208 protein-coding genes, 1 tRNA gene and 3 pseudogenes (1 of these 212 cut by a window edge) are annotated in these 228598 nt (G+C 63.8%); 105 read left to right on the top strand and 107 right to left on the bottom strand.

The genetic code is table 11. From position 1 onward, the window contains the following. Positions 1–41 precede the first annotated feature (41 nt). A complete protein-coding gene (locus ACWPMX_RS12240; RefSeq protein WP_455700273.1) occupies positions 42–524 on the top strand; it encodes a hypothetical protein in 483 nt (160 codons plus the stop codon). A gap of 145 nt (positions 525–669) precedes the next feature. Then, the gene (locus ACWPMX_RS12235; RefSeq protein ID WP_455700272.1) at positions 670–858 is read left to right on the top strand and encodes a hypothetical protein; all 189 of its coding nucleotides are present in this window, start codon (positions 670–672) and stop codon (positions 856–858) included. Between the two features lie 3 nt (positions 859–861). Here ACWPMX_RS12235 and ACWPMX_RS12230 read toward each other — a convergent pair whose 3' ends face one another. After that, positions 862–1797, bottom strand: a complete 936-nt coding sequence (locus ACWPMX_RS12230; protein ID WP_455700271.1) for an ABC transporter ATP-binding protein — start codon at positions 1795–1797, stop codon at positions 862–864. Between the two features lie 56 nt (positions 1798–1853). Here ACWPMX_RS12230 and ACWPMX_RS12225 point away from each other — a divergent pair, with 56 nt between their 5' ends. The 5 genes from ACWPMX_RS12225 to ACWPMX_RS12205 are packed head-to-tail and all read left to right on the top strand — an operon-like array spanning position 1854 to position 4964. Next, positions 1854–2102, top strand: a complete 249-nt coding sequence (locus ACWPMX_RS12225) for a zinc-finger domain-containing protein (protein ID WP_455700270.1) — start codon at positions 1854–1856, stop codon at positions 2100–2102. Between the two features lie 33 nt (positions 2103–2135). Continuing rightward, on the top strand, positions 2136–3557 hold the full coding sequence (gene tldD / locus ACWPMX_RS12220; protein ID WP_455700269.1) for a metalloprotease TldD: 1422 nt from the start codon (positions 2136–2138) through the stop codon (positions 3555–3557). A gap of 46 nt (positions 3558–3603) precedes the next feature. After that, complete coding sequence (locus tag ACWPMX_RS12215; protein WP_455700268.1) at positions 3604–4008, top strand: hypothetical protein; 405 nt, start codon at positions 3604–3606, stop codon at positions 4006–4008. Positions 4009–4018: 10 nt separating this feature from the next. After that, positions 4019–4405, top strand: a complete 387-nt coding sequence (locus tag ACWPMX_RS12210) for a hypothetical protein (protein WP_455700267.1) — start codon at positions 4019–4021, stop codon at positions 4403–4405. Positions 4406–4415: 10 nt separating this feature from the next. Continuing rightward, positions 4416–4964, top strand: a complete 549-nt coding sequence (locus ACWPMX_RS12205; protein ID WP_455700266.1) for a DUF924 family protein — start codon at positions 4416–4418, stop codon at positions 4962–4964. 1 nt (position 4965) lies between these two features. On the opposite strand, the gene ACWPMX_RS12200 is transcribed toward ACWPMX_RS12205, so the two are convergent. From ACWPMX_RS12200 to guaA, 4 genes are all read right to left on the bottom strand, one after another. Further along, complete coding sequence (locus ACWPMX_RS12200; RefSeq protein ID WP_455700265.1) at positions 4966–5424, bottom strand: CHRD domain-containing protein; 459 nt, start codon at positions 5422–5424, stop codon at positions 4966–4968. A gap of 86 nt (positions 5425–5510) precedes the next feature. After that, on the bottom strand, positions 5511–6347 hold the full coding sequence (locus ACWPMX_RS12195; protein WP_455700264.1) for a kinase: 837 nt from the start codon (positions 6345–6347) through the stop codon (positions 5511–5513). Further along, a complete protein-coding gene (locus ACWPMX_RS12190) occupies positions 6293–6988 on the bottom strand; it encodes an endonuclease III domain-containing protein (RefSeq protein WP_455700263.1) in 696 nt (231 codons plus the stop codon). Before ACWPMX_RS12190 ends, ACWPMX_RS12195 begins: the two co-directional genes overlap by 55 nt. Beyond that, complete coding sequence (gene guaA / locus ACWPMX_RS12185; RefSeq protein ID WP_455700262.1) at positions 6979–8553, bottom strand: glutamine-hydrolyzing GMP synthase; 1575 nt, start codon at positions 8551–8553, stop codon at positions 6979–6981. Before guaA ends, ACWPMX_RS12190 begins: the two co-directional genes overlap by 10 nt. 329 nt (positions 8554–8882) lie before the next feature. Here guaA and ACWPMX_RS12180 point away from each other — a divergent pair, with 329 nt between their 5' ends. Further along, positions 8883–9182 carry a UrcA family protein gene (locus tag ACWPMX_RS12180; protein WP_455700261.1) on the top strand — a complete coding sequence of 100 codons (300 nt, stop codon included), beginning with the start codon at positions 8883–8885 and terminating at the stop codon, positions 9180–9182. A gap of 648 nt (positions 9183–9830) precedes the next feature. On the opposite strand, the gene ACWPMX_RS12175 is transcribed toward ACWPMX_RS12180, so the two are convergent. Together ACWPMX_RS12175 and ACWPMX_RS12170 are read right to left on the bottom strand one after the other, a co-directional pair. Beyond that, positions 9831–11393: a class I adenylate-forming enzyme family protein gene (locus tag ACWPMX_RS12175; protein ID WP_455700260.1), complete on the bottom strand. Its 1563-nt coding sequence runs from the start codon at positions 11391–11393 to the stop codon at positions 9831–9833. 42 nt (positions 11394–11435) lie between these two features. Continuing rightward, positions 11436–12857 carry a M20/M25/M40 family metallo-hydrolase gene (locus ACWPMX_RS12170; protein WP_455700259.1) on the bottom strand — a complete coding sequence of 474 codons (1422 nt, stop codon included), beginning with the start codon at positions 12855–12857 and terminating at the stop codon, positions 11436–11438. Positions 12858–12961: 104 nt separating this feature from the next. On the opposite strand from ACWPMX_RS12170, the gene gyrB reads away from it, so the two are divergent. Further along, positions 12962–15484: a DNA topoisomerase (ATP-hydrolyzing) subunit B gene (gene gyrB, locus ACWPMX_RS12165; RefSeq protein ID WP_455700783.1), complete on the top strand. Its 2523-nt coding sequence runs from the start codon at positions 12962–12964 to the stop codon at positions 15482–15484. On the opposite strand, the gene ACWPMX_RS12160 is transcribed toward gyrB, so the two are convergent. Further along, the gene (locus ACWPMX_RS12160; protein ID WP_455700258.1) at positions 15485–16066 is read right to left on the bottom strand and encodes a hypothetical protein; all 582 of its coding nucleotides are present in this window, start codon (positions 16064–16066) and stop codon (positions 15485–15487) included. Between the two features lie 140 nt (positions 16067–16206). On the opposite strand from ACWPMX_RS12160, the gene ACWPMX_RS12155 reads away from it, so the two are divergent. Continuing rightward, positions 16207–17925 (top strand): bifunctional metallophosphatase/5'-nucleotidase, encoded by a 1719-nt coding sequence (locus ACWPMX_RS12155; protein WP_455700257.1) that lies wholly within the window; start codon positions 16207–16209, stop codon positions 17923–17925. Here ACWPMX_RS12155 and ACWPMX_RS12150 read toward each other — a convergent pair whose 3' ends face one another. From ACWPMX_RS12150 to ACWPMX_RS12140, 3 genes are all read right to left on the bottom strand, one after another. Continuing rightward, positions 17926–18555, bottom strand: coding sequence for a hypothetical protein (locus ACWPMX_RS12150; RefSeq protein WP_455700256.1), 630 nt, complete (start codon positions 18553–18555; stop codon positions 17926–17928). An 88-nt stretch (positions 18556–18643) separates the two neighbouring features. Beyond that, a complete protein-coding gene (locus ACWPMX_RS12145) occupies positions 18644–19438 on the bottom strand; it encodes a DUF1295 domain-containing protein (protein ID WP_455700255.1) in 795 nt (264 codons plus the stop codon). Beyond that, positions 19431–20060, bottom strand: a complete 630-nt coding sequence (locus ACWPMX_RS12140) for a lysophospholipid acyltransferase family protein (RefSeq protein ID WP_455700254.1) — start codon at positions 20058–20060, stop codon at positions 19431–19433. The genes ACWPMX_RS12145 and ACWPMX_RS12140 overlap by 8 nt, the downstream gene beginning before the upstream one ends. A 109-nt stretch (positions 20061–20169) precedes the next feature. Between ACWPMX_RS12140 and ACWPMX_RS12135 the strand changes: the two genes are divergently transcribed. The 3 genes from ACWPMX_RS12135 (at position 20170) to ACWPMX_RS12125 (ending at position 23249) form a co-directional block, all read left to right on the top strand. Then, a complete protein-coding gene (locus ACWPMX_RS12135; RefSeq protein WP_455700253.1) occupies positions 20170–20802 on the top strand; it encodes a DUF1326 domain-containing protein in 633 nt (210 codons plus the stop codon). Between the two features lie 14 nt (positions 20803–20816). Next, entirely contained in the window at positions 20817–21614 is a 798-nt protein-coding gene (locus ACWPMX_RS12130; protein ID WP_455700252.1) for a DUF2182 domain-containing protein, read from the top strand. Between the two features lie 117 nt (positions 21615–21731). Continuing rightward, positions 21732–23249, top strand: coding sequence for a sensor histidine kinase (locus ACWPMX_RS12125; protein WP_455700251.1), 1518 nt, complete (start codon positions 21732–21734; stop codon positions 23247–23249). A 31-nt stretch (positions 23250–23280) separates the two neighbouring features. On the opposite strand, the gene ACWPMX_RS12120 is transcribed toward ACWPMX_RS12125, so the two are convergent. From ACWPMX_RS12120 to lgt, 3 genes are read right to left on the bottom strand one after another with little or no spacing between them, the layout of a single operon-like run. Then, positions 23281–23703 (bottom strand): DUF2147 domain-containing protein, encoded by a 423-nt coding sequence (locus ACWPMX_RS12120; RefSeq protein WP_455700250.1) that lies wholly within the window; start codon positions 23701–23703, stop codon positions 23281–23283. After that, entirely contained in the window at positions 23700–24761 is a 1062-nt protein-coding gene (locus ACWPMX_RS12115) for a class I SAM-dependent methyltransferase (RefSeq protein ID WP_455700249.1), read from the bottom strand. The genes ACWPMX_RS12120 and ACWPMX_RS12115 overlap by 4 nt, the downstream gene beginning before the upstream one ends. Then, complete coding sequence (lgt, locus tag ACWPMX_RS12110; protein WP_455700782.1) at positions 24758–25630, bottom strand: prolipoprotein diacylglyceryl transferase; 873 nt, start codon at positions 25628–25630, stop codon at positions 24758–24760. The genes ACWPMX_RS12115 and lgt overlap by 4 nt, the downstream gene beginning before the upstream one ends. 121 nt (positions 25631–25751) lie before the next feature. Between lgt and ACWPMX_RS12105 the strand changes: the two genes are divergently transcribed. Together ACWPMX_RS12105 and ACWPMX_RS12100 are read left to right on the top strand one after the other, a co-directional pair. Then, positions 25752–27470 (top strand): class I adenylate-forming enzyme family protein, encoded by a 1719-nt coding sequence (locus ACWPMX_RS12105; protein WP_455700248.1) that lies wholly within the window; start codon positions 25752–25754, stop codon positions 27468–27470. Continuing rightward, entirely contained in the window at positions 27467–30226 is a 2760-nt protein-coding gene (locus tag ACWPMX_RS12100; protein WP_455700247.1) for a [protein-PII] uridylyltransferase, read from the top strand. The genes ACWPMX_RS12105 and ACWPMX_RS12100 overlap by 4 nt, the downstream gene beginning before the upstream one ends. On the opposite strand, the gene ACWPMX_RS12095 is transcribed toward ACWPMX_RS12100, so the two are convergent. Then, complete coding sequence (locus tag ACWPMX_RS12095) at positions 30227–30586, bottom strand: hypothetical protein (protein WP_455700246.1); 360 nt, start codon at positions 30584–30586, stop codon at positions 30227–30229. A 229-nt stretch (positions 30587–30815) separates the two neighbouring features. On the opposite strand from ACWPMX_RS12095, the gene ACWPMX_RS12090 reads away from it, so the two are divergent. Next, positions 30816–33566: a TonB-dependent receptor gene (locus tag ACWPMX_RS12090; RefSeq protein WP_455700245.1), complete on the top strand. Its 2751-nt coding sequence runs from the start codon at positions 30816–30818 to the stop codon at positions 33564–33566. 66 nt (positions 33567–33632) lie between these two features. Here ACWPMX_RS12090 and ACWPMX_RS12085 read toward each other — a convergent pair whose 3' ends face one another. Then, positions 33633–34292 (bottom strand): YggS family pyridoxal phosphate-dependent enzyme, encoded by a 660-nt coding sequence (locus ACWPMX_RS12085; protein WP_455700244.1) that lies wholly within the window; start codon positions 34290–34292, stop codon positions 33633–33635. 7 nt (positions 34293–34299) lie between these two features. On the opposite strand from ACWPMX_RS12085, the gene ACWPMX_RS12080 reads away from it, so the two are divergent. Both ACWPMX_RS12080 and ACWPMX_RS12075 read left to right on the top strand, forming a co-directional pair. Then, positions 34300–34866: a thiamine phosphate synthase gene (locus tag ACWPMX_RS12080; protein WP_455700243.1), complete on the top strand. Its 567-nt coding sequence runs from the start codon at positions 34300–34302 to the stop codon at positions 34864–34866. 81 nt (positions 34867–34947) lie between these two features. After that, entirely contained in the window at positions 34948–37305 is a 2358-nt protein-coding gene (locus tag ACWPMX_RS12075) for a DNA translocase FtsK 4TM domain-containing protein (protein WP_455700242.1), read from the top strand. Between the two features lie 22 nt (positions 37306–37327). On the opposite strand, the gene ACWPMX_RS12070 is transcribed toward ACWPMX_RS12075, so the two are convergent. Further along, the gene (locus ACWPMX_RS12070) at positions 37328–38899 is read right to left on the bottom strand and encodes a winged helix-turn-helix domain-containing protein (protein ID WP_455700241.1); all 1572 of its coding nucleotides are present in this window, start codon (positions 38897–38899) and stop codon (positions 37328–37330) included. 178 nt (positions 38900–39077) lie between these two features. Between ACWPMX_RS12070 and ACWPMX_RS12065 the strand changes: the two genes are divergently transcribed. After that, positions 39078–41465, top strand: coding sequence for a TonB-dependent receptor (locus tag ACWPMX_RS12065; protein WP_455700240.1), 2388 nt, complete (start codon positions 39078–39080; stop codon positions 41463–41465). A 139-nt stretch (positions 41466–41604) separates the two neighbouring features. Further along, the gene (locus ACWPMX_RS12060; RefSeq protein ID WP_455700239.1) at positions 41605–44367 is read left to right on the top strand and encodes a TonB-dependent receptor plug domain-containing protein; all 2763 of its coding nucleotides are present in this window, start codon (positions 41605–41607) and stop codon (positions 44365–44367) included. 81 nt (positions 44368–44448) lie between these two features. Here the strand turns inward: ACWPMX_RS12060 and ACWPMX_RS12055 are convergent, their stop codons facing one another. Continuing rightward, positions 44449–45498, bottom strand: a complete 1050-nt coding sequence (locus ACWPMX_RS12055) for a substrate-binding domain-containing protein (protein ID WP_455700238.1) — start codon at positions 45496–45498, stop codon at positions 44449–44451. Between the two features lie 81 nt (positions 45499–45579). Continuing rightward, the gene (locus ACWPMX_RS12050; RefSeq protein ID WP_455700237.1) at positions 45580–46980 is read right to left on the bottom strand and encodes an OprO/OprP family phosphate-selective porin; all 1401 of its coding nucleotides are present in this window, start codon (positions 46978–46980) and stop codon (positions 45580–45582) included. 168 nt (positions 46981–47148) lie between these two features. Between ACWPMX_RS12050 and ald the strand changes: the two genes are divergently transcribed. Then, positions 47149–48264 carry an alanine dehydrogenase gene (ald, locus tag ACWPMX_RS12045; RefSeq protein ID WP_455700236.1) on the top strand — a complete coding sequence of 372 codons (1116 nt, stop codon included), beginning with the start codon at positions 47149–47151 and terminating at the stop codon, positions 48262–48264. A 7-nt stretch (positions 48265–48271) separates the two neighbouring features. Here ald and ACWPMX_RS12040 read toward each other — a convergent pair whose 3' ends face one another. Next, positions 48272–49132 carry a zinc-ribbon domain-containing protein gene (locus ACWPMX_RS12040; protein ID WP_455700235.1) on the bottom strand — a complete coding sequence of 287 codons (861 nt, stop codon included), beginning with the start codon at positions 49130–49132 and terminating at the stop codon, positions 48272–48274. Between the two features lie 154 nt (positions 49133–49286). Here ACWPMX_RS12040 and ftsE point away from each other — a divergent pair, with 154 nt between their 5' ends. From ftsE to ACWPMX_RS12020, 4 genes are read left to right on the top strand one after another with little or no spacing between them, the layout of a single operon-like run. Then, the gene (ftsE, locus tag ACWPMX_RS12035) at positions 49287–50030 is read left to right on the top strand and encodes a cell division ATP-binding protein FtsE (protein WP_455700234.1); all 744 of its coding nucleotides are present in this window, start codon (positions 49287–49289) and stop codon (positions 50028–50030) included. Next, positions 50027–50962, top strand: coding sequence for a cell division protein FtsX (locus ACWPMX_RS12030; protein ID WP_455700233.1), 936 nt, complete (start codon positions 50027–50029; stop codon positions 50960–50962). The genes ftsE and ACWPMX_RS12030 overlap by 4 nt, the downstream gene beginning before the upstream one ends. A 10-nt stretch (positions 50963–50972) precedes the next feature. Further along, positions 50973–51503 (top strand): YdcF family protein, encoded by a 531-nt coding sequence (locus tag ACWPMX_RS12025; protein ID WP_455700232.1) that lies wholly within the window; start codon positions 50973–50975, stop codon positions 51501–51503. Between the two features lie 10 nt (positions 51504–51513). Then, on the top strand, positions 51514–52194 hold the full coding sequence (locus ACWPMX_RS12020; RefSeq protein ID WP_455700231.1) for a lysophospholipid acyltransferase family protein: 681 nt from the start codon (positions 51514–51516) through the stop codon (positions 52192–52194). Here the strand turns inward: ACWPMX_RS12020 and ACWPMX_RS12015 are convergent, their stop codons facing one another. After that, entirely contained in the window at positions 52195–53100 is a 906-nt protein-coding gene (locus ACWPMX_RS12015) for a prephenate/arogenate dehydrogenase family protein (RefSeq protein WP_455700230.1), read from the bottom strand. Continuing rightward, positions 53097–54197, bottom strand: a complete 1101-nt coding sequence (gene hisC, locus ACWPMX_RS12010; RefSeq protein ID WP_455700229.1) for a histidinol-phosphate transaminase — start codon at positions 54195–54197, stop codon at positions 53097–53099. Before hisC ends, ACWPMX_RS12015 begins: the two co-directional genes overlap by 4 nt. A gap of 92 nt (positions 54198–54289) precedes the next feature. Between hisC and metX the strand changes: the two genes are divergently transcribed. The 5 genes from metX to ACWPMX_RS11985 all read left to right on the top strand — a co-directional run bounded on the left by metX (position 54290) and on the right by ACWPMX_RS11985 (position 58351). Next, positions 54290–55402: a homoserine O-acetyltransferase MetX gene (metX, locus tag ACWPMX_RS12005; RefSeq protein WP_455700781.1), complete on the top strand. Its 1113-nt coding sequence runs from the start codon at positions 54290–54292 to the stop codon at positions 55400–55402. Beyond that, positions 55399–55986, top strand: a complete 588-nt coding sequence (gene metW, locus ACWPMX_RS12000) for a methionine biosynthesis protein MetW (RefSeq protein ID WP_455700228.1) — start codon at positions 55399–55401, stop codon at positions 55984–55986. The genes metX and metW overlap by 4 nt, the downstream gene beginning before the upstream one ends. Next, positions 55983–56666 carry a hypothetical protein gene (locus tag ACWPMX_RS11995; protein ID WP_455700227.1) on the top strand — a complete coding sequence of 228 codons (684 nt, stop codon included), beginning with the start codon at positions 55983–55985 and terminating at the stop codon, positions 56664–56666. The genes metW and ACWPMX_RS11995 overlap by 4 nt, the downstream gene beginning before the upstream one ends. Before the next feature lie 26 nt (positions 56667–56692). After that, positions 56693–58048 carry a glutamate--tRNA ligase gene (gene gltX, locus ACWPMX_RS11990; RefSeq protein ID WP_455700226.1) on the top strand — a complete coding sequence of 452 codons (1356 nt, stop codon included), beginning with the start codon at positions 56693–56695 and terminating at the stop codon, positions 58046–58048. A gap of 96 nt (positions 58049–58144) precedes the next feature. Continuing rightward, positions 58145–58351, top strand: coding sequence for a hypothetical protein (locus tag ACWPMX_RS11985; protein ID WP_455700225.1), 207 nt, complete (start codon positions 58145–58147; stop codon positions 58349–58351). On the opposite strand, the gene pyk is transcribed toward ACWPMX_RS11985, so the two are convergent. Then, on the bottom strand, positions 58348–59802 hold the full coding sequence (gene pyk, locus ACWPMX_RS11980) for a pyruvate kinase (protein WP_455700224.1): 1455 nt from the start codon (positions 59800–59802) through the stop codon (positions 58348–58350). The two genes, ACWPMX_RS11985 and pyk, sit on opposite strands and share 4 nt — an antisense overlap. 50 nt (positions 59803–59852) lie before the next feature. On the opposite strand from pyk, the gene ACWPMX_RS11975 reads away from it, so the two are divergent. Both ACWPMX_RS11975 and ACWPMX_RS11970 read left to right on the top strand, forming a co-directional pair. Next, positions 59853–60164, top strand: coding sequence for a DUF1244 domain-containing protein (locus ACWPMX_RS11975; protein WP_455700223.1), 312 nt, complete (start codon positions 59853–59855; stop codon positions 60162–60164). An 86-nt stretch (positions 60165–60250) separates the two neighbouring features. Further along, positions 60251–60487, top strand: coding sequence for a DUF2312 domain-containing protein (locus ACWPMX_RS11970; RefSeq protein ID WP_057882441.1), 237 nt, complete (start codon positions 60251–60253; stop codon positions 60485–60487). On the opposite strand, the gene ACWPMX_RS11965 is transcribed toward ACWPMX_RS11970, so the two are convergent. Continuing rightward, positions 60484–61230 (bottom strand): CPBP family glutamic-type intramembrane protease, encoded by a 747-nt coding sequence (locus tag ACWPMX_RS11965; protein WP_455700222.1) that lies wholly within the window; start codon positions 61228–61230, stop codon positions 60484–60486. The two genes, ACWPMX_RS11970 and ACWPMX_RS11965, sit on opposite strands and share 4 nt — an antisense overlap. A 49-nt stretch (positions 61231–61279) precedes the next feature. On the opposite strand from ACWPMX_RS11965, the gene ACWPMX_RS11960 reads away from it, so the two are divergent. From ACWPMX_RS11960 to ACWPMX_RS11925, 8 genes are read left to right on the top strand one after another with little or no spacing between them, the layout of a single operon-like run. Further along, a complete protein-coding gene (locus tag ACWPMX_RS11960) occupies positions 61280–62023 on the top strand; it encodes a YebC/PmpR family DNA-binding transcriptional regulator (RefSeq protein WP_455700221.1) in 744 nt (247 codons plus the stop codon). Then, positions 62023–62373, top strand: a complete 351-nt coding sequence (locus ACWPMX_RS11955; RefSeq protein ID WP_455700220.1) for a DUF3147 family protein — start codon at positions 62023–62025, stop codon at positions 62371–62373. Before ACWPMX_RS11960 ends, ACWPMX_RS11955 begins: the two co-directional genes overlap by 1 nt. Positions 62374–62383: 10 nt before the next feature. Beyond that, a complete protein-coding gene (ruvC, locus tag ACWPMX_RS11950; protein WP_455700219.1) occupies positions 62384–62854 on the top strand; it encodes a crossover junction endodeoxyribonuclease RuvC in 471 nt (156 codons plus the stop codon). Next, complete coding sequence (locus tag ACWPMX_RS11945; RefSeq protein WP_455700218.1) at positions 62854–63165, top strand: antibiotic biosynthesis monooxygenase family protein; 312 nt, start codon at positions 62854–62856, stop codon at positions 63163–63165. The genes ruvC and ACWPMX_RS11945 overlap by 1 nt, the downstream gene beginning before the upstream one ends. Continuing rightward, the gene (locus ACWPMX_RS11940) at positions 63162–63509 is read left to right on the top strand and encodes an ArsC family reductase (protein ID WP_455700217.1); all 348 of its coding nucleotides are present in this window, start codon (positions 63162–63164) and stop codon (positions 63507–63509) included. Before ACWPMX_RS11945 ends, ACWPMX_RS11940 begins: the two co-directional genes overlap by 4 nt. Beyond that, entirely contained in the window at positions 63488–64093 is a 606-nt protein-coding gene (gene pnuC / locus ACWPMX_RS11935; RefSeq protein WP_455700216.1) for a nicotinamide riboside transporter PnuC, read from the top strand. Before ACWPMX_RS11940 ends, pnuC begins: the two co-directional genes overlap by 22 nt. Then, complete coding sequence (locus ACWPMX_RS11930; RefSeq protein WP_455700215.1) at positions 64090–64599, top strand: AAA family ATPase; 510 nt, start codon at positions 64090–64092, stop codon at positions 64597–64599. The genes pnuC and ACWPMX_RS11930 overlap by 4 nt, the downstream gene beginning before the upstream one ends. Before the next feature lie 32 nt (positions 64600–64631). Then, positions 64632–65654, top strand: a complete 1023-nt coding sequence (locus tag ACWPMX_RS11925; RefSeq protein ID WP_455700214.1) for a glycerophosphodiester phosphodiesterase family protein — start codon at positions 64632–64634, stop codon at positions 65652–65654. Here ACWPMX_RS11925 and ubiG read toward each other — a convergent pair. Next, on the bottom strand, positions 65632–66393 hold the full coding sequence (gene ubiG / locus ACWPMX_RS11920) for a bifunctional 2-polyprenyl-6-hydroxyphenol methylase/3-demethylubiquinol 3-O-methyltransferase UbiG (protein ID WP_455700213.1): 762 nt from the start codon (positions 66391–66393) through the stop codon (positions 65632–65634). The genes ACWPMX_RS11925 and ubiG overlap by 23 nt on opposite strands. Positions 66394–66444: 51 nt before the next feature. Between ubiG and ACWPMX_RS11915 the strand changes: the two genes are divergently transcribed. Continuing rightward, the gene (locus ACWPMX_RS11915) at positions 66445–67722 is read left to right on the top strand and encodes an aspartate kinase (RefSeq protein ID WP_455700212.1); all 1278 of its coding nucleotides are present in this window, start codon (positions 66445–66447) and stop codon (positions 67720–67722) included. A 30-nt stretch (positions 67723–67752) separates the two neighbouring features. Here ACWPMX_RS11915 and ACWPMX_RS11910 read toward each other — a convergent pair whose 3' ends face one another. From ACWPMX_RS11910 to ACWPMX_RS11900, 3 genes are read right to left on the bottom strand one after another with little or no spacing between them, the layout of a single operon-like run. Then, on the bottom strand, positions 67753–69060 hold the full coding sequence (locus ACWPMX_RS11910) for an HlyD family type I secretion periplasmic adaptor subunit (RefSeq protein ID WP_455700211.1): 1308 nt from the start codon (positions 69058–69060) through the stop codon (positions 67753–67755). A gap of 4 nt (positions 69061–69064) precedes the next feature. Continuing rightward, a complete protein-coding gene (locus tag ACWPMX_RS11905; RefSeq protein WP_455700210.1) occupies positions 69065–70795 on the bottom strand; it encodes a type I secretion system permease/ATPase in 1731 nt (576 codons plus the stop codon). A 19-nt stretch (positions 70796–70814) separates the two neighbouring features. Then, positions 70815–75323, bottom strand: a complete 4509-nt coding sequence (locus ACWPMX_RS11900; RefSeq protein WP_455700209.1) for an MSCRAMM family protein — start codon at positions 75321–75323, stop codon at positions 70815–70817. A 411-nt stretch (positions 75324–75734) separates the two neighbouring features. Here ACWPMX_RS11900 and ACWPMX_RS11895 point away from each other — a divergent pair, with 411 nt between their 5' ends. Next, positions 75735–76745: an NAD(P)H-dependent flavin oxidoreductase gene (locus tag ACWPMX_RS11895; protein ID WP_455700208.1), complete on the top strand. Its 1011-nt coding sequence runs from the start codon at positions 75735–75737 to the stop codon at positions 76743–76745. Positions 76746–76747: 2 nt separating this feature from the next. Next, positions 76748–77149: a VOC family protein gene (locus ACWPMX_RS11890; protein ID WP_455700207.1), complete on the top strand. Its 402-nt coding sequence runs from the start codon at positions 76748–76750 to the stop codon at positions 77147–77149. A 4-nt stretch (positions 77150–77153) separates the two neighbouring features. Here ACWPMX_RS11890 and ACWPMX_RS11885 read toward each other — a convergent pair whose 3' ends face one another. From ACWPMX_RS11885 to ACWPMX_RS11875, 3 genes are all read right to left on the bottom strand, one after another. After that, positions 77154–77537: a VOC family protein gene (locus tag ACWPMX_RS11885; RefSeq protein WP_455700206.1), complete on the bottom strand. Its 384-nt coding sequence runs from the start codon at positions 77535–77537 to the stop codon at positions 77154–77156. 12 nt (positions 77538–77549) lie between these two features. Then, complete coding sequence (locus ACWPMX_RS11880; RefSeq protein WP_455700205.1) at positions 77550–77798, bottom strand: hypothetical protein; 249 nt, start codon at positions 77796–77798, stop codon at positions 77550–77552. A 78-nt stretch (positions 77799–77876) separates the two neighbouring features. Further along, entirely contained in the window at positions 77877–79301 is a 1425-nt protein-coding gene (locus tag ACWPMX_RS11875) for an aldehyde dehydrogenase family protein (protein WP_455700204.1), read from the bottom strand. Between the two features lie 152 nt (positions 79302–79453). Here ACWPMX_RS11875 and ACWPMX_RS11870 point away from each other — a divergent pair, with 152 nt between their 5' ends. Beyond that, positions 79454–80311 carry a dienelactone hydrolase family protein gene (locus ACWPMX_RS11870; protein ID WP_455700203.1) on the top strand — a complete coding sequence of 286 codons (858 nt, stop codon included), beginning with the start codon at positions 79454–79456 and terminating at the stop codon, positions 80309–80311. On the opposite strand, the gene ACWPMX_RS11865 is transcribed toward ACWPMX_RS11870, so the two are convergent. Both ACWPMX_RS11865 and ACWPMX_RS11860 read right to left on the bottom strand, forming a co-directional pair. Beyond that, positions 80308–81300: an aldo/keto reductase gene (locus ACWPMX_RS11865; RefSeq protein WP_455700202.1), complete on the bottom strand. Its 993-nt coding sequence runs from the start codon at positions 81298–81300 to the stop codon at positions 80308–80310. The two genes, ACWPMX_RS11870 and ACWPMX_RS11865, sit on opposite strands and share 4 nt — an antisense overlap. 29 nt (positions 81301–81329) lie before the next feature. Continuing rightward, on the bottom strand, positions 81330–83423 hold the full coding sequence (locus tag ACWPMX_RS11860) for a TonB-dependent receptor plug domain-containing protein (protein ID WP_455700201.1): 2094 nt from the start codon (positions 83421–83423) through the stop codon (positions 81330–81332). 246 nt (positions 83424–83669) lie between these two features. Here ACWPMX_RS11860 and ACWPMX_RS11855 point away from each other — a divergent pair, with 246 nt between their 5' ends. Continuing rightward, entirely contained in the window at positions 83670–84677 is a 1008-nt protein-coding gene (locus ACWPMX_RS11855) for an SPFH domain-containing protein (protein WP_455700200.1), read from the top strand. A 9-nt stretch (positions 84678–84686) separates the two neighbouring features. Further along, a complete protein-coding gene (locus tag ACWPMX_RS11850; RefSeq protein WP_455700199.1) occupies positions 84687–85160 on the top strand; it encodes an NfeD family protein in 474 nt (157 codons plus the stop codon). On the opposite strand, the gene ACWPMX_RS11845 is transcribed toward ACWPMX_RS11850, so the two are convergent. Then, positions 85157–86101 carry a complex I NDUFA9 subunit family protein gene (locus ACWPMX_RS11845; RefSeq protein ID WP_455700198.1) on the bottom strand — a complete coding sequence of 315 codons (945 nt, stop codon included), beginning with the start codon at positions 86099–86101 and terminating at the stop codon, positions 85157–85159. The genes ACWPMX_RS11850 and ACWPMX_RS11845 overlap by 4 nt on opposite strands. Positions 86102–86263: 162 nt before the next feature. On the opposite strand from ACWPMX_RS11845, the gene ACWPMX_RS11840 reads away from it, so the two are divergent. Both ACWPMX_RS11840 and ACWPMX_RS11835 read left to right on the top strand, forming a co-directional pair. Continuing rightward, a tRNA-Leu gene (locus ACWPMX_RS11840) sits at positions 86264–86350 on the top strand. A 165-nt stretch (positions 86351–86515) separates the two neighbouring features. Beyond that, on the top strand, positions 86516–87733 hold the full coding sequence (locus ACWPMX_RS11835) for a tyrosine-type recombinase/integrase (protein ID WP_455700197.1): 1218 nt from the start codon (positions 86516–86518) through the stop codon (positions 87731–87733). On the opposite strand, the gene ACWPMX_RS11830 is transcribed toward ACWPMX_RS11835, so the two are convergent. Together ACWPMX_RS11830 and ACWPMX_RS11825 are read right to left on the bottom strand one after the other, a co-directional pair. Beyond that, a complete protein-coding gene (locus ACWPMX_RS11830) occupies positions 87734–87934 on the bottom strand; it encodes a DUF5818 domain-containing protein (RefSeq protein WP_455700780.1) in 201 nt (66 codons plus the stop codon). A 2-nt stretch (positions 87935–87936) separates the two neighbouring features. Next, positions 87937–88515 (bottom strand): lytic transglycosylase domain-containing protein, encoded by a 579-nt coding sequence (locus ACWPMX_RS11825; protein WP_455700196.1) that lies wholly within the window; start codon positions 88513–88515, stop codon positions 87937–87939. Between the two features lie 228 nt (positions 88516–88743). On the opposite strand from ACWPMX_RS11825, the gene ACWPMX_RS11820 reads away from it, so the two are divergent. Beyond that, a complete protein-coding gene (locus ACWPMX_RS11820) occupies positions 88744–89559 on the top strand; it encodes a DUF7146 domain-containing protein (protein ID WP_455700195.1) in 816 nt (271 codons plus the stop codon). A 47-nt stretch (positions 89560–89606) separates the two neighbouring features. Next, entirely contained in the window at positions 89607–91622 is a 2016-nt protein-coding gene (locus tag ACWPMX_RS11815; RefSeq protein ID WP_455700779.1) for a hypothetical protein, read from the top strand. Between the two features lie 213 nt (positions 91623–91835). Here ACWPMX_RS11815 and ACWPMX_RS11810 read toward each other — a convergent pair whose 3' ends face one another. From ACWPMX_RS11810 to ACWPMX_RS11795, 4 genes are all read right to left on the bottom strand, one after another. After that, entirely contained in the window at positions 91836–93230 is a 1395-nt protein-coding gene (locus tag ACWPMX_RS11810) for an amidohydrolase family protein (protein WP_455700194.1), read from the bottom strand. A 204-nt stretch (positions 93231–93434) separates the two neighbouring features. Then, a complete protein-coding gene (locus ACWPMX_RS11805) occupies positions 93435–94232 on the bottom strand; it encodes an alpha/beta fold hydrolase (RefSeq protein ID WP_455700193.1) in 798 nt (265 codons plus the stop codon). A 147-nt stretch (positions 94233–94379) separates the two neighbouring features. Further along, on the bottom strand, positions 94380–95012 hold the full coding sequence (locus tag ACWPMX_RS11800) for a tyrosine-type recombinase/integrase (RefSeq protein ID WP_455700192.1): 633 nt from the start codon (positions 95010–95012) through the stop codon (positions 94380–94382). 148 nt (positions 95013–95160) lie between these two features. Further along, positions 95161–96471 (bottom strand): alkaline phosphatase PhoX, encoded by a 1311-nt coding sequence (locus ACWPMX_RS11795; RefSeq protein WP_455700191.1) that lies wholly within the window; start codon positions 96469–96471, stop codon positions 95161–95163. 186 nt (positions 96472–96657) lie between these two features. Here ACWPMX_RS11795 and ACWPMX_RS11790 point away from each other — a divergent pair, with 186 nt between their 5' ends. Then, the gene (locus ACWPMX_RS11790) at positions 96658–98991 is read left to right on the top strand and encodes a TonB-dependent receptor plug domain-containing protein (protein ID WP_455700190.1); all 2334 of its coding nucleotides are present in this window, start codon (positions 96658–96660) and stop codon (positions 98989–98991) included. Further along, the gene (locus ACWPMX_RS11785) at positions 98991–100028 is read left to right on the top strand and encodes a phytase (RefSeq protein WP_455700189.1); all 1038 of its coding nucleotides are present in this window, start codon (positions 98991–98993) and stop codon (positions 100026–100028) included. The genes ACWPMX_RS11790 and ACWPMX_RS11785 overlap by 1 nt, the downstream gene beginning before the upstream one ends. Here ACWPMX_RS11785 and ACWPMX_RS11780 read toward each other — a convergent pair. Both ACWPMX_RS11780 and ACWPMX_RS11775 read right to left on the bottom strand, forming a co-directional pair. Continuing rightward, entirely contained in the window at positions 100025–100537 is a 513-nt protein-coding gene (locus ACWPMX_RS11780; RefSeq protein WP_455700807.1) for a hypothetical protein, read from the bottom strand. The genes ACWPMX_RS11785 and ACWPMX_RS11780 overlap by 4 nt on opposite strands. Continuing rightward, positions 100438–100677 (bottom strand): hypothetical protein, encoded by a 240-nt coding sequence (locus ACWPMX_RS11775; RefSeq protein WP_455700778.1) that lies wholly within the window; start codon positions 100675–100677, stop codon positions 100438–100440. The genes ACWPMX_RS11780 and ACWPMX_RS11775 overlap by 100 nt, the downstream gene beginning before the upstream one ends. A 512-nt stretch (positions 100678–101189) precedes the next feature. On the opposite strand from ACWPMX_RS11775, the gene ACWPMX_RS11770 reads away from it, so the two are divergent. After that, on the top strand, positions 101190–103163 hold the full coding sequence (locus tag ACWPMX_RS11770; protein WP_455700188.1) for a PAS domain S-box protein: 1974 nt from the start codon (positions 101190–101192) through the stop codon (positions 103161–103163). Between the two features lie 365 nt (positions 103164–103528). On the opposite strand, the gene ACWPMX_RS11765 is transcribed toward ACWPMX_RS11770, so the two are convergent. Genes ACWPMX_RS11765 through ACWPMX_RS11755 form a run of 3 tightly spaced genes read right to left on the bottom strand, consistent with a single transcriptional unit; the run spans position 103529 to position 107672 of the window. Next, a complete protein-coding gene (locus ACWPMX_RS11765; RefSeq protein WP_455700187.1) occupies positions 103529–104977 on the bottom strand; it encodes an efflux transporter outer membrane subunit in 1449 nt (482 codons plus the stop codon). Between the two features lie 7 nt (positions 104978–104984). After that, positions 104985–106541, bottom strand: a complete 1557-nt coding sequence (locus ACWPMX_RS11760; protein ID WP_455700186.1) for a DHA2 family efflux MFS transporter permease subunit — start codon at positions 106539–106541, stop codon at positions 104985–104987. A 3-nt stretch (positions 106542–106544) separates the two neighbouring features. Next, the gene (locus ACWPMX_RS11755) at positions 106545–107672 is read right to left on the bottom strand and encodes an HlyD family secretion protein (RefSeq protein ID WP_455700185.1); all 1128 of its coding nucleotides are present in this window, start codon (positions 107670–107672) and stop codon (positions 106545–106547) included. A 124-nt stretch (positions 107673–107796) separates the two neighbouring features. Here ACWPMX_RS11755 and ACWPMX_RS11750 point away from each other — a divergent pair, with 124 nt between their 5' ends. The 4 genes from ACWPMX_RS11750 to ACWPMX_RS11735 all read left to right on the top strand — a co-directional run bounded on the left by ACWPMX_RS11750 (position 107797) and on the right by ACWPMX_RS11735 (position 111902). Next, positions 107797–108267, top strand: a complete 471-nt coding sequence (locus tag ACWPMX_RS11750) for a MarR family winged helix-turn-helix transcriptional regulator (RefSeq protein WP_455700184.1) — start codon at positions 107797–107799, stop codon at positions 108265–108267. A 197-nt stretch (positions 108268–108464) separates the two neighbouring features. Beyond that, the gene (locus ACWPMX_RS11745; protein WP_455700183.1) at positions 108465–109847 is read left to right on the top strand and encodes an ABC1 kinase family protein; all 1383 of its coding nucleotides are present in this window, start codon (positions 108465–108467) and stop codon (positions 109845–109847) included. Further along, entirely contained in the window at positions 109844–110710 is an 867-nt protein-coding gene (locus ACWPMX_RS11740) for an alpha/beta fold hydrolase (protein WP_455700182.1), read from the top strand. The genes ACWPMX_RS11745 and ACWPMX_RS11740 overlap by 4 nt, the downstream gene beginning before the upstream one ends. A 259-nt stretch (positions 110711–110969) precedes the next feature. Continuing rightward, entirely contained in the window at positions 110970–111902 is a 933-nt protein-coding gene (locus ACWPMX_RS11735) for an ArdC family protein (RefSeq protein ID WP_455700181.1), read from the top strand. Positions 111903–111965: 63 nt separating this feature from the next. On the opposite strand, the pseudogene ACWPMX_RS11730 reads toward ACWPMX_RS11735, so the two are convergent. The 3 genes and pseudogenes from ACWPMX_RS11730 to ACWPMX_RS11720 form a co-directional block, all read right to left on the bottom strand. Further along, positions 111966–112364: pseudogene (locus ACWPMX_RS11730) on the bottom strand (TraE/TraK family type IV conjugative transfer system protein); the annotation flags it as partial. A gap of 13 nt (positions 112365–112377) precedes the next feature. Continuing rightward, a complete protein-coding gene (gene traL / locus ACWPMX_RS11725) occupies positions 112378–112665 on the bottom strand; it encodes a type IV conjugative transfer system protein TraL (RefSeq protein ID WP_455700180.1) in 288 nt (95 codons plus the stop codon). A gap of 29 nt (positions 112666–112694) precedes the next feature. After that, complete coding sequence (locus tag ACWPMX_RS11720; RefSeq protein ID WP_455700179.1) at positions 112695–113009, bottom strand: hypothetical protein; 315 nt, start codon at positions 113007–113009, stop codon at positions 112695–112697. A gap of 368 nt (positions 113010–113377) precedes the next feature. On the opposite strand from ACWPMX_RS11720, the gene ACWPMX_RS11715 reads away from it, so the two are divergent. The 4 genes and pseudogenes from ACWPMX_RS11715 to ACWPMX_RS11700 form a co-directional block, all read left to right on the top strand. Then, a complete protein-coding gene (locus tag ACWPMX_RS11715) occupies positions 113378–113869 on the top strand; it encodes a hypothetical protein (RefSeq protein ID WP_455700178.1) in 492 nt (163 codons plus the stop codon). Beyond that, complete coding sequence (locus tag ACWPMX_RS11710) at positions 113862–114086, top strand: AlpA family transcriptional regulator (protein ID WP_455700177.1); 225 nt, start codon at positions 113862–113864, stop codon at positions 114084–114086. Before ACWPMX_RS11715 ends, ACWPMX_RS11710 begins: the two co-directional genes overlap by 8 nt. A 135-nt stretch (positions 114087–114221) precedes the next feature. Continuing rightward, positions 114222–114860: a class I SAM-dependent methyltransferase gene (locus ACWPMX_RS11705; RefSeq protein ID WP_455700176.1), complete on the top strand. Its 639-nt coding sequence runs from the start codon at positions 114222–114224 to the stop codon at positions 114858–114860. Positions 114861–114895: 35 nt separating this feature from the next. Further along, positions 114896–114982: pseudogene (locus tag ACWPMX_RS11700) on the top strand (YnfA family protein); the annotation flags it as partial. A 67-nt stretch (positions 114983–115049) separates the two neighbouring features. Here the strand turns inward: ACWPMX_RS11700 and ACWPMX_RS11695 are convergent. The 9 genes from ACWPMX_RS11695 to ACWPMX_RS11655 all read right to left on the bottom strand — a co-directional run bounded on the left by ACWPMX_RS11695 (position 115050) and on the right by ACWPMX_RS11655 (position 126409). After that, complete coding sequence (locus tag ACWPMX_RS11695) at positions 115050–117425, bottom strand: TonB-dependent receptor (protein ID WP_455700175.1); 2376 nt, start codon at positions 117423–117425, stop codon at positions 115050–115052. A gap of 126 nt (positions 117426–117551) precedes the next feature. Beyond that, positions 117552–119189, bottom strand: coding sequence for a class I adenylate-forming enzyme family protein (locus ACWPMX_RS11690; protein WP_455700174.1), 1638 nt, complete (start codon positions 119187–119189; stop codon positions 117552–117554). Beyond that, on the bottom strand, positions 119140–119511 hold the full coding sequence (locus tag ACWPMX_RS11685; protein ID WP_455700173.1) for a Zn-ribbon domain-containing OB-fold protein: 372 nt from the start codon (positions 119509–119511) through the stop codon (positions 119140–119142). The genes ACWPMX_RS11690 and ACWPMX_RS11685 overlap by 50 nt, the downstream gene beginning before the upstream one ends. Then, positions 119511–120599: a thiolase family protein gene (locus ACWPMX_RS11680; RefSeq protein WP_455700172.1), complete on the bottom strand. Its 1089-nt coding sequence runs from the start codon at positions 120597–120599 to the stop codon at positions 119511–119513. The genes ACWPMX_RS11685 and ACWPMX_RS11680 overlap by 1 nt, the downstream gene beginning before the upstream one ends. An 83-nt stretch (positions 120600–120682) precedes the next feature. Beyond that, positions 120683–121198 (bottom strand): aromatic-ring-hydroxylating dioxygenase subunit beta, encoded by a 516-nt coding sequence (locus tag ACWPMX_RS11675; protein ID WP_455700171.1) that lies wholly within the window; start codon positions 121196–121198, stop codon positions 120683–120685. Continuing rightward, positions 121198–122493 (bottom strand): aromatic ring-hydroxylating oxygenase subunit alpha, encoded by a 1296-nt coding sequence (locus tag ACWPMX_RS11670; protein WP_455700170.1) that lies wholly within the window; start codon positions 122491–122493, stop codon positions 121198–121200. Before ACWPMX_RS11670 ends, ACWPMX_RS11675 begins: the two co-directional genes overlap by 1 nt. A 50-nt stretch (positions 122494–122543) precedes the next feature. Then, positions 122544–123182 carry a TetR/AcrR family transcriptional regulator gene (locus ACWPMX_RS11665; protein ID WP_455700169.1) on the bottom strand — a complete coding sequence of 213 codons (639 nt, stop codon included), beginning with the start codon at positions 123180–123182 and terminating at the stop codon, positions 122544–122546. 538 nt (positions 123183–123720) lie between these two features. Then, on the bottom strand, positions 123721–125343 hold the full coding sequence (locus ACWPMX_RS11660; RefSeq protein WP_455700168.1) for a long-chain fatty acid--CoA ligase: 1623 nt from the start codon (positions 125341–125343) through the stop codon (positions 123721–123723). A 136-nt stretch (positions 125344–125479) separates the two neighbouring features. Then, the gene (locus ACWPMX_RS11655) at positions 125480–126409 is read right to left on the bottom strand and encodes a DMT family transporter (protein WP_455700167.1); all 930 of its coding nucleotides are present in this window, start codon (positions 126407–126409) and stop codon (positions 125480–125482) included. A 162-nt stretch (positions 126410–126571) separates the two neighbouring features. Here ACWPMX_RS11655 and ACWPMX_RS11650 point away from each other — a divergent pair, with 162 nt between their 5' ends. Next, on the top strand, positions 126572–126856 hold the full coding sequence (locus ACWPMX_RS11650; RefSeq protein ID WP_455700166.1) for a DUF1330 domain-containing protein: 285 nt from the start codon (positions 126572–126574) through the stop codon (positions 126854–126856). A gap of 62 nt (positions 126857–126918) precedes the next feature. Here the strand turns inward: ACWPMX_RS11650 and ACWPMX_RS11645 are convergent, their stop codons facing one another. Further along, positions 126919–128058 carry a ketopantoate reductase family protein gene (locus ACWPMX_RS11645; protein ID WP_455700165.1) on the bottom strand — a complete coding sequence of 380 codons (1140 nt, stop codon included), beginning with the start codon at positions 128056–128058 and terminating at the stop codon, positions 126919–126921. Here ACWPMX_RS11645 and ACWPMX_RS11640 point away from each other — a divergent pair. Beyond that, positions 128057–128851, top strand: coding sequence for an IclR family transcriptional regulator (locus ACWPMX_RS11640; protein WP_455700164.1), 795 nt, complete (start codon positions 128057–128059; stop codon positions 128849–128851). The genes ACWPMX_RS11645 and ACWPMX_RS11640 overlap by 2 nt on opposite strands. Positions 128852–128918: 67 nt before the next feature. After that, positions 128919–130136 (top strand): MFS transporter, encoded by a 1218-nt coding sequence (locus tag ACWPMX_RS11635; RefSeq protein WP_455700163.1) that lies wholly within the window; start codon positions 128919–128921, stop codon positions 130134–130136. Here ACWPMX_RS11635 and ACWPMX_RS11630 read toward each other — a convergent pair. Genes ACWPMX_RS11630 through hpaH form a run of 3 tightly spaced genes read right to left on the bottom strand, consistent with a single transcriptional unit; the run spans position 130133 to position 132919 of the window. Then, on the bottom strand, positions 130133–131314 hold the full coding sequence (locus ACWPMX_RS11630) for a CaiB/BaiF CoA transferase family protein (protein WP_455700162.1): 1182 nt from the start codon (positions 131312–131314) through the stop codon (positions 130133–130135). The genes ACWPMX_RS11635 and ACWPMX_RS11630 overlap by 4 nt on opposite strands. After that, on the bottom strand, positions 131311–132105 hold the full coding sequence (locus ACWPMX_RS11625; RefSeq protein ID WP_455700161.1) for an HpcH/HpaI aldolase family protein: 795 nt from the start codon (positions 132103–132105) through the stop codon (positions 131311–131313). Before ACWPMX_RS11625 ends, ACWPMX_RS11630 begins: the two co-directional genes overlap by 4 nt. 7 nt (positions 132106–132112) lie before the next feature. After that, positions 132113–132919, bottom strand: coding sequence for a 2-oxo-hept-4-ene-1,7-dioate hydratase (gene hpaH, locus ACWPMX_RS11620; protein WP_455700777.1), 807 nt, complete (start codon positions 132917–132919; stop codon positions 132113–132115). Positions 132920–133032: 113 nt separating this feature from the next. On the opposite strand from hpaH, the gene ACWPMX_RS11615 reads away from it, so the two are divergent. Continuing rightward, positions 133033–133893, top strand: coding sequence for an alpha/beta fold hydrolase (locus ACWPMX_RS11615; RefSeq protein WP_455700160.1), 861 nt, complete (start codon positions 133033–133035; stop codon positions 133891–133893). Between the two features lie 110 nt (positions 133894–134003). Continuing rightward, positions 134004–134522: a TIGR02444 family protein gene (locus ACWPMX_RS11610; protein ID WP_455700159.1), complete on the top strand. Its 519-nt coding sequence runs from the start codon at positions 134004–134006 to the stop codon at positions 134520–134522. A gap of 24 nt (positions 134523–134546) precedes the next feature. Here the strand turns inward: ACWPMX_RS11610 and ACWPMX_RS11605 are convergent, their stop codons facing one another. The 15 genes from ACWPMX_RS11605 to bphC all read right to left on the bottom strand — a co-directional run bounded on the left by ACWPMX_RS11605 (position 134547) and on the right by bphC (position 149606). Continuing rightward, the gene (locus tag ACWPMX_RS11605) at positions 134547–135821 is read right to left on the bottom strand and encodes an MFS transporter (protein ID WP_455700158.1); all 1275 of its coding nucleotides are present in this window, start codon (positions 135819–135821) and stop codon (positions 134547–134549) included. A 15-nt stretch (positions 135822–135836) separates the two neighbouring features. Continuing rightward, positions 135837–136253, bottom strand: a complete 417-nt coding sequence (locus ACWPMX_RS11600) for a c-type cytochrome (RefSeq protein WP_455700157.1) — start codon at positions 136251–136253, stop codon at positions 135837–135839. A gap of 3 nt (positions 136254–136256) precedes the next feature. Further along, a complete protein-coding gene (locus ACWPMX_RS11595) occupies positions 136257–137723 on the bottom strand; it encodes an FAD-binding oxidoreductase (RefSeq protein WP_455700156.1) in 1467 nt (488 codons plus the stop codon). Positions 137724–137738: 15 nt separating this feature from the next. Then, a complete protein-coding gene (locus ACWPMX_RS11590; RefSeq protein WP_455700155.1) occupies positions 137739–137963 on the bottom strand; it encodes a non-oxidative hydroxyarylic acid decarboxylases subunit D in 225 nt (74 codons plus the stop codon). Continuing rightward, on the bottom strand, positions 137960–139414 hold the full coding sequence (locus ACWPMX_RS11585; protein WP_455700154.1) for a non-oxidative hydroxyarylic acid decarboxylases subunit C: 1455 nt from the start codon (positions 139412–139414) through the stop codon (positions 137960–137962). The genes ACWPMX_RS11590 and ACWPMX_RS11585 overlap by 4 nt, the downstream gene beginning before the upstream one ends. An 18-nt stretch (positions 139415–139432) precedes the next feature. Continuing rightward, positions 139433–140887: an aldehyde dehydrogenase family protein gene (locus ACWPMX_RS11580; protein ID WP_455700153.1), complete on the bottom strand. Its 1455-nt coding sequence runs from the start codon at positions 140885–140887 to the stop codon at positions 139433–139435. Positions 140888–140918: 31 nt separating this feature from the next. Next, the gene (locus ACWPMX_RS11575; protein ID WP_455700776.1) at positions 140919–142508 is read right to left on the bottom strand and encodes an FAD-binding protein; all 1590 of its coding nucleotides are present in this window, start codon (positions 142506–142508) and stop codon (positions 140919–140921) included. Further along, positions 142475–143044 (bottom strand): hypothetical protein, encoded by a 570-nt coding sequence (locus tag ACWPMX_RS11570; RefSeq protein ID WP_455700152.1) that lies wholly within the window; start codon positions 143042–143044, stop codon positions 142475–142477. The genes ACWPMX_RS11575 and ACWPMX_RS11570 overlap by 34 nt, the downstream gene beginning before the upstream one ends. A gap of 1 nt (position 143045) precedes the next feature. Beyond that, positions 143046–143690, bottom strand: coding sequence for a UbiX family flavin prenyltransferase (locus ACWPMX_RS11565; protein WP_455700151.1), 645 nt, complete (start codon positions 143688–143690; stop codon positions 143046–143048). Between the two features lie 62 nt (positions 143691–143752). Continuing rightward, complete coding sequence (locus tag ACWPMX_RS11560; RefSeq protein ID WP_455700150.1) at positions 143753–145957, bottom strand: TonB-dependent receptor; 2205 nt, start codon at positions 145955–145957, stop codon at positions 143753–143755. A gap of 17 nt (positions 145958–145974) precedes the next feature. Beyond that, positions 145975–146565, bottom strand: coding sequence for a 2-hydroxychromene-2-carboxylate isomerase (locus tag ACWPMX_RS11555; protein WP_455700149.1), 591 nt, complete (start codon positions 146563–146565; stop codon positions 145975–145977). Beyond that, on the bottom strand, positions 146562–147827 hold the full coding sequence (locus tag ACWPMX_RS11550; RefSeq protein WP_455700148.1) for an aromatic ring-hydroxylating dioxygenase subunit alpha: 1266 nt from the start codon (positions 147825–147827) through the stop codon (positions 146562–146564). The genes ACWPMX_RS11555 and ACWPMX_RS11550 overlap by 4 nt, the downstream gene beginning before the upstream one ends. Positions 147828–147849: 22 nt before the next feature. Further along, a complete protein-coding gene (locus ACWPMX_RS11545; RefSeq protein ID WP_455700147.1) occupies positions 147850–148341 on the bottom strand; it encodes an aromatic-ring-hydroxylating dioxygenase subunit beta in 492 nt (163 codons plus the stop codon). After that, positions 148338–148664: a non-heme iron oxygenase ferredoxin subunit gene (locus tag ACWPMX_RS11540; protein WP_455700146.1), complete on the bottom strand. Its 327-nt coding sequence runs from the start codon at positions 148662–148664 to the stop codon at positions 148338–148340. The genes ACWPMX_RS11545 and ACWPMX_RS11540 overlap by 4 nt, the downstream gene beginning before the upstream one ends. Positions 148665–148706: 42 nt before the next feature. After that, positions 148707–149606: a biphenyl-2,3-diol 1,2-dioxygenase gene (gene bphC / locus ACWPMX_RS11535; protein WP_455700145.1), complete on the bottom strand. Its 900-nt coding sequence runs from the start codon at positions 149604–149606 to the stop codon at positions 148707–148709. 231 nt (positions 149607–149837) lie between these two features. Between bphC and ACWPMX_RS11530 the strand changes: the two genes are divergently transcribed. The 16 genes from ACWPMX_RS11530 to ACWPMX_RS11455 all read left to right on the top strand — a co-directional run bounded on the left by ACWPMX_RS11530 (position 149838) and on the right by ACWPMX_RS11455 (position 164607). Next, positions 149838–151256 carry a Rieske 2Fe-2S domain-containing protein gene (locus ACWPMX_RS11530; RefSeq protein WP_455700144.1) on the top strand — a complete coding sequence of 473 codons (1419 nt, stop codon included), beginning with the start codon at positions 149838–149840 and terminating at the stop codon, positions 151254–151256. Continuing rightward, positions 151253–151747 (top strand): aromatic-ring-hydroxylating dioxygenase subunit beta, encoded by a 495-nt coding sequence (locus ACWPMX_RS11525; RefSeq protein WP_455700143.1) that lies wholly within the window; start codon positions 151253–151255, stop codon positions 151745–151747. The genes ACWPMX_RS11530 and ACWPMX_RS11525 overlap by 4 nt, the downstream gene beginning before the upstream one ends. Positions 151748–151787: 40 nt before the next feature. Beyond that, positions 151788–152738 (top strand): PdxA family dehydrogenase, encoded by a 951-nt coding sequence (locus ACWPMX_RS11520; protein WP_455700775.1) that lies wholly within the window; start codon positions 151788–151790, stop codon positions 152736–152738. Positions 152739–152991: 253 nt separating this feature from the next. Further along, the gene (gene gstA, locus ACWPMX_RS11515; protein WP_455700142.1) at positions 152992–153597 is read left to right on the top strand and encodes a glutathione transferase GstA; all 606 of its coding nucleotides are present in this window, start codon (positions 152992–152994) and stop codon (positions 153595–153597) included. A gap of 147 nt (positions 153598–153744) precedes the next feature. Further along, on the top strand, positions 153745–154596 hold the full coding sequence (locus tag ACWPMX_RS11510) for an alpha/beta fold hydrolase (protein WP_455700141.1): 852 nt from the start codon (positions 153745–153747) through the stop codon (positions 154594–154596). Between the two features lie 18 nt (positions 154597–154614). Further along, complete coding sequence (locus ACWPMX_RS11505; protein WP_455700140.1) at positions 154615–155538, top strand: catechol 2,3-dioxygenase; 924 nt, start codon at positions 154615–154617, stop codon at positions 155536–155538. 47 nt (positions 155539–155585) lie between these two features. After that, the gene (locus ACWPMX_RS11500) at positions 155586–155975 is read left to right on the top strand and encodes a GlcG/HbpS family heme-binding protein (RefSeq protein ID WP_455700139.1); all 390 of its coding nucleotides are present in this window, start codon (positions 155586–155588) and stop codon (positions 155973–155975) included. Between the two features lie 34 nt (positions 155976–156009). Then, complete coding sequence (locus ACWPMX_RS11495; RefSeq protein WP_455700138.1) at positions 156010–157494, top strand: 2-hydroxymuconic semialdehyde dehydrogenase; 1485 nt, start codon at positions 156010–156012, stop codon at positions 157492–157494. A gap of 5 nt (positions 157495–157499) precedes the next feature. Next, positions 157500–158312 carry a 2-keto-4-pentenoate hydratase gene (locus ACWPMX_RS11490; protein WP_455700137.1) on the top strand — a complete coding sequence of 271 codons (813 nt, stop codon included), beginning with the start codon at positions 157500–157502 and terminating at the stop codon, positions 158310–158312. Between the two features lie 24 nt (positions 158313–158336). Further along, positions 158337–159275, top strand: coding sequence for an acetaldehyde dehydrogenase (acetylating) (locus tag ACWPMX_RS11485; RefSeq protein WP_455700136.1), 939 nt, complete (start codon positions 158337–158339; stop codon positions 159273–159275). After that, a complete protein-coding gene (gene dmpG / locus ACWPMX_RS11480; protein ID WP_455700135.1) occupies positions 159272–160303 on the top strand; it encodes a 4-hydroxy-2-oxovalerate aldolase in 1032 nt (343 codons plus the stop codon). The genes ACWPMX_RS11485 and dmpG overlap by 4 nt, the downstream gene beginning before the upstream one ends. A gap of 1 nt (position 160304) precedes the next feature. Continuing rightward, positions 160305–161075: a 2-keto-4-pentenoate hydratase gene (locus ACWPMX_RS11475; RefSeq protein WP_455700134.1), complete on the top strand. Its 771-nt coding sequence runs from the start codon at positions 160305–160307 to the stop codon at positions 161073–161075. A 1-nt stretch (position 161076) separates the two neighbouring features. Then, entirely contained in the window at positions 161077–161286 is a 210-nt protein-coding gene (locus ACWPMX_RS11470) for a 2-hydroxymuconate tautomerase (protein WP_455700133.1), read from the top strand. Positions 161287–161289: 3 nt separating this feature from the next. Then, entirely contained in the window at positions 161290–161571 is a 282-nt protein-coding gene (locus ACWPMX_RS11465; RefSeq protein WP_455700132.1) for a 2Fe-2S iron-sulfur cluster-binding protein, read from the top strand. A 21-nt stretch (positions 161572–161592) separates the two neighbouring features. Further along, positions 161593–163098 carry an aldehyde dehydrogenase family protein gene (locus tag ACWPMX_RS11460; RefSeq protein ID WP_455700131.1) on the top strand — a complete coding sequence of 502 codons (1506 nt, stop codon included), beginning with the start codon at positions 161593–161595 and terminating at the stop codon, positions 163096–163098. A gap of 285 nt (positions 163099–163383) precedes the next feature. Then, a complete protein-coding gene (locus tag ACWPMX_RS11455) occupies positions 163384–164607 on the top strand; it encodes an NAD(P)/FAD-dependent oxidoreductase (RefSeq protein ID WP_455700130.1) in 1224 nt (407 codons plus the stop codon). Between the two features lie 23 nt (positions 164608–164630). On the opposite strand, the gene ACWPMX_RS11450 is transcribed toward ACWPMX_RS11455, so the two are convergent. Next, positions 164631–165404: a 1,6-dihydroxycyclohexa-2,4-diene-1-carboxylate dehydrogenase gene (locus ACWPMX_RS11450; RefSeq protein ID WP_455700129.1), complete on the bottom strand. Its 774-nt coding sequence runs from the start codon at positions 165402–165404 to the stop codon at positions 164631–164633. 155 nt (positions 165405–165559) lie between these two features. Here ACWPMX_RS11450 and ACWPMX_RS11445 point away from each other — a divergent pair, with 155 nt between their 5' ends. From ACWPMX_RS11445 to ACWPMX_RS11435, 3 genes are read left to right on the top strand one after another with little or no spacing between them, the layout of a single operon-like run. Next, entirely contained in the window at positions 165560–166546 is a 987-nt protein-coding gene (locus ACWPMX_RS11445) for a dihydrodipicolinate synthase family protein (protein WP_455700128.1), read from the top strand. Between the two features lie 37 nt (positions 166547–166583). Next, positions 166584–167759 carry an aromatic ring-hydroxylating oxygenase subunit alpha gene (locus ACWPMX_RS11440; RefSeq protein ID WP_455700127.1) on the top strand — a complete coding sequence of 392 codons (1176 nt, stop codon included), beginning with the start codon at positions 166584–166586 and terminating at the stop codon, positions 167757–167759. Next, a complete protein-coding gene (locus ACWPMX_RS11435; RefSeq protein WP_455700126.1) occupies positions 167756–168253 on the top strand; it encodes an aromatic-ring-hydroxylating dioxygenase subunit beta in 498 nt (165 codons plus the stop codon). The genes ACWPMX_RS11440 and ACWPMX_RS11435 overlap by 4 nt, the downstream gene beginning before the upstream one ends. Here ACWPMX_RS11435 and ACWPMX_RS11430 read toward each other — a convergent pair. The 6 genes from ACWPMX_RS11430 to ACWPMX_RS11405 all read right to left on the bottom strand — a co-directional run bounded on the left by ACWPMX_RS11430 (position 168250) and on the right by ACWPMX_RS11405 (position 178298). Continuing rightward, positions 168250–169464: an MFS transporter gene (locus tag ACWPMX_RS11430; RefSeq protein WP_455700125.1), complete on the bottom strand. Its 1215-nt coding sequence runs from the start codon at positions 169462–169464 to the stop codon at positions 168250–168252. The genes ACWPMX_RS11435 and ACWPMX_RS11430 overlap by 4 nt on opposite strands. A gap of 1627 nt (positions 169465–171091) precedes the next feature. Further along, positions 171092–171454: a hypothetical protein gene (locus ACWPMX_RS11425; RefSeq protein ID WP_455700124.1), complete on the bottom strand. Its 363-nt coding sequence runs from the start codon at positions 171452–171454 to the stop codon at positions 171092–171094. Positions 171455–171886: 432 nt separating this feature from the next. Continuing rightward, a complete protein-coding gene (locus tag ACWPMX_RS11420) occupies positions 171887–173485 on the bottom strand; it encodes a long-chain fatty acid--CoA ligase (protein WP_455700123.1) in 1599 nt (532 codons plus the stop codon). 34 nt (positions 173486–173519) lie between these two features. Beyond that, positions 173520–175013, bottom strand: coding sequence for an alpha,alpha-trehalase TreF (treF, locus tag ACWPMX_RS11415; protein ID WP_455700122.1), 1494 nt, complete (start codon positions 175011–175013; stop codon positions 173520–173522). Further along, positions 174995–175888: an alpha/beta hydrolase gene (locus tag ACWPMX_RS11410; protein ID WP_455700121.1), complete on the bottom strand. Its 894-nt coding sequence runs from the start codon at positions 175886–175888 to the stop codon at positions 174995–174997. The genes treF and ACWPMX_RS11410 overlap by 19 nt, the downstream gene beginning before the upstream one ends. Before the next feature lie 70 nt (positions 175889–175958). After that, a complete protein-coding gene (locus tag ACWPMX_RS11405; protein WP_455700120.1) occupies positions 175959–178298 on the bottom strand; it encodes a TonB-dependent receptor in 2340 nt (779 codons plus the stop codon). A 279-nt stretch (positions 178299–178577) separates the two neighbouring features. Between ACWPMX_RS11405 and ACWPMX_RS11400 the strand changes: the two genes are divergently transcribed. Then, positions 178578–179375 carry an alpha/beta hydrolase gene (locus ACWPMX_RS11400; RefSeq protein ID WP_455700119.1) on the top strand — a complete coding sequence of 266 codons (798 nt, stop codon included), beginning with the start codon at positions 178578–178580 and terminating at the stop codon, positions 179373–179375. Positions 179376–179389: 14 nt separating this feature from the next. Here ACWPMX_RS11400 and ACWPMX_RS11395 read toward each other — a convergent pair whose 3' ends face one another. Next, positions 179390–180397 carry a LacI family DNA-binding transcriptional regulator gene (locus tag ACWPMX_RS11395; RefSeq protein WP_455700118.1) on the bottom strand — a complete coding sequence of 336 codons (1008 nt, stop codon included), beginning with the start codon at positions 180395–180397 and terminating at the stop codon, positions 179390–179392. Positions 180398–180406: 9 nt separating this feature from the next. After that, entirely contained in the window at positions 180407–181312 is a 906-nt protein-coding gene (locus ACWPMX_RS11390) for an alpha/beta hydrolase (protein WP_455700117.1), read from the bottom strand. Positions 181313–181461: 149 nt separating this feature from the next. On the opposite strand from ACWPMX_RS11390, the gene ACWPMX_RS11385 reads away from it, so the two are divergent. The 5 genes and pseudogenes from ACWPMX_RS11385 (at position 181462) to ACWPMX_RS11365 (ending at position 185685) form a co-directional block, all read left to right on the top strand. Then, entirely contained in the window at positions 181462–182607 is a 1146-nt protein-coding gene (locus ACWPMX_RS11385) for an MFS transporter (RefSeq protein ID WP_455700116.1), read from the top strand. Further along, entirely contained in the window at positions 182604–183647 is a 1044-nt protein-coding gene (locus ACWPMX_RS11380) for an alpha/beta hydrolase fold domain-containing protein (protein WP_455700115.1), read from the top strand. The genes ACWPMX_RS11385 and ACWPMX_RS11380 overlap by 4 nt, the downstream gene beginning before the upstream one ends. Further along, positions 183586–183762 (top strand): annotated as a pseudogene (locus ACWPMX_RS11375) (integrase); the annotation flags it as partial. The gene ACWPMX_RS11380 and the pseudogene ACWPMX_RS11375, both read left to right, overlap by 62 nt. 482 nt (positions 183763–184244) lie before the next feature. Continuing rightward, complete coding sequence (locus tag ACWPMX_RS11370) at positions 184245–185099, top strand: XdhC family protein (protein ID WP_455700114.1); 855 nt, start codon at positions 184245–184247, stop codon at positions 185097–185099. After that, positions 185074–185685 carry a nucleotidyltransferase family protein gene (locus ACWPMX_RS11365; RefSeq protein WP_455700113.1) on the top strand — a complete coding sequence of 204 codons (612 nt, stop codon included), beginning with the start codon at positions 185074–185076 and terminating at the stop codon, positions 185683–185685. Before ACWPMX_RS11370 ends, ACWPMX_RS11365 begins: the two co-directional genes overlap by 26 nt. Here the strand turns inward: ACWPMX_RS11365 and paoC are convergent. The 3 genes from paoC to paoA are packed head-to-tail and all read right to left on the bottom strand — an operon-like array spanning position 185657 to position 189452. Further along, positions 185657–187855, bottom strand: coding sequence for an aldehyde oxidoreductase molybdenum-binding subunit PaoC (gene paoC / locus ACWPMX_RS11360; protein WP_455700112.1), 2199 nt, complete (start codon positions 187853–187855; stop codon positions 185657–185659). The genes ACWPMX_RS11365 and paoC overlap by 29 nt on opposite strands. A gap of 4 nt (positions 187856–187859) precedes the next feature. Beyond that, a complete protein-coding gene (locus tag ACWPMX_RS11355; RefSeq protein WP_455700111.1) occupies positions 187860–188822 on the bottom strand; it encodes an FAD binding domain-containing protein in 963 nt (320 codons plus the stop codon). A gap of 3 nt (positions 188823–188825) precedes the next feature. Further along, positions 188826–189452 (bottom strand): aldehyde dehydrogenase iron-sulfur subunit PaoA, encoded by a 627-nt coding sequence (gene paoA / locus ACWPMX_RS11350; protein WP_455700110.1) that lies wholly within the window; start codon positions 189450–189452, stop codon positions 188826–188828. Positions 189453–189639: 187 nt separating this feature from the next. Here paoA and ACWPMX_RS11345 point away from each other — a divergent pair, with 187 nt between their 5' ends. Then, a complete protein-coding gene (locus tag ACWPMX_RS11345; protein ID WP_455700109.1) occupies positions 189640–190470 on the top strand; it encodes a 23S rRNA (adenine(2030)-N(6))-methyltransferase RlmJ in 831 nt (276 codons plus the stop codon). Between the two features lie 141 nt (positions 190471–190611). Here the strand turns inward: ACWPMX_RS11345 and ACWPMX_RS11340 are convergent, their stop codons facing one another. The 4 genes from ACWPMX_RS11340 to ACWPMX_RS11325 all read right to left on the bottom strand — a co-directional run bounded on the left by ACWPMX_RS11340 (position 190612) and on the right by ACWPMX_RS11325 (position 195181). After that, a complete protein-coding gene (locus tag ACWPMX_RS11340; RefSeq protein WP_455700108.1) occupies positions 190612–191907 on the bottom strand; it encodes an MFS transporter in 1296 nt (431 codons plus the stop codon). Between the two features lie 84 nt (positions 191908–191991). After that, the gene (locus tag ACWPMX_RS11335; protein ID WP_455700107.1) at positions 191992–192360 is read right to left on the bottom strand and encodes a SnoaL-like domain-containing protein; all 369 of its coding nucleotides are present in this window, start codon (positions 192358–192360) and stop codon (positions 191992–191994) included. 83 nt (positions 192361–192443) lie between these two features. Next, a complete protein-coding gene (locus ACWPMX_RS11330; RefSeq protein ID WP_455700106.1) occupies positions 192444–192890 on the bottom strand; it encodes a hypothetical protein in 447 nt (148 codons plus the stop codon). A 164-nt stretch (positions 192891–193054) separates the two neighbouring features. After that, positions 193055–195181, bottom strand: coding sequence for a hypothetical protein (locus ACWPMX_RS11325; protein ID WP_455700105.1), 2127 nt, complete (start codon positions 195179–195181; stop codon positions 193055–193057). A gap of 211 nt (positions 195182–195392) precedes the next feature. Here ACWPMX_RS11325 and ACWPMX_RS11320 point away from each other — a divergent pair, with 211 nt between their 5' ends. From ACWPMX_RS11320 to ACWPMX_RS11280, 9 genes are all read left to right on the top strand, one after another. After that, positions 195393–196718 carry an MFS transporter gene (locus ACWPMX_RS11320; RefSeq protein WP_455700104.1) on the top strand — a complete coding sequence of 442 codons (1326 nt, stop codon included), beginning with the start codon at positions 195393–195395 and terminating at the stop codon, positions 196716–196718. Between the two features lie 176 nt (positions 196719–196894). Then, positions 196895–198379 carry a carboxylesterase/lipase family protein gene (locus ACWPMX_RS11315; RefSeq protein ID WP_455700103.1) on the top strand — a complete coding sequence of 495 codons (1485 nt, stop codon included), beginning with the start codon at positions 196895–196897 and terminating at the stop codon, positions 198377–198379. A gap of 10 nt (positions 198380–198389) precedes the next feature. Continuing rightward, positions 198390–199163, top strand: coding sequence for an SDR family NAD(P)-dependent oxidoreductase (locus tag ACWPMX_RS11310; RefSeq protein WP_455700102.1), 774 nt, complete (start codon positions 198390–198392; stop codon positions 199161–199163). Positions 199164–199277: 114 nt separating this feature from the next. Further along, complete coding sequence (locus ACWPMX_RS11305; RefSeq protein WP_455700101.1) at positions 199278–201464, top strand: TonB-dependent receptor; 2187 nt, start codon at positions 199278–199280, stop codon at positions 201462–201464. Positions 201465–201466: 2 nt separating this feature from the next. After that, on the top strand, positions 201467–202873 hold the full coding sequence (locus ACWPMX_RS11300; RefSeq protein ID WP_455700100.1) for an FAD-binding oxidoreductase: 1407 nt from the start codon (positions 201467–201469) through the stop codon (positions 202871–202873). After that, positions 202870–204174, top strand: coding sequence for an MFS transporter (locus tag ACWPMX_RS11295; RefSeq protein ID WP_455700099.1), 1305 nt, complete (start codon positions 202870–202872; stop codon positions 204172–204174). The genes ACWPMX_RS11300 and ACWPMX_RS11295 overlap by 4 nt, the downstream gene beginning before the upstream one ends. A 62-nt stretch (positions 204175–204236) precedes the next feature. Next, positions 204237–204992 carry a helix-turn-helix transcriptional regulator gene (locus ACWPMX_RS11290; RefSeq protein WP_455700098.1) on the top strand — a complete coding sequence of 252 codons (756 nt, stop codon included), beginning with the start codon at positions 204237–204239 and terminating at the stop codon, positions 204990–204992. Then, positions 204989–205696, top strand: a complete 708-nt coding sequence (locus ACWPMX_RS11285) for a FadR/GntR family transcriptional regulator (protein WP_455700097.1) — start codon at positions 204989–204991, stop codon at positions 205694–205696. Before ACWPMX_RS11290 ends, ACWPMX_RS11285 begins: the two co-directional genes overlap by 4 nt. A 303-nt stretch (positions 205697–205999) precedes the next feature. Next, positions 206000–206314: an EthD family reductase gene (locus ACWPMX_RS11280; RefSeq protein WP_455700096.1), complete on the top strand. Its 315-nt coding sequence runs from the start codon at positions 206000–206002 to the stop codon at positions 206312–206314. Here ACWPMX_RS11280 and ACWPMX_RS11275 read toward each other — a convergent pair. The 4 genes from ACWPMX_RS11275 to ACWPMX_RS11260 are packed head-to-tail and all read right to left on the bottom strand — an operon-like array spanning position 206311 to position 209913. Continuing rightward, entirely contained in the window at positions 206311–206682 is a 372-nt protein-coding gene (locus tag ACWPMX_RS11275) for a hypothetical protein (protein WP_455700095.1), read from the bottom strand. The genes ACWPMX_RS11280 and ACWPMX_RS11275 overlap by 4 nt on opposite strands. Beyond that, the gene (locus tag ACWPMX_RS11270) at positions 206679–208400 is read right to left on the bottom strand and encodes a pyruvate, phosphate dikinase (RefSeq protein WP_455700094.1); all 1722 of its coding nucleotides are present in this window, start codon (positions 208398–208400) and stop codon (positions 206679–206681) included. Before ACWPMX_RS11270 ends, ACWPMX_RS11275 begins: the two co-directional genes overlap by 4 nt. Before the next feature lie 5 nt (positions 208401–208405). Further along, a complete protein-coding gene (locus ACWPMX_RS11265; protein ID WP_455700093.1) occupies positions 208406–209008 on the bottom strand; it encodes a hypothetical protein in 603 nt (200 codons plus the stop codon). Further along, entirely contained in the window at positions 209008–209913 is a 906-nt protein-coding gene (locus tag ACWPMX_RS11260) for a PEP-utilizing enzyme (protein ID WP_455700092.1), read from the bottom strand. Before ACWPMX_RS11260 ends, ACWPMX_RS11265 begins: the two co-directional genes overlap by 1 nt. Between ACWPMX_RS11260 and surE the strand changes: the two genes are divergently transcribed. Continuing rightward, complete coding sequence (gene surE / locus ACWPMX_RS11255; protein WP_455700091.1) at positions 209894–210664, top strand: 5'/3'-nucleotidase SurE; 771 nt, start codon at positions 209894–209896, stop codon at positions 210662–210664. The genes ACWPMX_RS11260 and surE overlap by 20 nt on opposite strands. 4 nt (positions 210665–210668) lie before the next feature. Here the strand turns inward: surE and ACWPMX_RS11250 are convergent, their stop codons facing one another. The 10 genes from ACWPMX_RS11250 to ACWPMX_RS11205 form a co-directional block, all read right to left on the bottom strand. Continuing rightward, positions 210669–211232, bottom strand: a complete 564-nt coding sequence (locus ACWPMX_RS11250) for a DUF5134 domain-containing protein (RefSeq protein WP_455700090.1) — start codon at positions 211230–211232, stop codon at positions 210669–210671. 23 nt (positions 211233–211255) lie between these two features. Then, positions 211256–212482, bottom strand: a complete 1227-nt coding sequence (locus tag ACWPMX_RS11245) for a thiolase family protein (RefSeq protein ID WP_455700089.1) — start codon at positions 212480–212482, stop codon at positions 211256–211258. After that, positions 212482–213993 carry an AMP-binding protein gene (locus tag ACWPMX_RS11240; protein WP_455700088.1) on the bottom strand — a complete coding sequence of 504 codons (1512 nt, stop codon included), beginning with the start codon at positions 213991–213993 and terminating at the stop codon, positions 212482–212484. The genes ACWPMX_RS11245 and ACWPMX_RS11240 overlap by 1 nt, the downstream gene beginning before the upstream one ends. A gap of 40 nt (positions 213994–214033) precedes the next feature. Beyond that, on the bottom strand, positions 214034–215491 hold the full coding sequence (locus ACWPMX_RS11235; protein WP_455700087.1) for a pyruvate carboxylase: 1458 nt from the start codon (positions 215489–215491) through the stop codon (positions 214034–214036). Positions 215492–215495: 4 nt separating this feature from the next. After that, positions 215496–216857, bottom strand: a complete 1362-nt coding sequence (locus ACWPMX_RS11230; RefSeq protein WP_455700774.1) for an acetyl-CoA carboxylase biotin carboxylase subunit — start codon at positions 216855–216857, stop codon at positions 215496–215498. Next, entirely contained in the window at positions 216857–217363 is a 507-nt protein-coding gene (gene accB, locus ACWPMX_RS11225) for an acetyl-CoA carboxylase biotin carboxyl carrier protein (RefSeq protein ID WP_455700086.1), read from the bottom strand. The genes ACWPMX_RS11230 and accB overlap by 1 nt, the downstream gene beginning before the upstream one ends. Continuing rightward, entirely contained in the window at positions 217363–218907 is a 1545-nt protein-coding gene (locus tag ACWPMX_RS11220) for a hypothetical protein (protein WP_455700085.1), read from the bottom strand. Before ACWPMX_RS11220 ends, accB begins: the two co-directional genes overlap by 1 nt. A 105-nt stretch (positions 218908–219012) precedes the next feature. Next, the gene (locus ACWPMX_RS11215; protein WP_455700084.1) at positions 219013–219993 is read right to left on the bottom strand and encodes a phosphotransferase family protein; all 981 of its coding nucleotides are present in this window, start codon (positions 219991–219993) and stop codon (positions 219013–219015) included. A gap of 5 nt (positions 219994–219998) precedes the next feature. After that, positions 219999–221204, bottom strand: coding sequence for a hypothetical protein (locus tag ACWPMX_RS11210; RefSeq protein WP_455700083.1), 1206 nt, complete (start codon positions 221202–221204; stop codon positions 219999–220001). Between the two features lie 187 nt (positions 221205–221391). Continuing rightward, positions 221392–222105, bottom strand: coding sequence for a GntR family transcriptional regulator (locus ACWPMX_RS11205; RefSeq protein WP_455700082.1), 714 nt, complete (start codon positions 222103–222105; stop codon positions 221392–221394). Positions 222106–222575: 470 nt separating this feature from the next. On the opposite strand from ACWPMX_RS11205, the gene ACWPMX_RS11200 reads away from it, so the two are divergent. Further along, a complete protein-coding gene (locus tag ACWPMX_RS11200) occupies positions 222576–224996 on the top strand; it encodes a TonB-dependent receptor (RefSeq protein ID WP_455700081.1) in 2421 nt (806 codons plus the stop codon). Between the two features lie 130 nt (positions 224997–225126). Continuing rightward, positions 225127–227055 carry a linalool dehydratase/isomerase domain-containing protein gene (locus tag ACWPMX_RS11195; protein ID WP_455700080.1) on the top strand — a complete coding sequence of 643 codons (1929 nt, stop codon included), beginning with the start codon at positions 225127–225129 and terminating at the stop codon, positions 227053–227055. A 238-nt stretch (positions 227056–227293) separates the two neighbouring features. On the opposite strand, the gene ACWPMX_RS11190 is transcribed toward ACWPMX_RS11195, so the two are convergent. Next, positions 227294–228031, bottom strand: coding sequence for an SDR family NAD(P)-dependent oxidoreductase (locus tag ACWPMX_RS11190; RefSeq protein WP_455700079.1), 738 nt, complete (start codon positions 228029–228031; stop codon positions 227294–227296). Positions 228032–228116: 85 nt separating this feature from the next. Here ACWPMX_RS11190 and ACWPMX_RS11185 point away from each other — a divergent pair, with 85 nt between their 5' ends. Beyond that, positions 228117–228598, top strand: partial view of an acyl-CoA dehydrogenase family protein gene (locus ACWPMX_RS11185; protein WP_455700078.1) — the start only. Its footprint extends 715 nt past the window's final position; 482 of the gene's 1197 nt are visible here — the first part of the coding sequence; its start codon is at positions 228117–228119; its stop codon lies off the right edge, out of view.

Below are 228598 nucleotides of genomic sequence, written 5' to 3'. Positions count from 1 at the left end.
ACGTCCGCGCCGCCCGGCGCAAGCCACGGCAGAGAGATCGGATGGACGCGGACCGCCGCAAGGCGCTGGAAGAGCGGCGTCGCTTCATGCACGAGCGGCTCGCCGCGCGAGCATTCCGTGAGGGGATCGAGCCAGCACTTTCTGCGATGGAAGCGGCGAACGAGAAATTCCGCGTCTATCGCCTCGGCACCGAGCCGCAGTGGAACCCAGGGTGGGTTCCGGCTGGCTACAGTTACATTCCATGGCAGGTACTCGAAGGCGTGCACACAAGCCCGCGCATCGACGAGCGCGAACAGATGGCCGAGTTTATGACCGGGCTGCTTGCGGACCGGGTCGAGCAGGATGGCGATCTTCTGTTCGTGCCCGACGGCAAGGGCTGGTCGGTCGGCCTGACTCGCGACGTGTGGGAGCGGCACGCGGTAGCCTTGCTCGATGCGGCCTGGGACAGCGCCTACCTTGTTGCCCCGCCCGCGCAGTGGCTCATTTTCGGCGATTGGAGCCGCGTGCTGTGGAAAGACGCCTGACGCGCAGCAATTTACCGGTGAAAGCCCGCCGATTCATCAACATGCGGCAATAAATGAACGATTCGCCGATTCTCCGTTGCGACTCCGCGGACCCGCGATATCCGTGGCATCACAGGGGATAAGGATGGGAAGGGTCGCAACTCACATGAAAATCGCACACCTCGCGTGCGCGTTCGGCCGGCATAGCGTCGACCTGAACAAGGTCCGGCGCATCCATGGCGGCACGGTCAGTCGGTGCAGGCACTGCGCCACGCCGATGGAAGAGAGCCTGCCGCATCAGTGGACGGTGCAATATGTCCGCGATGCCGGCCTTGCCGACCGGATCCTGCGCTGATCGCTAACCCGCCGCGGTAAGCTGGACGAAGACGTCCTCGAGGTCCGCCTCGCGCGTCGTCACGTCCTCGATCACGAAACCCTGCTCCTGCACCAGGCCGAGCACCTGCCCGGCGGTGATCTTGTCCTTGTCGTAGGTGATCTCGATCGTCCGGTCGCCCTTCTTCGCACTCTTCTTGAACGCGGCATGGGCGGGCGGCGCGGCAAGGTCGCGGTCGACGGTGATCTCGACCACCTTTTCGCCCATCATGCCGACCAGTTCGCGGGTCGGCTTGTTGGCGATCAATTCACCGTGGTTGATAATCGCGATCCGGTCGCACAGCTCCTCGGCTTCCTCGAGGTAGTGGGTTGTTAGGACCACCGTCACGCCCTCGCGGTTCAGGCGGGTCACGAGTTCCCAGAGTTGGCGGCGCAGTTCGACGTCGACCCCCGCGGTCGGCTCGTCGAGAACGAGGATCGGAGGGGAATGGACCATCGCCTTGGCCACCAGCAGCCGGCGCTTCATCCCACCCGACAGCGTGCGGGCATAGGCATCGCGCTTGTCAGCAAGGTGGACCGCCGCCAGCAACTCCTCCGAACGGCGCAAGGTCTTGGCGATGCCATAGAACCCGGCCTGGTTCTCCAGCACCTCGAACGGGGTGAAAAACGGATCGAAGACGATCTCCTGCGGCACGATCCCGATCGATCGCTTGGCGTTGCGCGGATTGGCGTCGATATCGAAGCCCCAGATTTCCGCACTGCCCGAGGTCTTCATGACCAGCCCGGCGAGGATGTTGATCAGCGTCGACTTGCCCGCGCCGTTAGGGCCGAGCAGGCCGAAAATCTCCCCCTGCGGCACATCGAAGCTGACGCCCTTCAGCGCGTGCTTGCCTTCGCCACCCTTGATCCCGGCGTAGCGCTTCTGGAGGCTGTCGATGCGGATCGCGGGGGGTGTCGTCATATCGAGGCACCTAGAGGCGTTGCACCGCGCTCGCAACATGGGTAACGGCCCGCTTCATGAGCCTGCCTCCGCCCGAAGTCAGCAAGGTCGACCATGCCCGCGTGTGGTGCGATGGCGCGACCGACATCCGCAGCGGCGCGAACTACCGCCCCGCCGCGCTCGGCCACCCCAAGGTCTGGCTCGAGATCGACGAGCACGGCTACGTCGACTGCGGCTATTGCGACCGGCGCTTCGTGCTCGAGGGCGGGCCGGCCGACGGCGCCGACCAGGCGAGCCTGCCCGACATTTCGGAAGGCGCGGCCTAGCTTTACCCCGGCGGTGCGCCCATATCGGCGCTCATGACCGCCGATCCCCACGCGCTGCTCTACGGCTCCGGCCAGCTCACGCCCGACGAGGCGAAGGCGCTTGCCGCCGAGACCCTGTCGAACTGCGAGGACGGCGAGCTCTATCTCCAGTTCATGGCCACCGAGGCCTTCGTCTTCGACGACGGGCGGCTGAAGACCTGCGACTATTCGCGCGACTCGGGCTTCGGCCTTCGCGGCGTGTCGGGCGAGATGACCGGCTTCGCGCACGCGAGCGAGATCAGCGCGGCGGCGATCCGCCGGGCAGGCGAGACGCTTCGCCTGCTAGATCCGGCCAAGAATGCGCGTGCCGCGCCGCCTGCCCGCTCGAACCGCCACCTCTACACCGAAGAGAGTCCGCTCGATGGTATCCCGATCGAGCGCAAGATTCGACTGCTGGAAGAGATCGACGCGGCGGCCCGCGCGCGGGATCCGCGCATCGTGCAGGCGACCGCAACGCTTATGGGAAGCTGGACCACGATCGAGATCGTCCGTCCCGACGGTTTCGTCGCGCGCGACGTGCGCCCGCTCGTGCGGCTCAACGTCAACGTCGTGGCCGAGGCGAACGGGCGGCGCGAGACAGGCAGCTTCGGATTTGGCGGCCGGTATCTCTATGACGACCTGTTCGATCCGGTGAAATGGCGCCGTGCGGTCGATGCCGCGGTCGATCAGGCGCTGGTCAACATCGAGAGTGTCCCCGCCCCGGCAGGCGACATGACCGTGCTGCTCGGCCCCGGCTGGCCGGGCGTGCTCCTGCACGAAGCGGTCGGCCACGGGCTCGAGGGCGATTTCAACCGCAAGGGCACCAGCGCATTTTCGGGCAGGATCGGCACGCGCGTCGCCGCTCCGGGCGTCACTGTCGTGGACGACGGCAGCATCATGGATCGCCGCGGCTCGTTGTCGATCGACGACGAAGGCACGCCGACTCAGGAAAACGTGCTGATCGAGGACGGTATCCTCAAGGGATACATGCAGGACCGCATGAACGCGCGGCTGATGGGTGTCGCGCCGACCGGCAACGGGCGGCGACAGGACTATGCCCATGCGCCGATGCCGCGGATGACGAACACCTTCATGCGCGGCGGAAACGACGATCCGGCCGAACTGTTGAGCCGCGTGAAGAAGGGTATCTTCGCCAAGAGCTTCGGCGGCGGGCAGGTCGACATCGTCAGCGGCAATTTCACGTTCTCGTGCACCGAGGCCTACCTCGTCGAGGATGGCAAGCTCGGCGCGCCGATCAAGGGAGCGACTCTCATCGGCAATGGCCCCTCGGCGCTGACCAAGGTTGTCGGCATCGGCAACGACATGGCCCTCGATGAAGGCGTGGGCATGTGCGGTAAGGCGGGTCAGGGTGTGCCCGCGGGGGTTGGCCAGCCGACGCTGCTTGTCTCGGGCATGACTGTGGGCGGAACGGGCTGACACGAATGTCAGCCCGCGTTCAGCCGAGGCGTGATATCAGGCGGGCATGACTGAGCTTTTGCCTCGCGCGGTCCTTGCGATCCTGCTTCTGGCGGGGGCGCCGCTTGCCGCGCAGGACCGGCCTGCGAAGGGTGAGGCCGAGCTTGCGGAAATGCTTGCCGGTCGCGTGGCCGGTTCACCTGTCGATTGCATTTCCGATAGCGATGCCCGCTCGATGCAGATCGTCGACGGCACCGCATTCGTGTTCGGTCGGGGCCGCACGCTCTACGTCAATCGTCCCGCCAGCCCGGCGATGCTCGATGATTCCGACCTTCCCGTTTTCGAGAAGTGGGGCTCGCAGCTTTGCCGGCTGGATCACGTCGAGCTGCGCGATCGCCTGTCCCATATCGGCGGGCCGACGGTCTTCCTGGACAGCTTCGTCCCCTATTCCCGCCCCTCCCTTGATCGATAAGGAGTAAGCCATGCGTATCGTAGCTCTTGCCGCCCTTGCCGCCGCGATCGTCGCCGGCCCGTCGGTCGCCGCCGACCGCCTGACGGGCGAGGCCAAGCTGACCAAGATACTGGAAGGTCGCGTTGCGGGTACCCCGACCAGTTGCATCAACACCTTCGTCAACCGCGATTCCACGGTGATCGACAATACCGCCGTCGTCTATGGGCGTGGGCGGACGATCTGGGTCAACCGCACGGCCAATCCGCGGGATCTCGACAATTCGGATGCGCTGCTGGTGCGGATGCACGGAACGCAGCTCTGCCGCCAGGATATCGTGACGAGTTTCGATACGTCGACCGGCATGTACACCGGCAACGTGTTCCTCACCGAGTTCGTCCCCTACACCCTCGCAAACTGAGCGCGCCGCCTTGACCGCCGCCCCGCGCCGCTGGGCGGCGGACCTGCTGCATTTCTGGTTTCACGAACTCGGCCCTGCCGATTGGTACGGTGGCCCCGGCGAAGTCGACGAAGCGCTGCGCCGCCGGTTCGCTCGCGACCTGGCGATGCTGGCGACCCGGCCCGCGACCGAATTCCTGCGTGACCCGTTGACCGCGCGCGCCGCGATCCTGCTGTTCGACCAGGTTCCGAGGAACATCCATCGCGGAACTATCGGCGCTTTCGCCACCGACGCGCTCGCTCGATCTATCGCCAAAGGCGTTATTGAGCGCGGATGGCATAGGGAGCTGGACCGCGATGCGCGGTCGTTCGTCGGGATGCCGTTGATGCACAGCGAGGCCATTGCCGATCAGCGGGCCAGCCTCGCCTACTTCCGTGCCAGTCCGAAGAACTTCGCATTCGCGCGCGATCATTACCGGATGATCGCCCGCTTCGGACGGTTTCCCCACCGCAACGCCGTGGTCGGTCGCCGGTCGTCGGCGGCAGAGCGCGCGGCGGTCGCGGCGGGGAACGCCTGGTAGCTTACTGGTTGTCGCTGAGCTGGCCGCGGATCGCGCCGTTCGGGTACGCAGCGTTGTGGACGTTGACGTAGAAGTCGGCGGGGTTGCCCTGCAGGCGGTTCTGGGTCCACTCGCGGGCGTCCTTGCAGCCCTGCCAGCGACCTTCGTTCGACCGCTCGAGGGTGAAGACCGGCGGACCGTTGGTACCCGCGCGGCCGAAGTGGATGTGCGCAGCGGTTGGCGCGTCGATGCCGGTCACGTCTTTGATCTCCCAGCAGACCTGGCCGAAGCCGTCGGTGACCGAGATTTCGGCACGGCCGTACCCGTCGGGATCGCCCCCGCCGACTTCGTTGGCGCCGGTCAACGTAGCCTTGTAGGTGTCGGACGTCGCGTCGACCGCCTCTTCCTCGAGCGTGGCGCAGCCCGCCAGAGCGACCGCACCGGCGAGTGCGGCAACGGTTAGAATGGCTTTCCTGTTCATCATGACCTCTCCTTGGATCGTGGCACCGTCCACCATCGGCTCACCGAGACGTAACGGCGGCGGAGGGTGCCCGTTCCGCCAGCGCTTCAGGCGCGGCGGCCGCGGACTTGCAGCGGCGTGCGATCCGCATCGAGGTCGATGACAATGTCTGCCGGTTCGTCGGCGATCATCGCGCGGGTAATCCGCTCGTAGTGCGCGATGAAACGGGCGATTTCTCCACGCGGCATACCCTTGGAGCCGAGATGCGCTTCCTGTTCGCCGCGCCAGCGTTCGACGACCTCGAAGTCCGGTGCGCGCAGGAGCGTTCGCAAGTCGATCCGGTCGAACAGCGCTGCATACTCGTGCGCCAGGCGGTCGTTGACCCAGTGCCGCCAGACGCCTTCGCTATCTTCCTCGCGTTCAAACGCGTTGATCGGGTGGGCCAACGCCGCTTCAGCCTGTTGCCGCGCGCCGATGCACCAGCCTTCGAGCAGCACGATATCGATCGGCCCCGCGATGACACGGCTGCCTGCGCGATCGTCGATCGCCTTGTCGAAGATCGGAGTTTTCGCATCGTTGCCTGCTAGCAGGTGGTTCAGCGTGTCCGAGAGCAACGCGACATCATGGGTCCCCGGCACGCCGCGTGTAGCGAGCAGCGGATGCACTGCGCGAGCGAGCGCCGCGCGCTCGGCCTTCGTCAGGTAGAAATCGTCGAGCGCTAGGACAGCCGTAGAAAGGCCCGCCTCGTCGAGCAGCGAAGCGAGGCGGGGCGCCATCGTGGTCTTGCCCGAACCTTGCGCTCCGGCCAGTCCGACCAGGATCGGGGGGTCGAGAGATGCACGGCGATCGACGATGGCGGCGGCGACCGCGCGGTCGGCCGCTCCCCAGTTCACGTCCGCGCCTGTCCTGTCGGGCACAGCGACAGCGCGGGGCAGTCCGGGCACTTCGGGTTCTTCGGGGTACAGATCGCGCGGCCGAGTTCCTTCATCAGCATATGATGCTCATCGATCGTGCCTGCGTCCCACTCCTCGGGGAGCTGCGGCATCAGCGCATCGTAGGCCTTCGCGGTGTCCTCGCCCTCGGCGATCAGGCCGAGACGCGCGAGGATGCGCAGGTGGTGCGTGTCGAGCACCAGCGCGGGCCGGTCGAGCGTGGTGGTGTTGACCACCTGCGCGGCGATCTTGCGGCCGGTGCCCGGCAGGCTCTCGAGCCAGGCGATCGCATCGGGCGTGTTCATTCCATCGAGAAGCGACAGGTCCACCGTCCCAACTCTCTCCCGGATGGCGCTGAGCACCCCGTGCACCCGCTTTGCCGACTGGTTGGGAAAGCGCACACCCTTGAGCGCGGCGGTCAGTTCTTCGGGCGACAGCGCAGCCACCGCATCCCAGGAGCCATGCTCAGTGAGCATCCGGTCCGCCACTGCGCTGGACGCCGAACTCGGCATCCGCGATCCGATCAGCCCCTGCACCAGCGCCCACTCGGGCGCGCGCCGGTCGGCTGCGGTGCGCTTCATGTGCCCGAAGCGCTGGACGAGCGCGTTGTGCAGGCGGCAGAGTATATCCGTGACGGGAGTCTTTACTCCCATTCAATAGTCCCCGGGGGCTTCGAGGTGTAGTCGTAGACCACCCGGTTCACCCCCTTCACCTCGTTGACGATCCGCGTCGCCACGCGGCTGAGGAAGGCGCTGTCGAAGGGGTATACATCGGCAGTCATGCCGTCGGTCGAAGTGACGGCGCGCAGGGCGAGGACGTGGTCGTATGTGCGGTAGTCGCCCATCACGCCCACGCTGCGGACCGGGAGCAGCACCGCGAAGGCCTGCCAGATCGCGTCGTAGAGCCCCGCGCTGCGGATCTCTTCGAGGTAGACCGCGTCGGCCTTGCGCAGGATATCGCAACGCTCCTTGTCGACCGCGCCGGGGATGCGGATCGCGAGGCCGGGGCCGGGGAAGGGGTGCCGCCCGACGAAGATTTCGGGGAGGCCGAGCTCGCGGCCCAATACGCGCACTTCGTCCTTGAACAGTTCGCGCAAGGGTTCGACCAGCGCCATGTTCATCCGCTCGGGCAGGCCGCCGACGTTGTGGTGGCTCTTGATCGTGACCGAGGGGCCGCCGGTGAACGAGACGGATTCGATCACGTCGGGATAGAGCGTCCCTTGCGCGAGGAAGTCCGCGCCGCCGATCTTGCGCGCCTCTTCCTCGAACACGTTGATGAACTCGGCGCCGATGAACTTGCGCTTCTTCTCGGGGTCGGTGACGCCCTCGAGCCCCGCCATGAACCGCGCCTCGGCATCCACCACTACGAGCGGGATGTTGTAGTGGTCGCGGAACATCGTCTCGACCTGCTCGCGCTCGTTGAGGCGGAGGAGGCCGTGGTCGACGAACACGCAGGTGAGCTGGTCGCCGATCGCTTCGTGAATCAGGATCGCGGCGACCGAGCTGTCGACCCCGCCCGACAGGCCGCAGATCACGCGCTTGTCGCCAACCTGCTCGCGGATCTGCGCGATCTTGGTCTCGCGATAGGCGGCCATGGTCCAGTCGCCGGGAAGGCCGCAGACCTTGTGCACGAAGTTCGCGATCAGCTTGCCGCCGTCGGGGGTGTGGACCACCTCTGGGTGAAACTGGGTGCCGTAGAACCGGCGCGCTTCGTCGGCGATGACCGCAAACGGTGCGCCGTCGCTGGTGGCGACGATCTCGAAGCCGGGTGCGAAGCGGGTGACCTTGTCGCCGTGGCTCATCCACACCTGGTGTCGCTCGCCGACCTGCCACAGGCCGTCGAACAGCGCGCAATCCTTGGTGACCGTCAGGAACGCGCGACCGAACTCGCCGTCCCACTCGCCCGCGTTGCCCGCTTCGACCTTGCCGCCGAGCTGGTGCGACATGACCTGCTGGCCGTAGCAGATGCCGAGGATCGGCAGGCCCGCCTCGAACAGCGCCTGCGGGGCACGGGGGCTGCCTTCCTCTGGCACCCCGGCGGGCGAGCCCGACAGGATGATGCCCTTCGGTTGCAGCCGGGCGAATGCTTCCTCGGCCTGCGTGAACGGCGCGATCTCGGAGTAGACCCCCGCCTCGCGCACGCGGCGCGCGATGAGCTGGGTCACCTGGCTGCCGAAATCGACGATAAGGATGGAATCGGGGACGGGGGTAGCAGTCATGGCCGCGCGTTAAGCGGGGTGCGTCCCGAGGTCCAGACCCGCGCAGGGACGGAACTTGCCTCGATTGCACCGTTCATGGTCCCGATGCCTGCGCAAACTGCAATCGACTGGGCCTGTCATGCACGGGTCGCGAGTTCTCGGGAGGACTAAACGCCTCAATTGTCTCGAGAAATGGCTCCGGAGAGTGGTTTGGGCGCAATGGCAGCGCTTTCTGCACCGGATCACGCGTTTTTTGCGCTTGCGAAAAGAATGGTGCGGCGCACAATGGTGATGGAAGGCTTGGGGGCAGGTCGCTTGGAAGCGCAAGTAGCGAAGAAAGGAATTCGCGAATGCGTAAGACTCTCATCGGAAGCCTCGCCCTGGTCGCAGCCGCGATCGTAACGACACCTGCTGCCGCTGAAAGCGTTCAAGTGCGCGTGAACTACAAAGACCTCGATCTCACTCGCTCCGATCACGTCGACGCGCTCAAGAAGCGGGTCCGGGCAAAAGTCCGTAGCGCCTGTGCCTCCCCGAGTTTTGCGATAGCCGCGTATTCGGACTGCGAGCGGGGAGCGATGGAGCAAGCGATGCGCGAAATCGAACGGCATCGATTGCGTTATGCGGCGTTGACCGTTCCGCCCGCTGGCTGATCGCGCATCGATTGGCAATTTCGACACGGTCTGGCGATACCCTCGCTGGGCCGTGTTCTTTCGGAATCAGCGATTTACATGGGCAGTTGCGTGAATTGCAACATGCTGCGTGATTTTCTCATTTGTAGAAAGAGGGGCGTAACATTATTTCGCCCCGTGCCGGGTGAGCCGACCCTCTCTCCCCCCTGAATAGGCCGCCCGGCGCTTGCCTCCGACCACGTCCCCCCGGGTCCCGAGGCGCACTCGCCCCCGCCGGCCCAGCCTGCGGCCGCGAGCCGAAAGCGGGGCGGTGGCCGATCTCTCCCTTCCGCCGCCGCCTCGTCTTTCCCGCTTGATCCGGTGCGCTCGCGCTAGTCGCAAGAACAGCGATCGCGCGTTCGTATGCAGGCTTGTTCGCGAGCGCCTCGAGTGTGTTGCGTCCCGCGCAACTGCTCACGATATTTTGTCATTTGTGAAAAGATTAGCGTAATATTATTACTACTCGAGTGCGGTGTCACAGGGGTGCCGCCAAAGCCAGAAAGATAATCGACCCATGAAATTCGCTTCACACGTCCTCGCCTTCCTCACCGCGACGACCATCAGCATCCTGACCGTCGGCGCGACCATCGCCTGATCGAATAAACGCAATTCGCCTGAGCGCCGAATCGCTCAGGCAACCCGTTCGAAGTCCTCGGCCAAAGCGCGCAGCTCTGTCTTGAGGAGCTTACCGATGTGACTGCGGGGCATTTCCCCGATCGGGTGAAGCGCGGCAAGCCGTTGGGTCTTGCCCAGATTCGCATTGGTGGCCGACATGATGTCGGCCACTTCGCTATCCGGGCAACCGGACGCCAGCCGGACGAAGCCGACAGGCGTTTCGCCCCACGCACGGCTCGGCATCCCAATCACCGCGGCTTCGGCCACGCGCGAGTCGGCTTCCAGTGCCGCTTCGAGGTCGGCCGGGTAGATGTTGAACCCACCCGAGATGATCATGTCCTTGGCGCGCCCGACGAGTTCGACGAACCCGTCTGCGTCGATCCGCCCGATATCGCCCATCCGCTGCCAGGTTAAGCCAGTGGCGGGATCGATCCAGTACCCTTCGCGGGTCTTCCCTTCCTGGTTGCGATAGCCCGACATCATCGTGCCCGATCGCCCGACGAGGTGCCCGGCGGAGCCTGGAGGCAATTCGTTGTCGGCGTCGTCGAGAACCTTGAGCTCGCTTCCCGGGGCCGGCCGGCCGACAGTATGGAGCTTGTCCGGAAACTCGTGCGCGTGGAGCAGCGTGACCACGCCGCCCTCGGTCATCGAGTAGATCTCGATCAGCGCCCCCGGCATCCGGGCGAGCACCTCGCGCTTGAGATCGGGCGAAAACGGGGCGGAAGTGCAATATTTCAGGCGCATGGCAGACAGGTCGAACTCGCCCAGCGACGGCTCGTCCATCAGGCGCTGGTACTGCACGGGGACGAGCATCGTCATGGCCGTGCGATCGGCTTCGGCGTAGCCGAGCCAACGCTTGCTATCGAACTTGCCGATAACACGCACTATGCCGCCCGCGGCGAGCGGCCCGAGGAAAGCGACCATCGTGGTGTTCGAATAAAGCGGCGTCGAGGCGAGACTGACCACGTCTCCCCCTGCCGCAAGCAGGCTCGCTGCGGTCGTCGCGAACTGCCGCCAGCGCATCTGGTGCGAATGCACGATGCCCTTGGGAATGCCCGTAGTGCCGCTAGAATAGATGATCGTGAACGGATCGCCCGGCTCCGGCGCGAATGGCGCGGCACGGGTCCCGGCCGGGGCCATCCACTTGTCGAGTTCCTCGTCGAGCACGATCTTCGTCAGGCTCGGAAAGCAATCCTCACCAAGCTCGACCAACTTGGCCCGGTCGATGAAGATGTGCGTGGCACCGCTGTCCGCCGCCATTCCCGCGAGCTGTTCGGGCGAGGCGCCGGTTGTCAGCGGCGCGGCGACACCGCCCGCGCGCACCGCTGCCAAGAACACCAGCGCATAGGGAACTGTCGAGGTGCCGAGGATCGACACCGATTGCCCGGGCATCAGGCCGTCGGCCTGCAACCGTGCGGCGATCCGCTCGATCCGGTCGCCCAGATCGCCCCAACTCAGTTCGCCCTGTTCGTCCCGCATCGCGGGGCTGTCCGGCTGCACCGCAGACCAGTCCGCTAGCACTTGCGCGAACGAACCGAACGGCTCGGACAGGGCGGCGGCGATATCCTCTCGTGTCATTGCCTGAAGGCTAGCCGACCCGCATCAGGTGGCAAGTCGCAACTATCCGGCGAGCGCTTTGACCAGGTCGAACAGGTAGTCCCGCCCGGTGTAGATGCCGCGCACGTTGAGTCTTTCATTGAGGCCGTGCGCGCCGTTGCCGTCGGGGTCGCCCCACGATCCGGGCACGCCGTAGGTCGGGATCCCCGCGCCGCCGGTATAGACAGCATCGGTCGCTCCGGTCGACATCGTCGGGATGACCGGCACGCCGGGGAAATACTTCGCCGCCAGCTTCTCCATCGGCCCGATCAGCGCGGGATCGAGCGGCGGCGCCTTGGCCACCGGTTTATCGTCCCGGCCATAGGCGATGGTGATCTTGTCGTTGGCGATGATGCCGGCAAGCGCGTCGCGAACTTCCGCGCGGGTGTGCCCGGGAAAGATGCGGCAGTTGACGTTTGCCGTCACCTTCTGCGGCAGGGCGTTGAGCGCGTGGCCGCCGTCGATCAGCGTTGCCACGCAGGTCGTCCGCAGCATCGAGTGGAACGAAGCATCGCGGTCGAGCACCGCGAGCGCGGCCTTGTCGTTCACGTCCTTCGTGATCGCCACCATAGCCTTGCCCATGTCGTCGGAGCGCGCGCCGCCTGCCTTGGCGAAGAATGCGCGGGTCGTATCGTTGAGCTCGGGGGGAAATTCGTGCCGCGAAATCCGTTCGAGCGCGCGCCCCATGTCGTAGATCGCGTTCTCGGGCACCGGACGGCTCGAGTGGCCGCCAGGGTTGGTCGCGGTCAGCTTGTAGTCCTGATAGACCTTCTCGCCGACCTGGATCGTCTGGACGACGAGGTTGCCGTTACCATCGGTCCTGCCACCGCCGCCTTCGTTGAGTGCGAAGGCCGCATCGATCAGGTCGCGGCGCTCCTTCGCCAGATATTCCGCGCCGTTGAAGGCGTTGTCGGTCTCCTCGCCGCACGTCAGCGCCATCTTGATCGTGCGCTTGGGCCTGGCGCCCGATTCCTTGAGCCGGATCAGCGTATCGGACCACACGGCCGCCTGGAACTTGTCGTCCGCGATCCCGCGGGCGTAATAGTAACCGTTCTCCTCGACGAGCTTGAACGGGTCGCGCTCCCAGTCGGCGCGGCGCGCGGCGACCACGTCTATGTGGGCGAGCAGCAACATCGGCTCCAGCGTCTTCGACGTTCCGGGCAGCGTGGCCACCAGCCCGCCGTCGTTCGGGTGTTCGGGAACGGAGAACGCGATGAGCTGGTCGTCGGTGAAGCCCGCCGCTTTCAGGCGCGAGGCGACCTGCGCTGCGACCTTGGTACAGCTTCCGTCAGGCAGCGAGCTGTCGGTCTCGACCATCTCCTTGTAGAGCTCGAAGAACTTCTGTTGATCGGGGCGCAGCGGGCCCATCGGCTCGATCTTCATCTGCGCCATGGCGGTCGAGGCGACCAAGGCGGCGGCGAGGGCCGTGAAAGCTGCGTATCTCAAGTCAATCTCCCCTGATCCTGACGCGCGTTTCAGCACCATTCGCCTGTGGATGGAAGGGGGGCGAAAAGGTTTCCAGTCGGCCCCTCGATGCCTATATGATGGTCATGGAAGAAAACACTCCCGCCGAGGGCGAAAACACCCCCAACAAGAACGGTTATGGCGCCGACTCGATCAAGGTCCTCAAGGGCCTCGACGCGGTGCGCAAGCGGCCCGGAATGTACATCGGCGATACCGATGACGGTTCGGGCCTCCACCACATGGTGTTCGAGGTCAGCGACAACGCAATCGACGAGGCGCTGGCCGGCCATTGCGACCTCGTACTGATCGAACTCAACCCCGACGGGTCGGTTTCGGTCGAGGACAACGGCCGCGGCATCCCGGTCGACATGCACAAGGAAGAGGGCGTCTCGGCGGCCGAGGTCATCATGACCCAGCTCCACGCGGGCGGAAAGTTCGAGAACACCTCGGACGACAATGCCTACAAGGTGTCCGGCGGCCTCCACGGCGTGGGCGTGTCGGTGGTGAACGCGCTCAGCGAATGGCTCGAGTTGACCATCTGGCGCGACGGCAAGGAGCATTGGATGCGGTTCGAGCACGGCGACGCCGTTGCGCCGCTGATCGTCAAGGGACCGGGGCGGGAACGCAATGGCACCCGGGTGACCTTCATGCATTCGAACGACACGTTCAAGAACGTGACCGACTACGACTTCGACAAACTCGAGCATCGCTATCGCGAGCTGGCGTTTCTGAATTCCGGCGTGCGCATCAAGCTGCGCGACCTGCGGCACGAGGAGCCGCTCGAACACGACCTCTACTACGAGGGCGGGATCGCCGCGTTCGTGAAATACCTCGATCGCAACAAGGCGCCGCTGGTGCCCGAGCCGATCTCGGTCAGCGCCAACAAGGACGGCATCGGCATCGACGTCGCGCTCGAGTGGAACGATTCGTACTACGAGAACGTGCTCTGCTTCACGAACAACATCCCGCAGCGCGACGGCGGCACCCATCTCGCCGCGTTCCGCGCCGCGCTGACCCGTACGCTCAACGGCTATGCCGAGCGCACCGGGTTGCTCAAGAAGGAGAAGGTCGGCCTGACGGGCGAGGATATGCGCGAAGGGCTGACCGCAATCGTCTCGGTCAAGCTGCCCGATCCTAAGTTCTCGTCGCAGACCAAGGACAAACTGGTCTCGTCCGAGGTGCGCCAACCCCTGGAATCGCTGATGGGCGAGAAAATGAACGAATGGCTGGAGGAAAACCCGGCCGACGCGAAGCAGATCGTCCAGAAGATCATCGACGCCGCTGCCGCGCGCGAAGCCGCGCGACGGGCGCGCGAAATGAGCCGCAAGGGCGCGATGTCGGTCGCCTCGCTGCCGGGCAAGCTGTCCGACTGCCGCGAGCGCGACCCGTCGAAGTGCGAACTGTTCCTGGTCGAGGGTGACAGCGCCGGCGGATCAGCCAAGTCGGGCCGCGACAGCAAGTTCCAGGCGATCCTGCCGCTGCGCGGAAAGATTCTCAACGTGGAACGGGCCCGGTTCGACCGGATCATCTCGTCGAAGGAAGTCGGCACGCTGATCCAGGCGATGGGCACCGGCTTGCGCGACGAGTTCAACCTCGAGAAGCTGCGCTACCACAAGATCGTCATCATGACCGACGCCGACGTGGACGGGGCACACATCCGCACGCTCTTGCTGACCTTCTTTCACCGCCAGATGCCCGAGATCGTCAAGGCCGGGCACCTGTTCATCGCGCAGCCGCCGCTGTTCAAGGTCAGCAAGGGCCGCAGCGAGGTCTATCTCAAGGACCAGGGCGCGCTCGATCGCCACCTCGTGGAGGCAGGGCTGCAGGGCCGCGTGCTCGAGACCGCCGAGGGCGCGCGTTCGGGTGAGGACCTGCGCACGCTGGTCGATTACGCACTGCGCATCCGCAGCCTCCTGGGTTTCGTGCCGCGCAAGTATGCACCCGAAGTGATCGAGCAGATGGCGCTTGCCGGGGTGTTCAATCCCGAACTCGACACCGCGGGCCGGGTGGCGGCGCTGGATGGTGCGGCGGCACGGCTCGCGATGGGCGATGTCGAGGCAGCGTGGTCGGTGGTGCGCCGCGACGACGGCTCGATCGCGTTCGCCCGTCGCTGGCGCGGGGTCACCGACGCGCACGAAATCGACGCCAAATTCCTCGACAGCGCCGAAGCCCGCAAGCTCCACCGCATCGCCGCCGAACACGCGGGATCCTTTGCCAAGGCGAGCCGCTTTGCGCGCACCGGTGCCGAGCCGGAGCCGGAGCCGGAAGTCGCCGACGAGGAAATGGAGGCCGCTCCCGACGCACAGGCCGCTGCGACACCGCTTGCTTTCGACGGCGCGATCACCCGGCCCTCGCAGCTACTCGACGCGGTGCTCGTCGCGGGCCGCAAGGGTCTGTCGATCAGCCGCTACAAGGGTCTCGGCGAAATGAACGCCGAGCAGCTGTGGGAGACCACCCTCGACCCCGAGAACCGTGCGCTATTGCAGGTCAAGGTCGAGGACGCTGACGTGACCGACGAAATCTTCACCCGCCTGATGGGCGACGTGGTCGAACCGCGACGCGAATTCATCCAGGAGAACGCGCTGAACGTGGCGAATCTCGACGTTTGATCAACTCATCTGCGCCTGACGGCTGACCGAGCCATCGGGCCGGGGCGGCTCCTCGCTGACGAGTTCGTCGAACAGCGCTTCGTAATGGATCATCGCCTGGCGCAAGTCTTCGGTGGTGGCCTGACCGTCAGTTTGCTTCAGGGCGATGTCGTGGCCCGCGCGATAATGGCGGGCGACTTCGCCGTGACCGACCGTCAGGCTTTCGTAGCGGGCCGAGAAGTCGTCGACCGGAAACCCGCGCGCCCCCATGACGCTGCCAAGAGTGCGGTCCGCAGCGAGCACCGAAACCGCCGGATCGTCGACGAAACCAGCCTTGGCTGCGTGCCAGTCGTCGGTGAACCGCCTGCGTTCGTCGGGTCCTAGGGGACGCAATTCGAGCTCCGCGACGCGCTTCTCGCGCTCGATGAGGTTGTGCTCGGCTTTGCCCCGGCCGAGTTCGTTGACGGTACGATCGTACTCGTCGCGGCCGAAGCGATCGCGCAGCGACGCGGTGCGGCGCATCCGAAAGAGCAGCCAGAGAACCGCGATCGCCACAACGACGATTGCGAGCAGGGCGATGGTTGCAGTCTGGTCGAGCTGCATGGCGTGTGCCTCCTGTAAGCCCCGTCCAGCCCTTCACGCCCCGAACGGTCGCGCGGAGGCTGGCGTTCCCCTTAAAGCGACAAACCGCCAGCGAATCTTTTGACTTGTTGCCGCAATCTCGCTCGGGCAACCGGGCTGCCATGCTTCGCACCACGCTCGCCGTCTCGCTCGCGCTCGGCCTTTCGGCCTGTGCCACGGTCCCGTCCGCTCCTTCGGCTCCCATCACGGTTCGGGTGATCGGCCTCAACGACTTTCACGGCAATCTCGAGCCGACACGGCGGCCGATGACCCTCGATGACGGGAAGGGCGGCAGGACCGATGTCTACACCGGGGGGGCGGCCTGGCTGGCGACCGCGGTTGCCAAGCTTCGCGCGCAGAACGAATACAGCATGGCGGTGGCCGCCGGTGACCTCGTCAGCGGCAGCCCGCTCGCCAGCTCGCTGTTTCTCGACGAGCCCGCGATCGGTGTGATGAACCGCATCAAGCTCGATTTCGCGAGCGTGGGCAATCACGAGTTCGATCGCGGTTGGCGGGAGCTGAAGCGGCTGCGCAACGGCGGTTGCGAGAAGTTCACCTTGCGCACCCCGTGCGCGGTCGAGGCCGACTTCGGCGGGACCGACTACCCCATCCTCGCTGCGAACGTCCGGATGTCGGACGGCTCCACGCTGTTCCCCGGTTACGGCATCAAGCGCTTCGGGAGCGGCCGCAACGCGGTGACGGTCGGAGTGATCGGTCTGACGCTCAAGGGCACCGCGCAGATCGTCGATCCCAAGGGCATCGAGGGAATTACATTCGGGGACGAAGCCGATGCGATCAATGCGCTCGTGCCCAAAGTGCTGGCCGAAGGTGCGGATGCGATCGTGGTCGCGATCCATCAGGGGTTCGAGGTCGCGCCCGAAGACAGCTATGCCGGTTGCGGCGCGATGGCAGGCGACTTGCGCACGGTCCTTCAGCGGGTCGATCCACGGGTGGACCTGGTCATCTCGGGTCACACCCACCAGGCTTACGTTTGCGACTTCTCGAAGGTCGATCCGGTGCGCAAGTTCACCGTTACCAGCGCCAGCTCATGGGGGCGGATGCTGACCGATATCGCCCTGACCATCGATCCCGCGAGGAACGATGTGGTCGGGATTACCGCACGCAACGTGCCGGTGCAGAGCGTGGGAGAGGGACGCCCCGCCAATCCCGCATTCGACGCGCCCGTGGCCGATGCCGAAACCGCTGCTTACGTCGGGCGCTATGTCGCCGCGTCGGCCGAAGTCGCCAATCGCGCGGTCGGGCGCATTTCAGGTCCCGCCCTTCGCGGCAAGTCCGAGAATCCTCTGGGTAACCTCATCGCGGATTCGCAGCTCGCGGCGACGCAAGCGGCGGGCGCGCAATTCGCGTTCATGAACCCGGGCGGGGTCCGTACCGACCTCGTGCCCAAGACCGACGGCACGGTGACCTTCGGCGACATCTATGCCGTCCAGCCTTTCGGAAACACACTGGTGACGATGACGCTCACCGGCGCGCAGGTGCTCGCCATGCTCGAACAGCAATTGGGCAACCCTAACGAATCGAATGAGACGCGCGTGCTTGCGGTCAGCGAAGGGTTCGCGATGACGCTTGATCCGGCGCGACCTGCAGGGCAGCGCGTCGTCGCCGCTACCTTCCGCGGCCAGCCGCTCGATCCGGCGGCGCGCTACCGCGTCACGGTCAATAACTTCATCGCGGGGGGCGGGGATGGATTTACCGTGCTCGAGCAGGGGACCGACGTGACCGTCGGCCCGCTCGATCTCGATGCGATCGAGGCATACCTGCGCGCCCGCGACGTGGTGCGGCTGCCCGCAACCGGGCGGGTGACAATGATAGGTCAGTGATCAGGCCGCGCGCAGGCCCTTCACGCCGCGCGCGCCCCCATCGGCGCTCGACAGCCCGGTGAACAGGGTATCCACGATCCGCGCGAGCTTCTCTTCCGAGAGACGGGACTCCATGTAGGTCATCACTTCGGCGTTGGTGTAGGGATGCGTCATCTGGTTGATGAGGCTCAGCGCCTCGTCGATCGCGAGCCCGGCGAACGCACCCTCGGCCTGCGCCTGCGCGATCAGTTCGCACAGGTAATGATCGGCAAGGTCGATGTAACTGCGCACCCGATCGTAGTTCGCAGCGCCAAGCTCGCAGTGAACCCTGAATGCCTCGGGATCGCGCCGGAAACGCTCCCGCTGGTTGACGAAGCGGCGCGCGAAGAATTCGTACATCTTGCGGTTGGGCGGAAGATCGCTGGCGACGACCTCCTCCATCACCTCGACGTTCTTTGCGAACCAACTTTCGACGATCGCGTCGAACAGGTCGGTTTCATCGGGAAAGATCGCTTCGATGCGCGCGCGCGAAATGCCCGCGCCTGCCGCCAGGGCGGTGCGCGACACCTCGTGCCCGCGCTCGGTGATCAGCCGCTTGGCGACTTGCAGAAGTGCGCTTCGCTCATCGTGCATGGCGCCCACATCGGCCATGATTCGCTCCCGTCAAAAATCTCTCTCGGCAATTTAGGTGCCCGCAGTCGCCGCGTGAAGGCCGCGGCGATGAATTTCGGCAGTGCGTTCAGCGCTTGCGAGGCGGCAGCGGAAAGAAGCCCGAGGTCCGCGCCACGTAATCGGCGTAACCGGGCCGGCGCTTCGCAAGGCCCGCCTCGAGCAGCGGCTTGCCGGACCAGCGGGTGAGCGTGAAGGTGAGGAACAGCGGCCCGACTATTGTCCACGCGGCGACCCACCAGCCCGCACTCGCAGCAGCGAGCCAGATGCCCCACCACGCGCAGGCATCGCCGAAGTAGTTGGGATGCCGAGTGTACCGCCACAGGCCGCGGTCCATCACCCGCCCTTTGCTCGCCGGGTCCGCGCGGAACCGGGCGAGCTGCCAGTCGCCGACCCATTCGAAGAATACCCCGACAAGCCACAACGCCAATCCCGCCAGCGCGAGCGCATCGATGCCGAGCTCGCTCCCCGCCGCAAGGATGCCGAGTTGCGCGGGGCTGGAGACGAGGAACAGGAGCACCGCCTGTCCCAGGAACACGCGGGTCAGCGCGGCGCTGGCGAAGCGCCTCTGCTCGCGAGGCTTCTTGAGCATCCGGGCGTAGCGCGGGTCCTCGCCCTCGCGGCGCCAGCGGCGATAGAGGTGTATCGCCAGTCGCACGCCCCATGCCGCCGCCATGGCCGCAATCAGCGTGGCGAGCGGTCCGGCCGGGGCAAGCCGCAGCCAGCTCACCGCCGCGAGCAGTGCCATGCCTCCACCCCAGAAGCTGTCGATGAACGACACGTCGTCGATCCGGACCGCGACGACCCATAGAAGGAGGACGGCTCCGAGCAGGATCGCGGCATTGCCGAGCAGCGCTTCAATCATCGTGGGCCAACCTCTCCGCCGCTTCCTCGAGGCGCTCGAACCGCGCGCAATCGGGGCGCTTCTCGCGATAGAATGCGGCGATGCGCTTGAGGTCGGCGGCGAGATCGTCGCTCGGCCAGAGCGGCGGACCGACACCGCCTGTCATCGTGTCATGGTCGACCCATGCGGGAACGATCGGAACGCCGGCCGCGCGCGCGATATGCCAGAAGCCCGAGCGCCAGTGCCCGTCCGAACTGCGCGAGCCTTCGGGCGCGATCACCAGTGCCAGCTCGCTCCTCCGAGCGAATTCGGCGGCGACCTGCTCGACGTAGTTCGATCCGCGTCGGGCGCGGTCGACCGCGATGCCGCCCATGTCGCGCATGAAGCGCTTCATCGGCCACCTGAACAGTGTGTTCTTACCCATGAAGCCCGGCGCGATGCCCAGTGTGTGGGTTGCACCGATGAAGAACACGAAGTCCCAGTTGGAGGTGTGCGGCGCGCCGGTGATGACGAACCTGGGGACGCCAGGGTGGCTACCCTCGATGCGCCAGCCCTTCCAGCGGTAGAGCGCGATGAGCAGACGGCGGACGATCCGCGACAGGATCGATGGCGCGTCGCCGACAGATACACGTTCGCCCGTCACGAGTGCGGCTCTCTCCCCCGGCCCTGCTTTCGCACGCGTGCGCAGGGCGGGCAAGCTCGCCTTGGGGCTCCGTTTCTGCTAGGAGGCTTCGACCCAGAGGAGACAGGCCATGGCGTACTGGAAGCTCAAGGGACGGCAGCTCGTCAACTGTACCTGCGAGTACGGGTGCAACTGCCAGTTCGGCGGATTGCCCGACAAGGGCCACTGCCACGCGGTATTCGGAATGGAGATCGACGAAGGGGTGTATGGCGACGTCGACCTCGCCGGCCTCAGGATCGGCGCGATCTTCAAGTGGCCCGGACCGATCCACGAAGGTCATGGCGAGGCGGTCGCCTTCGTCGACGAGCGCGCGAGCGAGGCGCAGCGGGCCGCCCTTCTGGCCATCATGACCGGCGCCGATACCGATCCGTTCGCGACGATGTTCGCGGTCTTCTCCTCGACGGTCGAGACGATGCACCCGCCGATGTTCGTACCGATCGAATTCGCGGTCGATGTCGAAGGTCGCAGGGGCACCATGCGGATTCCCGACGTCGTTCAGATGGACGGGGAACCGATCCGCAGCCCGGTCGACGGGTCCGAGGTTCGCGCCCGTATCCACCTGCCGAGTGGCTTCGAATACGAATACGCCGACATCGGTTCGGCCTCGAGCCAATCGGACGGTCCGGTGCCGGTCGAGATCGCATCGAAATACGGCCAGTTCGCCCACCTCCATCTCGACAGCCACGGGGTTGTGTACGGCTGACGGGCAGCAGAGAAATGGGCCGACTGACCGATCGGGTGCTGCAATGGCATCGGCTGGTCACGCTTGGCGCGCTCGCGGTGCTCGTCCTGCTCGCGTGGGGGTGGCTCGCCAGCGGTGCCGGGATGGCAATGGCGCCCGGGTTCTCGTTCCGCCCGGCAGAACCCGGTCCGGCGATGGCAGGCATGACGATGGCATCGCCGGCCGCGCAGTCGATTATCGTTTTCGCGATGTGGCTGGTGATGATGGTCGCCATGATGCTCCCGTCCGCAGCGCCGACGGTGCTGCTCTATTCGCGGGCCGCCGCCGCCGGGTCGCCGGACGACGCACCCGCACCGCCGACGGGCGCCTTCCTGCTCGGCTACCTCCTCATCTGGGCGGTCTTTTCGGCAGGTGCTGCAGGGCTTCAGGTCGTTCTTCAGGCATGGGGTGTCGTCGCGGCCGAGACGATGGGGCTCGCCAGTACCAAACTGGCCGGCGCCGTGATGATCGCCGCCGGTATCTACCAGCTTTCGCCGCTCAAGGGCGCATGCCTGTCGCATTGCCGCAATCCGGCGGAGTTCCTCGCACGTAGGTACCGGCCTGGTACCGTAGGTGCGCTGCGCATGGGCCTGATCCACGGCGCCTATTGCACCGGGTGTTGCTGGGCGCTGATGCTGTTGCTGTTCGTCGGCGGGATCATGAACCTCGCTTGGGTCGCCGGCCTGACGGTATTGGTGGCGGCCGAAAAGCTCCTTCCGTGGGGGCGATCGATCGCGCTTCTCGGGGGCGCGCTGCTGGTTGCAGCGGGAACGGCGGCCATTCTTGCAGCATAGACCCACGGCGATCAATTCGGTGTGTTTCTAACAACTTGCGCGCAAGTTAAGGTTGCGAAGCAAAGTCTTGAAGATGGGTGAGAATTGGGATAATTCTGCCGCCCAGGATCGCAATCTGTGAAATTCGAAGAATCTTCTGGCCCGCCTTCGAGTGTGGAGCCTTCAGCCCTGCTCAGCGGGGAAGACGAGCGCGTGGCCGTGCTCGAGGCCTATCGCCATGCCGCGCTCGAGAACGACCCGGAGCTGACGGCGATCACCGGTTTCGCCGCCCGGCTATGCGGCACACCGCTGGCGTTCGTCACTATCGTCGAGCGCGATCGGCAATCGTTCATCGCGCGCGAGGGCGCTGAGCTCGAAGGCACGCCGCGAAGCGAGAGCTTCTGCGCGCACACCATGCTCTCGGGTGAGGAAATGGTCGTGCCCGATGCGACCGACGATGCCCGGTTCATCGACAATCCGCTCGTCACCGGCGACGAGCACGTGCGCTTCTACGCCGGTTCGCCGTTGATTTCGCCCGAGGGTGCATCGCTGGGCGCGCTATGCGTGATCGACCGCGTAGCGCGGCCCGAAGGACTGACCGATCTCCAGAGCGAGGGGCTGCGCGTGCTGGCGCAGGCCGTGATGCGGCGGCTCGATGCGCGGCGCAAAGGCCTTGCGGCGGAATTGCGCGAAAGCGAGGGCCAGCGCACCATGCGCGAGATCGCCGACCTCCTACCCGCGATCATCTGGTCGGCCGACGGCGACGGCAATTTCGATTACTTCAACTCGCGCTGGGACCAGGTGACCGGCGAACCTCAGCCGAAACTGACCGACGACTGGCGCCCGGTCGTCCACCCGGACGAGACCGATCAGGCGTTCGGCTCGTGGTGGGAAAGCTACGAGGCCGGAAAGCCCTACGAAAGCGAATACCGGCTGCGGCAAGCGGATGGTTCGTGGCGATGGACCCTGTCGCGCGCGCTGGCGGTCGCCGACTCGTCGGGCAAAGTCTCGCGCTGGTACGGCACGCTGACCGACATCGACGACAGCCACCGCCTGTCCGACACGCGCGACCTGCTCGCGAAAGAGTTGTCTCACCGGATCAAGAACATCTTCGCGGTGGTCGCCGGGCTGGTCTCGATCCGTGCCCGCCGCCACGAAGCTGCGCGCGAATTCGCAGACGAACTCGTGGCGACGATCCGCGCGCTCGGTCGGGCGCACGATTTCGTCCGGCCGGTGGAAGGCGCCAAGGGCGATAGCCTGCTGGGCCTCATGCGCGATCTCATGGCGCCATACGATGACGGCCACGGGCGAGTCAGTCTGACCGGGCGAGACTGTGCGATCGGCACCCGGGCAGCGACGCCGCTCGCGCTGATCTTCCACGAGCTGGCGACCAATTCGGCCAAATACGGGGCGCTCTCCTTGGAAGCCGGTACGGTCGAGATCGCGATCGACTGTCCCGACGATGATGGCCGCGCGCGCATCACCTGGCGCGAGACGGGCGGGCCGCAGTTGAGCGAGCCGGGCAAGGAAGGGTTCGGTTCGCGGCTGGTGCAGATGTCGGTCGAAGGTCAGCTAGGCGGGAAGATCGAACGCCGGTTCCTGCCCGGCGGTATCGAGATCGATCTCGACATCCCTGTGGCGTCGATCCGCACCTGACCTTTTGGCACACGGCCCGTCGGCGCGACCTTCAGTCTGCGCGGCGCCAGAGCTGGGTCTGGCAGAACGGGCCGATACAGCCTTTGACCTCGAGTGTGGCGGCATCTTTGCGTCGCAGGATCGAGCGATAGGACTTGCCGCTCTTGGGATCGTAGATCGTTCCGCGCCATACGGCGCCGTCTGCCTTGAACCCCGTCAGGATCGGCAGCCCCATGATCCGGCGGGAGCGCAGGCTGCGGTCGGGGTTGTTGACGTCGCGCTGGTCCGGACCCTGCGGGGGCGGCGTAAGGAACCGCGCGAGCTTGCCGCAACGCGTCGTTCCGCAATCGCCGATCCGCACCTGGCCCGAACGGTCGGCGGTGGTCCAAAGGCCGTCGATCGAATCCGCGGCGGCAAGCGGTGTGGCGGCGAACAGCACGGCCGCGATGGTGACGAGGCGTAGCACCGGTCTCATTCTCCTTCGAAGCCGACGCCGTGCGGCCAACCGGGTGCAGCAAGACCCATGACCTTGAACAGCGTGCCCATCTGGTCGTCGGCGGACAAGCGATCGCGGGCTGCGAAAAGTTCCGCTCGCAAGTGTGGGGCGCGGGTCGCGAGCGCCTCGGCGCGGGTCTCGATGCCCAGCGCGCGGAGCCACTGGCCTTGCGCGGGGGTGCCCATCCACCTCACGCCCCGGGCCTGCGCGGCCCGCGCGAGCGTCGCGAAATCGACGTGGGCGGTGAGGTCTGCTTCGCCCGGCGCGCTGAAAGGATCGACCTTTCGGTGCGCGCGGACGGCCTGCATCGTCGAGCCCGCCCGGTTGTCGGTGTGGCCGTAATCGATCAGCAGCGCGCAGCCGCCTTGCGCGGCAAGGCGACCGGAGATTTCGTAGACCACCGCTGCGGCAGCCGGGCTCGTCTCGATGATCGTGCCCTGCCGCCCTTCGCGCCAGGCGGGCGGCACCGCAGCGTCCATCGGCTGCGCGCCGACGACGTGAATGAAGCTGTCTCCATCGAGGCCGACCATCCGCTCGCGCCAGCCCTCCGCCGCGCGGACGAGTTGACGGACCGGCAGCGCGTCGAGGAACTCGTTGGCCACGATGAGCAGTGGGCAGTCGGCCGGCAAGCTCGCGAGGTCGGAATGAAAGGCAGCCTCGGGCACTGCCTCGCGTTGAACGTCCCGCAGAGCGGGCGACGCCTCGACGAAATGGATTTCGGGAACGAGGCCGTAACGCTTCATCGTGCGCATGGCGTCCTTGGCCAGCGTGCCGCGACCCGGTCCCAGCTCGACATAGGCGATCGGGTCGCGCCGGCCAGCGCGAATCCACATATCGGCCAGCCACAGGCCGATCAGTTCGCCGAACATCTGGCTGATCTCGGGCGCGGTCACGAAATCGCCGGTCGCGCCCAAGGGATCGCGGCTCGAATAGTAGCGGGCGTTCGATTCCGCCATGAAGTGCGCCAGGCTTATCGGCCCGGTCGCCCGGATCAGCCGGCGGAAGACGTCCGCCAGCGGGGTATCGGAACTGCTCATGCGGCCGCGGGCTGGGCCCCCTGGCTGCCGAGCGGCGGGCGGGTCAGGGCGCGGGCGACGAGGAATACGCCGAGCAGGATCATCGGGATCGTCAGCCACTGGCCCATGTTGAGGCCGGACGAGCGGGCGAAATCGGCAAGCTGCGCATCGGGCTCGCGGTAGAACTCGACGATGAAGCGGCCAAGCGCGACCCCGGCGGTAAATACGCCGACCAGCAGGCCGGGCCGCCAGCGGGCCTTCGTCCGCCAGAACAGGAACAGCATGACGACGACGAGCAGGGCGCCCTCGAGGCCGGCCTCGTAGAGCTGGCTCGGGTGGCGCGGAAGCTGGGTCGGATCCTCGGGGAAGATCATCGCCCATGGCACGTCGGTCGGACGGCCCCAGAGCTCGCCGTTCACGAAGTTGGCGAGGCGTCCGAACAGCATCCCGAACGGCACGTTGACCGCGATGTAGTCGGCGGTGCGCAGGAAGCTGATCTTGCCCTGGCGGCATACCCACGCGATTGCGACCAGCACCCCGAGCACGCCCCCGTGGAAGCTCATCCCGCCTTCCCACAGCTTGAAGAACTCGAGCGGGTGGGTGAGCAGGTAGAAATCGGGCGAGTAGAACAGCGCGTAGCCGAGGCGCCCGCCGAGAATGATACCGATCGTGCAATAGAAGAACAGGTCGTCCGCGTGGCGTTGGGCCATCGGGCTGCCGGGTGCCTTGATCATCCTCGTCAGGTGCCAGTAGCCCAGCACGATTCCGGCAAGGTAGGCGAGCGAATAGAACCGCAACTCGAAGAACCCGAGGTCGATTCCCTTACGGAGTCCGAGGTCCTCGAAGTGGATCGCCTGAGACGTCTCCGCCAGTAGTGACAGCAGCACGATTGGTCCTTACCCTTGATGCGACAGACCGGCGTCGGCCGCCAGTTCGCGCGCGTCTTTGGCATAGCGAGCGAGGCAGCGAAACCCCGGCAAGCAAACGGCAACGAGAGGACCGACCGAGACCATGGCCAGCGAGCTCGACAAGGACATCCAGCGGATTTCGCATTCGCAGACGCAGGCGGGCCAGATGTTCGAAACCCGCATGGTCGAACGGCGCGGGGTGTCGATGCCGGCCTTCGTCAACGCGCCGCCCACGCTGGCCCACTACGTCGCCCACTTCAGCGCCCAGCACAAGGACACGCTGTTCATCGTCGACGGCGACCTCCGGATGACCTTCGGCGAGATCTACGACGCGGCGCGCCACGTGGCCCACGGTCTCGTCACCGTGCACGGAATGCAGCGTGGCGACCGGGTCGGCATCGCCGCGCGCAATTCCGCGAACTGGATCATCGCCTATCTTGGCGTGCTGATGGGCGGAGGCTGCGCGACCCTGCTCAACGGCTGGTGGACCGGGGAAGAGCTCGGCTACGGCATCGATCTGTGCGAATGTTCGCTGGTGCTCGCCGACCCGCAGCGGGCCGCGCGGCTCGACGGGGTCGATCATACGGCCAAGGTCGTGGTCATCACGCACGACGGTCCGCCCTCGCGCGGACTGGAGGCGGTCTGGGCCGAAGGCGATACCGCGACCGAGATGCTCGGCGTGCTGGGGCCGGACGACCTTGCGACGATCCTCTACACCTCGGGTTCGACCGGATCGCCCAAGGGCGCCTATTCGGACCACCTCGGCGTCGTCAGCGGAATCATGAATTACGTCGCGCAGACCGCGATGGTGCTGCAGATCCTCACCGAGCGTAACGAAGCGCCGACAGTCCAGCCGAGTGCGCTGGTGGCGGTGCCGCTGTTCCACGTCACCGGCGAAATCCCGCTCTTCCTCCAGAGCTACGCACTGGGGCGCAAGCTGGTCCTGATGCCCAAGTGGGATGCGACCGAAGCGCTCCGCCTGCTCGACGAGGAGAAGATCACCTATTTCGTCGGCGTGCCGCTGATGAGCTTCGAACTGGCCACCCACCCCGACCGCGACAAGTACGACCTGTCGCAATGCAAGAGTTTCGCCGCCGGCGGCGCCCCGCGTCCGCCCGAGCACGTGACCAAGATCCGCGAGGCATTCCCAGGCGGCTACCCGCTGCTCGGCTACGGATTGACCGAGACCAACGCAGTCGGCTGCGGCAACCTCAACGAGAACTACATCGCCAAGCCCGGCTCCACCGGCACCGCGTCAGCCCCGCTCGTCGACATGGCGATCCTCGACGATGCGGGACAGGCGCTGCCGAGCGGCAAGGTCGGTGAAGTCAGCTTCCGGTCGGTGTGCAACTTCCTCGGCTACTGGCGCAACGAAGAAGCGACCGAAGCGGCGTATACTTCGGATGCCTATTTCCGTACGGGCGATCTCGGCTACGTCGACGAGGACGGCTATCTGTTCATCGTCGATCGCAAGAAGGACATCATCATCCGCGGCGGCGAAAACATCAGCTGCATCGAGGTCGAGCAGGAAATCTACGCGCACCCGCATATCGCCGAGTGCTCGGTGTTCGGGGTCGCCGACGAGCGGATGGGTGAGATTCCGGCCGCCGTCTATGTGGTCAAGGACGGGTACGAGGTGGGCGCGGAGGATCTCAAGGAATTCCTCTGCGAGCGGCTGGCCAAGTTCAAGGTGCCGCAATTCCTCTGGGCGGTCGATGACGCGCTGCCCCGCCTCGGCACCGAGAAGATCGACAAGCCGGCTCTGAGGGCAAAGTACCAGCCGCTGGCCGAAGCGGCGAAAGCGGGATCGGGAGCGGCTTGAACCAGCAGCGGGTCCCCAACCAGCGCGAGGTCATCGACCGGCGCGCGCTCGCCGACACGATCGCGACGCTGGCCGAAAGCGGCATGGGCAAGGCACGCCCGGCGATCGTCGAGGCGTTGAAGGCCGCGCTCGAAGCGGGTCGGGCGGAGCTCGACCGGCGGCTGGAAGACAAGCCCAGCGCGGGTCACGAGATCACCGGCGGCCACTCGTTCCTGATCGACCAGCTTGTCCGGACGATACACGACCATGTTGTCGCCGACGTCTATCCTTCGGTGAACCGCTCGACCGCCGAACGCCTCGCGCTGATCGCGGTGGGCGGATACGGCCGCGCCGAGATGGCGCCGCATTCGGATGTCGACATCGCCTTCATCCATCCCACGCGCAACGCGCCGTGGTGCGAGCAGGTGATCGAGGCGATGCTCTATTACCTGTGGGACCTCGGCCTCAAGGTCGGGCATTCGAGCCGCTCGGTCGACGAGACGATCCGCATGGCGCGCGCCGACCTGACGATCCGCACCGCTCTGCTCGAAGGGCGCTACGTTTGGGGCGACCAGGCTCTCTACGACGAAACGCAGCGGCGCTTTGCCGAAGAAGTGGTGAAGGGCACCGAAAAGCAGTTCGTCAGCGACAAGCTCGACGAGCGCAACGCGCGGCACAAGCGGATGGGTGACAGCCGCTATGTCGTCGAACCCAACGTGAAAGACGGCAAGGGCGGCCTGCGCGATCTGCAGACGCTCTATTGGATCGGGAAATACATCCACAAGGTGCGCGCCGCGGCCGAGCTGGTCGACGTCGGCCTGTTCACCTCCGCCGAGTATCGCAGCTTCCGTCGCGCAGAAGGATTCATGCTGGCGGTGCGCTGCCACCTGCACATTCTGACCGGCCGCGCGGAGGACCGGTTGACCTTCGACCTCCAGCGCGCGGTCGCCGCGCGGATGAACTTTGCCGACCGCCCCGGCAAAAGCGCGGTCGAGCGCTTCATGCAGTTCTATTTCCTGCAGGCCAAGCGCGTCGGATCGCTCACGGGCGTGTTCCTCGCGCACATCGACGACCAGTTCGCCAGGACCCGCGAACGCAAGGGCCTTCTCGCGGGATTCCGACCCCGCGCGCGCGATCTCAAAGGTTACCGAGTGTTCGGCGGTCGCATCGCGGCACCGGGCGACGACTGGTTCCGGGCGGACCCTGTCCGGCTGATCGAGGTGTTCCAGCTTGCCGAGGCGAACGGCCTCGAGATCCATCCCGATACCATGCGCCAGGCGGCGCGCGATTCCGGGCTGATCCGCGGCGAGACGCGCAACGATCCGCGCGCCAACGCGCTGTTCCTCGATGTGCTTGCCGGTCGCAACGATCCCGAGGGCGTGCTGCGGTGGATGAACGAGGCTGGCGTTTTCGGCCGGTTCGTGCCCGATTTCGGCCGGGTCAACGCGCAGATGCAGTTCGACATGTACCACCACTACACGGTCGACGAGCATACCATTCGCGCAATCGGGTTGCTGAACCGGATCGAGAAGGGCGAACTCACCGCCGACCATCCGCGCGCGACCAGGCTGATCCACGAGATCGCCAGCCGCCGTGCGATCTACGTCGCCGTGCTGCTGCACGACATCGCCAAGGGCCGGGGCGGGGACCACTCGGTATTGGGCGGCGAGGTGGCGGAGCAGCTCTGCCCGCGCTTCGGACTCGACGAAGGTGAAACCGCGCTCGTCGCCTGGCTGGTGCGCGCGCACCTACTGATGAGTGCGACCGCCTTCAAGCGCGATCTGACCGATCCCAAGACCATCGAGGATTTCGTCAGCCAGGTGCAGAGCGTCGAGCGGCTCAAGAACCTGATGATCCTGACCGCGGTCGATATCCGTGCCGTTGGCCCCGGCACCTGGAATAGCTGGAAGGGGCAGCTCCTCGGCGAATTGAGCGACGCGGCGACCGAACGGTTGCGGCTCGGCCATATGAAGCATGGCCGCAAGGCGCGGGTCGAGGCGAAGAAGGAGGCGGTCGCCGAGAGGCTCGGTGACAGGGTGGGACTGCTGCGGCTCTACGGCGACCGGTTCGACGATTCATACTGGATCGCGGAGCCCGACGACATCATCGCCCTCAACCTCGTCCATTACGGCATCAGCCACGAGGACAAGGACAATCTGTCCGTACACTGCGAGGTCTATCCCGCGCGCGGCGCGACACTCGTTACCGTTATCGCAGCGGACCATCCGGGACTGTTCTATCGCATCGCAGGGGGCATCCACCTCGCCGGGGCGAACATCATCGACGCGCGCATCCACACCACGCGCAGCGGCTGGGCGGTCGACAACTTCCTGGTGCAGGACCCGCATGGTCGCCCGTTCAGCGAGGACGCGCAATTGCGCAGGCTGGAGACCGCGATCGCGGATGCGCTGGCCAACCGCACGCCGCTGGTGCCACAGCTCGCCAAGCGGCCGCTACCGCACAGCCGGTCGATCGCCTTCGACGTGCGACCGGTGGTCACGTTCGACAACCAGGCGTCTGGCCGTTTCACGGTGATCGAAGTCAACGCGCGCGACCGCGCGGCGCTGCTCAACCGGCTGTCGCGTGCGCTGTTCGAGAACCGGCTGGTTGTCAATTCGGCGCACGTTACCAATTACGGCGAGCGCGCGGCCGACACTTTCTATGTGACCGATCTGACCGGCGGCAAGGTGACGGCTCCGGCCCGGCTCAAGGCGATCGAGTCCGCGCTCCTGGAGGCCGCCAGCGACGAGCGGCAGGCAGCGCTCGAAAACGCCTGATCAGCGCGCCATCGCGTAGCGCGAAACCTGGCCTTCGAGCACGAGCCTGCGGCCTTCGCGGACATCTTCGTCGGTATCGGTGGCTGCCTGTTCGGGCGTCTGGCCGCGGCTGATCCGCAGGCGAATGTTGGCGGCCCGATAGGCGCCTTCCTGGATAACACAGGGCTTTTCTGTGCGAACGGTATCCGAATCTGGCGCAACGCGGCTGCCGCCCTCCGCCTCGCTGGCGAGGCAGGCGGTAAAGCTGCGTGCCGCGCGTGCGAATGCGCGCTCTGGATCGCCTGCATCCTGAGCCATGGCCGAAACCGGCAACAGGGCTGCGGCACTGGCAAAGGCGACGATGGCGACGATCCGGCCCACGGACATTCTCCTTCTTGGAAGATTGGGAATGCCCGCTGCGCGTAAACATTTCGCGCGTGCCAATGGCTAACGCCGGGTTACGCGGCCCTTTGAAAACCCAAAACGCGGCACGGCTGCAACACTTTGCAAGGAAGTGGGCCTCTTGCGACAATTTCGTTTCCTTTCCGCGACCGACGACCTAACGTGCACGTAAAGCTCGCCAAGTAGCTTCAGGAGAGGAAACCTAACCATGAAAACGACGGTATCTTTGCGTGCGCTCGCCCTTGCCGGTGCGAGTGCAATCCTCCTTCCCCAGGGTGCGCTTGCGCAGGACGCCGATACTCCTACGCAGGAAGTCGAAGACGACAGCAACGTCATCATCGTGACCGCGCAAGGCCGCGAACAGTCGCTCGCCGACGTGCCGGTCGCCATTTCGGCCGTGAATGCCGAAGTCCTCCAGAACAGCGGCGCGAACGACATCCGCCAGCTCAACCAGGTCGCTCCGTCCCTCCTCGTGTCCTCGACCGGTTCGGAAGCGAACGGTTCGGCGCGTATCCGCGGCATCGGCACGGTCGGCGACAACCCCGGCCTCGAAAGCTCGGTCCCGGTCTTCATCGACGGCGTCTACCGCTCGCGGTCAGGCATCGGCCTCAACGAACTCGGCGAGATCGAGCGCGTCGAAGTGCAGCGCGGCCCGCAAGGCACACTCGGCGGGCGCAACTCGTCAGCCGGCCTCATCAGCATCTATTCGAAGAAGCCATCGTTCGATTTCGGCGCCACCGGCGAAGTCACCTACGGCAACTACGATTACATGCGTATCGGCGGGAGCGTGACCGGTCCGATCAGCGAAACGATCGCCGCCCGGCTCGATGGAATCTGGGTGAAGCGCGACGGCTTCTATCGCGACACCACCAACAACACCGACGTGAACGATCGCGATCGCTACTTCGTGCGCGGCCAGGTGCTCTTCGAGCCGACCGACTCGCTGTCGTTCCGCCTGATCGGCGACTACACCTACCGCGACGAGAAGTGCTGCGCGGCGACCTATGTCGGCCCGACGGTCAACGAGTATATCGGCAACCTCAATAACCCGTCGACCCCGCTGTCGACGGGGGCCACGGGCACTCCGCCGAACCTGCCTCAGGCCGATGGCAACAACATCGTCAACGTGCTGCGGGACCTTGGCCAACCGCTTCGGGGTCTCAACCAGGGCTACAGCCGCGAGATTTTCGTTTCGCCGGGCCGCAGCTTTGCCGGCGTGACCAAGGACTACGGCGTTTCCGGTGAACTGAACTACGATTTCGGAGCGGCAACGCTGACCTCGATCACCGGCTACCGCCAGTACCGTTCGGGCCAGGCGTCCGACACCGACTACAGCGCGGTCGACATCCTCTATCGCGGCGAAAGCGACGAGGCATATCGCCAGTTCCATACCTTTACACAAGAACTGCGGCTGCAAGGCGAAGCACTCGGCGGCAAGCTCGACTGGCTGATCGGCGGCTTCTATGCCAACGAAAAGCTGACCGTGCGCGACAACCTGCGGTTCGGCAGGCAGTATGGCCGGTTCGCCACCTGCCGCCTGATCTCCGGCGGCGGTCTGGCCGGGCTCTATTCGCCCACGTCACCGGGTTGCGTCGCTGCGCGGCCGGCCGCGTTCGGCGCCGCGTCGCCCGCGATCTATGCCGCCCTCGATGCGCTTGACGGCATCAACGACCGCGGGTCGACGATCGACAATTACTTCCAGGAAGACAATAACTGGGCGCTGTTCACGCATAACATCGTGCACGTGACCGATCGCGTCGATCTGACCCTCGGCCTGCGGTATACCAACGACAAGAAGGACTTCTCGGCCACCTTCGGTAACGACAACACCGGTTGTACGACCGTGCAAGGACTCGTCGGGTCGTTCACGGGGGTCGCTGCGCTCGCCGCGGTGTCGCAGGGCCTGATCGGCCTCGCCTGCCAGGGCAACTCGACCGCCGAACTGAACGGGGTGTCGATCAACGATTCGCGCAGCGAGGACGAGTTCACCGGCACGGCGATCCTGTCGTACAAGGCGACCGACGATCTGCTCCTCTACGGCAGCTTCGCCCGGGGCTACAAGGCAGGCGGTTTCAACCTCGATCGATCGGCGCTGAAAATTCCGCTGCTGACCTTCGCTTCGCAAGGCGGCGCGCAGGCACTCGTCGGCCGGCTCCAGTTCGATCCCGAACTGGTCAACAGCTACGAAATCGGTGCGAAGTATGCGACCGGGCCGTTCAGCCTGAGCCTGTCGGCCTTCCGTTCGGACTTCAGCAACTTCCAGCTAAACACGTTCAACGGCACGGTCTTCCTGGTCCAGACGATCAACGGGTGCGACAACCTCGTCGGGGGCTCGGCTGCGGACCAGGATGCGAGCGCGACGACCGGTTCGTGCGCCGCGGATGACGTGACCTACGGCGTCCGGACGCAGGGTTTCGAGCTCGAAGCGCAGATGAATCCGGCGCAGGATTTCCGCGTGGCGGCCGGCCTGACCTACGCGCGCACGAAGTATCGGGCCGACCTCGTCGGCAACAAAACGGGCGCGCCGCTCGATCCGGCGCTGCGCAAGCTGCCTGGCGACAACCTGTCGAACGCGCCCGAGCTGGTCGCCACCGGCAGCGTCACCTGGACGCCGGAACTGACCCCGAGTGGGCTCAGCGGTCTTGTCTACTTCGACGGCCGCATGACCAGCGACTACAACACCGGTTCCGACCTGTTCCCGCAAAAGGAGCAGGACGGGTACGCGCTGTTCAACGCCCGTGTCGGCGTCCGCGGACCGGACGAGAAGTGGGCGATCGAATTCTGGGCCCAGAACGTGTTCAACAAGCAGTATGCGCAGGTCGCGTTCAACTCGCCGTTCCAGGCGGGCACCACCTCGGCTCCGTTCGTCGACCCGCAGTATCCGGGCGGCCGTCAGCTGTTCTCGCAGTTCCTCGCCGAACCGCGGACCTACGGGATCACCGGGCGCTTCAGCTTCTGATCGCGGCAGCCGGTTGAAAAAGCGAAAGGGCGCTCCGCAAGGGGCGCCCTTTCATTTTGGGGGGAACTAGCCGCGCGCGCCAAACAGCGCGGTGCCAATCCGCACGTGTGTCGCGCCGAGCTGGATCGCGGTCTCGTAATCGCCGCTCATTCCCATGCTCAGTTCGGCCAGGCCGTTGTCGCGCGCGAGGTTGTCGAGGAAGGCGAAGAACGGCGCGGGTTCGATGTCCGACGGCGGCACGCACATGAGGCCGATGACCGGCACCCCGGCGTCGCGCGCCTGCGTCAGGAGCGCGGGCAGCTCGGCCACCGGGCAACCGCCCTTCTGCGGTTCCTCGCCGACGTCGACCTGCACGAAGCACGGCACCTGCCGACCGACCTTGTCGAAGGCCTTGGCGAGCGCGGTGACGAGGCTGGGGCGGTCGAGCGAATGGATGCAGTCGAATAGGCGCACCGCGTCCTCGGCCTTGTTCGACTGGAGCTGTCCGACAAGGTGAAGCTCGGCATCGGGCCAGCGTTCGCGCAGGGCGGGCCACTTGGCCTCGCTTTCCTGCACGCGGTTCTCGCCGAACAGGCGGTGCCCTTCGCGCAGGAGGAACTCGATAGCCTCGGGCGGCTGGGTCTTGCTCACCGCGACCAGCGACACGTCGCCGGGCTCGCGGCGGGCGATCCGGCAAGCGCGGTCGATACGGTCGTGGATTGCGAACAGGGGTAACGCTGCGTTCATAGCGGGGATGCGCTATAGCGAGGTCATGGGCGATCGCCAGACACTCCCTGACCTGTGGCTCCTGTCGGACGCCCGCAACGACGAATTGCTGCCGCGCGCGCTGCGGGCGCTGCCGCCGAAGTCGGCGTTCGTCTATCGCCACTACCACCTCGATCCACGCGCCCGGCGGCTGCGCTTCGATGAATTGGTGCCGATCGTGGCAGACGGAGGCCACCTGCTGATCCTCTCGGGGAGCGACGATCAGGCCCGGGCATGGGGCGCGCAAGGCTCCTACGGCCCGCCCGAAGCGATCGGCGAGGCGCCCGAGTTGCTGCGGGTCGCGGCGGTGCATGACGGGCACGAGATCGCGCACGCCAATGCCTCTGGCGCCGACGCAGCGATGCTGTCGCCGGTGTTTGCCACGCGGACGCATCCCAATATTGCGCCGCTCGGTCCCGAAAAGTTCCATGCGCTTGCCGCGCTGGCGGAAATGCCGGTGATCGCGCTCGGGGGCATGACCTTCGAACGGGCGAAGGAACTGGGATGGGGCCGCTGGGCCGCGATCGACGGGCTGGCGCTCAAGCAGGACACTTAAACCTCGGTTCGCCGAAGGATTCTTGACGGCGGACTCGCGCGCCTGCGATAATGTCCGCCGGACGTTCAAGGGGAAGCGAACATGGCATCACGCGCGATGGGCCGCGCCGCGGGTCGGACACCGGCCACGGACTGGCGCGCCACGTTCCGTCGCTCGCTGCGCCGGGCGGGGCAGATGGCGGGTGCCGCCGCGCTGTTCGGCGCGATGCTGTTCCTCGGCCTCGCCATGGCGAGCTATGCCCAGACCGATGCCAGCGCGTCGACTGCGGCGGCGGGCACCGATTTCCGCAATTGGATGGGGCCGCTGGGCGCGTGGGTGGCCGAGCGGGTGTTCTTCCTGTTCGGCGTCACCGCCGTGCTGCTGTTGCCGCTCCTCTACATCGGCGCGCGAAAGTTGTGGCGCGAGGTCGAGGAGGACGACGAATTCGAGAGCGAGACCCGGACCCGCTGGTGGCGCCCATTCGGCCTGCTGCTGCTTTCGATGGCGCTCATCGGCACCGTGCTGGCGCTCACGTTTGACCGCCCGGGCGGCTCGCTGCCCGCATCGATGGGCGGGATCGTGGGCCTTCTCGGCGCGGGCGCGATCGAGGCGATCGCTGCGCGCCTCGGAGAGACCGCGTCGGGCTGGGCCATCCTTGCCCTCGCGCTTCTCGCGCTCGGCGGCGGTGTCGCCGGGATCACCCGCGTGTTCGCGATCGACTGGATCCAGCTCCTCACCCTGCCGCGGTTCCTGACGCGGGCTCGGACGATGCCCGACGTGGACCTGCCCTTCATACCGAAGCAGCGTGCCCGGCGGATGCGCGAGGCGGAGCCGGCCGAGCTGCCGCAGATCACCGAACGCCGTGCGCCCGAGATCGCCGATCCCGCCGCCGCGCCGCGCGCTGCCAAGCCAGCGGGCAAGAAGGCGCAGAAGGACCTGTTCGCGACCTACCAGCTCCCCAGCCTCGACCTGCTGGAGGAACCGCCGGTCCACGCCGCGCCCAAGCTCGACAAGCTGGCGCTCGAGCGCAATGCCCGCCTGCTCGAAACCGTGCTCGACGACTTCAACGTGAAGGGCGAGATCACCGCGGTCCGCACCGGCCCTGTTGTCACTATGTACGAGCTGGAACCCGCGCCCGGCATCAAGGCGAGCCGGGTGATCGGCCTTGCCGAGGATATCGCCCGCAACATGAGCGCGATCAGCGCGCGCGTCAGCTCGATCCCGGGCAAGACCGTGATGGGTATCGAACTGCCCAACGCCGACCGCCAGACGGTCGCATTCAAGGAACTCGCCGCCTGCGACGCCTTCGTGAACGCGCGCGGCAGCCTGCCGATCATCCTCGGCAAGGATATCGCGGGCGAGCCGATCGTGGCCGATCTTGCCGCCATGCCTCACCTGCTGGTCGCGGGCACGACCGGTTCGGGCAAGTCGGTGGGGCTCAACTGCATCCTGTTGAGCCTGCTCTACAAGTTCACGCCCGACGACTGCCGCCTGATCCTGATCGATCCCAAGGTGCTCGAACTCAAGAGCTACGACGACATCCCGCACCTGCTCTCGCCGGTGGTGACCGAGCCGTCGAAGGCTGTCCGCGCGCTCAAGTGGGCGGTCGAGGAGATGGAGCGCCGCTATCGCATGATGTCGAGCATCGGTGCGCGCAATATCGCCGGCTTCAACGAGCGGGTGAAGACCGCGATCGCCAAGGGCAAGCCATTGGGCCGCCGCGTGCAGACCGGCTTCGATCCGGACACCGGCGAGGAGATCTTCGAGGAAGAGCAGCTCGATTACGCCGCGCTGCCGCAGATCGTGCTGATCGTCGACGAGCTGGCCGACCTCATGGTCACCGTCGGCAAGGAGATCGAGGTGCTGATCCAGCGGCTCAGCCAGAAGAGCCGCGCGGCGGGCATTCACCTGATCATGGCGACCCAGCGCCCCTCGGTCGACGTCATCACCGGTGTGATCAAGGCGAACCTGCCGACCCGCATCAGCTTCAACGTGACGAGCCGCATCGACAGCCGCACGATCCTGGGCGAGCAGGGCGCCGAGCAGCTGCTGGGCAAGGGCGATATGCTCTACAAGCCGAGCACAGGCGCGCTGGTCCGCGTGCACGGCCCGTTCGTGTCGGACGAGGAAGTCGAGCAGGTCGCGGTGCACTGGCGCGGTCAGGGCAGACCCGATTATGTCGACGCCGTGACCGAGGAGCCGGAGGAAGGCTTCGGCTTCAGCTTCGACGACGAGCTGACGGCATCCGACAACCCCGAAGAGCGCAAGTACCGTCAGGCCTGCCAGATCGTGTTCGAGCACCAGAAGGCATCCGGATCGTGGCTCCAGCGCCAGATGGGCGTGGGCTACAACACGGCGGCGAAGTGGATCGAAAAGATGGAGGAGGATGGCTTCGTCGGCCCCGCCAACCATGTCGGCCGCCGCGATATCTACCGCGACAAGGACGGCAATCCGCTCTGACGCCGGGAAGGGGCGACCGCGCTCAGGTCGCCGCTTTCGCCTGCCGCGCGTCGAACGCCGGATAATCCGGTTCCTCGCCGCGGTCGCGCCAGAATCTGGTCAACCCCATACCCTCGACCAGGCCGGCGAAGCGCGGATCTCGTCGCACGTTGAGCATCGCGGGGGTGAACAGGAACATCGTCCGCCGCCATGCCTGGTCGGTGACCCAGGTCTGACGATCGCCGACCTGGCCGCTCGCTGCGTAAGGGCCCCGCCGCAGCAGGAATCCATTGGCAACCTCGAACGCGGTGTCGAGTTCGCCCGAGTGGGCGAGATACATCAGCGCGGTATTTGAGCCCGACACGCTCTGCTGCGCCGCCTTGATGCTCGCGGCGCGCGCCCGGTCGCGCGCAGCCGCATCGCCGCTTGCGAGCGCGCCCAGCACCGCGCGCCATAGCGCCATCGCCATCGGCGGGACCGTCGCAGGGCGCTGGCTCTCGCTCTCGAGGTACTCCAGCCCGGCATCGGCGCGGCCGGTGTAGGCGTAAATCATCAGCCGTGTGTTCCACACCGCCGGGTGGCGCGGCCACAGTTCGATGGCACGGTCGATCTGCGCGTCGGCTTGCGGGAGACGCCCACCGATCCAGTGCTTGAGCGCACCGCGAAACTGGAACACCGGTGACAGCGGGTCGAGCCTCAGCGCAGACAGGTTGCGGTCGTCGGACGCCTGCAAGTACCCCGAAGATTGATAGAGGGTCGTCAGGTGGCTGATCGCGGGCAGCGCGTCGGGTGCCTTGTCGAGCACATTGAGCAGGCGCCGCTCGGCGGCGGCCCAATCGCCGTAGAACGGCTGGAGCGTGGCAAGCGCCGCAAGGGCGTTTCCTTCGTCCGGGTCGATTGCCAGTGCCTTGCGCGCGGTCGCCTCGCTTTGTTCAGCCGCTTGGGAAGCTTCGCCCGCGGCTCCGTATTCGGAGGCGTTTCGCCACGCGACCGATAACAGCCCCAACACTTCGGGATCGTTGGGGGCGAGGGCCGCGGCTTCTTTCAGGAAGCCGAGGCCCTGCGCATTGCGATCGGGCAATTCCTCGCGCAGCGCCTGTCGGGCGCTCTCAAGCAGCGTCGTGACCCGGGGATCGCGCTTCGGACGCATGACCCACCAGCCGCCGGCCGCTACCGTACCGATGGCTGCTGCGCCGACCACCAGTCCGCGCCGGGCCATCAGCTCCGGTCTCGCCCCAGGCGGTTGCCCGGCAACGTCGGGCTCGCTCGCCACTTCCAGGCGGTAGCCGACACGCGGAACCGTCTCGATGCCGGATTCTGCGCCCGCCTCGCGAAGCGCCCGCCGGGCTTCGGCGATCGCCCGATGGACCGAATCCTCGCCGACGACGACACCCGGCCAGCATCGATCGAGCAGCGTATCGCGCGAAACGGTCGCGCCGCGCGCTTCGCCGAGCACGGCGAGCACCTGCATCACGCGCGGCTCGAGCGAGACCTCCCCGGATGGACCGGAAATGACGAGGCGCGATGGCTGAACGCTCGCTGTGCCGACGCGAAAGGCGGACACACGCGCAAGGTCGATCGGACCCTTCGCTTCGATGGATGATTGTGCGTCCATGGCCGGCCGCCCGCCTCCTGCCCTTCGACCGAAATTGCCCTGTTCCGTTACGTCACGCAAGCGGATGGTGATTCGATCCTCGGTAAAACATCGGCAAACCATCGGGTTGCGGGCATCGCCAATCGCCGAACGGCAGGGCATGATCGGGGTGAGATATGCGGCTGATGGGACAGCGGGAATGACAAGGGGCGGGACGAAGGCGATCGTCGCGGCATTGCTGTGCGGATGCGCGGTTTGGCCGATGGCGACCACGGCGCAGGAGGAACAGGGTTCGTCGGCGGGGGAGATCGTGGTCACGGCCTTGCGCGAAAGCGAGCCGCTGGCCACGATCGCCGCCCCGCTTTCGGTCGTGGAGGGCAAGACCGTCCGCGACGGCGCGATCACGGCTCCCGACAGACTGGCCGAATTCTCGACCGCCATCACGGTCCTTCCCAACGCCACCGCCAACATCATCTTCCTGCGCGGCATCGGCAATTTCACTCTGACGCCCTCGACCGAACCGGCGGTGGGCTGGAACTACGACGGGGTATTCGTCGCGCGGGCGAACGGCACGCAGGGCCAGTTCTTCGACCTCGAGCGGGTGGAAATCCTGAAAGGTCCGCAGGGCGTGCTCTACGGTCGCAACGCCTCGGCGGGCAGTGTCAACCTGCTGCCGGTCCAGCCCGTGGCCGGCGACGTCGGCGGGTTCGTCAGCGGCAGCTATGCCTCGCGCGATACGATGAACCTCGAAGGCGCGATCAACCTGCCATTGGGTGCGAACGGCGCCCTGCGAGTGTCCGGGCAGGCGCTGTCGCAGGACAATTATCTCAGCGGCTATGATGTCGGTGCGAGGCAGGAGTCGCTTCGCGTGCAACTGAAGTCCGCGCTCCAGCAGGGCCTGACGGTGCGTGTGTCGGGCGATTACACCCAGCAGCGCGGTATCGGCATCGGCACGACGTACCTCGGGTATTACGCTTACGACGCGGCGGCGGGGCGGTATCGCGTGGTGCCATCGAACCTCGATCTCGGCACCGGCAATCGCGATCCACTGGCGCAGGCGTTTCGCCAGACGGTGCCGCTACCTTCACTCGGTCGCAATCTCGATGCGCAGCTGGCAGTGCCATACCAGAACAACGAGCTTTACGGCGCCCATGCCGAAATCGCGGCCGATCTCGGGTTCGGTACCCTGACCGTCATTCCCGCGTGGCGACGAAACGAGTTCGACCAGGTGCTGGCCGGCGCGCCGTTCGGGTACCTGTATCGGGAGACCGACGACCAGCGCAGCGTGGAGGCGCGACTGGCTGGAACGACCGGCCCCGTCGAGTGGCTGCTCGGCGGACTGATTTTCGACGAGGATATCCGCGCGCGATACGCCACGAACTTTTCAACGCAGCTCGCCAACAGCGACTCACGCTACGGTACCCGCAGCCGGGCGCTTTTCGCAAATGGCACCGTAACAATCATACCGGGTATGCGTTTGGTGGGCGGCGTACGGCGCTCGTGGGACGAAAAGTCGCTGAGCGCGATCACGACCAGCTATACGCTGGCATGCGGCGTGGCGGTGAGCGGACGGCCTGCGTGCCCATCGGTACCACTGCTCCAGCTCGGTGACAGCCCGGCGGCCTCCGGGCTGCCGGTACCGGCACCAGCCGCCCGGTTGCCGATCTTCGTGAACGGCGTGAATACAGGTGCCACGATCACCCGCGCCGACCGAGTGGATACCGATCGCGCTGCGAAATTCGCAGTTACGACCTGGCGGGCGGGGGCGGAGGCCGACGTGGGTGCGCATGGCGTCGCCTATGCCAACGTGCAGACCGGCTATCGTCCGGGCGGCCTCAACACCGCGGTCGGATACGAAACCTATGCACCCGAACGCGTCACCGCCTACACGCTCGGCGCGCGCTGGCACAGCGCGAACCGCGTGGTGTCGCTGACCGGCGAGGCGTTCTGGTGGAGCTACCGCGACCAGCATGTGAGCGCGGTCCAGCCCGATCTGTCCAACCCGCCGCGCAACGTGAACTTCACCCGCAACGTCGCCCGATCGCGCATCCGCGGACTGGCGGGAGAAGCGGTGCTGAGGCCGACATCGCGAACGACCGTTTTCGCCGACGTGCAGTATCTCGATTCCCGATACATCGACTATACGTTCGTCCAGGCCGTGACGGGGGCCAACCCACCGCTGACCGGATGCGCGGCGACGCTGACGACCACCGCAGGCCTGTATTCGGTCGATTGTACCGGCGAGCGCCCGTTCGCATCGCCCGAATGGACCGCCAACCTCGGCGCGCGGCAGGGGTTTCCATTGGCAGGCGGCGAACTGGCGGTCATGGCCCGCACCCGGTACGTCTCGGCGCAGAACGTGGGGGCGACACTGCTGGATGAGCAGACCGTGCCCGCGCATTGGACCTCGGACGCTGAGGCCCAGTTCACGTCAGCGAACGACAAGTTCGAACTGGCTGCGTTCGTCCGGAACATCTCAGGACGCCGGTATCCGACCTTCGTCATCTTCCATCCGACAAGCAATCTGCTCGTTTCATCGGTGTCGCCGCCAAGAATCATCGGAATACGGGCGAGCGCGCGATTTTGAAGTCGAGCGGGAGGCAAAGTTGCCATGCCGTGTTACGAACGTGCAACACTCGTCCGCATTCGCGACCGACCCCACACAAAACATGAAGCCACCCGGGCGCACCCTGTTATTTAATTGCTTGATAACAGGGAGTCTCCACATGATCCGCCGTCAAGATCTATTCGCAACCGTTGCCTTCCTCGGTCTCGTAGCGGCCGCGCAGCCCGCCCTGGCGCAGGACTCGGCCAGCGATCCCGCCGCCGCCGACCTTCCGCCCGAACAGCAGATCATCGTCACGGGCACGCGCTCGACGACGCGGACGGTCGAAAGTTCGCCTGTTCCGGTCGACGTGTTCGCCGGGGATGCACTGACCGAAAGCGGCCAGACGGAAACCAACAAAATCCTCAACAAGCTCGTTCCGAGCTTTAACTTTCCCCAGCCGGCGATCTCGGACGGTTCCGATGCCCTGCGCCCCGCGTCGTTGCGCGGTCTCGCGCCCGACCAGACGCTGGTCCTCGTCAACGGCAAGCGCCGGCACACCGCTGCCCTGCTCAACATCAACGGTACCGTCGGCCGCGGCTCGGCGGCGGTAGACATGAACGCGATCCCGGCGCTCGCGATCGAGCGGATCGAAGTGCTGCGCGACGGCGCCTCGTCGCAATACGGCTCGGACGCGATCGCGGGGGTCATCAACGTCAGGTTGAAGACCGCGAACGACCGCGGCAAGGCGGTGGCGACCTACGGCAAGTACGTGACGACCCTCGACGGTGTCGACCGCGTGACCGGGCTGCAGACGAACGCTGCCGGGCAGCCGATCCTCAATCCGGCCGACACCCGCTATTTCCTCGCCAACACCGACGGCGAGCTCAAGGTCCGCGACGGCGAGCAGTATTCCTATGCCACGAACTTCGGCCTGCCGTTGTTCGGGCCGGACGGGTTCCTCAACATCACCGCCGAATACCGCCACCGCGATCCCACCAACCGGACCGGCTTCGACCTGCGACCGAACTACATTCAGCCGACTGCAACAACGTTCGACCCGCGCGAATTGACGTTCGGCCGGCGCGAATTCCGCTTCGGCGACCCGAAGGCCGACGATTATACGTTCTTCGTCAACAGCGGTTTCCAGGTGGGAGGCGGCTGGGAAGGTTTCGTCTTCGGTAGCTTCAACCAGCGCGATTCCGAAAGCGCGGCGAACTATCGCCAGCAATCGAATGCCGCGAACGTCGACTATTCGCAGTTGGCCCCGAACCAGACGCGGCCGACGGTCAATACCCCGGTGCTCACGCCGGATGGATTCCTGCCGCTGATCGTGTCCGATTACACGGACTATGCGTTCACCGCCGGGGTGCGCGGCGAATTGATGGGCTGGCGCGTCGAGTATTCGGCGGGGATGGGGCAGAACAAGTTCGACTATCAGGTGCAGGACACCGTCAACGCCACGTTCGGCGGTGCGACTCCGCGCACGTTCGACGCGGGCGGCCTTCGCTATTTCCAGGGCCTGCTCAACCTCGATTTCGGCCGCGACTTCGATATGGGCTTCGCCAAGCCGCTGACTGTGTCGTTCGGCGGTGAATACCGGCGCGAAAAGTACGAGGTCGAGGCGGGCGAGTTCGCTTCCTACGGGGCCGGACCCTTCTTCCGGCTGCCGATTAACAACACCACGCTTGTCAACTGCACCGCCCAGCAGGGTGTGTTCAACGCGACGACCTCGCAATGCACATTCCCCGGTCGCAGCAACGCGGTCGGGGCGCAGGGCTTCCCGGGCCTGCCGGGATCGGCCGCCTCGCTCAATGGCCGCCACAACGTCGCTGCATATCTGGAACTCGATACCGACCCGATCGACGGATTGTCGCTCACCGCCGCGGGTCGCTACGAGCATTATTCCGATTTCGGCGGGTCGCTGACCGGCAAGCTGGCGGCGCGCTACGAATTCGTGCCGGGCTTCGCGGTGCGCGGTTCGGTCTCGAACGGGTTCCGGGCACCCTCGGTCCACCAGCAGTTCTTCTCGGGCTTCGCGACCAACTTCCTCTCGGGCGTGCCGGTGGACATCTTCACCTATCCGGTGGCCAACCCGATCGCGCGGGCGCTGGGATCGAAGGATCTGGAGCCCGAAAAGTCGTTCAACCTGTCGGGCGGCTTCACCGCCAACCCGATCAGCGGGATGACGCTGACGGTCGATTACTACAACATCAAGATCAAGGATCGCGTGGTCCTGACCGAAAACCTCGGCGCGACCTCTTCGGCGGCCGACGCGTCGATCCGTGCCTTCCTGGCCGCGCAGAACCTGCCCGTCACCGCGGTGCGTTTCTTCGTCAACGGTCTCGATACGCGTACGCAAGGCGTGGATGCGGTGCTCAACTACCGCCTGCCGGTCGATTTCGGCCGGTTCAATCTGACCGCGGCCTACAACTACAACGACCAGAAGATCATCGCCCGCAACAACACGCTGGGGCCGCTCGCGTCGATCCCGAACATCATCCTGTTCGGCCGCCTCGAATCGCTGCGCTTCACCGATGGCCAGCCCAAGGACAAGGTGGTCCTGAGCCTCGACGGCGATATCGAGCCGTTCGGCTTCACCCTCCGTTCGACGCGGTTCGGCAAGGTGCTTGCGCCCGGTTCCGCCTTGCCGCTGGCCCCCAATCAGGCGAGCTTCACCGCGCTCGGCCCCGACGACGTGATCCTCAGCGCGAAGTGGATCACCGACGTCGAGTTCCGCTTCGACGTGATGGAGCGGCTGCACCTGGCGGTGGGCGCGGACAACGTGTTCGACGTTTACCCCGATCGCCTGCCGTTCGGGGCCCGGCCGACGGCGATCGGCGGCACCTATCCGCAGAACCAGCAGTACAACGGCTATTCCAACTTCTCGCCGTTCGGGTTCAACGGACGCTACCTCTACGGGCGTGTCGGTTTCGACTTCTGACCCTTGCAGCGGACAAAAGGAAAGAGCCCCGCCGGTTCGCGCCGGCGGGGCCCTTTCCTTTGTGCCAGAGCGGCGCTCGGCTTACTTGAGGCCGTCGGCTGTCATCGCGGTGCCCTCGGTCGCGGCCTTGGCGGCGGCGGCCTGGACATCGGCGGGAGCGGCCACGAAGCCGACCTTCGACAGCGAGCCGTCCTTGACCCACGCCTTGGTCCACGCGGTCAGGAACTCGGCAAGTCCGGGGATCACGCCGATGTGCGCCTTCTTGACGTAGATGTAGAGCGGACGGGCGCCCGGGTAGCTGAAGTTCGAGATGTTCTCGTAGGTTGCCATGACGCCGTTCATCGGCAGGTCCTGCAGCTTGTCGGCGTTCTCTTCGAGATACGAGTAACCGAAGATGCCGACCGACTTGGGGTTACCCTCGATCTTCTGGACGATCAGGTTGTCCTGCTCGCCCTGGTCGACATAGGCGCCATCGGTGCGGACTTCGGTGCAGACCTGCTCGAACTGGTCCTTGTCGCTGTCCTTCAGCGCCTTCATCGCGGGATCGCTTTCGCAGCCCTTGGTGAGGACGAGTTCCTTCATCGCGTCGCGCGTGCCCGAGGTCGACGGCGGGCCGTAGACGAGGATCGGTTCGGCGGGGAGCGAGGGATCGACGTCCTTCCAGGTCTTGGCGGTCTGGTCCTTGCCGAACGGCTTGGCAGCGAGCGCCTTGTAGACGATGGCGGGGGTCAGGTTCATCGTGATCCCGCCCTTGGCCGAGGCGAATGCGATGCCGTCGAGGCCGACCTGCACTTCGACGATGTCGGTGACGCCGTTCTTCTGGCAGTCCTCGAACTCGCTCTTCTTGAGGCGGCGGCTGGCGTTCACGATGTCGGGGTGCTGAGCGCCGACGCCCGCGCAGAACAGCTTGATGCCGCCGCCGGTGCCGGTCGATTCGATCAGCGGGCTCTTCATGCCGGGGTTTGCGGCGACGAACTCCTCGGCGACCTTCTTGGCGAAGGGATAGACGGTCGACGAGCCAACCGCGCGGATCGAATCGCGGCTGTCGGAGGCGTTGCCGCCGCTGCCGCCGCAGGCGGCCAGCGCAAGCGCGGAAATGGTGGCGAACGCGATGGTCTTGGTGGTGGTCATTTCGGTTGTGCCCTCGGTTTGGTCGTTCGCGCCGCTAGCGGCGGGATGTGACATGGGGATGACAGGTTTCTTGCGGTGAAATCAGAAATCGAACTGCGCCCGCGCGCCGACCGCGTCGACACTGTACGAACGGTCGCCGCCCGCGGCGGGAAGGAATGCGCGGTCGTATTCGACGTGGCCGTAGTTGAGCATGAAGCGGGTGTAATCGGTCGGCGTCCAGACCAGGCCGATCGCGTAGGTGTCCTGCTTGCCGCCCACGATCCCGGCATCGATCAGGTCGAGGTAGTCGTAGCGCAGGTTGACCTGCACCGCCCCGAACCCGCCCTTGCCGACCGGGTTCTTCGGCTTGATCCGGTCGAACGCGCCGCCCTTGTAGGCGCGCGTATCGCCTTTGGTCAGGAACACGCCCGCTTCGGCGTAGCCGCCGAAGAATGTCGGGTTCGCCAGGGCTCCCGGCCGATCGACGCGCTGCCAGTGCCCTTCCGCCACTGCGTGGATCGGGCCGCGAACATAGGCGGCTTCGAGACCGTAGCCGGTTTCGGACAATGCGGTGATGTTGCCGGTGTCGGCGAAGCGGATGTCCGGCGTGTGGATGAACGGCCGCACGCGGTAGCGTACGCTCGTCGCGGCATCGTTGAGATCGCGCCATTGCCCATTGGCGCCCAGATGCAACTGGCCCCCACCCAATTTCGGCGCGAACACGACCCGGCCGATGACCGAATAGGTGTTGTTCTCGTCGTTGTTCAGATCGGTCGCATTATCGGTGTAGGCGCCTCCCTGAACGATAAGGTCGCCCTGCGTCAGCTGCGCGGCGATGCCCACGCGCCGCTCATAACCGAAGGCATTATTGGCCGAAGCACGCTCGGTAAAGCTGGTGAACAGGTCGCTCGTGACCTCTTCCAGGCCCCAGTAAGGCTTGTGCTGGCCGACCGTGAGAGCCAGGTTCTTGGAGGCATCGTAGGTCAGGTAGAAGTCGGTGACCTCGGCCGTTCCATTCGCGACGTCGATCTCCGCGCGGTAGCCGAAGCCGCCAGGCATCTTTCCGTCGAAACCGATGTATGCGCGTCGCACTTCGCTGCCGAAGCCTGTGCTTGCATCGCTGATTCCGGCAGGACTGCCGACGGTCCCGGCGTCAAGCTGGAGCCGCCCCCGGGGCTTGAAGCTCCAGCCGCTCGATGTGGTGAGTTCGGGGGCGCCCTTCCACGCGATCGCGGTTTCGGCCGGCTTCTTCGCCGTTTCGGTTGCGGCGGCGGCGCTGGCGGTCGCCGCACCGGCGGCGGTGGTGGCCGCCTGCGCTTCGGCCTTGGCGACCTGAAGCTGCGATTCGAGCGTGTCGATCCGGCTCGCCATGGCGGCCATCTGGGCGCGCATTCGCGCCAGTTCCTCGGCTACGGCGGCATTGTCCTGCGCGGCGGCGGGCATGGCCCAGCCGGTCGAGGCGGCCACCGCCAGCGCGGAGATCGTGAGGCGGTTGATAGTCACGGCGTCGTTTCCCTCATGAAACTTCGATTACTGTTTCGCGGCGGCCCTATGCGGGTTGTGTGACGGCTGTATGACTGTTTCCACAGCCAGCGGCCATGCCCCTCGCAATCGTTGGCGCTTGCCCGCAACTGGTTGCAACTGTAACGGCGCGGCCAAAGGAGTACCCCCATGCGCATCGGCTGCCCCCGCGAAATCAAGAACCACGAATACCGTGTCGGCCTGACGCCCGAAAGCGTCCGCGAACTGACCGCGAACGGCCACGAAGTGTGGGTCGAGAGCGGCGCCGGCCTCGGCATCGGTTCGACCGACGCGGACTATCGCGCGTGCGGTGCGGTGATCCAGCCCGACGCGAAGACCGTGTTCGACGGCTGCGAGATGATCGTGAAAGTCAAGGAACCGCAGGCGGTCGAGCGGGCGATGCTGCGCGAAGGCCAGGTGCTCTACACCTATCTCCACCTCGCGCCCGATCCCGAGCAGACCGCCGATCTCGTCAAGTCGGGCGTGACCGCGATCGCCTACGAGACCGTCACCGGCCCCGGGGGCACCCTGCCGCTGCTGAAGCCCATGAGCCAGGTCGCCGGACGCATGAGCATCCAGGCCGGCGCAACCGCGCTGGAAAAGGCGCACGGCGGACGCGGCGTGCTGCTCGGCGGCGTGCCGGGCGTGCTGCCGGGCCGCGTGCTGGTGATCGGCGGCGGCGTCGTCGGCTTCAATGCAGCGCAGATGGCGGTCGGCCTCGGCGCCGACGTCACCATCCTCGATCGCGATCCCGAAGTGCTCGAAAAGCTCGGCATCCATTTCGAGAGCCGCGCCAAGACGCGCTTCTCCAATCGCGCGAATATCGAGCAGATGATCTGCGAGGCGGACCTCGTCATCGGCGCCGTGCTCGTACCCGGCGCCGCCGCGCCCAAGCTCGTTACCCGCGACATGCTCAAGTGCATGAAGCCGGGCGCGGTGCTGGTCGACGTCGCGATCGACCAGGGCGGCTGCTTCGAAACGAGCCGCGCGACCACCCATGCAGAGCCGACTTACGTGGTCGACGACGTGGTCCATTACTGCGTCGCCAACATGCCCGGCGCGGTCGCGCGCACGAGCACCTATGCGCTCAACAACGTGACCCTGCCGCATGCGCTGCGGATGGCCGGGATGGGCTGGAAGGACGCGCTGCGGGCCAATCCGCATCTGGCCGAAGGGCTCAACGTCCACGCCGGGAAGGTGACCTACAAGGCGGTCGCCGACGAACTGGGCTACGATTACCTGCCGGTGGCCGACGCCGTCGGCTGAATAGCGGTCAGGCCGGCTTCCACCCGATCTCGGCGATCTTCGCCGAGCGGGGGACGTCGGTCACCGCCTCGTTGATGGTCACCGTTTCCCCCGGGGCGAGGTTCGCCTTGGGCGGGGCGATTTCCCACGAATAGACGATCCGCTCGCGCGCATCGCGCAGGACGATCAGGATCGACGGGATCGCGCGCGTTTCCCGGCCCACGTTTTTCACCGTCCCGCTGGCTCCGAAATACTCGGTGCCGTTGGGCAGCGTGCGCCGTTCCTGCTGCTGGCGCGGGAAATCGAGCACGAGGTCGGGCTGGCCAAGCGCGAAGGTCGGCCGGCTGACCGGAACCCAGTCGGGCAGCCCGAAATAGCTGACCGCGCCCACGGTCCCGACTGCCAGCGCCGCGAAGACGACAGCAGCGGCGGTCCACACCTTGGTCATGTTGCGGCGCGGACGGAACGGCGGCTCGTAATCGAATTGCGAGACTTCCTCGCCGTAATCGGGCTCGACCACGATCGGCGGCGGGCCGGCCTCGACCACAGTCGGGGCGGGCGGTTCACGGTAGACCGGTTCGGGTTCGGGCTGCGGCGCGGGACCATCGACGACCGGCGCCCCTGCCACGGGTTCCTGATAGACAGGCTGCGCGGCGACGGGTTCCTCGACCGGCGCTTCTTCGACCGGCGGCGCGGGCGTCGGGGGCGGGGGCGCGGCTACCTGCTCATCGGGTGTCGCCGGTTCGGGCGGGAGCGGCGCAGCGAGCTCGGGCCCGTCCTGAAACCAACTGTGGCGGCATTTTGCGCAGCGCACGGTCCTGCCCTCGGCGCCGATGGCGCTGTCCGGCACGACGTATCGGGTCGCGCACGCTGGGCAGGCTATGATCATGGTGAACGAATCTGACCTATGCCGCGGTGCCGCACAAGAGTCGCAACACGCCAAGTCGTCATGCTGGCGGCTTTTTTCCACATGGAAGCGCGGCTATAGCCCCCCTGCCGATGCGAATTCTCCGTGAGTCCCGTTTGCTAACCGTGGCCCGACCGTGACCGGTGAGGGGGGCGACATCGTGACGTTCGACAACGTCGGGCTGCGCTACGGCGCAGACAAGGAGGTTTTGAGCGACGTTTCGTTCACGCTCCACCCCGGCGGTTTCTACTTCCTGACCGGGGCGAGCGGCGCAGGCAAGACCTCGATGCTCAAGCTGCTCTACCTCGCCCAGCGGCCATCGCGGGGGGCGATCCGGATGTTCGGGACCGACGTCATTACCCTTCCGCGCGAACGCTTGCCGCTGTTTCGCCGCCGGCTGGGCGTCGTGTTCCAGGACTTCCGCCTCGTCCCGCACCTCTCGGCGTTCGACAACGTCGCGCTGCCGCTGCGCGTATCGGGCGTGCGCGAGGGTGAATTGCGCCAGCCGGTCACCGACATGCTCGAATGGGTCGGCCTTGCGCACCGGCTCGACGCGCGCCCCGCGACGCTCTCGGGCGGCGAGCAGCAGCGCGTGGCGATCGCCCGTGCGGTGATCGGACGGCCCGACATGCTCGTCGCCGACGAGCCGACCGGCAACGTCGATCCCGACATGGCGCTCAAGCTTCTGCGCCTGTTCGAGGCACTGAACCGCCTCGGCACCACCGTCGTCGTCGCGACCCACGACGTCCACCTGCTGCGCAAGGTGCCCGATTCGCTGATCATGCGACTCGACAAGGGGCGGCTGTCCGATCCGACCGGCGCGCTGCGTTTCCCGCCCCGGCGCGAGGCACGGCGCTTCGAAGAGGCGGACTTCGGATGAAGCGCCCACCGGTTCTTGCCCGCGCGGTCGCCCGCAGCCTCGTGCCGTTCGGCGGCAGCCGCGCCGCGGCGCTGATCCCGCACGCGCGTTTCGCCGGGCCGATGCCGTGGGTCATCGCGATCATGGTCACTCTGACGACGATCGCGGCGGCGGGCGGGCTCGCGCTCAGCAACCTTGCCGATACCGCGCGCGGCGAACTCTCGGGTGCGGCGACGGTGCAGATCGTCGAGCCGCTGAAGGTCGAACGCGACCGGCAGGCGCGGGCCGCCGAAGCCGCGCTTGCCAACCTGCCCGACGTCGCGAGCATTCGCGTTGTGCCCGACAGCGAACTCGACGAACTGATCGAGCCGTGGCTGGGCGCGGAGAGCGGCGGGACCGATGCGGTGCCGGTGCCCGCGCTCGTCGACGTGGAACTGCGCGGACCCGCAACCGAGGCGCGGCTCGCGGCTATCCGCGGCGCGCTTGCCGGGGTTGCTCCGGCGGCGCGCGTCGATGCCCAATCGACCTGGCTCGCCCCCGTGTTTGCGGCCATCCGCTCGCTGCAATTGCTCGCGCTCGCGCTGGTGGTGCTGCTTGCGCTGACGAGCGCAGCGGCGGTTCTGCTGGCGGCGCGCAGCGCGCTCGGCGGCAACCGCTCGACGATCGAGATCGTCCACCTGCTCGGCGGTACCGACGCGCAGATCGCGCGGATCTTCCAGCGCTCGATCGCTTTCGACGCGGTCGCGGGGGGCGCAGTCGGATTGGCGCTGGGAGCAGCGGCGGTGATCGTGCTCGGTCGCCAGTTCGCCGCGCTGGGATCGGGCATGGTCGCGGGGGGCGGGCTGGGGCCGGTCGACTGGCTGTTGATCGCCGCGATCCCGCTCGTCGGTGTCGCCATCGCGATGCTGACCGCACGGCTGACCGTTCTGCGCGCGCTGGGACGAATGCTGTGAGGGGCGTGCGATGATCGGCCGCTTCGCCGCTTTCCTCCTGATCCTCTATGCGCTGGGCTTCCTGTGGTTCGCCGCCGCTTTGCCGCAGCCGGTCGAGGGCGTGAAGACCGACGCCGTCGTCGTGCCGACCGGCGGGGCCGGACGCATCGCGCGCGGGCTCGACCTGCTGGCGAAGGGAAGCGCGCGCGAGATGCTGGTGACCGGCGTCGACCGCGAAGTGAAGCCGCGCGAGTTCGTGGCGCTTTACAAGGTGCCCGAGGAAACCATGCGCTGCTGCGTGACGCTGGGCTTCGCGGCGGTCGACACGCGCAGCAATGCCGCCGAGACCGCCGCGTGGATGAAGGAGCGCGGGTTCAAGACGCTGCGCCTCGTCACCACCGACTGGCACATGCGCCGCGCCGCGGGCGAACTGGCCAACGCCTTGCCAGACGACGTGACGATCGTGCGCGATGCGGTCGGATCCCGCCCGCGCCTGCGGATCCTGTTCCTCGAATACAACAAGCTGCTGGCGTCGACCGTCGCCCAGCTCCTGCCCGCCTGAGTTCGCTTCGATGACCGTCCTGCGCAGCCTGCTGTTCTATGTCGTGTTCTACCTCGGTTCTCTGGTCTACACGAGCTCCTCTCTGATCGTCCGGCCGTTCAGCCTTACCGCATTCCGGCGGGTGGTTCGAGGCTGGGCGCGCTATCAGCGCCGGTGCGTGACCGCTTTCCTCGGCGTGACGATCCGCGAAGAGGGCCAGCGGCCTACGGGGCCGGTGCTCTACGCGATCAAGCACGAAAGTTTCTTCGAGGCGATCGATCTCCCCGCCCTGCTCGATACGCCCGCGGTATTCGCCAAGGAGCAACTGTTCCGCATCCCGCTATGGGGCGCCGCGGCCGCCGCCTATGGCATTGTCCCGGTCGAACGCGACCAGGGGGCAAGGGCTCTGCGCAAGATGCTCGCATCGGCGAAGGTCTTCTCGGAAGAGGGCCGACCCCTGGCGATCTTCCCCGAAGGCACCCGCGTGCCGCACGGCACACGTCCGCCGCTGCAGGCGGGCTTCGCGGGGCTCTACAAGCTGCTCGGCGTGCCGGTGGTGCCGGTCGCGGTGAACAGCGGCCCGCTCTATCATCGCAAGTGGAAGCGACCCGGCACGATCACCTATCGCTTCGGCGAGCCGATCCCGCCAGGTCTGCCGCGCGAGGAAGCCGAGCGCCGGGTCCACGACGCGATGAATGCGCTGAACAGCTGATCAGTGATCCGAGCGGCCGAAGTCGGGTCGTGCGTCGTCCTGCCCTTCCTCGATGACCTGGCGGCGGATCGCGCGGGTGCGGGTGAAGAGGTCGAACAGGGCTTCCCCGTCACCGTGGCGGATCGCGCGCTGGAGCGCAGTGAGGTCTTCGGTGAAGCGGCCGAGCATCTCGAGCACCGCCTCGCGGTTGGTCAGGAACACGTCGCGCCACATGACCGGGTCGGACGCCGCGATGCGGGTGAAGTCGCGGAACCCGCCTGCGGAATACTTGATGACCTCGCTGCGGGTTACCTGCTCGAGGTCGGAGGCGGTGCCGACGATGGTGTAGGCGATGAGGTGCGGGATGTGGCTCGTCACCGCGAGCACGAGATCGTGGTGCGCGGCATCCATGATCTCGACTTTGGCACCAAGCGCTTCCCAGAACGCGATCAAGCGGTTCATTGACGCCTGATCGACATCGGCGGGCGGGGTGACGATGCACCAGCGGTGGCGGAACAGGTGCGCGAAGCCCGCGTCCGGCCCGCTGTTCTCGGTGCCCGCGACGGGGTGCGCGGGGATCACCGTGTGCCCCGGCAGCGCGGCACGCAGCGCCTCGGTCACCGCCGCCTTGGACGAGCCGACATCGCTGACGATGGCAGAAGCGGGGAGGGCACCCGCAATGTCGGCCGCAGCCGCGCCCATCGCGCCGACGGGCACGCAGAACACGACGAGTTCGGCATCCGCCACCGCTTCGGCAGCGCTGTCGCAGACCCGGCCGACGAGGCCACGAGCTGCGGCGCGTTCGCGCACCGCGGGGTCGGCATCGTAACCTGTCGTCTCGCAATCGGGCAAGCTCTCGGCGATAGCGAGGCCGACCGACCCGCCGAGCAGGCCGAGCCCGATCACGGCAACCCGCGAGAAGTTCACGCGGCGTGCTCCGCAGCCGCGCGGATCGCCGCGGCGACCGCGTCCATGTCGGCGGCAGTCCCGATGGTGATCCGCAGGGCGTGCGGCAGTCCCTGGCCGGGCAGGTGGCGCACCGCGTAGCCCGCCTCGGCGATCGCGGCCATCGCGGCCTCCGCGGTCAGCGCGCCCTCGAACAGCACGAGGACGAAGTTGCCCTCGCTCGGCAGCGGCCTCACGCCCCGGTTACCCAAGGGCTCGAGCGCAGCGACGAAACGAGCGCGGTTCGCCGCGTTCTCGCGCCGGCTGCGCTCGACGAACGCATCGTCGGCCAGCGCGGCCAGCGCGGCGGCCTGCCCGGTGTTCGTGACATTGAACGGACCGCGAATGCGATTGAGCGCGGCGACGAGTTCCGGCGCACCTGTCGCCCAGCCGATCCGCTCACCCGCGAGACCGTGGATCTTCGAGAACGTTCGTGTCACCAGCACGTTGTCGTGCGTCGCGGCCAGCGCCAGCCCGCCGTCGTCGAGTTCGGGCGACACATATTCGGCATAAGCTTGGTCGAGCACCAGCAGCACGTCCTTGGGCAGCGCGGCATGGATGCGCGTGACTTCGGCAGCGGACAGGTAGCTGCCGGTCGGGTTGTTCGGATTGGCGAGGTAGACCACCCGCGTCCGCGGGGTGACGGCGGCGAGCAGCGCATCGACGTCGCAGCCATAATCGGCATGCGCGCTCTCGACCGGCGTGGCCCCGCAGCGCCGCGCAGCGATGTCGTAGACCGCGAAGCTGAAGCGCGGGAACAGGACTTCGTCGCCCGGTCCTGCAAAGGCTGCGGCGGCCAGCACCAGCAGCTCGTCGGACCCCGTGCCGCAGACGACCAGCGCAGGATCGATCCCGAAGTTCGCGCCGATCGCAGAGCGGAGCGCGGTGCTGTCGGGGTCGGGATAACGGCTCGGCGCAGCGGCCTCGGCCTTGGCGGCGATCGCGGCGGGCGAGCTGCCGAGCGGGTTTTCGTTCGCCGACAGCTTGACCAGTGGCTTGCCGTCGGCGCCCGCGGCCTTGCCGGGAACATAGGCGTGGATGCCCTCGATCCAGGGCTTCAGGGCGGGACGATCAGCCATCGCGGCGCGCTTATGGCAGCGTGCGCGGAGTTGCATCAAAGAAAAAGCGATGGTTGGCCACGGCGAGCTTCTTCTCTATCGACCGCCCGGCCATGCCGCCCGCCTCTCCCCTCAAATCGTACGCGCTGCCCGCGCCGCTGCCCCTCGACGGCGGACAGGCGCTGGAGGGCGTGACGATCGCCTATGAGACCTATGGCGAGCTTGCGGCGGACAAGGGCAATGCGATCCTCGTCTGCCACGCGCTGACCGGCGACCAGTATGTCGCGAGCCAGCACCCGGTCACCGGCAAGCCCGGCTGGTGGGAGCGGATGGTCGGCCCCGGCAAGCCGATCGACACGAACCGCTTCCATGTGATCTGCGCCAACGTGATCGGCGGCTGCATGGGTTCGACCGGCCCGGCGAGCCTGGCGGCGGACGGCAGGCCTTATGCCATGCGCTTTCCGGTGATCACCGTACGCGACATGGTGCGCGGTACGATCGCGCTGCTCGACGGGCTCGGCATCTCGCGGCTGCACGCGGTGGTCGGCGGATCAATGGGCGGAATGCAGGCGCTGAGCCTTGCGGCGAACTTCCCCGACCGGGCGAGCCGAGTGCTGGTGATCGCCTCGACCGCGCGGCACTCGGCGCAGAACATCGCCTTCCACGAAGTCGGGCGGCAGGCCGTGATGGCCGATCCAGACTGGCAGGGCGGCGACTATTACGGTTCGGGCCGCGCGCCGGACAAGGGCCTCAGCGTCGCGCGCATGGCGGCGCACATCACCTACCTCAGCGAAGCTGGACTGACCGACAAGTTCGGCCGCAACCTGCAGGAACGGCCAGATGGTTCGAGCGGGGCCAAGAGCTTCGGCTTCGACGCCGATTTCCAAGTCGAAAGCTACCTGCGCTACCAGGGCAGCGGCTTCACCCAGCGATTCGATGCGAACAGCTACCTCTACATCACCCGCGCGATGGACTACTTCGACCTCGCCGAGGAACATGGCGGCAAGCTGGCCGAGGCCTTCGCGGGCAGCACCGCGCGGTTCTGCCTCGTCAGCTTCGATTCCGACTGGCTCTATCCCACTGGTGAGAGCCGACATCTCGTCCATGCGCTCAATGCGTCAGGCGCGGCGGTCAGCTTCGTCGAACTGTCGGCCCCGCACGGCCACGACAGCTTCCTGCTCGAGCACGCTGCGCTCGACCGGGTGGTGAAGGGGTTCATCGGATGACGCTGCGCGCCGACCTCGCGGTGATCGCCGCCAACGTCCGCCCCGGAACGCGCGTGCTCGACGTCGGCTGCGGCGACGGCGCGCTGATGGATGCCCTCCAGAGCGCGAACCACTGCGACGCCCGCGGGATGGAGCTGGATGCCGAGCTCGTCGAGCGCTGTGTCGCGCGCGGCCTCAGCGTGGTGCAGGGCGATGCCGACCGCGACCTTGCCGAGTACCCCGACAAGGCGTTCGACTACGCGATCCTCAGCCAGACCCTGCAGACCGCCGCGCGGCCCGACAGACTGCTGGACGAACTGCTGCGGGTCGGGCGACAGGCGTTCGTGTCGTTCCCCAACTTCGCCCACTGGCGCACCCGCGCCGCGCTGATGTTCGGCGGCCGGATGCCGGTTACCCGGTCGATCCCGGTGAGCTGGTACGAGACGCAGAACATCCACCATGTCACCGTGGCCGACTTCCGCGACCTGATCGCCCAGATGGGTGTGAAATGCGAGCAGGCGTGGTTCTTCGCGGGAGACCGCAGTATCGGCCCGGCGGCGGCGAACGTGCGCGCCGAACATGCGGTGTTCGAATTGTCGCGATGACCGGCAAGGGCGACGATCGCTCGGCGTTCGAGCGGCTGCTGTTCACGGACGCACCGCCTCCACCGCCGCACCTGCGTGCGCTGGGCCAGCAGTTTGTCGACGCGGCGCGGCCGAAATTCCGGAACTTTCGTGTGGACCTCGAGGCAATCGAGATCGCCGCGTCGCAAGCAGCACGCGCCGGGACGGTCACCCCCGACGACGGTGCGGAACTGTTCCTCGATCGCGGAGATTCGATCTCGCTCCCTCTGGTTCGCCGCTATATCGAGGCCTGCGAGACCGAACTGATCGCGCGCTGGATCATGGCGCTGGGCAGCTTTCATTTTGCCGGCTGGGCGACCGAACGCAATCTCGTCGCACTCGACGGGATGGTCGCGGCGGGCGAACCCGCGCTCGCGGTGCGGGTGGTGCGCAAGCACCTCGAAAAGACCTTTGCCCGCGCCCGCGATCGCTGGCGTGTCGTCGCGCGCAAGCGGCCGCAGGACCTCTCCACCGAACTCGCCGAACGCTACGAAGCGAACATGGCCAAGGCACGCTGGGAGCTGCCGGGAGAGATCGAAGCCGCACGGATCGAGGTGGCCGAACTGGAAGCCTATGTGCGCGACCACGGATCGCCGGAAGACAACCGCGCGATCGACACGATGCTGGCCGACCTCGAAAAGGCGCGCGCCCGCTTCACCTGAGCGCGCATTGGGCTATGGACCCGCGCATGACCGTCACCCGCTTTGCCCCCTCACCGACAGGCCAGCTCCATGTCGGCAATATCCGCACCGCGCTCCATGCTTGGCTGCTCGCGAAGAAGCACGGCGGGCGCTTTCTGCTGCGGATCGACGATACCGATTCTGAGCGCAGCCGTGAGAAATACGTCGAGGGCATCCGCGCGGACCTCGCCTGGCTGGGACTGGAGCCCGACGGCGAGGAGCGGCAGTCGGCGCGGCTGGCGATCTACGCCGACGCGTTCGATCGCCTGCGCGAAGCGGGGCGGGTCTATCGCTGCTACGAGACCGCGCAGGAACTCGACCTCAAGCGCAAGGTGCTGCTCGGGCGCGGGCTGCCACCAATCTACGACCGCGCGGCGCTGGCGCTCACCGAGACCGACCACGCGCGGTTCGCGGCCGAGGGCATTGCGCCGCACTGGCGTTTCAAGCTCGATCACGGCGAGCCGATCGAATGGATCGACGGTGTGCGCGGAGCGCAGCATTTCGATCCCGCGCAGATGTCCGATCCGGTCATCCGGCGCGCCGACGGGTCGTGGCTCTACATGCTGCCGAGCGCGATTGACGATATCGAGATGGGTGTCACGCACGTGCTGCGCGGAGAAGATCATGTCAGCAATACTGCCACGCAAATTCAGATGCTTACCGCACTTTATGCTGCAGGTTTCGGTGCAGCAAAAACTGCGCTCCCCTCGTTCGCTCACGAGGCCCTGCTGGTGGGTCGCGAGGGCAAGCTGTCGAAGCGGCTCGGCTCGCTGTCGGGTGCAGCATTGCGGGAAGCGGGCATCGAGCCCGAGGCGCTCGTGGCGTTGCTCGCACGGCTCGGGACGAGCCTGCCCGTCGAGCCGATCGTGGACCGCGACGTGCTGATCGAGAGCTTCGACCTTGCGACCTTCGGGCGCGCACCGGCGCGTTTCGATGAGGAGGAACTCGACCGGCTGAACGCCGCCATGGTCCACCAACTGCCTTATGCGTCGGTCGCCGGGCGCTTGCCGGCGGGCATGGACGAATCCGCGTGGTTGGCGATCCGGCCGAACCTCTCCCGCGTGGACGAGGCTCGCGAATGGTGGCAGGTCGTCAAGGGGCCGGTCGTGCAGCCCGACTTCGACGACGACACCAGCCTGTTCCTGAGCCAGGCATCTGCGGCACTGAAGTGGGGTGCGGACCCTTGGGGCTCGCTGACCGCCGTGCTCAAGGAGACGACCGGGCGGAAGGGCAAGGCCCTGTTCCTGCCGCTTCGCCAGGCGCTGACAGGACTCGACCACGGACCCGACATGCACTCGATGCTGCCGCTGATCGGTGAAGCGGAAGCCCGGGCGCGCCTGCTTGCGGCGTCGCGTCGCGGTTGAGCCACATTCTACCGCAATGTCGAAACGTTTCGTCCGCTCAAACGCTTGCAGCGTGGTTCAAGCGGAGAAAAATAGATGAGCTTCAGGAAGTTAACTTTGGCAACGATCGCTGCGACTCTCGTCGCGGCGCCAATCGCGGTTCACGCAGCACCGGTCGCTCGGGCGAGTGCGCCGACATCCGAAGAAGGGTCGCTCGGTGGCGGCGGCGAATGGGCCAACGCGCTCATCATCATCGCGATCGCTGTAGCGGGTATGCTTGCCCTTATCCTGTCGGACGACGACGACAGCCCGGTCAGCCCCTAGTTCGCGTGCTTCTTCAACTCGTCGCCCGAGAGGGTAACGACGTGAAGCAGGTTCGTGCTGCCCGGCGTTCCGAAGGGGACGCCGGCGAGCGCGATCAGCTTGCTGCCCGCTTCGCCAAACCCTTGGCGCAGCGCCATGCGCTTGCCCTTGGCGATCATCTCTTCGAAGCTGCCGATGTCCTTGGTCGAGACCGCGTGCGCGCCCCATAGCAGGCCGATGCGCCGCGCGGTTTTCAGGCTCGGGGTCAGGACCAGCATAGGCACGCTCGGCCGCTCACGCGCGACGCGGCGCGCGGTGCTGCCCGATCCCGTGAACACGATGATGCCGCTGACCGATACGGTATCGGAAATCGTCATGCACGCATGGCTCAATGCATCGGCGGTCGTCCGGTCGGGCGGCGTGTCGAGCAGGCGCACCCGCTCGATATAGGCGTCGTCGCGTTCCACCTGCGTGGCGATGCGGTCCATGATCGCGACTGATTCCTCGGGCCAGGCGCCCGCCGCGGTCTCCGCGCTCAGCATCACCGCGTCGGCGCCGTCGTAGACCGCGTTGGCCACGTCGCTCACCTCGGCGCGGGTCGGTGTCGGGCTCTCGATCATCGATTCGAGCATCTGCGTCGCGACGATTACCGGCTTGCCCGCATTGCGCGCGGCGTTGACGATCTTCTTCTGTAGCGGCGGCACTTCCTCGGGGTCGAGTTCGACGCCGAGGTCGCCGCGTGCGACCATGATCCCGTCCGACAGTTCAAGCAATTCGGGCAGTCGCCGCACCGCGCTCGGCTTCTCGATCTTGGCGCACAGCGCGCCGTAGCCGCCCATCAGCTTCCTCGCCTCGGCAAGGTCCTCGGGCCGCTGGACGAACGACAGGCCGATCCAGTCGACGCCCTGCTGGACCGCGAAGGCGAGGTCGCGGCGGTCCTTTTCGGTGAGCGCCGGGATCGGCACTTCGGCATCGGGCACGTTCACGCCCTTGCGGTCCGAGATCACACCGCCGACTTCGGCCGAGCAGAGGATGCTGTCGGGCTCTGCCTTGATGACCTTCAGGCGGATCTTGCCGTCGTTGATCAGCAGCCGCTGGCCCTTTTTCAGGATGCCGAACAGCTCGGGGTGGGGCAGTTCGACGCGAGTCTCGTCGCCCGGTGCGGGATTGCGGTCGAGCGTGAAGTGGCCCGAATGGCGGATCACCGCCTGCCCGTTCTTGAAGGTGCCCACGCGCAGCTTCGGCCCTTGGAGGTCGGCGAGGATCGTGATCGGGCGCCCGCTGGTCTTCTCGAGATCGCGGATGGCGCGGATCGTCGCTTCGTGGTCCGCATGGGTGCCGTGGCTCATGTTGACGCGAAAGGCGTCGGCCCCGGCCTTGAGCAGGCGGGCGAGCATGTCGGGCGAGCGACTGGCGGGCCCGATGGTGGCGAGCACCTTGACCTTGCGGTTGCGCGGTTCGAGCTTCTGCATGACGCCCGCCTATGGCAGGGCACCCCCGCAACACAAGGATGTTAGTCGCAATGGATACGAATTCCGACCCGCTCGACGCCCTGCCGGACGACCAGGCCGCCGCCGCCTTCCGCCGCCTCGTCCGCCACCTGCGCCACCGCGCGGACGCGCAAAACATCGAACTGATGGGACTTGCCGGGTTCTGCCGCAACTGCCTCGCCGACTGGATTCGCGACGCCGGATACCCCGGCGACAAGGCGGCAGCGCGCGAGGTCATCCACGGGATGCCGGCGGACGAATGGAAAGTGAGGCACCAAAGCGAGGCGACGCCCGAACAGCTTGCCCGGATGGAGGCCAGCCTCAAGCTGAACGCGGCAGACTGAGAAGTTTTCCACCCCGCCTTCAAAGCGTGGCGGACGGCGGTTATCGGACCGCCCAACCGATTCTGATTCACCGGAGCACTTACCAAATGGCCGAAGCCACCGACGACCGCCTGCGCCTTCTGATCGAGCGCATCGAACGCCTCGAGGAAGAGAAGAAGGGCATCGCCGACGACATCCGCGACGTATACGCCGAGGCGAAGGCGGTCGGCTACGATGCCAAGATCATGCGCCAGATCGTCCGGCTCAGGAAGATGAAGCCCGACGACCGCAGTGAAATGGAAATGCTGCTGGACACCTACAAGGCGGCGCTCGGTCTCGGCTAAGCGGCTGCCGATCCCGCCAGCACCAACCCGATGAACACCGCGTTGTGGAGGATGTGCGTGAGCATGGAACTCCACAACCCGTGGTTCACGCGCAAGTAGCCGAGGATCAGCGCGAGAGCGAACTGCGGCAGGACGAGCGGCAGGATTGCCGGGCCCGCCGCTGCGAAATTGCTCAGGTGGACGCCGGCGAACAGCAGCGCGCTGAGCCAGTAGAACCACACAAACCGGCGCTGGAACCAGCCCATGGCCGGACGTCCACGATACCAGAACACCACGATCAGCGCGGCGATGACGCCCGCCGCCACCGCTATGCCGGCGATCGCCGTGCCGCCCGCAGCCATCGCGACCCCGCTGCCCATCAGCAGCGCAATGATCGCGCCAACGTGCCCGGGTCGTCCCGAAAGCCAACCGCGGAACAGGATTTCCTCGCCGATCGGCGCGCCGATCACGATAAACGCGATGAGCAGCGGCTCGAGCTTGAGCCCGCCGAGCATGTGATCGGGCATGTCGAAGCCGACGGTGACCGCCACCGAAACCGCCCCGAGCAGCACCGCCATCAGCAGCATGTCGAGGGCGAACAGCGGTGCGACCGTCCTCAGCGCGGGTCCGGGGGAAAGGTCCGCACGGTCGGGCAGCACCGGACGCCGCACGAACGCGGCCCAGCGGCGCCAGGTCTGCGGGATCGGGATCGCGCGATTGCTTGATACGGGCGGCAGGCCGCCTCTTGTCGGTTGCCCGCTCATGCGGCTAATGCGCCCCCGTTCCGATAACACGTCATACAAGAACGGACTTATGGCAGGCCATTCCAAGTTCAAGAACATCATGCACCGCAAGGGCGCGCAGGACAAGAAGCGCTCGGCGCAGTTCAGCAAGCTTTCGCGCGAGATCACCGTCGCGGCCAAGATGGGCACGCCCGATCCCGACATGAACCCGCGCCTGCGCCTGGCGGTCAACAACGCCAAGGCGCAGTCGATGCCGAAGGACAACATCCAGCGCGCGATCGACAAGGCCGCGGCGGCCGGCGGCGAGGATTACGAGGAAGTGCGCTACGAGGGCTATGGCCCCGGCGGCGTCGCACTGATCGTCGAGGCGCTGACCGACAACCGCAACCGCACCGCCACCAACGTGCGCACCGCGTTCAGCAAGAACGGCGGGAACCTGGGTGCAAGCGGCGCGGTGAGCCACGGGTTCGAGCGCAAGGGCCTGATCGAGTACCCGGCCAAGGCGGGCGACGAGGAAGCGGTGCTCGAGGCTGCGATCGAAGCGGGCGCCGACGACGTCGAGACGACAGAGGATGGCCACACCATCTGGACCGACATGGAATCGCTCCACGAGGTCGCCGGCGCGCTCGAGAAAGTGCTCGGCGAGCCCGAAGGCGTGAAGCTCGCGTGGAAACCCAACGTGACCGTCGCCCTCGACGAGAGCAACGCCGCGACCCTGCTCAAGCTGGTCGACACGCTCGACGACGACGACGACGTGCAGACCGTCTGGGGCAATTACGAGGTCAGCGACGAGATCATGGACAAGCTCGGCTGATGTGGACGGTCATCGCCAAGGCGTTGCTCGCCGGGGCGATGATCGCGGCCATTTCGGAGGTCGGGCGGCGGCTGCCCACCGCGGGCGCACTGATCGCCTCGCTGCCTTTGGTCTCGGTGCTCGGCATGATTTTCCTGTGGCACGCGCGGCCCGACGCGCAGAACATGGCGGTCCATGCGCAGGCGACCTTCTGGTACGTGCTGCCGAGCCTGCCGATGTTCCTCCTGATCCCGCTGCTCCTGCGCTCGGGCTGGGGCTTCTGGACCGCACTGATCGCGGGATGCGCGCTGACCGTGGCGCTCTACCTCGCGATGATGGCGATCGGCTCGCGCTTTGGCCTCAAGCTGTGATCGCGGCGCGATGATCATCATGGGCCTCGACCCGTCGCTGTCGTGCACCGGCTGGGGCGTGGTGCGGAGCGAAGGCGCGCGGCTGAGCCATGTCGCCAACGGGCAGGTGCCGACCGACGCGAAGGCGCCGATGGCCGATCGGCTGCACCACCTCCACGATGCGGTCGCCGCGCTGATCGCCACCTATGCGCCCGACCGGGTCGCGGTGGAGGAGGTCTTCGCCAACAAGAATCCGCAATCGACGTTGAAACTTGCGCAGGCGCGCGGCGCGGTGCTCGCCGCCTGTGGCAGGGCCGGGGTGCCGGTGCAGGAACACGCCGCGCGGTTGGTCAAGAAAGCGGTGGTCGGCACCGGTGCGGCGGAAAAGGTGCAGGTCCAGGCCATGCTCAAGGTGCTGCTGCCCGGCGCGCAGGTCTCCGGCGCGGACGCTGCCGACGCGCTCGCGGTGGCGATCGCCGACGCGCACCTAGGCGGGCGCTGATGTTCCTCGTCGTTTTCCGCAACCGCAAGCGCGCCGACATGGACGCTGCGGCCTATGCCGCCGATGCCGATCGCATGGCAGAGATGGCCGCCGCGCAGCCCGGTTATCGCAGCTTCAAGTCGTACACCGCAGACGACGGCGAGGTCGTCGCGATCAGCGAATGGGACGACGAGGCCTCTGCTCGCGCATGGGGACGGCTTGCCGAGCACCGCGCGGTGCAGCACAAGGGGCGGGACGAATACTACGCCGAATATACGCTGTTCGCCTGCGCCGACCCGCGGGTGCACCGCTTCGAGGCAGGAAACGCATGACGATCCATTTCTACGGCATTCCCAATTGCGACACGGTGAAGAAGGCGCGCGCCTGGCTTGCCGAGCGCGGAATCGACTACACCTTCCACGACTACAAGAAGGAAGGCGCAGACCAGGATCACGTGCGCGGCTGGGTGCAGGCGGTCGGCTGGGAGCGGGTGCTCAACCAGAAAGGCACGACCTTCCGCAAGCTCGAGCCCGAGCAGAAAGAAGGCCTCGATTCCGAAAAGGCGATTCGTCTTATGGTGGCGCAGCCCTCGTGCATCAAGCGTCCGATCGTCGATCATCCAGGCGGATTGCTGGTCGGGTTCGATCCGGCCGAGTGGGACGCGGCGCTGGCGTGAACCCGTTCGAGATCGCGGGCGCCGTCTTCGGCCTCGCCAATATACTGCTGCTGGTGCGCCGCTCGGTGTGGAACTTTCCCGCCGCGATGGTGATGGTCACCTGCATCGGCTTCGTGATGGTCGAGGCGAGGCTCTATGCCGAGGCGGCGCTGCAGGCGTTCTTCTTCCTCGCCAACGTCTGGGGCTGGGTTCTCTGGTTGCAGGCCAAGGGAGCGGAGAGCGAGGTGCCGGTCGGCTGGCTCGGGTGGGCCGAGCGCAGCGCGTGGCTCGCGGGGACGATTGCAGCGAGCGTCGCGGTCGGCGTGATGCTCGCCCGCCATACCGATGCCGCCCTGCCGATGGTCGATAGTGCGGTGGCCGGGATGAGCGTCACCGCGCAGCTCCTGCTCGCGTTCCGTCGGATCGAGAACTGGTGGCTGTGGATCGCGGTCGACGCGATGTCCGTCGCGCTCTACCTCAACCGTGAGCTCTACCTGCTCGCGGGACTTTACGGGATTTTCCTCGTGCTGGCGGTGATCGGCCTGCGCGAATGGACCAGGGCCACGCAGTCCGACCTGCGCTCGGCGGGAGAGGCTTTCACATGATCCGCGTCTGTTTCCATGGTGCCGAGAGCACCGGCAAGTCGACCCTTGCCGCAAAGCTGGCTGAGGAGTGGCACTGTCCGCTCGTTCCCGAATACGGGCGGGTATACGCCGAAACCGTCTCGACCGATTTCACCCCCGAAGCCCTGTCCGCGATCGCCGCGGAGCAGGACAGGATGGCGCGAGAGGCGGCGCTCGCAGCGTCACCGCTGATGCTGCTCGACACCGACCCGCTGATGACCGCCGCATGGTCGCGCATGCTGTTCGGCGAAGCTGCGCCGGAGCTGCTCGCCTATCCGAAGGCGGACCTCTATCTGCTCTTCGCGCCCGACGTGCCGTGGGTGTACGACGACACCCGCTTCTTCGGATTGCACGAGGCGCGTGAGGAATTCTCGCAAGTCGCGGAGCACTTGCTGAATGAATCGGGCGTCACGTGGCGCACGATCGGCGGCGACTGGTCCGAGCGCGAGGCGGCGGTGCGTACCGCCATCGAACAGGCGCTCGGCTGAGGTTCAGGCTGCCGGTGCCAGGAGGATCGCCGATGCGAATGCTCGTCCTGCTCGCCGCCCTCGCTGCCGCCGCTCCGGCGCAGGCCCAGCTCGTCATCGCGCATCGCGGTGCGAGCGGTGAGCGGCCCGAACACACGCTCGCCGCCTACGAGCGGGCGATCGACGCTGGCGCCGACTTCATCGAGCCCGATCTCGTCGTGACCAAGGACCTCGTCCTCGTCGCGCGGCACGAGAATGAGATTTCGGGCACCACCGATGTCGCCACCCGCAGCGAATTCGCCGACCGTCGCAAGTCGAAGGAAGTCGACGGAGAGCTTGTTTCGGGCTGGTTCGCCGAGGATTTCACGCTCGCCGAACTGCGCACGCTGCGCGCCAAGGAGCGGCTCGGCACCTTGCGCACCGCGAACGCCCGCTACGACGGTCTCTACCAGGTGCCGACCTTCAGCGAGATCGTATCGCTGGTCCGCGCCAAGGCCGCCGAAAGCGGGCGAACCGTCGGTCTATACCCCGAACTCAAGCACCCGACCTTCCTGCTGCAGCAGGGCATCGACAGTGTCGACCTGCTGGTCGCGGCGCTGAAGAAGGAAGGGCTCGACGGGAAGGCGATCCCGTTGTTCGTGCAAAGCTTCGACATCGCTCCACTCCAGCGTCTGGACAAGCTGATCGACGTGCCGCTGGTTCAGCTCGTCTCGACCGAGGCCGGCCCGGCGGACGAGAAGGACTTGACCTATGCCGAGATGCTGACGCCCAGCGGTCTTGCGCACGTCGCCGCCTATGCCGATGCGATCGGTCCGGACGTGCGACTGATAGCGGGCGCCGACGGGAAATCGACCGGCCTCGTCGAAAGCGCCCATGCGGCAGGCCTCAAGGTTCACGCCTGGACGCTGCGTAAGGAGAACGCCTTCCTCCCCGTGGCTTTGCGCAAAGGGACCGCGGAGGGCGCGACGGGCGATTACGCGGCGGCGTGGACCGCGCTTGCGGCCACCGGCGTCGATGCGATCTTCACCGACGATCCGGCGCTGGCGGTCCCGCTCAGGCGTTCCGCACGGCCGTGACGATGTAGTTGAGAGCAGTGTTCCCCGACAGGTGCAGGCCTTTCGTCGGAGTGAACGCAATGCCCTGCGGCTCGCCCATCACGAAGCCCGCGTCCCATAGCATGTCGGACAGTTCGTCCGGCGTGACGAAATCGTCCCAGTCATGCGTGCCGCGCGGGATCATGCCGGTCGCTTCCGCCGCGCCTACCAGCAGCAGGCGCGAGGCTGGGGTGCGGTTGGGAGTCGACAGCACAAACAGTCCGCCGGGTGCGAGTCGGGCGGCGAGTGCGGCCAGGAACGCCGGCTTGTCGGCGACGTGCTCGATCACCTCCATCGCGGTGACGAGGTCGAACGTCCCGACGTCGAGCGCGCCGACTTCGCCCGCCATGTAGCGCACCGGCAGGCCCGAGCCATCGGCATGGACGCCGGCGGCGGCGACGTTCTCCGCTGCCGCATCGACTCCGGTCACATCGGCACCCAGGCGCGCGAGCGGTTCGCACAGCAGGCCCGCGCCGCAGCCCACGTCGAGCGCGGACTTGCCCTCGAGGGGACGCAGCGAATCGCGGCTCTGCGGCCAGTGTGCGTCGATCGCGGCGCGGAGGAAAGCGAGGCGCACCGGGTTGAGCTTGTGCAGCATCGCCGAAGACCCCTTCGGGTTCCACCAGTCGGCCGCCAGCTTGCCGAAGTGCGCGGCCTCTTCGGGCCGGATGGTTGCCGGGGGGCAAGAATTGGTATCTCCGGGGGTTGTTGCATCGACCATCCGCCACCCCTAACAGCGCGCCGGTAACCTATCCAGCAGGAGCAGCTTCGCTTGGCCCGGATCGTGATGAAATTCGGCGGCACCTCGATGGCCGGCACCGAGCGCATCCGGCGCGTGGCGAACATCGTGCGCAAGCAGGCTGCGAGCGGCAACCAGGTCGCCGTGGTGGTGTCCGCGATGGCTGGCGAGACCGATCGGCTGGTCAACTTCTGCCGCGAGGCGAACCCGCTTTACGATCCGGCCGAATACGACGTCGTCGTCGCGAGCGGCGAGCAGGTGACGAGCGGGCTCCTCGCGCTCACCCTTCAGGCGCTCGGCTGCAAGGCGCGCTCGTGGCTCGGCTGGCAGTTGCCGATCCATACGATCGAAGCGCATGCCAAGGCGCGGATCGAGGACATCGATTCGGACGCGCTCCTCGCCAGCATGGCGGCGGGCGAAATCGCGGTAATCCCCGGCTTCCAGGGCCTCGGCCACGACAACCGCGTGACCACGTTGGGGCGCGGCGGCAGCGATACCTCGGCGGTTGCGGTCGCGGCGGCGATCGGCGCGGATCGCTGCGACATCTACACCGACGTCGACGGGGTCTATACCACCGACCCGCGGATAGTCGCCAAGGCGCGCAAGCTGAAGGCGGTGACCTACGAGGAAATGCTCGAGCTCGCGAGCGTCGGAGCCAAGGTCCTCCAGACCCGCAGCGTCGGCCTCGCGATGAAGGAGGGCGTGCGGGTGCAGGTCCTCTCCAGCTTCATCGGCGACGACGCCGTACCCGCCGACGAAATCCCCGGCACGATGATCGTCTCCGAAGAGGAGATGGAAAAGTTATTGGAGAAGGGCGAAATGGAACGCCAGCACGTCACCGGAATCGCGCACGACAAGAACGAGGCGAAGGTGATCCTCACCCGCGTGCCCGACAAGCCGGGGGCGGTGGCGCACATCTTCGAGCCGCTGGCGCAAGCGTCGATCAACGTCGACATGATCATCCAGAACGTCGGCCGCGACAAGGGCGAGACCGACGTGACCTTCACCGTTCCGATGGCCGACCTCGCCCGCGCGCAGGCCCTGCTCGAGGACAAGCGCGGCGAGATCGGCTTCAACCGCATCATCACCGACAGCAAGATCGCCAAGATCAGCGTCGTCGGCGTCGGCATGAAGAGTCACGCGGGCGTTGCCAGCACGATGTTCAAGGCGCTCGCCGAGCGCGGGATTAACATCCAGGCGATCTCGACCTCGGAGATCAAGGTCAGCGTGCTGATCGACGAGGACGAGACCGAACTCGCGGTGCGCGTGCTGCACACCGCCTACGGCCTCGACGCGAACGAAAGCGACTAGCTCCGGGTCGGATGACCGCGTCAGCTTTCGCTATTCGCGGAAGGCGTTTTCCGACAGGCGCGTGATCGGAGTGAAAAGGTAGCTCAGGATCGAGCGGCTCTCGCCCCGCAGGCTGACGTTCGCCATCATTCCGGAACCGATCTTCAGCGGCTTGCCGTCGGGTCCCTTCAGCGTCTGGTCGGTCTGCACTTCGACGGTGTAGAAGCTCTCGCCTTGATCGTTCTGCACGGCATCGGGCGCGATCGAGGTGACCACGCCGTCCATCGAGCCGAACACCGCCGAATTGTAAGCCGTGATTTCCACCCTAGCCTTCTGGCCGAGGCCGACATTCGCGATATCGCTCGGTCGCACCAGCACCTCGACATAGAGCGTGTCGTCTGCCGGCACGATCTCGGCGACCGGCATTCCCGCGCTGACGCTGCCGCCGACGGTCGTCACCAGCACGCGGTTGACCTTGCCCGACATCGGCGCACGGATAGCCGTGCGATCGACCCGGTCGGACAGCGCGGGCAGGCTCTGCCGCTGCATCGACAACTCGGCCTGCGCCTGTGACAATTCCATGCCGGCGCGCGACTTCCAGTCGCTGAACTGCTGCGCGGTAGAGGCGCGGGCTTCAGCCACGGACGACTGTGCCCGCGCGACCGCGGCCTGTGCCGCAGACACCTCGTTCTGCGCGACCTGCGCGGCATTCTCGGCCTTGATCAGGTCCATCTTGGGCACGATCAGCTGTTCGGCCAGCGGCCGCAGCATCTCGAGCTCGCGCCGCGCGGTGACGAGATTCGACTGCCGCGCTTCCAGAATCGAACGCGCTTCATTGACCGAGCGTTCTGCCTGCACGACGCGGGCCTGGCCTGCCGCGCGAAGACCCGACAGTTCGGCCATGCGGGCCGAGTGCAGCGATTGCTCGACCGCGACCTGCGACGGTGCGGTTCCAGCGTAACTGGGCGATCCGCCCGCGACTTCGGCCTGCAACCGGGCGATCTTCGCTTCCAGCGCGTTCACGTTCGCCTCGGTGCTCCCGAACTGCGAATCGCTGAGCGTGGAACTGAGCCGCACAAGCAGTTGCCCCCGTGTCACCGTGTCGCCCTGCTTGACGAGAATCTCTTCGACGACGCCGCCTTCGAGGTTCGACACCACCTGCAACTTCGAACTTGGAACGATGCGCCCCATGCCGCGCACCGTGCGGTCGACCTGGGTCAGGGCCGCCCACGCCAGAAAGATCAGCACGAACGCGGCCAGGCCCCACAGAATCAGGTTTGCGGACTTGCGGGCGCGCAATTCCTCATCTTCGAACGCGAGTTCGTCATCTTGGAAGAACGAGCGGGTCATCTGCAGCATGGCGCTACCTCTTGCCGATCCGCGCGACGTTGCGCGTCAAGGTGTCAGGGGTTCCATCCATCGCAATCCGCCCGCGCGACATCAGAATGACGCGCGACACGAGGTTGAGCAGCGACGGGCGATGGGTGATGACGATCAGGGTGCGGCCCAGAAATTCCTCGCGCAAATTGACCATGAGGCGCGCTTCGGTGTCGGTATCGACCGCGCTGGTCGGTTCGTCGAAGACCAGCACCGGCGGGCTGCCGACGAGTGCGCGGGCCATCGCGATCGCCTGCCGCTGGCCGCCCGACAGCCCGTCACCGCGATCCGCCAAGGACACGTCATAGCCGTTGGGCATCGTGGCGATGAAGTCGTGCGCCAAGGCAGCCTTGGCCGCGCGGACCATTTCCTCGTCGTCCACGTCCTCGCGGCCGAGCAGGATATTGTCGCGGATCGATCCGGTGAGCAGCACATTGTCCTGCAACAGCGCGCCCACCTTGGCTCGCAGCGACGCTGGCGCGAGTTGACGGACGTCGGTCCCATCGACCATCACGAGGCCGCTGGTCGGTGGGTAAAGGCCGATGATGAGCTTGGCGATCGTCGACTTGCCCGACCCGACGGGGCCCACGAGAGCGACGTGTTCGCCCGGCTTTATGCGGAACGACACGCCCGTCAGCGCCAGTTCTGCTGCCCCCGGATAGCGAAAATCGACGTCGCGGAACTCGATCGCGCCTTCGACGGTCGACGGCATCAGGCCGGGACCCGTCTGCGGCCCCTCGGCCGGCTGCTCCATCAGCTGGTCGATTTGCTGGTACGCCGTTCGCGTGGCGTTGATCCGGGTGAGGAGGTTGGCGATCGCGCCTAGAGGGGCGACTGCGCGGCCGGCGAGGATGGAGCAGGCGATCAGGCCGCCCATCGTCAGGCTCTGGTTGGCGATTGCAAACACGCCGAAGATGACGATCCCGGTGTAGGCCATCGTCTGCGCGCTGCCCGCGACGTTGATCGAGAGATTGGACGTCAGGCGCTGGCGAAGCGAAGCCTGCGAGTGGCCGCGCATCGCCGCATCCCAGCGCTTCTCCAGCATGCCGCCCGCGTTGGCCGACTTGACCGTTTCGAGGCTGCCGATCGTCTCGACGAGCACCGCCTGCTTGCCGAGTGCCTCGCCCAGGGTGCGCGATGCGAGCCTGCGCATGACCGGCTGCGAGGCGAGCGCAGCAAGAACCACCAGCGGGATGAGGACCAGCGGCACCATGACCAGCCAGCCGCCGATCAGCGCGATGGCAATCAATGTGATGATCACGAAGGGCAGATCGACGAGCGTGGTCAGTGTCGCCGACGTGAAGAAATCGCGCAGTGTCTCGATCTCGCGCACCAGTCCCGCCAGACCGCCCGTTGAGCGGCGACCGAGATCGAGCCGCATTGCGAGGATCCGCGAAAAGATCGCGCGCCCGATGTCCCGGTCGACCCGCGCTCCGGCTACATCGACGAAATACGAGCGCAGCAGTTTCAGCACGAAATCGAACAGCAGTACGATCGCAAGGCCGATCGTCAGGCCGATCAGCGATTCGGTCGCATTGTTCGGTACGACACGGTCGTAGACCGTCATCGTGAACAGCGCGACGATCAGCGAGAACAGGTTGATCATCGCCGCAGCAACGCCGACCTTCACGTAGAGCGACCGGTTTCTCCGAAGCGGTCCGGACAGCCATTCTGCTATCCGGGGCTTCGGTTCCTCTACTTCCATCTGTCCGTACATTGCCCCCCCCAGGCACTCGTCAGACTGCGACGAGCGTTTGCGTATACATCAATTGAGACTGATCCTGCAGCGTCTGGTCGTTGCTGCCAAGGAGGCTGGCTTGCCATGCGTCAACCTGGGTCATGGCATCGATCGCCTCGGCATCGTCGCGGTCGCAGCAGTATTCCACACCGTTTACCTTACCGTCGTTGTTATACTCATCGAGTGCGCTGTGGATTTGGGATCCGGACAGCGCCAGGTCTTCGCCCGGAAGACTCTTCGAGTTCCACGATGTGGTGCTGGTAGCGATTTTCGCGTCGAACTCGAAAATCGCCGTCTTGATGGCCTCGTGGAAGTTGGTGTTGGTGTTGGTGTCAGTATCCAAATACTCGTCACCGTTGTTCTTGATGCCGTCGGATTTCGTGTCGTCCGAGTTTTTGTTGCTGGCGAATTGCTGCAGCCAGTCGATTGCAGCGTCGATCGATTCACGTGGAGTCAGGTAGCCATCTGCGCCATCGACCGTGCCGATGCAGTCGGTCTGCCCCGCATCGGGATTGTTGGCGAGGAAGTTGAGCCACGTCGCAACCACGTCGCGGCCAACCATCCAGATGCCATCCGCTTGGCCACCGTTCGTCTGCCGGTTCGATGCGTTGATAAGCGAGACTGCATCCTCATAGCTGATGAAGATGGTATCTTCGTTGGCGTCGGTCAGGCCATTCTGGTTGTAGTCGCCAATGAGCAGGCCAGCAGTCTTCGCATTATCCAGCGGCTTGGCGTCGTTGAGGCCATCCTTGGCCAGCAAGTTGACGAAGCCGTCGCCGCTTGAATCGATCGGCGAAATGCTGCCGTTGCCGTCGTGATCGACCGCATATAGGAGTTCGTCCTCTGCAAACCCGGGCTTGCCCTCCTGCTTGTCTTCGTCGCCGTTGTGTCCGTTCCAGAACTTGAAGCCGTTGTTGCTCCAGAAGCCTGGCGTGCCGACGCCGACGCAATCCTCGTCGAGGACGTAGTAGTTCGCGTCGTCGCTGACGGTATTGGTCTCCTTTCCGATATAGACGTCCTCGGCCTTCACGCTGGCAGTATTCTCGTGTTGGCCAAGTCTTGAATCGAGCGAGTAATAGATGTCGAGCTGGTCTTCGACTTCGTCGGTGTTTGGGTCGTCATTCACCGCGAGCACCACATTCTCGAGGATCATGTCGCCGTCACCATCGAGGGCGATCCAGTCCTCGCCGGCCTCTTGCGTCCCGTTCCGGTTGAGGTCGACCCACGCGCCAAGCGCGGGATCGTTGTAGTCGATGGTCGTCTTCGTCGCGAGGACGCCGTCGTCGATGACGTAGTCTTCCATCGCGATCGCGGTGAGTGCGACGTTGCCGGTGTTCGTGAGCGTTACCTTGAACTGCACGATATTGCTGGTCGAGGCAGCCGAGCCGTCTGGATCGTCCTCGTCCTGGTACGTCGGGACCACGTTCGTCTTGACGTACTTCTGGATCGCGATTTCGGGATCCGGGACGAAGTTCGTGAGGTTGACGTTGCTCGCCACGAAGCCGGATTCGACCGTGCCGACGTCCACCTCGCCGATTACCGCGTAGCTACCTTCCGGCGTCTCTTCGGCGACCGTGTAGGTCCCCGGAAGCAGGTCGGTGAACTCGTAGTAGCCGGTGAGCGGGTCGGTGGTGGTGGTGATCGGATCGCCGTTGCCATCGAGCACCGGATCGCCATTCCCGTCGAGCAGGACGATTGTTACCGCACCGCCCGTCCAGGTTTGCGTCTCGCCGCCAACCTCGCCGTCGAGGTCTTCCAGCTTGTAACCGCTGATCTCGCCGAACTTGACGTTGGTGAAGTCGGCGTCGGTGACCTCGAACCCGCTCTCCTGGTCGGCGAGCGTGACGGTGAGCGGGGTGACGTTGATCCAGCCGTTGCCGGCGGGATCGACCTCGCGCACCTCGTAGTCGCCCGGCAGCAGGTCGGTGAACTCGTACTTGCCGTCGACCGTGTACTCCTCGGCGATCTTGACCCCGTCCTTGTAGAGCTGGATCAGGACCGGCTCGTGTTCCCACACCGTGCGGTCGTCGTCGGTCGCGTTCGAGCCGTCGGCGTCCTCGTACTTGGTGCCCGCGATCGAGCCGTAGCGGACGTTGGCGAAGTCGGCGTCGGTGACCTCGAACCCGCTCTCCTGGTCGGCGAGCGTGACGGTGAGCGGGGTGACGTTGATCCAGCCGTTGCCGGCGGGATCGACCTCGCGCACCTCGTAGTCGCCCGGCAGCAGGTCGGTGAACTCGTACTTGCCGTCGACCGTGTACTCCTCGGCGATCTTGACCCCGTCCTTGTAGAGCTGGATCAGGACCGGCTCGTGTTCCCACACCGTGCGGTCGTCGTCGGTCGCGTTCGAGCCGTCGGCGTCCTCGTACTTGGTGCCCGCGATCGAGCCGTAGCGGACGTTGGCGAAGTCGGCGTCGGTGACCTCGAACCCGCTCTCCTGGTCGGCGAGCGTGACGGTGAGCGGGGTGACGTTGATCCAGCCGTTGCCGGCGGGATCGACCTCGCGCACCTCGTAGTCGCCCGGCAGCAGGTCGGTGAACTCGTACTTGCCGTCGACCGTGTACTCCTCGGCGATCTTGACCCCGTCCTTGTAGAGCTGGATCAGGACCGGCTCGTGTTCCCACACCGTGCGGTCGTCGTCGGTCGCGTTCGAGCCGTCGGCGTCCTCGTACTTGGTGCCCGCGATCGAGCCGTAGCGGACGTTGGCGAAGTCGGCGTCGGTGACCTCGAACCCGCTCTCCTGGTCGGCGAGCGTGACGGTGAGCGGGGTGACGTTGATCCAGCCGTTGCCGGCGGGATCGACCTCGCGCACCTCGTAGTCGCCCGGCAGCAGGTCGGTGAACTCGTACTTGCCGTCGACCGTGTACTCCTCGGCGATCTTGACCCCGTCCTTGTAGAGCTGGATCAGGACCGGCTCGTGTTCCCACACCGTGCGGTCGTCGTCGGTCGCGTTCGAGCCGTCGGCGTCCTCGTACTTGGTGCCCGCGATCGAGCCGTAGCGGACGTTGGCGAAGTCGGCGTCGGTGACCTCGAACCCGCTCTCCTGGTCGGCGAGCGTGACGGTGAGCGGGGTGACGTTGATCCAGCCGTTGCCGGCGGGATCGACCTCGCGCACCTCGTAGTCGCCCGGCAGCAGGTCGGTGAACTCGTACTTGCCGTCGACCGTGTACTCCTCGGCGATCTTGACCCCGTCCTTGTAGAGCTGGATCAGGACCGGCTCGTGTTCCCACACCGTGCGGTCGTCGTCGGTCGCGTTCGAGCCGTCGGCATCCTCGTACTTGGTGCCCGAAATCGAGCCGTATTGGGCGTTTCCAAAGTTCATGGGCCCTGCGACACCGAACACGCCGCTGACCTTGTCCGCGGTGGTCGTATTGCCCTGCTTGTGTGGCAAGTCGTTTGCCGTGAACGTGTAGTTTTCGAGGACGGCGTTTACGGTGGCACTGCCGTCGAAGGTGTTGAACCACGTTCCGTCCTTGGGGATTTCAGTGATCGTCAGCTTGTAGGTATCGGCGACGGGTAGGAAAATGGTGTACTTACCGGTGCTGTCGGTCGTGGCCGTGCCCTGCACGGTCGTGACTGTATCGGGGTCATTTCCACTCCCCTCGATCGTGTATTCGAGGGTGTAATCGAATTTCCAGCCGCCAAGGGCGAGTTCCGTGTTGTCCCAGACCCCATCGCCATCGGTGTCTTGCCATTTGTACCCGTAAATCGGGGTACCGGTGGGTGCCTTCGACACCGACCATTCTTCGAAGCCGTCGTTGGTGGTGTAGCTACCGTAGATGGTAGTGGGTGAATCGTCGGCGTTGTTCGAAACAGCGCCGTCGATGGTGATGGTATCGTCGACGTTGGTAATGCCGTCCGTGGAATCGAGCGTTCCGGTTGCGCCGAATTCTGAGTAAAGCGTGACCAGGGTCTGGTTCTCTACCGCCCCCCCGAAGTTCGATTTCGGCACGTAGAAAAACATGTCCGATCGACCGCTTCCCGCCTGAAGCGAATAGTCGAGGAGGATGCTGGTATTCCCTGTGCCGTCTATGTCGTAGACTGCCGTCGCATTGTCATCGAACCAGTCGCCGTCGATCGTTCCTTCCGCCGACCCGGCGGCAAGCGCGCTCTTGTAGATGATCAGTTTGTCGAGCGAGATCAGGGGCGCACTGTTGAGCTGGTTGATGTCGAGCCGGAACTCGTAATAGACGACGCCGTCGATGGTGACTTCCGGCACGTCGCTAAGCAGCAAGTCCTTCGTGAAGGTGGGCGAGGTGTTCTCGTCGTAATTCGGGAAGGTTCCCGAATGATCCGACGTGTTGTATCCGTCTTCGTTGCCGGTCGCCTGAACGCGCACGAACGCGTTGATAACGCCGGTTCCTGACGTCGAATTGGGCGCTGTCGCAAAGAAGAGGCCGCCGTTAATCTTGGCTCGGTCGCCGGTCTTCGTCGTCAGATCGTAATAGGTGACGTCGTCCGCAGTTCCTGCACCGTTTGCGTCTAAATATGAAGCTTGACCGGTAGCCATCGCACATCCTCCTCACGTTGGACGGCGAGAAAGCTGCTTTGTGTCGGGCCCTTGCGAAGAGTGGGAGATGGAGCAACCCCTAGCCCCGTCCGCTGCCACTCGAGCAATTGACGACGTTACGACGTACCCTACTCGAAAGAGAGGGGACAAAACGCACACGACGTACAACCCGTTTAGAAAGATTTTTGGCCCGCACGCAGTCCACGCGACTCGCGTCCGTAAGTGCGAAGTTAAGCTTCGGTTAACCAGAGTCAAACGGAAATAGTGTTCCACTGTGGGACATTAGCGGCGATCCGAAAGGTGCCTCGATCTGATTCCGAGCAGCCGCCCGCCCGATCAGTCGTAATCTGGCTTCGTCCGCCGACGGCAGGACGTCTTGCCGCATCGTGTCAGCGCGCTTAAGCGCGCGCCATGAAGACCTACCCCAAGACCAGCGCCCTCATGGCCCGCGGCCGCGCGTTCCTCGGCACCGAATACGCCATCTTGTGCGGTGCCATGAGTTGGGTGTCGGAGCGCAATCTCGTCAGCGCGATCAGCAACGCGGGCGGGTTCGGGGTGATCGCTTGCGGAGCGATGACCCCCGAACTTCTCGATGCGGAAATCGCGGCCACGCGCGCCCTGACCGACAAGCCGTTCGGCGTAAACCTCATCACGATGCATCCGCAGCTATTCGACCTGATCGAGGTCTGCGCGCGGCATCGGGTCGGGCACGTCGTGCTCGCCGGCGGCATCCCGCCGAAGGGCAGCGTCGAGGCGATTAAGGCGTTCGATGCCAAAGTGATCGTGTTCGCTCCCACGCTCGCGCTCGCCAAGAAGCTGCTGCGTAGCGGCGGCGATGCGCTCGTCATCGAAGGGATGGAGGCGGGGGGGCACATCGGTCCGGTATCGACCAGCGTCCTCGCGCAGGAATTTCTGCCGGAGCTCGCCGCCGACAACCTCGTGTTCGTCGCGGGCGGGATCGGCCGGGGCGAGGCGATCGCCGGCTACCTCGAGATGGGCGCGGTCGGCGTCCAGCTCGGGACGCGCTTCGCCTGCGCGACCGAGAGCATCGCGCACCCGGACTTCAAGAAGGCCTTCTTCCGCGCCGGTGCGCGCGATGCGGTGGCAAGTGTGCAGGTCGATCCCCGGCTGCCGGTGATCCCGGTTCGCGCGCTCAAGAACAAAGGGACCGAGGCGTTCACCGCCAAGCAGCTCGAGGTTGCCAATATGCTTGATTCCGAAGGGATCGAGATGCTCGAGGCGCAACTCCAGATCGAGCATTATTGGGCCGGCGCCCTTCGTCGTGCCGTTATCGACGGTGATGTTGAGAATGGCAGCCTGATGGCCGGCCAGTCGGTCGGCATGGTCAAGACCGAAGAGCCGGTCGCCGACATTATCACGCAACTGATGGCGCAGAGCGAGGAAGCATTGAATCGGAGGTGACAATGCGTGTCGAGCGACTGGACCACGTGAACATCGCGACCGACCGGCTTGAGGAGACGGTCGAGTTTTGCGAGCGAATCCTCGGCCTCACGCGCATCGACGCGCCGCCGCCGTTGACCCGACACACCGCTGCGTGGATCGCCGACGGCAGCGGGCAGGCGATCTTTCACATCAACACGATGGACGCGCCGCGTTCGGTCGAGCGCGCGGTCGAGCCGGGCGGTGAGGGCGGGCCGATCCATCACATCGCCCTCAAGTGCCGCGGCTACGATGCCCTGATCGAACGGCTCGACGCCGCCGGGGCCAGCTACACCTGCAACCTGATCGAGCGGATCGGACTGCGCCAGGTGTTCACCACCGATCCCAACAACGTGCTGCTCGAGCTGAATTTCTTCGCCGACTGACCGCTCAGCCGATCGGCTTGGGCTGCCACAATTCGACCTTGCGGCCGTCGCAGTCCATGATGTGCGCGAAATCGCCGTTCATCTCGCCGAACATGGTCATCACCGGCTCGACCCCTTCGGCGGCGCAGTGCGCGAGCATCGCGGCAAGGTCGTCGACCATGAGGTTGAACATGAATGGCTCCGGCGACGGCTCGAAATAAGTCGTCTCGGCCTTGAACGGACTGAACACGGTGCCGGCGCCCGGATGGGCCGCCGCCGTTTCGGGCAGGAAGACGGTCCCGCCCCAGTCCATGAAGTCGATGCCGAGAACCCGAGTGTACCACGCAGCGGTGGCCGTCGGATCGGACGATTTGAAGAACAGGCCGCCGAGGCCGAGCACCTTCGCCATCGCGCGCCGACCTTACCGGAACCAGCGCACGCGGCGCTTGGGCTGCGGCAACTTGCCGGAAACGCCGAACAAGAAGTTTGCCAGCACGGCCGCTTGGTTCTTGGTCAGGATGTAGTGGAATTCGTCCACCGGATCGGTCTTCGGATCACCGGCGCGGTGCCTGCTCTGCAAGCGCAGCACCACCCGATCGCCAAGGTCTTGGTGGGTCCAGCCGACCAGCGCGCCGAAGCCACCCATGCGTTCCGAACTGTCGTCGTCCATCGTCACGAGTCCTCCCGCCACCCTTGTTAACCTTTCGGCGCAGCAAGGGAAGCGGGAGAAATGCGCGAAGGGATTCGGTCAGGCGAACGCGTCCTTCTTGACCGTGATGACCTGAGCGTAGGTGAATTCCTTCAGGCCATCGAGGCCGTATTCGGCACCGAAGCCCGACTGCTTGTGCCCGCCGAACGGGGCGAGCGGGCTGATGTGCAGGAATTCGTTGACCCAGACTGTGCCGGTCTCGAGCTGCTCGGCGATCTCGACGCCCTTGTCCGGGTCGGCGGTCCAGACGGCGCCGGCAAGCCCGTATTCGGATGCATTGGCGCGCGCGATGACTTCCTCGGTGGTTGAGAACTTCATCAGCGGCATGACGGGGCCGAACTGCTCCTCGGCCACGATCCTGGCATCCTCGGGCGGATTGTCGAGGATCGTGATCGGCACGTAGTAACCCGAACCCGAAGGATCGACATTGCCGCCGACGAGGAATTTGTAGCCGTTCTCCTTCGCATCCTCGATCAATTCGCAAACGCGGTCGAACTGCTTCTTGTTCTGGATCGGGCCCACTCCGGTACCCTGCTGGCTGCCGTCGCCGACCGTCACGCCCTTCGCGTATTCGGCGATCGCTGCTGACAGCTCGTCGTATATGTCTTCATGGATGTAGATCCGCTTCGCCGCGACGCATATCTGGCCGGCGTTCGAGAAGCTCGACCAGAACAGCTGCTCGGCCACCTTGGAGACATCGGCGTCGGGGAGCACGATCGAGGCGTCGTTGCCGCCGAGCTCGAGGGTGATGCGCTTCAGGTCCTTCGAGGCACCTTCCATGATCCTCTTGCCGGTCGCGGTCGAGCCGGTGAAAGTAATCTTGTCGATGTCCGGATGTTCGGTGATGAGCGGGCCGAGCTCGTCGGGTCCGGTGATGATGTTGACCGTGCCGGCAGGCACCACGTCCTTGATCAGTTCGGCGATGCGCAGTGTGGTGAGCGGGGTGAAGGGCGAGGGCTTGAGCACGATCGTGCAGCCCGAAACGAGCGCGGGCACAATCTTCTGGATCGCCATCATCACCGGGAAGTTCCACGGCACGATGCCGCCGACCACACCGACAGGCACGCGGCGGGTCCGGCTGAGGCGAGTGTCGTCGTCCTGGTTGACCACGTCGTCTAGCTTCAGCCCCGACTGCGCCATCGCGAGGCCCGCGGCCCCGAAAATCTCCTGCTTCGCCTGGTGATGCGGCTTGCCCTGCTCGCTGGTCAGCAGGCGGTAGAGTTCGTCCGCGTTGTCCTTGATCGCGGCGGCGATGCCCATCACGACCTTTTGGCGCTCCTCGGGCGAGGTCTTGCGCCAACTCTGGAAGGCACGGCGGGCGGCTGCGACCGCGCGGTCGAGTTCGTCCTTGCCGCACGCCGGCACGCTGCCGACGACCTGCTCGTTGGCCGGGTTGAGAACGTCAAGCGTCCCGGCTGTGCTGACGAGTTCGCCGTCGATCAGGCAGGAATGGGTCGCGGGCATGTCTCTCTCCTTGGCAGGTGTGATTCGGTCCTTACTCGCAACCTAGCCGCAGCTTGCCTGCTTCGCCAACGCCGTTGCGTCGGGTCGGCGCTGGACGAAGACAACCGGGCTGCTAGGGTCGGTGTGACGGCGGGCGGCAAGGAGAGCGATGCATGTGCGATGAAACCGATCTCGAAGAGTTTGCCCGCCAAGGGACCAATCGCCGGGCCTTCGTCGCCGGCGGTGCGATGGCGAGCCTGGCCGCTTGCACGTCGGTAGAAACCGGCGGTGGCGCCGCCACCCTTACCGAAACGATGGTGTCGATCCCGACGCCCGATGGCACCATGGATGCCTTTTTCGTGCATCCGGCCAAACCGGCGCCCGCGGTTATCTTGTGGCCCGACATTGCAGGCCTGCGCGAAGCCAAGAAGGCGATGGCACGGCGATTGGCCGGCAGCGGCTATGCCGTGCTGGTCGCCAATCCTTATTACCGCGATGCGCCCGCTCCGCAATTTGCAGATTTCGCAGCCTTCCAGGCGCAGGGCGGGTTCGAGAAAGTCGGGCCGTGGCGGACCAAGGCGACGGCGCCCGACGCGATCGGCCGCGATGCCACCGCGCTCGTTGCCTGGCTCGACGCCCAGCGCGCGGTGAACACGAAGCGCGGGATCGGCAACCAGGGGTACTGCATGGGCGGATCTTTCACGATCTATACGGCTGCGGCGGTCCCCGGCCGCGTCAAGGCGGCCGCGAGCTTCCATGGCGGTGGCCTCGTTACCGACAAGCCCGACAGCCCGCACCGCCGTCTGCAACTGGGAACGGGCTACCTTATCGCCATCGCGAAGAACGACGACAGCAAGCAGCCGACGGCCAAGACCATGCTGCGCGAAGCGGCCGATGCTGCCGGTGTGCAGGCCGAGATCGAGGTCTACGCCGCCGACCACGGCTGGTGCGTGCCCGACAGTCCCGCCTACAACCAGGCGGAGGCGGACCGGGCCTGGACGCGGATGCTGGCGCTCTACGGCAAGCTCTAGACGAAATCCTCGGTATCGATGGTGGCCTGCATCGCCGCGCTGTAGCGCGGGCCGCTGACGGTAGCATGGTTGATCAGATCGCCCGCCGCCTCGATGGTCGAGGCAGGGATGTCGAGCGACAGCGTGGCGAAATTCTCCTCGAGGTGAGCGATACTCGTCGTGCCCGGAATCGCATGGACGTGCGGCCCCTGCGCCAGCAGCCACGCGAGTGCGAGCTGTGCCGGGGCGACGCTCGCTCTTTCCGCCAGTGCATCGAAGCGGGCGATCCGTTCGCGGTTGGCGGGCCAGTGGTCGTCCATGAATCGCGGCATCGTGCGGCGAATGTCGCGCTCGCCGAATTGCGGCACGTCGCCCAGTTCACCGCCCAATGCCCCGCGCCCGACAGGAGAAAAGGCGACGAAGGCGATGCCGAGTTCGCGCGTGGTTTCGAGAGCGGCGATTTCGGGCTGGCGCGTCCACAGCGAGTATTCGGTTTGCACCGCCGCCATCGGGTGAACCGCGTGGGCCTCGCGGATATGCGCCGCACTCCATTCGGAAACGCCGTAGCCACCGATCTTGCCCGCCTCGATGGCGCGGGACAGCGCGCCGACCGCATCCGCAATGGGAACCTTCGGGTCGAACCGGTGCATGTAGAACAGATCGATCCGATCGGTCCTGAGCCGTGCCAGACTGTCATCGATCGATTGCAACATGGCCGCTGGTGAACAATCGATACCCCGCCGTTCGCCTTCGATCACGATACCGGTCTTGCTCGCCAGAAGGAAATCCGCGCGCCGTTCCGATACGGCCTCGCCCAGCAGGGATTCGTTGCGACCCAAGCCATAAATGTTCGATGTGTCGAGATGGTCATAGCCAAGCTCCAGCGCGCGTTCGAGCAGCCTGACCTTGTCGGCGTGCGGCGGCGGGTCGCCGTAGGCCCACGACAGGTTCATGCAGCCGAGGCCGACGGGCGCGACCATGCGGCCCGCGAGTGTGCGTTTCTCGATCATCCCGTGCACCTAGCGGGGGCGCGCCCGGATTAGAAGTTACCGCGCACCGACAGCGAGAAGATCGGTCCGATCAGCCGGTCGCGGCTCTCGATCGAGGCGATTGGCGTTGCCCCGCGCAGGCCTGTGTAGATCGTCCGTTCGCGGCGCGAGCGGGCGTTGAGGAGATTGCCCGCTTCCGCGCGTACGGTCAGTCCGAACAGGTCCTTGTGCTCAATGAACAGGTTCGCAAACCACGGGCCTTCCCATAGCCGGTCGACCTCGGTTCGTCGGTAGCGCGGCAGCACGTGATTGTGGCTCGCTTCGCCGCCGTAGGCCCAGTTGCTGCCGGGAATGTCGTGGCGCAACGACAGGAAGGCCTGCCGGTTGACGAACCCGCGCCACTGGCGCTTCTCGCCGGTGAAGGGGTCGCGCAGCCGCGAGGTCTGGAGCACAAACGTGCCGTCGAGCCGCACACCCTTGAGGCCGATCGGATCAAGATTGATGGTGCTGGTCGAAACGATCGCCGCCGCCCAGGCCTTGGGCACGTTGCCGATCGCTTCGCCGCCGGGCACTGGGATCACATCGACGTAATCCTCGACATCGCGATAGACGAAGCGGAACTGCTGCGAGCCCCACGGCCCGAGCTTCTTGTTGATCTCGCCTTCGTAGCTCCAGTCCTGCTGCGGCCGCAGGTCGGTGTTGCCCGAATTGGCGGTGTCGTCGTTAAGGTTTGCGCGGGCGAGGAAATCGTAGAACGACAATTGCAGAACCCGGCGACGAATCTTGAGCGATGCGTCGAACGTGTCGCTCGGCTTCCAGGCCAGCGACAGGGTTCCCTTGGGGCGGAAGAAGGTGCGGTTCAGCCCCATCGCGCCGGTCTGCGTGATTGTCGAGCGCTCGGCCCCGCCGACGATCTGGATCGACAGCGTGTCGGTGAGCGGTCGGCCGAAGCTGAGCAGCGCTTCGTAGCGGTCTTCCTTCACCCCGCCAGTGCCTTCGGGATAAGGCGAGTAGATGAACGCGTCGCCGGCGCCCAGTACGCCAAGGCTGGCGACGTTATCGAGCGAGTTGAACGCCGCCTCGCCCGACAATTGCCAATCGCCGCCGAGCATCTTCCACGAATATTCCCCCCGCGCGATCGTTTCGCCTAGGTCGCCGACCTGCGCGTAGCCGCTGCCGACCGACGGCGTTGCATCGGCGTAATCGGTCACAACCTCCTCGAAGAAGGGTTCGTGGCTGAACCGGCGCAGGCCGATCGTCTTGAGCCGTCCCGGGCCCAAGCCGAACTCGTAGTCGCCCCCGATCTCGTAGTTCCAGGTCTTGTTGCGCTGGCGCACGGTGCGTATGCGGTCGGGCAGCCCAGGAGAGACCCGCGCGCCGCGCTCGTCGTAGATGCCGTAGACGCGCTGGTAGTGGCCGTTGAGGTGAGCCAGGTTGCCGCCGGTCCCGGTCCAGGTCAACTTGCCCGACAGCTTGGGCGCGTCGTAGTCGTTGGTCCAGACGTCGTTGCGGGTCTCGGTGATCACGCCGCTGCCGTCGAAGATCAACGTCGGCCCGCCGGCCGCGCTGCGCCCCGCCTGATTGTTGTCGAGACCGACCTCGTATTCCAGCGCGCCGCTACGGCCGCTGACCGACACCGCGCCGCGGGTGAACAGCGGATCGGCGTAGTGCGCGCGCACCTGCCCGGTCAGGCTGAACTGCCCCGACACTCCGCCGCTCGAGGTATAGACGACGTTGGCGACCTGCCCCGACAGGCCGGGCAGGTCCAGTGTGGCGCCGTCGACGATCTCGATCCGCTCGACATTCGCCGCCGGTATGCGCGACAGCAGCGTACGCAGATCGTCGGATTTCGAAGACGGGCGCTGACCGTTGAACAAAACGTTCCCGGTGGCCTGGCCCAGCCCGCGCAGGTTTTCACTATCGCGGATCTGGAAGCTCGGCACCTGTTCCAGCATGTCTTGCGCGGTCTTCGGTGCATATCGGGCGAAGTCGGCGGGGGTGTAGACCTGTCGTCCATTGCCAGAGGGGTCGGGAGCGGCAGCGGTCGCGGCGGGCACGGCTTCGCTGCTGACCGCAGTTTGCGCGAATGCAGGCGAAGCCAGCACAGTCGATGCGAGCAGCGGCAGTATCGCGACAATTTTCATGTGGTTGCAGTCCCCAACTTCCTCGATGAGGAGCACTAGGCTGGCCCGTCGCAGACCTCTCGCTAGCCTCGACCAGCGGGGAAATGGATTCGATAGGAGCACCGGACCCGCCACGAACGGCTGACGCCGCCGGACGGACGACATTCTGCTGAAGAACCTGCTTCAATCGGTCATCTGCCAGTCCGGTTTTCCTTGCCCGCGGCTCCGCGCGCCTTACGATATCGCTGCAGGCAGGGAGACCGGGATATGGGTTCGATCATCACACTGGCGCTGATACTCGCGGTGGTGTTCATCTTCATCGCATCGGGCGTGAAGGTCGTCCGGCAGGGCTTCGTCTATACCATCGAGCGGTTCGGCAAGTTCACCCTCGCCGCCGATCCCGGCATGCACCTGATCATCCCGTTCATCGACCGCGTCGGGCAGAAGGTGAACATGATGGAGCAGGTGCTCGATATCCCGGGACAAGAGATCATCACGCGCGACAACGCCATGGTCGGGGTCGACGCGGTGGTCTTCTTCCAGGTGCTCGATGCGGGCAAGGCCGCGTACGAAGTGCACAACCTCTACGGCGCGATCATGGCGATCACGACGACAAACCTGCGCACCGTGATGGGTTCGATGGACCTCGACGAGACGCTGTCGAAGCGCGACGAGATCAACGCCCGCCTGCTCGGCGTGGTCGATCACGCGACTTCGCCGTGGGGCGTGAAGATAACGCGGGTCGAGATCAAGGACATCCGACCGCCGCTCGACATCTCGGAAGCGATGGCGCGGCAGATGAAAGCCGAGCGCCTGAAGCGCGCCGAAATCCTCGAGGCCGAGGGCGAACGGGCAAGCCGTATCCTGCGCGCCGAGGGCGAGAAGCAGTCGGCGATCCTCTCGGCCGAAGGCAAGCGCGAGGCCGCTTTTCGCGATGCCGAGGCGCGTGAGCGGGCCGCGCAGGCCGAAGCCGAGGCGACCCGCGCGGTCTCCGACGCGATCTCGCAGAGCGGCAACCAGGCGATCAACTACTTCATCGCGCAGGAATACACAAAAGCGGTCGCGAAGTTCGCGACGAGCCCGAATGCCAAGACGATCCTGTTCCCGGTCGAGGCCACGCAGCTCATCGGCTCGCTCGGCGGGATCGGCGAACTGATGCGCGAAGCGATCAGGCCGGGCGAGGGCGCGGCGACACTCCCGCCGCCGCCTGATGGGGTCGCGGTCCCTCCGGTGCGCCAGCGCGCCGCCGTGCCGCGGACAGGCGGGGAAGAGTAGGGGGCGGCGATGAACTGGTTCGGAGAAACCGACGCCTACTGGATCTGGTTCGCGTTCGGACTCGTGCTCGCCGGACTCGAGATGCTGGTTCCGGGCGTCTACCTGATCTGGCTCGCGCTCGCGGCGTTGGCGACCGGCGCGCTGACTTTCGCACTCGATCTGGGCGTGCCGATCCAGATCGTGAACTTCGTTTTCTTGTCGCTGATCATCGTCTTTTCGGCAAAGCGGATCATGCGCGACCAGCCCATCGTGAGCTCCGACCCGCTGCTCAACAATCGCATGGGCCGACTGGTCGGCCAGACCGGAACGGTGGCCGTCGCGATCGAACACGGCGAAGGGCGCGTGCGGCACGGCGACAGCGAATGGTCGGCGCGCGGCCCCGAGCTGCCCGCAGGGACCCGCGTGCGGATCACCGGCTTCGACGGCGGTACGCTGATCGTCGAGCCGCTTACATTGCTCCCGGACGAAAGCGGGGAAGCCTAACCGGCGAGCTTCTCGTTGAAGCGCCCGTGCTTGCGGTAGCGGGTCATCCAGCGATCGAGGAAAAGGCCCAGCGGCCGCGCGGTGACGCCCAGTTCCTTGAGGCCGGGCAGCGCACCTGAAGGACCGTTTCCGGCCTTAAGCAGCGCCCACTGGTCGCTGTTCATCGGCGTGCCGGGGAGGGCGGCGAACACCGCCGAGATACCGTCGGGCACGTCGATGAAGCCACGCTTGCGGTTCTGCGCAGCGGCGATCCGCTCGTTCAGCGCGCGCATCGTGATCGGTTCGGGACCGGCAATTTCGTAGGTCTTGCCGCCATGCTTCGCCGGATCGGCGAGCGCCGCGACGATCGCTTCGGCAGCATCGTCGACGTGCAGAGCCTGGACCGGCGCATTGGGCGCGAACACCGGCAGCACCGGAAGCGTCGCGATCAGCCCGGCGAACATATTCACGAAGCTGTCGTCCTCCCCGAACAGGACCGAGGGGCGCAGCACGGTCGCATTCGGGAACGCGGCAAGGACCGCGGTCTCGCTCTCTGCCTTCGCACGCGCGTAACCGGCGGGCGACTCCGCATCGGCTCCGATCGCGCTGACATGGACGAGCGCGGTCGCTCCGGCCTCTCGCACTGCCTGCGCCACGTTCCCGGCACTCCCGGCGATCGCCGTCATCAGGTCGCCGCTGAATGTGCCGACGAGATTGATGACGGCATCGGAACCGGCGACCGCCGGAGTCAGCGTCGCTGGCCGCGTTGAATCGACCCGCGCGAACTGGAGCTGTCCGAGTTGGGCGAGCGGCTTCAGCTTCCACGCCTTCTCCGGATGCCGACTGGCCACGCGCACGCGCGCCCCACGCCGCAGCAGCGCCTGCGCGACATGATCGCCGAGAAATCCGCTGCCGCCGATGATCGTCACCAGCTTGCCGTCGAGAGGATGCGTCCTGGCCATGCTTACCCTTGCCGAAATTGCCCGCCCGCCCTGCCGCAACCCGCTGTCTTTCGCAACGGGCCATACTTCAATCGATGATGGCGCGTTGACAAGCGCGCGCCCCCTTCGTATCGGCCCGCCCCTACCCGCCGGGCGGCTTCGACGTTCGCCCGCGCATCCGGTGCCCAGATGGCGGAATTGGTAGACGCACCGTCTTCAGGTGGCGGCGCTCGCAAGGGCGTGGAGGTTCGAGTCCTCTTCTGGGCACCATTTGTTCTTCTCAAAACATCCCAAAAAGTCTATAAAGTCCCGGAAATCCAAGGAATTTGGCCCTTGGACCGTCCCGGAACGTGTCAGGAACATCCAGGCATTCCGAGAACATTTGCGGGCCTTTTGCGGATTTCGGTGTAAACCACATTCGAGAAAGGCCCGCACGTGCCATTGACCGATAGCCAGCTCAGAGCGCTCCGACCCAGAGAAAAGCCATACAAGGTCGCCGACGAGCGCGGCTTGTATGTTCAAGTGACGCCGCTAGGCAGCAAGCTGTGGCGCTTCCGCTATCGAATCGGGAAGGTTGAGAAGAAGCTTTCGATCGGCACCTATCCCGACCTCAGCCTGAAAGATGCGCGCAACGCAGCGCTCGAAGCGCGTCTCGCGGTATCGAAGGGCGGTGATCCTGCGCTCGAGAAGCGCAAGCAAAAGATCCGGGCCGAATTCATCGCCGGGATCACTTTCGAGGAGGTGGCAAGGGAATACATCGACCAGATGATGGTCCGCAACGGCAGGGCCGACGCGACGCTACTCAAGGCCAACTACTTTCTCGACAAGCTGGTTCGCTCGATCGGGAAACGTCCCCTGGAACAGATCGAACCATTCGAGGTACTCGCCCCGCTGAAGCGCCTCGAAGCGGCGGGCAAGCACGAAACGGCCAAAAAATGTCGCTCGTTCGCCAGCCGGGTGTTCCGCTTCGGGGTCGCCACCGCGCGTTGCACGGGTGATCCGACGAGCCTTCTCAAGGGAGCCTTGATCACGCCCAAGGCCAAGCACTACGCCGCGATCCTTGACCCGACCGAACTCGGCGGCCTGCTGCGGGCGATTGACGACTACACCGGCCACCCGATTACGAAGTTTGCACTGCTGGTCGCGCCGCACGTCTTCGTTCGTCCAGGTGAGCTTCGCCACGCGGAATGGAGCGAATTCGACTTCGAGGCAGGCGTCTGGAAGATCCCGGAAGGCAAGATGAAGGCGCGCCGCGCCCACGCTGTGCCCCTGTCGAGCCAGGTGATCGCCTACCTGAAGGAGCTGGAAGCGATGCTTGGTTCAGAAGGATACGTGTTCCCATCCGCCAGATCGGAAACACGTCCCATGAGCGAGAACACCCTCAACGCGGCCTTCCGCCGCATGGGATTCTCAAAGGAAGAGGTCACTGCCCACGGCCTGCGCGCAACCGCCTCAACCATGCTCAACGAATCCGGACTTTGGAGCGCAGATGCCATCGAGCGCGGGCTCGCCCATGGCGACACCAATGCGGTGAGGGGTATTTATCACCGAGGTAAGCACTGGGAAGAGCGGGTGCGCATGGCTCAATGGTGGAGCGATCACCTGGACGAACTCAGGGCAGGAAACCCCGTCCTCAAGCTTCGGGTGGGATGATTAAACGGTTGCGGCGCCAAGCCAGTCCGTCCGCAGGCGATCGTAGCCTGAGGCCTCGCCCTCGGCTGTCACCTGGGTGCCAATCAAGTCATCGTCCGGCTTGCAGCCCTCCAGCACCCAGAGATCGCCAGCTTCGGTCACAATTATCAGACCTCGCGGACCGGATTCGAGCCGTCCGGTAATGCGTTTTCGATTCGTCATCATCAGTTGGCGTAGCTCATCCAGCGATCGAGGACGCTCCTCACATAGCCCGGCGTCTCGCGATTTTTAGGAATCCCGCCTGCCTTCGTCACGGTGCCGGGTCCCGCATTGTAGGCGGCCAGCGCAAGATGCACCGATCCGAACCGATCGAGCATCTGTCGAAGATAGCGCGCACCACCATCAATGTTCTGCTGAGGATCATGTCGGTTGGTGACTCCGAGCTCACGCGCCGTGGCCGGCATCAGCTGGGCCAGACCTGCCGCACCAGCTGGGCTGACCGCAAGCGGGTTAAACCGGGATTCTGCCCAGACCAAGGCCTGCAACAGCCGCGGCGGCAGTCCATACCTGATTTCGGCTTCCTGAATGAGCGGCAGGTAGATCGCCTCCGGATAACCCGGAACGACAGCGTGCGGCGCGAGCCTCCGGTCGACCGTTTGTGAAATGCCTTCACTGCGTGCCGCATTCACGTCTGAGGACGAGCGATAATCGTGATCGAAAATGTGAAATTCCTGCGCCGCGCTTGCGCCGCCGACCGCGAAACTTCCCGCCCACGTCAATCCCAGAATCAGCTTGCGGATCATCATGCGTTCTCCTCGATTGCCCCGAATCGCAAAAGAACATAAGATGAACACCAAGCTGTAGGAAAACGGTTCCTATCACGCAGAGGAGAGGCAGCGCTCGGGGAGGTGAGCAACGATACGGAGTTCCCGATGCAGTTCCGGACCACCATCCCGAACACACCGTCCCTTAAATCAACCGCCCGCCGTCTCTGCGAAAGCCGGGGCGGGCGATGGTCGGGCACGAAAGGAATGGCCCGGTGCCCGGCTCACGACGATCGGACCCCCTCGCTGGGCGTCACGCTGGGGCGGCATGCGATCCTGTTCCATTGCTTTGCCGGGTGCGATCAGGCGAGCGTGATCCAGGCTCTCAGGCGCGAAGGAATGGCACCTGCGTCGCTGTTTTCTGTTCCTGTTGCCGAGCGACACGAGAGTGCGAACAGCGCGCGCGCGCCCTCGCGAGGTGCACTCAGAATTTGGAGCAATGCCTCCTCGCTGCCAGGCAGTCCGGCAAAGGGCTATCTCGAGGCGCGTGGCATCACGGCAAGCTCTTCGGCGCTGCGCTATCACGCGCGCGCGCCGCTCGGCCCGCAAGGGCGCGCGCAATTTCTGCCGGCAATGATTGCCGCGGTCAGCCTTGATGAAGGCCCGATCGCAATTCACCGAACCTATCTCGACCTGGACGAACCCAGGCTGGCTGCATTCGAGAAGCCCAAGCGAGCGCTTGGGGCTCTGCACTCGGCCGCGGTCCGACTGTCTCCGCCAATCGAAGGCGCACTGGGCCTCGCCGAAGGCATAGAAAGTGCGCTCTCGGCTCGGGCGCTGACGGGAGTCCCGTGCTGGGCGACGCTGGGCAATGAGCGCTTTTCCCTCGTCTCCATCCCCGAGAGCGTCACCTTGCTTCACCTCTTCGTCGATTGGGATGCAGGCGGCGACCTGGCCGCCAAGCGCGCGCTACAGGCCCACGCGCGCGAAGGCCGGACCATCCATGTCCGGCGTCCTTCAAGGCGCGGATCCGACTGGAACGACGAGCTGGTCAGCTGGCTCGCCCGCAAGCAGGCCTCCTAGAGAAGAGAGAGCTTTGGCCTCGTGATCGGCAGACGGCTTCGTGCCCGATGCCTCCATCAGGAGGACCAACCATGCTTCAGTTCGAGCTTTTAGACCCCGCCGCCCGACCTCGTGCAGAGCCCTTGGCGGTGACGATCGGCAGACAGATCGCCTCTCGCCTGGCTGACGGGTGCCATCTTACGCGCAGTGCCGTATCTGCTCTCCTTGCCGACGAGACTGGCGTCGAGAGCTGGGGGACGGCCTGGTCGATCGACGACTTCAATGATGCGATCGAAATCGGTGCGCTTTTGTGGCTGAGGTCTCACGGCTGGATTGGGCTCGATATTGCAGTCCACGAAGCTGCAGCGCGCTTCGAATGGCTCGACGCCGCCTTGCCGCCGCGCCATGTGCGCAGCGAAGCGCAAGTCGAACTGCAGCAGTTCTCGACCCCGCCCATGCTGTCCTGGCTGATGACGCGCGCGGCACAGCTACGGGCGAGCGACGCGGTGCTCGAGCCTTCGGCCGGGAATGGCGCGCTGGCTCTTTGGCCCACCATGCATGGCTGCGACCTCTTTCTCAACGAGATCGATCCGGATCGCCAAGTGTACCTTGCCCATCTGTTCCCGGAAGCGGCGGTGACCAGTCATGACGGTGAATTGATCGATCATCTGCTTGGTCACTGCCCGCCGACGGGGATCCTCATGAATCCGCCTTTCGCGCGCAGCCGCGAGCGCGGTGTCAGTTCAGCGACGGCCTTGCGCCACCTTCGCAGCGCGTTGCGGCTGTCGAGAAACGGCGCGCGTCTCGTAGCGATCATGCCGGACGGATTCGATGGATCGCGCTTCGCGTGCTCATTGCCCGATGTGACGCTGCGGCTCGATACGCGCATTGCCGGGGCCTTCCGCACGAGCGGCACCGGCATTCCCGTGCGCATGGTTGTCTTCGACAAGATCGCCGATGGCCCACCGGCAGCGACGACCGAATCACACGATCTGACCGAGCTTGCATCGTTGATCGACCGCCTACCGCCACGCGCCCGGGGAACTTCTACCGCTCCGGTCGTGTCGGTGCGGCCAGTGACGAGCCTACTTGCGACGCCAGCGCGCATCCGGCCCTCGGCTCCCTTTGCAACTCATCCTGTTCCCAGCTCGCCGTTCGAAGTGCTCGACTACGCCGCGCTCGACGATCCCGCGTCTGTTCCCGAGCAGGCAGCCCGCGCAACGTCCGAAAGGTCACCGACGCAGCTGCCGACGCCCAGCTCAAGGCCGATATCGCCGCGCGCGGCCTGCTGCAGAACCTCGTCGTGCGCAAGGCCGCGCGCGGCAAGTTCGAGGTCGAAGCAGGTGCTCGACGAACTCGCTATGCAGCGCCGCGACGTCCTCGCTATCCATCTTGCCAACGATCCCGGCTTGGCGCTCGACGTGATGATCTTCACGCTCGCTGACGCCGACGGTCACGACTGGCGGGCCAGGAAAGCGATCACAATCGCGGGGCCGGCCGCCAATGGTCCGGTTTCGGGATTTGAAGCCAAGGATGCTCCGGCAAGCGCGGCGCTGGCAGAGTTCACCGGTTCGCTCGACGAAAGCTGGCGTGCCGGCGCTACCGAGGTCGAGCGGTTCGCCGCCTTTCGGGCGCTTCCCGACGAAACGCGGAGCCTCTGGCTCGGCTTCGTGATCGCCCGCACGCTCATCGCCAGCCTCAACACCGATGGTGAGCGCGGACTCCCGCTCCACGACGCGCTGGGCGGCTTGCTCGAGATCGAGATTGCGCATTGGTGGAGGCCGACGGCCGCGAACTTCTTCGATCGCGTGCCGAAGGCGCGCATTCTGGACGCGTTCGATGCCGTGGGTGGGCCCGAGCTTGTCAGCCGCTACGCCGGTTCGAAGAAGGCGGATCTCGCATCGGCTGCCGAGCGCATCTTCTCGGGCGAGTTTATCGGCGAGGCTGATGTCAAGCAGCAAGCCTTGGCCTGGGTTCCGGCCATCATGCGTTTCGGCTCCCCAAAGGAAGAAGCCATCGGCGACGATGAAGCAGCTGCTCGTTCGGGTGGCGCCGACGACGAACTAACCGAGAAAGCCGCCTGACCCCTCCTGACAGGTCGGCTTGTACGGTGGCGGCCCGTCCATTCCGGACGGGCCGCCTTAAATCGTTTGGCTGAAATTGGGCCGTTTGCTGTCAATCGGCTTTGCTGTTGCGAGACGTTGATAGCGGCCGTTCATCTAACGACCCCATTGCGGACATTCGAGCGCATGGGCCTTTGACCTAGCGATATCCGGACTAGTTCCTTGGCAGAGGCCTCAATCCTGGGTTGAAGCAACGTCAGAGATAACTCTTCCGTCAGCAACGACGCTGACAAGGGACCTGCTATTTTCGATGGTCTCAAGCGGATTGCGCGCCAGTAGCAGTAGGTCTGCTTCGAACCCGGGTGCAATGCGCCCCAGCCGGTTTGAAGCACGCAAGAATTTTGCACTGCCGATGGTTGCGGATCTTAATGCCTGCGCCGGGGTTAAACCGGCGCGCACCATCGAAGAAAGTTCCTCGTGAGCTGAATAGCCCGGATACACGAAAGGGTTGTTCACATCGCTGCCGAGCGCGATGGGCACTCCAGCATTCGCCACGCGTCTCAGGTTTTCGGAGGCATTGGCCAGATACTCCATAGCTCCCGACTCATCCTCCGCCGCTGCGGCGAGAAAAGGAGCCGCGGCGAGGCTTTCAATCACATCGGGATGGACGCCTGAAAGGGCATAAGGGTCGGATTCCCGCTGCTTGCGAGCCCAGGTCAGTATGCCATCGTAGAGCGAGAACGTGGGTACATACCGCATTCCCTGATCAGCCATACGGCGAACGAGGCTTGCGGGCAGCACGTCTGTGGGTGCGTGCATGATCCCGTCCACGTCCGCGTCGAGCGCGATCCGAACCTGATCGGACGTGCTTACGTGAGCAAAGACCGGCATCGAAAGCGCATGAGCAGCAGCGACAATGGCGCGTATCTGTGCATCGCTCATCCGCGGTTTCGGGTGCCAGGGAGGAGGCCCATCCTCTATCACGATCTTTATCGCGGTGGCGCCCACCGCCTTCTTTGCAGTGATGAGGGACGATACGTCAGTCCCGGGATCCAGCACGGTAACCCCGCGCGCTTCGGTCACTGCCGCGGGCACATCGTCCGGCATATTGAATATCGTAGAGACGGGATGGCTGCCCCGCGCGGTGATCAGCGAACCCGAACCATAAAGTCCCGGGCACACAAGTCCGCCAGAGAGACACCGCTCCGTCAGCACTGGCCACTCGGCGTCACCCGCTCCAGTCGCGCCCGGAACAAATACCGTTGTAACGCCATAGCGAAGAAACTGACGCAGCGCCCGTTCGCGACCTGCCTCGCTATTCGGCATCGCCCCACCTTCCCCGATATGCGCATGCACGTCGATAAGCCCGGGGAGGGCGAAATGGTCCGATCCGTCAAGAATTGGAGTGTTTAGGGGTATTTTCAGTCGGCCAGCGGGCGCAACAGCGGTGATCCGGCCGTCCGCGATCAGTACGTCCTGAGGGACTGAGGCGATCGCAGTTTCAGTGTCGATCACTCTCACCGATGAGATTGCGAGCTGCGTTGAAGGGGGCGGTGCGCTGACGCGGGGACTCACACAAGCCGACAGCAGCAATGCCAAAGCCAGCGTCGCACTGCGTGTTTGCTGCATTTTGATCACCCCCTCGAACGGGGTCCTACAGGACAAACCACGAAGCCGCCAACGCATTCAATTACCATGGTTCGGCTCGCTTTAATACCCGCCTTCCCAGCTACCTTCGCGGTCGTTAGCGCGTAGCCTAAAGCAAACTGGCAGCATTTCGACCCCATTGCGGACATACGAGAAAGTCTGCTCTCGATCCCAATATCTAACCAACTACTTTTGTAGAAAACTCTCCACTTCCCTTACGAAAAGCGTCTCGTCTGCACCTGCTGTAGGCGAGTGACCGCCGTTTGGCACAATCCAGAGGACAGAACCGCTGATCGATCCGTAGATCCCAACAGGGATTGTCACTGGAAAAAACATGTCCCGGTCGCCATGCACGATGAGCGTTTTAGCCTTAATCCGCGCCAGATCTGCCGCCTGCAAGTTCATGTCATCCTGACTGAAGCCGAAAGCGCGAAACTGATCAACCAAGGCCCGGACCTGTTCTTCGCCGCGAGACGCGCATTGACGAAATCCCGCGAGAACCTCCGGTGGCAACTGGTCCATCGTAGCAGACTTAAGGATTTCTCGCGCTTCGTCAGGGAAGTGGTTCGTCGCGCCGACTACAACCATCTTGTCGACACGATCCGGATATCTCGTCGCAAGGTGAAGAAGGGTCATTCCGCCGCTGCTGAACCCTATTGCCCGGGCTTGTTTGATGCCTAAATGTTCCAACAGAGCGCGAATGTCATCGGCAGCCTGAGCGTGACTGAACTTGCCGCTCGGGTTTGTAGACTGACCATGTCCGCGAGCATCAACTCTGATAACCCTGTGCTTGGCAGCTAACTTTTCCGCTAAACTGCCCCACTCGTCCGCGCATGAGCCGAAGCCATGGAGCAGCAGGAGGGGCTCGCCCTCGCCTTGTTCAGAGTAACGCAAGTCCATACCGTTCAAAGCTACCGTTTCCGCACGGAGCGGGATCGGCGTCACTGCGATTAGCGCGAAGGCTGCGAAGATTACTGCTTTCACCAAAGCCTCCTTTCGGGAATTGCAGACTTATCATGAAAACTTCCAAGTCGGAATGTCCGCTTTCCACCCTAAAATCGGACGTCCGGCTGCGCGAAGCAGCTACTTCAAAGCGGTCGACCGGGTGACGACGGTCGACCGCTCGATGGATCAGATTTCAGTGCGCTCTGCCAGCAGTAGGGCGTCTTCGACATCGACACCAAGATAGCGGACAGTGTTCTCGATCTTGGTGTGACCAAGCAAAATCTGGATCGCCCGAATGTTGCCGGTGGCCCGATAGATCATCGCGGCTTTGGTCCGCCGAAGCGAATGCGTCCCATATTCGGCTTTCCGAAGACCAATCGCAGTCACCCATTCATCGACAAGGCGCGCATACTGCCGCGTGCTCATGTGTCCGGCATGATCGACTCTGCTTGGGAAGAGGTAGTCACCGGTTGAACCGCCCCGTCGTTCCAGCCAGGCTAGCAAGGTCGCTCGCACATCTGCGGTGAGTTCGAACTGCACTGGTCGACTTGTCTTCTGCTGTATGACGGTCGCACGATTGCGGATATCAGCGCCGGCAATCACGTCGCCAATCTTGATCTTCACCAAATCACAACCGCGTAATTTACTGTCGATGGCGAGATCGAAGAGCGCCTTATCCCTCAGCCGGCCTTCGCGATCGAGATGAAAGCGGATCGCCCATATCTGTTTTTGCGTAAGCGGGCGCTTGGTGCCGACATTCTTGCCAGCGTTCCACGCCACGCGTCTCTGCATGGCGGGATCGAATCGTGAGTAGCCCATAGTCGTTCTCCTTTGCCGTCATTGGCCAAGGGAAGTGGAATGGGAGAAGGTGAAAATCTGGGCCGCAAGCGGACAAACCGATTTCTGCACGCGATCGAACGAAGCGCTCGTGAACGCTCTTTGCAGCTCACCTGGAATATTGGCTCAATCAGATCCAGGGGCCGGTTATGGCAACTGTTTGGGCGGGGCTGTAGATATTGACGAACATCGTCTTCCCGTCGGGTGAAAAACAAACGCCTGCAAGCTCGGTGTTCGCATGCAGACGTGCAAAGGGATAGGATACTCCTCCGGCAGTTACTCCGCGCACATGATTGGCGGGCGGGTCCGTATACTGGTCTTCGCAAATGAGGAGGGCCCCGAACGGGGCGACAGTCAGATTGTCGCCAAAATCGAGTTCTTCCCGGCTAGTCGATTCGAGAAATAGTTGTAAGCGCGTGTCGCGTTTCAGAGCGAGGCGGAAAATCTGCCCCAGCTTTGCAGCACCGCCGCTGGTCGCGGTGAAGTAAAGCTCGCCTTCACCCATCCAGATACCTTCGCCCCGAGCGAATATCGTTGCGCCGGCCGCTGCCCCTGCCCGACGCAGATCGTCGTTGGGGGATTCGACGTCCGACAGATCGATCCACCGCACGCGGTGCCAACTCTGCGGCGCCACGGTTGTCGCGGTCCAGTTGCGCGTATCAGCGACACCGCTCTCGATTGCGAGAGCCTGCAGACGACCCCCTTCGGCCAGCTTTCCCGCGACATCGGGGATGAAGCGATAGAGCAGCCCGTCTTCGCGGTCCTCGGTCTGGTAAACGTAGCCCGTGCGCGGATCGACGCAGGCAGCCTCGTGATTGAACCGGCCCATTGCTTTGAGCGGCACCGGATCGACGAGGCCGGGGGCATCGGCGGGCACTTCGAATGTCCAGCCATGGTCCTGATTGATGCGACCATCGGCGCGCACCGGCGCTTCCTCGCAAGTCAGCCAGCTGCCCCACGGGGTCGTCCCGCCCGCGCAGTTGCGAATCGTTCCGGCAAGCGAACGATATTGGCGTTCGACCTGAAGGGTGCCGGCATCGAGCACGATGGTGGTCGTGCCGCCCGGCAGCGGCACCAGGCTTCGCCCGACGTAATCGAATGCCTTGCCGGTCACGCCGCCGCCATCCGATCGCCCGGGCGCCAATTCGTGATTGCGAACGAGCGCGATCCTGCCGTTGCCGAGGTCGAAGCATCCCATGCCGTCGGCGGCGTCGGGGACGGTGAAACCATCACTCATGACTTCGCCGAGCCGCGAGATCGTCCGGTAGGAAAAGCCTTCCGGCAAGTCGAGGAGACCGGCCGGGTCGGGTAACAGGGGACCGAACCCGATCCGGCCCCCGCGACCGCTGCCCCCAACTGTCCTGCAGCTGCTCGCAGAGAGCGCCGCCATCGCGCTGGCCGTCGCTGCCAGGAACCGCCGCCGATCCATGTCTATCATCATCTTCCGCTTCTTCGCATCATTTCCGGCGCGTCTTTCATTCTCCCGTGACAGCGCGATGACAAGGGCCGCAATCGCTCGTTTGCCTCTGCTCCTGTGCAGATTCTTCGAAGCGTCAAAAAAGGTGCATGAGGCTGCAATATCCGGACCGTAGCGGCCGCCGCGACAGTTGTTGAGGGGCTCGATACTATGATCCGTTTACTTGGCTGCGCCAGCTTGCTGGCGCTTTCGGTTTCCGCCGCCGCGCAGGATGCCCCAGCTGGCGCAACCGTGGCGGATGACGCCGAACCGCTCGAGACCTCGCGCGAGATCGTTGTCCAGGCAGGGATCGGCTACCGCAATCGCACTGACAGCGCCGAACCGGTGCTGGTCTATGACGAGGAATATTTCCAGCGCTTCGAACCGCTGACCGCGGGCGACGCGCTCAAGCGCGTGCCTTCGGTCACGTTCCTGTCCGACGTGATCGAGAGCGACGGTGCGCGGCTCCGCGGGCTCGATCCCGGTTACACTCAAATCCTCATCAACAGCGAGAAAGTGCCTGGCAGCCAGGCCGACCGCTCTTTCTTCCTCGACCGCATTCCGGCCGAACTGATCAAGCAGGTGGAGATCGTCCGCTCGTCCTCGGCCCGCCGCACCGGAGACGCTGTCGCCGGCACCCTCAACATCGTCCTGCGCAACGGATACAGCCTTGACGGCGGCTACGTGCGCGGCGGTGCCATCCGTTTCGACGACGGCGAGATCAAGCCCAACGGCGGCTTCTATCTTGGCGCACCGCTGGCCGGCGGGCGAGTGCTGATCGGCGCCAACGTGCAGGGCCGCTACAACCCCAAGCTGAAGTCGAGCCTGCGCTATTCGGATTCGCCCGAAAACGATCCGGCCTTTGCCGCCAACAGCTTCGACAACCGCGAAGACCAGACCGACACCCGCGACGGGACCGACTATGCCGGCAACTTCGCCTGGGGCATCGAAGGCGCCTCGACCGACTTCGAAATCGCCGGCAATTTCGTCCGCACCGAGCGGACCGAAAACGAGCGATCGCTTGAATATGACGATCCGGCTGCAATCACCGGACCCGTTCGCTCTTTGCCGCCGGGCAACTTGTTGACCGATAACGCCAACGTGAATGCTATCACTCAGGAAAGCTGGTCGTTGTCGGGCAAGCTCGATCATCGCTGGTCGCTCGGCGAGACGAAACTGCGGGTCGGCTTCTCGCGCTTCGACGATACGCAGGACGAATACGAATACGAAGTCGATTTCGATCGCACCGCGCCGCGCTTCACCGGAGACCTTGCTGCCCGCCGCCTGCGCGACGAAGAGCTGTTCGTGAACCTGGAGCAGGTATTCACGCTCTCTCCGGAGATATCATTCGCCATCGGCGGGTTTGCGCAGAACAAGGACCGCGACACCGACTTTTCCGCCGTGCGCAGCCGGTTCAACCTGGCGAATTCGACCCGCACCGGGTACGATCAGTTCAGCCGCAGCCCGGTCGAGTTCGCCCCGACAACGTTCCCCGCTCTGGCGCCGTCGCCGGGCGGGGTCAACACCATCTCCGAAGACCGCCGCGACCTCTACGCGCTCGTCGAGGGCAAGAGCGGCGCGCTTTCATTCGAGGCCGGCATCCGGTGGGAGAATACCCGGGTCGACATCACCGATCTCACCGCGGCCCCCGCCGCGGCACTCACCGAAGTCGATTACGATGCCTTCCTGCCATCGGCCTCGCTCAAGTTCGAGGTTGGCGGAGGCGGCCGCATCATCGGCTCGGTGGCGCGCACGCTGCGTCGTCCGCGCTTCGATTACATCTCGCCCGCGCTGCTCGAAGCCGAATTGGGCGACAACGACCTGCTCGGCAATCCTCTGCTTGATGCGGAGACCACATGGGGTGCCGATCTGGGTTTCGAACAACGGATCGGGCGCACCGGCGTTGCCGGCGTCAACGTGTTTTACCGCGACGTGAGCAACCTGGTGGAGCTTGCGAACACCGGTGTGACGGGATCGGAAGGCGCCGGAACGTTCGTTTTCCAGCCGCGCAACACCGGTAACGGAAAGGTGTATGGGGTCGAGTTCGATCTCTCGACCAGCCTCGCATTCATCGGCCTGCCCGATACGGGGGTCTTCGGCAACGTATCGTTGCTCGACAGCGAGATCGACGATGCGTTTGGTGATCGCCGCTTCAACGGTCAGTCGAAATATGTCTACAACGTCGGGGCCATTCAGAACCTGCCGGGTCTCGGCGCATCGTTCGGTGCTACCTACCGCAAGCAAGGTCCCGCGTTCGACCGGGTCATCGGCGAAGAAGTGATCACGCGCTACGGGGCTGACCTCGAGGTTTTCGTCGAAAAGCGCATCGGCCGCAGCTTCACCATCCGCGCGGTCGGCTCGAACCTGCTCGATGCGACAAAAGACGAGGTATTCAACAAATTCGTCACGGTCGGCGATCAGACCGCGCGGGATTTCGACGAATACGAACTCGAGAGCGAGCGCGCGGGCCCGGTATTCCAGATCGTCGCCCGGTACGCATTCTGATGCGCGCGTTTCCCTGGATTGTCGCTGGCATCGTCCTCTCGGGATGCGCCTCCACCACACGTCCGCCAGCAAACTCATTGCCGGCCGTCGACGTGGTGGCGTCCGGCGAAACCGTCCCGGTGGGAACGGCTGCTCAGGACGCGGCGGACGACCCGGCGATCTGGCGCAACGCTGCGAACCCCGCCGCGAGCCTGATCGTCGCTACCGACAAGAAGGCCGGGCTCTATGTGTACGGTCTAGACGGAAAGGTGCGTGATTTCGCGCCCGCCGGGCTGCTCAACAACGTCGACCTGGCGACTATGTCCAACGGCACAGTGCTGGTAGTCGCCAGCGACCGGAATGATCCAGCTCAGGCCAAGCTGCGGCTTTTTCGCCTCGACACGGCGTCGGCACGCTTGCACCCGCTGGGTGCCGTGCCGGGCGGATCGGGCGAAGCCTATGGCGTCTGCCTGTGGCGCGATGGCGAATCGCTTTACGCCTTTTCCGTTCTCAAGGCGGGCGACGTGCACCAGGTTCGCCTCGACGTTTCCGGGGCCGTTCCTGCGGCCACGATTGTCCGATCAATCAAGCTGGCAACTCAGACCGAGGGTTGCATAGTCGATCCGCGCCGCGGTCACCTGTATGTCGGCGAGGAAGATGTCGGGATTTGGCGCTTCGAGGCACGCAGTGACGGTTCCACGACCGGTACGCTGGTTGCGCCGACTGACGGCAAGCATCTCGTCGCCGACGTAGAGGGCCTGGCGCTGGCCCAAGGCGCCGGGGAAGGCGGCGAATGGCTTCTCGCCTCGAGCCAGGGCGACAACGCATATGCGCTCTATCGCTTGCCTGGCATGGAACCCGCCGGGCGCTTCCGCGTGGCGCAGGGCGCGCTCGGTTCGACGCAGGAAACCGACGGCATTGAACTGGTGCTTGGCGATTTCGGCCCCGACTATCCCGAAGGCCTGTTGGTGGTGCAGGACGGCGACAACGCACCCGCGGCGCAGAACTTCAAGCTGGTGTCATGGCGTGCAGTGCGCGAGGCGCTCTCGCTCGACTAGGACTCACGTCTGCTAAAGCCACCCGCAAGCCGTGCGATTTCGCGCGCGACCTGGTCAAGCTGAGGGCTGAATACGATATTGCGTTCGAGCAAGTCGTCGAGCGTGCGGGCAAGCTCGAGCACGATTGATCGCTTGTGCGTCGGGCTTCCGATAGCGTCCGGGTCCTGCCATGCCGTCAGATGGCGCGATAAGTATTGTCCCGACGTCAACTTCATTTCCTGGCTTTGCACGCCGGTCTCCTGCTTATCTTGCGATCGCCCTTTTCCGCAGACTCGCAAATTCTCTTGCTTTTCTACAATTTTGTTTTGGCGGACCGCTTCAAGGGGTCGTCGTGTTTCGCTGATCTGCGGCTTGATCTCGCGGACCAGAATGGCATTCGCCAATGCCTCGGCATCCAGCGTCGAAGTGTCTAGCCGCACTGGCTTCCCGGTAGCCGGTTCCTGAACAGGCGGCGCCGAGACGCCTTGGGCGCCTTTTCCCGCTGTCGTCTCGTTGCTGCGCCTTGCCATGATCCGCGCCTTGCCGTTGAGCGGCGTGTCGTGTGGATTAGGCCGGCCACAAAGGGCGACTGATCGACCGCACGGTAAAGCGTATATTTGATCGAAACGACCGCCGGGTCCGCTGCGGCCTGGCGCGGGAAATCGACCACGACCTCGAAGCTTTCGTATCGGCGGTTAATCACGATGTCTTTCGCGCGGATGGCGGCGGAGCAATCGCCATCGTGCTCGAGGATGCGCTCGGGACAAAGCGGCGCGTTGGGGGTGAATTGCAGATCGGGGCGTGCTTGGCCGAGCACCTCCGACTGCGAGGTGATGCCGAGCAGCCATTCGGTCTTGGTGATCAGCGCCTCGCCAAGATCGAGCGCTCACGCAGCAGCTCCTTGGCCTCGGGGTCGAACCCTGCTCAAGTTCGGGCAGGATTGCTGACGGGCAGAAACTGGGCCGTTAGCGGACTGGCAGATTCCGGGCGGAAAGAGGTCAAAGCGGACGTGAGTGGTCGAACCTCTCAGCGAGAGGGTCGGAATGAGAAGTAGACAACCCGCTACAGCCTCATAACATGCGCTGGCCTGAAGCGTCGGCAAAGCCTCATTGATTTTGACGGCATTCTCGGTTCAGGGCGAGGGCTGCGCGTGATGCGATACGCTCGAGGGGAGCAGCAATTTTGTTAGAAATCGAATATGCTGCAATTCTCGATCAGGTGACCGAGGGGATAATTGTAGCTGACGCGAGCGGTAAACTAACCTTTGTCAACCAAGCCGCGGCGCGATTACATGGCATGGGCAAGCTCGACATTGAGCCGGACCAATACAGTAACGCCTACCGGCTCTTCACCGATCAGGGCGATCCCTATCCGTCGCATGCGTTGCCACTCGCGCGCGCGGTGCGCGGCGAGACCGTGTTCGATGCTCGGTGGCGCGTGCGTAGACCGGATGGCGTCGAAATCCTGGCCGTCGGCAGCGCGCGCCCGGTCTTCGACAGTGAGGGAACGCAGATAGGCGCTGTTTTGACCGCGCGAGACGACACGGCCCGAGACATTGCCGAGCGGGAGGTTCGGGAGAGTGAAGCCCGGCTTCGCGCCCTTACAAACAACCTGCCAGGCGTCGTCGTATATCAACTTCGTACCGACGCGCAGGGGCAAGAGCGTCGCTTTCTCTATGTATCGGAGACCCATAAGGAAATGACCGGCGTGACGGCCGATCAAGTCATGGCCGACGCGACGATACCATACCGCATGGTGCATCCCGACGATCAACACCGCATGATGGAAGCCGGAGCCCGGGCGATCCGGGACAAAGCTCCGTACGATATCGAAGTTCGCTACCGTAAGGCAAACGGTGAGGAGCGGTGGTCGAGGGCAATCTCAGTCCCCCGCGAGCAGGCGGACGGTTCACTGATCTGGGACGGCCTGCAAATCGACATCACAGACAGGGTTGCGGCTCAACAGGCGCTTTCGGAAGCGAACCGGACGCTCGAAGATCGTGTTCTGGAGCGCACCGCAGAGCTGATGGAGGCCCAGGAAGCGCTTCGGCAAAGTCAGAAGATGGACGCAATGGGGCAGCTCACCGGAGGGGTGGCGCACGATTTCAACAACCTGCTTACGCCCATAATCGGCTCGCTCGACCGCTTACAGCGCAAAGATCTAGGTGACGATCGTGACCGGCAGTTGATTGATGGAGCCATGCAATCCGCAGAGCGCGCGCGAATGCTGGTTCAGCGGCTCCTCGCTTTTGCTCGAAGGCAGCCCTTGCAAACCAGCGCGGTCGATATTCGCACGCTGATGGAGGGCCTCACCGAACTTCTCAAAAGTACAATCGGTCCGCGCATTGGTCTGGATCTGGAGATTGCCGAGCACCTGCCCGCGGCAGCGGCCGACGAAAATCAGATCGAGATGGCTCTCCTCAACCTCGCCGTAAATGCGCGTGACGCGATGCCCGAGGGAGGGACGCTGACGATTGGTGCGGAGGTGGTGTCCGCCGACGACAACTCCCGCGCCGATCTTCACGCTGGAGACTACGTCCGAATTTCTGTGACTGATACCGGCACCGGAATGGATGATGCAACGCTAACGCGGGCGGTCGAGCCGTTTTTTAGCACGAAGGGAGTGGGACAGGGCACAGGCCTCGGGTTGTCCATGGTCCATGGCTTAGCCGCCCAGCTGGGGGGCGCCCTGAGCATATTCAGCCAGATCGCGCAGGGAACTCGGATGGAATTCTTTGTGCCTGTCAGCGGCGAAGTCGCGCAGATCTCTGACGTCCCCAGAGTTGCAGAAGCGGTCTCGAGGACCGGTACGGTCCTCCTAGTCGATGACGAGCCGCTCATTCGATTGAGCACGACGGACATGCTGAATGACCTAGGATACGATGTCATCGACGCGGGCTCGGCGGAAGATGCGCTACGCCTTGTGAGCGAAGGTGGGCACTTCGACATCCTGGTTACGGATCACTTGATGCCGGGCCTTTCGGGTGTCGAACTGGCAAGCAAGCTCCGCGCGGCCAACCCCGAGCTGCCCGTCTTGATCGTATCAGGGTATGCCGAGATCCAAGGCGTCGCCGCCAGCATTCCTCGGCTAGTCAAACCATTCCGGCTTGCCGAGTTGGCGAGCAAGCTCGAAGAGCTGTTGGCCGAAACGCGATAGCGTTTGCCCCATGTTGGTCGTTAAGCGCAGCACAGCGTTTCGATCCGCTTCTGGGCCGGTTCCGGACTGGCGGCTTGTGAGCGGCCGGATGCGCAAAGCAGACTTTCGGCATCGACTTTGTTGTGGTCGTTCCACACATGTGAAATTGCTTGAATATAGAGAGCCGGTCTTAGACGTTGCCGACTCTCCGCCTGCGATAGAGGGTTATGGCCCTATTCCTAAGCTGTTGCGCTGGTGCACATCAGGAGGTGGAAGGGCACCGCTTTAGCTCATTGACCACACCAAATGCACAACAGCGCGTTCGCGAAGGCGTTTTTAACCACGTGGATTGGCAATGCGGCTAAAAACTGGGCAGTCCGTGAAACTCACGACTCCATCGCATCCCAGCCCAGACCGAGCGATTTCTGGACGGCGATCCAGCCGTTCGTCATCGCCGCGATCGCCCGGTCGAGATTGGCCTTCGCCTGCTCGCGCTGGCGCAATGAAGCGTTGAGATCGGCCTGTGAAATGACACCCGCCTCGCGCCGCTGCTCATTGAGCTTTGCGGCCGTATCGGCCTGCCGGCTGACCTGGGCGAGCGCGGCCACGTTTGCGCGTTGCTGACCGAAGCGGGCTAGCGACTGTTCGGCATCGCGCACGGCGCCCAGCACCACCTCGCGGTACCGCTCGAGCGCCTCCTCTCGCGCGCTCTGGGCCTGGTCGACCGCGGCTGCGGAGCGCCCGAAGTCGAGCAGGTTCCACTGCAGGCGCGGCAGGGCGATAGCCGACAAATTGCCAAGATCGAAAACGTCGTCGGGTTTCGATCCGCCCAGGCCAAGAATGCCCATGAACGACAGTTTAGGGAAGCGCGCCGCCTCCGCCACCCCGATGCGCGCGTTCGCCGCGGCCAAACTGCGTTCGGCCGCGCGCACGTCGGGCCGGCGTTCGATCAGCGCGGCTGGATCGCCGACCGCAACACGCGCGGGCGGCAACGGGATGTCGCGCTTCGACGACAGCATTTCATCGAGAGCGCCGGGAGCCTCTCCCGAAAGGACCGAGAGCGTGTCCTTGAGCACCGCGATGTCGGCCCGAGCCTCGGCGATCCGGGAGTTGAGGAGTTCCAGTTCGGCGTTCGCATTGCCGACCGGGAACAGCGGGAGGGCGCCTCGGGTGTAGCGCGAATAGGTAAGCGCCACCGTCTGCTGCTGCAAATCGCGTTCGCGTTCGGCCAGCGCGAGCCGGGCCTGCGCCTCCCGCAGGCTGACATAGGAGCGGGCGACCTCCGCTGAGAGCTGGACCTGCGCGTCCTCGGCATTGGCGACCGACGCGGCTGCCTGAGCGTTTAGGGCCTCGACACGGCGCGCCTGCCCGCCGGCGAAGTCGATCTCCCAGTTGGCATTCAAGCCGACGTTGTAGATACTGAGGCTGTCCTGCTCCTCGGGCTCGGCGGGCGCCCCAGGTGTCCCCCCGGGAGGGCCGCTTTGAATGTCCAGTCCGGGTATTTTCGCCTGGACCGTGGTTGCCTGCGCAGCGACGGCGGGCAGGCGGTTGGCCCGCTCCTGGCGAACCGAGGCCCTGGCCTGTTCGATCCGCGCGCGCGCTGCGGCAATTCCCGGATTGGTGGCAAGCGCGCGCCTTTCGATCTCGTCCAGCACCGGATCGCCAAGCAGGGTCCACCAGTCGCTCGCGAGCGGGGCTTGCGGATCGACATCGGCGCCGGCGCGCAGGAACGCGCCTGATGCGGTCTCCACTTCCGGGGGGCCGGCATAGTCGGGTCCCGAAGTGCATCCCACAACGAACGCGAGTGGGGCGATGATGATGGGTAATTTGCGCATGATGGTCTCAGTGCATCGATAGAGAGGCGTTTTTCGGGAGCGGCTTCAAGAAGAAGACCAGCGGGACGGTCGCCAGGGTAATCACTCCCATGCCGAAGAAGACGTCGTTGTAGGTCATCACGAAGGCATCGCGCTGGATGGTGCCGGCCAGCATATCCAGGGCAGCCCGCGGACTGCCCAGCGCCGCGCCGAGGCTGTCGAGATAATCCTGCAGCCCGGCGCTGTTGGCGTTGAGCGTCTCCTCCATGCGCCGGCTGTGGTGCCACAACCGCTGGTCCTGGAACGAGGCGAGACCGGCCAGCGCGAACGACCCGCCCAGGTTGCGGGCCGCGTTGAAGATACCCGATGCATCGCCCGCATCCTCCTTCGCGACCGAAGCGACCGTCGCCTGGTTGAGGAACATCATCGTCAGGATCATGCCGATGCCGCGCAGAAACTGGCTTTCGGTGAATACGCCCCCGCCTGACTCGGCGGTAAGGGAAATGGTGATGAAGCAGCTGATCGCCATGACCAGCATTCCCGCGCCGACCGCGAGGCGGATATGGATCTTGCGGATCATGAACGGGAGGACGGGCATCAGGATGAACGCCGGCACGCCCATCCAGGAAATGACTAGGCCGGTCTGAAACGCGTTGTAATCCGAGATTATCGCGAGGAACTGCGGTATGACGTAGGTCGAACCGTACATAACCATGCCAAGCGCAAGCGCCATCACGACGACGCTCGCGAATTGCCTGCTGAGCATGAGGCGCAGCTTGAGCACGGGCTTGCGCGCATACAGCTGGCCGTATGCAAGCAGGGCAAAGCCGATGACGGTCATGATCGTCAGTTGCACGATCAACGTCGATTCGAACCACTCTTCGCGGTGCCCCTCCTCCAGCACCACCGTCAGACCGCCAAGCCCCAGGATCATGCCCGCGATCCCCGCCCAGTCGGCCTCACGCAGGTAAATCCAGTCCGGCTCCTCATGGGGCAGTCCGATAAACAGCAGGCCCAGTAATACCGCGCAGACCGGCACGTTGACGAAGAAGGCATAATGCCAGCTCAGGTTCTCGGTCAGCCACCCACCCACCAGCGGGCCCATGACCGGCCCCAGCACCACGGTCATTCCGAACAGCGCCATGCCGATGGGCTGCTGCGAGGGCGGCAGGCGCTTTGCCACGATCGTCATCGCGGTTGGAATCAGGGCGCCGCCCATGAAACCCTGGCCGGTGCGCCCGATGATCATCGTGGTGAGGTCGGTCGCGATACCGCATAAGACCGAAAAGGCGGTGAAGGCAGATACGGCGATGATGAGCAGGGTACGAAGGCCGAGGAGCCGTTCGAGCCACGCGCTGAGAGGGATAACTACGATCTCGGCGACCAGGAACGCGGTGGCGATCCAGGTGCCTTCGGTGCCGGTCGCGCCGATCTCGCCCTGGATGGTCGGTAGCGCGGAATTGACGATCGAGATGTCGAGCGTCGCCAGCATTGCCCCAAGCGCGCCTGCCGCCACCGCGATCCAGGCGGTGGCGTCCGCGCGCTCAGGCGGCGGCGCGGTCGGCAGAGCAGTCGCCGCCGCCACCGGCTATTTCCGCGCCGCGTCGCGGATCGCGTCGAGCTCGCCCTTGGCCGATCGCGTATCGACCTTGGCTACCACGGACATCCCCGGGACCAGCAGTCGCATGATCTGGGGCGTCGCGCGGATCGAAATCCGAACCGGCACGCGCTGTATGATCTTGGTGAAATTGCCCGTTGCGTTCTGCGGCGGCAGAATCGAGAACTCAGCGCCAGTTCCCGGCGCAACGCTCTCGACCCGCCCTTCGACCTCGAGATCCGGCAAGGCGTCGATCTCGAGGGTTACCGGCTGGCCGGGCCGCATGAGACCCAGCTGCGTCTCCTTGAAGTTGGCGGTCACGTAGAGGCGGTCGGTCGGGACCAAGCTCATCAGTCGCTGACCCGGCTGAACGAATTGCCCCGGGCGAACCGTCAGATCGCCCACCCGTCCCGCGATGCTGGCGCGCAGAGTTGTCGACGAGAGATTGAGGCGGGCCGCCTCGAGCTGAGCCCGCGCCGCATTCGCCTGAGAATTGGCCTGGTCGATCTGTTCATCGAGCGTTCCCTGGCGGCGCTGCGCGGCCAGCAGGCCTGCCCGCGCAGCGGCAAGTTGGGCCTGCGCTTCGCGCGTTTGGGCCTGCAACTGATCGAGCTTTTCGCGGGGCTCGGCGCCGGTTGCGGCCAGAGGGCGGTATCGCGCGACCTGTTCGGCCGCGAGACCAGCCTGGGCAGAAGCGGCGGCAAGCTGCGCGCGGGCCTGCGCGATGGCCGCATCCTGTTCACGCTGTTGCGCCCGCACGGTGTCGGCACCGGCGAGCGAGGCCGCAATTTGCGCCTCAACCTGGTTGGTTTGCGCGCGATAATCGCGCACGTCGAGCTGAACCAGCGGGGCACCTGATTGGATGGACTGGTTTTCAGTCACCATGACGCGCTCGACATAGCCGGCGATTTTGGGCGCGATGATCACGCTGTCGGCGGCGATATAGGCGTTGTCCGTCGACTGCTGAAACTTGCCATAGGTTTCCCGGTTGTAATACCAGTATCCACCAGCGATCGCGGCCACGATCGCGGCGATGATCAAGCCGCGACGGACGATTGGATTCGCCAGCCCCTTGGGGCGACTGACATCCGCTACGCTTTCGGTCTGGCTGGGGTTCATCACTTGTCCTCTATCGCTCGCTCGTTCGCTCGATGCCATCCGGCGAACGAGGCCGCCCGTATAGTGCGCCCGGTCAAATACGAAAGCCCTTTACTATTCGTTGGTCAGAGTTAGGGTTTTGGGCATGACCAACGAGGCGTCTACGCTCGCCATCGGCAATGTCCTCACCGACGATGATCGGGCGATCTTCCTGATGGACGAAATAAGCCGCGCGGCCCGCAAGGGCTTCGACGAGCGGGCTCAACCCTTGGGTCTCAACCGCACCCAGTGGCGCCTGCTGGCCCAACTGATCAAGGACCCGGCGCTCAACCAGGCCGACATCGCCAAACGGCTCGAGCTGGAGTCGGCGACGATCGGCCTCGCCGTCAGCACGCTGACCGAGCAGGGGTACATCGAACGGCGCCGCGATCCTGCAGACGGCCGGGCTTGGCAGCTTGTATTGACCACCAAAGTCGAAGGGATCTTGCCCGATCTCAGGAGGGCCGCCGACCTGACCCACGCAAGGCTTTGGGCGGGAATCCCCCCGCAGCAGAAACAGGAATTGTTGGCGCTGCTCGAGCGTGTCAGCGCCAACGTGCGCGAGAATACCCCCTGATGGCTTCGAAGATCGGAGACAGGCGGCGGCTCGCTCAGGTGGTCGCCGTACTCGGTCGCCACGGGCTCGGCGGGATAGGGGCGTCGCTTGGGATCGCCCGACCCAAAGGGGATGCATCACCGACCCGACCAGAGGCGCTTGTCGATGCACTCCGCGAGCTGGGGCCGGTCGCGGTAAAGCTTGGTCAAATCCTCGCCATGCGCAGCGACCTGCTGGGCCCGGAATGGACGAGCGCGCTGGCCCGCCTTCAGGACCGCGTCCCCGGCGTGCCTTTCGAGCAGATCCGCGGCCCGATCACGCTTGCCTTGGGCGAGGACCACGACCGGTATTTTCGGTCGCTCGACGAGGAGCCGATCGCCGCAGGTTCCATCGCCCAGGTGCACGGGGGCATCCGGAGCGACGGCACGCCGGTCATCGTCAAGATCAGGCGCCCTGGTATCGAGGAAGTCGTCGACGCCGATATGCGCATCTTGCGCCGCATCGCCCGGCTGGCTCAGCGCGCCAGCCCGCTGGCGCGGCAAAAACCCGACGAGCTGCTACGCTTCTTCGCGGAAAGTCTGGACCGCGAAATGGACCTGGGCGCAGAGGCGCGCGCGAGCGAGGAGATTGGCGCCTACCTGTCCAAATGCGGCGTCGAGACGGCGCGGTTCGATGATGAGGTCACCGGACGCAGCCTCAACGTGCAGGAACGGGTCGATGCCATCCCGGCGACCGATCTCGACGCTCTGGCCAAGGCGGGAGTCGACCTGTCTGCGGCCGCTCGCGCCTATGCGCGGGCCGTACTGAGCATGATCATCTTCAACGGCCGGTTCCATGCCGACCCGCATCCCGGCAACGTGCTGATACGCCGTGATGGAGCGCTGGTGTTTATCGATTTCGGGGCGGTAGGCACTCTGCTGCCCGAACGGCGCGACGAGCTTGTCAGGATGTCGCTCGCCATTGCCGGCGACGATGCCGACGATCTGGTCGAGGTTCTTCTGCATTGGGCGGGACACCCGCCAGTCGATCGCGAAGCGCTCAAGGCAGCGCTGCTCAAGCTGATCCGAAAATTCCAGAACACCCTGCTCGACCAGATCGAACTGTCTGGAATCTTTGCCGACGTCTTCGAACTGCTGCGGACGTTCCAGCTCGCTCTTCCCGGCGATCTAGCGCTCATGTTGAGGACCCTGCTGACTGCGGAAGGGTTCGTTCGGCGACTGGATCCGCAGTTCGATATCACCACCGAGCTCGCCCCGATCGCAAGGCAACTGCTGCTCGAACGGGCGAGCTTCGCCACGCTAAGCGGGAACGCCCGGCGAACCGCATCGATTTTGTTCCGGATCCTGACGGGGGCTCCCGAGATTATCGCCAATCTTGAACGGGTCGGGCGCAATGGCCGCTTGCCCATCAGCCTCGATCCCCAGGATTTAGCCCAGATGCGCAAGTGCGTCGGCATGAGAGCCCGACGCTCGATGGAGATGATTCCCGCCTCGCTCGTCATCGCAGGGGCGATCTTGGCCGATGGGTCGGCGATCCTGGCCGGCATCTGCGCTCTTTGCGCGGTGGCGATCCTGGTTCTGGAGCGGTTCAAAAAGACATGATCGATGACCGCATCCTGGTCCCGGGCGCCGGCGATCTCCAACTCGTCGCAAGCGTCATCGGCCCAGCGGCGGGAATGCCCGTATTGCTTGCCCATGGGGGCGGTCAGACCCGCCGGGCGTGGCGCAAGGTCAGCGCCAAGCTGGCCGATGCAGGCTTCCGGGCAATCGCACTTGATTTGCGCGGACACGGGGAGAGTCCGTGGGCGCCTGGGGGCAGTTACGATATCGACGATTTTGCCAAGGATCTGATCATTGCGGCCAACAGCCTGGGCCGCAAGCCGGCCTTGGTTGGCGCGTCGCTGGGCGGTTTAGCGGGCCTCGTCGCTGAGGGCCGAATTGCTCCCGGCACATTCGCGTCTCTCACCTTGGTCGATATTACACCCCAGATGGAATCGGGCGGTGTGGCGCGAGTACTCGGATTCATGTCTCAGCACGCGAAGGAGGGCTTCAGCTCTCCTGCGCATGCTGCTGCAGCTATCGCAGATTATCTGCCGCACCGAGCCCGACGGACAAACGCGGGGGGATTGAAAAATTATTTGCGGCACGCCGATGATGGCCGCTTTTACTGGCATTGGGATCCCGCCTTCATCGACAACGTTACCCGGGGACGCGCACCGGACGAGGGGTTTCCCAGCGCGTTGACCGAACTGACAGCAGCGGCCTCGCGCCTTGCGCCACCCGTCCATCTTGTCCGGGGCGGGTCTAGCGATATTGTTTCCCCACAGGGCGCGGCCGAGTTCCTCAACCTCGTGCCGCATGCGCAGTTCAGCGACATAGCAGGTGCATCGCACATGGTCGCCGGCGACGACAATGAAGCGTTCGGAAACGCCATTCTGCAGTTTTTGTCTTGCACGCACTGTTGAGTGACACCTGAATGGATGGATGAATACAATCATCGATCACAAGCGCTCGCGTTCTCACGAACAGCTTGCGGTAATCGTTAAATTGAGTACGCAAGACTGTTCCCACGGCGCTTTTCGAACGGCAGCTATGGGTATCTCGGCAGGAATGCTCGGATGACCGGGATTAGGGCGCGAAGCGGCCATGCGTCATCGTGAGAGGAAAGAGGGCTTCTTCTGATTGCCCCGGGACGGTTTCGTCCCAGCAGTCAGGAGATACACCATGTCCAAGTTTGCACGCCGCGGCGGGCAGTCCCCCGCCGCACAAATCACGGCTGCGATCATCGACAAACTCGAGCAGGGGACCAGGCCATGGGTTAAGCCATGGCGCGGGGTTTCGGTATCACGACCGCTGCGCAGCTGCGGCACGCCATATCGGGGCATGAACACCTTCTGGCTCTGGATGGTCGCCGAGGCTGCGGGGTTCCTAGCGCCTTACTGGATGACCTACCGGCAGTGCCAGAAGCTGGGCGGGCAGGTCCGCAAAGGCGAGAAGTCGACGATCGCGATCTTCTACAAGAGCTACGACAAGGAGGTGGAACGCGAAGATGGCGAAGAAGGCACCGAGAACCGGCGTGTTCTCAGGGCCTACGCAGTCTTCAACGCCGACCAGTGCGATGGCTTGCCCGAGATGTATCGTGCGAAGCTTGAACTAGAACCGGTCGAGCCTGCGGGACGGGAAGAGCGGCTCGACGCGTTCTTTTCAGGGGCGGGGGCGGAAGTTCGGCACCAGGGATCGGAAGCGTACTACGAGCCGATTCTGGATCGGATTACGATGCCGCCGGCTCTGTTGTTCGATGGCTACGATCACTACTATGCAACGTTGGCGCACGAATTCTCGCACTGGACCGGGCATGGCTCTCGTCTCGGCCGCGATCTCAAGAACCGCTTCGGAAGCGAATCCTACGCGGCCGAGGAGCTGGTGGCGGAGCTGTCCGCCGCGATCCTGGGCGCCGAGCTCGGCCTGCCAGTCGCGCACCTCGACCATCATGCGAGCTACATCGCGCATTGGCTCGAGCTTCTGAAATCAGACGATCGGGCCATGTTGACCGCAGCCGCCAAGGCAGAAGAGGCTGCGAGCCTCATCCTGAGACTTGGAGGGCGTTCGGGTGCCGGAAGCGAGGCTGCGACAGCCGATCTCGCCGAAGCGGCTTGAGGGAGGTGGGTTATGGGACGCTCCGTAAGCTATCCGTCGGGCGCAATCGTCGCCTTCCGTAATGTCGACGCGCATCGCGCGGATCACGAAGGCCTGGCTGACGTCGGAGCCGCGCTGCTCGTCGACGATCTTGACCAGCTCGGCCTTGAGGCGGCCGTGCGCCGCCGGATCGGCCACTTTCAGGATCTGCTCCATCCAGTAGTCGAGGCTTTCGGGCGCCCGGTTGAGCAGCATCAGCGCGGTGTCGCGGGTGACGAGCTCGAGGTAGTGCGTATCGATCCCGCCGCTCGAAACCGTCAGCGTCTCGGCGGTGACCGGCACGAGAACCACCTGTTCGTCGCGGGTGATCGCGGCCCCGATGCCCAGCACGCTGGTTGCTGCCAGAACCGTGCTCAAGCCCACGAAGCGGTTGCGCTGCGCGAGATATCGCTGTGCCTGAGCGTGCGCGAATTCGGTTTGCATGTCTGTCCTCCCCTCAGCCGGCCAGCAGGCGGCAATGGGAGGGCGGCGTGGCTTTCAGTCCCAGGAAGCTCCCGGGCAGGTACCAGTAGGCAGCATGCACCAGTTTCGACCCAGCGTTGCCTGACTTCGCCTTCCGCAGGGCGAACCAGGTCAGGACCGAAAGGCCCGTGCCGATGATGATGTGCTGCGCGAGAATGCCCCATGCGAACGGGACGAGAAGTCCCGCGAACTCGTCGATGGTCCAGAAGCCGATGAGCTCCGGATCGTCGAGCCGCCGTGGAACAAGGTACCTGTCGGCCATGATGCCGCCCTCCTGCCGTTAGACCGCTGTCAGATGACCGCGGTCACGACCGAGGTGACGATCGGCACGCCGGTGCCGACGCCGATCCCGACGCCCACCGGCACGGCCACCTGACCGAGCGCAAAGCGTCCCGAGGCCAGCGCGATGAGGCCGCCGGCGAGCGACATGACGGTGATGATCTTGCCGCCCGAGCCTTCGAGGAAGTCGGTGAACTTCTGCAGCGCCGGATCGAAAGTGGTGTCGGCGCCGGCATAGGCGGCACCGGCGCAAGCGAGCGCTACAATGGCGGGAAGGATGTAGTTGCGGCTCCGGGGGCGGGCGGCGCTGAGCGGCTTGGTGATCATCGGGAGGAACTCCGGGAAGGTTGAACATCGAACCAGCGAGCATGTTCGCTGTATGTTCATTCCTCGCCTCGGAACCGGAGTGTAGGAAACCGCCGAATGCGTTTGACCCACACTCGCCAAGCAAAAAGCGACATCGGCGAGGCACCGAGCCGGGCTTAGCGCCCATCAGGCTGTCAGGCGCGCCCGGCTGGCCGCATTCCGCGTGAAGCGTGCCGCAAACTGCGATGCAACGGATGGAATCCGCGCGAATCAAGGTGGGAAGCCGATTCGCTTCTTCCTCTATGTTCGCTTAATGTTCTTTTCGTTTTCCTACACGTTTCCTTCGCTGTAGCTGTCGAGTCGATCACCAGTTACGAAAGGATTCGACGATGACCGACATGGCGCTCCTGGCCGAACGACAGGTTCGCGCCGACTTCGCCCGGCTGCTGCTAGCGGCCGTCGAAGCCAGCGGCCGCGCGCGCTGCGACATCGCGCGCGACGCGCAGATCCACAAGGATGTTCTTCGCCGCGTCCTGGCTGGCGAGCGTTCTGCCAGCCTTGGCGAGGCCTTGCGCATTCTCGCCGCGAGCGGCGCTGCGCCTCATGCGCACCTGCTGCTCTTTCTCGTCAGCGGCGGCGAGCAGGCGGTCGCCTGGCTCCAGTCGGATCTCGCGCAGTTCTTCGAGGACTTCTGTGGCGAACTGCCGTCAGCGCTCGAGCGGGTTCTTGGCAATCAGGTCCATGATGTGAAGCCGCGCTGGGCCAGGGGTACGGCGCACCGCGTTGCCCGTCTTCTCTCCGACCACATCGCGGAACTCGAACGCAAGGACGCCCTGCTCGGCGATGTCTTTGCCGGCGTCCACGGAGGTCATCATGGGTGAAGCTGTCGGCAAGGGCGCGGCCGAGGTGCACCATGTAACCCGACTCATCCGCCTGCCCGAGGTGCAGCATCGTGTTGGACTTGGCCGTTCGACAATCTACCGCTGGATGACCGAGGGCAGGTTTCCGAAGCCGGTCCGGCTTGGCGGCTATGCCGTCGCCTGGACCGAGGACGAGATCACAGAATGGATCGCCGGTCGCTTGGTCGCAAAACTCTAGCCCGAAAACGGCTGGACGAGGGTTCCTTCTGTGAGCTTCCTGGCACCGAGCTGTCCCGCAAGACCAACGGCTGGCACCGCACGACCGCCGAGCCTATACTCTGACCTTCTCGAAAGTTCAGACTAAGGACTGCAAGTGAACGAGGCCGCGGACGCGCATTGGGATTCGGTTTACCGGAGCAAGGATGAAGCGCAGGTCAGTTGGTACCAGGCCGAACCGCAGCCATCACTGGATGCCATCGACAGGTTCGGTGCGCGATCCGATCAATCGTTCATCGACATCGGGGGCGGCGCGTCCTCGCTTGTCGACAGCTTGCTCGGGCGCGGTTGGACCGACCTTTCCGTCCTCGATCTCGCGGAATCCGCACTAGCGGTGGCTAGGAACAGGATAGGCAATGCTTCCTCGCGAGTGGACTGGATATGTGCCGATGTCACGGACTGGCGCCCGTCTCGCCAGTGGGAGGTGTGGCACGACCGCGCCGTATTTCATTTCCTGACCGGCGTTGAGCAGCGCCGAGCCTACAAGGAAGCCCTGGCCAGGGGGTTGTCGGAAGACGGGCTCTTTCTCATCGCGACCTTCGCGCTGGACGGACCGGACAAATGCAGCGGGTTGCCGGTCCAGCGCTATGATGCGCCGGGCCTGCAAGCGGAATTCGAAGCGAGCTATGCGCTGCTCGATAACTGGCGCGAGGTGCACACGACACCGTGGGGGTCGACCCAGAATTTCACCTGGTGCGCGTTCCGCAAGCGGACCCACCTCGTTCGCGACCATTGATTGTCGTGCACCGGGCGCCATGCGAAGGATGGCGCATGACCTATCTCATCTATCTCGCCGCAGCCTTGGCAGAGATCGCCGGATGCTTCGCGTTCTGGGCATGGCTGAAGCTCGACCGGTCACCTTGATTCCACAGAGCGAACACCGGGGACGCACGAAATTTTCAGAAGGACGAGTGATTGTCAGCCGTCAATACTCGTACGAAATTGTCAGCCCATAGCTTCGCGGTGCTCCGAATGTCCCGAAAGCGATGCGGTTTCCGCGCTGGGTATAAACGTGTGTACGATACGCCGTGTCGCCGATATTCTTCATCCAGCCCTGAACTTCCCACTTGCGACTCGGACTCCTCCAAGAAATCCAAGCCTCAATCAGAGTGTACCCTGGAATGACGTCAAGCGGATTGTTATCTGCGTTGGTGAACACTATGTCCTGGTGACGTCCGCTGACATTTGCTGTCAACAAATCGCCTGACGCCAGTTCATGCGATAACTGCGCGTACGCGCTCCACGAGTTCTCGGGAGCTTGACGCATACGATTATTGGAGAAATCGCCGGCACCGCTGATATCGGGCGTGCCGAAGAAATCCTTATACTTAGCGTCAAGATACGTGTAGCTTCCGCCGAGTTCCAGAAACTCGAGAGGCTTGGCGGTCAATTCGACCTCAATGCCCTTAATCACGGCATTGGAGGCGTTCTCGGTGATGAATTCACCAAAGCCCGACGTCGGCGGCTGGAAGAAGCGGGTGACCTGCAAATCCTTGTAGTCGAGATAGAAAGCGGAAGTGTTGAGCCGCAACCTGCGTTCGAACAAATCGAGTTTCGCCCCGAGCTCGTAGTTGGTGGCCTCTTCAGGATCGAACGATGTCGTGGCGCGAGCCGCAGTGGTGGCGGTTCCGGTGAACCCGCCACTCTTGAAGCCGGTGGAGACTGCGCCGAAGATCATCACGTCCGGGTTGGGTCGGTACTCCGCGCCAAGACGCCACGAAAAGTTGCTCCAGCTATCTTCGCCCCGAGTAGGCGGAAAAGGTCTCAGGATAAGGAGCACGTTGGGCGAGGAAGTGACCACATTGGAGGCGATGATCCGCTTGTTCTCATAGGACAACCGCGCGCCACCGGTAAGCGACAGCGTGTCGGTGAGTTCGAAGGTGGCCTGTCCGTAGCCGGCAACGCCTTTGCCGCGGAAGTCCATGTTGGCAGCAACGAAACTCGCGACCAGCGATTGATCCGACAGCGCAGGAAAGCCGACCCCTTCGGTTCTTTGGATATCCTCGATCGAGCCAAAGATGCCCGCGACCCATCGAAACCGCTCGGCCTCCGGCGACGTAAGCCGGACTTCGCCCGTGTACTGCGTGGCCTTCTCATCGATGACATCGACGTTGTCGAAGGTGAAACCGTTCGTGGCGGGACCAAGCAAAAGCAGGTTGGGATTGCCATGCGATCCGGTCAGGTCGACCACGGGGCTGGGCGGCAGCCCACCCGAATCAAGCACGTTCTTGAATTTGGAATTGCGAAACGCTCCCAGAACGGTCAGCGTGGCAAAGTCCATCTCATGGTCGAGCTGCGCCATCCCGCCGACGATGTTGCGCTTGGAAAAGCCGAGCTCCTCTCCGGCGTAACTGTAAACACCACCATTCTTCCCGACGGTACCGCCAATCGCACTGTTGACTGCCATTGGATCAGAGGCGCAGCCACAGTTGTGCAATGGCCCGGCGGAGCCGACTGGCTCGCGGTTGTCCGTGCCGAAATTGTCATCCGCGCCGTCCAGTGAAAGCAGCACCGACGTCCTTTCGGTGGCCTCCCATCTCACAGCGGCGCGCCAGGAGAAGCGCTCGGCAAAACCGATGTCATCGTCGTCCTCGGTGCCGAGGGGGACAGCGGGAGTGCCGACGTTGACCCGGGTGAGAAAGCCGTCCGTGTCACGGCGGCTCATCGAGAGTCGCGCGGCCGCTGCATCGCCAAGCGGAATGTTGACGCCTGCCGCTGTGTCAAACGTGCCAAAATTCCCGACTGTCTGGCGAACCTTGAACTCGAAGTCGCCGATCGTGGGCTTGCGGGTAACGTAATTCACGACGCCGGCAATCGCGTTCTTGCCAAACAAAGTGCCCTGCGGTCCACGCAGAACTTCGAGACGCTCGAGGTCGAAAATGTCGATATTGGTAGCTGTCCGCGTGGCGAAGTAGACGCCATCGACCATGATCAAGGTTGAGTCGGAAGCGCCGGCGCCGTCCTCCTTGGTACCGACCCCGCGGATCGCCACTTCGGGCTGGCCAGGGCTGAAGGAATTGATGACCAGGCCCGGTGCGCGCCCCTGGATATCCTCGAGCGCCTTGATGTTGGCTTGCTCGAGGGCGTCGCCCCCGAAGGCGGTGACCGCAACTGGCACGTCTTGGAGATTCTCGGCTCGCTTCTGCGCGGTGACGACAATCTCCGCGATGCCGTCGCTCTGACTGGACTGATCGGCTGCATCTTCGGCCGTCTGGGTTTGCGCCATCGCGTAATCGGTCGACACAACCAAGCCCAGAAAAGCCACTGTGGTGGCCGAGGGCCGCAAGAACACCATAGCCATCTCCCCGTTCGACGTTCTGATGACGTCCGAATCAGCACTATCGCAATTTGACCGATCGCTCAATCAAATTTTGGGGGCTATTGGGGGCACGACCGGACATGCCGAAACCCTTGGCATTTGCGGCACTCAGTCGATAGTCCAGGGGATTAGGTCGGGACGTTCAATGATGCTCGCCCGCACGCTCGCCTTCTGCATCTTCCCGGTGACCGTCCTCGGAAGATCGTCGTCCCAGAAGAGGAAGTGCTTGGGGATCTGAACCTGATTAAGCTTTCCTCGGCAAAACTCGCGTAGCGCGTCAGCTTCGAGAGTGGCATCGCTCCGTAGGCGAACGATCGCGACCACGGCTTCCCCCCACACTGGGTGCGGTATCCCGATAACACAGCTTTCCGCGACCGAGGTGTGCTCCGACAGCACTGCTTCAACGACGACCGGATAAATGTTGATCCCTCCGCTGATGATCATGAACTTACGGCGATCGAGGAGATGGAGAAATCCCTCGCTGTCGACCCGCCCGATGTCGTTGGTGCGCATCCACGGGCCGGAGACGACCTGCTCGGTTTCAGCCGGAAGATTCAGATATTCGAGCATGTTCGCTTCGCTCTTAAGCCATACTTCGCCAGCTTCGCCGGGCGCGGCTTCGCGCCCCTGATCGTCGCGGATGCTTATGTCGAACAGCGTCCCAATCTGTCCCACTGAATTCAGCAAGTCAGGACGGTCCGTGAGCCCTCGGCGGATGTCAGCGGGCAGCATGAACGAGACCCCGCCCCAAGTCGTTTCGGTCATCGCATAACAGTTGAGAAGATCGCACCGGAATGTCTCGCTCGCCTCTTTGATCAGCGCCGGCGTGGACGGCGACGATCCGAACGCGATCATCCGTAACGTGGACAGGTCGTGCGCACTCGACTTGCGAGCGTCGATGGCCCACCTGAGCATGGTAGGCGCCAGGAGCGCGATGGAGCAGCGGTGCCGTTCGAGATCGTCGAACAGATCGTTCAAGTCGAAGAAGCCGTCCGGCAAGACCGTGGTCATGCCGTTGGCCAGCCCCAGCACCCCAAGCACGATGGCAACCCACGCGTTGGAAGTGGCGTGATAAAAGATGTCGTCGCCGTTAAATCCGAACATCGAGGCGGCGTGCGGAATCGTCGCGCGCAGCCCGTGATGCGTGAGTACGACCCCTTTGGGCAAACCTGTGGTTCCCGAGGTGTAAGAGTAAAACGCGGGGTGGCCGGGCTCGATGGGAACCACGTCCGGCGATTCTCGGCCTTGCGAAATTAACGCTTCGAAATCGCATGGTAGCCCGTGATCAGCGCCCAGCCCGACGAGGGTGAGTTCGGGCAGACCGCCGTCCCCGCGCAGTTGGTCTAGGACATCCAGGCAGTCGCGATGGACGAAGAGCGCCGTTATTCGCGAATCGCGGATCACATGAATCAACTCGCGCGGAGCTAGCCGGCGGTTGATGCCTACGCGGATCGCGCCGATCTGCAGGCAGGCGAAAAAATGCTCGTAAACCTCGACGTGCTCGCCCGCGAGCATGCCGACCGCGTCGCCCTTGCCGATGCCCAGGCTTTGCATGGCCGCCCCCAGTCGCGACGCGCGGTCAGCGACCTGTGACCAGCTGCGGGCACCGGTGGCCGATTGGTACGCGGCCTTTTTGGGATAATGCTTGCCGCAGCGGGCGACCAAGTCGCGGGGGAGCAAGGTCTCGATCGGTTGGCTAGATCGCGGCGAAAAGCAGCTGTCCATCGAAGAACTGAGCTTTGACATCGGTTTTTCCATCCTCGTTCGCCGGTGCCCCTTGATAGCGGGCGATTATGTGCGGCCCCTCGTCCAGTTCGATCGACGCCAAGAGATATGGCGCGGGATGCTCGGGAATGAACGAGGCCGTTACTTCCACCGTGCAGCGCAGCTTTCCCAGGCCACTGGCGGCGCTCCAGTGAAGATCTACGGACTGACAAGCTCCGCAGCAGCGCGCCGTATAGGCCGCGACAGTACCGCACGACGCGCATTTCTGGACCCTCAATTCCCCTTCTCGCAAACCCGCGCGAAAGAGATCGCGATGCCTCATGGCGAAATTATCCGAGCCCATCACAAACTCTGATGCGGGCTCAGGATCACGGCCGCGTGATGTTGTTGCCGTCCGCCTAGCCCCGTTGCCAGGACGACATCGTTGGCGACCTGGCGATCGCCCCCGTGCCCTCGCGCTTGGATCACTGCTTCGGCCAGTGGTGTCGCCCCTTGCAGGTAATAGCCCGATAGCATCCCTCCGCCGGTGTTGACTGGAAGTTTGCCGCCCGGCGCGGTTTGTCCATCAGCGACGAACGCAGCCCCCTCGCCACGCTTGCAGAACCCGTAATTTTCAAGCGCGGCGATTCCCGAACACGTAAACGGCGCATAGAATTGCGCGCTGGACACATCGTTCGCGCCGATTCCGGCCATCGCGTAGGCGATCTTGCCGGCTTGCTCCGCGCCATTGTCGAATTCAGGCTCGAGCGACGCCATCGGCGGACAGCCGGAATGACCTTGGCCCATGCCGTGAATGAAAACCGGGGGGGGTGGCCCGCTTTGCTGGTCGTTTCGCGTGACGACGAAGGCAACGGCGCCGTTGACCGGGTAAGCGCAGTCCAACACCCGAAGCGGTTTCGCGATCCAGCGTGAAGCCAAGTAGTCCTCCATTGTCAGCGGGGTCTTGAGAAAAGCGCGATCGTTCCCGGCGGCCCAGGCACGCTCGGCGATCGCCCAGGCCCCAAAATGCCGATCACCGGCGCCGTAGAGCGCCGCGTAGCGGGCCGCGACAAAGCCGAACGCGGCTGTGGCGCCCAGCAGGCCGATTTCCTCTTCCCACGCGGGAATGCCGGTGATGGGTATGGGAATCGCGAACGCCTTGCCAGCGTTGACGTTGTGCGCGATTGGCGCGTCGGCGAAAACGCAGGCGACGCGGTTCGCCATACCCGCACTCACCGCCAGCGCCGCGATCTGGATCATCTGCGCTGCCGAAGACCCTTCGGCTTCGATTGAAGCGAGCAAGCCAAGGTTGCGCAGCCCGAGATCTTCCTGGACACCCAACGGAAGCGTTTCCGAGGGTTCTACCGGACTGCGGTTGAGCAACAGGCCGTCTATGTCGGCGAGCGAAAGCCCCGCATCCGCGACCGCGTCGCGAACCGCATCACCCGCCAAGGTTCGGGGCATCGGACCGGGCTTGCGCGAAAGTGCGCTGAAACCGAGCCCTGCGATCGCGGCGAGAGGCCTGCGTGCGGCCACTAGATCAGAAATGGCAAGCCGGGCAGGGCATCCGCGGCAGTGACCAGGTAGACCGCTTTAAAAAACATCTTCATTCCCTCGGAACCGCGCCGCAAGCGATACTCCACGCGCCCCGGCCAAGTGTAGAGCTCGCGAGTCGACTGAATTCTGTACTCGTGCAGCACTTGGCTGCACTTGACAGAAAATACCCCGTCCCCAAGCGTTTCAATGTGGAAGTTGCTCTGCACACGCACCATCGGCGACGCCGGCACCTGCGAATGTCGCTTGCCAGTGTTGAGTTGCCGAATGCGCGTCGCAACGCGCGAGCGGTTGTCGTAAATGATCGCGATCTTCTTACCGGGAGGATGCTTTGCGCCTTCAAGCGTCGGCACCCAATACACCATGTCGTCGTCGACTAGGGCCTCCCATTCCGAATAACGCGATTCGTCTGCCAACATCGCCTCTAGAGCGATGAAGTTGGCAATTTCTCGCCGGTCGACTTCGCTGACGCCCGGCCGCCGCTCCACAGCAACCATCACGCGGCGCGTTCCAGACGCTGCACCGGATGTTCGCCGCTCATAACAGCGCGATAATGATGCCAGAAACCTCGATTGGTGACCTCATCGGTAAGATGGCCGACCACCGTCTCGCCGTCCTTGTGTTCGCGCTCGAGACCTCTGCTCAAATCAAGCCAACCGCCGGAACGACCCAGCGCTTCTTGGGTGCGCTCGGCAATTACTGCATCGTCCGCAAGGAGAAACGCGGCCGGGCCCATTGCCCCCTCCGACTGACGCTTCAGCCGATCATTGATGGCGTCGTCGACACCTTCGAGCAATAGCGGAGTGTGCCAATGAATGCATTCATCGACGCTGATCGGCTCGAACATTCCGATATTACCTTCGCCGAGGAAGAGATTTGGAAATATGCAGGCGTGCGGCGGGCCCATGGTCACCTTACGGCGCCCGTGCTCTTCGCCGTAAACCCGGTTCATGTCTTCGATGTAAGCTGGAAATCTGGCTTCGGGGCAGCCGAACCATTCCAGCGGAGACGTGTAGGCCTTGCTGAAGTCGATCTCGGTGTGTCCCATGCCCCAGTAGCGGGCCTCCGCGACGAGATCTTCCTCTTGGTTCTGGAAAGCGGCCGCGTCGTAGTTCGAACGAATGGCCTGCGCAAACGAGGGATGGACAAAGTTGACATGGTACCCATCGACATCGTTTTCGGGCAGCATTTTCCAGTTCGAGCGGAACCGATGCTGCACCCAGCCGCCGTCGAGCTTTAGCTTGCCAGTCGGCGACATCTCACACGCGCGGTCGATTAATTGGGTCGCATGACCTAAATGCTCGGCGAGGGAAATCCCTTCTGCGCTGAAGCTTGCAAAGTAAAATCCACGATAACTGTCAATCCGCGGCAGGCATTTGAGCCCAAGCTGCTCCCGGTCGCCTGTTTGACCTGCGGGATATGGAACATCCACCAGCTTGCCCTGGAGATCGTAAGCCCAGCCATGATATTTGCAGACGATAGCCCGCTTCGATCCGCTGTCCTCCGAGCACAGAAGGTTGCCGCGATGTGCGCAGCGGTTGACGAACACATTGACGCCGTCAGCACCCGTTCTGACAGCTACGATCGGATCGCCAGCAATGCGCCGCCGCACGAAGTCTCCGCGCTTCGGAATTTCCGACTCATGACATACGAATACCCACCCTTCACGAAAAATGCGCTGCATCTCGTCTTCGTAGATAGCGGGATCAGCGTACAGCGAACCGTGGATCCGGTCGGAGAGGATGAGTTCGCGATAATTTGGATTTTGGGAGACGATTGGATCCTGACGCATGGCGCACCTTCCTTGTTAGGCGTACCCCTAGCATTTGATCGAGCGCTCAGTCAAGTTTGAGGGTGTTCAGCTTTCAATAGGGTCAGGAAAGATTCCAAAGGCAGGTTTAGCGAGGCCGCGCAAAGCTGCCGAGCAAGATTCCGACGAGCAGTGTTCGTCGATGCGCGCGACCAAGATATAGTCCAATTCAATGCTGGCAGCATGAGGTGTCTCGTCATTGTCGGATCAGTTTTGAGGTATCCCGCTTGCTGCACCTCGACCAGTACTGAGTCGAGCAAGTCGCGATATTTGTGAGCTGTCGGACGCATGCGCTCTTGAGCCTTCGGACTGAGGCGGCCCCATTCTCTTATCCAAACCTGGTGGACGTGCCTAAGCTCCCCATGAACGACCTCAATATGCGATGAGGCCAAGGCCAACAAACGCGACAGAGGGCCCAATGGAGTATCAGCCAAAGCCTCGCTCGCCCGCTGGTAACCGTCCGCGATTCCCTTGTTGATGATTGCTTCGAGAAGATCCTCTTTGGATTCAAAATGATAGAACAATGTGCCCGAAGCTACGCCTAGCGCTTGGGCGATTTCGCGGACCGAAGTTCGATCGAAACCACGCTTGGCGAACAGCGCTGACGCACTCTTAACGAAATCGTCCGCCCGAGTTTTTTCCTCGGTTCCTCTCGTACGGGAACGGTTCATAATATCCAATTCTGATTAATGGTGGGATCTTCACGGAGCTAAAAGACGACCATATGATTGGCAAGGGAAGCAGGTCAAACATCACCGGCATGGTTAGCCGAACCCATCCTTTGCGGCTTCGAGAAAGCGACGAAACTCTAAATGGCTTTGGCACGTTGGCTCGACGTCAGGTCTACCGATGCTTCGTGGACCAAGGGTACCCAGAGATTGACTGGGTCGAGGGCGACGAGACATGGTAGGATGCGCTGGTATGTCATAATGGGTGGCGACCCTGCGTCAGTTCTTCTGTGTGCTGAACAGCCGATCAGGTTCCGCCAATGGTATTTTAGCCGGTCATGCGAGGCTGTTATGCGGCGGCCTCTCGACTCGCGTGCATAGCGGTCACAAGCGCTAACGGCATGTCGAAGGTAGCGTTGTCGAGCTTTCACGGGCTCAAAAGCTACAATCACGGCGACAAACGATTTCTCATCGAGCTAGGGGTAATTTAATCGTCATTGGACCGGCGCTTGTTGAGCGTGAACCTAGGTCACGGAAGAAATTAGTCCATGCCCGTCAAGGCCGTTTTGTATCTTGCTCGCAGTGCTTTTTTGTCGATTTTGCCTGTCGCCGTGAGCGGCACCGGTTCGAACATGATGGCGTCTGGTAGCCACCAGCGAATTGTCCGCTCCTCGAGAAATGCGCGCACCTCTTCTTCTGACAACGCCTGCCCTTGATGTGTCTCAATGATCAGAATCGGGCGCTCCTCCCATTTGGGATGCGGCACGCCCACCACCGCCGCGATACGCACGCCGGGGCACGCGCTGGCAGCGTTTTCTAGATCGATCGAGCTGATCCACTCGCCGCCGCTCTTGATCACGTCCTTGGCGCGATCGGTCAGTCGCAGAAAGCCCAGCGGGTCAATAGTAGCGATGTCGCCCGTGTCGAACCAGCCGTCGGGTCCCGCTGCCGGGATATCCGGGTAATAGCGGTCCACTACCCATGGCCCGCGCACTTGCAGCCCGCCCGAAGTTTCGCCATCCCACGGCAGCTCGTTTCCGGCTTCGTCCACGATACGTAGCTCGATTCCGAACTGGAGCCGACCTTGTCGCGTCCAGATGGTCTCGTCGACAGCTTCTTGCCCATGCTCAGCCAGACGCGGCGTCGGGGTGGCGACAACCCCTAGGGGGCTGGTTTCCGTCATGCCCCAGAGTTGGCGCACGGCGACACCGTAACGTCGATCGAAGGTCTCGGCCATTGCGCGCGGCACCGCCGATCCGCCGATGACGAGCTGCTTGAGGGCTCCCACGTCCTCGCCGGTGCGTTCGAGGTAGTCGAGATACATAGTCCAGATGGTCGGCACGCCGCCGGAAAAGGTGACGCCCTCCGATTTGATGAGTTCCTGCAGGCTGGCGCCGTCGAACTTGTCACACGGAAGTACCACCTTGCAGCCGTTGACCGCGGCGGTGAATGGCAAGCCCCAGGCGGTCGCGTGATAAAGCGAAGAGCAGGGCATAATTACGTCGAACGAGGAGAAGCCGAACGCGCTCGACAGGCCTGCGGCCATGGCGTGCAGGACCACCGAGCGGTGGGTGTAAAGCACTCCCTTCGGATGGCCGGTGGTGCCAGATGTGTAGCACAAGAACGCCCCCGCATTCTCGTCGAAGACGGGCCAATCGAGCGCACCGTCTTCCGCGCCGATCAGGCTCTCGTAGTCCACCGTCCCCGCAATAGAGGGATCGAACCGTTCGCGGTCGGTGAGCATGATGAAGTGGCGCACATTCTCCAGTCGCGGCCGGAGGCGTCGCACCAACTCCACGAAGCTCTGCTCGAACAAGAGGACGGCGCTGCCCGCGTGGTCTACGGTATAGATGATCTGGTCGTCTGACAGGCGCGGATTAGCGGTGTGTAGCACCCCACCCATACCCGGCACAGCGTAGAACAGTTCCAGGTGGCGATGTGTGTTCCAAGCGAGCGAGGAGACCCTGTCTCCGGCCCTCACCCCCAGTCGCAGCAACGCCTGCATCGCTTTTCGCGCGCGCAAGTCGCACCCGGCCCAATCGTAGCGGTGCAGCGGTTCATTAACCAGCCGCGAGACGATCTCGCGCGTGCCGTGCGCCTTGGCAGCGAAACGGACAATGCCGCTGATCTGCAGCGGAATTGGCTGCATCAATCCTTCGAGCACCTGATCCTCCTAAGCTTCGACACCAATCGGGTTGGCTGTTGGCGATTACCGCGACGCAAACTGATCATTCAAACCGGCGTGCCGCAAAAGATTTCAATGATCCCAATTAAGCGTCGCGCGCGACTGCATAGCACCATCAGGCCTTGACCCGCCGCGATGCCAATATCGATGCCACCACCATCAATGATCCCAGCAGGTGATAGGACTCGAACCTTTCGCCAAGAAGAGGAACCGCCATTAAGACCCCGAATACTGCAGGAAGATTCATGTATATCCCCGCGCGCGACGACCCGATCAGCGCCACCGCGCGATTGAACAGTGCGTACGATGCCAACGAAGGAAAGATGCCGACATACAGGATGGAGGCAACCGCTGCCAAAGGCGGCAAGGAAACGCCCCGCGTGAGCAGATGGATACCGTATGGCACCGCTAGCGAAGCTGCACCAACCGCAAAAAGGACGCTGAGCAGGGTCAGGTGGTGAATTGTGGGAGCCTTGCGCAAGAACGTTGCGTAGGCGGAATAGAGAAAAACCGCAGCGAGCGCGAGGACATCGCCGACATTGAGGTCACTCAATTGCAGGTTTGCAGGGTCGCCTCGAGTCATGATCCAAACGATGCCAGCGATCGACAGTAAGGCGCAGGCAAAATAAATTGGCGGGATGCGGTCGCGGAAAATGACTGCCGGCATTACGAGGGTCATAATGGGCATGGTCGCCTGAAGCAGGAGGTTATTCGTAGCAGTAGTGAACTGGAGACTTGCGTATACCAAGTAAGCAAACAATCCCAGGCCGGCCGCGCCCAAAAGGGACAGGAACATCCACGCTTGCCTGACTGTTCGCAGGTCACGGCGAATGTGGTTCCACGCGAACGGAATGATCAAAGCCAGCGCGACCACCCAGCGCCAGAAGGCGATCGAGACGGGCTCGAGAAGGTCTCTCGCCGCGCGCCCGACAATAGGATTAAGAGACCAGAAAAACGACGCCAGAACAAGCAGCAGCGCGGGAGATCGCCACAAGGCCGGCCCTCGCGCGCGCGCAGCCATCGTCGAAGCGTCGTGCCCTTCCAACCGCTGACCTCTCGATCATCCTCGCGCTGCCCAAAGATTGCATATTGCGCTCTCCGTTGCATATATTAACACGAGGGGGGTGTCACGGGGCTTTTGCTTTGAAGCGCATGGGCCGCAAAGCCACCTCTTTTTCGCAGATCCTCTCCACAAAAGGAATTGTCCTTGGCCGCATACTTCGTTGCCGAAATAACCTCACATGACTCAGCTTGGTTGGCCGAGTACGGTGAGATGGTCCCTCCGATGGTGCGCAAACATGGCGGAGAGCTGATCTGCAGGTCACAACAATTCAGGCGGTATGAGGGCGATAGGCCGGCGCCCGACTACGTCATAATTCTGCAGTTTCCATCGTTGGCCGCCATCGATGCTTTTATGAGTGATCCCGCCTATCAACCCTTCAAGAAGGCACGGATCGCTTGCACCGACTCCCAGGTGTTCGCGATCCGTTGACGCCGGCGAAGAGGGGCAGCGTCGAAATTAGGCGCGCCGATCGTTGCCCAGGCTTGCAAGCGTCAATCGGGGAGGAGGCCGCGCACGCGGAGCATTTTAATGATTTTCGCGGCAGCGGGGGCCGCCACGCCAGCCTGCTGCGCAAACCGCGGAATAGCGCCGGTCAGGTGCGCGAATTCCGAAGGGCGATGCGCTTCCAGATCGCGCTGAAGCGAACTTGTCACGTCGGGTGGAAAAGCGCCGACGAAACCGAGCGTGGCGGTCACGCAGTCCGCCGGTAGTGCAACACCGAAAGCCGTCGCCGAGGCAACAACCTCTTCCATCGCACGGCGCAACAGATTCCAAGCGTCGCGATGACCGGAAATCTGCCCGACTGTCACCCCATAGGCTGGAGCGACTGCCCCAACGGTACTTGCCATCAAGAATTTGGCCCATAACGCAGGCCGGACATCGGGAACAAGCGTGGTCTCGATTTCAGCATCTCGGAGAGCCTTCTCAAACACCGCGGTCTCCCGATCCGGGGCGCCGGGTTCGGCGGGTGATGCGAGCGACCCCATCACCAGGCTCGCCGGCACACCGGCGTGGTGTAGTATCCCGTCCCGCATTTCGAAGAAGCCGTGCATTCGGCCGCCCAACACGCGCGCGTGGGGAAGCGCGACCTGCGCCTCGCTTGGCGCCTCCACCCCGTTCTGGACCGTGAGCAAACCAAACTGAGCCCCCTCATAAACATCGAGCAAGGCCAGCGCTTCTGGTAGCTGGAATGTCTTGGTAGCGACAACCACGTGGCTGGGCACAGCGCCCGGCAGGCACTGTCCTGCGACAGGAACCTTGACGCGGCGAAGCCCTCGGTCGTCTGCTATAAAGAGGCCATCGCGATCGATGGTCGTCAGCCGCCTGCCGCGCGCAATAAGCAAGACATCGCGACGGGCCTCGTGGAGACGCGCTGCGAGGTAAGAACCGATGGCGCCCGCGCCAATCACAACTATTGCGCCCACATTTCGGGACCTTGCTGCAGATAGACATTTCAGTTTCACGGTTGAAATGTTTAGCACGAAGATAGCGCCAAAGAGAGCGGCGGGCGCCGACGCGAAATGTGTCCAACTGTTTGACATGATGCAAGGCTTTCGCCAGTGCATTTTTATCAGCCAGCGGTCCGGACGGAATTTGAGTCCTGCGCAGGGCATCTTTTCAGGATGTGGCATGAACCGCCCAATCGAGACGGACAAAGTCGGCAACGGCCCACAGCGGAAATCCATCCAGTCGGTCGAGATCGGCGCCCGCGTCTTGGAGGCGCTCGTCAATAGCGGCAAGAATGGCGCGCCCTTGCGCGAGGTAGCTGACAAGGCTGGACTTTCCAGGAGTCAGGCGCACCGCTATCTGCTGGCGTTCGTCAATTCCAGCGTGGTCGAGCAGGATCCTGGAACGGGCCTGTACGCCCTAGGTTCTTTCGCGGTCAGGCTGGGTATGGCCGCATTGGCTCGCGTGGAACCAGTGCAGGTCGCGGGCAGGCATCTCCTTCGCTTACTGACCGAGTTGAAGACGACTGGGCTGCTGACGGTATGGGGCAATTACGGCCCGACAGTAGTCCGCTGGATTGACGGCGGTATCCCGCTGTTCACCACCTTGCACACCGGGTCGGTCCTCCCCTTGCAGATTTCTTCGTCGGGGTTGCTGTTCCTTACTTACTGTCCACGCGAGCAGGTCCAAACGCAGCTAGACAACGAACGCGCCGCGGGTGTGATCATACCCGACGCCGAGCTTGAGCGGCTTTCGGCAGAAGCCCGCCAGTCTGGCTACGCCCGTACATATGGTACGGTCGTTCCCGGCCTCTCGGCGGTCACCGTACCGATTTTTGATGCCGATAACCGTATGATCGCAACCATGGGCGTCTTGGCGCGCACACAGGATCAAGGCTTCTACTCGCAGGACAAGATCGAGCGAATCAAGCGCCAAGCTCTTGAGACCAGTCGGGCAATCGGCTGGTCGCAGGGATGATCGGCCGGCGAGGCCCTGCGTCGGCGCGCGCAGTGAGTGGCAGCGACGAGAAGTTGGCCTGAGCACCGTGCGTCTTGCCATTTCCCGGCATGAGTTCATTGCCATGATGGCCATGATCCAAGCTCTCCAGGCGCTTGGCTTCGCAGCGCTTCTACCGGCGCTGGACATGCTGGCCTCCGATCTCGGCGTAGCACACGCCAACGAGCGGCAGTGGATTATTGCGGCGTTCCTTTTGAGCTCCGGCCTATTCTCGCTGATTCCCGGGACAATTTCCGATCGGGTAGGACGTAAACCGATGGCGCTCGCGTGCATGGCCGCGTTCGCTTGCATCAACTTCGTGTCCGCTCTGGTGCAGACTTTTGAACAATTGATTGTCCTCAGAGTGCTGCTTGGAATTTCCTCGTCAGCACTGGCAGTGCTGCCTTTGGCGATTATTCGCGACCTCTACCATGGCGAGGACATGGCCAAGCTCCAATCGTTTGTCGCGATGATGTTCATGGCGGTCCCCATATTCGCGCCGGGGCTGGGCTATGTGCTCATGGCGATCGCTGGCTGGCGAATTATTTTCGTCGCGATCGGGGCAGTGGCGACCGGCGTCGCTTTCTGGTATCTGTTTAGGCTTCCAGAAACCCTGCCGCCGCCAAGAAGGAGGGTTACTCGCGCCCGCGCGCTGTTGGGAAACATGCGTTTGGTACTGCAGACTCGGTCGTCGATCGGGTATGTCCTTGGCACAGCACTGGTCTTCGGCGCGCACTTCGGTTTCATAAACAGTGCGCAGCAGCTCATTGGAGAGCACTTTGGTGCGGGCGCAAGATTTGCGCTGATTTTCGGGCTGATGGCGACATCCATGATGGCCGCGAGCCTTGCCAATTCGGCGTTGATTCATAGGTTCGGCACCCGGCCCATCGCGCATGCGGCGATACTTTGCCATCTGCTGGTTTCGCTGGCTCAGGTGTATTTCGCATCGCGGCCAGGTGAAACGCTTCTGCTGTTCGTCCTGTTGATGTCTGCGAACATGTGTCTGCTGATCACGATCTTCGTCAATTTCACGGTGATCGCGCTTCAGCCTTTCGGCGCGCTCGCCGGCGCCGCGGCGTCCGTGCAGACTTTTTTTCGTCTCGTCCTGGGCGCCGGTCTCGGTGCGATGATCGGACAAGCATATGACGGGACGCCGCTGCCTCTCGCTTATGCGCTCGTCGCAGTTGCCGGGCTGAGCGTTGTGCTCGTCCTGTTCAGCGAACGCGGAAAGCTTTTCCGACCGCTAGGTACGCATTCGGGGACCTAATCGGCGGCCTCGCCGAGTCGCGGCATTTCCGGCGTTCCCGGCGCTGGGAAATCAGATACCATCCGTACGCCGTCAATGACGATCGGACTGGCAATACCTGGGCGACCTTGCCGTGCGATGGCGAGACCCCGGGCCTTGACGTGCGGATCGGCGAACACCTGATCCAGTTCGTTGATCGGTCCCGCGGGGACGCCCGCCGCGTCGAGGGCCTCGAACAAGGCTTGCCGGTTCCACTGCGCGGTCGATGCCTCGAGAGTTTCTATCAGCAAGACCCTGTTGGCCAGCCGCGCGGGATTGGTCGCGAAACGTACGTCGTCCGCAAGGTCCAATCCAAGAATCCGGCAAAGGCTTGCGAACTGGCTGTCGTTGCCCGCCGCTATGATGAGAGGGCCCTCAAGAGTTGGGAATGCCTGATAAGGTGCCAGGTTGGCGTGGCCGTTGCCCGCTCGGCGCGGCACTCTGCCCGAAGTCATCCAGTTGAGAGCCTGATTAGCCATGACCGCGACTTGGGTGTCGAGCAACGCCATGTCGATGTGTGCCCCGAGCCCCGTCCCTTCTCGCCGGTGCAGTGCCGCCAGCAGGGCGACGGCACTGTACATCCCCGTGAACAGGTCCGCCACCGCTATGCCCGCTTTCTGCGGTTCGCGGTCCGGCTCGCCGGTCATCGACATCATGCCCCCCATGGCCTGGGCGATGAAGTCATATCCCGGCCGGTGCGCGTAAGGGCCAGTTTGTCCAAAACCCGTGATCGAGCATGTAATGAGGCGCGGATTCTCCTCAGCCAGCGTGACATGATCTAGCCCGTACTTTGCCAATCCGCCCACTTTGTAATTCTCGATTATGATGTCCGCTTCTCGTGCTAGCCGGCGCAGGATTTTCTGTCCGTCCGGTGTTGTGATATCGACCGCAAACGATCTCTTGCCCCGATTAGTGGAGTGAAAGTAGGCAGCGCCAAGGTTTGTGCCGCCGTCGGACGTGACGAATGGTGGTCCCCAATGCCGCGTGTCGTCACCGAGACCCGGCCGCTCGATTTTGATCACTTCGGCCCCAAGGTCCGCTAAAAGCTGTCCGCACCACGGGCCCGCCAAAATGCGCGCCAACTCGAGCACTCGGAGACCATCGAGTGGCTTGGCGCATACTGAGCCGTCACCGCGTGGTTGCCAGTTCGGGGTTGTCACTGGGCCAACCGTACCGATGTTTCCGCGCGCGCGCGCCAGTGGCGCATGCCTTCGCTAGCCACCTTCGCCAGCGCGAAGCTATCAATGCCGTTGGCTACGAACCGAGCTCCACCCGCGAGGAACTGCTCAACAAGCCGATCATCGCGTGAGAGGATTCCAGCCGGTTTTCCGGAGGCGATCATGCATTCTAGGGCACGCCCGGAGAGCGCGAACAGCGCGTCGAAATGACCGGGACCAAGCAGACCCTGCGACGCTGCGAGATCGGCCGGCCCCAGAAAGAGCGCATCGATACCGTCGACCGCAGCTATCGCGTCTAGATTATCGATGGCGCGACCGGTCTCAATCTGGGCGATGATGCACAGCTGGGCATTTGCCTCGCTCACATAGCCGGGATATCCGCCCCAACGCGACGCTCGCGCTCCGCCCAGTCCGCGCTCACCGGCCGGCGGATAGCGGGATGCGTTGACAATTGCACGAGCCTGCTCGGCAGTCTCCACCATCGGGACCATGATGGTCTGAGCGCCGAGATCTAGAATCTGCCTCATCGCCACCGGATCATGCCCAGGGACGCGGACGATGGCGGAGCAAGGCGGGTTCGCTTCGATCGCGCGCAACTGGTCAGCGATCCCGGACAGAGACTGAGGGCCATGCTCCCCATCGATCAGCAGCCAATCGTATCCTTGGCCGGCGCAAATTTCCGCGATGCTGGGCGATGCGAGAGCGAGCCAAAAGCCCAATTGGACAGGGCCGTCTCGCAATCCACGTTTGAACCGGTTTTCGGGAGTGCGCATGTTTAGGCTACACGAACCGGAAGCCGATAGAGCCCAGAGCCCCAAAGTCGGCATTGAACACGTCGCCTCCACGAGCTTCGACAGGTCGGGTGAAGGAACCACCCAGGACCACTTCACCCGCCTCCAGCGCTTGATCCCACTGCGCCAACCGTCGAACCAGCCAGGCAATTCCGTTTGCCGGGTGGTTTAGCACGCCAGCGGCCAACCCTGTCTCTTCGATCACTCCATTCCGGCTCAGCGTCGCGCCCACTCGGCGCAAATCAACTCTGTCGGGCCGCACCGGCAGTCCTCCTGTGATGATGCCCGCATTTGCCGCATTGTCACTGATCGTGTCCTGCACTTTTCGCACAGCGCCAGTCTGGGGATCGACCTGATGGATACGGCTGTCAATTATCTCGACGGCGGGGACGACATAAGCGGTCGCTCGCAGCACGTCGACCATCGTCGTAGCGGGTCCTTCCAATCGCTTCTCAAGGACAAAGGCTAGCTCGACTTCGGTCTTTGGCGTGATAAATCGCGCACAGGGTATCTCCGATCCTTGCTCAAAAACCATGTCGTCGAGGAGCGTCCCGTAGTCGGGCTCATCGATCCCTGCCGCGAGTTGCATTGCCCGCGAAGTCAAGCCGATCTTGTGACCGAAGATCATTCGGCCGGCCGCGAGCTTGTGGTCCACCCAGCGGCTATTGATCCGATAGGCGTCAGCAATCGTCATGTCAGGATATCTTGTGGAGAACGGACGAATTCGCTCGCGAGTTCGCTCCGCGCAATCCAGTTCCCGCGCCAGTTCGCCGATCAATTTCTGGCTGAACTCCATGTCGTACACTCGCGCTCTTTTCCCGATTGCGATGATTGGGGAAAAGCATTGCACGATGTCAAACGATATCTTACACCACCGCCGAGTAACGATTGCGCGAGAGGGAGGCTAAGATGCCTGACAACCAGACCATCAGGGAAGAAAAGATCACCGGCCGTGGCCTGACTTCGCACACCTTGCTGGCCGGCGATCCGTCGAAGCCCGCAATCCTGCTGCTTCATGGCGCGGGACCTGGAGCTCACGCGGCTTCGAACTGGTATCACCTGATGCCAGATTTGGCAGAGAACTTCTTCGTAATCGCGCCCGACCTGATCGGGTTCGGGCAGTCTGTCATACCGGAACCCTGGCCTGACAGTGTCATGGGCTGGATCGGCACCCGGGTGGACCAATGTTTCGGGCTCCTCGAAACACTTGGTGTGAAGAAGGCCCATGTGGTCGGTAATTCCATGGGTGGCGCACTAACGCTCCAGATGATGAGCGAGGAACCCGACACGCTAGACAAAGTAGTTCTCATGGGATCAATCGGCGCGCCGGGGCCGCGCACTCCGGAGTTGGTCCGGTTGCTCTCGTTCTATTCCGACCCGCGCTACTCGCGATACCGCCAAGTAATGCACAGTTTCGCGTACGACGCGGACAAGTTCGAGGGCATGGAGGAGATTGTCGAGAACCGGTACAAAATCGCGACCGATCCTGAGATCATGAGAACGGCGGTGAAAATGATCGATTCCATGAAACAAGGGATCGACACACTTAATATGCCACCATCCATCCTCAGCAAGCTTCCGCACGAAGTGCTCATCTTTCATGGCCGCCAAGACCGCGTCGTGCCGCTCGACACCAGTCTCTACCTTATCGAACACCTCAAGCATGCCGAATTATACGTGCTCGACCGCTCCGGCCACTGGTCGCAGCTCGAGCGCTGGGATGTCATGCGCCCCATGATGGAAATCCACTTCGGAGCGCGCACCTTCTGAACCAATACGCCTCAGCCAGCATCGACACCCTCGCGGGCGAGACTGGCGTCGATCGAGAGCGCCAGCCTGCTGGGGCGTCGGACCGTCCGAGACTTTGCGAGGAGGCGCAGATGCCCAGAAGTGAAGGAGAAGCGGACGAGTTCTGGGAATATTCATTGCGCGTGTACGCCCGTACCGGGGTGGCCGAGGCGTGCTTGTCGCTGCAGGATCGCCATGGGTGCGAGGTGAACCTTGTGCTTCTCTGCCTTTGGCTGGCCCAGAACCGAAAATTATGGCTCCGCAAGGAAGATCTTTGTGCTGCTCAGCGCTCTGCCGCGGCGCCTGTAGAAGGCGTTGTTCGCCCGCTCCGCATGACCCGTCGGTGGCTCAAGCGGTGGAGCCGGAACGCCCTCAGCGACGAACCATATGCATCGGCGTACGCGGCGTTGAAGCAGGCGGAACTCCAAGGCGAACGCCTGGTGCAAGCGCGACTCATCGCCGACCTTCGCCTCGACGCGCTAGGGTCCGCTCATTCGGCCGCAGGCGCCGCGCAGATCAGCTTCGAGAACTACGCAGCGATGTCATCCGCGCCCGAGACGATCGCGAGGGAACTTGAAAAACTGATGGGCATCGCGCTCCGCTGCCTTTAGCGCAGGTTCGCTGCGAACCGCGCGTCAAGGCGGTGCACCCGGGGTTGACAAGGCCACGGCGGTTTGGTCGCGATCCGTGTCCCTCCGTGCGATGCGTCCGATGATGAGGAAGACCACCGCTGGTAGCAGCGCGACAATAGCTACAGCCGAGAAGAGATCAGAGGGCGCGAACCGCCAAGCCAGCAACACGCCGCCGAGCAGTGGCCCGGCGATCGACCCGATCCGACCAATACTCAGGGCCCAGCCCAAGCCGGTCGCGCGCAATATGGTGGGGTAAACTGACATGGCGAATGCGTTGCTTCCCATCTGGGCTCCCATCGTGCCGAATCCAGCAAGAAGTATAGCGATGGTCATGCCGCCCGATGATGGTGTGGTCAGCCCGATCGCCAGCGTCGCGACCGCGCTCATGGCGAAGACGACCGGCATGACCCGCAAGGCCCCGAATCGGTCGACCAAGGGTGTCACGCCGATGCATCCAGCTATGCCACCGAGGTTCAAAAGGACACTGGTCATAGTTGATTGGCTCACATTCGCACCACCGGCGGCGAATAAGATCGGGAGCCAGTTCATAAGGAAATACATCGCGAGCAGGTTCGCGACAAAAGCTAGCCACAGCAGTGGCGTGATCACGGCAAGATCGGATGCAAATAGTTCGCGCAGTTGCCCACTCGGAGGTCCTTGCCCGGTCTTGCGCCTTTTCCACTCGGGGGACTCGACGAGAAGGCCGCACAGCGGTCCAACCATCGCCAGCGGAAGCACGCCACCCCAGACGAACAGACCTTGCCAACCCCAGTTCGAGATCACCATCGGTGCCGCCAAGCCGCCTACCAGCGCACCCAGCGGAAACCCGCAGAACATCGCGCCTGCGGCGAGCGCCCGCCGATTTCCTGGCGCGTGTTCGGCAGTGAGCGTCATAAGATTGGGAATAGCCGCGCCAAGCCCGACACCGGTTAGAAACCGCAGGGCGGCGAGGTCATGAAGGGTCGCCGCGAGAGGCGTGAGCAAAGCGAAAAGGCCGAACATGAAGCAGGCGGCGCAGATCACGGGTTTGCGACCGTAACGGTCTGCGAGATCACCGAACACTACGCTGCCGAGCATCAGGCCCACGAGGCCGGCAGCAAATACTGGTCCTAGGGCGCTCTTCTCCACGTTCCAGGCGGTCGAGAGGATCGGGGCAACGAGAGCGATGACTTGCGTGTCGTAGCCGTCGAGCATGGCTACTATCACGCAGAGTACTAACACCCTTCGGAACTCGGGGCTGCCGGCGCTTGCAAAGGTTTCTTGGACAATGTCCCGCATGCGAGTTAGCCCGGCCTAGGCAGCGGGCTCCGGTTGCTGCGAGGGATTGGTCGTTCCCGACGGCCGCGCTACGGTCGGCGGCAGTTTCTGCTTCATGATGTGATCGTAAATCCCTTTGATCTGCGGATCCGACAACTCCGTCGGACGGAACGGCGGCATTTCGATCAGCCCGTTGCGGACCACCGACTGGAGATAACCCAGTTCAAGATCCTTCCGGCCGATGAGGGACGGCACGGGAGCGCCTCGTTCGGCTAACAGCATGGTGCCTCCATGCCCCGGGCCCGGATCATGACAACCGGCGCAATAGAGGGCGTAGTTCTCGGCCCCGTCGGGCTCCTTGGGCTTCTGCATACCCGAACAGGCCCCAAGCGCAGCGATCAGAAGTAAAGGGGAGAATTTGTTCATGTCGCCTCCGCCGGCAAAGCGTGTCACGGCCTATGCCGAGACGAAAATCGATTGGGGGTCCACCGCCCGCTTGACGCGCTGGTGAAGGGTCGCCCTACCGCCGCCCGCCATCGTCTTCGCCACCGCCGCGCCGAGGCCCGGATAGGTCTGGATTTGGCCAAAGCCATCAGCTGCATGACGGGCGATCAATGCCTCAGCGCAGGTCTTGGCGCGCGCGGCCCCTGCCCCTTGTCCCGTCGCAAAGGGGAGAACAATTCGGTGGTTGGCCGAGCGCCAGATCGCGGTCGACTCGCCGATAAAGTCGAACCCGTTTTCGCTGCAGATTTCCCGTGATGCGTCATAAAGACGCATCGCTTCCTCTCCATCAACGGGGCTGACTGGATTGACGGTCAACGCCCGTTCGCCGCTCCAGCTTGCGACCTGACCGGGCGGATTTGCCACGACCCCCGTCATGGCTCCCATTCTCCACGACCACAGTCTCGGATCGACTCCCTTGCCATCGGAAATCACCTTCGCACCGTCGATTGACGAAAAAGCGCCTCGCACCATCTCCCACAGGATCGGCACGTTGCCTGGCAGTCCATAGAGCGCGCCGTAAAGGTTCCAATAGCCCAGTCCGAGGGCCTCGCCGGCTGCCTTGACGGCGCTTGCCGCCATGGGCCCTTGGCCATCGTAGTTGGCGCGGCGCTTGCCCAGTAGCGCGGCTTCGTGAAGCGCGCTGGCGACCGCGACCCCATTGGCGATTGCCATGTTGAGCTTGAGTGGTCCGAGGACATCGAACAGTGCGCCCAGATCGTCCTCGTCGCGGACCGATATCATGAAGGTCTGAACTGCAGGGGGTTGCGGCATCATCCACATGCCCACCTTGGTCACCACACCGAAGTCGGACTGTGTAAAAAGGCCATCGACCCACGGGCCATAGCCGAACTTGAATAGCTGCCAGCAGGTGCTTTTAGGCATCGCCCCCATGCCGGTGCGGATCACCTTGCCATCCGCGAGCATGACCTCAAGCCCGCACTGCATGAGGAAGGAGTCGGAATAGGCCGTGTAACCCGGCCGCCGATGAATGAAGCTCGCGGCGACACTCTCATCCGCATTGCCAGGAAAATCGACCCACAGCTTGTGGCCGTTGGCCTTGATATGGGCGTCGAGCTCGCGGAACGTCACGCCGGGCTCGACCAGACAGGTGGCGAGCTCACCGTTGACCTCGAGGATCTTGTTCATTTTTTGTAGATCAACAACGATGACTTTGTCCTGCGCGACCTTCTCAAGCCCGTAGGCGCCGTTGCACACAATCTGGAGCTTGCCGCCACCGTCGCGTGCCGCTTTCAGCACCTGCTGGAGCTGGGCCTCGTCCGCGGGCAATGCGATGCCGAGCGGCGTCGCGCCGGGAACGGCGTAGCGGGCCAGCGTTTGCGGAGTGCGGTCGACGACGACGGCTCCCAGTGCCGCGGTGAGCGCATCGAGCGTTGCCGTCTGGCGTGCCTGATCGATCATGGCTTGCTGTTGATCCTATTGCTGGAGAATTTTCGGATAGCGGTCGAGGTCCCCGGCATCGACGGCGAAATCGCGCGCCCTTGTCTCCGGATCGATTGCACTGGCTGGCTCGCTGTCGCGCCAGGAGAAGTTGCAGATCGGACAGCGGAGAATGGTCCATACCACCGCACCGTCCTGCCTGCCCTCGTAGTCCGTCAGTGCGCCGTCGCTTTTACATCGGGCGCAAGTGGGCGCGCTCATTGCACGGCTCCCTGTTGCATCAGACGAATCTTTTTACTGAGTTCGTCGATCTCATCACCGGTCGGGGGAGCCACCAGATGTGCTTCGCCGATCGGGTCGGGAGGCAGGTAGCTGGTGGCGTCGATGATTAACCTGTGGCCCTTGCCGGGCACGACCGCCGAGGGGTCTATTGGCACCGCCGGCATGTTGGGAATGACGATAATGTCGTCAGCGCGGGTGCGGGTGGAAAGCGCCCACATCACTTGGTTGAGATCGAACGGATCGACGTCGGCATCGACCATGATCAGGTTTTTGAGGTACATCACCCCATGCGGTGTGCTTAGCGCGCGCAGGGCGACTGTCTTGGCGAAGCCCGCCATCCTGTTCTTGACCGAGACTATTCCGGTCAACCCGTGCTGATAGAGCGCATTGACCGCTGTAACTTCGGGGAAGCTTTGCCGGAGCTGTGCGTAGATCGGAGCCGAGGTGTGCAGGCCGATGAGCGTGTCGTGCTCGGTCCACCCGCGGCCGATGTAGATATTCTCGAAGATCGGATCGCGCCGGTGCGAAACCGCGGTCACCTTGAACAGAGGCACCTTGCGCACCCCGCTGTAAGACCCGGGAAATTCGCCGAACGGTCCCTCGAGGACTCGTTCACCCAGCTGGAGTTCGGCCTCGATCACGATCTCGCTGTCGGCGAGAATGTCGATATCGTTGCCCGACTTGGTCAGCCGGATCGGCGCGCCCATCATCGCCGAAGCGTAGGAGTATTCGGATTCCTCGTATCCAATGGGGGTCGCGGCGAAGACCGCGAGCCCCGGGTGATTTCCGAGCATGACCGCGATCTTGAGCGGCACCTCCGCGCGTTCGGCGGCAAGGATCTGGCGGCCCATGTCGTGGGCCGGAATTGTCATAAGCGAGAAACTGTCCGGGCCCTGAATCTGCAGTCGGTAGATCCCGACGTTCTGCTTGCCGAAGTTGTCCGGATCGAGCGGATCACGAGAAGCGACCGAGGCTTTGCCGATATAGAAACCGCCATCGTATTCGTTGATTCGGTAGACGGGTAAAATGTCGTAGAGGTTGATGTCTGCCTCGACCCGGCACTCATGGACCGACGCCTGACCCTCGCCGACATGGCTGATCTGCGCAGTGGCGTCGCCCCAGCGCCCGGCGATCTCAAAAAAAAGTTCGCGAATCGTGGTTCCCTTGGGCCGGCCCAAAAGAAGGGCGATGTTGTCCCACGAGCCGTGGACCCCGACAGCTAGGCGTTTGCCCGGATAACCTTCGATGTTGTCGAACAAGATCGCAGGCGCACCATTGGCGTCGCGCGATGCGGCGACAGCGATGTTGCGGACGCCGGGCTCAGGCATGACCCGCTCGCTCCAGGTTATTGCCTGACCAGCATCCTCGAGCAGTTCCAAGAAGTCGCGCAGCGAGGAAATCGACTGCGCACGGTTTGGGAGGTTGTTCACCACTGGTGTCCCATCGTCTCAGTGCGCCCCGCCACCGTCGACCGCGGATTGGATCGTCACCCACTTCCATTCGGTCATGATGTCGAGATCGGCCTCGGTTCCCTCACGCCCAAACCCGGAGGATTTGATCCCTCCGAACGGCACATGTGGTTCGTCCTGGAGCGTGGGAGCATTGACGTGGACCATCCCCGCCTCGGCTTGGTGCGCAAAGCGCAGGGCCTTGTCGATGTCGCGGGTGAAGATCGAGGCGCTAAGCCCATACTCGCTATCGTTCGCAAGCTCGAGCGCTTCCTCCAGCGTGTCGAAAGGATATAGCGCAGTCACTGGCCCGAACGTTTCCTCCGCAAAGACAGTCATGTCGGGCGTCACTCCGCGCAGCACGGTTGCCGAGCAGCAGTTTCCGATCCATTCGCCACCAGCCAGCACCTCGGCGCCCTTTGATCGGGCGTCGTCGATGTGGCGGCGAACGCGATCGCGCTGGCGCTCGGAGATGATCGGCCCCAGCATTGTCGTGACCTCGCGCAGGTCACCACCTTTCGCTCGCGCTGTGGCGGCTGCGAAAACCTGGGCGAACTTGTCGAAGATCGGCCGCTCGACGTAGATCCGCGACGCGCCCATGCAGACCTGGCCCTGGTACATGAAGATGCTGAACAATGCTGCGCCAACGGCGTTTTCCAGATCGGCGTCGGCGCAGACGATCAGCGGACTTTTGCCGCCAAGCTCCAATGTGTACTTCTTGAGACTGCGTGCCGCGATTCCGGCGATATGCTTGCCGACCCGCGACGAGCCGGTAAAGGTGATCGCGGCGACCTTGGGATGGCCCGTGAGTGCATCGCCGATTTCGGCGCCGTTGCCATAAACCACGTTGAACAGCCCATCGGGCACACCGGCCCGCTTCCACAGGCTGGCGAGTAGATGGGCAATCATCGGTGCAGATTCGGACGGCAGCAGGACGAAGGCATTGCCGGTGGCCAACGCCATCGCCGACTGTTTGATGCCCTTGATCAACGGCACGTTGAACGGAGTGATACCGGCGACCACGCCGACTGGCTGACGCAGGCTCATACTGAACCGGCCGGGCGTGTCGGAGGGTATTGTCTCGCCGCGGATCCGGCGGGGAACCCCTGCGGCGGCGCGGAGGAAGCCGACTGCGAACCGGGTTTCGAACCCAGCCTTGGCAATCGGCGAGCCGATTTCGTTGACGAGCACCTCGGTGAATTCCGCGACATCGCGCTCCAAAATCTCCGCTGCCTTGATCAGCCAGCCTTCGCGCACTGCGGCTGCCGTCTGGCGATGGGCGACATATGCGCGATGCGCTTCCTCGACGGCGCGGTTCACATCCTGCGCACTGCCGGCCGGGACGCGCGAATAGACGCTGTCGTCGATTGGATTGAGATCGTCAAAGTAGCCGCCGCTGGAGGGGCTGATGGATGCACCACCGATCCAGTGCTCGAGGTTGGTCATCGTGCTCATGTCCTTGAAACGTTCATCTTATGTATCGCGATCATCCAAGCGACCGCATGGCCTGCGGCCAGATCCCCTGCTTGCCAGGCGAGAGAATTCCGTTCGGGTCGAGCACATCCTTCAGGCGGTGGTGGAGGTCCCACAGGGCTCCGTCGTTGTGCTTATAGGTCTTGGCGATCTGATCCATGAAGGCGAGATGGGTGCGATATTCGCCGAAGCCGGCCTCGGCGGCCTCGTCGACGAGTTTGCCGAACAGGTCGTAGGCGCTCCTGCGCATCGGCTCGTCGGCGCGATCGTACATGATCATCAGAATATGATGCATGTCGCGCCAGCCGACGAGAAACTCGCCTATGTAATCGAAGCCGTAGTCGTGGCAGCGTTTCTTGATCAGGTTGTATTGACTGAGGGCTTCGCCCCCGTCGGGCGCCGAGATGGGCGAGAAGTTGATGTGTCCACCACCTCCAATCCAGTTCATGATGCTGAACTCGGTCATGTTGGGCTCCCCGCGCATGAGCCGGACCCGGTAGTCCCACGCCGGATCGTTCGTGCGGTCAAGGTACAGCTTTGCGCCGGGAATGCTCATCAGAGCCTCCTCGACGAGCTTCCAGTTGTTCTCGATTATCGGTGGAGGTCCATAGAGCGCGGCGTAGAAGTTCCACATTCCGAGATCGTGGTCGGCGGCGATCTTCGCGCGGATCGAGTCTGGTAGCGGTCCCTTGCCGTCGAAATAATGGCGTCGCGTCGTCTTCGCAGACACTTCCCACAAGAGATCGACCGCAACCGCCGCGTTGGGTATGATCGAGTTCACCTTGAGTGGACGCACTGCATCGAAAATTGCCGCAAGATCTTCCTCTCGCTGATAGGTAATCATGAAAGGCTTGTATCCCGGCGGCTCCGGCATCAGCCAGATTCCCATCTTCGTTACGATGCCGAAGTTGGATTGAGTAAACATGCCGTCGAAATGCGGTCCAGCAGCATGCTTGGTCGACTGCCAGTGTTTCGATCCCTCGATCGCGCCTTGGCCGGTCCGAACGATCTGGCCGTCGGCAAGGATCACTTCCATCCCGCATTGCATGATGAAGTGGTCGCCATAGGGCGTGTATCCCGCGCCATGTTCCAAGGCGTTGCCCATCACCCCGCCCCACCCCGGCGCGGCGGGGTCGATCCATAACTTGCTGCCGATTTCGCGCAGGTGACGGTAGAGCTGGAAATACGTCACGCCCGGCTCAACCAGCGCGTAGCCATACTTCTCGTTGACTTCGAGAATCCGGTTCATGCGCTTGAGGTCGAACATCACGTAGCCCGACTTACGCGGAGCCGGGCCGCCGTAAGCGAAGTTGCGTCCGTTGCCGAAGGTCCAGATCGGCAGCTTGTAAGCATTGAAAATTTTGAGAGCCTGCTGAATTTCTTCAAGGCTCGCAGGCGCGACAGCTGCTGACGGCAGCATTTCTCCATCGGCGAGGGGCGAATAGGCGTCGCGATAAGTCGATAGCGGCAGATCGTCGACGAAAATCCATTCTTTGCCGATGGCGCCGCCGAGTTCGTCGAGCGCTTTCTGGAAAGTCCGGGCGTCAACCCCTTCAGGCAAGCGCGTGCTCACGACTGGTTCTCTCTCATCTCGATAACCCATGACACCAGCGTGCCGGGGCTGCTCGCCGGCAATCCACAGAAACCGGAGCGGCACTTTGCCATCGACTCGCTCTCCTGGAAGTCGAGCTTGTCCCGAACGTGATGGGCCAATGCAGTGGGCCAACCGTGATTCGCCCGTCTCAACAAGGTTGGCGCTCCTGCGGTGATGTGACTCCATGCCCGGCCGTCATAGTGGTGCGTCCATTGCAGAAGCGGGCGGCCCCCGCGTTCGACCAGCAACTGCGCCGCGATCATTGCCGCTGGATCTGAGGTCAGCCCGGCGAACCGGCAACCGAAGTCCTCGAGCCGGTAAAGGAGCCCGTTGAGCGAGCGGTCGATGCGGATGACTCGCGCGGCATGGCCGGCAGTGACAAATGCCTCGGCGAACTGCCGGCTTTCGGGAACTGCGCTTTCTTCGACGACGATGGTCGCGGGTGCGTACGCCGAGGCTGATGTCCCGCGCAGGCTTGCACCGGCCGCTGCCAAGCCAACCGCACCCCCGCTCATCGCCGTGCGACGTGTGACGTTCACGGTCATCTCAAGTTCCTTCCAAATGCGCCGGCGTGTTGACCAGGCTGGCGGTCTCTTTACTCAGCCCTTTCCAGCGTTTCTCCGCGTGCACGTGGATGCCGAATAGGTCGAGAACCCGCATGCAGCTGTGTTCCACGACATCTTCGAGCGAGGCCGGCCGGGAGTAAAAGGCCGGTACGGGCGGGAAGATGATCGCGCCCATTTCGGTGCACGCGACCATGTTACGCAAGTGAGCAAGGTGAAGCGGCGTTTCACGGGTGATCATGACCAGCCGCCGGCGCTCCTTCAGCATCACGTCCGCCGCTCTTGAAATCAGGTTGTCCGACAGGGCGAGCGCAACCGTTCCGAGCGTCCGCATCGAGCATGGCGCAACGATCATCCCCTCGCACAGAAAAGAACCGCTCGCGATGCTGGCTCCGATGTTCCGCACGTTGTGGACCACGTCGGCAAGCGCTTCGAGGGCACCCTTTCCTTGCGGCAATTCCTCGCGAATATTGAGAACTGCGGCAGGAGACATAATCAAATGGGTTTCCCATTCGTCCATTGCCCGCAGGATTTCGAGCAGGCGAAATCCATAGATCGCGCCGGTCGCGCCAGTCATGGCCACGATCATGCGTTTGCGTTCGCGACGGTTTGTCTTGTCGTTCGGCATGACCAGAGCCTTCCCGGCTGGCAGGCGACGAAGCGGCATCGTCGCTTCGTCGCCTCCGCCGGTCAGAAGCGGGCCTCCAGGCTGATTCCGACCTTGCGCGGCTGCTCGTAGAATCCATCGGTGCTGAGGGCACCGGGCCGGATGGTCTGGAGCACCTTTTCGTTAGTCAGATTGGTGACCCACAAGCCGATCTTGAACCGCTCGCTTTCCGGCGTCCAACTGACAGATGCATTGGTGAGCGTATAAGCCGGTTGCGAGAAGATGTTCGCGAAGTCGTAGTAAACCCGCGAGCTCCACGACAGATTGCCCGCGAATGTAATACGGCCATTGCCGACGTCACGACCCCAGTCGATGCCGACATTTCCTGACCATTCGGGTGCGCGGGTCATAACTTTGTTCGACGCATCGAAAGTCACCACGTTGTTGCCGCCGTCGGCGCGCGGGAAGAAGCCCTGGGCATTTGGGAAGTCTTGATACCGCGCATGGGTGTAGGCAACCGCACTGCGTAACGTCAGGTCCGCGATTGGACGGACGAAGACTTCCAGTTCGCCGCCATAGATCTCCGCGTTTGCGGCATTCTGCAGAATATAGCTTGGTCCGATAGCGTCCTTCGACTGAAGCTGCAGATCCTTGTAGTCATAATAGTAAATCGATAGGTTCGTCCGCAGCCAGTCAAAAGGATCGGACTTGATGCCAAACTCCGCGGCATTGATGTTCTCAGGGTTCACCGGGGTCGCGCTGGCAGCGGCCATGTTGAATACACCGCTCTTGAACGCGGTACTGTAGTTTGCGTAGACGCTGGTTTTGTCGGTGATCTCGTAGCGGACGCCCAGTTTGTAGTTGAATTTATTGAACGTCTTCTCGGCGTCGTTCACGACGACGTTGCCGTTGATCCGCTGCGTGAAGTTGCGCTTTTCGGTGGTGTAGCGGGCGCCGGCGGTGAAGAACAGGCCGGGGACCAACTCATAGGTTCCTTCCGCGAAGCCCGCGAATGAGCGGCCTTCAAGCTCGGGTTCCAGCGTGGGACCAGCAAGAGGAAGAGTGGGATTTGCGGCAGTCCACGGCTGGAGGAAGGAATTCCCTCCGAACTGATAGAAGTAGCCGCCGACGAGCCACTGGAATGGACCCGGATTAGCCGAATTCAGCTTAATCTCCTGGCTGATGGATTCGACGTTGAACTCTGCCAGGAAATTACCGAGCTGGATGTTCGAGGCGTCGGAATCGGTGTCCTGATCCCAGCGCAGGAGCATGTATCCGGTCGTCGTATCCAGCGCGATTGACCCGAGATCGAGCCGTGTGTGCAGCGCCGCCGAGTAGCGCTTTAGGTCGAGAGTCGGCTCCTTCGTGAGCGAAGCCTGCCAGGCGTCTGTTGGAAGGATGACGCCGGCGAACCTGCGGCCTGCCGTATTGCCATCAAGCGGCTGAGGAGAGTTCGTGGTGCTCTTTTGATCGAAATACTCTCCGGTCAAGATAATGTCGAAGGTGTCACTCGCTCTGAAGAGAACCTTGCTGCGGAGATCGATGACCCGCTGGTCGCCCAAGTCACCTCCCCGCACCAAATCGGTAATGTACCCGTCATTCTTGCGGTAGAGGCCGGCGAAATCAGCTGCGACCGAACCACTTAAAGGACCTGTGACATAAACACGGGCATCGTAATCTCCCGCATCATTCCGCATCCGTCCCAGACGCGCCGCCGCTTTACCCCGGAAATTGAAGCTGGGGTCGGGCGTAATTACATTGATCAGACCGCCGGTTGCGTTTCGGCCGAATGTGGTGCCTTGCGGTCCGCGCAGGACCTCGACGCGCTCGACCTCGACCAGGTCGATCCAGTTCGCAGCAGATTCGGGTTGATAGACGCCGTCCACATAAGTCGCGATATTGGGTTCGTCGCCAATCGAGATGCCCGTCGAACCGACGCCGCGGACGACCGGCTGGAACACCCCCATGTTGCGGCTGCCTACGAAACCGGGCACTACCTGCGTCAGAGTCCTGACCGTGGAGACATCGGCAGAGGCTAACGCGTCGCCGGTGACCGCGGTCACCGCCACCGGCACGTCCTGCAGCCGTGCCTCGCGGCGCGTGGCCGTGACGACAATGTCGCCGATGCCGGTGTCGGTCTGAGCGTCCTCTTGAGGCGTCGCCTCCGCGGACGCGGGTTGTTCGGCCGCGTCTTGCGCGTACGCGGCCGGGGTGACGAAGACCGTGCTGGCCATGAGCAGCGTCGTCAAACGACCGCCTGGCTGTCTTTTCGTTGTCATCGCGATCATCTCCCTGATACAGAAGTTTATTTGCTCATTAGGTACTCATCAAGAAATTCGACCCTGTCGTTTCCCCAAAACACTTCATCATCCACAAACATCATTGGCGCTCCGAACACTCCGCGCTGAATCGCCTGGACCCGTACTTTGCGATATTCATTTTGGCCCAGCGGTGATTCCACGAACGCGATCGCGGCATCGGCGTCGAGCCCGCACTCGTGGGCGCAGGCGTGCAACTCCTGGCGGTCGCGCGGGTCGATCCCCGTCCCCCAGATCCGGCGAAAGGCGCGGGTTACGTAGGCTTCGGCCTTGCTGTGCTGGCGGGCGAAGAGAACTGCGCAATTCCAGTGCGCGCAGTCAAAGCTTGCCGGGAAAACCAGAGGTACCCCGTAACGCCTGGCCCACCGCTCGAGATCGGCCTTCATAACCTTGATCTTGGGAACGATCTCTCGGTTGGACGGTCCGTAATTGCCAGCGGCGATCTTGGCCTCGGGAATATCGATCGGCCAGTACGTGACATCCCGGCCGTGGCGGCGGGCGACATCGGGTATCTTCAACTGCGCAAGGTAGCTGAAGGGGCTGATGAAATCGAAATAGAAGTCGATTGCAAGAGTCATGGCGCAGCGAGGTCGAAGCCGACCATCTCGCGATAGTTGTCCCAGAAGCCGACGATCGCTCCCTCGGTGACAAGATGATCTGCGTCCTCGGCGAGGCCGCCGCCCATGGCGATATAGGACCCGGCCTGGGTCTCGCCTACAATGGCATTCTGTACGATCTCGACCGCTTCGCCATCTTCCATCGAAATAAGGCCGGCTGGGCCGATCAAGTTGGCCTGCTTCAGGCGGATAGCCCGCATGTCCGCATCGTCGTCCCGATAGCCGAAATGCGTCCAGACAAGCTCGAACTCGTCGCAACCTCTGGTGACGGTCTGGCGTACCGCGAGCGTATTCTGGATCTGTTGGAGTACAAGATTGGGGAAAACGGCCAGGATGACCAGTGTGATGCCGTCGTCGAATTCCTGCCGCCCCTTCAGGAGAGACATGTCCTGGAGCTTGAACTCGGTATCGAATGTCCGTGCGTCGCCGTAGGCCTTCTTGTCGGCGTCGTCATCGTTGCTGGCGGCAATGGAATAGAGCAGCGAGTGCCGCTTGCTCGCATCCATCACCGACCGTCCTGTCTGGGTTGACCGGTACAGTCCGAAGGTGTTGTGAAACAGGTGCAAGAGACTGGCGTGGTACGGATCTCGCGTGTTCTCCGCGTATAGCTTCCAATTGCCGCGGATGCGCTGCCGCTGGTCGCCAAGCACCTCGATAGGCTTCGCCATGATCCGCTCGATGTGTTCGACCACGATAGGGCCGAGAAAGGCTGCGCAGTGTTCGACCGAGTCCGAAAAGCTCGCGAAAACCAGCCCGTGGACGGTTTCGACGCGCAACTTGCGCAGATTGTGCTGCTTCATGTCGAAATCACCGGGCATTCCGCCCTGGCCTTTGAGACCGCGGCGGAACGGCACGCCGACTAGATTGCCTTTGAGATCGTAGGCCCATTGGTGGTACACGCATTCCAGATTGGCGCGATTACCCCGCATCTCGCGGCAGACCAGGGCGCCGCGATGGGCGCAGCGATTGACAACGGCGTGGACCGAGCCATCCGCATCGCGGGTCAGGATCACGGGCGTTTCCCCGACGAAAGTCGATTTGAAGTCGCCAGGCTCAGGGATTTCGGCTTCTAGCCCGACAAACGACCAGCACTCGCCCTTGAAGATGTTCTCCTGCTCGCGCTCATAGTGGGCGGGATCGGTGAACACTCTGTAAGGTACGCGACAAGCGGTCGACGTCTTCTGTGCGTCCTTTACCTCTTGATCCCGGATATTTGCGTGCATCTTCCTGCTTTCCAGAAACGGGCTAGATCGGGCGGACCATCATGGTCTCGATGAGGTGCGTGTCGAAGACTGCGGTCTTCGAGCGAAAACGGGGTCCGTCGCCAGTGAGGCTGATATCGTCGAGATACTTGCCGGCGTTGTAGATGACCGTCTGACCATCGTTGCGCGTCATGAGAACGACGTAGTTGGTCCGCGCGCTGACTACGCCGTCGCGCTCGGCCACAACTCTGGTCGGCCCCAGGATATGGCGATAGCTGTGGGCAGGAAAGATGTTCGCTTTGCGCAGCGACACGATCCGATCGACGAGCATGCCGCGGGTGTCACAGAACACTGCAGCGAGGGTCATGCCACGGTTATGATTTTCAGCGGATATCACTCTGTAGTGGCACTGCTCTTCGAACAGGTTTGGCCATTCTTCGAGGCGATCGTCATCGATCAATTCAGCAGCCAGAGCATTCAGGTTTGCGGCGGCGTGCTGCCATTGAATGCGCTCAAGAGTCGCCAACACCGTCACTCCGCCGCTCCCGGCTTGTCTATGCAGACCCAGCCATCCTCGATCGCCACTGGGTAAGTGCGGATCGCCACCTGGCAGGGAAACGCCTTTGGGGCCCCCGACCTGATGTCGAACGAACCGCCGTGGAACGGGCATTCGATGATGTCGCCGTCCTGATAACCGTCGGTGAGCATGGCATTTCCGTGCGTGCAGGTGTTATCGGTGACGAAGATGTCACCGTTCACGTTGTAGACGGCGAGCGCCGGCATCTGTTCGATGAAGACCCCCACAGGCTCCCCCTCTTCGACGCTATCCACTTCACAAAGACGCAGCTTGTCGGGCATTTGCTTCATGCATTCCTTGATGGGGTTCTTTCAGTGCCGGGCTCAGAGAAGCGGAATGTCCATCCCGTAGCCCGCCGCCTCGTTGCCGTGGCCAAAGATATCACGCGTGTAGTATTCCTGCTGCGAAGGTGCGGCTCGCGCTCCCCAGCCGAACTCCCACAGCCATCCCGAAGGATTGGCGCAGTAAAACGTCAGGGCTTGATCGTTGGCATGTTTGCCTAGCTGCAGGGCCACATCGATCTTGCGCTGCCGGACGATGTCATGCGCCATCCCGAGATCATCTAGGTCGGTGTACTCGAACATCATGTGATTGATGCGCTTGTCCATCGGGCCGAGCCCGAACGCTACGGAGTGTTGCCGTCCGTTGCAGTGCATGAAATAGGGCTGGGCCACCATGCCGTTGGGCAGTTCGAGATGGTACTCGACCGATCCTCGCAAGCCAAGCAAACCGTAGAAGCGCGCCGCGGCCTCGACATCGTCCTGCCGGAGGATGCAATGACCGATGCCTTGCGACGCGGTGACGAAGCGACCATACATCGGACGTCCTGGGTGAAACGGCTTGTGCGTATCGACCTGCGGGCCGTAGAACACCTCGGTCGCATTGCCACCGGGATCGGTTAGCTTGAGCAGCCCCAAGACCCGGCGCTCCTTGGCCTCCGCCTCGCTCCCGACAGAGAACGATACACCGGCCTCGCTCAAGCGCGCCTGTATCCCGTCGAACTCGACGGGACCGGCGACCCGCCATCCCAAATAGGCGAGGTCATCGCCACCATCACCGTGAAGTACGATCCGATGATGCCACTGGTCCATTCGCAGATAGACCCGGTCGTCCTCGCCATCGTCGAAGACTTCCATTCCGGCGACCTCGGAGGCGTATGACCGCCACGCGTCGAGATCCGATACCGAAAGACCCAGATAGCCCAGTTCGGTGACTGCCGACATGATCTTAGCTCTCCCATCTGCGCCCTGTCGGCGTGAAATATAGTTTTGCATCCAGCCGGGCACTGCGCACGAATCGTGTGAGGCGCCGGCGGAGCAGGCATTAACATGCCGTTTTGCATTGTGCAACACGTTGCACGAACCAGCATATTGCTGTAGCGCTGTATCCGCTCGATGCTCGCGCGCGATTCGCGTGCAGCGCGAAAACCCGAAACGAGAAGCGGGAGAGGACCGATGGAAGTCGCCGAGAAGATCGGAGGTAGGATCGCTGACCTACAGGGCTTGAAGGGACGCATGCGCGCCTGGCTCAGCAAGGATGAGGAGCGCGGCATCTTCAAGATGGACCGTGCAGCCTTCACCGAGGCAGCTCTGTTTGATCTCGAGATGAAATACATATTCGAGAAGAACTGGGTGTTTCTCGCGCACGAAAGCCAGATCGCGAAACCGAACGACTTCATCACCACCCGCATCGGTCGGGTCCCCGTGCTCGTTACCCGCGACAAGGCAGGAACCGTGCGCGGTTTCATCAACGCATGTTCACACCGCGGCGCCAGGGTGTGCCGCGAGCGAGCCGGCAACAAGCGCAATCATATGTGCCCTTTTCATGGCTGGACGTTCTCACCCAGCGGCGATCTGCTCGATGTGACCGACGAAAGCCTCGGCGGCTATTCGCCCGCATTCAACCGGGCAGATTACGGGCTCACGCCGCTCGCCCGCCTGGAGAGCTATCGCGGCTTTCTGTTCGGGAGCCTGTCCGCCGAGGTCCTGTCGCTGGAAGATCACCTCGCCGGGGCGAAAGACTTTATCGACCTAATGGTCGACCAATCAAAAAGCGGCGAGTTGGAGGTGCTGCCCGGCACCAACCGCTATCGCTACCACGGCAACTGGAAGATGCAGGTTGAGAACGGGCTCGACGGGTATCACGTCATGACCACTCACGCGAACTACTTCATGACCGTTCAGCGCCGCGTCGAGGGCGTGTCCAAAAACGATACCAAGGCTATCAGCTTTGAGGGGTTCACCGCGCGCGATGGCGGCTCGTTTTCATTCCACAATGGCCACACGGTCCTGTGGGCGGACTACGCCAATTTCATGGATCGCCCAAATTTCGAAATTCTCGACTGGCTCGAGGATTCCTATGGCGGGGAAAAAGCCAAGTGGATGAACAAGCGTATCCGCAATCTGCAGTTGTTTCCTAACGTCTTCCTAATGGACCAAACAAGCACCCAAATCCGTATCATCCAACCCATCGCCGTCGACGAAACCGAAGTCAGCACCGTGTGCATTGCGCCGGTCGGCGAGAGCACCGAGGCACGGACGCTGCGCATTCGGCAATATGAAGATTTCTTCAATTCGAGCGGCATGGCCACCCCCGACGACCTGACCGAGTTCAATAACTGCCAGCTCGGTTACGCGGCCGGCGACGGGCGGTTCAACGAAATGTCGCGCGGTTCCACCCGCTGGGACACAGGCCCGGGTCAGTTCGGTGAGCCACTCAATCTCAAAGTGGTAATGAGCAGCCCCGCGGTTGCCGATGAGGGCCTCTACGTTGCAATCCACGAAGAGTGGGTCAGGGCCATGGAAAGCGCGATCGACAGCGAATGCGCGGAGCTATCGGAACAGCGCGACCGGATCCTGGAGCCCGCTCGATGACGGCATTCCATTCTCGCTGGCTGGCGGTGTCGCGATTTCTCGGTCGGGAAGCGATGGCGCTGGATGACAAGGACTGGGATGCCTGGCTGGCGCTGTATCACGAGGACGCGGAATACTGGGTGCCCGCGTGGGACGATCACGAGCGTCCGACGGCGGACCCGCAGAGCGAAGTCTCGCTTATCTATTATCCCAATCGTGGCGGACTTGAGGACCGGGTCTTCCGCATCCGAACTCGGCGCTCCGCCGCAAGTACGCCGGCACCCCGCACCGTGCATTTGTTCAGCCTGCTATCGGCCGAGGAAGGTGAGAACCTCGTTCAAGCCCGGACATCTTGGAACACGACCTCCGTACTTGAGGGCACCGTGTCAACGCTGAGCGGATGGGCTTACTACGATCTCGAGCCCAAGGACGATACGTTCGTCATCCGGCGCAAGAAGACCGTCGTGGCGACTGACCTATTTCGCGAGATCGCCGATGTCTACAGCCTCTGACCCTGCGACCGAAAGAATGGCGCGACCCGTAGTGGGCACGATGGTCGGCGACCCGGCCGGCATCGGACCCGAGGTTACCGTCAAGGCGCTGGCCTCGGGACGCGTGCATGAGACTTCCGTCCCCGTTCTGCTGGGATCGGCAGCAGCGATCGAGCGGGCCATGGGGTTTACCAATACCAAGGCGCGTCTGCGGGTCATGCGCCGGTTCGAGCCCCCCAGCGACGATCCCAGCGTGATCGACGTGATCGATACCGGCGCACTGCCGGACGGCTTTCTTCCGCTCGGCGAAGATACCGAACTCTCGGGACACGCTACCGCGCAATGGCTTGATGAACTCGACGGGCTTGCCCGCGATGGACTTTTCGCCGCTACGGTAATGGGACCCATCAGCACGGTTTCCCTGAAGATGGCGGGCAAGCTCGGCAAGGTCATCAGCCCGACCCCCGGGGAGAGTTATCTGGTGCTCCTCACGGGTCCTTTGCGCGTAGCCCATCTCACTGACCATATGTCGCTACGCGAGGTTATCGACGTAATTTCCGCGGATCTCGTAGCCACCGCTATCGGGCAGTTGAACACGGCCATGCAGTCGTGGGGCATCGCCCGGCCTCGGATCGCGGTCGCCGGCCTCAATCCCCATGCCGTTGGCCCCGAGGACCGCGACAAGATTGCCCCAGGGGTTGCCGCCGCGCAGGGCAAGGGCATCGACGTTGAAGGTCCGATCGCCCCTGATTCCGTGTTCCGTCAGTGCATCGAAGGCCGTTATGACATGGTGCTCGCTATGTTCCACGACCAGGGCCACATCGCGGTGAAAACCTGGGGCTTCTCGGGCAATAGCGTCATCATGATGGGGCCTCCGTACCTGCACATGTCGGTTGCCCATGGCACCGCCTACGATATTGTCGGGACTGGCACGGCCGACGCCGCCATGATGCTCAGCGCGATGCGTACCTGCGGTCAACTGGCGTCCGGTCAGGGCTTCGTCCAGGCGTAAAGGATGAGCAGGCGTGAACGCGCATACGCCACCGATCGTGCTATGGCCGAAGCGAGCAATGTGGTGCTTCGCGCGCGCTATCATGGCGAAAGCCGGGTCTACCACGAGGACAATTTGGGTCGTGTCAGGCTGTACGATCTCGAGCGGCGCTTCGTAAGCCGCACCTGCATTTATGACACGCTGTGTATCGCAACACTGCTCGACGCCGATCTGATCTTGGGCCACCCATCAGACAACCACCAGGAGCAACTCGATGAAACTTTTCTACGCCCCCGGCGCATGTTCGCTCGCGCCGCACATCGCGCTCAAGGAGATCGGCGCCGACTTCGGCGCGGTGAAGGTCGATCTTGCGACCCGGACCGCCGAGTCCGGCGAGGATTTCCGCAAGGTCAATTCCTCCGGCAAGGTTCCGGCGCTTACTCTCGATAGTGGTGAAAACCTGACCGAAAACCCGGCGATCCTGATGTACATCGCCGACCTGAGACCCGAAAACCAGTTGGCGCCGCCGGATGGCAGCCTGGAGCGGTACCAGCTGCTCAGTCGGCTGAGCTACCTCGGCTCCGAATTCCACAAGACGTTCGTGCCGCTTTTCAACCCCGGCTCGAGCGACGAGGCGAAGGCGGCCGCGACCGAAGCGGTCAAGAATCATCTCGCCGCGCTAGACGCGGAACTGACCGGAAGGGACACCTATTGTGGCGAAGGTTACAGTGTCGCGGACATATATCTGTTCGTGATGCTCGGCTGGCCGGCGCACGTGGGCATCGACATGAGCGGCTATCCCGGCCTTGATGCGTACTGCGCGAAGATCGCGCAGCGCCCGGCGGTTGGTGCGGCACTCAAGGCGGAGGGGCTGATCTGAACCGGACACGCGACCGACTAGGATGTAGATGCGGCCCTCCGCCATTCTGCATTTGCAAACGCGTTTCAAATGGTGCAATGCTTCGGGAATGCCTTCCGAGGGTCGCAGGAATCATCGGGGGGTCTTGAAATGTTCGGATGAGGTAGCATGGCGAGTACTTTAGCGGATGCGGACCGCCCTGAAGTCGGCAGCTCGCTGACCGTCGATGGGAGCACGGTCAATTACCATGACATGGGGGACGGACCACCTGTGCTGCTTGTGCACGGATCAGGACCTGGCGTCACCGCGTGGGCCAATTGGCGCCTCAACATGCCCGAGCTCGCCAGGGAGTTCAGGGTTATCGCGCCCGACATGTTCGGTTTCGGCTATTCTGACAGCAAAGGTCGAATCGACAACAAGCAGGTTTGGGTCGACCAGCTGGCTGGCTTTCTCGACGCGCTGGGCCTCCAGAAGGTCTCGATGGTAGGCAACTCCTTCGGTGGCGGCGTCACCTTGGCTTTCATGATCGCACACCCGGACCGGGTCGACCGAGCGGTCTTGATGGGTCCCGCTGGGCTCAATTTTCCGCTTACCCCCGCACTGCAGGAGGTTTGGGGGTACCAGCCCTCCCGAGACGCCATGGCCGAAATGCTCAAGTACTTGGCCTGGGATCATAGTCGGCTGACCGATGATCTGATCCAGTCGCGCTACGAGGCAAGTATCCGGCCCGGGGCGCACGAACCCTATCAGGCCACCTTCGGCGGGCCTGACCGCCAAGCCAACATCGCTATGCTGGCAAGCCGCGAGGACGACATCGCCGCGCTGCAACACGATACGCTGATCTTGCACGGAAAGTCCGACCAGGTGATCCCAGTAGACGCAGCCGTGCGCCTCGCGACACTGTTGCCCCGCGCCGACCTGCATCTCTTCGCGGAATGCGGCCACTGGGTGCAGATCGAGCGGCTGGCGAGCTTCAACCGAATGGTGTCGGAGTTTTTCAAGAACGGCCTTAAGGCCTGATCGGAGAGGGTAAGTGTCATGGCGTTAACTGGCGTTCTTCGTCCCGGCTACGTCCAACTGCGAGTGCTCGACCTGGAGGAGGCCATCCCGCACTATCGCGACCGGATGGGGCTCAACTTGGTCGCCCGCGATGGCGACCGCGCATTCTTTCAGGCGTTCGATGAGTTCGACCGGCACAGCGTCATCCTGCGCGAGGCCGACCAAGCCGGCATGGATGTCATGGGCTTCAAGGTGCGCACCGACGGTGACCTTGATCATTTCGCAGAACGCCTTCTCGACATGGGCGTGCACGTCGATGTGGTTCCTGCAGGCGAGGATCCCGGCGTCGGTCGCAAAATTCGGTTCAAAACACCGACGCAGCATACCTTCGAGCTTTATGCCGAAATGGCGTTATCGGAGAATTGCCCGGCGACAAGGAACCCCGATGTCTGGCTGGCCGAGCCACGCGGAATGCGCGCCACGCGGTTCGACCATTGCGCGCTCAACGGCGTGGATATCGCGGGGTCGGCCAGAATATTCGTCGAGGCGCTCGACTTCTCGGTGGCCGAAGAACTCATCGACGAATCCAGCGGAACACGCTTGGGGATTTTCCTGAGCTGCAGCAACAAGGCGCACGATGTTGCTTTCCTCGCCTATCCCGAGGACGGCCGGATCCACCATGCCTCGTTCTATCTCGAGTCTTGGCACGATGTCGGCCATGCCGCGGATATCATCAGCCGGTACGATATTTCGCTCGACATCGGCCCTACCCGCCATGGGATCACCCGCGGACAGACTATCTATTTCTTCGATCCCGCTGGCAATCGCAATGAAACATTCAGCGGCGGGTACTTCTATTATCCCGACCACCCGCAGCGCATGTGGCAGGCGGAGAGCGCGGGGAAGGCGATTTTCTACTACGAAAAGGCGCTCAACGACCGTTTCATGACAGTGACAACCTGACCGTGGAGTCCGTTGCGACCATTCGAACCATCGGTCCACGACCGGCGATGGACGCCGTGCTCGCGGCCGTTGGCAAAGGTGGCGAAATCGCTGGTCCGGTCGCCGCGGCGGTAGTCGGCGCGGGCGGGGAGCTCGTGGCCTTTCTCCGAGCGAACGGTTCGCCCGGTCCGTCGGCCAAGATAGCGCAGGACAAGGCTTACAGCGCTGCCAGCTTCCGGGTTTCCACCACCGCGCTGTACCAGATGGTGTCGGGCAACCGCGCGTTGCGCGATGGCATCTCGGCCCAGCCCGGCGTCGTTCTCTTCGGAGGAGGGCTGCCAATCGAGATTGATGGCGAGATCGTTGGCGCCATTGGGGTGTCCGGCGCGTCCGAGGAGCAGGATATCGAGTGCGCCGGCGCCGGCCTTGCCGCTATCGGCGCGAGGCCGTTTCCCTAAGCCCTCTAAGCAATCCATGGTCACCGAAATACAGATGACACCAGCCGCACCTCGCCCCGTTTCCGACAGCGTTCTTAACTTCGTCGCCGGCACCTTCCGTGAGGGTAGCGAGGGCAAGACGTTCACCAACCTCGATCCCGCTACTGGAAGGCAGATCGGATTGGTTCACGAAGCCAGCAAAGCCGATGTTGCCGACGCTGTTGCCGCCGCCAAAGCCGCACTGCGCGGCCCGTGGGGCCGCATGACGACGGCGGAGCGGGTCAGGCTGATTACCGCTGTCGCGACGGAGATCGAATTGCGCGCTGCCGATTTCCTTGATGCGGAAGTGGCCGACACCGGCAAGCCGCGACACCTCGCCGCGCACATTGACATCCCCCGCGGAGCCGCAAATTTCCGTATGTTCGCCGATGTCGTCGCGACCATGCCCGGCGAGGCCTTCAACACCCCGACGCCCGATGGAGGCCAGGCACTCAACTACACTGTGCGCAAGCCCAAGGGCGTGGTCGCGGTGATTTGCCCGTGGAACTTCCCACTGCTGCTGATGACCTGGAAAGTAGGCCCTGCACTGGCGTGCGGCAACACCGTCGTGGTCAAGCCGTCCGAGGAGACCCCGCGCACTGCGGCACTACTCGGTGAAGTCATGAACGCGGTCGGGATGCCGGAGGGCGTCTACAACGTCGTGCACGGGTTCGGCCCCGGTTCGGCGGGGGAGTTCCTGACCTCGCATCCCGACGTTGATGCGATCACTTTCACTGGCGAAACCGGAACCGGCCAGGCGATAATGCAGAAAGCCGCGGTCGGGGTTCGCGACATTTCCTTCGAGCTCGGTGGCAAGAACCCGGCAATTGTCTTCGCCGATGCCGATCTCGACAAGGCGATTGAGGGCCTTTCTCGCTCGGTATTTCTCAATACCGGCCAAGTCTGCCTCGGGACCGAGCGGGTTTATGTAGAGCGCCCGATCTTCGACGATTTCGTCGCGCGGATGAAGGAATCGGCCGAAAGCTTCAAGCCCGGGGCGACCGACAATCACGCCTATCTCGGTCCACTAATCAGCGCCGAGCACCGCGACAAGGTTCTGGGATACTACCGCCGTGCTGTCGAAGAGGGGGCAACCGTTGTCACGGGAGGCGGGGCGCCGGTTGTCAATGATGAGGAAGCCGGCGGCTTTTACGTCGAGCCGACACTGTGGACGGGCCTGGCGCATACCGACACCGTGATGCGCGAGGAAATTTTCGGTCCATGTTGTGGGATCGTTCCGTTCGACACCGAAGACGAGGTTGTCGCGCTCGCCAACGATACTCCGTACGGCCTGTGCGCATCGGTCTGGACCGAGAACCTGTCACGCGGCCATCGGGTCGCTACGGCGATGGACGTGGGGGTATGCTGGGTCAATTCCTGGTTTCTGCGTGATCTACGAACTGCGTTCGGCGGGTCAGGACATTCGGGAATCGGCCGCGAGGGCGGGGTCCACAGTCTCGAGTTCTACACTGAAGTCACCAATATCTGCGTGAAGCTCTAACCGCTATGTCAGAATCAACCGAAGTCGACCCGAAGACAATTGGCGAGGCGGCCCGCGCGCTGCGTGGCGCCGCCGCGAGCGGCCAGCCGGTGGCGCCGCTACGCGACCGTATTTCTGCCGGCGGGGTCGATGCCGCCTATGCGGTTCAGGAAGCCAACACCAAGCACTATTTGGCCAATGGACGTCGCTTGGTCGGCCGCAAAATTGGCCTGACCTCGCTTGCCGTACAACGCCAGCTCGGCGTCGACCAGCCTGACTATGGCATGCTGTTCGCCGACATGGACGTGCCCGAGGGCATCCCGGTTTCGCTCGATCAAGTCATCCAGCCTAAGGTCGAGGCCGAGATCGCGATCGTCGTCGGCCGCGATCTGCCGCATCCCGATCTGACCACCGCGGAAATGATCCGCGCCGTGGAATACGTGGTTCCCGCGATCGAGATCGTCGACAGCCGCGTCGCCAACTGGGACATCAAGATCTGGGACACGATAGCCGACAACGCCTCGAGCGGGCTGTTCGTGCTTGGCGCAGTGCCGCGCAAGCTCGACGGCCTCGACCTCAGGACCTGCGGCATGGTTATGGAGATCAAGGGCCAGCCGATCTCGGTCGGCGCAGGTATCGCCTGCCTGGGCAGTCCGATCACCGCGTCGCTGTGGCTGGCGCGGGTGATGGCCAAAGCGGGTCGGCCGTTGCTTGAAGGCGACGTAATCCTGTCCGGTGCGCTCGGCCCGATGGCGGGCGTGGCGCGCGGCGACGTGGTCGAGGCGCGGATCAACGGCATCGGCACGGTTCGCGCGGCCTTTGCCGCCGAAGCCGGCTGAAGTATTGAAGGGGAGATTGGTCACGTGGCCAAGATGAAGTGCGCGATAATCGGTTCCGGCAACATCGGGACCGATCTTATGATCAAGCTGCTCAAGGGGTCGGACGCGCTCGAACTAACAGCGGTCGTGGGCATCGACCGCGCGTCCGAGGGCCTCGCCATGGCGCGCGAGCGCGGCGTGGCGACGACTCACGAGGGGATCGACGGACTCCGTAAGATGCCCGAATATGCCGACATCGGCATCGCGTTCGACGCTACCTCGGCTTACGCGCACAAGGCGCACGACGAGGCGTTGCGACGCGACGGCAAGCTTGTGGTCGACCTGACTCCGGCGGCGCTCGGCCCGTTCACTGTGCCGCCAGTCAACGCCGCGGTCGATCCGGCGGTGCGCAACGTCAACATGGTAACTTGCGGCGGCCAGGCGACGATCCCGATCGTCGCGGCGGTGTCACGGGTGACGCCGGTCCATTACGCCGAGATCGTTGCGTCTGTATCGTCGCGCTCGGCCGGACCGGGAACGCGCGCCAACATCGACGAATTCACGCGGACGACAGCCAAAGCGATCGAGCAGGTTGGCGGGGCCGCGCGGGGCCGCGCGATCATTATCCTCAATCCCGCCGAACCGCCGATGATTATGCGCGACACGATCTTCACCCTGACTGACATGGTCGATGAGGACAACGTCTGCGCCTCGATCGAGGAAATGATCGCCACGGTGCAGTCGTACGTTCCCGGCTACCGGCTGAAGCAGGAGGTGCAATTCGAGCGCTTCGGTTCGAACCGCCCGCTCAAGATACCGGGCTACGGCGAGTTCGAGGGCCTCAAGACCAGCGTGTTTCTCGAGGTCGAGGGCGCCGGCGACTATTTGCCCAAGTATTCGGGCAACCTCGACATCATGACCGCTGCGGCCAAGGCGGCCGGCGAAGGGCTGGCCAGGATGCAGATGGAAAGGGTCGCGGCGTGACCTTCAATCCCGACACTGACCAGTTATACATCCAGGACGTCACCCTGCGCGACGGGATGCACGCGATCCTCCACATGTACGGCACCGACAGCGTCCGCACGATCGCCAAGGCGCTCGACGACGCAGGCGTCGATGCCATCGAGGTCTCGCACGGCGACGGCCTAAACGGTACCTCGTTCAACTATGGGTTCGGCGCGCACACCGACTGGGAGTGGATCGAGGCCGCGGCGGACGCGATCGAAAACGCGGTACTGACTACGTTGCTGGTGCCTGGAATCGGCACGGTCGAGGAACTGCGGCGCGCATATGCGATGGGCGTGCGTTCGGTGCGGGTCGCGACCCACTGCACCGAAGCCGACGTGGCCGAGCAGCACATCGGCATCGCCCGTGATCTCGGCATGGACGTGTCAGGCTTCCTGATGATGAGCCACATGATCGAGCCCGAGGCGCTCGCACAGCAGGCATTGCTGATGGAAGGCTACGGCGCGCACTGCGTCTACGTAACGGACAGCGGCGGCGCGCTCGACATGGACGGCGTGCGGGCCCGGCTCGATGCCTACGACCGCGTGCTCAAACCCGAAACCCAACGCGGGATGCACGCCCACCACAATCTCTCGCTCGGTGTCGCCAATTCGATCGTCGCCGCGCAGGCCGGGGCGGTGCGGATCGACGCAAGCCTGGCGGGAATGGGCGCGGGCGCGGGCAACGCGCCGCTCGAGGTGTTCATCGCCGCCGCCAACCGCAAAGGCTGGAAGCATGGTTGCGACGTGATGGCGCTGATGGATGCGGCAGACGACATCATCCGGCCCTTGCAGGACCGTCCGGTGCGCGTCGATCGTGAGACGCTGAGTCTGGGTTACGCGGGTGTCTATTCGAGCTTTCTGCGCCATGCCGAAAAGGCGGCGCAGCAGTACGGCCTCGATACCCGCGAAATCCTCGTCGAACTCGGCAACCGGCGGATGGTCGGCGGGCAGGAAGACATGATCGTCGACGTCGCGCTCGACCTGGTCAAGGAACGGGCGCACTGACATGGATCGGCTCGCACACTATGCGGAAAAGCTCGACGCCGCGGCACTTAAGGCCACCGCGACACCGCAAATAACCTCGGTGGATTCCGCGTTCACCGTTGCCGAAGCTTACGAGGTGCAGAAGCTCTCGGTTGCGCGACGGCTCGCTCGGGGCGAACGGCGGCTTGGTGTCAAGATGGGCCTGACCAGTCGCGCCAAGATGCTGCAGGTCGGCGTCGATGAGGTCGCTTGGGGAAGGCTCACCGACGCTATGCTGGTCGAGGAAGGCGCGGCTTTGTCGCGCGCGAAATACGTTCATCCTAGGGTCGAGCCGGAGGTGGCCTTCCTGATGAAGGCCCCGCTTTCGGGCCGGGTTACCGCCGCGGCGGCGCTGGCCGCAGTCGAGGCGATCGCTCCGGCGATGGAGATCATCGACAGCCGATACGAGAACTTCAAGTTCGCGCTGGAAGACGTCGTCGCCGACAACACCTCGTCGTCCGGCCTCGTTATCGGGCCGTGGCACGATCCGCGGATAGACTTTTCCAACCTTGGCGTAATCCTCGAAATCGACGGCGAGGTCGTCCAGGTCGGATCGACCGCGGCCATTCTCGGTCACCCTCTGCGTTCGCTGGTCGCGGCCGCTCGGCTCGTAGCCGAGGCAGGCGAGGAGATCGAGGCGGGCGCGATCGTGATGGCCGGCGGAATTACAGCGGCGCCCGACCTCGCTCCTGGCCAGACGGTCCGGACGACGATCCAGGACATGGGTTCAGTAATGTTTCGGGTGGAGGCCTGACATGCCGATCATCGAGGTAAGCCTCGTAGAAGGACGCGCGCCAGATGCGAAGGAGCGGTTGATCCAGGCGCTGACGGACGCCGCGATCGAGGCGATCGGCGCCCCGCGCGAGACCGTGCGCGTAATCCTCCGTGAGCTCCCGCCTGCACATTACGCGGTCGGTGGGCAGAGTTTCGCGGCAAAGGCCGCAGCTCGGGCGGGCGGCGGTTAGGCGATGTCTGCCGCAGTTCACCGAATTCGGATTGTCGGGGGAAGTGAGTTTACCTGTCCCGCCGACGAACGGGTGCTGATCGCGATGGAGAAGTGCGGCTCCGACGACATCGGGGTCGGCTGCCGCGGCGGGGGGTGCGGCTTTTGCCGGGTACGGGTCACCGATGGGCCTTACCGCACGGGCAAGATGAGCGCGGTCAAGGTGACGCTCGCCGACCAGGAGGCAGGGTTCGTGCTTGCCTGCCGGCTCTATCCTGACGGAGACCTGACGATCGAACTCGAATGACATGCTGAGAGGAGTGCAGAGATGGCTACGCAACTAAAGTCGGCCGAATCCGAATACGGCATCAAGGCGGAATACGGACACTTTATCGGAGGCGAGTGGGTCTCTGGCGACAGCGGCAAGACCATTGACTTGGTCAACCCCTCCAATGGCCGCGTCCTGACCAAGATTCAAGCCGGCAATGGCAAAGACATCGAGCGTGCGGTGGCAGCGGCCAAGGCCGCATTCCCCAAATGGTCGCAATCGCTGCCAAACGAGCGCCAGGACATCCTGATCGAGATTGCCCGGCGGCTGAAAGCCCGCCATTCCCACTATGCCACGCTCGAGACGCTCAATAACGGCAAGCCGATGCGCGAGTCGATGTATTTCGACATGCCCCAGGCGATCGGCCAGTTCGAACTTTTCGCCGGCGCCGCCTACGGCATTCACGGCCATACACTTGATTATCCCGATGCCATCGGCATCGTTCATCGCGAGCCGCTCGGAGTCTGCGCGCAGATCATCCCGTGGAACGTTCCCATGCTGATGATGGCGTGTAAGATCGCGCCGGCGCTCGCCTCGGGCAACACAGTCGTGCTTAAGCCCGCAGAGACCGTGTGCCTCTCCGTCATCGAGTTCTTCGTGGAGATGGCCGACCTCTTGCCCCCCGGCGTAGTCAACGTGGTCACCGGGTACGGTGCCGACGTCGGCGAAGCGCTTGTCACCCATCCCGATGTGGTCAAGGTCGCTTTCACCGGCTCGGTCGCCACGGCGCGGCGGATTATGCAGTATGCCTCGGAAAACATCATTCCTCAGACGCTCGAGCTCGGCGGTAAGTCGGCGCATATCGTCTGCGGCGATGCCGATATCGATGCCGCGGTCGAGAGCGCGACGATGTCGACGGTGCTCAACAAGGGAGAGGTGTGCCTCGCCGGTTCGCGGCTGTTCCTCCACGAGTCTATCCAGGACGAATTCCTGGCCAAGTTCAAAGCCGCGCTCGAAGGCATTCGTCAGGGTGACCCGCTCGACATGGCGACCCAGCTCGGGGCTCAAGCCTCGCAGGTGCAAATGGATAAGGTCGAGAGCTATTTGCGCCTTGCGACTGAAGAGGGTGCGGATGTCCTTACTGGAGGTACGCGATCGGACAGCGCAGATCTCGCCTCGGGTCACTTCGTCAAGCCGACGATCTTTACTAACGTGAAGAACACCATGCGGATTGCGCAGGAGGAAATCTTCGGTCCTGTCACCAGCGTAATCAGTTGGACCGACGAGGACGATATGATGGTCCAGGCCAATACGACCACTTACGGCCTCGCCGGCGGCGTATGGACCAGGGATATCGCCCGCGCCCATCGCATCGCCCGCAAGCTCGAGACGGGCACCGTTTGGATCAACCGCTATTATAACCTCAAGCCGAACATGCCGCTTGGCGGATACAAGCAAAGCGGGTTCGGGCGTGAGTTCAGTCACGAGGTACTCAACCACTACACGCATACGAAGTCGGTGATCTTGAATCTACAGGAAGGACGTCTCGGCATGTTCGACCAGTAGCCGCGATCGCGGTCAATGCAGGCGCGAAGGGCGTGCGGTGCTTTGCACAGGCACGCTGATGCCGGCGGAGGCTCCGACAGGCAACCGAGTCAAGGTCGATCCACCTCCTGCTTCAGCAATTTCGGGACGAACGACACTCACAGACCACAGCGTGAAGTACTCGGCCTCTCCACCCGGAGGACTGACGGGGGCGCCCGCTACGTCGGGCGTCCCTTTTTTTATTCACATATGCGTGCCCTCAATGAGGCGCGAGGCTTGGCGAAACATGGCGACGGGAGGTGATCAGTGCAGTCTATCGTGGTGGTGGGAGCGAACCTCGCGGGCGGCCGAGCCGTCGAAGCGCTGAGGACGGGCGGGTTCGATGGCCAGATCACTCTGATCGGTGAGGAACCCTGGCGGCCTTACGAGCGGCCGCCGCTGTCCAAGGAGATGCTCTGGGACCCCGCCAACGTGCCGGACAATTTTTTCCTGCACGACGAGAACTGGTACGCGGACAATCGAATCGATCTGCGACTGGGCGCTCGCGCCGAGGCGATCGAGCCGGGGCACGGCGCGCGATTAAGTGGCGGCGAACTCATCAAGGGCGACCGAATCCTACTCGCCACCGGGGGGGCCGCGCGCAAGCTCAACATGGAAGGTGCCGATGCCCGCAACGTGCATTATCTGCGGACCCGCGATGACGCGGCGCGAATGGCTTCTGATCTCACCCATGGAGCGCGGGTCGTCATTGTCGGCATGGGCGTCATCGGGGCAGAGATCGCCGCCAGCGCGATCAGGCTCGGCTGCATAGTAACCGCGGTCGAACCGCTCGCCGCGCCGATGATCCGCGCGCTCGGCCCGCAGTTCGGCCACTGGCTGGGCGAGGAGCACCGTCGGCGCGGCGTTGACACACGATTCAGTCGCGGGGTCACCGCGATGCGGCGGGAAGGCGATCGCGTGACGGCCGTCGAGTTGGACGACGGTTCATTGATCGCATGCGATGCAGTGATCGTCGGCATCGGCATCGTCCCGGAAACCAGCTTGGCAAGGGATGCCGGATTGACGACCAACAGCGGGATCCTTGTCGACAGGCACTGCCGGACAAGTGATCCGCATATTTTCGCGGCCGGCGACGTCGCGGAGCAGGAAAGCTTCTTCGGCGGGCATATCCGTCAGGAAACCTACCAGAACGCGGCTGAACAAGGGCAGGCCGCTGCAATGGCGATATTGGGTCGGGAAGTCGAATACTGCAAACCCGTATGGTATTGGAGTGACCAGTTTGATATCAACATCCAGTTCTGCGGCCATATCCCGGTCGGCGCTCAGGTCACCGTGCGCGGCGACATCGAAAGCAACGCCTTTTGCGCGTTCTTCCAAGCCGGCGACACCATCGAGGGCGTTCTGGCGGTAAACCGCACCGCAGAGATGGGGGTGGGCAAGCGGCTGGTCGAGCGGCGCGTCACCGCCTCCGCCGCCGCGCTTGCCGACCCCGATGCCTCGTTGCGGGACATGTTGAAGTCGGCCCGCTGAACTTACTTTTGGATTGCCCCGTCCTAGCCAACTCCCCCCCCGGCCACGAACAAGGTCTGTCCGGTGATATAAGAGGAATCTTCGGCGGCGAAAAAGCAGATCGCCGCAGCGAGTTCTTCGGTTTCACCAAATCGTGCCATCGGCGTGTCGCGCAGCGTCTGATCCATGACCTCGGCGAACCCGCGGGTGTCGGCCTCGGTGGCCGCCGCGGTATTACGCGGGGTCACGCGGGTTACGTTGACTCCACCGGGCGCCACGCAATTGACCCGGATGCCGCAATCGCCGAGATCGAGCGACAGCGACGATGTCAATGCTGCCACGCCTCCCTTGGCCGCTGCGTAAGGTGCCCTGTTCACCCCCCTGGTCGCCACCGAGCCGATATTGACGATCGCCCCGCGGCCCGCTTCGCGCATATGCGCAAGAACCGCATGACAGCACCATAATGTGGGCCATAGCGATCGATTAATCTCGGCGACGATCTCCTCGGGCTGGTAGTCCCAGTACGGTTTGGCCCAAATGGTTCCGCCAACATTGTGCACGGCCACATCAATGCGTCCGAACCGTTCGGCGACGCCATCGTAGAGGTCGACCGCGCCCTCGCGGTGCTCGAGATCATGGACGGCCGCATGGACGTCGAGCGCTGCCTCTCTAAGCGCCTCTACTGCCTCAACGACCGCCTGCTCGGCGCGGTCTGCCAAGACGACCGTAGCGCCCTCGCGCGCCAGCCGCGTCGCGGCAGCGAGACCTATCCCTTGCGCCGCTCCCGTCACCACGGCGACCTTGTCGGCAAATCTCATATCATGCTCCACGGCGATGCTCCTGCATATCTTATAATCCAGGGTCCTGCAGCGATATCCTTTGCGTTACCTTCACACTTGCCGCGCGACAAGGAAATGCGTTACACAATGGTCAATGACGCGGCGACTCCAAAGCGCGCGATGGGAGAGTTGGATTGGCAAGGCAATTATTGACTGCAGGCGATGTCAAAGGGGCGTGGGCTATCGTCCCGACCCCGGCGAAGCCGGGGGCATCGGACTGGCAGGCATCCGACACGGTCGATGTCGAGCAAACCGCCCGCATGGTCGATGGCCTTGTCGACGCGGGCATCGATGGCATCCTCAGCATGGGAACCCTAGGGGAGGCGTCCACCCTGACTATCGATGAGAAGCGCCTTTTCATGCGCACGCTGGTCGAAACTGCCGCCGGACGCGTCCCGGTTTTTGTCGGCACGACTTGCCTCAATACTCGCGATACCGTCGCGCTTACTCGCGAAGCCGTCGAAATCGGCGCAACCGGCACGATGCTCGGCATTCCGATGTGGTGTGCGCCGAGCCTTGACGTGGCGGTTCAGTTCTATCGGGACGTGGCTGAGGCGGTGCCGGAAATCAACATTGCGGTCTACGCCAACCCCGAGGCATTCAAGTTCGATTTCACCCGCAATTTCTGGGCGCAGGTGGCGGAAATCCCGCAGGTAGTTACCGCGAAATACATCGGCGTCGGCACGCTGCTTCCCGATCTTGCGGCGGTAAGGGGACGCATCAAGCTGCTGCCGATCGACTTCGATTACTACGCCGCGGCGCGGATGGACGATTCAATCGATGCCTTTTGGACGAGCGGAGCGGTATGCCATCCGCTGGTGAGCACCACCTTGCGCGATTTGGTCGCCGCGGCACGCGTCACCGGAGACTGGAACGCAGCTAAAGCCTTTATGGCACGGCTCGGGCCGACGGCCGCGAGCCTGTTCCCGAACGGCAGCTTCAAGGAGTTCTCGACCTACAACATCGCCCTGGAGAAGGCGCGCATGACCGCCGGCGGGTGGATGGATGCCGGCCCCTGCCGGCCGCCCTATCACTTGTGTCCCGAAGAGTATCTCGAGGGCGCGCGAGTCTCGGGCCGGATGTGGGCGGATTTAGGTAGGACCCTCGAGGCCGACGCCTGACATCGCCGACCACCCCCCTTGAAGTTAGGAGCTTGCGATGACCATCGAGACGCTGGAATGGCCAAAGAACTTTAACGAAATCCCGAAGGCCGCGTTCACCCGCAAGGACATCTACGCCGAAGAGCTCAAGCGGATATTCCACGGGGAAGAATGGCACCCTGTCGCACACGAAAGCGAACTACCTGATCCGGGCGATTTCAAGACCCTCCGCATGGCGGGAATCCCGTTGTTGGTCGCGCGCGATGACGCGGGGAAGGTCCGCGTCTTCTATAATGCATGCTCGCACCGCGGCAATCAGCTTGAGACCGCGGTAATGGGCAATCGGACCGAGTTCGAATGCCCGTACCACCGCTGGCTGTTTAACACCAAAGGCGATTTGATAGGTTGCCCGAATCCGCGCGAATTCGTGCCAGGGTTCAACAAATCTGACTATCCGCTCGCTCAGCCGCGGTTCGATAGCTTCTGCGGGCTGATCTTCGTGACATTTTCAAGCCGCACAGAGCCGCTGCCTGAGTTCCTGGGCGGCGCAGATAACACGCTGCGCGAACTGCTCGGCGGTGACGGGCGCCTCAAGCTGCTCGGCTACCAGAAGGTCCGCTATGACACGAACTGGAAGTCCTACACCGACAACGACGGATATCATGCGCCGTTGCTGCACCAGGCCTTTAGCATGCTCAACTGGCAGGGCGGAAAGGGCCGTCAGTTCACCGTCACCAAACATGGTCATATCTGCTTCGAGTCGGCGCTGTCGGTGGCAGGGGGCCCGACCGTGCTGAAGGATGCCGACCTAATCGCATTCAAGGGTCAGGACCCGTCGGTCGGCTCGCGCATCGTTTCGCTCTTCCCTACCTTTGTCTCGACGAAGCATCTTGACGTGATCAACCTTCGCTTCGCGACGCCGATCGACGAGGAGACGACCGAGGTCCACTACGCCTACTTTGCGCACCAGGATGATGATGCGGAGATGCTACGGCATCGCCTGCGGCAAAGCTCAAACCTGCTTGGACCGTGCGGGCTGATCAGCATGGAGGACGCTTCCATCTTCCACCGCATACACATCGGCAATCACACGCCGGGAAATGCGATCTTTCAGAAGGGCGTGCGCGACCGCTCGAAGCTCGACAGCGAGTTCCTGCAGAACGACGAGAGCGGCAATCTCCCCAGATGGGAGTACTACCGGTCGGTGATGGGCTTCGAAAGGGTGGCGGCGTGACCGCAAGCGACGTCGCGCTCGAGGGAACGCTCGACAGGCTGCTGCTCGCCGACGCCGATGCGCTCGACAGCAAGGACATGCAGCGCTGGCTGTCCAACTACGCGGACGAGCCCGAAGCTTCCTATTATTGCCGATCGGCAGAAAACACGGAGAACGATCTCGAACTGGGCTTCATGTTCGATGATTGCCGTGCGCGGCTCGAGGACCGCGTCACTTACGTCAATGAAATCTGGGCGGGCACGTTTCAGGATTACCGGACGCGTCATTTCGTGCAGCGCGTGAGTTATGAACGGACCAGCGACGACACGGTTGCGCTGCGTACGAACTTCTCGGTGTTCATGACCCCGGAGGACACCGGTATCACCAAGATCCTCGCGGCCGGGCAATATCTCGACACCGTGCGGCTGACCAACGATGGCAGCGCGAAATTGCTGTCGCGACGCGCCGAACTCGATACCTCGGTGCTGCCTCGCTACCTCGTATATCCGGTCTAGCCTGGCAAACGCTCTCGACCGGTCGCTTCCGGCGGCGGGGCGAACCTCAATCCCGTCACGAACCCTCCGCTTGCCAGGACGATCATTAGCACCGCAAAGCATGCGGTGGCCATCAGCGGGCCGTAAAATGTACTGATAATGCCCACCGCAACGATCGGCAGTGAGTTTCCGAAAAAGCACGTCACGAAGTAGATCGATACCAGCCCGGCACGGGCGTCGGGCGGGGCAATCTGGTTGACGACCGCCAGCGCCCCGCGATGGCCGAGCGCTATCGTGACACCACCACACGCGGTTCCGACAATCAACAACAAGAGATTCCCGGTTGTCTGAGTGAGGACGAGCAGCGCCAGACTGATGAGGATCGATGCCAACCCGCTCAACATGGAAAGCCTGCTACCCATCTTTCGGGTCACAGTAGCTCCAAGGACCGCAACGCCGAAAAGCTCTGCCAGGATGGCGCCTCCGACCGCCGGATTACGGATCTGCATGGCTTCGGCAAGGATCGTCGGCAGCAGCGAAGCATAGAAGCCAACGAAGCTGAAGGTCACAAACGCGGTTACCGCCGGGGCGATGAACGCGGCACGCGATCCGGCGGGCAGCGCCAGCCGCGGCCGGAAATGCTCAATTCGCAAGGGAGCACGCGCGACTGTTTCGCGGCCGGCCAGCACCAGCACGAGAACGGCGAAGGCGCAGAACGTAAAACCCGCGAAGGGCAGGAAAAGGGGATAGGGGGCATATGCCGCCAACAGTCCAGCGAACAGCGGCGCCACCCCGACGCCCCCCAGGTTCGCTTGCGTCGCGAGAAGAGTGGCGCGGCCGTTGTCGTGAGGATGCAAATCTGCGAGCCACGCCGTGCCGGTTCCCGAGCCGAGGCCCACCGCGAGTCCACTGGCGATCCGCCCCGCGATCAGCCAGCCAACGCTCTGGGCAGCTACGAACAGCGCCACCGTCAGCGCGATGGCAACCAGCGCAAGGAGGGCCGTTGGGCGCCGTCCCAACCGGTCGGACAGGCGGCCCAAAAAGAGCAGGGCGACGAGGTTGCCGACAACGTAAGCGGCGTAGATCACCGTAAGCATGGCGATCGAAAACGGGAAGCGCTGCTCGTAGAACGCGTACAGAGGAGTCACCAGCGTGCTGCTGGCGAAGCCGATCGCGATCAGAGCGAAGGCGGCAACGGCGCTGAGCTTTTGCTTGTTGCTGTGAAGGCTCATCGGACCACTCCGTACTGCGATACGCTGCGGAGTTCGCCGACCACAAACGGGATCGGTTCCGAAGTCCTGAAGTACCTATCGGGTGCGATTAGGCGCCGCAACAAGTAGGTGTCGCTCATGAGGAATTGTTGTAAGCTCGACAACTTCCTGTCGAACATGCGTCGGGTTATCAGCAGCCCAAAAATCCTTGAGGTGCGCTTCTTGGAAGAGCTGCCAGGCCGACTTCGGTCGCGGGACCCTTTTCTCATCAAGAGATACCACACCGGGTGGGCCCCCGGGCCCGATTCTCAGTTTGCCAGACCTGCAGGCATCCGTACCCCGAGAAACCCCGAACCTAAACGAGACGCGAGGTCGGGAGAACCGCGTCCGTCGGTTTGCGAATGCGCGCTTCGACTCCTGAGGGGCGCTCCGTCTCAATATAACGTGTGCGAACAGCGAGATCGAAAGATGGCAAGGGAGCGGGTTCGGACGCAGCTATGGGTGCGGAAGAGTCCGCACACGCTCTTTTCCCGAAAAGACCCAAGGATGAGCGAGCCGATCCCTTAACAACGCTAGGTGCCCGACGGCGTTATGTAAGCCGATTGAGCGATCCCGCTGCAGACGACCACTCGTTATAATTTCACCGCGCGAAACGAACCATTGGCATGCCGAAGGCCCGGCGAGCACCTGCGCCGCGAAGGCAGCAACCGGCTTTATCGGGGTGCGGTTTTATAGGTGACCGATATCGCTGGTCGCTTGCACGATCTTGGCCAACAGAATTGAGAGTGAGAGCCTGGCGGGCTTCGGCGTGACGGATCGAAAAGCAGAGGGAAGGCCCCCTGCCGACCCGTCGCAGAAATCCATTTTAAACGACACCTGGGCGGACGACGGAGGGGTTCACACATCGATCAAGCGAATACCAAATCAACCGATTTTTCCCGATCCACCATCGACAACCCCTCAAACTTTCCCACCCGCTGAAAGCATCATAAAATAAACGCAGTTAGTACGTGCTGCAATTGCCCGGATTTGAGCAGACGGTTGCGCCCTAAAACGCTTCTCCTGTAAGCTCGACCACTTCCGCCGCATCGCCACCCGATACAACAAGCTGGCAAGAGACTTCCTCGCTGCCCGCAGTTGCATCAGCTCGACTGCGGAGGCGCATTTACTAGCCCAGTAGCTAGTTCGGTATTGACGGCCGAGAGCACGCACCACCTCGAAAATTCATTCCGCGCCGTGAAGGCTCGAAGCTATCGTAACCCGAAACCAATTTTCGCAAGGCGCGCGATTGCGGGACGCTAGATCAACCGGTTAGAAAACTTGAGATTCGGCGCAGAAGCCGACATCAATCGATCTTGTCACAGCGCACAATATATGACTTCAAGTCCTAAAAAAGGCGTCGAACCATTACCTTATTCGCTTTTTGAGGGCCTTTTGCGGGCTTTTCGAAAAGCCCACATCCCGGAAGCATCTGTTAAGGAAGCCGAAAATAGCTGGAATTGGATGCCTCTTCTGGCACCATCAACCACTCAACCGGCTGAAAATAAACAGAAATGGCGAAATTCAAGGCCCTTTCTGCGGTTGAGTGATACACATGGTGGCTACACGTGAGCGCTTCTGGGCTTGAATGCGTGGGGTAGTATATGGGTTACCGGCGCGTGAAGTGCCTGACTTGTTCGGCTTCGCTCTCGTTCACGATCAGCTTGCGGTCCCTGGCCTCGTACCCGAGCGGTACCGGCCCACCCATCCACATGCCCTTCTTTTTCGAAGCCGCGATCTTGTCGCGGATGCGCGCGCCGGTGACCTCGCGCTCGAAATGGGCGAACGAGAGGTCATCTAGCGTCGCGCCTCCCTCGAGCTTCAACTGGGCGAGGACGATGTCAGTCTTGTTTGGCTGCTTTGCTTCCGAGCGCTCCTGAATGGCGGTGGGCGCGGTTTGCGCAGCTTTATCGTCATGCGTTTGGCTGGCATTGCGGCTCGGCTGTCGCGCCATGCGGCGGTGGCGCTTCATGGTAGTTGCAGTGGTCATGGTTGGTTCTCCTGGTTGGAGTAGCGCCATCCCTGCCCCACCACCCAAAGCCCAGCCGGTCGCGCCGGTCAGGGCAGCGGCCGGTCCCGTCGGCCGCGATTCACACGAACCGCAATGCCGGGTTGTCGGACGAAGTCGAATACATTCTCGATGTCTGCTTTGCGCCCTCATTGCGGAAGTTCGAGAAGCGCGCGACATGACCCGAAAGCGGTCGTTCGTTCGGGATTGATCGGACCGCCGCTTCGCGCCCTGATCTCTGTCAATCCGACCCTTAGAATTGCATCGGCAAAGCCGCCATTCGTGTTGGGTCAAGGCGACGAAGCAATTCTTGCAGGCCGCATTGCGGTCGATATTTGTGCCTCTGCGCTTGACTGTCTGTCGCCTACCTACCTCGCCAACAAACGCGGTCATCCATCATTCGAACGATCGATCGTAGCGCGTTCTCAAAAGTTTCTTGTCGATTTTCCCCGTAGCCGTGAGTGGGACGGTGTCGAAAACGATGGCATCCGGCATCCACCATTTGACAATCCGCTCACCGAGAAAATCGCGAATGCCTTCGGTAGAGAGCAACTGGCCCTCGTGCGGTTCGATTACCAGAACGGGACGCTCTTCCCACTTGGGATGGGGGACACCGACCACAGCAGCAATCCGCACGCCGGGACAAGCGCTGGCAACATTTTCGATATCGATCGAGCTGATCCATTCGCCACCGCTCTTGATCACGTCCTTTGCGCGATCGGTCAGGCGCAGGAAGCCAAGCGGATCGATAGTGGCGATGTCGCCGGTGTCGAACCAGCCGTCGGCGGCGGCGGCAGGGATATCGGGATAGTAGCGGTCGACCACCCAAGGACCGCGCACTTGAAGGGCGCCGGATGTCTCGCCGTCCCAGGGGAGATCGCCGCCATCCTCGTCGACGATACGCAACTCGATCCCGAACTGCAGTCGTCCCTGTCTGGTCCAGATGGTTTCGTCGACTGCCTCCTGACCTTGTTCTGCGAGGCGCGGTGTCGGTGTTGCGATGACGCCCAGTGGGCTGGTTTCGGTCATCCCCCAGATCTGGCGGACGGTCACACCGTACTTGCGGTCGAAGGTCTCGGCCATCGCGCGCGGCACGGCGGATCCGCCGATGATCAGTTGCCTCAGCGCGCCGGTGTCCTCACCCGTCCGTTCGAGGTGCTCAAGGTACATCGTCCAGATCGTGGGGACGCCGCCCGAGAAGGTCACGCCTTCGTTCCGGATAAGCTCCTGCAAGCTCGCGCCGTCGAACCGGTCGCACGGCATCACGAGCTTGCAGCCGTTGACGGCCGCGGTGAACGGCAGGCCCCATGCGGTCGCGTGGTACAGCGACGAGCAGGGCATGATAACGTCGAACGCCGAAAAACCGAACGCGCTTGCTAGACCGGACACGATCGCGTGCAGGACTACCGAGCGGTGGCTGTAGAGCACTCCCTTCGGGTCACCGGTGGTGCCTGAAGTGTAGCAAAGGAACGCGCCGACATTCTCGTCGAACGACGGCCAATCGAGAGCACCGTCCTGCGCTGCAATGAGAGTTTCGTAGTCGACGGCGTCGGGAACCGCCCCGTCGAGGTGCTCATCGTCGGTCAGCATCACAAGGTGGTGGACGTTCGTCAGCCGAGGCCGGAGCTGGTTCACGAGGGCTGCGAACGATCGCTCGAACAGCAGCACGGTGCTCCCCGCGTGGTTGATCGTATAGGCGATCTGGTCTTCGGACAGCCGCGGGTTGGCGGTGTGCAGCACGGCACCGATCCCGGGGACTGCGTAGAACAGCTCGAGATGCCGGTGCGTATTCCAGGCCAGCGAGGTGACCCGATCGCCCGCCGTCACGCCGAGGTCCTGCAAAGCCTGCGCGGCCCTCCTCGCCCGGCTTTCGCAGCCGGCCCAGTCGTATCGGTGGATCGGTCCGTCGACGAGCCGCGAAACGATTTCGCGCGTTCCATGCGCTTTGGCCGCATAGCGGATGATGCCGCTGATCTGCAGCGGTGTTTGCTGCATCAGTCCCTCAAGCACGTAGCGTCTCCCGCGATGGCTAAAGCGTGTCGATGAAATCTGCAGTTACGCCGTTTGTCCAGCCGAACCCGGTTTGTCCTGCATATTCGCCGCCCCCACCGACGTCGCCCACCTCGACATCGTACTTCTCGTGGATGAGGCCAGTCGCGTGATAGGCGCGCTCTACGGTGGCAATCCAGCGCCGCATGATCTCTTCCGCCAGCCGACCGTGGCCGTATCGTCGCAGGCCAGTGACCGCGATCCACTGGAGCGGCGCCCAGCCGTTGGGTCGGTCCCATTGCTCTCCCGTCTCGACCAACGTCGTCCGCAGGCCTCCGGGCGCGAGATAGACGTCGCGATAGTAGGCGGACGACCGGTCGGCCTGCTCCTGGCTGGCTATGCCGACCAGCAGCGGAGTGAGGCCCGCCGCGCTGGATTGCAAGCGGCGCGCCTGGCGTTCGAGGTCATAGTCCGCGAAGTATCCGCCGCTCTCGTCCCAGAAGTTGCGCTGCAATGCCTGCCTGCGGTTCTCGGCCAGCGCGGAATACGTCCGCGCATCGCCTGCGTCGCCGCTCTCTGCAATCGCCAGTTCGAGACCATGGAGGAATGCGTTGAGGTCGACCGGCGCGATCGACGTCGTGCGGATCGAATTCAGCTTTCCATCGTCGAGCCAGCGCGACGAGAAGTCCCATCCGCTCTCTGCCCCGGCTCGCAGGTCGCGATAGACCTCCTCCGGCGATCGCAGGCTATCCGCCACGGTTGCTACGTCTTCGCGCCAGCTTTCGTCACGCGGTGTACCGCGCGGATCCCAGTAGCGGTTCACGAGGCTGCCATCGGCCAGGCGGGCAACGTGGCGATGGCTTTCCCCTGGCGCTAGGTCGTCGGTACCCTCCATCCACCAAGCATGCTCGCGCTTCATCGCGTCGAAGCGACGGGCCGCTACTTCCGGCCTCCGGTCGCCAAGCAGCGCAACCATCATGTGATAGAGCGGCGGCTGCGAACGTCCGAGGAAGTAGGTGCGGGCGCCATTGGGTACGTGGCCATGATCCTCGATCAAATCGGTCATCGCATCGACTATTCCGGTTGCGAGTTCGATCTCGCCGTCGCGCACCAGCCCGAGCAGAGTGAAGAAGCTGTCCCAGTAGTAGATTTCGCGAAACCGTCCCCCGGGAACGACATGCCGGTGACGAACGGTCAAGACGGACGACTGCGGCGCCTCGGTTGCCGGCTCGCGCGCAAGGTCTGCCCATAGATCGCGTATGTGCTGGCGGAGCGGCACGCGGGGGACGGCCGGTCGGACGGTCGCTGCCGAGAGCGGCAGATCGAAGTTTTCGCTGACGAAGCGGCCAAGCGCTTCCGCATCGCCGCCCAGCCGGGCGAAGTCCGCCATGATCTCGCCGACCGGGCGTTTCGGTACCGCATCAACGAAGGCCTTCCCATCGGCTAGGATGTTGCGCTCCTGCACCGCCTCCAGCAACGGCCCGAACAACTCCTGCGGCGTGGCTCGGGGAGCTTTCACCTGGTGAGGTGACATTCGAAGAACTCGGCCTGGGCAGCGAGCGCATCGTCGGTCTCGGGACACTCGATCCAGGCCCAGAAGGCATGGAGCATGCCTTCGTAGACGCGCAGGTCGGTCGATACACCCGCCTTGCGAAGCGCGAGGTCGGCCAGCACGGTGTGGCTCAGAAGCTGGTCGCGCGTGCTGGTCATCGACAGCACCGGCGGAAATCCCGCAAAATCGCCATGGATCGGCGACAGCAGCGGGTCCGTCCGCTCGGTCGATCCGATGTAATCGGCGAGCGAATCCGGCGCGGTCTTCCCGACCATCAGCGGCGGCAAGTACGCTTCGCAATCGCTTGCCCGGGAAAGGTCGGCCGAACCGGAAAAGAACCCGGCGGCGGCGGGCATCGGCAACCCTTCGGCTTTGATGCGCGCGAGCAATTGCATGGTCAGGATTGCCCCGGCCGAGGTGCCGTAGAGCCCGATAGAGTCCGGCGATCGCGTGAGAAGCGCATCGCGATAGACGGCCAGGGCATCGTCAACCGCCGCCGGGAACGGATGTTCGGGTGCCATCCGGTACATGACGGTGGTGACGGGAATGCCCGTCAGCCCGGCGATCGGGATGCTTTCGGTGAGCGATCCCGAATCGAGCACGAACCCGCCGCCGTGGAAGTTGATCAGCAATCGCCCGTCTGCCGCGCTGTCCACCCCGCGCTTTCGCACGAGCTTTACCGGCACCCCCGCGACGCGACCCTTGGCGACTTCCACTCCGAAGCGAGCTGCCCGACCCTTGGCCAGCTTGCGCAAGCCGAAGGTCGCAGCAGCCCGCACCGCCCCCCGCGTGAGTGGATTACGGAGCAATCGCGCCGTCGTCTCGTTCGCGGCCACGACACCCAGCAGCGGGGTCATGGCCTCCCTCGCTTCCGCGCTGACGGTCAGCGCGAAAGGAGGCTGGTCTGGTCCGCGACCCGACATCGGGTCAGCCGCCGAAGCGGTAGCCGACGCGAATGCCGTACATCCGCGGCTCGTTGTAAGTCAGGCCGACCGTGCCGACCCCGCTGGCGTAAAAATCGGCGACCCCGACCGGCACTTCCTTGTCCGCAAGATTGTTTACGAAGGCACCGATATCGAATCCGTTGCCCCCGACGTTGCGCAAGTCGATGCTCGCGTTGAGCAGCCCGTAGCCCGGCAGGAAGCGGTAGAACGACGCATTGGTCTGCGCGGTCGAGACCTTCGTCTGGCGCACGTAGTTGGCGCCGATCGCCAGTTCACCCGCATCGCCGAGCGAAGTCTCGTAGGTCGCGCCGAGCGAGTACTTGTGCTTCGGAGTGTACGGGAACGGCGAACCGTTGAGGATGGCCTGCGCGCTTGCATCGGGCACGTCGGTGTACTTGCCGTCGATGTACGAATAGCTGGCGTTGAAGGTCAGTCCGGCGGTCGGCATCAGCGCGCCGTTGAGCTCGATCCCCTGGATCTTGCCCTTGGCCGCACTGCGTGTGACGTTGAGAATGACCGGTCCCGAAGGCGTGGTGACGCTCTCGGCGGTGGTCCGCTGGATGTTGTCGTAGATGCCGCGGTAGGCCGCGATGTTCAGCCGGCCTTCCGCCCCGCCGATCGCGAACTGAGACTTGAGACCCACTTCCACGTCGGTCAACTTCTCCGCCGGGAAGAAACGGAACGGCGAGCTCTCTGGCACGGGACCGTTGAAGCCGCCCGACTTGTAGGCGTTGCGTGCCGTGACGTAGGCATGGACCGAGTTGTTGATGTCGTAATCGAGCGTCGCGGTGTAGCTGAGATAGCTGTCGTCGACCGACCCTGCGATCGCGGGCGGAGCACCGATCGTCTGCGAGCTGAAGCTGTGCTCCCAGGTGTAGCGCAAGCCGCCGGTCAGGCTCAGTCCTTCGAGAGCTGGTGCCAGGCGGCCGAGTTCCAGCGTGCCCTGTCCGAACACGGCTTCGCTGCTGTTGCGGTTCTCGAAAATGGCGGAGATCGTCGGCACCAGCGACCCGAACGGGAACGCGGTATACTGAGCGATGCCGGCCGGCAGGTCTGTCTTTTGGCGATCGAGGTACCCGCCGATGGTGAAGGCAAGAGCGTTGTCGAAAGCGCTCCCCTGAAGCTGCAGTTCCTCGGTGAAGAAAGTCGGCGCGAGCGTTGGGACCAAACCACTGGTGAACAGGCCGGGATTGGCGAGGTCCACGCGGCTGGTCTGCCCGCCGAGCGGAAACGCAGTCGCATCGTAATCGTAGCCGTAGAGCGTCTTCAGCTTGGAATAGCTGACGATGTTCTTCAGCTTCAGGTCGCCGCCCAGGTCGAGCGTCGCATGGTTGATCACCTGCCAGTAGCGGGTCTCGGAAAACTGATCGAGGTTATAGGAAACCTCGCGCGGACCGCGTGCCTGCTGCTGGGAAACCGCGGTCGCCATCTGTGGGAAGATCGCGACGACCGGAATGATCCCGAGCCCGAACGCGGTGCCGTCGAACGCCGCTGCGGGGTTGAATGCCCCCAGAACCGTCGCACCGCCGTTGGTGTGTGAATTGTAGTACCGGGCGACGGTGTAGAGCTCGAGGGCGTCGAACGGACGCAGCGTCAATCCGGCGCGGAAGCTCTCGTAGGCCAGGTTGTCGTAATCCTTGCCCGCGAAGACCGGACCGACATCCTTGGTGTAGCCGTCGCGGCGCCCCACTTCGCCGGCGACCCGGAGCATGACCTTGTCGGGCACGATGGCCGCGTTGACGGCGCCTTCGATGCGGCGGTCATTATAGTTGCCGTACTGTGCGCGAACGTAGCCGCCGTTGGTGCTCTGCGGTTTCATCGGCTCGAACAGGATGTTGCCGCCGGTCGCATTCTTGCCGAACAGCGTGCCTTGGGGACCCGCAAGGACCTGCACGTTGGCGAGATCGAAATAGGTGCCGACCCGGCCGTCGACGTTCACCGCGTTCGGTACTTCGGCGAAGTAGTTCACCACGCCAGGGGTCGATCCGAACGCAGGCCCTTGGCCGCGAAGCGCGAAGAACGCGAATTCGCGCGGATAGCCGCCGTTGATCGTGAACAGCGACGGCGTGTTGTCGGCTAGCGAGGTGCGATCAGTCACGCCCTTCTCGACAAGAGTCTCCGCCGTGAATGCGGTCACGGCGATCGGGACGTCCTGTAGATTCTCCTCGCGGCGCCGTGCGGTGACGACGATGTCTCCGAGACCGCTGTCGGCAGAAGAATCGGCCACGGGCGAGGCTTCATTGTCCTGCGCATAGGCGACGCCGGGCAGGAAGCTGGCGCTTGCAGCGAGCGCAACGAACAATTTGGAGTGCGAGGGTTTCACTGGTCTCTCCCGTCGAAAGCAATCTTCTTGCGAGCGTCAATGCCAGCAAATGATATCGATGTCAATCATCGCTTGCATTTCGCATCCCCACCTGTAGTTTCTCGTCGAGACAGGCTGCTATCGATAGCAGTGGAGGAGAGGCAAGTGGGCGATCCCGCGACGTTCGCAGACTGGGTCAGCGATGCAGCGCAAGCGGTTTGGCGCGCGGCCGATCCGGCTCCACCCGCCGGTGCAGATGTCGCGACCCTTCGCGTGCATTACGATGCTTTCAATCGCCGGATGCTGGACCTCGCGCTCGAGAGTTACGAAGTGGACTGCGTTGAAATCACCTGCGGCGGTGCTTCGGCTCACGCAGTGACACCCAAAGACGGTGTGCGAAACGACCGCATCCTGCTTTGCCTTCACGGGGGTGCCTTCATGTGGGGCTCGGGTGCAGGCGCATTGCTCGAGGCGGTTCCGCTCGCTTGCGAAACCGGCTCGCGCGTTGTGGCGCTCGACTATCGCCTGGCTCCTGAGCACCTCTTTCCGGCCGCGGTGGATGACGTCGTAGCAGCCTACCGTGAGGTACTGGTTCGGGTGCCGGCCGGAAAAATCGCCATCTACGGGTGTTCCGCTGGAGGGATGCTTACGGCGCAAGCCGTCGCGCGCTTCGCGGCGGAAGGATTGACCACCCCTGGAGCCGTCGCAATGCTGCACGGGACCGGGCTTGATTTCGCCGGGGATTCCGCTTTGACTTCGGCGATACTGAAAGGGGAAGCCGACTCCGCCTCGGCACCATCGGTGCGCCAGATGCCCTATTTTGCGACCGCAGAGCTTTCCAACCCGCTCGTCCTTCCCGGAAACGACCCGCAGACGCTTGCCTCGTTCCCACCCACCTTGCTTGTCTCGGCCACCCGAGACTTCGCGGCGAGCGCGTGCTCGGTCATGCATCGCCGGTTGCTCGCTGCGGGAGTCGATGCGCGGTTCGTCCTGTTCGACGGGCTCGGACATGCGCATCACATGGCCGTAAACCTGCCCGAGTCGCGCGAAACGTTCGGCCTGATGGCCCGCTTTTTCGACGAGCACCTCGGAAAGTGACGGATCCCGCGCGCTCAGGACGCGCTGGATTCGCGCACCACGAGTTCGACGGGCAGCTGGCGCGCGGTTTCCGGCTGGCCGCCGTCGATCAGTGCAACAATGGCTTCGCCCAGCGCTTTGCCCGCGGCCACGCCGTCCTGCCGGATGGTGCTGAGTGCTGGTCGGTGGACACCGGCAATCGGTGCATCGTCGAACCCGATGACGGCCACTTTGTCCGGCACAGCAATCCCGCGGGAGGCGAGTTCATCGCAGGCCCCGGCGGCGATGAAGTCGCTGGCGGCAAATACGGCATCGAAGGCATTGCCGGCCTCGATGGCGGAAGCGACCGCTCGCGCGCCGGCCTCGGCGGTGAATGCGCAGGCTATCACGTCGGCGAGCATGGCGGTGCTCGCGGCAAGAATGTCTCGACATCCCGCAAGCCGCGCCGCAACTTCCGGATGCTGCTCGTCGCCCAGGAACAGGATACGCGAGCGCCCGGTGGAAACGAGGTGTTCGGCCGCAAGTGCGCCGCCCAAACGGTTGGCGCTGCCGATGACCGGAACCTTCACCCCGCCGACCGGCTCGCCCCACGCGATCATCGGTACGCGGAAGGCCTCGATCTGGCTCAGCCGCAATCCGCCTTCGCCCTCGCCGAGCATCACAACCCCGTCGGCACCGACGCCGTTTGCGGACAGGTAATGGTCGATCGTGGTCAGCAACATCGCATAGTCGGCCGGGGTCAGCGCCTCGAGCAGGCCTCCAATCATCGAGAGGAGCAAGGGGTCGGCGATTGGCCGATCGCCGCGGTCGAGCTGTTCGATGACCACCGCGATCGTCCGCGAACGCCGCGTGCGCAGATTGCGCGCCGCGACGTTGACGCGGTATCCGATATCCTTCGCGACCTCCGCCACCCGCTCGCGCACCTCGGGTCGGACGAGGTCGCTGCCCCGCAGAGCGCGCGAGACGGTAATCTTGGATACCCCGGCCAGTTCTGCCACGCGCTCCATCGTGGGCCTGTCGCCGCTGTCGCCCGTCTTGCTCATTGCGCTACCTCACAAGCCGTCGAAATAGCGACGGACAAGCCGGGCGATACGGTCGAACGCCGCATCCACCGCAGCGAGCCTCGTAGGCAAGAACAGGAAGCCGTGCGGGAGGCCGGGAAGACGCACGGCGAGCGTCTCGACCCCCGCCGCGACCAGCGCCTGGGCATAATGCTCGCCGTCGTCCCGAAGGGGATCCTCCTCGGCAGTGATGACGACCGCCGGGGCGAGGTCCGCATGGCTCGCCGCGTGCAGCGGCGATACGCGCGGGTCCACCGGGTCGCCATCTCCCAGATACATAGAACGGCAGCCTTCAAGGAATTCGCGCCCCAGACCGGGTGCGCTGACCTGGTCGATCGACGGCAAGCCGAAGGTCATGTCGGTTACGGGATGGATGAGCAACTGGAACTGGGGTTGCGCCTCACCCGCTTCACGCAGTGCGAGCGTGAGCGCGGCGGTCAGGTTCGCGCCCGCGCTCTCGCCACCCAGCGCGATGCGGGTCGTATCGCAGCCGAGCGCAACTGCTTCGCGCCGAGCCCAGGCAAACGCGGTCGATGCATCACCGAGACCGGCGGGAAACGGATACTCCGGAGCAAGGCGATAGCCCACGCCGAGCACCGCACATCCAGCTCGCTTGGCAATGTGGCGGTGCATTGCGTCATGGGTCTCGAGATCTCCGAGCATCCAGCCTCCGCCGTGCAGGAACACCAGCAGGGGAAGAACTCCGTCGGTAGACGGCCGATACAGGCGGACCGGAACCCCGTCGGCGTCGTGATCGGTAACCCGCGGGACATCGGCGCCGTCGAGCGCCTTCGCAGTTTCCGCCATGCCGGCCCGGATGAGCGGGACCAAGTCGGGAGTCAGCGGCGGCAACGGCTCCGGCTCCCCCATCATAGCGGCAATTTCGCGGTCCAGCATTCCAACCATTCTCCCGTCGATGGCATCGATATCAATCAGGTGCCCGCGCAATACAAGGTCCTTAGCCAGAAATGAGTTCGCCACCACCTGTTACAGACGCAACGGACGCCGCCGAAAAGCTCCTTCCCCCGCGTCGGCTGTTCCTTGGCGTGTCCGGCCTCTACCTCGCGCTGTACCTCCATTACGGGTTCTTCGCGTTCATTCCCCTGTGGCTTCGGCATGTCGGTGCACCGCCGAGCGAGATTGGCGTGCTCATGGCAATACCGCTGGTCTTGCGGTTGCTGACCGTCGCGCCATTTTCCGCCTGGGCGGGGAGGCGCGGGCTCATCCGCAACGCGATCACCGTTACCGCGCTTGCATCGGCGGCGATCATCGCCCTGCTGATCGGCGAACCGGGTTACGCCGGCCGGATCGCGGTCGTCATCGTATTCTCGATCATGTGGGACCAGCTTCCCGTCCTGACCGACGCATACGCGGTCATGGCGGTGCGGAGCCGCTCGCTCGATTTCGGTCGCATGCGGGTCTGGGGCTCGATCGGCGTGGTCATCTCCACTGCCGCAGCGGGATGGGCCTTCGAGTGGGCGGGGATCGACATGCTCCCCATCCTAGTTGCCGGACTGCTCCTGCTGCCGGCGATCGCCGCCCCGCTACTTCCGCCCGATCGAGCGATGATTGCCGCCGAATCCAGTCCAACGGGCAAGTGGAGCGACGTGATTGCGGACCGGGAACTGCTGCGCGCCATGATCGCCGCCGCGATGATCATGGGCAGCCACGGCGTTCTGCAGAGTTTCGCCGCAATCCAGTGGACCGAGCGGGGTATTCCGACGAGTGCGATCGGCATGCTCCAGGCGCTTGCGGTCAGCGCGGAGATCGGCGCGTTCTGGTTCGGCTCCAAACTGCTGGGCAAGCGCAATCCAATGTGGCTCATCTGCATCGCCGGGATCGCCGCAACCTTCCGGTGGATCGTGATGGCGTTCGATCCCGGGGTACCGGTCCTGATCGCTGCGCAATTGCTCCACAGCATCACTTCGACAGGCGCGATCCTGGGCACGATGCTGGTGATCGCTGCACGCGTTTCGTTGCAGAACAGCGGAGCGGCGCAGGGCCTTTACGCGGTGTTGCTGGGGGTTGCCCTGGCAGCGACGACGGCCGGCTCGGGTATCCTCTGGGCGTACGGCGTGTCGGCCGCCTACCTCGCCATGGCGATTCTGGCGGCATTGAGCATCGTGGTCGCCTGGCCCCGTTCATCTAGGTCCATCGACGGAACCCGTCGAATGCCGGAAGCCAGCCGATGAAAAGGGGGATGCGCGTGGGTAGGCTGATGCCTGCGGCACTAGGATTGATCGTGGCCATAACCATAAGTGGCAGCGTGGCCGCGCAGGAGAATACGATGGAGCGACCCAATATCCTGAGCTGGCCGATGCCGGAAACGGTCAGCCCTGAGGGCAGGGAGATGGCGAAGTCCCTCCTCGCCATGCCGCAGCCGAACCCCATGCCGCCGATCGAAGCGCAACGCGCCATGATCGACGCCATGCAGCAGGCAATGGCAGCCGAGCTTCGCAAACGATACGACGTGCGCATCGAGGAAACCGAAATCGCAAACATACCGGTCCGGATCGTCTATCCGGCCGGTCACGCAAACCTTGGGAATGGAGCGGTTCTTCTGAACTTGCACGGCGGCGGATTCCAGGTCGATTCAGGTTCGCTGACCGAGACCATTCCAATCGCGTCGATCTCTGGCTTGCCGGTTGTCGCGGTCCTCTATCGCCTTGCGCCCGAGCATCCCTATCCAGCGGCAGTCGAAGACGCCCTTTCGGTTTACGAGGCGCTGGCCCGCGATCGTCCGTCATCCCGGATCGCGGTGTTCGGAACGTCCGCCGGAGCGGGCTTGGGAGCCCAGCTCGTCAGCCGATTGATCGCCGAACGGAAACCCCTTCCGGCAGCGCTTGGCTTCTTTTCTGGGAGCGCCGACTTGACCACCAGCGGCGATTCCGAGAGCTGGATGCCGCTACCCGGCGACGCAGCAACGCTGCGCGACAGCATGAAGGGCTATATCGGTATGGACGACCCGGGCAATCCGGGGCTGTCTCCGATCAAGGGCGAAGTTGCCCTCTTTCCGCCGACGATGCTCGTATCCAGCACACGAGACTTCCTTCTCAGTCCTACGGCAATTTTAGAGCGCTACTTGCGGCGCGCGGGCGTAGAGACCGACATGGTAATTTTCGACGGCCTGCCACATGCGTTCTGGGCCTACATGTCTATTCCCGAAACCGACGAGGTCAATCAGGCGATGGCAAAATACCTTGCCTCAAAGGTTACCAATATCCGCGATTAGTAACATTCGTGCGATTCAAATTTTGCTGGGGCTCACCAAGATCGAGAACACTGTTCGGTATCTCGGGGTCGATGTCGAAGACGCTCTACTGCTGGCGGAGCGCACCGAAATTTGACCTAAGGCGCGGTCGGCCGGCGATGCTGGTCGACCGCTTTAGGACGACCGAAGGTCAGCTGACGAGTACTCTGATGCCCGAGAGTGTGTGGAAAGCGGAGCTCAGTTACTTCGCGACCGCGTTGGCGCTAGATCGGCGATGATTCGCTTCGCCATCCCGACATCAACAGTATACTCCGCTTCTTCGCTGTTCGGAGCGAGGCAATCGCTGTTAGCGCGGGGCGGCTCCCTGATCCCCCTCCGGAAATTCCTGTTATGTGGGCAGGGAATTTGCCTGAAATGGCGGATTTCTGAGGTTAGGGATGCCTTGGATAAGCCGAAATGCCCTCGAGAATTGCAAATTCCCTGTAGTTTCCCTGTAAACCAGGGAAATCAGTGTAGAGACTCGTCCGCGCCCGACTGCGTCGCGCGCCATCTCATGCGAGGTTAAGCGGGCACTCGATTAGGCTTGATCCGGTTGCGTGGGCTGATCACACAAGACCCATGACCTCGAACGGCGGTGCTTGGGCGCTATCTCCAGAACAGGACGAAGATCACGTCTCGCTTGCAGCGGCGGCCAACTCGGGGGTCGCGCTGTGCACGATCGTGGGGATCGAGGGGAGCTTTTCCCGGCGCAATGGTGCTCAACTGGCGATCCTGCCCGGCGGCAAGGTGGTGGGGACCCTGTCGGACGGATGTCTTGAGCAGCAGCTTGCCCGAGACAGCCAGACGCTTACCGGGCCGGAAGTGCGGCGGTACGGCAGCGGTTCGTCGCAGATCGATTTTCGGCTGCCATGCGGGGGCGGGCTCGATATCTTGGTCGACTCAGCGCCCGATCGCGCGGCGTGCGCAGCCGCCCTCGCATCCTTGCGTCGACGGCGTCCGGCGTCGCTCGCATTGCCGGCGAACTTGCCCGAGCGAACGTATATTCCCCGCTTGCGCATCCTCGCATTCGGCGAGGGGCCCGAACTTGCTGCTCTGGGCAAGCTGGCCTGCGCTGCCGGGGTCGAGGCGGAGACGGTCGAGAAGTCGTCGCTCGCGCTCGGTCGGCCGAGCGGGCGGGGCGACTTCGATGCGTGGACGGCGGTCGTCCTGCTGTTCCACGACCACGAGTGGGAATTGGCCCTGCTCGAGGAGATGCTCGCAGGCGACGCGTTCTACATCGGCGCGCAGGGCGGGGCGCAGGCCCGCGGGGCGCGTATTCAGGCCTTGCAGCGGCGCGGGTTCGACGAGGGTGCGATCGAACGCATTCGCAGTCCCATCGGCGTTCCCACGGGAAGCCGGACGCCGCAGATGCTGGCGCTTTCGGTCCTGACAGAGATCGTGCACGAATATGAGCGACTCCGTCCCGCCTTCTGATCGCGCTACCGCGTTCGTCCTGCTCGCCGCCGGGCGCGGGCAGCGCTTCGGCGCGGGTAAGCTGCTGGCCGACCTGTGCGGCAGGCCGCTGTGGCGGTGGGCACTCGATAATGCGCGGGGCGCAGGGTTCGATGACCTGCACGTCGTGAGCAACGACCCCCGGATTGCCGCCGACTGCGAAATGTTGAACGTGGTGTGCCATCCCAATCCCGACGCAGACGACGGCATGGCTTCCTCCATCGCCGTCGCCAGCCAAGCGACCAGGTCCGCGCCAAGGACGGTGATCGCGCTCGCCGACATGCCGTTCGTCACGCCCGAGCATTTTAAGCGACTGGCGCTCGCCAAGCGGGTCGCATTCACGCGCTATCCGGCCGCGCGGCGCGGCGTGCCTGCCGCATTTGGGCGCGAGGATTTTTCGCGACTCCTGACGCTTGAGGGCGACCGAGGCGCCGCCTCGCTCTTCTGGCCCGATGCCGTCGATTTCGACCCTGCCGATCCAGAGGACTGCTTCGACGTGGATACGCCCAAGGCGCTGGATCAGGCGCGGGCCATCGCGATCAAGCGATGGCCGGGAGCTTGTCGATGAGCTTGTCGAGCGTGATCGGGTACTCGCGCACGCGCACACCCGTTGCATTGTAGATCGCGTTCGCGACCGCCGCACCCGGGCCGCAGATCCCAAGTTCGCCGACACCCTTGGCCTTCAGCGGACTGACGACGTCGTCGAGCGTGTCGAGGAAGATGCATTCCTGGTGCGGAATATCGGCGTGGACTGGTACCTCGTACCCCGCAAGGTCGTGGTTGACGAAGAACCCGAAACGCTTGTCGACAACCAGTTCCTCCATCAGCGCCGCGCCCGCCGACATCACCATCGCGCCGATCACCTGGCTGCGCGCCGACAACGGGTTCAGAATGCGCCCGGCATCGCACACCGCGAGCATGCGGCGAATGCGCGTCTCGCCGGTGTACACGTCGACCCCGACTTCGGCGAAGTGCCCGGCGTAGGTCCCCATGTCGTAGTCCTGCTGAAAACTGCCGAAGTCGATTTCGCCATCGGCGGTCATCGGACCGGCTTCGGCGAGCTTGCGGGTCGCCTTGCCGTCCTTGACCCGGCCGCCGGAGAACGCAGCCGTGTCGGGGTTCATGCCGAACTTGCCCGCGACCTGCCGCCGGAGTTCGACACAGGCGGCGTAAACGCCGGAGGTGGAGCTGGTCGCGCCCCACTGGCCACCCGATCCCGAGGAAACGGGCGAGCGGGAGTCGCCCAGCCGCACGTCCACGTCTTCGAGCGGCACGCCCATGCACTCGGCAGCGGTCTGCGCGATGATCGTATAGGAGCCGGTGCCGATGTCGGTCATGTCGGTCGCGACCCGCAGCTTGCCCTCGCCATCGAGCGACACGCGTGCGGCCGACTTGGCGGTCGGTGCGCCGCGATACCCTGCGGCGACGCCCATGCCGACCAGCCAGCGGCCATCGCGGACGGTTGCCGGCCTCGCTTTGCGCGCTGCCCAGCCGAACCGGTCGGCACCCTGACGCAGGCATTCGATCAGGTGCCGGCCCGAGAAGCGCTTGGACGGATCGCCCGGTGCGGTCTTGGGTTCATTGCGCACGCGCAGTTCGATCGGGTCCATACCGAGCGCTTCGGCCAACTCGTCCATCGCCACCTCCAGCGCCAGAAGGCCTGGCGCCTCGCCCGGTGCACGCATGGCGTTGCCCTCGGGAAGATCGAGATGCGAGATGTAACTCGCGGTCAAGTTGTCCGGACCGGCGTAGAGCGAGCGTGTCTGGGCGCTGCCGTTCTCGGCGCTCCCGCCTTCGAGGTTCCCCGACCAGCATTCGTGGCCCATCGCAAGGATCCTGCCCGTCTTGTCCGCACCGATGCGGACGCGCTGGATTGTCGCATGGCGGTGGGTCGCATTGTTGAACATCAGCGGACGCTGCATCGCGATCTTGACCGGCCGCTTGGCCGCCTTGGCGCCGAGCGCCGCGAGCACCGCATCGGCCCTGATGAAGAGCTTGCCTCCGAAGCCCCCTCCGATGAACGGCGAATCGAGACGCACGTTTTCCTTGGGCATCTTGAGGATGCTTGCGAGGGCCTGCCTGCTCCAGTCGATCATCTGATTGCTGGTCCAGACGGTCAGCTTGTCGCCCTCCCACGCCGCGATCGTGGCGAACGGCTCGATCATCGCGTGTGCTTCGTCCGGGGTGGTATAGGTCTGGTCCAGCTGCACGGGCGCGGCGGCGAACGCGCCCGCGAAATCTCCGTTGCGCTGGATGTCTTCGGGCACGCCCCAGCCGCGGGCGATCTTGGCCCCGTCCTTGCCCTTGGCGAGCTCGAACTTCCCCTCGACGCGGTCGTAGGTCGTGCGGATGAGCGAGGCGGCCGACCGCGCCTGTTCGAACGTCTCGGCCACCACGCAGGCGATCGCCTGGTGATAATGCGCGATATCGCGCCCGCCGAACAAGGGCGCGGCATTCATCGGGCTGGTGCCGACCGGGTCGATCTCGGTCGCTGCGATGACCGCGATTACGCCCGGCGCCTTGCGCGCGGCGGCCAGGTCCATCGAGGCGATCCTGCCCTTGGCGATGGCCGAGCCGACGATGAAGCCGTGGGCCTGACCCGAGACCACATCGTGCCGTTCGGCGGCGTATGGCGCGGTGCCCGAAACCTTACGCGGACCGTCGATCCGGCGCGTCGACTTGCCGATGATCGAGGGCTTGTCGACGAGCGTCTTGCCGGCTGGTGTTTCGAACTTCATCGCCTCAGTTCCCTTTGCCCGTGCGCGCACCGGCGAGAACGCCTGCCAGCGTTCGTTCTGCGAGAGCGATCTTGAACGCGTTGTCGTCGCGCGGCGTGGCGTCGGCAAACGCCTGCTGGACGACCGCCTTAGCGCCCAAAGCGAGCGCGTCGTCTGCTTTTGCGCTGCGCCATGGCTTGGGCGCTACACCACCAAACGCCACCCGCCCGCTGCCGTCGGGCTGAATGACGGCCGCCACCGCGACCAGCGCGAACGCATACGATGCCCGGTCGCGGACCTTGCGATAGATATGCTTGCCGCCGATTGGCTTTGGCAGGACCACACCGGTGATGAGTTCGCCCGCTTCGAGTGCAGTTTCCTTGTCGGGTGTCGCGCCCCACAGGCGGTGGAAATCGCCGATCGCGATCGTCCGTGTCTTGCCCGCAGCGTTGATCGTCTCGACTTTCGCATCGAGCACTGCGAGCGCGTTGGCCATGTCGCCGGGATAGGTCGCGATGCACTTGTCCGACACGCCAACCACCCCGAGCTGGCGCGAAAATCCGCCGATCGCCGCGCAGCCGCTGCCGGGGCTGCGTTTGTTGCACGGCATGTTGGTATCGTAGAAATACGGGCAGCGCGTGCGCTGGAGCAGGTTGCCGCCGGTCGTCGCCTTGTTGCGGAGCTGGCCGCTCGCCCCCGCCTGGATCGCGCGGGTCAGCACCGCGTAGTCGCGCATGATCCGGGGGTGGGCCGACAGTGCGGTGTTGCTCACGAAAGCACCGATCCTGAGGCCGCCCTCGTTCGTCTCCTCGATGCTGCCGAGCCCTGCGTCCTGGATGTCGACCAGGTGCACCGGCGTCTCGATCTCGAGTTTCATCAGGTCGAGCAGGTTGGTGCCCCCGGCAAGGACCTTGGCGCCCGGTTTCCCGGCCACGACCTGTGCTGCCGCCAGCGGCGTCGACACACGTTCGTATTTAAAGCTGCGCATCGTTCAGGCCCTCGCCACCAGGCCGATCGCCTCGGCAATGTTGGAATAGGCGCCGCAGCGGCAGATGTTGCCGCTCATGCGCTCGCGAATTTCGGCGTTGGTCGCGCTTGCACCGCCCGCCAGGTCCTCCGTCGCGTGGCTCGGCACGCCGCGCTTGATCTCGCCGAGCATCGCCACTGCCGAACAAATCTGTCCCGGTGTGCAGTACCCGCACTGGTAACCGTCATGCTCGACAAAGGCATCCTGCATCGGATGCAGCTTGGCGGGTGTTCCGAGCCCCTCGATCGTGGTCACCTCGTCGCCTGCGTGCTGGACCGCCAGCGTGAGACACGAATTGATCCGCTCGCCGTTCACGATCACGGTGCATGCACCGCACTGACCGTGGTCGCAGCCTTTCTTGGTGCCGGTCAGTTGCAGGTGCTCGCGCAAGGCATCGAGCAGAGTGGTCCGTGGATCGAGCGTCAGCGTACGCTCGGAACCGTTGACCTTGAGTGTTAGGGGCATGCCCATCGACGCCCGATCGCCGGTGGAGTTCCCTTGCGCGGCGGCCGATCCGGCCAGCAAACCCGCCCCTGCGACCGAACTGCCAAGCAAGGTTCGCCTGCTCACGGAAAAATGCGGGTCGCTCATCGGGTTGCTCCACCTCGTGCTTGGAGCAGAAAGGTGGGCCTGTTTGCGCGGATGCGCAATCGCGGATCGAACGGAATCCTTGCGGTGTTAGAGACATTCCTGCCGATAGGCACGGGTTGCCGATAGGCCCTTTCAAGCTAGGCGAAGTTCACAGCTCGGCTAAAGGCGGTCCTTCAGGACCGAATCCATGAACTATCGCCATTCCTTCCACGCTGGGAACAGCGCCGACGTCGTGAAGCACAGCCTCCTGATCGCCCTCGTGCGGGCATTGCAGCAAAAACCGGGCGCGCTGACCTTGATCGACACTCACGCCGGAAGCGGACTATACGACCTTCAGGGCGAAGAGGCACAGCGCACTGGTGAGGCCGCTCAGGGCGTGTTGCGCGCATTCGCTGATCCGGACCCCTTGCTGAACGACTATCGCGACGCGGTCGTGGCGGTGAATGGAGGGGCCGGGCTAGACAAATACCCTGGCTCGCCGTGCATCCTGGCACAATTGCTGCGCCCGCAAGATTTCCTGATCCTCAATGAAAAGCATCCGGTGGACGCCATCGCCCTACGCGGTGCGATGCGCGGCACCCCTGCCGCAGTGCATGAGCGCGACGCCTACGAGCTATGGCTGGCGATGCTGCCGACCCGCACGCCCCGTGGGATGGTGGTGGTCGATCCGCCGTATGAAAAGACCGATGAGCGCGCCCGCATCACGGCCACCCTGGCCGCAGCTCACAGGAAATGGGCCCATGGCGTGACGGTGATCTGGTACCCTCTCAAGGATCGCGCCACGCATGAAAGCTGGAAACAGAAACTGCGCAGGCTCAGCATCCCGAAATTCATGAACGTCGAGCACTGGCTCTACGATGCCGATCAGCCGGGCATCTACAACGGCGCGGGCCTGTTCATCGTTAATCCGCCCTACGCCTTCACCCAGGCGTTGCCGCCTCTCCTGAATGCCCTTCGCACAGCGCTTGCCCCGGATGGGCATAGCGGTCAGCTTACGGCTGGTTGGCTCGGCGAATAGACCGGATCCGCATCGCAGCTTCTAGCGGGAGACGAATTGCCGGGCTTGTAGATGCCCTCTCTCCTTCACCAATTGGCACGAACTGCGTAAAACGTGTCGTCAAATGCTCTCCCGCAAATGGCATGAGACGGGTCGATGGCATCAGCGCCCCACCTTGGCGGTAAGAGCCAATGCAGCCCCAACGAAGCTGCACACCGCGGCACCGGCAAGCATCGCCGGGATGCCGCCCATGCCATCAAGCCAGCCGAGGGTGAGACCTCCGATCACTGTGCCGAGGTTGAGAACCGCCATGAACACGGCGAATTGCGTCGCGGCGATGGCGGGAGTGCAGAGGCGCATCGACAGTGCACCCCCGCCGACCAGTCGTAGCGCGCGAACGATCTCGGTGACGAAGATCAGGCCGATAAACACAGCCGGATTTCCCCAGTGCGATCGCAACGCCAGCATCGCCAGCGACGCCATTCCAGTCAGCACCGCGGCGATAATGAAAGTTCTCCGCGCACCCCAGCGCGCCGCCGCGAATCCGAAGAGTAATGCGGCTGGTAGGCCGGCAAACAGCTGCGCCTGGCTCGACCAGCCGGTGAAGGTATCTTTCTCCCAGCCCAGCACATCGGCGGCAAACAGAGGTTTCACCCCGTTCAGAATGCCCGGTGCCGTCATCGTGACCAGGAACGCGAGCACCAAGAGCATGATCTGACGCTTCGTCATGGCCTTGAAAATGTCCCGGATAATCGGCCAAAGCGCGCCGAGATGGATGTCGAGATTGCGCTGTGTGGCTTGTCCCGGCGTCCAGGGGAGAAGGCGCTCGCCCGCTCGTTCACGCACCGCGACGACCAGCGCCAGGACCACAATTAGGATGGCGGCCAACGCCAGCGCGGCGACGGCAATACCCTGATAGGCGATCAAGGTCCCGCCGAGCCCGGTGCCGACGGCGATACCCGCCATCTGGCCCCCGAACATAACGCCGTTGACCCGCTCGATTTCATGCTCGGGGAGGATGTCGGCGGCCAGCCCGTCGACTGCAACATCCTGAATTGCGGACCCCATGCCGAGTGCGAACGCGAAGGATGTGACCAGCGCCACCTCCGCTACGCCAGGATCTATCGCCGCCATTACCGCAAAGGTACCGATCATGCCCAATTGGCCGAGTATGATCCACGGCCGCCGCCGCCCCATTGAAAGAAGGGCGTAACGGTCCATGACGACCCCGTACGCAAGCTTGAAGGTCCATGGCAGATTGGCCATCGCCAGCACCGCGCCGACCGCTGCCGCCGACGCGCCGTTTTGCGCGAGCCAGCCGGGCAGCGCAAAATTGATGAAGCCGAGAGGTAACCCCTGAGCCACGTAGAGCAGGAACAGCGTCACGACGCGCAATACCCGATGCTCGCTGAGCGAATCCGGGCGCGCCATGCGCAACGCGAAAGTGGCGCCGCTCATGATCCAGCATCCAGGGTCGCGGCCAACGCGCCAACGAGCATCGTCGAACAGGCGAAAGCGCGTCGCGAAAATGCGCGGGGAGGTTCAGTCATAGAAATGCCTTTCCTCTGCAATCATGTTGTCTCGGACGGTGTAGAGAGCGATCTCGGTCAGCGACCGGCGCGTACCGTTCACCGGGTCGAGAGTGACGAGATCGAGAAACAGCGCGAATTGGTCGCCGGTGACGAAGGGGCCGTCGATCCCGATCTCGTCCGTCAGCGCCGAACCAAACCTGGCAGCGCACTTGATCCGGGCGGCATCGATCCCGGCGACGCTGGCGCGAATCCCTCCGGGCAGATCGGCCGGTTCGATGCTGACCACGTCGCTGGCCCAGTATTTTTCGCCCGCGGCCTCGAACCGACCGGCGCGTAGCATTGCGGTAAAATCGCTGGCGATCACGTCGATGGCCGTCATGGCATCGCTCCGCTGTCGGCTATCGTGGGGTGTGGCAGGGGTAGCGAGGCTGCGCCCCCTGCCATATTCCCGGGCCGGTTCGTCTACTTCAGGACCATTTCCTGGTACTGGACCGAACCCATCTGCTCGCGCATCTTGACGCGTTCCGCGCTGGCCGCACCGGCCTTGCGATCATCCTGCTGCAGCATCGCGTTGACCTTCTTGTTGAAGGCTTCCTGCTGCGCGGTGGTTTGATAATCCTTGTATTCGACGACCAGAATCACGTCGGGTTCGCCAGCGCGCGGATTGGTGCTGGCCAGAACATGATAATCGACGACGATTCCGTCGGCTTTGGCCAGTTCATTGACCTGCTTCCACTGGCCTGCGAGCCAGTCCATGTAGTTCTCGAACTGGCCCGGCATCACGTCGATCCGGCCGACTTCCCAGACCGTGCCAGGCTTGTAGCTCGATTCCTGCGCCGCCGCCGGCATTGCCAGCGCTGCAGCCAGTGCAAGGACCGATCCGGTCACAATTGTCTTGATCCTGTTCATTGCCAATCTCCCCACGGAGCAGGCACGGCTTTGCCGCCGTCAAAAGCCGGACTGTCCGACTTTGCCAGGTGCTCCGAATTGTGCGCGATCCCCGGCTGCGATAGTGCGATGCCGTAGCGTCAGGGGTCAATCCGCCCGACCGTCAATAAAGCGTCAATAGCACGTCAATCCGCAGTGGCGAGCGCGTTATTGGGTGGGGGGAGCAGGTCCGGCCAACCATATTTGTCCCACGCTGCAGCCATGCCGATCCGCTGGGCGAACGGGATGAATTCGGGGTGTTGCCAGATTTGGCGGATCGGATCGACGTCCGCCCAGATCGACATGAGGCAGCCCATGTTCCCGGGCGAGATACGCTCACCCAGCGTGCGGAAGAGCAGATCGGCATAGCCCATGAACACGGCTGGAAGCGTGATCGAGGAGTCGCCGTTATCGTACATCGTCATGTGGAGGTAATCGAGCGTGCGGCAATAGGCTTCGCGGTCCTCGGCCACGCCGCTGCACACACCTTTGGCTGCGACGAGCCAATAGGCGTCCATGACTTCCGCCGTCATCGGCGTGGTGCCGGCGGGCGGGAAAATGGACTTGTTCAACAGCAGCCGGGTTTGCTGGTATTGCTCGACCGCCAGTTCGTGCTGCCCTGCGGCGGCTGTCGCCACTGCCAGATGGATCGATGGAAATCCCAGATCGACCGCGCGCTGACCATCGGCGATTGCCGCGGCCCTATCGCCGCGGTTCAGCTGGCCGGCGCACCGCAGCATGTACTTGCGGCCATCGATCGGATCCTGCGATATCGCCTCGTCGATGTACCGCATTCCTTCTTCGGTTCGGCCGCAGAACATGAGGTATGAGCCCAGCCGCATGGCAACCTGCGGATTGGTCGGCTCGATCGCATAGCCTTTGTAAGCCAGGTCCAGCGCGCCGACGAAATCGTTCCGGCACAGCTGGTGGAGCCCCAGCAGCGAATAGGCTTGTCCAAGGCCCGACTTGATCGCGAGCGCCTTTCCGACGCACTGGGCCATCCGCGCCGATGCCGCAGGACGGTCGAGACATGCCGTATATATGGCAATCAACTGGTGCACTTCGGCCATCACCAGCCAGGCTTCGGCGAAGTTCGGATCGAGGCTGACTGCCTGCTCGAGCAACTCGATCGCCTTGTCGAGGGCGCCGTCACCGAACAGCCGCACTGAAAGCGAACGGCCCTGCAAGTAGAGGTCGTATGCCTCCTTGCTGTGCGTCAGTCCGCGAACGAGGGGTGATCCCAGAGCGATGTTCAGCGCGTCGCCGATCGCTGCGGTGATCGCCTGCGCGACCTGCTCCTGAAACGCGAAGACATCATCCATCGTGCCGTCGAAGCGAGCGCCCCACAACTCGATCCCGGTCTCGCCAGCGATCAGATGGGCATGGATACGCACCCGGTTTCCCTGGCGTCCGACGGAACCCTCGATGAGATGCGATACGCCGAGCTCCGCTGCGATCCGTGATGGAGGCAGGTGGCTGTCTCTGAAGTGGAAAGAGGACGTGCGGCCCGAGACGATCAACTCGCGAACCTGGCCCATGGCGGTAATCAGCTCGTCGACCATCCCGTCAGCGAAATAGTCTTGCCTTTCGCGCTCACCGATCCGCTCGAACGGCAAGACGGCAATCCGCACTTTGCTCGAAACCGACGAGGGGAGTGGGTTCGCGGCAACAGTCGGATTGCGCAGCGATGAAACTGTGGCAAGCTTCGCGTGCCCGGCCGAGTTGCCCTCTAGCATAAGCGCGGCAAGGGCGCTCTCGATTCCATTACGCAGGCGCATCTCGGATTCGGCGCGTTGACGGCCAAGCCACTGGTTGAACCCATCCCCCAGTTCCATCTGGTCGAGGAGCGGCTTGTTGCCGATCATGGAAAGCTGCGCTGTTGCAGTGTCCACGTCGCCATTCGCCAGCGCCACTTCCAGCCTGTCGAGATCGGTCGAGACCGCGCCGGACCGAAGTCCCACGCTGGTTCGGGTCACGACCAATATTTCACGTCTGAATGGCGCAAGCACCTTGCCAAGCTCCAGCAGGCATTGGCGCAGGCTGGCCTTGGCGTGCGCCTCGAACCGCCCGGGCCACAGTAACTTGCTCAGGAAGTCGCGATCAAGCACCTCGCCCCTGGCGAGGCACAGCATTCCCAAGAGTGTTCTGGCCCGCCGGTTCGTGATGGCGATTTCCCGGCCGTCCGCCGCGCTGACCTGAAACCGACCGAACAGCGATGCGAAACAGGAGCCTTGCGCCTGTCGAAACGCCTCAGCCGGTTCGGCCTGCTTCATCGTCGATCCCCCCGCGATGGTTAACTGCTTAACCCAACCGCGCGGCGCCACAAACGTCGAATCGAGTTGGGTGGCAACCGGGGCATGCACCCCGGCGTGGGTGGAAGCCTACCCAGACCTGTTCCTTCCGGCCAATCGCGACTCTGCAGTTCGCGAAAGGATGCGTTCAACGGCATAGCGAGGATGGGGGTCCGCATCTAAAGCGTGGGTCATGCGTCCTTTCGATAAGATCCTTGGCAATAGCTTGGTCCAGAACGTCACCAACTTCACGGTCTGGTTCGCGCTCGTCTTCTGGGCGTTTCTGGAAACGCGATCAGTCTTCGTTACCGGGGTGGTGGGCGGCATCTACATGGTGTTCACAGCGGGCTTCGCGATATGGTTCGGCAGCCTTGTCGACCATCATCGCAAGAAAACGGTGATGCTCGCGTCGAGCGCCGCCTCACTGGTCCTTTATGGCATTGCCTTTGCGGCTCGCATGAGCTTGCCCGAAGCGCGGATGGGCGATGAGGCCGACTGGCCGCTGTGGCTCTTCATCGTGTTGGTCATGATAGGAGTCATCGCGGGGAACGTGCGCATGATCGCCTTGCCGACACTGGTGACCGCCCTGATCGAGGAGCCGGAGCGGGAGAAGGCCAATGGGCTTGTCGGAATGGTCAACGGGATCGGTTTCGTCGTGACGTCGGCGGTCAGTGGTTTTCTCGTGGCACAAGGCGGCATGCAGGTGACCCTGCTGTGCGCCATGGGCCTGACCGCGCTGGCTTTTCTGCATCTGTGGACCGTCCGGTTCGACGAGCCGGAACCCGCTCCGCTCAGTGATGGTGAGCGAAAGCGTGTGGATTTGCGGGGCACTGTTGCGGTGGTCGCGGCAGTCCCCGGGCTGTTTGCGCTGATCGGGTTCACCGCCTTCAACAACCTGCTCGGCGGCGTGTTCATGGCATTGCTGGACGCGTACGGCCTGTCGCTGATGGAGGTGCAGGAATGGGGTTTGCTGTGGGCCGTCGTGTCGTGCGGTTTCGTTCTCAGCGGTTTCGTCATATCGCGGATCGGGCTGGGGAAGAACCCGCTGCGCACCCTTATGCTGGTCAACGTGATCGTATGGTCGGTGGCCTCGGTGTTCACTCTCCAATCCTCGGTGATCACGCTCGGCATCGGTTGCTTCGTCTGGTTGTTTTTCTACCCCTTCATCGAAGCGGCCGAGCAGACCACTCTGCAGAAGTTGGTTCCGTTCGAGCGCCAGGGGCGGGTGTTCGGCTTTGCCCAGTCGGTCGAGCAGGCCGCCGCGCCGATGACGTCATTTCTGGTCGGCCCGTTGACCCAGCTCGTGGTCATCCCATTCATGTCGACTGGGGCCGGCGCGCGCGCGGTCGGCGCCTGGTACGGCACCGGCCCTGAGCGCGGCATGGCCATCATGTTCACAGTGGCTGGGAGCCTCGGCGTGATCGCCGCGCTCCTTGGACTCAACTCCCGCGCGTATCGGAGGCTTTCGAAAGCCTATGCACAAGGTGCGAACGCGTCAGATGAGCAAGCGACCGCTTAACGACAGTACGCACATGACCCAGACCGGTTGTGGGCCGGTAGAGATACGGGCGGATTTCAGGGCGAGGGCTCACGCAGCCCGCGCCGCATCTCTATGGCGATTGCAGCACAGCAATGATGGCAAGCGGCACAACTCCTGGTGCTGACAGGGCGCTGAGGACACTGCAGTGTAGGACCATGTCGAACCCAGCGTATTCGTCCGTCGTTCAAACCGAAGGGGGGCAACTTCGCGGCGTGGTAGCCGACGGGATCATAACCTATCTGGGCATTCCATTTGCCGACCCCCCGGTGCGCTTTGGGTTACCAACGCCTCGCTCAGTCTGGCGCGGCGTACTCGATGCCACCGACCGTGGCCCTTCGGCGCCGCATCGCATCCGCGAACTCCCCCAGATTGACGCCATTCCGCTTGTCGGGACCGGCAGCGACGGGACGGACGGCGACTACTTGCGGCTCAATATCTGGGCGCCCGAGGACGCTGCCAATGCACCGGTGATGGTGTGGGTGCACGGCGGCGGGTTCGTCGTGGGGAGCAAGGACGCGCAGGTCAGCGATAGCACCGCGTTTGCCAAGTCGGGTGTGATCTGCGTCGCGATCAACTATCGGCTGGGAGTCGATGGCTTCCTCCCTGTGCCGGGCATACCGACCAATTTGGGGCTGCGCGACATCCTGTTCGCGTTGCGATGGGTGCAGGACAATATCGCCGCGTTCGGCGGTGATCGGGAGAATGTCACAGTGTTCGGCGAGAGTGCCGGGGCCATGGCAATCGCCGATCTCGTCACGTCACCATTGTCCGAGGGATTGTTCAAGCGAGCGATCATCCAGAGCGGTCATGGTGCGATGGTGCGCGACATCGGCGTGGCGCAGCGACTGGTGCGCAAGCTCGCGAAGAAGCTTGGCGTAACCCCGGACGCCGAGGGATTCCGCACCGTGAGTCACGCCGCCGCAGCCGATGCGATCGAAGCGGTGGCGAAGCCGAGCGCTGTCGACCTGCGCGACGCTGGCGGATTCGAGCCGGTTTACGGCATCAGCCGCTTCGTGCCGGTATGGGGCGACGATGTCCTGCCCATGAGGCCGATCGATGCATTGCGTGCCGGCGCCGGCAAGGACATCGAGGTGCTGATTGGCAGCAATGCCGAGGAGATGAACCTCTATTTCGTCCCCACCAATGTGCGGCGGAAGATCCCTGGCCTGCTTGCCTGGTGGTTCCTCTCCCGCTCGATGCCGAAGGCGCGCGCGGCGCTCAAGGCCTATGGATGGGGCAGGAAGGGCGTGCGACCTGGCGATGCGATGACGCGCGCCATGAACGACCTCGTGTTCCGCTGGCCGGCGCGGCAATACGCCAGTGCGCATCAGGGCGCGACTTGGGTCTACGAGATGGAATGGCAGTCGGACGCCTGCGAAGGCGATCTGGGCGCATGCCACGGCATCGAGCTGCCGTTCGTGTTCAAGACGCTGCCTTGCGTTACCGGCGAGCGGGGTCTCGCCGGGATGAGCCCACCCGCCGATCTTGCCGAACGGGTGCATGCAATTTGGGCCGGTTTCGCGCGCGACGGATCACTTCCGTGGCGGCGCTGGACCGGCGATCGATCGGCCTACCTGCTTGCCAAGGGCGACACTGTGTTCGAGCCGCCAATGCCCGCGGCTGCCTTCCTGCCCGACTGAGGGGACGCCCATGTACCTGGAAAAGCTGCGGCTCGACGGCCGCACCGCCTTCGTGACCGGCGGCGCGCAGGGGATCGGGCTTGCCTGTGCGCAGGCACTCGGCGAGGCGGGGGCGCAAGTGACCATCGGCGATCGTGACGGGGCCGCGCTCGAGCGGGCGCGCGAGGTGCTGCTCGGCGACGGGATCGATTGTGCAACCGAGGTCCTCGATGTCACCGATTCATGCGCCGCGCAGGCGGCTGCGGACGCCATGTTCGAGCGCGAGGGGCGGATCGACATCCTCGTCAACAATGCCGGGATCGCGCGGAGCGACACGCCGGCCGAGGCGGTCGCGGACGAGCATTGGTTGAACGTCCTCGACGTGAATCTCAATGGATCGTTCTGGTGCGCGCGCGCCTTCGGGCGGCACATGCTCGAGGCCCGGCAGGGGAGCATTGTCAACATCGGCTCGATGAGCGGCTTTATCGTCAACCGGCCTCAGCCGCAAAGCTACTACAACGCTTCCAAGGCGGCGGTGCATCAGCTCACGCGCAGCCTCGCCGCGGAATGGGCGCCGCGCGGGGTACGCGTCAATGCGGTCGCACCGACATATGTCGCCACCCCGCTGAACGCCTTCGCCGACCGGGAAAGCGACATGTACCGCCGGTGGATCGACGGGACACCGCAGGCCCGGCTCGGTCAGCCCGAGGAAGTCGCCTCGGTGGCACTGTTTCTCGCCTCCGACATGGCCAGCCTGATGACCGGCAGCATCGTTCTGGCGGACGGCGGCTACAGCTGCTGGTAGCGGCCGATCGGCACAGTCACGCTGACGATCGGCACAGTCAGGTTACCTTTCATACAGGTCGAAAAGCTATAATACAGGTCCCGTCGAGATAAGAATACCGGGAGAGGACCTGATATGCTCCGAGTTCGCCATGCTTTCCTGGCCGGCGCGGCCGTTTTCGCCTTCAGTCCGGCGGCGGGCTTCGCCCAGACCGCACTGGAAGATGCCGCGCAGGAGGCTGAAACCACCACCAATCCGCCCGCCGACGAGGCAGGCGTTATCGTCGTCACCGCGCGTAAACGCGAAGAAACGCTGCAGGACGTGCCGGTGGCGGTCAGCGCCATCGATGGCGACACGCTGGCATCGCGCGGGTTCAACTCGGTGCGCGAGGCGGCGGTGCTTTCGCCCGGCCTCAACATCAACAGCGACGGTTCGGGGCGTGCCTTCGTCGCCATCCGCGGCGTCGGTGTCACGCTGGTCCAGTCGGTCCAGCCCGGCGTCGGCTTGTTCGTCGATGGCGTCTACCGCCCCAACACCGCCTATCTCAACAGCCCGCTGCTCGATGTCGAGCGGATCGAAGTGCTGCGCGGTCCGCAGGGCACGCTCTACGGCAAGAACACGCTCGGCGGCGCGATCAACGTCATCAGCCGCCAGCCCGGCAACGAATTCGAAGGCCGCGCTAGCGCCAGCTTCGCGGGCCCCGACGAGCAGCTCATCGTCGCCGGCTCTATTTCCGCGCCGATCGTGACCGATCTGCTCGCGATCCGCATCGCCGCCTCGCACCAGGAGCAGGAAGGTTTCGCCCGCAACATCCTGCTCGATGCGCCGGGCAACCCTTTGAACAGCGAGTCGCTTAACGGCACGATCCGTCTCACCCCCGGTGACGTCGAGCTGACCGTCAACGGCTATTACGACTGGATCGACTCGGTCAACATTCCGTATTCGCGGGTGTCGGGGACCAAGAACTACAGCCGCGATCTGACGTTCAACGCGCTCAATCGAGTGGAATATCGCTATCGCGGGATAAACGCCAAGCTTGCGGTCCCACTCAGCGCGATTGCGACCACGCTCACGCTGATCGGCGCCTACGACGCGCGGGATGCGGAGAATATCGATCAGGATGTGGATTTCGGGCCGGGCAATTTCGCCCGAGCCTTCGGCGGGGACGAACTGCGCACCAAGACCGCCGAGCTCCGCCTCGACAGCCGCTTCTCCGACACGTTTTCGACCCTGTTCGGCCTGTTTTACAGCCGCGAACAAGTCGACGCGATCGACGTAACGACGATACTGCCCGCCTTCTCGGGCTTGCCCTTCAACGTAGTGCGCAACACTACCAATCAGACAAGGGCAGACACCTATGCCGCTTTCGGGACGCTGTTCTGGAATCCGACGTCCGACTGGGAAGTCGCACTCGGCCTCCGCTACGACCGTGAGAACCGGGTAGCGAACGGTTCGATCGTCACCGTGCTCGGGCCTCTTGGCTCCACTGGCGGGCCGACGGCCGAGGCGCGCATCGAATCCGACGAGCTGCAGCCGAAGTTGACGGTCAAGCGCGACTGGTCGCCCGAACTGATGACCTATGCCTCGGTCGCGCGCGGCTATCGCGGCGGCGGCTTCAACGCACCCACCGCTCCGACCCGCACCTATCGCGGCGATAGCGCATGGACCTACGAGATCGGCGCCAAATATGCGGCGCCCGACAACTCGGCCAGCCTTTCGGGCGCGATCTTCTACAACGACTACACCGATTACATCGGCCTCAACTCCATCGCCCCCGCGGCGGGCGGCGGACTGGTGACGGTCGACCTCAACACCGGCGACGTCGAGAGCTACGGCATCGAACTCGAGGCCTTTGCCCGGCCGACTTCGCAATGGAGCGTCAGCGGCGGGCTCACTCTGATGCACGCCCGGCTCACCGATACCACGGCCTACGAAGTCACCACGAAACGCGTCCTGGCCTCGGATCGCTTGACCTTCCAGCCAGACTGGATGGCCAATGTCGCCACTGACTACACGATCCCGGCGGGCGAGGGCGAATTCGTCCTGAGCGCCAACCTGGTCGGCAAGGGCAGCCGCTTGGCGGCCACGCTCAACCAAACCACGCCGACCATTCTCGACAGCTACTGGCTGGCCGGTGCCTCGGTGACCTACCGCAACGGTCCGATCGAGGTCGCCGCCTTCGTCAGCAACGCCTTCGATGAGGACTACTGGGAAAGCTACATCGAGCGCACCACCCTGGTACTTGCCGGCTTGCCGCCGTCGGACCTCGGCATCCAGGGCGATGGCCGCCGCTACGGCCTGCGCGCCAGTCTGCGGTTCTGACCATGGCCGCGCCAGCCGCCCTTGCGCAGCATCGGGTTGCAGTGCCTGAGGGGTTCCTCGCCAAGTTGGAGGCTCGCTTCGGGGCCAATCTCCAGACCGGTGCGGCGATCCTCGAGCAGCACGGCTCGAGCGAAAGCCATTTCGAGGCGATGGTCCCGGATGCGGTCGTCTTCGCTGAGGACACCGACGACGTAGTGGCGCTGGTCAATCTCTGCAGCGAGGCGGGCGTGCCGATCGTGCCCTTTGGCGCTGGGACCTCGATCGAAGGCAATGCTGCGGCCCCGCGCGGCGGGGTTTCGCTCGACCTGACCCGGATGGATGCGATCCTCGCGGTCAATGCCGGGGACTTCGATTGCGTCGTGCAGCCGGGCGTGCGCCGGGAGCAGCTCAACGAGTATCTGCGCGACCAGGGGCTCTTCTTCCCGATCGATCCTGGCGCAAACGCGACCATCGGCGGCATGGCTTCGACCCGGGCGAGCGGGACCAACGCCGTACGCTACGGGACGATGAGGGACGCGGTGATGGGGCTCGAGGTGGTCACGCCGCAGGGGCAGGTCATCCGCACCGCACGTCGCGCGCGCAAATCGGCGGCCGGTTACGACCTTACCCGGCTCTATGTCGGCTCGGAGGGCACGCTGGGCATCATTACCGGCATCACGTTGCGGCTGCATCCCATCCCGGAGGCGATCTCTTCCGCGGTGTGCAGCTTCGATACGCTCGAAGGCGCAGTCGATACCGTGGTGCAGTCGATCCAGTGCGGGGTGCCGCTGGCCCGGGTGGAGATTCTCGACGCGCTCCAGATGCGCGCGGTCAACCGCTGGTCCAAGCTTGATTATCCCGAGGCGCCGACCCTGTTCTTCGAATTCCATGGCAGTCAGGCCTATGTCGACGAGCAGGTGGAAACCGTCAAAGGGTTGGCCGAAGCCAACAGCGGGGGCGAGTTTGCCTGGTCCAACCGGCCCGAGGAACGCAGCAAGCTGTGGCGCGCGCGGCATGAGGCCTACTATGCCGCGGTCAACCTGCGCGAGGGCGCAGTCGGCTGGGCCACCGACGTCTGCGTGCCGATGAGCCGGCTCGCCGAATGCATCGGCGAAACCCATAAGGATCTCGCCAAGGCGAGCATGCCCGCAACGATCCTCGGCCATGTCGGCGACGGCAATTTCCATGTCGTATTCTCGGTCGACCCGAACGCGCCGGAGGAGATGCGCGAGGTCGAGGCGATCAACGCGCGCCTGGTCGAACGGGCGCTGGCGATGGACGGCACCTGCACCGGCGAGCACGGCATCGGGCTCGGAAAGCAGGAATGGCTGGTTGCGGAACTGGGCGATGCGGTGGACACGATGCGGGCGATCAAGCGGGCGCTCGACCCGGCCAACATCCTCAATCCCGGCAAGATCTTCGCGCTGTGACGGCGAGCCAGGCTGAGCCACTCGACGCACCCCAAGGCGGGCTGGGTTCGCCGGCCACGTTTGCACGGCTCCTGCTGCTGGCGCTCGTCACTACGATGGCCTTCACCGCGCTCGGCAGCTTCGGCACGATCCAGGAAAGTGCCAAGGCGGAGCTTGACCTCACTGATGACGCGCTCGCCCTGATCCAGGGGCTGGGGGCGGCGGTCCCGATGGTGCTGTTCTCGATCCCGGTGGGCATCCTGGTCGATCGCCGCAATCGCGTGCGGCTCACGATCGTGCTCGCCTTGCTGTGGACCGCGGGCACCCTGCTTACCGCCTTTGCCTCCGATGCCACCTGGCTGACCGCCGCGCGGATGCTGGTCGGGATCGGTTCGACCGGTTCGCTGACCGCCGCGCTCTCACTCTGCGCCGACTTCTGCGCGCCGGCTCAGCGGGGCCGTGCGATGCTGATCGTCAATCTCGGCAAGGCGCTGGGCGTCGCGCTCGGCTTCGCCCTTACGGGATGGCTCTTCGGTCTTCTGTCGGGGGCAAGCCTTTCAGGTTGGCCATTGGGGCTCGCGCCGTGGCGCGGCACGCATCTGCTGCTGGCGGCGCTCAGCGCGCTTCTCATCCTGCCGCTCCTTTGGCTGCGCGAGCCCATTCGTCGCGAAGTCGAGGCACGCCCTGATGCGCCTTTCAAGATCGTTGCCGCCGAACTGTGGGCGCGCCGCGCCTTCCTCGGTCCGCTTTTCGCGGGTCAGGTCGCCGTGGTCATGGCCGATGTCGCTGCGACCGTCTGGGTAGCGCCGGTGCTGTCGCGCGACTTTGGATTGGCGCCGCAGGAATTTGCCGGCTGGGTGGGTGTACTGATGTTTGCGACCGGAGTGGCCGGCGCGATCGTCGGTGGAATCTCTGCCGATTGGGGACAAAGGAGCGCCCGCCGCGGGGGCCTGATCCTCGGCGCAGTGATCGCTGCGGGGATCGGCGTGCCGGCGGCTCTGTTCCCGATGATGCCCGGTATCACGAGCTTCGCGATCGCACTCGGAGTGCTTTCGACGTGCGGTGCGGTGACTGGGCTGGTGGTATCAGTGGCCCTGACGGTGATGCTGCCCAACGAGCTGCGGGGCCTATGCATCGGTGCATTCATCGCAATTGCCGGCCTGATCGGATTTGGTCTCGCCCCATGGATGGTCACCCGCGTGAGCGCAATGATGGGCGGCGAACACATGCTGGCCGAAGCGCTGGCCCTGGTCGGCGCAAGCGTCAGCGCGGTGTCCTTTTTCGCCTTCTTCCTCGCAATGCGTCGCGCGCCAAACCTGTAAGATAGCTCTTGCCAGCCTGTATGACAGGTTGTATCGAGTCCTTCGAGAGAGGGAGCAAAGGCGTGAAGCAGATCGTGCATGTCTCGGAGGAAATGCTGACACTTGTGGGAAGCGGAGCGATCCCGTCGCTGGCCTGCCCTGCCGAACCGGTGGTGTTCCACTTCGCTGCGTTCGGAGCGAATTCCGCCCCCAGGGTGCACTACCGCGAGCATTGCGATCTCAGCGGCCTTGACGCCGCACCGCTGGTCCTCATCGTCAGCCGCGGCGCCTGCGCCCGCCTTTTCGCGCAGCGGCCCGAAGGAGGCCAGAGCTGGCACCTTCCCGCCAATCTCGTGGCGCTCGCCCAGTCCATCGTCGAGTGCGAAGCGGAAGGAGAGGCGCGATCGACGCTTCAACTCGCTCGCAGCATCGAATTGCTGTGCCAGATCCACGCGGCGCTTGCCCAGGGCCATCTTGTATCGACTGACGGTGAATGCAGCCTCACCGAGCACGATGTTGCCTGCATCGCCTCGGCCCGCAGGCTCGTCGATCAGCGCTGGGCCGAGAAGCTGACCATCGCGGAGCTGTCGCGCGCCGCCGGCGTCAATCGCGACAAGCTCGCCCGGGGCTTTCGCGACCTGTACGGTGCGACCATTACCGAGGTTCTCAGCGAACGGCGTTTGAGCGAAGCGCGGCGGTTGCTGCTCGCCAGCGATCTCCCCGTGGCGACGGTTGCCTATCGCTGTTCCTACCTCAACAACGCCGCCTTCACGCGCGCCTTCACTCGCAGGTTCGGCCTGCCACCGAGCGAATTGCGGCGCGCGAGGATCGCGGCGTGAACCGGCCCGCGCTCGATCTGCCCAAGGGCACGCTCGTCGAAACCGCGACCGAAGCGGTCCGCGAGCATATCCGCACGAACCAGCTCAAGGTTGGCGATGTGCTGCCCAGCGAGGGCAGCTTCGCCGCCGAGGTGGGCGTCAGCCGCCCGGTGATGCGCGAGGCCTTTCACGCCCTTGCCGCGCTCAAGATGATCGACGTCGGCAACGGCCGCCGCGCGCGCGTCGGCGCAATCGACGGCTCGGTCATGGCCGCCTCCATCGGGCACGCTGTCAGCACCGCACAGGTCTCGCTGGCCGACGTCTGGGATGTTCGCCGCACGCTCGAGCTACGGACCGCTGAGCTCGCCGCGCGCCACCGCAGCGACGAACAGGCCGACGCGATTCTCGCCGCCGCGCATACGCTGGCGATCAGCCGCGACGAAGCGACACGTACCGCGGCCGACACCGCTTTCCACCAGACCATCGCGCTCGCGTCCGGCAACCAGCTGTTCTTCCAGATTGTGCGCTCATTCGAACAGATGATGGCCATCGCAATTCCCAAGGCCTGGGCGGGCCGAACAACGGAGCAAGAACGCGTGGAGTCACTCGATCTGCATGATCGAGTCGCCCGTGCTATCGCTGAAAGCGATCCCGAAACCGCCCGACAGGCTATGGAATCGCATTTCGCCCGCTCGATCGGCGATCTGTTTCACCGTTCCCATTGATTTCGCTATGCTGAAGTAGTCCGTTGGCAGGACATCAATGTCCGCTCGCAGCTAACAAGGCCACGATTCTCCCACGGTCCTCGTTTCATTCGTGCAGTCGATAGGCAGCGCGCTGCCAACAGGACATTTCTTCCCGTTTGCAGTAGGTCACACCTCCTCAGGCACGACGAAAAACTGCTTGTGGCGAGACGGAGGGGATTCGAACGGGGTAAGTTTTTACAGGTACCCAGTATCGCAGGATCGTTAGACATTAACGTCATACGAATGTATGCGTGGGGCATAGCTTGGTTGCGGGAGAGAGCGATGTTTCTGGTGTCGGCGGTTTATCCGGAAGACGGACAAGCTCGGTTTGACGAAATTTATTATCTGGGTCCCCATCGCGAACTTGTCAGCGGTTTGCTCGAACCGTTCGGCCTGACGTCGATGCGCCTGGTTAAGGGGGTTTCCGCCCTCGATGGCGGGGCAGCTCCATTCAGGATGCTGGCGGAAATGCACTTCGCAAGCCGTGAAGGGTTCGACCAGGGCATGGCGGTCCATGGAGCCGAAATCATGGGGGATGCGGCGAACTACACTGACATACAGCCTATTCTTCAGGTGGGCGAGATCCTTGTCGCCTAGAAGGGCGTGACCCGAGCAAGCTCTGCACCATATTCAGCGAGACCGTCGGGCATGCAGAATTCGATTCGCCCGGCGTCGGCAGACGTCACCGATGTCTCGCGATCAAGCACAGTCAAGACGCCAATTTCCTCGCCGGGTCGAACACTCGATCCATTTGAAAGGCGTGCCGAGAAAATCCCGAGATGCGACGCGGAAACGGCGATCGCGGGGGCGTCGGAGCCGACGATCCGCGCATTCAATGGGTTTGGTCCGGCTCCCTCTCGAGCGAGATAAAGCTCCCACTCGCCAGCGCTACCGGAAAGCTCCCGCCGCGACGATCGCGTAAACTCGCGCAACAAGGCGCGGATATCGTCGACCCACTCCTTCATCGTCCGGTTCCCGATAACAGCGCAAGCATGGCCGGCAATGCGGGCTCGACGAAGAATGTCTCTACACCTGCCGCCGCTGCTGCACGCACGATCTCTGGATTGGTCAGGGCATGGCCCTTGAGTGCCTTAACCCCGGCGAGACTTGCTCCCAGTGAATCGACAGCTCCATCAGCCAGGAACTCGTCGAGTAATGTTGCGCTGCCGTCGTCCTGGGAAATCGGCCGTACCCGCCCTCGTACATCGGTCGGGAGCCATTCGATAATCGAAGACAGAAGGGGGTCGTTTGCCTCGTCGGGCACAACGGTCGGCAGTACGCCGGAAAACACGAGCCCTTTTTCCCCGTCGATGGTGACCGTCTCTCCGGCGCGAGCGAGGATTCCTTCTCCTGTCCCCACGACGCACGGCCTACCGAGCGCCCGACTGACGACAGCCGCGTGCGACGTCGCACCTCCCTGTTCGGTAATGACCCCGCGGGCCGCGATCATCCCATGAATGTCGTCCGGACTGGTCGTCTTGCGAACGAGGATCACGCACTCGCCGCTGGCGGCCCGTCGTTCGGCTTCGTCCGCATCGGCGACCAGAGTACCGCTGGCTGCTCCGGGGCATGCGCCTTCACCCGACGCGATGGGCTTTGCCGTGGCGGCGGCGGCGCCAAGCTGGGGCAGGAGGACCGCGGCCGCCTGCTCTGCGGTTATGCGCGACAGGGCGGTATCGCGATCGACGAGGCCCTCGGCGACATGATCGACGGCAAATCGCAGGGCTGCCTGCGGCGCACGCTTCGCCGAGCGGCTCTGGAGGAGGAACAGTTCGCCCGATTGCACCGTGAACTCTATGTCCTGGACGTCGCGATGCTCGCGTTCGAGCATGACGGCCGCTTCGAGCAACGCCGCGTGGGCCGACGGCTCGCGTTCGTGCATTGCGGCGAGCGGCAATGGGGTGAACTTACCCGAGACAACGTCCTCTCCCTGCGCTCGCGGCAGGTACTCGCCGTAGGGTGCTGCCTCGCCCGTTAGCGGGTTGCGACTGAACAGCACGCCGGTGCCGCTATGCTCGTCTAGATTGCCGAAGACCATCGCCTGAACGGTCACCGCGGTGCCTAGATCGTCCGGGATGTTGTTGTGCTGCCGATACCGCTTGGCTCGGCGCGTGTTCCAGCTGTCGAAGACGGCACGGATTGCGGCGGACAGTTGTTCCCGCGGTGTGGCGGGCAGCGGGGTGCCAGCCCGGGCGAGGATGTCGCGCCACGTCGCTGGCAGTGTGTCTACCGCGCACTCGAGCGGGTTTTTGAGCACGACTGAGGAGAACAGCTCGACAAACCGCCGGTGACTGTCGCGGGCAAATTCCTGCTGGCCCGTTTCCGCAGCAAGTGATGCCTCTCCCGCATCGTCGATCCCGAGGTTCAGCACCGTGTCCATCATACCCGGCATCGAAATCGCCGCGCCGGACCGGACCGAGAGCAGAAGCCGCTTGTCCCCCCGGCCAAAGGCTCGGCCGATGACGGTCTCCAGTTTGGCAAGCTGCTCGTCGATCTCTTCCTCGAGCCCGTCGGGCACGGCTCCGTTGGCGAGATACTCCAAGCAGGCGCGCGTAGTTATCACGAAGGCGGGGGGCACCTTTAGCCCCAGCGATCGCATCTGCGCGACGGACAGAGCCTTGCCCCCCACCAGTGCGCGGGAAACCACCTGCGTCCCGTCGAGCGGGATCGTCCACCGGGTCATGCCGCCTATTCCTCCCGCTCGCGGGCCATGATCCGCAAGAGATCCTCGTGCAGCTCGAACCATACGGTGTGATAACTTTCCCGGCGGATGTCGCTGACCCAGGCGTGCTCGCCGTCTTCGGCCGCTTCAAGTGCCGCCAGCAGCTTCTTGCCATAGACCTTGAGGCGGGGGAGACCTGCGGCGAGCCGGTCGATCACAGGTTCGATCTGTTCATGAACCGTGCCGAGACGGTCTATGATGCGGGCGTCGTAGTCGGGATCGGAATGGTCGTTCGCCACCGCCTTGCCGCCGACCGACATCGTCTGCCAGTCGGTGATGACTGCCTTCAGCGTCCCGTTGATCCGCTCGAACGCTTCGTAGGCGGACAGGAATGCGGGATCGGTCCGCAGGTGAGCATAGTGGAGCGAATAGCGCGAGCGAAGCGCGACATCGGCGAGCGGGGTCAACGTGAACTTTCCGCCTGCATCGACGGCACGTCCGGTTGCAACGGCGTGGGCCAACTCGGCCGCGACTACATCCGATGGCAATCCGGCCAGCCCCGCGATGGCTTCCGCGTCCGAATTGCGCTTCAGCGCGGTCGCGTGGAGAACTGTTTCGCGATTATCCATCAGCGCTCCCCTCCGACCAGCCAGATGCGAGCTGGGCGCTCGATCTTCTGCTGGTAGTCTTCCGCGGTGCGCGCGGCCGCAGTCGCTTCGATCGTGACGGTGTCGCCTTCGCGGATGCCGGTAACCTTGGCATTCATCAGGCAGGGAATGTTATATTCCCTGCTGAGAATGCCGAGGTGCGAGCGGACGGTACCGCCGGCGCATATCACGCCCGCGAACTTGTCGATGATCGGGGCGGTCAGCGTGCCGCCAGAGTCGTCGATTACAGCGATCGTGCCCGGCGGGACGCCTTCAGTGAGGTAGCGCAGCACCTTTTCGTTGGAACGGATGTAGCGCGCTGTCCCGGTGACGTCGACGCCATGACGAACGACGTTGTCGCCAACCCCGCGCAGTGCCCTGCCATCGGCGTCGGCTTCCTCGTTGGGCGCGTCCGGATGCGCGAACATGAAATCGCCCGCCGACTCTTGTGCACCGTCCGCAGCCTTGTAGGCCTCGGGTCTTTCCGCAACGGAAATGGCGGCCGACCAGTCGAACCGGTGTCCGCTGGCGAGCAACGCTTTCTCGACTTCTGCCATCGCATCGCGCGTGACCGAGCCTTCGTTCCCCGACATGGAAAAATCGTCCCAGCTCGTGTCGGTAGCGCGCCAGGCATCGCGGACCCTTTCGCGCACCAATCCCACGGTCGCTTCCACCAGTGGCGAGGCGACAGGGCGATTGAACATGACCGTATCGATCGGCAGTTTTTTCAAGCTCTCTCCCCTTCGCTTCGACTTCCTATGGCCAGATCGGATCTCTGCCAAGCCGTGCGATTTCGTCTGACGATATTGACTGATTATCTTTCCGAGTTCAAGGCTGGATTTCAGCAAAACGATGGGAGGACGTCCAATGGGAGGGTCGAGCGACAAGCGGATCCTGATCGTCAACGACGACGGGATCGACTGCGAAGGTATCGTTATTCTCGAGCGGGTTGCACGGCAGTTCAGCGACGATGTCTGGGTTGTCGCTCCCGACGAAGAGCGATCGGGCGCCGGGCACTCGATGTCGATTTCGCATCCGATTCGCGTGCGCCAGCGTGACGAACGACATTTTGCTGTACGTGGAACGCCCACCGATTGCGCACTTCTGGGCGTGCACGAGTTGATTACTGGCAAACGGCCCGATGTAATCCTGTCCGGCATCAACCGCGGGCCGAACCTTGGCGAGGACATAACCTATTCGGGTACCTCGTCGGCGGCCATGGAAGGAGCAGTTCTGGGTATTCCCGCAATCGCGTTCAGCCAGATCATCCGGTACAAGTTGGAAATCCACTGGGCGACCGCCGAAGCGTTCGCGCCGAAAGTCCTGGGACCGCTCCTGGAAATGCCGTGGCGACAGGGCCAGTTCGTGAATGTCAATTTCCCTAACTGCCCTCCCGGCGAAGTGGCGGGGATCCGGGTGACGACAAGCGGTCTGCGACCCGAGGGTCCGTTCCGTCCGGTGGGAAGGATTGACGAACGGCATGTGCCGTACTGGTGGATCAAGATCGACTTTCCCGAAGGCGGAAATCTGCCCGGCAACGATCTTCAGGCGGCTCTGGACAACGAAGTCTCCGTGACACCGCTCAAGCTCGACATGACGGATTACGACTCAGTCGACGCGATCCGTGCCTTGTTCTGATCGCCTAAACCAGCATCGCCACCATCCCGACATCCATCACGATGTGCGTGACGGAGCCTAAACGGATGGAACTGAGGGTCGCACCGTCATTATCGATCGGGCTCCGGGAAATGGCGTGTGACATCGCGAGCAACTTGCTTGGCAACGCGAGCCCCAACACTGCGGTCAATATGGCATCGAGCGCGAACACGATGGCGAGGACGGGAGCGATCCAGCCGCCCCCGCCTGTCATCGTGTGACCCATCGGCATCTCGTGATGGGCTGGCATCCACTGGATCGCGGCGAACATCGCAAGGGCTGCGAGCAGGTGATAGGCGCTGCCGGGCGCTGAGCCATCGCCCCGCCGCGCGTTCGCGACGAAACTCACCGCCAGCACGAGCGCGGTTACGCCTAAAATCGCTACCCATATTCGCGAATCTGAAGAACCGGGCGGAAGGGCCATCGCAGCCATGACCCCGTTCATGACCGCGTGGGTGGCGTGTGCCTCGCGATCGCTCAGGTAGGTATCGGAAGTCGCCTTGGGGACGAGCAGCAACGCAATGCTGAGCAGCGCCGCTGCTATGAACATGGCTATCGTCAACGGCGATCCGGTCATGCCCGCTCGAGGAGGGTGATGGCCGACATCGCGTCCTCGACTCCGTAGAACCCCCCAGAGTTTTCCGCGATGGCGAGCCGTGCGCCATAGACCTGGCGCGCTCCGGCCTCGCCCCGAAGATGGGTGACCAGTTCGTGGATCTGGCTGAGGCCCGTAGCGCCGAGAGGGTGGCCCTTGGACACGAGACCGCCCGATACGTTGACGGGGATGCGGCCGCCCAAGGAGAGTTCGCCGCGCAGCGCCGCCGGACCGCATTCGCCGGGGGGTACCAGTCCGAGCGCCTCGACCTGCACGATCTCGCCCGACGAGCTGGCGTCGTGCACCTCGGCGAGGTCGAAGTCGCCGGCCCCGATGCCCGATCTATCGAACAGGGCAGCCGATAGCAGGCGGGTGACGTGATTGGCATAGTCGGCCGGCGCGCGATCCTGGCCGGTGCGGGAATCGCCCGCTCGTACGCGAACCAATCGCGTCAGGCCCAACTGGCGCGCCTTGACCTCGCTGCATACGATCGCCGCACTCGCGCCATCGCTGATGGGCGCGCACATCGGCGCGGTGAGCGGCCAGGAGACGACCGGCGCGGCAAGGATCTCGTCGATCGACATCGCCTCGCGATACTGGGCGAGCGGATTGTGGATCGAATGCGCGTGGCTTTTGGCTGCAACCGCGGCGATATGGCGCTGGGTCGTCCCGTAAGTCGCCATGTGGAGACGGGCCTGTGCCGCATAGGCCTGCATCAGCACGTTTGGCCCGCCGGATTCCTCACCGCTCGGCACAGGTTCGAGTAGGCCATCGGTCGCCGTCAGGTAATTCCGCGCCACCTCGATATCGAGCGGCTGCTGGAAAACCGCGAACTTCTTGTCCCGGTCCTGCGAATAGAGCTTTTCAACCCCGACGACGAGCGCGATGTCGCTCGCACCGGCGCGAACCTGCATCACCGCCTGATGCAGGCCAACGGTCGAACTGGCGCAAGCCGCCTCGATCGCCAATGTTCGCACCGACGAAATCCCGAGAGGGCGCAGCGCGAACTCACTTGGAACGGACATCTCCCCCGCGACGAACCCCTGCACGACGTTGGCATAGACCGTCGCGTCGATCGTGCGTGCATCAACGCCAGCATCTGCCAAGGCCAGCCGCACCGCTTCCTGCGCAAGATCGGAATGGCTGCGATCGAGATGGCGACCAAAGCGCGTCATCCCGATCCCGGCTATGAAGACGTCCGGCATTAGATGGTCCGTCCGGCCTGGGTCCAGTACGGACGTCGAAGTTCGGCGCGCGAGATTTTACCGGCAGCCGTGCGGGGCAGGGCGCCAATCGCCTCGATTCGCTTGGGTGTCTTGACCGGGCCGAGGCGGTCGCGAACGAAATCGGCGATCTGCTCGCAGTCGTAGTCGCCGCGCGGCTCGAAGAAGGCGACGACTGCCTCACCCCACTTCTCGTCGGGAATACCGATGACGGCACATTGGGCGACTGCAGGATGGCTTAGCAGCGCATCTTCGACCTCGGCCGGATAGACGTTGAAGCCGCCCGAGATGATCATGTCCTTCTTGCGATCGACGACATAAAACCAGCCATCCTCGTCGCGCACACCGATGTCGCCGGTGTGATGCCATCCGAAGGCCGATACTTCGGCCGTCGCCTCGGGATTGCGGTAGTAACCCTGCATCACAAGCGGACCGCGCACCACAATCTCTCCGCGTTCGCCGGGGGGAAGGAGATTTCCGTCCTCGTCCATGATCTCGACGATGGAAAGAAGGTTCGGCCGCCCGCAACTGCCTGGATGGGCCAGCTCCCCATCGGAGTTGAGATGCTCGTGTGGCGGCATCGCAGTGACGCACATGGGCGCTTCGGTCTGGCCGAAACTCGCATTCATGACCGGGCCCAGGATGCGGATCGCCTCCTTCAGCCGGTCAAGCGCCATCGGCGCACCGGCGTAGGATATGTATTCGAGGCTGGAGAGGTCGCGTTCTTCAACGCCGGGATGGTCGAGCAGCATGTAGATCGCGGTCGGCGGCAGGAACATATAGGTAATCCGGTGCCGTTCGATCGCGTCGAGCACCGGGCCGGGTTCGAATTTTGGCAGCACCACCACTGTGCCGCCAAGCGCCATGCTGGCAAGCGCGAGCGGCCCTGCCGCATGGGTCATCGGCGCCGCAACGCAATTTACCGGCGGCTGCTTCATCGGCATCGACGCGACGAGGCTCGATACGAGTGCCTGCCAATTGCCATTCGATAGCATCACCCCCTTCGACCGCCCGGTGGTGCCACCGGTATTGGCGAGGAAAGCGAGCTCGTCAGGATCGCCAGCTCGGCGCTGCGGGACATCTCCGATATCCGTCGCCCTGTCCGCCAGTTCGAAGTCGCAACCTTCGACAGGGCCGTCGAGAGCGATGAAACGTCGGATGCGTGGGCACTGCTCGCGCAAGGGTGCTACGCGATCGGCCACTTCCTGCGCCACGAACAGGGTATCGATGTCGAGGAGGTCGAAGAGATAGGCGTTCTCGCTCACCCCCGCGCGGTGATTGGCCATGGCCCAGACACCGTCCGCCCGCAGGATACCGAGAATGGCCTCGAAGGCGATGGCGGCGTTGCCGCTCAGGACCGCGGCGTGCGCGCCGGGCGCAAACCCGTCCGCGATCAGCATGTTGGCGATCGCACGCGATCTCTCGCCGACCTCGGCGTAGCTGTGCGAACCCCTGTCGGTGACCAGGCATGGCCGCCGGGACGCGATGCGCATGCCTCGATCGAAGAAGTCGATCATCCGCATCGCGGCACCTTCAGGTTCGCATGGTGAGGTCGAGCCCCGCCGAGCGCACCTGCACGTATGGAGTGGTCGCGACCTTCAGCAGCTTGCTGACGCGCTCAAGGTCGGGCGATGACAGCGTCGGATAATCGCGCGCGGGCGGTCCCGACTTACGCATCCGGTCGATGTCCGCCTGCGGCACGAGCGCACGCAGGATCAGTTCGTCGTCATCCTCACCGGTCCCGTGGCGACGACGCAATTCGGCGACGTCCGGCTGCTCAGGAGGATGGGCCGTGATTTCCCTGGCCCTCGGCGTCGCCATGATCCGGTCCATTATGTCGGGATCGACCGGCGCCACAGGATCGCCATAGAAGCCAGCGGCGTACTGGATAACCTCGTCGGGGATGACAGAGTAGCGCTTGCCGGTCACGATGTTGAGGACAGCCAAAGTCCCGACAAGCTGGGCAAACGGCGTCGCCATTCCAGGATAACCCAGCTCCCGACGGACCTGCGCGACTTCGGCCAGCACGTCGGGAAGTTTCTCCTCCATGTGCTGCTCGCGCAACTGGGTGCGCAAGGTGCCCATCATTCCGCCCGGTATCTGATGCTTGAGCGCTGTCACGTCGTATTCGAAATGCTGGTTCACAAGGAAGCCTGCTGCCTTGCCGACGCGCTCGAAATGATCGCCCACCGCCTTGAGCTTGCCGACGTCGATGTTGTGGGTATGGCCCATCGTCTCGACGTTCTTGGTCATGATCTCGATAGACGGGATCGAAGGACCATTGGCCATCGGCCGGACAGCAGTGTGAAGGACCGTCACCCCGAACTCGATCGCGTCCATGTACGACTTGGCCGACTGGCCCAGCATGTTGTTGGCGTGCATCTCGATTGGCTTGCCCCGCGACTTGGCAACGATTGCGGGCACCAGGGTTGAAATGCGGGTGCGGTCGAGCACGCCGCCGGTATCATAGAGCAGAAGGCTGTCGACTTCGGGAAGCGCGCTCAGCTTGTCGGCCTTGTCGGCGTAATATTCATCGGTGTGAACCGGCGACAACGTGAACAGCATCGTCCCCGCGACCTGACAGCCATGGCCTTTTGCAATCTTTGCCAGCCGGTGCATCTTGTCGATGTTGAAGAGCACGTCATAGAGCCAGAAGCTTCGGATGCCATGGACGCAGAGCCGGTCGACCCACAGGTCCATCAGAGCATCTGGCGTGAAGCCGAATGTGACCGATCCGTTCGAGCGACATCCCGCACGCAATGGTGTCTTGGGCATCGATCCGACCAGCAGGTCGAGACCGGCCCACGGATCCTCATTGCATTTGCGGATCAGGACTTCGTGCAGCGAGGACCCCGCAAGGCTGATCGTCTCGTAACCGGTATCGTCGATCAGCGGGGCCACAGGCAACGCCATGCCCGCCTGCATTCGCATTCCCCAGAGGCTCTGTTGCCCATCTCGCATCGTCTCATCGAGAAATTTGATGTGAGCCATGGTCTTACTCCCCTGGTCCGGCCAGAACCGTCTGCTCGAGCCAGCGCGTGTGAATGCGGTTGGCGATGAAGTCCGGGTGCCGAGCGATCTTGGCGTGGAGGGGAAGGGTGGTGGGAACACCCTCAACTTCGAACGCGTCGATGGCACCGATGAGTCGTTCGACGGCCTGCGCTCGGTCGCGGCCGTGCACGATAAGCTTGCCGACCATGCTGTCGTAGAATGGAGGGATCGTCGCACCTTCGACAATGTGGCTGTCGAGGCGGACGCCATCACCTTCCGGCGGGCGCCAGCGGCTGACAGTGCCGGGCATCGGCATGAAATCGCGCTGCCAATCCTCGGCATTGATCCGGCATTCGATCGCGTGGCCCGAGAGCTCGATCCGATCCTGCGAAAGGCTGAGCGGCGCACCGCTGGCGATGCGCAACTGTTCCTGCACCAGGTCGAAGCCGCCGGCGATCATTTCACTGACCGGATGTTCGACCTGGATGCGTGCGTTGACCTCGATGAAATAGACTTCACCGCGAGCGACATCGTAGAGAAATTCTGCAGTGCCGGCGTTGCGGTAATTCACGCTCGCGGCAAGCGCGCGGGCCGCTTCGTGCAGCTTGGCGCGCAACTCGGCCGACATGGCGGCACAGGGCGCTTCCTCGACCAGCTTCTGGTAGCGCCGCTGAACCGAGCAGTCGCGCTCGCCGAAGTGGACGACATTGCCATTGCCGTCGCCCATCAGCTGGACTTCCACGTGCCGCGCCTCAGGCACGAAGCGCTCCATGAAGAGCGTGCCGTCATTGAAGGCGGCGAGCGCTTCTGCACTGGCCTTTGCAAAGCCGGCTTCAACCTCGCGAGCGTTGTTGGCGATCACCATGCCGCGCCCGCCCCCGCCCGCCGATGCCTTCAGCAGGACCGGGTACCCGATCTCGTCACCCGCCTTCACTGCGTCGGCGGCGCTGGCGATCTCGCCAGTTCCAGGCACCAGCGGCACTCCCGCCGCCTGCGCCATTGCGCGCGCGCTCAGCTTGTCTCCCAACGCCTCGATCACGTCGGGTCGAGGGCCGACGAAGGCGATCCCGTGGTCTTCGCATAAGCGGGCCAGTTCCGCGCGCTCCGAGAGGAAGCCGTAGCCCGGATGGAGCATGTCGCAGCCCGTCGACAATGCTGCCTGAACGACCAGCTTTGCATCGAGGTAGCTCTTGGCCGCAGGCCCGGGGCCGAGCACGACCGCCCGATCCGCTTCGCGGGCACCCAGACTGTCGCGGTCGGCATCGGACACGCCGATGACTGTCTCCATGCCAAGTCCTGCGGCAGCCCGAACGACGCGGAGACCGATCTCCCCCCGGTTGGCGACGAAAACCCTGCTCATTGCGATCAATCGGGCATGATGAGGAAAAGCGGCTGGTCGGCAGCGACCATTTCGCCATCGCCGACCAGGATGGCTTCCACCCGGCCGCTGTGGTCCGCACGGACCGCCGTGAACAGCTTCATCACCTCGACAAGACACAGCTCGTCGTCGACCGCGACCCTGGATCCGATGTCGACGTACGCGGGGGAGCCCGGCTTGGGAGAGCGGTAGAAGGTGCCTAGGTACGGTGCGCGAACGACGATCGCACCTTCTGGCCAAGCGGTTTCGTCGATCTCTGCGCCCGTCACCGAAGGCACGGGCGTGCCAGCAGAAGGCGGTGCGCTCGGGGATGCGGAGTGCGCTGGCAGGCCGGAAGCGGCAGTGGCATGCGCCGAGCCGATGCCGGTCGCGCCCGAATCCTTCGACAGGTAAATTTCGAACTCGCCGCGACGAACGTGCAACTCGCGCAAATCCGATGCTTCGAACTCGGCAATGAGCTGCTCGATGTCCGGCATGGCACCCTCCGCGTCCATCACCGCCTCCGCCGTTCGACTTCGGCCCGCGTCAAGCCCGGTGGGGTTCCCGCCAGCGAAGGCGTGCGGCGCCATTCGTCCGCGAATGCGCGGGCAGTGTTCTCGTCGCCATCGGCAGCATATTTGATCGAAGTGTCGCAAAGGAACCGGATGCCGTCCTGCATCTGCAATGGCGCGACGGCCTTTGCCCTCCGGTTGTATTCGGCAAGGTCGAGGGCGCCCTGCGTCGTGCGATACGGACCGGTCTTGTCGTCGAGATGGAACACGCCTTCGCCGATCGGCGCGAGTGCCGCGTCGGACGGTTCGCGGTCGAGGACGGTGTAGGGAATGTGCGAGATGTAGCGCGCCGGTTGCCCGTTGTGTTGCATCATCGCATATTCGTTGAGCTGCTGGCTCGGCAGGCTGACGAGCCCGACCAACTCGCCAAGGAAATCTCGACCGAACTCGTCGTTGAGCAGGGGACGAAAGCGATCCGCGCGTGGATCGATCTTCATCCAGTCATTGGGGTCGTAGACACCAGCAATGTGGGCGAAGTCCTTGATCAGGGAAAAATAGACGAGCGCGCCTGCGTCCATCATCTGGTCACGCGACCAGCCTGCCACCCGCTTCCACAGCGAAACCGTCGCTTCGCGCAATTTTTCTGTCAGCTTTTCGAAGGTGTCCGCGAGTTCGTCCGCCGAACCCATGCCCACCGGTTCGAAGCCGTCGCTGAGGCAGTCCGACGTGTAGAGACCAATGCCCGTCAGCGCTTCGGCGGTAAACTCCGGGCGCGATTCGAAGCTTCCCCAGTCGTCCATCAGGTAGAACTGGCAGCCCGTGGCTTCCATTGTGACGGTGAGATTGTTGAATGGGATGTCGTCTGCAACCCCGTCCAGCCATGGATAGTCTCCCTGCGCAAGATCGGTAAATTCGCGGACGATCAATTCTCGGTCTTCAGCGAGCTTGTAAGGCCCGGAGTTGTTGAGGGTGCAGCGGCTCTCACAAGAGACGAGGAACCCGTATTGGGATACCGTCGCGAGGAACGCCTGCGCCGCTCCGTGTAGCCGGTCGCCGGGCTTGCAGGCGATCAGGTCGGCATGGAAGCGCTGGATGCGGCGTTCAGGCAGATGCTGAACCCGCTGGCCAAATTCGCGCGCGTTAAGATGACCGTCTTCGCGTTGATAGGCGAGCTTGTAGCGTCGCCAGAAGTCGGTGACGTAGGCGACGTCGGCGGCATTGTCGGCCGGGGAAAGCAGGCCGAAGTTGATGAGCATTTCACGCCCGAGAAGGTAGAATGTCGGCATCGCCCAACTCGGCAGACTGCCGAACTTCCCGCCGAAAGCGCGGGCGCGGTCGCCGATCTCCTCGGCCGGCATGCTTGCCTCGATTTTCCGCAGGAGTTCCGGATACCGGTAATAGCAGTTCAGGTAGGAAAGCAGCATGTACGACGGGACCGGGAACAGCTTGGATTCCTGCACCGTGCGGGTGACGCAGAGCCAGTAGGTGTCGTCACCAATCGTCTGGATCGCGTTGTTGGCCTCCAGCAGGCGGACGTAGTCGAGCATCCCTTTCCACCTCCCTTCAGGCAGTTTCATTATCGATGCACATCTTACAGGACGATGCGCGATTGGCAATAGCTTCGGTCGATTTCGTCAGACGAAATAGTCGATTCACATTGTCTGGGCACGCCGCTCCAGCAGGTCGACGTAGGCGGGCAGAACCATCGCGAATCCTTCGAACCGGGGATCCTTGATGCGGCCCGTACGAAAGAGATGCGCGCCGACCGAAATGATTGCGGACACCTTGGCCTGTCCGATCACCGCGTAGCGCATCACGTCCGGAGCGGTCCGGTCGGTCCGTTGCTCCCATTCCGCGACCATGCGGTCCCAGCTCCACCACCCTGGTTCGCCGAAACCCGCATTCGCCAGCGATGCCGCGCCTTGGTCGTGGAACATGAGGATGTAACCGAGGTCGAGCATCGGCTCGCTAATCTGCGCCATTTCCCAGTCGAGCAAGGCGGTCAGCTTGCCGTCGTGCCACAGGCAGTTGCCGTGCTTCGGGTCGCCATGCACTGGAGTCGCCGGCCCCGAGGTGCGTGGCGGATTGCGGTCGAGCTCTTCGAGCACCGCGATCAGCGCAGGACTTGCTTCGCAATCACGCGATACTTCGAGCCAATGGGAGACCTCCTGTTCGACGGTGCGGCCGCCAGGTGGCATGAGGTCGACGGGCATCTTGTGCAGCGAAGCGACCGCGTCGAACCATTGGGCGCACAACGAATCCATGCCCTCCGGCCCGGCATCTTCGAGCCACTGGGGCACAGCGTATTCGAATGCTTCGCCAGACACTGCGTCCATCAGGAAGAATTCGTCGCCTAGAACCGCTGGATCGGTGCACAGTTCGCGCATCACCGGCATCGGCACGCCCGGCGCGTGTGCCTTTACCGCCGACATCACCGCGTGCTGGCGAGCCATGTCGTAAGGCGGCAGCAGCCCCTCTTCCGAAGGCGGCATGCGCAGGATCTCATTCAGACCCTCAACGAGGTAGGTCTCGTTCGAATGTCCGGCGGACAGCGTCTTGACCCCGCAGACGCCCGCGCCGCGATCGAGATAGCTGCGCAGGCCTTCGGCGAGGCGTTCGGTATCGCGTGCCATCGCGCTCAGACCAGCGAGTTGGCGGCGGTCAGACCGAGCGCCGGATTGGCCCCGTGAATGATCGTCTCCATGATGCCGTAGCCGACCGCGTCGCCCTCGGTGACCCGGATCGGGCAATCGCGGAGTTGGCGGATCCGTTCGAGGGTCTTGCGGTCCATCGTGTCGGCGAACTTTTCGCCCTCGACCGTCAGCTCACCCATCCACGAACCGTGCTTGCGCCCGTCGAAGCCCAGGTAGAGGCCCGGCCCAAGGTGAACGCCCGACGTTCCGACTACCTCGACCTCCACGGTGTGGGTGCCGCCCTGCAGCATGTCGAAATGGACGCGCCCGCCCTTGAGTCGCCGCGTGTAGTCGTCGAAATCGAGTTCGGGCCGCACGCGGGCAACGGTTTCCTGAGTTCCGTCCGGACGGTTCAGGTAACCCGACGAGTAGAAAACCCGCCCCTGCTTGGTCTGGTAGTAGAAGTGGAAAGCGTACTTCTCGCCGTTCGGCTTCACGAGCATGAACGGACTCCAGATCAATTCGAACTCGCCTTCGCCGAAGCGGACGTCGCCGAAGTCTGCGCTGGAGCGGATGTCGGCATTGTGCGCACCCACATCAAGACGGGTGCCCCAGCTGTGGTCGCGGTATTCGGTCCATTCGTCGGACACGATCTCGATCCGCTCGCCTTCGATCTCGATCCACCCTTCGGGTACGCCGATCTGGTGGTACCGGATCACGTCGGAGCCGACGCGAAAGCCATCGCGTTCACGCTGGCGGTGGCGCTTTTCGAAGAAGGGCGGCATCTCCGCAGTGAAGGTGATGTCATACGCGATCGGCTGTTCGCTGTTGCGATCGAGGCGGTACCGGACCTGCTTGAGGGGCTCGATCACGTCGTACTTGATGGGGCCGACGTGGGTGATGGTCGGGTCGTCCCGCAGTTCGCCGTTGGCGCGTACCGTCCACTGCTCGCTGCCGCGCGAAACCGCCGCCCAGCCGTCGAGCACTCCGCGATTGTGATAGCGACCAAGTCCGAAATCGACGCCCAGCGCGCCGTCCTTGCGAACGATTGCGGACCAGATCTTCTCGGTCCAGCTGTGATCCGATGTCGACGCGGTCGCGAATGTGTCGACGATCTGGTGGTTGAGCATCTCGTCGAGGGCGGTGATCATCCCGATGTCTTCCATCTCGTTACGGATGAATTTCACGGGCCCATTGGTCTGCCAGGTCATTGCTCTCTCCGATTGCGCTCGATCCCGAATCCCCTCGACGAGGAATGTCGATGCTTTCACGACGTCCTAAATGTGTCGGACGATTTCGTCTAGCCATTTTCGCTCATCTAGATCGCGGGCGTGCAGTATCGGCCGCACACGAAGGTGTGTGCAGGCGAGAAAAAACAAGGATTTGCGGGTAGGATCGTTAAATATCGTGATGCGGAAAAGCGTCGGCCGGAAGCTCGCGCATAGTCTTGCGAGTGCCCTCAAAATGCGCCGCCATGGCCTTGTCGGCGGCATTGGCGTCGCCAGCAGCGATGGCCTTGGCGATCTTCAGGTAACCGTCGGCATGGCGCTTACGTTGCTGGTCGGTTTGGCGAGTCTCGACCTGCGCGCGGAAAAGGTCCGTGCGTGACAGCGGCATTGTGCGGGCAAGCTCGTAATTGCCGCCCATTTCCATCATCAGATCGTAAAATCGCCGACGCTCGTTGAGGTAATCGCCCCGATTACCCGACGAGTGAACCTGACCGAGCTTCTCTCCGGCATCGACGATGCGCTTGCGGTCTCGCTGGCTCGAGCAGTTCTGAGAAGCGAGTCGCGCGGCGAGTCGGGCAAGCGGCTCAAGCGTATCGAGCAGGTCGAGAACCGATTTGCGGTCCAGCGTGGCAATGTAGGCGCCGCGAAAACGGCTCAGCGATACGATCCCGGCAGCCCCGAGGTGCTTCAACGCTTCTCGGAGACTGCCGCGGCTGATCTTGAGCCGGCTGGTCAGTTCGGGTTCGAGGAGGTGCTGTCCTGGCACCAGCCGGCCGCTTCGAATGTCCTGCAGGATCGCTTCGGCGATCCGATCGCTGGCGCTCAACCGCTCATCCAGATCGCTTTTCGCTGCGGCATTCGTAGCGTCTGTCTTGTCGGCCACCGCCCCCATCGATCACATCCTAACCTGGCCGTTTCGACGATGCAGATTGCCTGCAGCGCCCATCGGAAAACAAACACGCGCGTTGCGCATCTAGTGTCGCAGTTGGCGACATTTGGCCTGAAACTCAAGCAACCGAATGCCTTGCCACGAACTTCAACCTATCTTGAAGAAGGCGAGCCGCCTAGCCGCTAATGTACAATTTCGACCGACGAGTCTGTCGGACACCCAGCTGCCTCCTTGCCCCACGGGATTCGCGTTTCAGTCTATCGATTTCGTTTGACGAAATCATCGAGCGTTGTTTAGGATGCTGGTGATCGCGACCGAGTTCGTTTGGCGTGAATGGGTGGCCGCAAGCTCCCCAGCCGACCAAGCGGCTCTCCGACAACCCAAGTCGGCGCGGCGCGTGCACGATCGACCGGCGGAACTGCCGGCGGATTGGGGAGGATACGATGCGTAACGCAACACGATTCATGATTCGAGCTTCGGCCGTCTCGGTCGCTCTGGCTTCGGCCCCCGCCTTCGCACAGGTAGATCCTGCTGCCGAAGGGCAGGTAGCCGCGCCGACTTCTGCAGCGGCGGCCGAGGGTGAAATCATCGTCACCGCGAACAAGCGCGAACAGTCGATCAACGACGTCGGCTTGTCGATCACGGCCGAGACGGGCGAGACGCTTGTTACTCGCGGGATCGATTCGCCGACCGATCTGGGCAAGATCGTTCCCGGTCTGACGGTCCAGCCGTCGCCGTTCAACACCCCGGTCTATACCTTGCGCGGTATCGGCTTCTACGAAACGACCCTTTCCGCCGCACCGACCGTCGCGGTCTACACCGACGAAGTTGCGCTGCCGTTCAGCGCGACGACCCGCGGGATCGGTTTCGACATCGAGCGCGTCGAGGTGCTCAAGGGTCCGCAGGGGACCCTGTTCGGGCAGAATACCACCGGTGGCGCGATCAACTACGTCGTCAACAAACCGACCGACACGTTTGCAGCGGGCGTGGATGCGAGCTTCGGCCGCTTCAACACGATCGACGTGCAGGGTTTCGTCAGCGGCCCCATTGCTGGCGGATTGAAGGCTCGGTTGGCGCTGCGGACGATCCAGTCAGACGATTGGCAGTATAGCTACACGCGCAACGACACTCTGGGTCGACAGGACAAGCTACAGGGCCGGTTGCAGCTCGAGTTCGACAATGGCGGCCTGCTCCGTGTCCTCCTCAATGCAAATGGCTGGCGCGATCGAAGCGATACACAGGCCGCACAGTTGATCGAGGACTCTTGCGGTGCCAACACCGCTTCGACCTGCAGCAGCCCCGATGCGCTGGCGTTCAAGGCCTACCAGCCGGCACCACGTAATGCCCGCGCGGCCGATTGGAGCTATGGGGTGCCGCTGAGCATCGCCGGAGATACTGCGACCACAGATTACAGCCTGCGCAACTATGCGGTCCTTGCCGCCAATTACCGTCCGCTAGAGCGAGACGACCGGTTCTACCAGTTCAGCGGGCGGGTGGATGTCGACCTCAGCGAAGCGCTGACCTTGACGTCGATCACTGCCTATTCCGATTACAAGACCGACTCGGTGCAGGACTTCGACGGTTCCATCTACGCTACGGTCGATACAAACACGTCAGGCTATATCAAGACCTTCTCGCAAGAGTTGCGCGTCTCGGGCGACTATACCTGGGGCAATTTCATCCTTGGCGCGAACTACGACAGCTCTAAGACTTTCGACCGGCTGTTCTACAACTTCAGCCAGGGCCCCTCGTCCAACCCCCTCTACTTCATCCCCGGAGCCCCGCGTGGGCAGTTGACGTTCAACTATTCCGACCAGGATGTGAAGAACTACGCCGCGTTCGCCAACGTCGAGTTTGCGCTGACCTCGCGCCTCGATCTCGTGGCCGGCGCGCGGTACACCGAGAGCAAGCGCAACTTCGAAGGTTGTACGAACGACTTCGGTGGCGGCACGGCGATCTGGTGGAACGCGATCTTCGGCACGACGGTGCAGCCGGGCGAGTGCCTGACCTTCACGGCCAACTTCCCGCAGCAGTTCCGCCCTGCGCTGTTCGACGAACTCGACGAAAACAACCTGTCGTGGAACGTGGGCCTCAACTACAACACTGCCAGCGACGCGCTGCTCTATGCCCGCGTGGCGCGCGGCTACAAGTCAGGCAGCTTCCCCACGGCTTCCGTTGCGAGTTATACCGGCTACGCGCCGGTGAAGCAGGAATCGGTGACGGCGTACGAGGCGGGCTTCAAGGCGCCCTTCAGCAACGGCCTCGTCAACGTGACCGCGGCAGCGTTCTACTATGACTACAAGGACAAGCAGCTTCGCGGCCGCAAGCCCGATCCGGTGTTCGTCACCCTCGATGCGCTGGTCCAGATCCCCGCGAGTTCGGTCAAGGGCTTCGAAACCCAGCTCGACGTACGTCCGATGGACGGCCTGACGCTGAGTGCGGGCCTCACCTACATCGATACCGAGATCAAGGAATACACCGGGTTCGACGCGCTCGGCGTGCAGCGCAATTTCACCGGACAGGACTTTCCGTACGCACCTGCCCTGACCGCGATCGGCGACATCGAATACGAGTTCCTCGTCGGGGCCGATGCCAAGGCGTACATGGGCGCGTCGGTATCCTACAACAGCCAGACGACTAGCGCGCTCAACAACACCAACACCCAGTTCGCCTCCGAAGACACCCGCTACACCATTAAGGAATACGCGGTGCTCGACCTGCGGGCGGGTGTGCGATTCAACGACGACAAGATCCGGCTAGGCGCTTGGGTGCGCAACGCCACCAATACCTTCTACTGGACCAACGTGCAGGACAACCTGGCGTCGATCTCCCGCTTCACCGGGATGCCCCGCACGTATGGCCTCCAGGCCAGCTGGCGCTACTGACGCGGTAGTCCGGTTTGAAACGGGGGCGGCGGGAGCGATCCTGCCGCCCCTTTTCTTTGCAGCCTCGGAATTTCTCTGATATCGTCGGACGAAATCATAAGCCGATTCCGCTCGGCCCGAGGAGAGATCGATGGCGACGCAGTTGCAATATCCCGGTGATCGCGGGGTACTTTCGGACGAGGCGCCGCGCCTGGTCGAACGGATCCCGCAGATTCCGAAGATCGAGCGGATGCACGGCCCGATCACGCGCGGCATCTTGCGGCGGTTTTACTTCCTACAGGCTGCTGTGTTTGCTGCAGGGCTGATGCCGATCATCCTCGGCCTCAGTCCGCAGTGGAAGGCGTTCGGCCTCGGAATCATCCTGCCGGGCGGGGGGTTCTTCTACGCAGGCGGCGCTGCCGGAGTCGTTCTTGGCCTGCTTTCGGTGGCGGCGTTCGCGGTAATAATGTTCATCTGGTGGGCGCGGGGGCCCGTGCTGGCGCCGCCTGCCGTGTTGACCGGCACCGCGCTGCTGTCAGCCGCGTTCGTCGGCTGGCGCGGCACAGGCGGAGCCCCGGTCATGGAACTGGCCGTTCCCGCTGCGTTAGCCGGCCTCCATTTCGTGCTGGCTGTGGGCCGCCGCCGCAAGTTCGCCGCCGCCCGGGCCCGTGCCGAAGAGCACAACAAGGCGATCGCCCTTGCCGAACCGATCCTGCGCGACCGGCCCATCGAGGCCTCACCCGAAATGCCGGACACGCAGGTCGCCGAGTTCCGCCGCATGCTGGATCTGGCGCTCCAACCGGTCGACAGCTGGACCGGCTTCAATTTCAACGACACCTGGCAGGATGGCGCGCTCCGCTACCAGATCTGCACGATGAGCTGGAACCTCGCGTTCGGCCAGTACACCCAGCTTCCGGCGTTCCACGGATATCTCAACACGGCCCAGGAAAACCTGATCCGCAAGCACATCGACCGCAAAACATTCAATTACTGGTACTGGGAAAGCATGTGGGGCAACCTGCGTCCCGGCAAAAACCCGGTCGACATCGACAACATCATGTTGAGCGGGTTCTTGGGAGTTTCGCTCGGTCTGTTCGAAACGTCGAGCGGTACGTCGCCGTTCAAGGGCGAAGGCGCGTTGACCTTCCGCTGGGACGAAAACACCGCGTTCCCTTACAGCCACGAGACGATGCTGCGCGAGGTGGTGAAGAACTACAAGCGCTATGACTACGGCTGGTTCCCCTGCGAGCCGCGTTGGATCTACTCGATGTGCAACCTGGTCGGGCGGACCTCGCTGGCGTTGCATGACGCGCGCCATGGGACCGACATGATCGGCGAGATCGGCGACCGGTTCGACCGGACGATGGAAGAGGAGATGACGCTTCCCGACGGTCGCATTCGCGTCTGCACCTCGAGCACCTTCGGCTTCACGGTCCCCAGCCTGTCCGGCCTGTTCGGCGAAACCTGGGGCATCCGCTTCATGACCCCCTACGCACCCGATCAGGCCGAGCGGCTGTGGCAGATCATGAAGCGCGACTTCATCCAGGTCACGCGCGACGGCAAGCTCGACTTCCGCCTGCTCCCGCTCGGGTGGGATACTCGCAAGCCGGCAAATTTCTCGTACAAGGAATGGCCCGAGCTGAACCCGTTGATGATGGTCCTTTGGGCCGCTCAGGAAATGGGTGACGAGGAAATCATCGCCGCGACAGCCAAGACCATGGACGAGATGTACGGCGAGGGTGTCGCCGCGTCGCAGACCTGGACCCGCGCAAACACGGTCCGTGACATGGTCAATCGCGGCCTGCCCGAAGCTTGGGCGACCGGACCTCTGCTGGCAGAGGCGGAATATCCCAAGGTCATCGTGACTCGGGCGGTCAGCGACGGCTCGGCGCTCGAAATCGTGCTGCGTCCTGGCGAAGGACCCACCGAAGCGGCTCTTGGACTATCGCGGCTCGTCCCAGGTCGAACGTACCGCGTGCAGGAGGCGGGTATCGACCTGACCGCGGACGGCGCGGGCAACGCCCGGTTCACCGTGCCCCTGGCAGAACGTCGCAGCTTCACGATCGCGCCCGCCGCGTGATAGGAAGGCCCTCGAAAGGATAGCCCCGCGTGGTCTGCTGCGTCATCGCTGCCTATCTCTACCGGATGTTCCTCGCCATGTTGCGGCGATGGGGCATTTATTGGGGCGTGGTGCGTCCGGTCGATTGGGAGTGTGAACTACCGACGTTCGCCGGATCCGTGCGCCATCGCATCGCCGCACTCCGGGCTGCTTCGCGAGACGCGCCGCCGGTGCCCCCGCTCCAGGGGCGTCCCCAGCGCTAGGCCATCAGCGAACCGCCATTCGCCTGTAGCGTCTGGCCTGTGATGAAGGACGCACCGTCGCCGGCCAGAAACAGGGCCGCCGCGGCGATTTCCGCAGGATCGGCATAGCGCTTCATGGCGATCGAGGCGACTACTTCGGCCACTGCGCCCGTCGTGTCGGTCGCCGCCATCTCGGACACACTCTCTGTCAGGGTTGGCCCCGGCGACAGGCAGTTTATCCGCACGTTCGGTGCCGCTTCTGCCGCGATCGCCCGGCTGAATGCCTCGACCGCACCCTTGCTCGCCGCGTAGAGCGACAGGCCCGGCGTTGGCGCCCGCGCGGCGATCGAGGTGACGTTGATCACCGTGCCGCTCCCATTCGCGACCATTGCCGGAACGAACGCGCGGCAGAACTGAAAGGTACCTGCGAAGTTCGTGCGCATGATCGCTTCGGCGGCGTCGGGCGGGAGATCGGCCAGGAGTCCGGCCGGGAACATGCCGGCATTGTTGACCAGGACGTCGCAGGTCCCTGCCGCTTCAAGCGCGCTGGCGGCGGTGGCCGGATCGCCGACGTCTCCAACTATGTACGTCGCTCCGTCAAGCCCCGCGGCGACGGATTCGAGCGAGGCGGCATGTCGGCCGACCAATACCAGCCTGGCGCCTTCCGCGGCGAACCGCTCTGCGATCGCCTTGCCTATCCCGCGCGAGGCCCCCGTGACGACGGCGGTGCGGCCGTCCAGCGCTTTCTGGTTCACAACCTCTTCCCTATCCGATATGACGAAATCGTCTGACGATTATCACACCGATTATCGTCTGGCGCAAGTTCGATCGGGAGAGGACATGAACGGGATTTCGCCAGAGGCGATCGCAATCGCGGAACGGGTCGAGTGGTTTGTTCGAGAGGTCGTCGCTCCCTACGAGCGCGATCCGCGCCGCGACCACCACGATTGCCCGACCGACGAACTGGTCGCGGAACTGCGGGAAAAGGCGCGATCGGCGGGCGTCGTGACGCCGCACATCCTGCCCGGCGGCGGCCACCTCACCCAACGCGAGACCGCAGCAGTCCTCATCGCCACCGGCCTGTCTCCGCTCGGCCCCTTGGCTTGCAATACCGCCGCGCCCGACGAAGGTAACATGTACCTGCTCGGCAAAGTCGGCAGCGACACGATCAAGCAGCGCTTCCTGGCGCCACTTGTGTCCGGCGAGACGCGCTCCGCATTCTTCATGACCGAGCCGGCTGGCGACGGCGGGGCGGGCTCGGACCCGTCGATGATGCAGACGACATGTCGGCTCGATGGCAACCACTGGGTGATCGACGGTCG

The organism is Tsuneonella sp. HG094, from assembly GCF_053819285.1.
This window is presented reverse-complemented; position numbering and strand designations above follow the sequence as displayed.

Excerpts from the sequence above, each read along its gene's own strand:
- ACWPMX_RS12240 (WP_455700273.1), top strand. The coding sequence starts at position 42 with ATGGACGCGGACCGCCGCAAGGCGCTGGAAGAGCGGCGTCGCTTCATG.
- ACWPMX_RS12235 (WP_455700272.1), top strand. The coding sequence starts at position 670 with ATGAAAATCGCACACCTCGCGTGCGCGTTCGGCCGGCATAGCGTCGAC.
- ACWPMX_RS12230 (WP_455700271.1), bottom strand. The coding sequence starts at position 1,797 with ATGACGACACCCCCCGCGATCCGCATCGACAGCCTCCAGAAGCGCTAC.
- ACWPMX_RS12225 (WP_455700270.1), top strand. The coding sequence starts at position 1,854 with ATGAGCCTGCCTCCGCCCGAAGTCAGCAAGGTCGACCATGCCCGCGTG.
- tldD (WP_455700269.1), top strand. The coding sequence starts at position 2,136 with ATGACCGCCGATCCCCACGCGCTGCTCTACGGCTCCGGCCAGCTCACG.
- ACWPMX_RS12215 (WP_455700268.1), top strand. The coding sequence starts at position 3,604 with ATGACTGAGCTTTTGCCTCGCGCGGTCCTTGCGATCCTGCTTCTGGCG.
- ACWPMX_RS12210 (WP_455700267.1), top strand. The coding sequence starts at position 4,019 with ATGCGTATCGTAGCTCTTGCCGCCCTTGCCGCCGCGATCGTCGCCGGC.
- ACWPMX_RS12200 (WP_455700265.1), bottom strand. The coding sequence starts at position 5,424 with ATGAACAGGAAAGCCATTCTAACCGTTGCCGCACTCGCCGGTGCGGTC.
- ACWPMX_RS12190 (WP_455700263.1), bottom strand. The coding sequence starts at position 6,988 with ATGGGAGTAAAGACTCCCGTCACGGATATACTCTGCCGCCTGCACAAC.
- guaA (WP_455700262.1), bottom strand. The coding sequence starts at position 8,553 with ATGACTGCTACCCCCGTCCCCGATTCCATCCTTATCGTCGATTTCGGC.
- ACWPMX_RS12180 (WP_455700261.1), top strand. The coding sequence starts at position 8,883 with ATGCGTAAGACTCTCATCGGAAGCCTCGCCCTGGTCGCAGCCGCGATC.
- ACWPMX_RS12175 (WP_455700260.1), bottom strand. The coding sequence starts at position 11,393 with ATGACACGAGAGGATATCGCCGCCGCCCTGTCCGAGCCGTTCGGTTCG.
- gyrB (WP_455700783.1), top strand. The coding sequence starts at position 12,962 with ATGGAAGAAAACACTCCCGCCGAGGGCGAAAACACCCCCAACAAGAAC.
- ACWPMX_RS12160 (WP_455700258.1), bottom strand. The coding sequence starts at position 16,066 with ATGCAGCTCGACCAGACTGCAACCATCGCCCTGCTCGCAATCGTCGTT.
- ACWPMX_RS12155 (WP_455700257.1), top strand. The coding sequence starts at position 16,207 with ATGCTTCGCACCACGCTCGCCGTCTCGCTCGCGCTCGGCCTTTCGGCC.
- ACWPMX_RS12150 (WP_455700256.1), bottom strand. The coding sequence starts at position 18,555 with ATGGCCGATGTGGGCGCCATGCACGATGAGCGAAGCGCACTTCTGCAA.
- ACWPMX_RS12145 (WP_455700255.1), bottom strand. The coding sequence starts at position 19,438 with ATGATTGAAGCGCTGCTCGGCAATGCCGCGATCCTGCTCGGAGCCGTC.
- ACWPMX_RS12135 (WP_455700253.1), top strand. The coding sequence starts at position 20,170 with ATGGCGTACTGGAAGCTCAAGGGACGGCAGCTCGTCAACTGTACCTGC.
- ACWPMX_RS12130 (WP_455700252.1), top strand. The coding sequence starts at position 20,817 with ATGGGCCGACTGACCGATCGGGTGCTGCAATGGCATCGGCTGGTCACG.
- ACWPMX_RS12120 (WP_455700250.1), bottom strand. The coding sequence starts at position 23,703 with ATGAGACCGGTGCTACGCCTCGTCACCATCGCGGCCGTGCTGTTCGCC.
- ACWPMX_RS12115 (WP_455700249.1), bottom strand. The coding sequence starts at position 24,761 with ATGAGCAGTTCCGATACCCCGCTGGCGGACGTCTTCCGCCGGCTGATC.
- ACWPMX_RS12105 (WP_455700248.1), top strand. The coding sequence starts at position 25,752 with ATGGCCAGCGAGCTCGACAAGGACATCCAGCGGATTTCGCATTCGCAG.
- ACWPMX_RS12090 (WP_455700245.1), top strand. The coding sequence starts at position 30,816 with ATGAAAACGACGGTATCTTTGCGTGCGCTCGCCCTTGCCGGTGCGAGT.
- ACWPMX_RS12085 (WP_455700244.1), bottom strand. The coding sequence starts at position 34,292 with ATGAACGCAGCGTTACCCCTGTTCGCAATCCACGACCGTATCGACCGC.
- ACWPMX_RS12080 (WP_455700243.1), top strand. The coding sequence starts at position 34,300 with ATGCGCTATAGCGAGGTCATGGGCGATCGCCAGACACTCCCTGACCTG.
- ACWPMX_RS12075 (WP_455700242.1), top strand. The coding sequence starts at position 34,948 with ATGGCATCACGCGCGATGGGCCGCGCCGCGGGTCGGACACCGGCCACG.
- ACWPMX_RS12070 (WP_455700241.1), bottom strand. The coding sequence starts at position 38,899 with ATGGACGCACAATCATCCATCGAAGCGAAGGGTCCGATCGACCTTGCG.
- ACWPMX_RS12065 (WP_455700240.1), top strand. The coding sequence starts at position 39,078 with ATGACAAGGGGCGGGACGAAGGCGATCGTCGCGGCATTGCTGTGCGGA.
- ACWPMX_RS12060 (WP_455700239.1), top strand. The coding sequence starts at position 41,605 with ATGATCCGCCGTCAAGATCTATTCGCAACCGTTGCCTTCCTCGGTCTC.
- ACWPMX_RS12055 (WP_455700238.1), bottom strand. The coding sequence starts at position 45,498 with ATGACCACCACCAAGACCATCGCGTTCGCCACCATTTCCGCGCTTGCG.
- ald (WP_455700236.1), top strand. The coding sequence starts at position 47,149 with ATGCGCATCGGCTGCCCCCGCGAAATCAAGAACCACGAATACCGTGTC.
- ACWPMX_RS12040 (WP_455700235.1), bottom strand. The coding sequence starts at position 49,132 with ATGATCATAGCCTGCCCAGCGTGCGCGACCCGATACGTCGTGCCGGAC.
- ACWPMX_RS12030 (WP_455700233.1), top strand. The coding sequence starts at position 50,027 with ATGAAGCGCCCACCGGTTCTTGCCCGCGCGGTCGCCCGCAGCCTCGTG.
- ACWPMX_RS12025 (WP_455700232.1), top strand. The coding sequence starts at position 50,973 with ATGATCGGCCGCTTCGCCGCTTTCCTCCTGATCCTCTATGCGCTGGGC.
- ACWPMX_RS12020 (WP_455700231.1), top strand. The coding sequence starts at position 51,514 with ATGACCGTCCTGCGCAGCCTGCTGTTCTATGTCGTGTTCTACCTCGGT.
- hisC (WP_455700229.1), bottom strand. The coding sequence starts at position 54,197 with ATGGCTGATCGTCCCGCCCTGAAGCCCTGGATCGAGGGCATCCACGCC.
- metX (WP_455700781.1), top strand. The coding sequence starts at position 54,290 with ATGCCGCCCGCCTCTCCCCTCAAATCGTACGCGCTGCCCGCGCCGCTG.
- metW (WP_455700228.1), top strand. The coding sequence starts at position 55,399 with ATGACGCTGCGCGCCGACCTCGCGGTGATCGCCGCCAACGTCCGCCCC.
- ACWPMX_RS11995 (WP_455700227.1), top strand. The coding sequence starts at position 55,983 with ATGACCGGCAAGGGCGACGATCGCTCGGCGTTCGAGCGGCTGCTGTTC.
- gltX (WP_455700226.1), top strand. The coding sequence starts at position 56,693 with ATGACCGTCACCCGCTTTGCCCCCTCACCGACAGGCCAGCTCCATGTC.
- pyk (WP_455700224.1), bottom strand. The coding sequence starts at position 59,802 with ATGCAGAAGCTCGAACCGCGCAACCGCAAGGTCAAGGTGCTCGCCACC.
- ACWPMX_RS11975 (WP_455700223.1), top strand. The coding sequence starts at position 59,853 with ATGGATACGAATTCCGACCCGCTCGACGCCCTGCCGGACGACCAGGCC.
- ACWPMX_RS11970 (WP_057882441.1), top strand. The coding sequence starts at position 60,251 with ATGGCCGAAGCCACCGACGACCGCCTGCGCCTTCTGATCGAGCGCATC.
- ACWPMX_RS11965 (WP_455700222.1), bottom strand. The coding sequence starts at position 61,230 with ATGAGCGGGCAACCGACAAGAGGCGGCCTGCCGCCCGTATCAAGCAAT.
- ACWPMX_RS11960 (WP_455700221.1), top strand. The coding sequence starts at position 61,280 with ATGGCAGGCCATTCCAAGTTCAAGAACATCATGCACCGCAAGGGCGCG.
- ACWPMX_RS11955 (WP_455700220.1), top strand. The coding sequence starts at position 62,023 with ATGTGGACGGTCATCGCCAAGGCGTTGCTCGCCGGGGCGATGATCGCG.
- ruvC (WP_455700219.1), top strand. The coding sequence starts at position 62,384 with ATGATCATCATGGGCCTCGACCCGTCGCTGTCGTGCACCGGCTGGGGC.
- ACWPMX_RS11945 (WP_455700218.1), top strand. The coding sequence starts at position 62,854 with ATGTTCCTCGTCGTTTTCCGCAACCGCAAGCGCGCCGACATGGACGCT.
- ACWPMX_RS11940 (WP_455700217.1), top strand. The coding sequence starts at position 63,162 with ATGACGATCCATTTCTACGGCATTCCCAATTGCGACACGGTGAAGAAG.
- ACWPMX_RS11930 (WP_455700215.1), top strand. The coding sequence starts at position 64,090 with ATGATCCGCGTCTGTTTCCATGGTGCCGAGAGCACCGGCAAGTCGACC.
- ACWPMX_RS11925 (WP_455700214.1), top strand. The coding sequence starts at position 64,632 with ATGCGAATGCTCGTCCTGCTCGCCGCCCTCGCTGCCGCCGCTCCGGCG.
- ubiG (WP_455700213.1), bottom strand. The coding sequence starts at position 66,393 with ATGGTCGATGCAACAACCCCCGGAGATACCAATTCTTGCCCCCCGGCA.
- ACWPMX_RS11910 (WP_455700211.1), bottom strand. The coding sequence starts at position 69,060 with ATGCTGCAGATGACCCGCTCGTTCTTCCAAGATGACGAACTCGCGTTC.
- ACWPMX_RS11905 (WP_455700210.1), bottom strand. The coding sequence starts at position 70,795 with ATGTACGGACAGATGGAAGTAGAGGAACCGAAGCCCCGGATAGCAGAA.
- ACWPMX_RS11900 (WP_455700209.1), bottom strand. The coding sequence starts at position 75,323 with ATGGCTACCGGTCAAGCTTCATATTTAGACGCAAACGGTGCAGGAACT.
- ACWPMX_RS11895 (WP_455700208.1), top strand. The coding sequence starts at position 75,735 with ATGAAGACCTACCCCAAGACCAGCGCCCTCATGGCCCGCGGCCGCGCG.
- ACWPMX_RS11890 (WP_455700207.1), top strand. The coding sequence starts at position 76,748 with ATGCGTGTCGAGCGACTGGACCACGTGAACATCGCGACCGACCGGCTT.
- ACWPMX_RS11885 (WP_455700206.1), bottom strand. The coding sequence starts at position 77,537 with ATGGCGAAGGTGCTCGGCCTCGGCGGCCTGTTCTTCAAATCGTCCGAT.
- ACWPMX_RS11880 (WP_455700205.1), bottom strand. The coding sequence starts at position 77,798 with ATGGACGACGACAGTTCGGAACGCATGGGTGGCTTCGGCGCGCTGGTC.
- ACWPMX_RS11875 (WP_455700204.1), bottom strand. The coding sequence starts at position 79,301 with ATGCCCGCGACCCATTCCTGCCTGATCGACGGCGAACTCGTCAGCACA.
- ACWPMX_RS11870 (WP_455700203.1), top strand. The coding sequence starts at position 79,454 with ATGTGCGATGAAACCGATCTCGAAGAGTTTGCCCGCCAAGGGACCAAT.
- ACWPMX_RS11865 (WP_455700202.1), bottom strand. The coding sequence starts at position 81,300 with ATGATCGAGAAACGCACACTCGCGGGCCGCATGGTCGCGCCCGTCGGC.
- ACWPMX_RS11860 (WP_455700201.1), bottom strand. The coding sequence starts at position 83,423 with ATGAAAATTGTCGCGATACTGCCGCTGCTCGCATCGACTGTGCTGGCT.
- ACWPMX_RS11855 (WP_455700200.1), top strand. The coding sequence starts at position 83,670 with ATGGGTTCGATCATCACACTGGCGCTGATACTCGCGGTGGTGTTCATC.
- ACWPMX_RS11850 (WP_455700199.1), top strand. The coding sequence starts at position 84,687 with ATGAACTGGTTCGGAGAAACCGACGCCTACTGGATCTGGTTCGCGTTC.
- ACWPMX_RS11845 (WP_455700198.1), bottom strand. The coding sequence starts at position 86,101 with ATGGCCAGGACGCATCCTCTCGACGGCAAGCTGGTGACGATCATCGGC.
- ACWPMX_RS11830 (WP_455700780.1), bottom strand. The coding sequence starts at position 87,934 with ATGACGAATCGAAAACGCATTACCGGACGGCTCGAATCCGGTCCGCGA.
- ACWPMX_RS11825 (WP_455700196.1), bottom strand. The coding sequence starts at position 88,515 with ATGATCCGCAAGCTGATTCTGGGATTGACGTGGGCGGGAAGTTTCGCG.
- ACWPMX_RS11820 (WP_455700195.1), top strand. The coding sequence starts at position 88,744 with ATGGCCCGGTGCCCGGCTCACGACGATCGGACCCCCTCGCTGGGCGTC.
- ACWPMX_RS11815 (WP_455700779.1), top strand. The coding sequence starts at position 89,607 with ATGCCTCCATCAGGAGGACCAACCATGCTTCAGTTCGAGCTTTTAGAC.
- ACWPMX_RS11810 (WP_455700194.1), bottom strand. The coding sequence starts at position 93,230 with ATGCAGCAAACACGCAGTGCGACGCTGGCTTTGGCATTGCTGCTGTCG.
- ACWPMX_RS11800 (WP_455700192.1), bottom strand. The coding sequence starts at position 95,012 with ATGGGCTACTCACGATTCGATCCCGCCATGCAGAGACGCGTGGCGTGG.
- ACWPMX_RS11795 (WP_455700191.1), bottom strand. The coding sequence starts at position 96,471 with ATGATGATAGACATGGATCGGCGGCGGTTCCTGGCAGCGACGGCCAGC.
- ACWPMX_RS11790 (WP_455700190.1), top strand. The coding sequence starts at position 96,658 with ATGATCCGTTTACTTGGCTGCGCCAGCTTGCTGGCGCTTTCGGTTTCC.
- ACWPMX_RS11785 (WP_455700189.1), top strand. The coding sequence starts at position 98,991 with ATGCGCGCGTTTCCCTGGATTGTCGCTGGCATCGTCCTCTCGGGATGC.
- ACWPMX_RS11780 (WP_455700807.1), bottom strand. The coding sequence starts at position 100,537 with ATGGCAAGGCGCAGCAACGAGACGACAGCGGGAAAAGGCGCCCAAGGC.
- ACWPMX_RS11765 (WP_455700187.1), bottom strand. The coding sequence starts at position 104,977 with ATGCGCAAATTACCCATCATCATCGCCCCACTCGCGTTCGTTGTGGGA.
- ACWPMX_RS11755 (WP_455700185.1), bottom strand. The coding sequence starts at position 107,672 with ATGAACCCCAGCCAGACCGAAAGCGTAGCGGATGTCAGTCGCCCCAAG.
- ACWPMX_RS11750 (WP_455700184.1), top strand. The coding sequence starts at position 107,797 with ATGACCAACGAGGCGTCTACGCTCGCCATCGGCAATGTCCTCACCGAC.
- ACWPMX_RS11745 (WP_455700183.1), top strand. The coding sequence starts at position 108,465 with ATGCGCAGCGACCTGCTGGGCCCGGAATGGACGAGCGCGCTGGCCCGC.
- ACWPMX_RS11740 (WP_455700182.1), top strand. The coding sequence starts at position 109,844 with ATGATCGATGACCGCATCCTGGTCCCGGGCGCCGGCGATCTCCAACTC.
- ACWPMX_RS11735 (WP_455700181.1), top strand. The coding sequence starts at position 110,970 with ATGTCCAAGTTTGCACGCCGCGGCGGGCAGTCCCCCGCCGCACAAATC.
- traL (WP_455700180.1), bottom strand. The coding sequence starts at position 112,665 with ATGGCCGACAGGTACCTTGTTCCACGGCGGCTCGACGATCCGGAGCTC.
- ACWPMX_RS11720 (WP_455700179.1), bottom strand. The coding sequence starts at position 113,009 with ATGATCACCAAGCCGCTCAGCGCCGCCCGCCCCCGGAGCCGCAACTAC.
- ACWPMX_RS11715 (WP_455700178.1), top strand. The coding sequence starts at position 113,378 with ATGACCGACATGGCGCTCCTGGCCGAACGACAGGTTCGCGCCGACTTC.
- ACWPMX_RS11710 (WP_455700177.1), top strand. The coding sequence starts at position 113,862 with ATGGGTGAAGCTGTCGGCAAGGGCGCGGCCGAGGTGCACCATGTAACC.
- ACWPMX_RS11695 (WP_455700175.1), bottom strand. The coding sequence starts at position 117,425 with ATGGCTATGGTGTTCTTGCGGCCCTCGGCCACCACAGTGGCTTTTCTG.
- ACWPMX_RS11690 (WP_455700174.1), bottom strand. The coding sequence starts at position 119,189 with ATGTCAAAGCTCAGTTCTTCGATGGACAGCTGCTTTTCGCCGCGATCT.
- ACWPMX_RS11685 (WP_455700173.1), bottom strand. The coding sequence starts at position 119,511 with ATGGGCTCGGATAATTTCGCCATGAGGCATCGCGATCTCTTTCGCGCG.
- ACWPMX_RS11675 (WP_455700171.1), bottom strand. The coding sequence starts at position 121,198 with ATGGTTGCTGTGGAGCGGCGGCCGGGCGTCAGCGAAGTCGACCGGCGA.
- ACWPMX_RS11670 (WP_455700170.1), bottom strand. The coding sequence starts at position 122,493 with ATGCGTCAGGATCCAATCGTCTCCCAAAATCCAAATTATCGCGAACTC.
- ACWPMX_RS11665 (WP_455700169.1), bottom strand. The coding sequence starts at position 123,182 with ATGAACCGTTCCCGTACGAGAGGAACCGAGGAAAAAACTCGGGCGGAC.
- ACWPMX_RS11640 (WP_455700164.1), top strand. The coding sequence starts at position 128,057 with ATGAACCGCCCAATCGAGACGGACAAAGTCGGCAACGGCCCACAGCGG.
- ACWPMX_RS11645 (WP_455700165.1), bottom strand. The coding sequence starts at position 128,058 with ATGCCACATCCTGAAAAGATGCCCTGCGCAGGACTCAAATTCCGTCCG.
- ACWPMX_RS11625 (WP_455700161.1), bottom strand. The coding sequence starts at position 132,105 with ATGCGCACTCCCGAAAACCGGTTCAAACGTGGATTGCGAGACGGCCCT.
- hpaH (WP_455700777.1), bottom strand. The coding sequence starts at position 132,919 with ATGGAGTTCAGCCAGAAATTGATCGGCGAACTGGCGCGGGAACTGGAT.
- ACWPMX_RS11615 (WP_455700160.1), top strand. The coding sequence starts at position 133,033 with ATGCCTGACAACCAGACCATCAGGGAAGAAAAGATCACCGGCCGTGGC.
- ACWPMX_RS11610 (WP_455700159.1), top strand. The coding sequence starts at position 134,004 with ATGCCCAGAAGTGAAGGAGAAGCGGACGAGTTCTGGGAATATTCATTG.
- ACWPMX_RS11605 (WP_455700158.1), bottom strand. The coding sequence starts at position 135,821 with ATGCGGGACATTGTCCAAGAAACCTTTGCAAGCGCCGGCAGCCCCGAG.
- ACWPMX_RS11595 (WP_455700156.1), bottom strand. The coding sequence starts at position 137,723 with ATGATCGATCAGGCACGCCAGACGGCAACGCTCGATGCGCTCACCGCG.
- ACWPMX_RS11590 (WP_455700155.1), bottom strand. The coding sequence starts at position 137,963 with ATGAGCGCGCCCACTTGCGCCCGATGTAAAAGCGACGGCGCACTGACG.
- ACWPMX_RS11580 (WP_455700153.1), bottom strand. The coding sequence starts at position 140,887 with ATGAGCACGATGACCAACCTCGAGCACTGGATCGGTGGTGCATCCATC.
- ACWPMX_RS11575 (WP_455700776.1), bottom strand. The coding sequence starts at position 142,508 with ATGGGTTATCGAGATGAGAGAGAACCAGTCGTGAGCACGCGCTTGCCT.
- ACWPMX_RS11570 (WP_455700152.1), bottom strand. The coding sequence starts at position 143,044 with ATGACCGTGAACGTCACACGTCGCACGGCGATGAGCGGGGGTGCGGTT.
- ACWPMX_RS11565 (WP_455700151.1), bottom strand. The coding sequence starts at position 143,690 with ATGCCGAACGACAAGACAAACCGTCGCGAACGCAAACGCATGATCGTG.
- ACWPMX_RS11560 (WP_455700150.1), bottom strand. The coding sequence starts at position 145,957 with ATGATCGCGATGACAACGAAAAGACAGCCAGGCGGTCGTTTGACGACG.
- ACWPMX_RS11555 (WP_455700149.1), bottom strand. The coding sequence starts at position 146,565 with ATGACTCTTGCAATCGACTTCTATTTCGATTTCATCAGCCCCTTCAGC.
- ACWPMX_RS11550 (WP_455700148.1), bottom strand. The coding sequence starts at position 147,827 with ATGCACGCAAATATCCGGGATCAAGAGGTAAAGGACGCACAGAAGACG.
- ACWPMX_RS11540 (WP_455700146.1), bottom strand. The coding sequence starts at position 148,664 with ATGCCCGACAAGCTGCGTCTTTGTGAAGTGGATAGCGTCGAAGAGGGG.
- bphC (WP_455700145.1), bottom strand. The coding sequence starts at position 149,606 with ATGTCGGCAGTCACCGAACTGGGCTATCTGGGTCTTTCGGTATCGGAT.
- ACWPMX_RS11530 (WP_455700144.1), top strand. The coding sequence starts at position 149,838 with ATGGAAGTCGCCGAGAAGATCGGAGGTAGGATCGCTGACCTACAGGGC.
- ACWPMX_RS11525 (WP_455700143.1), top strand. The coding sequence starts at position 151,253 with ATGACGGCATTCCATTCTCGCTGGCTGGCGGTGTCGCGATTTCTCGGT.
- ACWPMX_RS11520 (WP_455700775.1), top strand. The coding sequence starts at position 151,788 with ATGGTCGGCGACCCGGCCGGCATCGGACCCGAGGTTACCGTCAAGGCG.
- gstA (WP_455700142.1), top strand. The coding sequence starts at position 152,992 with ATGAAACTTTTCTACGCCCCCGGCGCATGTTCGCTCGCGCCGCACATC.
- ACWPMX_RS11510 (WP_455700141.1), top strand. The coding sequence starts at position 153,745 with ATGGCGAGTACTTTAGCGGATGCGGACCGCCCTGAAGTCGGCAGCTCG.
- ACWPMX_RS11505 (WP_455700140.1), top strand. The coding sequence starts at position 154,615 with ATGGCGTTAACTGGCGTTCTTCGTCCCGGCTACGTCCAACTGCGAGTG.
- ACWPMX_RS11500 (WP_455700139.1), top strand. The coding sequence starts at position 155,586 with ATGGACGCCGTGCTCGCGGCCGTTGGCAAAGGTGGCGAAATCGCTGGT.
- ACWPMX_RS11495 (WP_455700138.1), top strand. The coding sequence starts at position 156,010 with ATGACACCAGCCGCACCTCGCCCCGTTTCCGACAGCGTTCTTAACTTC.
- ACWPMX_RS11490 (WP_455700137.1), top strand. The coding sequence starts at position 157,500 with ATGTCAGAATCAACCGAAGTCGACCCGAAGACAATTGGCGAGGCGGCC.
- ACWPMX_RS11475 (WP_455700134.1), top strand. The coding sequence starts at position 160,305 with ATGGATCGGCTCGCACACTATGCGGAAAAGCTCGACGCCGCGGCACTT.
- ACWPMX_RS11470 (WP_455700133.1), top strand. The coding sequence starts at position 161,077 with ATGCCGATCATCGAGGTAAGCCTCGTAGAAGGACGCGCGCCAGATGCG.
- ACWPMX_RS11465 (WP_455700132.1), top strand. The coding sequence starts at position 161,290 with ATGTCTGCCGCAGTTCACCGAATTCGGATTGTCGGGGGAAGTGAGTTT.
- ACWPMX_RS11460 (WP_455700131.1), top strand. The coding sequence starts at position 161,593 with ATGGCTACGCAACTAAAGTCGGCCGAATCCGAATACGGCATCAAGGCG.
- ACWPMX_RS11450 (WP_455700129.1), bottom strand. The coding sequence starts at position 165,404 with ATGAGATTTGCCGACAAGGTCGCCGTGGTGACGGGAGCGGCGCAAGGG.
- ACWPMX_RS11440 (WP_455700127.1), top strand. The coding sequence starts at position 166,584 with ATGACCATCGAGACGCTGGAATGGCCAAAGAACTTTAACGAAATCCCG.
- ACWPMX_RS11430 (WP_455700125.1), bottom strand. The coding sequence starts at position 169,464 with ATGAGCCTTCACAGCAACAAGCAAAAGCTCAGCGCCGTTGCCGCCTTC.
- ACWPMX_RS11425 (WP_455700124.1), bottom strand. The coding sequence starts at position 171,454 with ATGAAGCGCCACCGCCGCATGGCGCGACAGCCGAGCCGCAATGCCAGC.
- ACWPMX_RS11420 (WP_455700123.1), bottom strand. The coding sequence starts at position 173,485 with ATGCAGCAAACACCGCTGCAGATCAGCGGCATCATCCGCTATGCGGCC.
- treF (WP_455700122.1), bottom strand. The coding sequence starts at position 175,013 with ATGTCACCTCACCAGGTGAAAGCTCCCCGAGCCACGCCGCAGGAGTTG.
- ACWPMX_RS11410 (WP_455700121.1), bottom strand. The coding sequence starts at position 175,888 with ATGACCCCGCTGCTGGGTGTCGTGGCCGCGAACGAGACGACGGCGCGA.
- ACWPMX_RS11400 (WP_455700119.1), top strand. The coding sequence starts at position 178,578 with ATGCTGGACCTCGCGCTCGAGAGTTACGAAGTGGACTGCGTTGAAATC.
- ACWPMX_RS11395 (WP_455700118.1), bottom strand. The coding sequence starts at position 180,397 with ATGAGCAAGACGGGCGACAGCGGCGACAGGCCCACGATGGAGCGCGTG.
- ACWPMX_RS11390 (WP_455700117.1), bottom strand. The coding sequence starts at position 181,312 with ATGCTGGACCGCGAAATTGCCGCTATGATGGGGGAGCCGGAGCCGTTG.
- ACWPMX_RS11380 (WP_455700115.1), top strand. The coding sequence starts at position 182,604 with ATGAAAAGGGGGATGCGCGTGGGTAGGCTGATGCCTGCGGCACTAGGA.
- ACWPMX_RS11370 (WP_455700114.1), top strand. The coding sequence starts at position 184,245 with ATGACCTCGAACGGCGGTGCTTGGGCGCTATCTCCAGAACAGGACGAA.
- ACWPMX_RS11365 (WP_455700113.1), top strand. The coding sequence starts at position 185,074 with ATGAGCGACTCCGTCCCGCCTTCTGATCGCGCTACCGCGTTCGTCCTG.
- paoC (WP_455700112.1), bottom strand. The coding sequence starts at position 187,855 with ATGAAGTTCGAAACACCAGCCGGCAAGACGCTCGTCGACAAGCCCTCG.
- ACWPMX_RS11355 (WP_455700111.1), bottom strand. The coding sequence starts at position 188,822 with ATGCGCAGCTTTAAATACGAACGTGTGTCGACGCCGCTGGCGGCAGCA.
- paoA (WP_455700110.1), bottom strand. The coding sequence starts at position 189,452 with ATGAGCGACCCGCATTTTTCCGTGAGCAGGCGAACCTTGCTTGGCAGT.
- ACWPMX_RS11345 (WP_455700109.1), top strand. The coding sequence starts at position 189,640 with ATGAACTATCGCCATTCCTTCCACGCTGGGAACAGCGCCGACGTCGTG.
- ACWPMX_RS11340 (WP_455700108.1), bottom strand. The coding sequence starts at position 191,907 with ATGAGCGGCGCCACTTTCGCGTTGCGCATGGCGCGCCCGGATTCGCTC.
- ACWPMX_RS11335 (WP_455700107.1), bottom strand. The coding sequence starts at position 192,360 with ATGACGGCCATCGACGTGATCGCCAGCGATTTTACCGCAATGCTACGC.
- ACWPMX_RS11330 (WP_455700106.1), bottom strand. The coding sequence starts at position 192,890 with ATGAACAGGATCAAGACAATTGTGACCGGATCGGTCCTTGCACTGGCT.
- ACWPMX_RS11325 (WP_455700105.1), bottom strand. The coding sequence starts at position 195,181 with ATGAAGCAGGCCGAACCGGCTGAGGCGTTTCGACAGGCGCAAGGCTCC.
- ACWPMX_RS11320 (WP_455700104.1), top strand. The coding sequence starts at position 195,393 with ATGCGTCCTTTCGATAAGATCCTTGGCAATAGCTTGGTCCAGAACGTC.
- ACWPMX_RS11315 (WP_455700103.1), top strand. The coding sequence starts at position 196,895 with ATGTCGAACCCAGCGTATTCGTCCGTCGTTCAAACCGAAGGGGGGCAA.
- ACWPMX_RS11310 (WP_455700102.1), top strand. The coding sequence starts at position 198,390 with ATGTACCTGGAAAAGCTGCGGCTCGACGGCCGCACCGCCTTCGTGACC.
- ACWPMX_RS11305 (WP_455700101.1), top strand. The coding sequence starts at position 199,278 with ATGCTCCGAGTTCGCCATGCTTTCCTGGCCGGCGCGGCCGTTTTCGCC.
- ACWPMX_RS11300 (WP_455700100.1), top strand. The coding sequence starts at position 201,467 with ATGGCCGCGCCAGCCGCCCTTGCGCAGCATCGGGTTGCAGTGCCTGAG.
- ACWPMX_RS11280 (WP_455700096.1), top strand. The coding sequence starts at position 206,000 with ATGTTTCTGGTGTCGGCGGTTTATCCGGAAGACGGACAAGCTCGGTTT.
- ACWPMX_RS11275 (WP_455700095.1), bottom strand. The coding sequence starts at position 206,682 with ATGAAGGAGTGGGTCGACGATATCCGCGCCTTGTTGCGCGAGTTTACG.
- ACWPMX_RS11270 (WP_455700094.1), bottom strand. The coding sequence starts at position 208,400 with ATGACCCGGTGGACGATCCCGCTCGACGGGACGCAGGTGGTTTCCCGC.
- ACWPMX_RS11265 (WP_455700093.1), bottom strand. The coding sequence starts at position 209,008 with ATGGATAATCGCGAAACAGTTCTCCACGCGACCGCGCTGAAGCGCAAT.
- surE (WP_455700091.1), top strand. The coding sequence starts at position 209,894 with ATGGGAGGGTCGAGCGACAAGCGGATCCTGATCGTCAACGACGACGGG.
- ACWPMX_RS11250 (WP_455700090.1), bottom strand. The coding sequence starts at position 211,232 with ATGTTCATAGCAGCGGCGCTGCTCAGCATTGCGTTGCTGCTCGTCCCC.
- ACWPMX_RS11245 (WP_455700089.1), bottom strand. The coding sequence starts at position 212,482 with ATGCCGGACGTCTTCATAGCCGGGATCGGGATGACGCGCTTTGGTCGC.
- ACWPMX_RS11240 (WP_455700088.1), bottom strand. The coding sequence starts at position 213,993 with ATGCGCATCGCGTCCCGGCGGCCATGCCTGGTCACCGACAGGGGTTCG.
- ACWPMX_RS11235 (WP_455700087.1), bottom strand. The coding sequence starts at position 215,491 with ATGGCTCACATCAAATTTCTCGATGAGACGATGCGAGATGGGCAACAG.
- accB (WP_455700086.1), bottom strand. The coding sequence starts at position 217,363 with ATGGACGCGGAGGGTGCCATGCCGGACATCGAGCAGCTCATTGCCGAG.
- ACWPMX_RS11220 (WP_455700085.1), bottom strand. The coding sequence starts at position 218,907 with ATGCTCGACTACGTCCGCCTGCTGGAGGCCAACAACGCGATCCAGACG.
- ACWPMX_RS11215 (WP_455700084.1), bottom strand. The coding sequence starts at position 219,993 with ATGGCACGCGATACCGAACGCCTCGCCGAAGGCCTGCGCAGCTATCTC.
- ACWPMX_RS11210 (WP_455700083.1), bottom strand. The coding sequence starts at position 221,204 with ATGACCTGGCAGACCAATGGGCCCGTGAAATTCATCCGTAACGAGATG.
- ACWPMX_RS11200 (WP_455700081.1), top strand. The coding sequence starts at position 222,576 with ATGATTCGAGCTTCGGCCGTCTCGGTCGCTCTGGCTTCGGCCCCCGCC.
- ACWPMX_RS11195 (WP_455700080.1), top strand. The coding sequence starts at position 225,127 with ATGGCGACGCAGTTGCAATATCCCGGTGATCGCGGGGTACTTTCGGAC.